General features: G+C 48.2%; 169 protein-coding genes and 3 pseudogenes (1 of these 172 cut by a window edge). 38 read left to right on the forward strand and 134 right to left on the reverse strand.

Annotated features, from left to right (window positions below; all coding sequences use genetic code 11):
* Positions 1-191 precede the first annotated feature (191 nt).
* Both ABC831_RS03695 and ABC831_RS03700 read right to left on the reverse strand, forming a co-directional pair.
* Positions 192-422: a PF20097 family protein gene (locus tag ABC831_RS03695; RefSeq protein ID WP_343246896.1), complete on the reverse strand. Its 231-nt coding sequence runs from the start codon at positions 420-422 to the stop codon at positions 192-194.
* 104 nt (positions 423-526) lie between these two features.
* Entirely contained in the window at positions 527-1,135 is a 609-nt protein-coding gene (locus ABC831_RS03700) for a glycerol-3-phosphate responsive antiterminator (RefSeq protein WP_425524563.1), read from the reverse strand.
* 465 nt (positions 1,136-1,600) lie between these two features.
* On the opposite strand from ABC831_RS03700, the gene ABC831_RS03705 reads away from it, so the two are divergent.
* From ABC831_RS03705 to ABC831_RS03720, 4 genes are all read left to right on the forward strand, one after another.
* Entirely contained in the window at positions 1,601-1,972 is a 372-nt protein-coding gene (locus tag ABC831_RS03705) for a GntR family transcriptional regulator (protein WP_343246898.1), read from the forward strand.
* Positions 1,973-1,991: 19 nt separating this feature from the next.
* Complete coding sequence (locus ABC831_RS03710) at positions 1,992-2,849, forward strand: ABC transporter ATP-binding protein (RefSeq protein WP_343246899.1); 858 nt, start codon at positions 1,992-1,994, stop codon at positions 2,847-2,849.
* A gap of 1 nt (position 2,850) precedes the next feature.
* Complete coding sequence (locus ABC831_RS03715) at positions 2,851-3,489, forward strand: ABC-2 transporter permease (RefSeq protein ID WP_343246900.1); 639 nt, start codon at positions 2,851-2,853, stop codon at positions 3,487-3,489.
* Positions 3,490-3,585: 96 nt separating this feature from the next.
* Positions 3,586-4,221 carry an ABC-2 transporter permease gene (locus ABC831_RS03720; RefSeq protein WP_343246901.1) on the forward strand — a complete coding sequence of 212 codons (636 nt, stop codon included), beginning with the start codon at positions 3,586-3,588 and terminating at the stop codon, positions 4,219-4,221.
* 135 nt (positions 4,222-4,356) lie between these two features.
* Here the strand turns inward: ABC831_RS03720 and ABC831_RS03725 are convergent, their stop codons facing one another.
* Both ABC831_RS03725 and ABC831_RS03730 read right to left on the reverse strand, forming a co-directional pair.
* Positions 4,357-5,946, reverse strand: a complete 1,590-nt coding sequence (locus ABC831_RS03725) for a peptide chain release factor 3 (RefSeq protein ID WP_343246902.1) — start codon at positions 5,944-5,946, stop codon at positions 4,357-4,359.
* 152 nt (positions 5,947-6,098) lie between these two features.
* On the reverse strand, positions 6,099-7,130 hold the full coding sequence (locus ABC831_RS03730) for a M15 family metallopeptidase (protein WP_343246903.1): 1,032 nt from the start codon (positions 7,128-7,130) through the stop codon (positions 6,099-6,101).
* 414 nt (positions 7,131-7,544) lie between these two features.
* Between ABC831_RS03730 and ABC831_RS03735 the strand changes: the two genes are divergently transcribed.
* Positions 7,545-7,892 (forward strand): DUF1292 domain-containing protein, encoded by a 348-nt coding sequence (locus ABC831_RS03735; protein ID WP_158348803.1) that lies wholly within the window; start codon positions 7,545-7,547, stop codon positions 7,890-7,892.
* Positions 7,893-8,090: 198 nt separating this feature from the next.
* Here the strand turns inward: ABC831_RS03735 and ABC831_RS03740 are convergent, their stop codons facing one another.
* The 3 genes from ABC831_RS03740 to ABC831_RS03750 form a co-directional block, all read right to left on the reverse strand.
* Positions 8,091-8,582 carry a GNAT family N-acetyltransferase gene (locus tag ABC831_RS03740; protein ID WP_343246904.1) on the reverse strand — a complete coding sequence of 164 codons (492 nt, stop codon included), beginning with the start codon at positions 8,580-8,582 and terminating at the stop codon, positions 8,091-8,093.
* Between the two features lie 16 nt (positions 8,583-8,598).
* Complete coding sequence (gene gltX / locus ABC831_RS03745) at positions 8,599-10,050, reverse strand: glutamate--tRNA ligase (protein ID WP_343246905.1); 1,452 nt, start codon at positions 10,048-10,050, stop codon at positions 8,599-8,601.
* Positions 10,051-10,125: 75 nt separating this feature from the next.
* The gene (locus ABC831_RS03750; RefSeq protein ID WP_343246906.1) at positions 10,126-10,365 is read right to left on the reverse strand and encodes a LysM peptidoglycan-binding domain-containing protein; all 240 of its coding nucleotides are present in this window, start codon (positions 10,363-10,365) and stop codon (positions 10,126-10,128) included.
* Between the two features lie 1,117 nt (positions 10,366-11,482).
* On the opposite strand from ABC831_RS03750, the gene ABC831_RS03755 reads away from it, so the two are divergent.
* Positions 11,483-15,727 carry an acyl-CoA dehydratase activase-related protein gene (locus ABC831_RS03755; RefSeq protein ID WP_343246907.1) on the forward strand — a complete coding sequence of 1,415 codons (4,245 nt, stop codon included), beginning with the start codon at positions 11,483-11,485 and terminating at the stop codon, positions 15,725-15,727.
* 172 nt (positions 15,728-15,899) lie between these two features.
* Here ABC831_RS03755 and ABC831_RS03760 read toward each other — a convergent pair whose 3' ends face one another.
* The 3 genes from ABC831_RS03760 to ABC831_RS03770 all read right to left on the reverse strand — a co-directional run bounded on the left by ABC831_RS03760 (position 15,900) and on the right by ABC831_RS03770 (position 21,180).
* Positions 15,900-16,493 carry a TetR/AcrR family transcriptional regulator gene (locus ABC831_RS03760; RefSeq protein ID WP_343246908.1) on the reverse strand — a complete coding sequence of 198 codons (594 nt, stop codon included), beginning with the start codon at positions 16,491-16,493 and terminating at the stop codon, positions 15,900-15,902.
* A 5-nt stretch (positions 16,494-16,498) separates the two neighbouring features.
* Positions 16,499-20,494, reverse strand: a complete 3,996-nt coding sequence (locus ABC831_RS03765; RefSeq protein ID WP_343246909.1) for an efflux RND transporter permease subunit — start codon at positions 20,492-20,494, stop codon at positions 16,499-16,501.
* A gap of 557 nt (positions 20,495-21,051) precedes the next feature.
* Positions 21,052-21,180, reverse strand: coding sequence for a hypothetical protein (locus ABC831_RS03770; protein ID WP_343246910.1), 129 nt, complete (start codon positions 21,178-21,180; stop codon positions 21,052-21,054).
* A gap of 377 nt (positions 21,181-21,557) precedes the next feature.
* Here ABC831_RS03770 and ABC831_RS03775 point away from each other — a divergent pair, with 377 nt between their 5' ends.
* Entirely contained in the window at positions 21,558-22,586 is a 1,029-nt protein-coding gene (locus ABC831_RS03775; protein WP_343246911.1) for a 3-deoxy-7-phosphoheptulonate synthase, read from the forward strand.
* On the opposite strand, the pseudogene ABC831_RS26465 reads toward ABC831_RS03775, so the two are convergent.
* From ABC831_RS26465 to ABC831_RS03820, 10 genes and pseudogenes are all read right to left on the reverse strand, one after another.
* Positions 22,587-22,703: pseudogene (locus tag ABC831_RS26465) on the reverse strand (transposase); the annotation flags it as partial. It lies immediately after the preceding gene.
* A 79-nt stretch (positions 22,704-22,782) separates the two neighbouring features.
* Positions 22,783-23,064, reverse strand: coding sequence for a type II toxin-antitoxin system YafQ family toxin (locus ABC831_RS03780; RefSeq protein ID WP_343246912.1), 282 nt, complete (start codon positions 23,062-23,064; stop codon positions 22,783-22,785).
* Between the two features lie 5 nt (positions 23,065-23,069).
* Positions 23,070-23,357 carry a type II toxin-antitoxin system RelB/DinJ family antitoxin gene (locus ABC831_RS03785; RefSeq protein ID WP_343246913.1) on the reverse strand — a complete coding sequence of 96 codons (288 nt, stop codon included), beginning with the start codon at positions 23,355-23,357 and terminating at the stop codon, positions 23,070-23,072.
* A 336-nt stretch (positions 23,358-23,693) separates the two neighbouring features.
* On the reverse strand, positions 23,694-24,578 hold the full coding sequence (xerD, locus tag ABC831_RS03790; protein WP_343246914.1) for a site-specific tyrosine recombinase XerD: 885 nt from the start codon (positions 24,576-24,578) through the stop codon (positions 23,694-23,696).
* Positions 24,579-24,814: 236 nt separating this feature from the next.
* Positions 24,815-25,429 carry a stage II sporulation protein M gene (locus ABC831_RS03795; RefSeq protein WP_343246915.1) on the reverse strand — a complete coding sequence of 205 codons (615 nt, stop codon included), beginning with the start codon at positions 25,427-25,429 and terminating at the stop codon, positions 24,815-24,817.
* A 73-nt stretch (positions 25,430-25,502) separates the two neighbouring features.
* Positions 25,503-26,042, reverse strand: a complete 540-nt coding sequence (locus ABC831_RS03800; protein ID WP_343246916.1) for an NUDIX hydrolase — start codon at positions 26,040-26,042, stop codon at positions 25,503-25,505.
* A 162-nt stretch (positions 26,043-26,204) separates the two neighbouring features.
* Positions 26,205-27,752 carry a ribonuclease Y gene (gene rny, locus ABC831_RS03805; protein ID WP_343246917.1) on the reverse strand — a complete coding sequence of 516 codons (1,548 nt, stop codon included), beginning with the start codon at positions 27,750-27,752 and terminating at the stop codon, positions 26,205-26,207.
* Positions 27,753-27,895: 143 nt separating this feature from the next.
* The gene (locus tag ABC831_RS03810) at positions 27,896-29,215 is read right to left on the reverse strand and encodes an aspartate kinase (RefSeq protein ID WP_343246918.1); all 1,320 of its coding nucleotides are present in this window, start codon (positions 29,213-29,215) and stop codon (positions 27,896-27,898) included.
* 470 nt (positions 29,216-29,685) lie between these two features.
* The gene (locus tag ABC831_RS03815) at positions 29,686-30,711 is read right to left on the reverse strand and encodes a zinc-dependent alcohol dehydrogenase (RefSeq protein WP_343246919.1); all 1,026 of its coding nucleotides are present in this window, start codon (positions 30,709-30,711) and stop codon (positions 29,686-29,688) included.
* Between the two features lie 430 nt (positions 30,712-31,141).
* Positions 31,142-32,266 carry an ROK family transcriptional regulator gene (locus tag ABC831_RS03820; protein WP_343246920.1) on the reverse strand — a complete coding sequence of 375 codons (1,125 nt, stop codon included), beginning with the start codon at positions 32,264-32,266 and terminating at the stop codon, positions 31,142-31,144.
* Positions 32,267-32,890: 624 nt separating this feature from the next.
* Here ABC831_RS03820 and ABC831_RS03825 point away from each other — a divergent pair.
* The 4 genes from ABC831_RS03825 to ABC831_RS03840 all read left to right on the forward strand — a co-directional run bounded on the left by ABC831_RS03825 (position 32,891) and on the right by ABC831_RS03840 (position 37,937).
* Positions 32,891-33,577, forward strand: coding sequence for a response regulator transcription factor (locus ABC831_RS03825; RefSeq protein ID WP_343246921.1), 687 nt, complete (start codon positions 32,891-32,893; stop codon positions 33,575-33,577).
* A complete protein-coding gene (locus ABC831_RS03830; RefSeq protein WP_343246922.1) occupies positions 33,564-34,553 on the forward strand; it encodes a sensor histidine kinase in 990 nt (329 codons plus the stop codon). The genes ABC831_RS03825 and ABC831_RS03830 overlap by 14 nt, the downstream gene beginning before the upstream one ends.
* 82 nt (positions 34,554-34,635) lie before the next feature.
* Positions 34,636-35,322 carry an ABC transporter ATP-binding protein gene (locus ABC831_RS03835; RefSeq protein ID WP_158352655.1) on the forward strand — a complete coding sequence of 229 codons (687 nt, stop codon included), beginning with the start codon at positions 34,636-34,638 and terminating at the stop codon, positions 35,320-35,322.
* Complete coding sequence (locus ABC831_RS03840; RefSeq protein WP_343246923.1) at positions 35,322-37,937, forward strand: ABC transporter permease; 2,616 nt, start codon at positions 35,322-35,324, stop codon at positions 37,935-37,937. Before ABC831_RS03835 ends, ABC831_RS03840 begins: the two co-directional genes overlap by 1 nt.
* 11 nt (positions 37,938-37,948) lie before the next feature.
* Here ABC831_RS03840 and ABC831_RS03845 read toward each other — a convergent pair whose 3' ends face one another.
* From ABC831_RS03845 to ABC831_RS03890, 10 genes are all read right to left on the reverse strand, one after another.
* Positions 37,949-40,546, reverse strand: coding sequence for an AAA family ATPase (locus ABC831_RS03845; protein WP_343246924.1), 2,598 nt, complete (start codon positions 40,544-40,546; stop codon positions 37,949-37,951).
* Positions 40,543-41,694: an exonuclease SbcCD subunit D gene (locus tag ABC831_RS03850; RefSeq protein WP_343246925.1), complete on the reverse strand. Its 1,152-nt coding sequence runs from the start codon at positions 41,692-41,694 to the stop codon at positions 40,543-40,545. Before ABC831_RS03850 ends, ABC831_RS03845 begins: the two co-directional genes overlap by 4 nt.
* Positions 41,695-41,728: 34 nt before the next feature.
* Entirely contained in the window at positions 41,729-41,992 is a 264-nt protein-coding gene (locus tag ABC831_RS03855) for a glyoxalase (protein ID WP_343246926.1), read from the reverse strand.
* 13 nt (positions 41,993-42,005) lie between these two features.
* On the reverse strand, positions 42,006-42,821 hold the full coding sequence (locus ABC831_RS03860) for a Cof-type HAD-IIB family hydrolase (protein ID WP_343246927.1): 816 nt from the start codon (positions 42,819-42,821) through the stop codon (positions 42,006-42,008).
* 124 nt (positions 42,822-42,945) lie between these two features.
* Entirely contained in the window at positions 42,946-43,737 is a 792-nt protein-coding gene (locus tag ABC831_RS03865; protein ID WP_343246928.1) for an HAD family hydrolase, read from the reverse strand.
* A gap of 554 nt (positions 43,738-44,291) precedes the next feature.
* Entirely contained in the window at positions 44,292-44,942 is a 651-nt protein-coding gene (locus tag ABC831_RS03870) for an HAD family hydrolase (protein ID WP_343246929.1), read from the reverse strand.
* Between the two features lie 55 nt (positions 44,943-44,997).
* Positions 44,998-45,579, reverse strand: coding sequence for a Maf family protein (locus ABC831_RS03875; protein WP_343246930.1), 582 nt, complete (start codon positions 45,577-45,579; stop codon positions 44,998-45,000).
* 101 nt (positions 45,580-45,680) lie between these two features.
* The gene (locus ABC831_RS03880; RefSeq protein WP_343246931.1) at positions 45,681-50,114 is read right to left on the reverse strand and encodes a PolC-type DNA polymerase III; all 4,434 of its coding nucleotides are present in this window, start codon (positions 50,112-50,114) and stop codon (positions 45,681-45,683) included.
* Positions 50,114-51,172, reverse strand: a complete 1,059-nt coding sequence (gene ispG / locus ABC831_RS03885) for a flavodoxin-dependent (E)-4-hydroxy-3-methylbut-2-enyl-diphosphate synthase (protein ID WP_343246932.1) — start codon at positions 51,170-51,172, stop codon at positions 50,114-50,116. The genes ABC831_RS03880 and ispG overlap by 1 nt, the downstream gene beginning before the upstream one ends.
* Before the next feature lie 543 nt (positions 51,173-51,715).
* The gene (locus ABC831_RS03890; protein WP_343246933.1) at positions 51,716-51,910 is read right to left on the reverse strand and encodes a hypothetical protein; all 195 of its coding nucleotides are present in this window, start codon (positions 51,908-51,910) and stop codon (positions 51,716-51,718) included.
* A gap of 116 nt (positions 51,911-52,026) precedes the next feature.
* Between ABC831_RS03890 and ABC831_RS03895 the strand changes: the two genes are divergently transcribed.
* The gene (locus tag ABC831_RS03895; protein ID WP_343246934.1) at positions 52,027-52,401 is read left to right on the forward strand and encodes a helix-turn-helix domain-containing protein; all 375 of its coding nucleotides are present in this window, start codon (positions 52,027-52,029) and stop codon (positions 52,399-52,401) included.
* A 219-nt stretch (positions 52,402-52,620) separates the two neighbouring features.
* Here the strand turns inward: ABC831_RS03895 and ABC831_RS03900 are convergent, their stop codons facing one another.
* The 9 genes from ABC831_RS03900 to ABC831_RS03940 form a co-directional block, all read right to left on the reverse strand.
* On the reverse strand, positions 52,621-53,139 hold the full coding sequence (locus ABC831_RS03900) for a DUF4364 family protein (protein ID WP_343246935.1): 519 nt from the start codon (positions 53,137-53,139) through the stop codon (positions 52,621-52,623).
* 42 nt (positions 53,140-53,181) lie between these two features.
* On the reverse strand, positions 53,182-54,117 hold the full coding sequence (mnmL, locus tag ABC831_RS03905; protein ID WP_343246936.1) for a tRNA modification radical SAM protein MnmL/YtqA: 936 nt from the start codon (positions 54,115-54,117) through the stop codon (positions 53,182-53,184).
* Entirely contained in the window at positions 54,114-55,265 is a 1,152-nt protein-coding gene (locus tag ABC831_RS03910; protein ID WP_343246937.1) for an NAD(P)-dependent malic enzyme, read from the reverse strand. The genes mnmL and ABC831_RS03910 overlap by 4 nt, the downstream gene beginning before the upstream one ends.
* Positions 55,252-56,586, reverse strand: coding sequence for a replication-associated recombination protein A (locus ABC831_RS03915; protein ID WP_343246938.1), 1,335 nt, complete (start codon positions 56,584-56,586; stop codon positions 55,252-55,254). The genes ABC831_RS03910 and ABC831_RS03915 overlap by 14 nt, the downstream gene beginning before the upstream one ends.
* Positions 56,587-56,697: 111 nt before the next feature.
* Positions 56,698-57,420 (reverse strand): tRNA threonylcarbamoyladenosine dehydratase, encoded by a 723-nt coding sequence (locus ABC831_RS03920; RefSeq protein WP_343246939.1) that lies wholly within the window; start codon positions 57,418-57,420, stop codon positions 56,698-56,700.
* A 62-nt stretch (positions 57,421-57,482) separates the two neighbouring features.
* Complete coding sequence (locus ABC831_RS03925) at positions 57,483-58,184, reverse strand: polysaccharide deacetylase family protein (protein WP_343246940.1); 702 nt, start codon at positions 58,182-58,184, stop codon at positions 57,483-57,485.
* Between the two features lie 32 nt (positions 58,185-58,216).
* Positions 58,217-60,412: an ASKHA domain-containing protein gene (locus tag ABC831_RS03930; RefSeq protein WP_343246941.1), complete on the reverse strand. Its 2,196-nt coding sequence runs from the start codon at positions 60,410-60,412 to the stop codon at positions 58,217-58,219.
* Positions 60,351-60,947, reverse strand: a complete 597-nt coding sequence (locus tag ABC831_RS03935; RefSeq protein ID WP_343246942.1) for a hypothetical protein — start codon at positions 60,945-60,947, stop codon at positions 60,351-60,353. The genes ABC831_RS03930 and ABC831_RS03935 overlap by 62 nt, the downstream gene beginning before the upstream one ends.
* Positions 60,948-61,060: 113 nt before the next feature.
* On the reverse strand, positions 61,061-61,624 hold the full coding sequence (locus ABC831_RS03940) for a TetR/AcrR family transcriptional regulator (protein ID WP_343246943.1): 564 nt from the start codon (positions 61,622-61,624) through the stop codon (positions 61,061-61,063).
* 167 nt (positions 61,625-61,791) lie between these two features.
* Between ABC831_RS03940 and ABC831_RS03945 the strand changes: the two genes are divergently transcribed.
* Together ABC831_RS03945 and ABC831_RS03950 are read left to right on the forward strand one after the other, a co-directional pair.
* Entirely contained in the window at positions 61,792-63,891 is a 2,100-nt protein-coding gene (locus ABC831_RS03945; protein WP_343246944.1) for an efflux RND transporter permease subunit, read from the forward strand.
* Between the two features lie 85 nt (positions 63,892-63,976).
* Complete coding sequence (locus ABC831_RS03950; RefSeq protein WP_343246945.1) at positions 63,977-65,860, forward strand: hypothetical protein; 1,884 nt, start codon at positions 63,977-63,979, stop codon at positions 65,858-65,860.
* A gap of 8 nt (positions 65,861-65,868) precedes the next feature.
* Here the strand turns inward: ABC831_RS03950 and ABC831_RS03955 are convergent, their stop codons facing one another.
* A complete protein-coding gene (locus ABC831_RS03955) occupies positions 65,869-67,833 on the reverse strand; it encodes a glycoside hydrolase family 31 protein (RefSeq protein ID WP_343246946.1) in 1,965 nt (654 codons plus the stop codon).
* A 167-nt stretch (positions 67,834-68,000) separates the two neighbouring features.
* Here ABC831_RS03955 and ABC831_RS03960 point away from each other — a divergent pair, with 167 nt between their 5' ends.
* Complete coding sequence (locus ABC831_RS03960; RefSeq protein ID WP_425524559.1) at positions 68,001-68,915, forward strand: helix-turn-helix domain-containing protein; 915 nt, start codon at positions 68,001-68,003, stop codon at positions 68,913-68,915.
* Positions 68,916-69,080: 165 nt separating this feature from the next.
* On the opposite strand, the pseudogene ABC831_RS26470 reads toward ABC831_RS03960, so the two are convergent.
* Positions 69,081-69,572 (reverse strand): annotated as a pseudogene (locus ABC831_RS26470) (nucleotidyl transferase AbiEii/AbiGii toxin family protein); the annotation flags it as partial.
* A gap of 206 nt (positions 69,573-69,778) precedes the next feature.
* Here ABC831_RS26470 and ABC831_RS03970 point away from each other — a divergent pair.
* The 5 genes from ABC831_RS03970 to ABC831_RS03990 all read left to right on the forward strand — a co-directional run bounded on the left by ABC831_RS03970 (position 69,779) and on the right by ABC831_RS03990 (position 72,231).
* Positions 69,779-70,093, forward strand: a complete 315-nt coding sequence (locus ABC831_RS03970; RefSeq protein WP_343246948.1) for an ArsR/SmtB family transcription factor — start codon at positions 69,779-69,781, stop codon at positions 70,091-70,093.
* Positions 70,094-70,187: 94 nt separating this feature from the next.
* A complete protein-coding gene (locus ABC831_RS03975) occupies positions 70,188-71,201 on the forward strand; it encodes a permease (protein WP_343246949.1) in 1,014 nt (337 codons plus the stop codon).
* A 16-nt stretch (positions 71,202-71,217) separates the two neighbouring features.
* Positions 71,218-71,436, forward strand: a complete 219-nt coding sequence (locus ABC831_RS03980) for a DUF2703 domain-containing protein (protein WP_343246950.1) — start codon at positions 71,218-71,220, stop codon at positions 71,434-71,436.
* A 13-nt stretch (positions 71,437-71,449) separates the two neighbouring features.
* The gene (locus ABC831_RS03985; protein ID WP_343246951.1) at positions 71,450-71,812 is read left to right on the forward strand and encodes a thioredoxin family protein; all 363 of its coding nucleotides are present in this window, start codon (positions 71,450-71,452) and stop codon (positions 71,810-71,812) included.
* An 11-nt stretch (positions 71,813-71,823) separates the two neighbouring features.
* A complete protein-coding gene (locus ABC831_RS03990; protein WP_343246952.1) occupies positions 71,824-72,231 on the forward strand; it encodes an arsenate reductase ArsC in 408 nt (135 codons plus the stop codon).
* Between the two features lie 43 nt (positions 72,232-72,274).
* On the opposite strand, the pseudogene ABC831_RS03995 reads toward ABC831_RS03990, so the two are convergent.
* From ABC831_RS03995 to ABC831_RS04210, 45 genes and pseudogenes are all read right to left on the reverse strand, one after another.
* Positions 72,275-72,370 (reverse strand): annotated as a pseudogene (locus ABC831_RS03995) (DUF3852 family protein); the annotation flags it as partial.
* A gap of 376 nt (positions 72,371-72,746) precedes the next feature.
* Positions 72,747-74,018 carry a tyrosine-type recombinase/integrase gene (locus ABC831_RS04000; protein ID WP_343246953.1) on the reverse strand — a complete coding sequence of 424 codons (1,272 nt, stop codon included), beginning with the start codon at positions 74,016-74,018 and terminating at the stop codon, positions 72,747-72,749.
* A gap of 13 nt (positions 74,019-74,031) precedes the next feature.
* Positions 74,032-74,238: a DNA-binding protein gene (locus ABC831_RS04005; RefSeq protein ID WP_343246954.1), complete on the reverse strand. Its 207-nt coding sequence runs from the start codon at positions 74,236-74,238 to the stop codon at positions 74,032-74,034.
* Between the two features lie 596 nt (positions 74,239-74,834).
* The gene (locus ABC831_RS04010; RefSeq protein ID WP_343246955.1) at positions 74,835-75,200 is read right to left on the reverse strand and encodes a helix-turn-helix domain-containing protein; all 366 of its coding nucleotides are present in this window, start codon (positions 75,198-75,200) and stop codon (positions 74,835-74,837) included.
* Positions 75,201-75,447: 247 nt separating this feature from the next.
* Positions 75,448-75,648, reverse strand: a complete 201-nt coding sequence (locus ABC831_RS26475; RefSeq protein ID WP_425524560.1) for a helix-turn-helix domain-containing protein — start codon at positions 75,646-75,648, stop codon at positions 75,448-75,450.
* Positions 75,649-75,995: 347 nt separating this feature from the next.
* The gene (locus ABC831_RS04015; RefSeq protein ID WP_343246956.1) at positions 75,996-77,033 is read right to left on the reverse strand and encodes a galactose ABC transporter substrate-binding protein; all 1,038 of its coding nucleotides are present in this window, start codon (positions 77,031-77,033) and stop codon (positions 75,996-75,998) included.
* Positions 77,034-77,085: 52 nt separating this feature from the next.
* Entirely contained in the window at positions 77,086-78,045 is a 960-nt protein-coding gene (locus ABC831_RS04020; protein WP_343246957.1) for a substrate-binding domain-containing protein, read from the reverse strand.
* Positions 78,046-79,833 (reverse strand): histidine kinase, encoded by a 1,788-nt coding sequence (locus ABC831_RS04025; protein ID WP_343246958.1) that lies wholly within the window; start codon positions 79,831-79,833, stop codon positions 78,046-78,048. It lies immediately after the preceding gene.
* A complete protein-coding gene (locus tag ABC831_RS04030) occupies positions 79,830-81,455 on the reverse strand; it encodes a response regulator transcription factor (RefSeq protein WP_343246959.1) in 1,626 nt (541 codons plus the stop codon). Before ABC831_RS04030 ends, ABC831_RS04025 begins: the two co-directional genes overlap by 4 nt.
* Positions 81,456-81,533: 78 nt before the next feature.
* The gene (locus tag ABC831_RS04035) at positions 81,534-82,727 is read right to left on the reverse strand and encodes a helix-turn-helix domain-containing protein (protein WP_343246960.1); all 1,194 of its coding nucleotides are present in this window, start codon (positions 82,725-82,727) and stop codon (positions 81,534-81,536) included.
* A 272-nt stretch (positions 82,728-82,999) separates the two neighbouring features.
* Positions 83,000-90,910, reverse strand: a complete 7,911-nt coding sequence (locus tag ABC831_RS04040) for an alpha-L-fucosidase (RefSeq protein WP_343246961.1) — start codon at positions 90,908-90,910, stop codon at positions 83,000-83,002.
* A gap of 106 nt (positions 90,911-91,016) precedes the next feature.
* The gene (locus ABC831_RS04045) at positions 91,017-92,630 is read right to left on the reverse strand and encodes a response regulator transcription factor (protein WP_343246962.1); all 1,614 of its coding nucleotides are present in this window, start codon (positions 92,628-92,630) and stop codon (positions 91,017-91,019) included.
* A 21-nt stretch (positions 92,631-92,651) separates the two neighbouring features.
* Complete coding sequence (locus tag ABC831_RS04050) at positions 92,652-92,852, reverse strand: hypothetical protein (protein ID WP_343246963.1); 201 nt, start codon at positions 92,850-92,852, stop codon at positions 92,652-92,654.
* A gap of 1 nt (position 92,853) precedes the next feature.
* Positions 92,854-98,424: a hypothetical protein gene (locus tag ABC831_RS04055; protein ID WP_343246964.1), complete on the reverse strand. Its 5,571-nt coding sequence runs from the start codon at positions 98,422-98,424 to the stop codon at positions 92,854-92,856.
* Positions 98,425-98,600: 176 nt separating this feature from the next.
* On the reverse strand, positions 98,601-102,173 hold the full coding sequence (locus ABC831_RS04060; RefSeq protein ID WP_343246965.1) for a lectin like domain-containing protein: 3,573 nt from the start codon (positions 102,171-102,173) through the stop codon (positions 98,601-98,603).
* A gap of 267 nt (positions 102,174-102,440) precedes the next feature.
* Positions 102,441-108,101 (reverse strand): glycosyl hydrolase family 95 catalytic domain-containing protein, encoded by a 5,661-nt coding sequence (locus ABC831_RS04065; protein ID WP_343246966.1) that lies wholly within the window; start codon positions 108,099-108,101, stop codon positions 102,441-102,443.
* A 194-nt stretch (positions 108,102-108,295) separates the two neighbouring features.
* Positions 108,296-114,697: an Ig-like domain-containing protein gene (locus ABC831_RS04070; protein ID WP_343246967.1), complete on the reverse strand. Its 6,402-nt coding sequence runs from the start codon at positions 114,695-114,697 to the stop codon at positions 108,296-108,298.
* A gap of 220 nt (positions 114,698-114,917) precedes the next feature.
* A complete protein-coding gene (locus ABC831_RS04075; RefSeq protein WP_343246968.1) occupies positions 114,918-120,614 on the reverse strand; it encodes an alpha-L-fucosidase in 5,697 nt (1,898 codons plus the stop codon).
* A gap of 154 nt (positions 120,615-120,768) precedes the next feature.
* Entirely contained in the window at positions 120,769-122,094 is a 1,326-nt protein-coding gene (locus ABC831_RS04080; protein WP_343246969.1) for an ABC transporter substrate-binding protein, read from the reverse strand.
* Positions 122,095-122,265: 171 nt separating this feature from the next.
* A complete protein-coding gene (locus ABC831_RS04085; RefSeq protein WP_343246970.1) occupies positions 122,266-126,201 on the reverse strand; it encodes a family 16 glycoside hydrolase in 3,936 nt (1,311 codons plus the stop codon).
* A 306-nt stretch (positions 126,202-126,507) separates the two neighbouring features.
* Entirely contained in the window at positions 126,508-126,702 is a 195-nt protein-coding gene (locus ABC831_RS04090) for a hypothetical protein (RefSeq protein ID WP_343246971.1), read from the reverse strand.
* 8 nt (positions 126,703-126,710) lie between these two features.
* A complete protein-coding gene (locus ABC831_RS04095) occupies positions 126,711-127,925 on the reverse strand; it encodes a hypothetical protein (RefSeq protein WP_343246972.1) in 1,215 nt (404 codons plus the stop codon).
* Between the two features lie 100 nt (positions 127,926-128,025).
* Entirely contained in the window at positions 128,026-130,554 is a 2,529-nt protein-coding gene (locus tag ABC831_RS04100) for a glycoside hydrolase 5 family protein (protein ID WP_343246973.1), read from the reverse strand.
* A gap of 522 nt (positions 130,555-131,076) precedes the next feature.
* Positions 131,077-133,455, reverse strand: a complete 2,379-nt coding sequence (locus tag ABC831_RS04105) for an alpha-L-rhamnosidase N-terminal domain-containing protein (protein WP_343246974.1) — start codon at positions 133,453-133,455, stop codon at positions 131,077-131,079.
* Between the two features lie 287 nt (positions 133,456-133,742).
* Positions 133,743-139,766, reverse strand: coding sequence for a chitobiase/beta-hexosaminidase C-terminal domain-containing protein (locus ABC831_RS04110; protein WP_343246975.1), 6,024 nt, complete (start codon positions 139,764-139,766; stop codon positions 133,743-133,745).
* Positions 139,767-139,945: 179 nt separating this feature from the next.
* Positions 139,946-141,271: an ABC transporter substrate-binding protein gene (locus tag ABC831_RS04115; RefSeq protein ID WP_343246976.1), complete on the reverse strand. Its 1,326-nt coding sequence runs from the start codon at positions 141,269-141,271 to the stop codon at positions 139,946-139,948.
* A 205-nt stretch (positions 141,272-141,476) separates the two neighbouring features.
* Complete coding sequence (locus tag ABC831_RS04120; protein ID WP_343246977.1) at positions 141,477-142,367, reverse strand: carbohydrate ABC transporter permease; 891 nt, start codon at positions 142,365-142,367, stop codon at positions 141,477-141,479.
* Complete coding sequence (locus tag ABC831_RS04125; protein ID WP_343246978.1) at positions 142,357-143,256, reverse strand: carbohydrate ABC transporter permease; 900 nt, start codon at positions 143,254-143,256, stop codon at positions 142,357-142,359. The genes ABC831_RS04120 and ABC831_RS04125 overlap by 11 nt, the downstream gene beginning before the upstream one ends.
* Before the next feature lie 129 nt (positions 143,257-143,385).
* Positions 143,386-144,189, reverse strand: coding sequence for a response regulator transcription factor (locus ABC831_RS04130; RefSeq protein WP_343246979.1), 804 nt, complete (start codon positions 144,187-144,189; stop codon positions 143,386-143,388).
* Positions 144,167-145,948 carry a sensor histidine kinase gene (locus tag ABC831_RS04135; RefSeq protein WP_343246980.1) on the reverse strand — a complete coding sequence of 594 codons (1,782 nt, stop codon included), beginning with the start codon at positions 145,946-145,948 and terminating at the stop codon, positions 144,167-144,169. The genes ABC831_RS04130 and ABC831_RS04135 overlap by 23 nt, the downstream gene beginning before the upstream one ends.
* 313 nt (positions 145,949-146,261) lie before the next feature.
* Positions 146,262-148,640, reverse strand: a complete 2,379-nt coding sequence (locus ABC831_RS04140; protein WP_343246981.1) for a right-handed parallel beta-helix repeat-containing protein — start codon at positions 148,638-148,640, stop codon at positions 146,262-146,264.
* A 135-nt stretch (positions 148,641-148,775) separates the two neighbouring features.
* The gene (locus ABC831_RS04145) at positions 148,776-149,666 is read right to left on the reverse strand and encodes a carbohydrate ABC transporter permease (RefSeq protein ID WP_343246982.1); all 891 of its coding nucleotides are present in this window, start codon (positions 149,664-149,666) and stop codon (positions 148,776-148,778) included.
* Complete coding sequence (locus tag ABC831_RS04150) at positions 149,656-150,549, reverse strand: carbohydrate ABC transporter permease (protein ID WP_343246983.1); 894 nt, start codon at positions 150,547-150,549, stop codon at positions 149,656-149,658. Before ABC831_RS04150 ends, ABC831_RS04145 begins: the two co-directional genes overlap by 11 nt.
* A 128-nt stretch (positions 150,550-150,677) precedes the next feature.
* Positions 150,678-151,997 carry an ABC transporter substrate-binding protein gene (locus ABC831_RS04155; protein ID WP_343246984.1) on the reverse strand — a complete coding sequence of 440 codons (1,320 nt, stop codon included), beginning with the start codon at positions 151,995-151,997 and terminating at the stop codon, positions 150,678-150,680.
* A 120-nt stretch (positions 151,998-152,117) separates the two neighbouring features.
* A complete protein-coding gene (locus ABC831_RS04160; RefSeq protein ID WP_343246985.1) occupies positions 152,118-153,734 on the reverse strand; it encodes a response regulator transcription factor in 1,617 nt (538 codons plus the stop codon).
* 154 nt (positions 153,735-153,888) lie between these two features.
* Positions 153,889-155,694, reverse strand: a complete 1,806-nt coding sequence (locus tag ABC831_RS04165; RefSeq protein WP_343246986.1) for a cache domain-containing sensor histidine kinase — start codon at positions 155,692-155,694, stop codon at positions 153,889-153,891.
* Positions 155,695-155,798: 104 nt separating this feature from the next.
* A complete protein-coding gene (locus ABC831_RS04170) occupies positions 155,799-157,058 on the reverse strand; it encodes an ABC transporter substrate-binding protein (protein WP_343246987.1) in 1,260 nt (419 codons plus the stop codon).
* 109 nt (positions 157,059-157,167) lie between these two features.
* Positions 157,168-158,769, reverse strand: a complete 1,602-nt coding sequence (locus ABC831_RS04175) for a sensor histidine kinase (protein WP_343246988.1) — start codon at positions 158,767-158,769, stop codon at positions 157,168-157,170.
* A gap of 142 nt (positions 158,770-158,911) precedes the next feature.
* Entirely contained in the window at positions 158,912-160,465 is a 1,554-nt protein-coding gene (locus ABC831_RS04180; protein WP_343246989.1) for a response regulator transcription factor, read from the reverse strand.
* Positions 160,466-160,836: 371 nt separating this feature from the next.
* A complete protein-coding gene (locus ABC831_RS04185; RefSeq protein WP_343246990.1) occupies positions 160,837-161,091 on the reverse strand; it encodes a helix-turn-helix domain-containing protein in 255 nt (84 codons plus the stop codon).
* Positions 161,092-161,108: 17 nt separating this feature from the next.
* Entirely contained in the window at positions 161,109-162,809 is a 1,701-nt protein-coding gene (locus tag ABC831_RS04190; protein ID WP_425524564.1) for a VirD4-like conjugal transfer protein, CD1115 family, read from the reverse strand.
* Positions 162,810-162,886: 77 nt separating this feature from the next.
* On the reverse strand, positions 162,887-164,311 hold the full coding sequence (locus tag ABC831_RS04195; protein WP_343246991.1) for a DUF3991 and toprim domain-containing protein: 1,425 nt from the start codon (positions 164,309-164,311) through the stop codon (positions 162,887-162,889).
* 30 nt (positions 164,312-164,341) lie between these two features.
* A complete protein-coding gene (gene mobP3 / locus ABC831_RS04200) occupies positions 164,342-165,688 on the reverse strand; it encodes a MobP3 family relaxase (protein ID WP_343246992.1) in 1,347 nt (448 codons plus the stop codon).
* A gap of 6 nt (positions 165,689-165,694) precedes the next feature.
* Positions 165,695-166,054 (reverse strand): hypothetical protein, encoded by a 360-nt coding sequence (locus tag ABC831_RS04205; RefSeq protein WP_343246993.1) that lies wholly within the window; start codon positions 166,052-166,054, stop codon positions 165,695-165,697.
* Positions 166,055-166,100: 46 nt separating this feature from the next.
* The gene (locus tag ABC831_RS04210; protein WP_343246994.1) at positions 166,101-166,376 is read right to left on the reverse strand and encodes a hypothetical protein; all 276 of its coding nucleotides are present in this window, start codon (positions 166,374-166,376) and stop codon (positions 166,101-166,103) included.
* A gap of 101 nt (positions 166,377-166,477) precedes the next feature.
* Between ABC831_RS04210 and ABC831_RS04215 the strand changes: the two genes are divergently transcribed.
* The 3 genes from ABC831_RS04215 (at position 166,478) to ABC831_RS04225 (ending at position 167,705) form a co-directional block, all read left to right on the forward strand.
* Entirely contained in the window at positions 166,478-166,726 is a 249-nt protein-coding gene (locus ABC831_RS04215; protein WP_343246995.1) for a helix-turn-helix domain-containing protein, read from the forward strand.
* A gap of 296 nt (positions 166,727-167,022) precedes the next feature.
* Entirely contained in the window at positions 167,023-167,298 is a 276-nt protein-coding gene (locus tag ABC831_RS04220; RefSeq protein WP_343246996.1) for an AbrB/MazE/SpoVT family DNA-binding domain-containing protein, read from the forward strand.
* Positions 167,295-167,705: a putative toxin-antitoxin system toxin component, PIN family gene (locus ABC831_RS04225; RefSeq protein WP_343246997.1), complete on the forward strand. Its 411-nt coding sequence runs from the start codon at positions 167,295-167,297 to the stop codon at positions 167,703-167,705. The genes ABC831_RS04220 and ABC831_RS04225 overlap by 4 nt, the downstream gene beginning before the upstream one ends.
* A 277-nt stretch (positions 167,706-167,982) precedes the next feature.
* Here ABC831_RS04225 and ABC831_RS04230 read toward each other — a convergent pair whose 3' ends face one another.
* The 10 genes from ABC831_RS04230 to ABC831_RS04275 form a co-directional block, all read right to left on the reverse strand.
* Positions 167,983-168,903 carry a pentapeptide repeat-containing protein gene (locus ABC831_RS04230; RefSeq protein ID WP_343246998.1) on the reverse strand — a complete coding sequence of 307 codons (921 nt, stop codon included), beginning with the start codon at positions 168,901-168,903 and terminating at the stop codon, positions 167,983-167,985.
* A gap of 45 nt (positions 168,904-168,948) precedes the next feature.
* Complete coding sequence (locus ABC831_RS04235; RefSeq protein WP_343246999.1) at positions 168,949-169,314, reverse strand: DUF6103 family protein; 366 nt, start codon at positions 169,312-169,314, stop codon at positions 168,949-168,951.
* Between the two features lie 52 nt (positions 169,315-169,366).
* Positions 169,367-169,870 (reverse strand): septation protein SpoVG family protein, encoded by a 504-nt coding sequence (locus tag ABC831_RS04240; RefSeq protein WP_343247000.1) that lies wholly within the window; start codon positions 169,868-169,870, stop codon positions 169,367-169,369.
* A 72-nt stretch (positions 169,871-169,942) separates the two neighbouring features.
* Positions 169,943-171,091, reverse strand: coding sequence for an NlpC/P60 family protein (locus ABC831_RS04245; RefSeq protein WP_343247001.1), 1,149 nt, complete (start codon positions 171,089-171,091; stop codon positions 169,943-169,945).
* 3 nt (positions 171,092-171,094) lie between these two features.
* On the reverse strand, positions 171,095-172,945 hold the full coding sequence (locus ABC831_RS04250; protein WP_425524561.1) for a VirB4 family type IV secretion system protein: 1,851 nt from the start codon (positions 172,943-172,945) through the stop codon (positions 171,095-171,097).
* Positions 172,946-172,998: 53 nt separating this feature from the next.
* A complete protein-coding gene (locus ABC831_RS04255) occupies positions 172,999-173,970 on the reverse strand; it encodes a DUF5688 family protein (protein ID WP_343247003.1) in 972 nt (323 codons plus the stop codon).
* Positions 173,971-173,988: 18 nt separating this feature from the next.
* Entirely contained in the window at positions 173,989-174,762 is a 774-nt protein-coding gene (locus ABC831_RS04260; RefSeq protein WP_343247004.1) for a hypothetical protein, read from the reverse strand.
* A gap of 18 nt (positions 174,763-174,780) precedes the next feature.
* Complete coding sequence (locus tag ABC831_RS04265; protein WP_343247005.1) at positions 174,781-175,065, reverse strand: hypothetical protein; 285 nt, start codon at positions 175,063-175,065, stop codon at positions 174,781-174,783.
* Between the two features lie 9 nt (positions 175,066-175,074).
* Positions 175,075-175,926, reverse strand: a complete 852-nt coding sequence (locus ABC831_RS04270) for a conjugal transfer protein TrbL family protein (protein WP_343247006.1) — start codon at positions 175,924-175,926, stop codon at positions 175,075-175,077.
* A 95-nt stretch (positions 175,927-176,021) separates the two neighbouring features.
* The gene (locus ABC831_RS04275) at positions 176,022-176,306 is read right to left on the reverse strand and encodes a hypothetical protein (RefSeq protein WP_343247007.1); all 285 of its coding nucleotides are present in this window, start codon (positions 176,304-176,306) and stop codon (positions 176,022-176,024) included.
* 102 nt (positions 176,307-176,408) lie between these two features.
* On the opposite strand from ABC831_RS04275, the gene ABC831_RS04280 reads away from it, so the two are divergent.
* Positions 176,409-176,645 (forward strand): helix-turn-helix domain-containing protein, encoded by a 237-nt coding sequence (locus ABC831_RS04280; protein WP_343247008.1) that lies wholly within the window; start codon positions 176,409-176,411, stop codon positions 176,643-176,645.
* Between the two features lie 10 nt (positions 176,646-176,655).
* On the opposite strand, the gene ABC831_RS04285 is transcribed toward ABC831_RS04280, so the two are convergent.
* From ABC831_RS04285 to ABC831_RS04365, 17 genes are all read right to left on the reverse strand, one after another.
* Positions 176,656-177,012, reverse strand: a complete 357-nt coding sequence (locus ABC831_RS04285; protein ID WP_425524562.1) for a DUF3852 domain-containing protein — start codon at positions 177,010-177,012, stop codon at positions 176,656-176,658.
* Between the two features lie 28 nt (positions 177,013-177,040).
* Positions 177,041-177,694: a hypothetical protein gene (locus ABC831_RS04290; RefSeq protein ID WP_343247009.1), complete on the reverse strand. Its 654-nt coding sequence runs from the start codon at positions 177,692-177,694 to the stop codon at positions 177,041-177,043.
* Between the two features lie 134 nt (positions 177,695-177,828).
* Positions 177,829-178,515, reverse strand: a complete 687-nt coding sequence (locus ABC831_RS04295) for an SAF domain-containing protein (protein WP_343247010.1) — start codon at positions 178,513-178,515, stop codon at positions 177,829-177,831.
* Positions 178,516-178,651: 136 nt separating this feature from the next.
* Positions 178,652-179,206, reverse strand: coding sequence for a hypothetical protein (locus tag ABC831_RS04300; RefSeq protein ID WP_343247011.1), 555 nt, complete (start codon positions 179,204-179,206; stop codon positions 178,652-178,654).
* A 29-nt stretch (positions 179,207-179,235) separates the two neighbouring features.
* Positions 179,236-179,616, reverse strand: coding sequence for a hypothetical protein (locus tag ABC831_RS04305; RefSeq protein WP_343247012.1), 381 nt, complete (start codon positions 179,614-179,616; stop codon positions 179,236-179,238).
* Positions 179,617-179,769: 153 nt separating this feature from the next.
* A complete protein-coding gene (locus ABC831_RS04310; RefSeq protein WP_343247013.1) occupies positions 179,770-179,988 on the reverse strand; it encodes a hypothetical protein in 219 nt (72 codons plus the stop codon).
* 43 nt (positions 179,989-180,031) lie between these two features.
* The gene (locus ABC831_RS04315; protein WP_343247014.1) at positions 180,032-180,868 is read right to left on the reverse strand and encodes a hypothetical protein; all 837 of its coding nucleotides are present in this window, start codon (positions 180,866-180,868) and stop codon (positions 180,032-180,034) included.
* 32 nt (positions 180,869-180,900) lie between these two features.
* Positions 180,901-181,860 (reverse strand): type II secretion system F family protein, encoded by a 960-nt coding sequence (locus ABC831_RS04320; protein ID WP_343247015.1) that lies wholly within the window; start codon positions 181,858-181,860, stop codon positions 180,901-180,903.
* 26 nt (positions 181,861-181,886) lie between these two features.
* Positions 181,887-183,065 (reverse strand): ATPase, T2SS/T4P/T4SS family, encoded by a 1,179-nt coding sequence (locus ABC831_RS04325; protein WP_343247016.1) that lies wholly within the window; start codon positions 183,063-183,065, stop codon positions 181,887-181,889.
* A gap of 200 nt (positions 183,066-183,265) precedes the next feature.
* The gene (locus ABC831_RS04330) at positions 183,266-183,952 is read right to left on the reverse strand and encodes a YodL domain-containing protein (protein ID WP_343247017.1); all 687 of its coding nucleotides are present in this window, start codon (positions 183,950-183,952) and stop codon (positions 183,266-183,268) included.
* Positions 183,949-184,164 carry a hypothetical protein gene (locus ABC831_RS04335; protein ID WP_343247018.1) on the reverse strand — a complete coding sequence of 72 codons (216 nt, stop codon included), beginning with the start codon at positions 184,162-184,164 and terminating at the stop codon, positions 183,949-183,951. The genes ABC831_RS04330 and ABC831_RS04335 overlap by 4 nt, the downstream gene beginning before the upstream one ends.
* 78 nt (positions 184,165-184,242) lie before the next feature.
* Positions 184,243-185,823, reverse strand: coding sequence for an InlB B-repeat-containing protein (locus ABC831_RS04340; RefSeq protein ID WP_343247019.1), 1,581 nt, complete (start codon positions 185,821-185,823; stop codon positions 184,243-184,245).
* A gap of 440 nt (positions 185,824-186,263) precedes the next feature.
* Positions 186,264-186,440 carry a hypothetical protein gene (locus tag ABC831_RS04345; RefSeq protein ID WP_343247020.1) on the reverse strand — a complete coding sequence of 59 codons (177 nt, stop codon included), beginning with the start codon at positions 186,438-186,440 and terminating at the stop codon, positions 186,264-186,266.
* Positions 186,427-186,636, reverse strand: coding sequence for a hypothetical protein (locus ABC831_RS04350; protein WP_343247021.1), 210 nt, complete (start codon positions 186,634-186,636; stop codon positions 186,427-186,429). Before ABC831_RS04350 ends, ABC831_RS04345 begins: the two co-directional genes overlap by 14 nt.
* Before the next feature lie 561 nt (positions 186,637-187,197).
* Positions 187,198-188,118, reverse strand: coding sequence for a translation elongation factor Ts (gene tsf / locus ABC831_RS04355; RefSeq protein ID WP_343247022.1), 921 nt, complete (start codon positions 188,116-188,118; stop codon positions 187,198-187,200).
* Entirely contained in the window at positions 188,118-188,894 is a 777-nt protein-coding gene (gene rpsB / locus ABC831_RS04360; protein ID WP_343247023.1) for a 30S ribosomal protein S2, read from the reverse strand. Before rpsB ends, tsf begins: the two co-directional genes overlap by 1 nt.
* A 176-nt stretch (positions 188,895-189,070) precedes the next feature.
* The gene (locus tag ABC831_RS04365) at positions 189,071-190,003 is read right to left on the reverse strand and encodes an Rpn family recombination-promoting nuclease/putative transposase (protein WP_343247024.1); all 933 of its coding nucleotides are present in this window, start codon (positions 190,001-190,003) and stop codon (positions 189,071-189,073) included.
* A gap of 357 nt (positions 190,004-190,360) precedes the next feature.
* On the opposite strand from ABC831_RS04365, the gene ABC831_RS04370 reads away from it, so the two are divergent.
* The gene (locus ABC831_RS04370; protein WP_343247025.1) at positions 190,361-191,155 is read left to right on the forward strand and encodes an inositol monophosphatase family protein; all 795 of its coding nucleotides are present in this window, start codon (positions 190,361-190,363) and stop codon (positions 191,153-191,155) included.
* 65 nt (positions 191,156-191,220) lie between these two features.
* Here the strand turns inward: ABC831_RS04370 and ABC831_RS04375 are convergent, their stop codons facing one another.
* The 5 genes from ABC831_RS04375 to ABC831_RS04395 form a co-directional block, all read right to left on the reverse strand.
* Positions 191,221-192,027, reverse strand: a complete 807-nt coding sequence (locus ABC831_RS04375; RefSeq protein ID WP_343247026.1) for a response regulator transcription factor — start codon at positions 192,025-192,027, stop codon at positions 191,221-191,223.
* Between the two features lie 64 nt (positions 192,028-192,091).
* Positions 192,092-193,840 (reverse strand): sensor histidine kinase, encoded by a 1,749-nt coding sequence (locus ABC831_RS04380; RefSeq protein WP_343247027.1) that lies wholly within the window; start codon positions 193,838-193,840, stop codon positions 192,092-192,094.
* A gap of 186 nt (positions 193,841-194,026) precedes the next feature.
* Positions 194,027-195,712, reverse strand: coding sequence for an ABC transporter permease (locus tag ABC831_RS04385; protein ID WP_343247028.1), 1,686 nt, complete (start codon positions 195,710-195,712; stop codon positions 194,027-194,029).
* A 23-nt stretch (positions 195,713-195,735) separates the two neighbouring features.
* Positions 195,736-196,812, reverse strand: a complete 1,077-nt coding sequence (locus tag ABC831_RS04390) for an ABC transporter ATP-binding protein (RefSeq protein WP_343247029.1) — start codon at positions 196,810-196,812, stop codon at positions 195,736-195,738.
* 95 nt (positions 196,813-196,907) lie between these two features.
* The gene (locus ABC831_RS04395) at positions 196,908-197,972 is read right to left on the reverse strand and encodes an ABC transporter substrate-binding protein (RefSeq protein WP_343247030.1); all 1,065 of its coding nucleotides are present in this window, start codon (positions 197,970-197,972) and stop codon (positions 196,908-196,910) included.
* Positions 197,973-198,357: 385 nt separating this feature from the next.
* Between ABC831_RS04395 and ABC831_RS04400 the strand changes: the two genes are divergently transcribed.
* Entirely contained in the window at positions 198,358-199,431 is a 1,074-nt protein-coding gene (locus ABC831_RS04400; RefSeq protein ID WP_343247031.1) for a hypothetical protein, read from the forward strand.
* A gap of 201 nt (positions 199,432-199,632) precedes the next feature.
* Here the strand turns inward: ABC831_RS04400 and ABC831_RS04405 are convergent, their stop codons facing one another.
* The 6 genes from ABC831_RS04405 to ABC831_RS04430 form a co-directional block, all read right to left on the reverse strand.
* Entirely contained in the window at positions 199,633-201,210 is a 1,578-nt protein-coding gene (locus ABC831_RS04405; protein ID WP_343247032.1) for a glutamate synthase subunit beta, read from the reverse strand.
* Positions 201,211-201,221: 11 nt separating this feature from the next.
* A complete protein-coding gene (gltB, locus tag ABC831_RS04410; RefSeq protein WP_343247033.1) occupies positions 201,222-205,778 on the reverse strand; it encodes a glutamate synthase large subunit in 4,557 nt (1,518 codons plus the stop codon).
* 177 nt (positions 205,779-205,955) lie between these two features.
* Positions 205,956-206,168 carry a DUF6199 family natural product biosynthesis protein gene (locus tag ABC831_RS04415; protein WP_343247034.1) on the reverse strand — a complete coding sequence of 71 codons (213 nt, stop codon included), beginning with the start codon at positions 206,166-206,168 and terminating at the stop codon, positions 205,956-205,958.
* 169 nt (positions 206,169-206,337) lie between these two features.
* Entirely contained in the window at positions 206,338-206,652 is a 315-nt protein-coding gene (locus ABC831_RS04420; RefSeq protein WP_343247035.1) for a hypothetical protein, read from the reverse strand.
* Positions 206,597-207,292: a hypothetical protein gene (locus ABC831_RS04425; RefSeq protein WP_343247036.1), complete on the reverse strand. Its 696-nt coding sequence runs from the start codon at positions 207,290-207,292 to the stop codon at positions 206,597-206,599. The genes ABC831_RS04420 and ABC831_RS04425 overlap by 56 nt, the downstream gene beginning before the upstream one ends.
* Positions 207,225-207,608 carry a hypothetical protein gene (locus tag ABC831_RS04430; RefSeq protein WP_343247037.1) on the reverse strand — a complete coding sequence of 128 codons (384 nt, stop codon included), beginning with the start codon at positions 207,606-207,608 and terminating at the stop codon, positions 207,225-207,227. The genes ABC831_RS04425 and ABC831_RS04430 overlap by 68 nt, the downstream gene beginning before the upstream one ends.
* A gap of 255 nt (positions 207,609-207,863) precedes the next feature.
* Here ABC831_RS04430 and ABC831_RS04435 point away from each other — a divergent pair, with 255 nt between their 5' ends.
* Together ABC831_RS04435 and ABC831_RS04440 are read left to right on the forward strand one after the other, a co-directional pair.
* Entirely contained in the window at positions 207,864-208,784 is a 921-nt protein-coding gene (locus ABC831_RS04435) for a diacylglycerol/lipid kinase family protein (RefSeq protein ID WP_343247038.1), read from the forward strand.
* Positions 208,785-208,800: 16 nt separating this feature from the next.
* The gene (locus ABC831_RS04440; protein ID WP_343247039.1) at positions 208,801-209,466 is read left to right on the forward strand and encodes a phosphatase PAP2 family protein; all 666 of its coding nucleotides are present in this window, start codon (positions 208,801-208,803) and stop codon (positions 209,464-209,466) included.
* A 134-nt stretch (positions 209,467-209,600) separates the two neighbouring features.
* On the opposite strand, the gene ABC831_RS04445 is transcribed toward ABC831_RS04440, so the two are convergent.
* Both ABC831_RS04445 and ABC831_RS04450 read right to left on the reverse strand, forming a co-directional pair.
* A complete protein-coding gene (locus tag ABC831_RS04445; protein ID WP_343247040.1) occupies positions 209,601-210,896 on the reverse strand; it encodes a M18 family aminopeptidase in 1,296 nt (431 codons plus the stop codon).
* A 33-nt stretch (positions 210,897-210,929) separates the two neighbouring features.
* Positions 210,930-211,226 carry a hypothetical protein gene (locus ABC831_RS04450; protein ID WP_158342508.1) on the reverse strand — a complete coding sequence of 99 codons (297 nt, stop codon included), beginning with the start codon at positions 211,224-211,226 and terminating at the stop codon, positions 210,930-210,932.
* Positions 211,227-211,663: 437 nt separating this feature from the next.
* On the opposite strand from ABC831_RS04450, the gene ABC831_RS04455 reads away from it, so the two are divergent.
* The 7 genes from ABC831_RS04455 (at position 211,664) to ABC831_RS04480 (ending at position 217,592) form a co-directional block, all read left to right on the forward strand.
* Positions 211,664-211,966, forward strand: a complete 303-nt coding sequence (locus ABC831_RS04455) for a nucleotidyltransferase family protein (protein WP_343247041.1) — start codon at positions 211,664-211,666, stop codon at positions 211,964-211,966.
* Between the two features lie 274 nt (positions 211,967-212,240).
* Positions 212,241-212,774, forward strand: a complete 534-nt coding sequence (locus ABC831_RS04460; RefSeq protein WP_343247042.1) for a M50 family metallopeptidase — start codon at positions 212,241-212,243, stop codon at positions 212,772-212,774.
* A gap of 537 nt (positions 212,775-213,311) precedes the next feature.
* Entirely contained in the window at positions 213,312-213,674 is a 363-nt protein-coding gene (locus ABC831_RS04465; RefSeq protein WP_343247043.1) for a BlaI/MecI/CopY family transcriptional regulator, read from the forward strand.
* A 2-nt stretch (positions 213,675-213,676) separates the two neighbouring features.
* Positions 213,677-215,899, forward strand: coding sequence for a M56 family metallopeptidase (locus ABC831_RS04470; protein ID WP_343247044.1), 2,223 nt, complete (start codon positions 213,677-213,679; stop codon positions 215,897-215,899).
* A gap of 88 nt (positions 215,900-215,987) precedes the next feature.
* Complete coding sequence (locus tag ABC831_RS26480; protein ID WP_425524565.1) at positions 215,988-216,149, forward strand: DUF6119 family protein; 162 nt, start codon at positions 215,988-215,990, stop codon at positions 216,147-216,149.
* A gap of 357 nt (positions 216,150-216,506) precedes the next feature.
* Positions 216,507-216,842, forward strand: a complete 336-nt coding sequence (locus ABC831_RS04475) for a nucleotidyltransferase family protein (RefSeq protein ID WP_343247045.1) — start codon at positions 216,507-216,509, stop codon at positions 216,840-216,842.
* Between the two features lie 243 nt (positions 216,843-217,085).
* Positions 217,086-217,592 (forward strand): DUF5721 family protein, encoded by a 507-nt coding sequence (locus tag ABC831_RS04480; protein WP_343247046.1) that lies wholly within the window; start codon positions 217,086-217,088, stop codon positions 217,590-217,592.
* Positions 217,593-217,676: 84 nt separating this feature from the next.
* On the opposite strand, the gene ABC831_RS04485 is transcribed toward ABC831_RS04480, so the two are convergent.
* From ABC831_RS04485 to ABC831_RS04505, 5 genes are all read right to left on the reverse strand, one after another.
* The gene (locus tag ABC831_RS04485) at positions 217,677-218,888 is read right to left on the reverse strand and encodes a hypothetical protein (protein WP_343247047.1); all 1,212 of its coding nucleotides are present in this window, start codon (positions 218,886-218,888) and stop codon (positions 217,677-217,679) included.
* Positions 218,889-218,904: 16 nt separating this feature from the next.
* Complete coding sequence (locus tag ABC831_RS04490; protein ID WP_343247048.1) at positions 218,905-220,065, reverse strand: hypothetical protein; 1,161 nt, start codon at positions 220,063-220,065, stop codon at positions 218,905-218,907.
* A 73-nt stretch (positions 220,066-220,138) separates the two neighbouring features.
* Complete coding sequence (locus tag ABC831_RS04495; RefSeq protein ID WP_343247049.1) at positions 220,139-220,990, reverse strand: ABC transporter ATP-binding protein; 852 nt, start codon at positions 220,988-220,990, stop codon at positions 220,139-220,141.
* On the reverse strand, positions 220,977-221,738 hold the full coding sequence (locus ABC831_RS04500) for a hypothetical protein (RefSeq protein ID WP_343247050.1): 762 nt from the start codon (positions 221,736-221,738) through the stop codon (positions 220,977-220,979). Before ABC831_RS04500 ends, ABC831_RS04495 begins: the two co-directional genes overlap by 14 nt.
* The gene (locus tag ABC831_RS04505; protein ID WP_343247051.1) at positions 221,731-222,267 is read right to left on the reverse strand and encodes an RNA polymerase sigma factor; all 537 of its coding nucleotides are present in this window, start codon (positions 222,265-222,267) and stop codon (positions 221,731-221,733) included. Before ABC831_RS04505 ends, ABC831_RS04500 begins: the two co-directional genes overlap by 8 nt.
* A 237-nt stretch (positions 222,268-222,504) precedes the next feature.
* Between ABC831_RS04505 and htpG the strand changes: the two genes are divergently transcribed.
* Complete coding sequence (htpG, locus tag ABC831_RS04510) at positions 222,505-224,655, forward strand: molecular chaperone HtpG (protein ID WP_343247052.1); 2,151 nt, start codon at positions 222,505-222,507, stop codon at positions 224,653-224,655.
* 741 nt (positions 224,656-225,396) lie between these two features.
* Here htpG and ABC831_RS04515 read toward each other — a convergent pair.
* From ABC831_RS04515 to ABC831_RS04525, 3 genes are all read right to left on the reverse strand, one after another.
* Positions 225,397-226,329: a peptidyl-prolyl cis-trans isomerase gene (locus ABC831_RS04515; protein WP_343247053.1), complete on the reverse strand. Its 933-nt coding sequence runs from the start codon at positions 226,327-226,329 to the stop codon at positions 225,397-225,399.
* Entirely contained in the window at positions 226,313-227,740 is a 1,428-nt protein-coding gene (locus tag ABC831_RS04520; RefSeq protein WP_343247054.1) for an NAD(P)/FAD-dependent oxidoreductase, read from the reverse strand. Before ABC831_RS04520 ends, ABC831_RS04515 begins: the two co-directional genes overlap by 17 nt.
* A gap of 451 nt (positions 227,741-228,191) precedes the next feature.
* A complete protein-coding gene (locus ABC831_RS04525; RefSeq protein WP_343247055.1) occupies positions 228,192-228,650 on the reverse strand; it encodes an Lrp/AsnC family transcriptional regulator in 459 nt (152 codons plus the stop codon).
* A 458-nt stretch (positions 228,651-229,108) separates the two neighbouring features.
* Between ABC831_RS04525 and ABC831_RS04530 the strand changes: the two genes are divergently transcribed.
* Together ABC831_RS04530 and ABC831_RS04535 are read left to right on the forward strand one after the other, a co-directional pair.
* A complete protein-coding gene (locus tag ABC831_RS04530) occupies positions 229,109-229,528 on the forward strand; it encodes a VOC family protein (protein ID WP_343247056.1) in 420 nt (139 codons plus the stop codon).
* 174 nt (positions 229,529-229,702) lie between these two features.
* A protein-coding gene (locus ABC831_RS04535) for an MATE family efflux transporter (protein WP_343247057.1) crosses the window boundary here: on the forward strand, positions 229,703-230,686 show its 5' portion. 345 nt of this gene lie beyond the right edge of the window; 984 of the gene's 1,329 nt are visible here — the first part of the coding sequence; the start codon lies at positions 229,703-229,705; the stop codon falls past the right edge of the window.

Genomic DNA, 230,686 nt, shown 5'->3' on the forward strand with positions numbered 1-230,686 from the left:
TTATCCGGTTAAATTCCACTTTAAAGGGTTTGACGCATTTCGTCAAACCCTTTAATACCGAATTTAGTCTTCCGTGTGGAATTTAAGTTTACATGCGGAATTTACTTTTTCACTCAAGCTAATTATTTTATTTTAAATTTTATAGATCATTCCGCAGTCCCGAATCGGCTCCTACGCTATTTCGCCATAAATCACTCATTTTCCTCTTTATCGGAATAATCTATCACAATTTTCTTACATTCCTGACAGCAAAACGCATTCGCTATGGCAACTGCTCCACCAAAAGGATTCCGGGCCAACTGGATCCCGTCGCCTTTTCTTATTATTGCTGGTTCATATTTCTCTTTTCTCCATGCGATAGCACGGGCATCTGATGTGAGATATCCATTCTCCATTTCCCGATTACAAAAGGGACATTTCATAATTTAACCCCCTTAGTCATATATACGCCATTATACACCATGCATCCGCGTCCTATAACATTTCCACACTCTATCCATCTCTCCCACAGTTCCCATCCCGCCTATTATAAAAACCAAACATCCGGATTCGTAGACGAAATCGCTGCCGCACCCGCGCTTAACGCTCCCATCACATCCTCCTTATCGGTGATCAGTCCGCCGGCAATGACCGGGACTCTGGACAAGGTACATATTTTCCGTATAATCTTCGGCATGACTCCCGGCAGTATCTCAATCACATCCGGATGTACGCTGTCATTCTGCCGCTCGATATTGGAAAGCGCCAGGGAATCTATAATAAAATGACGCAGAACCGTATACAAGCCAAGTTCCGAGGCTTTTTTCACCAAAGCCGGTTTCGTGGTAATAATGCCATCCGCGCTGGTGTGCCTTTGGATAAATTCAACCGCGATCTCTCTGGAGGTGAGCCCGGCGATCAGATCCACATGGACCATGGCGGTCTTTCCGCTCCCTTTAATGCGTTCCACAATCTCCTGTATATTCATTAAATCTCCATACAGAACAAATATAATATTCCCCTCCGCCTGCAGACTCTGTTCCAATCCTTCCGGATCTTTCACCGCTGCTATTACCGGGCAATCTTCAATCAGTTCCGCAAATGTCTGTTTCACTGCACCACACCTTTCCTGCCCCAAAACAGAGCTAAGTAACATATAGCACTTGCGTGCAATCAAAATAACCTCATAGGATACACACTCCGCGCTAAAAAAAGCGCTCCGGCAAATATAATGTCTGCCGATATTATAACACGATTCCGTTAACTAGGAAACCCTTCTGCAATATCTATAAGCGGGTCCCTATAAGCGGGTTTAAAAGCGGTTATAGAACTGCACCAGCATCTGCAGATCCCGGCTGCGGACAGATGGCCGGATCCTCCCTGAGACTATCCGAAAACCAGGATACAGTCCCCCGGGTATCCGCCCGGTACGGACTTATCCTGGTTTTCGGACAGTCTCCCCCGCAATTATGAATCGTTAATATATGAATCGTAAATACATATGAATCGTAAATACATTGGTAACTAAAATCGGCAACTAAATGATATAAATCTGTTGACAACTGTATATTAATATGATATACAGTTATATACAGACTATTACAGTAGGTGGTGAAACTTTTTGGATATCCTTATAAATAACACCTCAGAAATACCAATCTACCGGCAAATTAAAGATCAGATCAAGGACGCGATCTACACCGGCCAGATAAAAGAGGGGGAAATACTCCCCTCCATCCGGAAACTGGCCAATGAGACCATGGTCAGTGTCCTGACCACCAAGCGGGCATACGACGAGCTGGAAGCCGAAGGCTATGTAAACAGCGTGCCCGGCAAAGGCTTTTTCGTCTCCTCCACGAACATGGAGCTGTTCCGGGAGGAAAAGCTGCGCCTCGTCGAATCCAAGCTTCTGGAAGCCTACGAGACCGGCCAGTCCGCAGGCCTTACCAAAGACGAAATGCTGGAAATGATGTCGATCCTCTATGATTCCTGACAGAAAGGAAGTTACCCCTATGAGCAATGTATTAGAAATCAGCCATCTTACAAAAAAATATAATCGAAAAACAGTATTAAATGATATCAGCTTCGCCGCGGAACAAAACCAGATTACCGGCTTCATCGGAGTCAATGGGGCGGGCAAAACAACCACGATCAAATCCATCCTGGGCCTGGCCAAAAAGGATGCGGGTGAAATCCGCCTCTTCGGGCAGACACTGGAGGAGAACGAGCGGGAAATTAAAAATCGCATCGGTGTTGTATTTGACAAAGGTTACTTTTATGAAAACCTGTCTCTGAACGATATGAAAAATATACTGGCACCGGCCTATACAAACTGGGACGAGAACGCCTTCAAACGGTACGCGCGCCAGTTCAAGCTCCCGCTCAGCTACCACATCAGCGACCTTTCCAAAGGTATGACCATGAAATACGCCATCGCCATAGCCCTATCCCACCACGCGGATTTCCTCATCATGGATGAACCCACCTCGGGCCTGGATCCTCTGATTCGCAATCAACTGCTGGGAATCCTGCGCGAATACATGGAAGAGGGGAACAAGTCCGTCTTCTTTTCCACACACATCACCACTGACCTGGACAAAATCGCAGACCGCATCGTCATGATTGACAGCGGAAAAATCGTATTGGACGAATACAAAGACGAGCTTCTGGAAAAATATACGCTGGTCAAGGGCAGTAAGGAAGAACTGACTCCCAAACTGCGGACCTCCTTCCTGTATCTGGAAGAACACGGTTTTCACTTCGAAGGCCTGACCTGCGATTCCGCCGCTGCAAAACGCGGGCTGACAAAAGCCGTCTTTGCCAAACCCACCATAGAGGATATCATGATGGCGTTCGCCGGGAGGTCCTGACATGATTCTTACCGCATTAAAAAAAGATCTGATCCTGATCAGGCGCAGTCTGCCAATGGTGCTCCTGCAATACTGTCTGACGCTAGTAATCACAGCCCTGCTGCCCTCAGTGACCGTTTTCTTCCCCTCCCTGGGATACCTTCTCTGCTGCAGTATCACCACCGGCCTGATCTTCAATCTGCTGTTTGAAGCCGATAGCAAATACCACATCCATACCCTGCTGTTCTCCACGCCGATGACACCCTCCAGCGTTCTATACAGCCGTTATCTCACAGGGTACGGTACCTGGATATCAGCCACCATCCTGTATATCCTGCCGGGTTTTTTCCCATCTGTCCGCCGGTTTCTTCCCCCTCTGGGTCTTCACATGCTCGCCGGGGGGCTGCTGTTGACCACGATCCTGTGTGCCCTGCTCATCCCGCTTCACACCCTGCTGGAGGAAAGCAAAGCCTCACTCCTGGGCCTGGCCATCCTATTACCGGCCTACCTCCTTGTATTCCTGCTCTGTGAGGCCGCAGGCCATTTTATTCCGCACCTTTACTATCCAGTATTCATCCTGCTCCTCATACCTGCAGCAGCCCTGGCAATCCGGCTCTCCGGCCGTTTTACCCTGCAGCGTCTAAAAGAGAAAGAGTATTAAGATTATACGGATTCGGAACCCGTAAGTGCCTAAAGTTTAGGTACTGAGTGCTCATAGCGATTAAAAAATAAATCAATATAGAAAGGAGTCTGCTCTATGTACCGTACCCTGATCAAAAAAGACTATCTTCTCTGCGGTGACACCCTCACCGGAATCCTTCTGATCGGTGCCCTTCTGAACTGCGGAATCTATCTGATGGAGCCCGCCGAAGCCCTGGGACTGGTTGTGGCCACCAGCATAGCCACCTTCCTCGGCTTCTCCACCCTCGCTAAAGTCCTGGAAAAGAGCCATGCCCTCCCCACCCTCATCACATCCCCTTATGGCCGGCTGCGTTTGCTTCTGGCCCGCTATCTGGGATGGTGCGGCTATAGCTATGCTATCCTTTTCTTCTCCCTGCTGCTCACCGGGCTGCTCTATGCCCTTCCCTTCTCATTTCTCCCCACGGTCTATTACCCTTTGTCCGGCATCCTCAGTGCTGCAGCTTTCCTGACCATGCTCCAGGCACTTCTGATCCCCTGCTACACCCTGCTCCCCAGCCAGTGGACTACTACTGTCTTTGTGTTTCTGGTTCTGCTGGTCAACCTGCTTCCCCGTTTTCTGAAGTCCCTGCCCATCCACTTGACCTTCCTCCAGGATTTTACCTCTTCCCCGCTGCTGCTTTTCCCTGCTTTTCTGCTCCTGCTCCTTTCCTTCTTTCTCACTGTCCTGCTCTATCAACGCAAGGAATTCTAATAGCCATAATAAATTTTGCAATTACAGAAAAAACCATAGGTTCAGACAGCGGCAGTATCCGCTGTTTAAAACCTATGGCTCCTTTTCCAATATATAAAAGCTTCTAAACTGTACTGCCCCCAAAGACGCCCAGCCTTAAGACCTTCCAAACTCCGAAAGGATCAGCCCCTTATTCCGGTCCAGTGTCATCCCGATGCTCCAGCTGTTCACAAAGAGCAGCAAAGGCCGGCCCTTCAGATCCTGGATCTTCTTCATATCGGAAGTTCCGGTCAGGGAATCCATGTCAATATCCGTATTTTCGATCCAGCGGATATATTCATAAGGAAGATTTTCCAGGATAATCTCCACGTTGTACTCATTGTTCAGGCGGTATTTTAAAACATCAAACTGCAGAACACCGACCACTCCGACGATGATCTCTTCCAATCCGCTGTGCAGTTCCTGGAAAATCTGGATCGCGCCTTCCTGGGCGATCTGGGTTACTCCCTTGACGAACTGTTTCCGCTTCATGGTATCCACCTGACGGACGCGGGCGAAATGCTCCGGCGCAAACGTAGGTATCCCCTCATATGCGAATTTCCTGCCGGGGCTGCAGAACGTATCCCCTATGGAAAAAAGGCCGGGATCAAACACGCCGATAATATCACCGGCATAGGCTTCCTCCACAACTTTCCGTTCCTGGGCCATCAGCTGCTGGGGCTGTGAAAGGCGCATTTTTTTCTCCCCCTGCACATGGTACACTTCCTGGGAGGCATCGAACTTGCCGGAACAGATCCGCATGAACGCAATACGGTCCCGGTGCGCTTTATTCATGTTGGCCTGTATCTTAAATACAAAGGCGGAAAAATCTTCGCTGACCGGGTCGATAATCCCGCTGTCGGCAAATCTGGGAAGCGGCGCTGTGGTCATCTTCAGGAAATGCTCCAAAAAGGTCTGGACCCCGAAGTTGGTCAGCGCAGATCCGAAGAACACCGGGGAAAGTTCTCCCGCCTGGACTTCATCCAGCCGGAATGGCGTGCTGGCGCCATCCAGCAGTTCAATCTCATCCGTCAGCTTACCAAACGCATCTTTTCCGATGATTTCCTGGATTTTCGGATCATTGATGGATATCTTTGTAATTTCGCCTTCTTTGGTCCCTCTCTGGGTATCACTGAACAGGGACACTTCCCTGTCATTTCTGTCATAGACTCCCTGAAACGCTTTCCCCGAACCGATGGGCCAGTTCATGGGACAGGTAGCGATCCCCAGTTCCTTTTCGATCTCATCCAGCAGATCGAAGGTGTCGTTGGCTTCCCGGTCCATTTTATTGATAAAAGTGAAGATCGGGATTTTCCGCATAACACAGACCTTGAACAGCTTTCGGGTCTGAGCCTCCACACCCTTGGACGCGTCGATCACCATAACTGCGGAATCCGCCGCCATCAGCGTCCGGTATGTGTCCTCGGAGAAATCCTGATGCCCCGGAGTATCCAGGATATTGATACAGTATCCGTCGTACTCAAACTGCAGGACTGAGGACGTTACGGAGATTCCTCTTTCTTTTTCAATCTCCATCCAGTCAGACACCGCATGTCTCGCTGTCGCCTTTCCTTTTACGCTTCCAGCCAGATTTATAGCGCCTCCATATAAAAGCAGTTTTTCCGTCAGCGTCGTTTTACCCGCATCGGGGTGGGAAATAATCGCAAATGTTCTTCTTCGTTGTATTTCTTTTTTATTATCCGCCAATTAAGCCTTCCTCCTACCAATCTCTTTCACTGTTGCCGTAGAAAAGGAGCTGCGTACTCACAGCCCCCGGCATTACACTCTTATTCTAAATAATATCATACAAAATCCGCCATAAGTCAAGACCCTGGCTGTAATTTGATGAATTTCACTGTTTACTCCGATCTTTGCTCTGGTGTATGTTCTATGTATTTCACAAAATATTCCTCCAGAGTCCCGATCCCCCTAGCCTTCATATCTGCAGCGGTTTCAACACCCACATAGGTAATATGCCACGGCTCGTATTCATATCCTGTGATCTCTTCCTCCCCTTCGGGATAGCGGACAATGAAGCCGAAGTCCCCGCAGTTCTGTTCCACCCATTCGGCGGCCTGCGTTCCCGCGAAGGCACGAAGCGTACTCTGGCCGGTATTAATGTCCACCGTCAGCCCGGTCTGATGCTCGGAGTATCCTTCTCTGGAACTGAAGGTGTCCACTTCCGCCTCTGATTGGCGCTTCATATAGTTATTATGCAGATTTTCCTGATATTGATAGGTCCGGAAGGCGGATACCGGCTGCAGATTAAAACCTGCTGCCTTCGCGGCCTTCTTCAGCTCTTTGAAGGCTTCCGCCGCCGTCTTTTGCATCCGTTTCCCTTTTCCGACGCTGACCAGCTGCTCCGGAGTGTAATCCCTTGGCAGATAGCGGTATTTGTTGACCAGCATGGGGCCTTCCTCAACCACCCCGGCTGCTTCCGACATGGTATAGAATTTCTGATCCAGCCCTACATTTACCCTCCATACCACATCCCCCGCAGGAAGATCCGGATTCTCCTGCTGATAATCCTCATAGCGGTACTGCTTGTCCTTCTCGTAATAATAAAACTCCTCAAAGGGATTCTTCACTTCCGGCTCCGCCGGCTTCCCTATGTTGGAAACGACTCCCTCCGTCTCATCCAAAGCACCGCCTGTTACGGACTCTGCGGCATATACTTCGTTTAATTCGTACTTTTGTCCGAGAAGCTCATTCGCAGGTCCTTCCTGTCCGAACGCTCCCCATGCGAATTCCAGCGCGGCAAATCCGCCTATCAGGACACAAAAAAAGAACAGCATGCGCCCGATCAGCTGCATTCTCTTCTGTCTTTTCTGCTTCCTAATTTTTTTCCTGGAATACTCCCATTCCCACTCCTGATCCATTTTCATTCTCATTTAATCTATTCTCATCCTATAATCAGTATTTACACCCTTTTCCATCCTCCGATGTGTTCCCCCCACGACCGGTAACGAAAACCAGCTCTTCCATAATTTTACATGAATTTATTATAATTCATCTTCGGAATTTATACAAGCCAAAACCCTATTTCCTTCTGGTATTTTTATCCAGATGTTTCAACATCTTTTGAACAGCTCCGACAGTATTTGCAGGTATCCGTCATAAAATTCCCAGACTTGCTTTTCGGTATGAGTCCCCGGACATATCCGCCGTTCCCTGTGAACCGCTTATGTTAAGCAGGGCTTTTCTGTCGATAAATTTTTTGTTTGATTCTATATTTAAATCCTTGCAATTGCAGGACAAGTCTGCTACAGTGGAAATACCTACAAAGAAAGGAAAGAGGTATTAATATGAGTGAACATAATCACGACTGTGAATGCGGATGTGGATGCGGATGCGGCCACGAGGAAGAAGAAGTTACCGTAACTTTGACACTGGATGACGGCTCCGAAATGGAATGCGCCGTACTGACCATCTTCCCCGCCGGTGAGAACGAATATATCGCACTGCTTCCTTTAGAGCCGGAAGAAGATGACGAAGAAGGCGAAGTATATCTGTATCGTTATAAAGAAACCGCAGACGGTGAACCGGAACTGGAAAATATCGAAGACGATGACGAATATGAAAAAGTAGCGGATGCCTTCGATGAACTTCTGGACAGCGCTGAATTTGATGAATTACTGGAAGAAGACGAATAAATAAAATTGCAGGCATGCAGGATTTAACGAAAAAGGCACCGGAATACCAAATGGGTAATCACGATAGGTTTCCCATCTGATATTGCCGGTGCCATTGTCTGCGCTTATTTATGACGATCAGCGCAGAGAGCCTCCCAGCCACTGTTTCAGCGTCTGATTCTCCTCATCTGCCCCTCTGTAATTGGAACGTCCGAACTGTTATAAAATATGATAGTGGGGGATTATATCCTCGTATGTACCGTCTTTCATCAAAAAGCCTCCGGGTATCGTACCTAATTTGACAAATCCCAGTTTTTCATATAAATGCAGCGCGGATTTATTTGATTTTACAACCGCATTGAATTGTAAAATGCAAAAACCCAGTTCTTTGGCTTTTGACATACAATGGAGCACTAGCTTTTCACCGATCTGCTGCCCCCGGATTTCTTTTTTTACCGCGTAACTGGCATTGCAAATATGGCCGCATCGGCCCACGTTATTGGGATGAAGGATATAAAGCCCGACGATTTTTCCGTTATCCGCATCATAAGCCACTCCGGTAAACGACTGATCCTGGAAAAAGGCATTTCCTGAGATTTCGTCAAGCACCTCCAACTGGGGAAAAGCAATCCCGTCTTCCACAACCTGGTTCCATATTTCCGCCACGTCTTTTACATCATTTTTATCATAAGCTCTTATCTGAATTCTCATAATTCCCCCTAAAAACTCAGCCTTCCAGCAATTCAATTCCTAACCGGATACGCTTCAGAGACTCTTCTTTTCCCAGGACTTCCATAAGCTCTGTAGCTCCGCCCGGAGTCGTTTGTTTTCCCGACACGGCAGTGCGGACCGGCCACATAACATAGCCGTTCTTATAGCCTTTTTCCTTAATAAAACCGACCAGCGCCTCATAGAGCGCGTCGTTGCTGTAATCCTCCTGAGCCTCCAGCACAGGAAGTACCTCTTTTAACACAACCAGGGCGGTTTCCGGTGTAGTTTTCATTTTCTTATGGGCATACATGGCGGTGTCATACCCGGGCAGCTCCGCGATAAAATCCACCATCTCCGGAATGTCCGGGAAAACCTCGATTCTGGTCTTCACCATAGCCGCCACCTTGCGGTAATCCACATCTCTTCCGATCGCTTCTTTAAGAATCGGCTCCACCTTCTCATAGAATACATCAAAATCCATGGCTTTCATGTATTCTCCGTTCATCCAGCGAAGCTTCACCACATCAAACACAGCCGGAGCCTTACCCATGTGATGATAGTCAAACGCTTCCACCAGCTCCTCCAGGGAAAAGATCTCCCGGTTCTCCTCCGGGCTCCATCCCAGCAGCGCGACGAAATTCACCACCGCCTCATTCAGGAAACCGGCCTCGATCAAATCCTCGTAAGAAGAATGACCGCTTCTCTTACTCAGCTTCTTATGTTCCTCATCCGTAATCAGAGGGCAGTGCACATACGTAGGCACTTCCCATCCAAACGCCTCATACAGACGATTATACTTCGGGGACGATGACAAATACTCATTTCCCCGCACCACATGCGTGATACCCATCAGATGATCATCCACCACATTGGCAAAATTATAAGTGGGATACCCATCGGACTTAATCAGTACCATATCATCCAGCTCCGCGTTATCCACGGTAATATCCCCATAAATATCATCCTGGAACGTGGTCGTTCCGGTCTGGGGATTATTCTGGCGGATCACATAAGGCACCCCTGCCGCCAGCTTCTCCTCCACCTCGTCCTTGGACAGATGCAGGCAGTGTTTATCATAAACCATAACTTCCTTGCCATTAATCTCCTGCTTCAGCGACTCCAGCCGTTCCTTATCACAGAAACAATAATAGGCCTCGCCCTTCTCGATCAGCTGCTTCGCATACTCGAGGTAGATCCCCTGCTCCTGCCGTTCGCTCTGTACATAAGGCCCCACCGGACCGCCGATATCCGGGCCCTCATCATGCTTAAGCCCCGTTTTCTCCAGTGTCCGGTAAATAATATCCAGCGCCTCCGGCACAAACCGTTCCTGGTCCGTATCCTCGATCCTCAGGATAAAATCCCCGCCCTCGTGTTTCGCGATCAGATAGGCATACAGCGCCGTCCTCAAATTCCCCACATGCATCCTCCCGGTGGGGCTGGGTGCAAATCTCGTTCTTACTTTATTCATCCTAATACACTCCTACACATCGGTATTTTAATAATTTTCATATGTGCCCTATTTTATCATACAATCCCATTCCTGTTAATAGAAATTTGAAAAAATCGGGATACAAATCTCATCCCCCTCCTGCAGATTATACACATTCACATAGGGATTCGCGGCCATCAGGCTGGCCAGATTCACGCCAAACTGCCTGCTGATCCGGTACAGCGTATCCCCCTCCTTCACCACATACATCTCTCCTTCGCAAGTAATCCCGTTCGACCACTTCCCCGCATCAAAAGAAACATCCGTCCTGCACATACCAACACGCCTTTCCACAAAACTTTCTTCATTATTATATGCCTTCCGGCATAGAATGTGATAAATCACCATGGGGGGCTTGGTTTAGATTGGGGGAGTTGACTTAGGGACGGAGGGAGCTGGGGCGGGGCGGGATTCCGGGGGGGGGCGGGACAAACGTATCGGGGGCCAAATCGCTTCGGGCATGCCTAAGAACGGGTAACTCCGAAGAGGGCGAAACCTCTGATTAGCAGGACCCGGGGCAAACTCGCCAAAATGCGGCTCAAACAGTGCCCCGGGTCCTGCGAGGTTTCGTCCTCTTCTGCGTAACCCGTTCTAAGGCATGCCCTCAAGCGATTTGGCCCCCGATACGTTTGTCCCGCCCCACCCGGAATCCCGCCCCGCCCCAGCTCCCTCCTGCTATGGTGAATGCCATTATTGAATGCATCAAAGCTGTGGATGATTTAGCCTCTTATAAATGATTATCTGCGCAAAGGCAATATTTTAATTCTGGCGAATCCAGGTTAGGTTTTACAGATAATCGTGTTTATGAATATTAGTAACCAATCGGCCGGGAACAGTGAAATAGGCTTTCAATTAGTTCAAATTTGGGGCATTTGCATAGATTCATGGCTGAAGAACATGGAAATCGGCTTTCTGTAAACAAGGGAAGAGAGGCAAGGGGCCGGGGACGAGGACGAGGCGGAATAGACGCCGGGGGAAAGCCGGGGGTATACTGGCCGTGTCGGAGAAACGCTTGAGGGCGGGCATTAGCGGATCTTGTGGAGAAGGAGACAGAACCCTGCGGGTCCGGGGCACTGTCTGAGCCGCTTTTTGGCGAGTTTGCCCCGGACCCGCGAATAGGGGGTTCTGGCTCCTTCGGAACTAGATCCGCTTATGCCCGCCCGAAGCGTTTCTCCGACACGGCCAGTATGCCCCCGGCTTTCCCCCGGCGTCTATTCCGCCTCGTCCTCGTCCCCGGCCCCTTGCCTCTCTTCCCGCCCCCGAAAAAAAGCCACCCCCCAGAAGTTCCCAGCCAGTCCCAGCCATTCCCAGCCGGCACCAGAAGATGTTTCCGGTTGTTTTTTCGGGGACTTTGTCGTATAATGTAGGCTGATATTAGAGTAAGGAGGTACAGCAGGCAACTGCGTTATTTATGGATAAACGAATATTACATACATTGGGCATCGATATTGGTTCTACTACGGTAAAGATTGCCATTCTGGACCAGGATAAAAATATATTGTTTTCGGATTATGAGCGGCATTTTGCTAATATTCAGGAGACGCTGGCGTCTCTTTTGGAGAAAGCCCACGCACAGCTGGAGGATTTGGAAGTCTGGCCTATGATTACAGGGTCCGGCGGGCTTACTCTGGCCAAGCATATGGAGGTACCTTTCGTTCAGGAAGTGATCGCCGTGTCTACGGCGCTGCAGACGGAAGCTCCCCAGACGGATGTTGCGATCGAGCTGGGCGGGGAAGACGCGAAAATTATATATTTTGAAGGCGGGAATATTGAGCAGCGTATGAACGGGATCTGTGCGGGCGGTACCGGTTCTTTTATCGACCAGATGGCTTCTCTTCTTCAGACGGATGCCTCCGGTCTTAATGAGTACGCTAAGAATTATCAGGCCATTTATCCCATCGCGGCGCGGTGCGGGGTGTTCGCCAAGTCCGATATTCAGCCTCTGATCAATGAAGGAGCGACCAAAGAAGATTTGTCCGCTTCTATTTTTCAGGCAGTCGTAAACCAGACGATCAGCGGATTGGCCTGTGGGAAGCCGATCCGGGGGCATGTGGCGTTTTTGGGCGGGCCGCTGCACTTTTTATCTGAGTTAAAGCAGGCGTTTGTCAGGACTTTGAAACTGGATGCACAGCATACGATCGCTCCGGATCACTCTCATCTGTTCGCTGCCATTGGTTCTGCGCTTAATGCAAAGCCTGAGGTCAGCACTACCCTGACTGCCCTGATTCATAAGTTATCCGGGAATATAAAACTGGAATTCGAAGTGGAACGGATGGAGCCTCTGTTCGCTTCCGCTGAGGATTATGAGGCTTTTGAAAATCGTCACAACAGCCATTGTGTGGCTACGGCCGATCTGGCTTCTTATGAGGGGAACTGCTATCTGGGAATCGATGCGGGTTCCACCACTACAAAAGTAGCACTGGTCGGGGAGGACGGTTCTTTACTGTATTCTTTCTACAGCAATAATAATGGCAGCCCGCTGGCTACCACCATTAAGTCTATAAAGGAAATCTACACGCTGCTGCCGCCAAGCGCCTCGATCGTCCGGTCCTGTTCTACCGGGTATGGGGAAGCTTTGATCAAGGCAGCTCTGTTATTAGATGAGGGCGAGGTGGAAACCGTAGCCCATTACTATGCGGCGGCATTTTTTGAGCCCGCTGTGGACTGTATTCTGGATATCGGCGGACAGGATATGAAATGTATCCGGATTAAGAATCAGACCGTGGACAGCGTACAGTTAAATGAGGCCTGCTCTTCAGGCTGCGGTTCATTTATTGAAACTTTTGCCAAATCTTTGAATTACAGTGTGGAGGATTTTGCCAAAGCGGCTCTGTTCGCCAAGCATCCCATCGATCTGGGCACCCGCTGTACGGTATTTATGAATTCTAAAGTAAAGCAGGCACAGAAGGAGGGGGCCGAGGTATCCGATATTTCTGCGGGCCTGGCTTACTCTGTGATTAAGAATGCGCTGTTCAAGGTGATTAAGGTTTCCGATGCGTCATCCCTGGGCCGGAACATCGTGGTGCAGGGGGGGACTTTTTACAATGACGCGGTGCTGCGAAGCTTTGAAAAGATCGCGGACTGTGAGGCGGTCCGGCCTGATATCGCCGGTATTATGGGGGCCTTCGGCGCGGCGCTAATCGCCAGAGAACGCTATGAGGAAGGTATGGATACCACCATGCTTCCCTTTGAGAAGATCAACACCCTTCAATTTTCCACCAGTATGGCCAGATGTAAAGGCTGCACCAACAGCTGTCTGCTGACCATCAACCGTTTTACCGGCGGACGGCAGTTTGTGACGGGTAACCGCTGCGAACGGGGACTTGGAAAGGAAAAGAACAAGGATAATATCCCGAATCTGTTTGAATATAAGAATAAACGGCTGTTCGCCTATGAGGCTCTGCCGGAGGATGAGGCCGCAAGAGGGACCGTGGGGATTCCCAGGGTATTGAATATGTATGACAATTATCCGTTCTGGCATACGTTTTTCACCAAATTGGGGTTCCGGGTGGTGCTCTCCCCTTCTTCCAACCGGAAAATATATGAACTGGGCATTGAATCCATTCCCAGTGAGTCGGAATGCTATCCGGCCAAATTGGCTCACGGACATGTGATGTGGCTGATCAAGCAGAATGTGGATATGATCTTTTATCCGTGTATTCCCTATGAGCGGAATGAATTCCCTGATTCCAACAACCACTACAACTGCCCCATTGTCACGTCCTATGCGGAAAATATTAAGAATAATATAGAAGAAATCCGTTCAGGACAGGTGAATTTCAAGAACCCTTTCCTGTCATTTACAAACGAAGAAGTCCTCTCCAACCGGTTAAAAGAAGAGTTTGCGCAGTACATGCAGATTCCGGCTGAAGAAGTGGGGGCGGCCGTTCACGAGGGCTGGATGGAACTTGAGAACTTCCGGGAGGAAATGATGCGCAAGGGGGAGGAGACCCTGGCCTGGATGAACGAAAACGGCAAGCGCGGGATCGTTCTGGCCGGGCGCCCTTATCATGTAGATCCGGAGATTCATCACGGTATTCCCGAGCTGATCACCTCCTATGGGATGGCTGTGCTGACGGAAGATTCTATTTCCCATATGTATCCGGTGGAGCGTCCGTTGATCGTTATGGATCAGTGGATGTATCATTCCCGCCTTTACGCGGCGGCAAACTATGTAAAAACCAGGGATAATCTGGATCTGATTCAGTTAAATTCCTTTGGCTGCGGTCTGGACGCGGTTACCACCGATGAAGTAAGCGATATCCTGTCCAAGTCCGGAAAGATTTACACTTGTCTGAAAATTGATGAGGTAAATAACCTGGGCGCCGCCAGAATCCGTATCCGTTCGCTGCTGTCCGCCATTCGGGTGCGGGAGCAGAAATCGATCTGCCGGACGGTGGTATCTTCCGCCTATGACCGGGTGGTATTTACCAAAGAAATGAAAAAAGACTACACGATCCTCTGCCCCCAGATGTCGCCGATTCATTTCGCTCTGATCGAGCCGGCGTTAAAATCCTGCGGGTTTAACATCCGGGTTCTGCCCAATGACAACAAAGCAGCGGTGGATGTGGGGCTAAAATATGTAAACAATGACGCCTGCTATCCTTCTCTGATGGTGGTCGGGCAGATTATGGAAGCCATCTTATCCGGTGAATACGATGTGAACAAAACTGCGGTAGTAATATCCCAGACCGGCGGCGGCTGCCGCGCTTCCAACTATATCGGATTCATCCGCAGGGCTCTTGAAAAAGCCGGTTATCCACAGATTCCGGTTATATCCATCAACCTGAGCGGGCTAGAGAGCAACCCGGGCTTTTCCTTTACACTGCCCTTACTGAAAAAAGCCATATTCGGTCTGGTATTCGGTGATATCTTCATGCGCTGCCTGTACCGGATGCGCCCCTATGAGGCCACGCCGGGCTCTGCAAACGCACTGCACAAAAAATGGGAGGCCAGATGCATCACTTTTCTCCAAAAGAAGCACCCGTCCTTCCGCGAATATAAAAAATTATGCCGTGAGATCATCCAGGATTTCGACCAGCTACCGATCACCGATGTTCAAAAGCCCAAGGTCGGTGTGGTCGGTGAGATACTCGTAAAATTCCTGCCGGCGGCAAACAACTACCTGGTAGAATTACTGGAATCCGAGGGTGCGGAGGCGGTTGTCCCCGACCTTCTGGACTTCTTCCAGTACTGCTTTTACAATTCGAATTTCAAGGCCAGTAAACTGGGCATGAGCAAAAAGACCGCTGCCCTCTGCAATCTGGGAATCAAAGGTCTGAATTGGATCCGTTCGGCTCCCTGTAAGGCATTAGAGGCCAGCCAGCACTTTACCCCTCCGGCCCACATCGAAGACCTGGCAAAAATGGCGGAGCCGATCGTCTCGCTGGGTAATCAGACCGGAGAAGGATGGTTTCTGACCGGCGAGATGATGGAGCTGATTCACAGCGGTACCAACAATATCGTGTGTACACAGCCCTTCGCCTGCCTGCCGAACCATATCGTGGGAAAGGGTGTCATCAAAGAAATCCGCAGGCGGCATCCGAAGTCGAATATCGTGGCCATCGACTACGATCCCGGTGCCAGCGAGGTAAACCAGCTGAACCGTATCAAACTTATGTTATCCACCGCCCAGAAAAATTTGGCAGAAAAATAACCAAAATAACCAAAAGGGACATGTCCATTTCAGTTTGGGACATGTCCATTCCGGTTTGGGACATGTCCATTTCAATTTGGGACATGTCCATTTCAATTTGTCATTTCTATTTATCATTTCTATTTCAGAAGACCAGGCCCTACTCGGTATCATCACAGCTTTTCCGAATAAGTTATCCTAACATTCTCATGATATTCTCGTATAAGAAGTCTTTCATCTCTTCCACAGTCACTGCCTCGGAGATATCTTCCTGATGGAAATAAATCATAAAGCTCATAATCTGGGACAGAAGGGCCGTGCGCTGCAGCACCGGCGATATCTCACGCCGGAATACGCCTTCCTCAACTCCTGCTTCCACGAACGCCGTCAGGATTTCGTTGATTTCTTTGCAGTATCCTTCCTGGCGTGCCATCTCTTCTTTCAGTGAATTGGAAAATTCAAACGATCCGTTTGCCATCCGGAACAGCTGCGTAAAGGAACTCTTATGCCTCGCATCAGACTCAATCCACTGGAAAACTGCGTAAATCCTGTCTTTTGTACTCGTATATTGCCTCAGTAATCTTCGGATCTTCTCAATGCGCTGCCCTACGTCATAGAACAGCGCTTGTATTATAATCTCTTCCTTGCTTCGGAAATACTCATAAGCGGTACCTTTACCAATTCCGGCCCTGTTGGTAATGTCGGATACTTTTAACGTATTGATATCCACGCCGTCTTCGATCAGTGCGATCACCGCGTCAAACAGCGCGATTTTCTTGGCAGACATTTCCATTATTCAATCTCCTCCTCGGTTATGTCTTTTTTCCGGTTGAACAAGTCATAGATACACGGCACTACAAACAGGGTCAGCAGGGTGCCATAGGTCAGCCCGCCGATCGTGACGATGGCCATAGGCTGCACCATATCCGCGCCCATACCAAAACCGGCAGCCATAGTGGAGAGTCCCAATACAGTCGTCATAGCCGTCATCAGAATCGGACGAAGCCGGGTCTTTCCTGCTTCCACGATCGCCTCTTTTTTCTCCATTCCTTCTCTTCTCAGCTGATTGATATAATCTACCAGCACGATACCATTGTTAACAATAATTCCGGAAAGCATGACGAAACCGATCATAGCGATCACGCTGACTTCACTGCCGGACAGGAACAGTCCCATAAATCCGCCGGTAAAGGCCAGAGGAATGGTAAACATGATGATAAACGGAGACAGCAGTGACTGGAACTGGGCCACCATGATCAGATACATGAAAACCAGCGCCAGTAGCAGCATTTTGATCACCTGGACCATGGCTTCATTGATCGTCTCATCCTCACCGGCCATCTCGATGCTGTAACCATCCGGAACCTGATACTGATTCAGCTGCTTCTGTATTTCGCTGCTGACCAGGCCGATATTGTGATCTTTATCAATGGAAGCGGATACGGTAATACAGCGTTCATTTCCAATCCGGTTGATGGACGCAAGCCCTTCTCCTTCTGTAAATGTGCAGAGTTTTGACAGCGGCACGTCTTCTTTCTCTTTGTCCTTATTCGTAACACTTACGGTAAGCTTCTCCAGGTCCTGCCGGGTCAGCTCCTCATCTTCCCCGTCTTTCACGACCACATCATAATCCTTGGCCTCTGTCTGAAGAATGGTGGCCGCTTTGGCATCCGCCAGCCTGGCCTGTACCTTCTGATATACTTGCGCCACAGTCAGGTTATATTCCGAAGCCTTCTCTTTATTTACAATAATCCGGAACTCCGGCGTGGTCTCCTCCATGCCATCATTGACATCCGTAGTCCCTTTGGTATCGGTTATGATCTGTGCCACATCGCCGGCCATCTCCTGAAGCTTATCCAGCTCACGGCCTTTTACCCGGACGGAAATACCGCTGCCGCCCAGAGCGCTCATATCCATAGTGTTCGTACTTACAGTAACTTCGCAGTCCAGGTCCTGTGTCAGTTCTTCTATGCTGTCTGCCACTTCCGCATTGGTCATGGTCTGGTCTTCCTTCAGAATCAGATACAGGGAGGCCGCGTCAGTGGAGCTCTTTCCCATTCCCATCATGGAACCGGAACTGACCATAGCGCCCACGGTATCCACATCCGGGATCGTGGTCAACCGCTCAATCACCTGATCTGTCATGGCTGCCGTCTCCGAAAGCGGAGCATTGTCCGGCATCTTCACGTCCACAGACACCTGAGTGCTCTCCATCTCCGGCATAAACGCCGTACCTCTGGAAATGGCTCCAAACGCACTGACTGCCAGCAGGACCACCACTGTGATCAGGACCACAGCCTTATGCCGCAGCGACCATGCGATTCCTTTTCCGCACACTCCCTGCAGCCGGTCCAGAATCTTATGCTCTTTCTCTTTTGTATTCTTAAGCAGGCCGGCCGACATCATCGGGACCAGAGTAAGCGCGATAAACAAGCTGGCCAGAAGTGAATAAGCGATCGTCAGCCCCATGTCCACAAAAAGCTGCCGCGTGATTCCCTGTGTAAATATAATCGGGGCAAATACGGAAATGGTCGTCAGCGTGGACGCCATAATAGCTCCGGACACCTGTCTCGCTCCGTCAATGGCCGCTTTCTTGACCGGTACGCCCTCATTCCTAAGCCGGTAGATATTTTCAATGACAACAATGGAGTTATCTACCAGCATACCGACTCCCAGTGCCAGACCGGACAGCGAGATAATATTGATCGTCACGCCGGAAAAATACATCAGCACGATAGCCGTCAGGATACTGATCGGAATCGAGCAGGCGATTACCAGCGTGGGCCTGATATCCTTCAGGAACAGCAACAGGATCAGTATCGCCAGAAGTCCGCCGAACAGCATATTTTCCAGGACAGAGTTGATCACCATGTCAATATAAATTCCCTGGTCCATCAGGGCCGTAAACGTCAGATTTTCATTTTCCGCAGCCAGTTTATCGAAACGGTCCTGCAGCCGGTCCGATACATCCCCCGTGGAATACCCGGTCTGCTTTTGTATGCTGAACATAATGCCCGGATTTCCATTTATCTTAGCGTAAACCTGGTCGCTGTTGTCCGTATAAATAACATCTGCCACATCAGAAAGCCGGATCGGTTCCAGCCCATCCATGCCCATATCCAGCAATACCAGATTTTCCAGATCTTCCGTGCCGGTCACTTTATCACCGACCCGCACCAGATAATCCACCCGGTCTTCCGTGACGTAACCGGCAGGCATGGAGAAGTTCTGTGCCAACAGGATCTGCTTGATCAGATCCGTATTAATTATTTGATTCAGGTCAGAATTATCATACGCCGAATCCTTCGTATCATCGAACTGCTCCCTGGCCGTGTCCATCTGCTTTTCGCCCATTTCCAGCATGGCCTTGGCGCTGCCCATCTCCACCGCAGCCTTGGACTGTCCTTCCACCAGCTGCTTCATTGCATCGTCCGTTTTCTCTTTTATTTCCGGGAAGGCATCCTGTGCCTCCTGAAGCTTGACCTTATTATCCGCCAGCTCTTTCTTGGCCTCAGCCAGTTTCTCCTCTAATTTACCGGCTTCCGCCATGGCAGTGTCATAAGCCGCCTGTATCTGTGCCAGTTCCTCTTTTGTCACCGGCAGCTGGGAAGCCTGCTGGTCGATCTGATCCAGAGCCCCCAAAAGGCCGCTCTTTAGCGCATCCAGTATCCCCTTTTGGACCTCCACGGGCATATTCTGGATTCCCATCTGAATCGCCTGGTTTATGGCCGTTTTCTGCTCTTGTGTGAGCGCACTGGTATCGATCGCAGCTAACATCTCCTGCAAAGCTGCCGCCTGTTCCGGCGTAATCGCCCCTGGTGTCAGGGAATTCAAGAAATCCAGCTGCTGCTGTATCCGCGCTTTCGCCTGTTCCAGAGCGTCCAGGCCCTCTTTCGCGGCTTTCAGCTGCTGTTCCAGCTCCGAAGCTTTTCCTTTCGTCTCGTTCAGTGTATCCTCCAGCGTACTGACCAGCTTCTCCCCCATCTGTACCAGACTCTGTGCTGTCGCGATCTGCACCTCACCCTTGGCGATATCCAGCTTGCCGTTGAGAATCTGGGTCTCCCCTTCCGCCATCTTCCCGGAAGCCTCATTCAGCCCATCTTCCAGTTTCTTCTTCCCATCCTTAATCTCAGACTGGGCATCCTCCATCTCCGACTCGGCGTCTGAGAAACTGTCATCCAGCGCCGCTCTCACTTTCGCATTGGCCTCGTCCACCTTATCCTGCCGGATAATCACCTGGACACTCTCCTCGATCTCACCGGTAGCTGTAACACTGGCCACACCCTCCAGGCTCTCAATATCCGGTACCACCTTATCATTTACCAGATCGGTAAGTTCCGAAGCGCTCAATCCCTCGCCGTCCACAGCCGCCACCATCACCGGCAGCATATCCGGATTCAGCTTCATGATAAGCGGATCACCGATATTATCATCCCAGTACGTCTTGATCTGATCCAGGCTTTCCCGCATCTCAATCGTAACGGAATCCATATTGGTCGTCTCCGAAAACTCCAGAATGACCATGGAGACATTATCAGAAGAAACCGAATTAATATTCTCTATATTACTAATGGTGGCCATGGCCGACTCCACCGGTTTGGTCACTTTCTCTTCCACTTCTTCCGGGCTGGCTCCCGGGTCTGTCGTCATTACGATCGCATAGGGCAGGTTCATACTGGGAAACAGATCCGTAGTCATCTCCGAAAAGGAAACGAACCCCAGGATCAATATCAACACCACAGCCACCACTACCGTATACGGTTTCTTCACGCTAATCTTCGATAACATGCCGCTCCTCCTTGCGCTTGCCTCTTACTGTCAAAACAATCCGACCGACCAACCGGTCGGTCACTTTCCTCATTATAATGGGCCCTCTGATTCGAGTCAATCCTTTCAAATATTAAACTTTTATAAACTATATTAGGGGCCGGAGAGGAAAGGGGGAGCCGGGGATTCGGGGCGGCGGGGATGGGAGGGCTGAGCCGGGGCTTTTGTCCGGCCGAAACAGCGCACGCTTCACTGGCCGGGCCTAAGGGGGAAAGGATGGACCGGAAGAAACACCGTGCCTATTCGCTGAGAATTTTTGATAAAATTCTCGCTCAGAGGCACTCAAATTTTTGCAGGGAAGCAAAAATTTGGTTTCTCCCGGTCCACCCTTTCCCCCTAAGGCCCGGCACAGTTCGCGTGAGCCGTTTCGGCCGGACAAAAGCCCCGGCTCAGCCCTCCCATCCCCGTCGCCCCGAATCCCCGGCTCCCCCTTTCCTCTCCTACACTGGTTCAAGCTTGACATTATCAATAATCTATCCTATTCAATATTCTCCCTGTTAGATCCAGTCGGCCGCCCTTCACCTGTCAGCCCTTACCAGTGTAGTTGGGAAAGCGGTCTGGGTGATCAGAGGCAGACAGTACGGGCAGACTTCCGGCGGGCAGGGAATCCCCTTGCTCCCGTCTCCGGCCAGGTTTTTGTTCACCATGAAAAGACATAAGAAACGGTTACTAGTTACACTTGCGGAGGAGTCCGGAAATCCCCATTTTTCAGGGCACTGTTTGAGCCCGCAGGGCGAGTTTGCCCTGGAAAATGTAATAGGGGATTTCCGGACTCCGGAGCTAGTGTAACTTGTAACCGTTTCTTTGTCTTTTCATGGTGAACAAAAACCTGGCCGGAGACGGGAGCACGGGGATTCCCTGCCCGCCATAAGCCTGCCCACACTGTCTGCCTCTGATCACCCAGACCGCTTTCCCAACGGCCCCAACTGGCCCTTCCAACTCCCGCCTCCTTGAAAAGGCCCTAAAAAATAGTCGACAAGCCTGGATAATTAGTTTATAATCATTGCGAAAGGACGTGCTGACTATGGGATTTACTTTTATTAAAAAATTACCTACCCCTTCGGAGATTCGGGAACAGTATCCGATCAGCGAAGAGATTAAGAAAATAAAGGAACAGAGGGATGCTCAGATCCGTGATGTGATCACTGGTGTCTCGGATAAGTTCCTGGTAATCGTGGGACCTTGTTCCGCAGATAATGAGGATGCGGTGTGCGATTATGTAAGCCGGCTGGCTGAACTTCAGGAAGAAGTGAAGGAACGGCTTATTCTGATTCCCAGAATTTATACGAACAAACCCAGGACAACCGGCGAGGGGTATAAGGGGATGGTACATCAGCCGGACCCGGAGAAAAACCCGGATCTTCTGGCAGGGCTCATCGCGATTCGGAAGATGCATATCCGGGCCATTGAGGAAACCGGACTGACTGCGGCGGATGAGATGCTCTATCCTGAAAACTGGCGTTATCTCTCAGATATTCTATCTTATGTGGCCATCGGCGCACGGTCTGTGGAGGATCAGCAGCACCGGCTGACGGTCAGCGGTTTTGACGTGCCGGCGGGTATGAAGAATCCAACCAGCGGGGATTATTCCGTCATGCTGAACTCGGTGGTGGCTGCCCAGCACGGACACAGCTTTATTTACCGGGGCTGGGAAGTTAAGACGGATGGAAATGAACTGGCTCATGTTATTTTACGCGGAGCTGTCAATAAACATGGTTCCTGTATTCCCAATTATCACTATGAGGATCTGAACCGGCTCCTTATGATGTATGATGAGCGGGAGTTAAAAAACCCGGCGGCAATTATCGATGCCAATCACGCCAATTCCAATAAGCAGTACGTGGAACAGATCCGAATCGTGAAAGAAGTTCTGCACAGCAGGCGGCATTCCCATAATATACACCGTCTGGTCAAGGGTGTCATGATCGAAAGCTACATAGAACCCGGCGCACAGCGGGTAGGAGAACATGTCTATGGAAAATCGATCACAGATCCTTGCCTGGGCTGGCCGGAATCGAAACGCTTAATACTGGACATCGCAGAATTATGCTGACATTACCTCATAAAAAGTGTATACCGGATCAGAAATATCAATTAATTTTTCGATTTCCAATGGTAATTTCAGCTGTCGTACTGTATTATTGTCATTGGTGTTATTTGTTAGTCGCATAACTAATTATACCAAAAAATCGCTGAAGTCTCACGACCTCAGCGATTTTTCTTTTAAGGGAGTTTTTTTACAGCCTCTTCTATCCTTTTCCCAGCAGATCCGAATGTGACCCTGTCCGGGAAGCGGTCAAAATCAGCTTCTTCCGATTGACCACATAAATTAACAGCCAATCCCTCGAAACATGGCACTCCCGGAATCCGGCATAAGTCCCCGACAGAGCATGATCATGGTATTGCTCTGCCAGCTCCTTCTCCGCTAACAGCATATCGATCACCTGTTCCAGCCGGCACATGTCATAGCCACGCTTTTTCAGCCGTTTATAATCCTTTCGGAATTGGCCGGTGGTTTCCAGTTGCAGCATTATTCTTAGTCCATTTCTTTATTTAATTCTTCAAATAATTCCCCTGCCGAAGCATAGGTTTTCGTACTTACCTTTCCACCCAGGATATCCCGTGCTTCCTGCATGGAAACTTCTGTTTCTGTATTATAAAGAGGCTGTTTCATATCAGAAGGCAAACCTCCCTCCATAATACATTGGCGTAAAAACAGATCAATGGCATCCGATAGGGTTATCCCCATGTCTGCAAACAATTTTTCCGCTCTTTCCTTAGTCTCCGGATGAATCCGTACCTGGATACTGATGGTTTCAGCCATAATATGAGCCTCCTTTTCTCCTATCAACTATTATATGTAAAATAACCGATTCGTATAGTAATCAGATAATAAAACTCTCACCAACGCAGGAGCCCAGTGACGCAAGGGATTGTTGCCGCGGATCGGGACAATCGTTCCATAAATTTGAACCCGGCCCTCAAAACAGATGGAACAAAAGACGGGAGACCCTGGCAGGGTTTCTCCCGTTTTCTATTCCATCTGTTCTTAGGTCTGGCCGATGCCAGCTGGAACCTGTCCCTTTTTGTCGCCTTCTGGGGCAACGTCCCAGCGTCACTGGGCTTCGTTCCCCTAATCTCTTCCTCCCGCAGCTTATGTCTATTTTCTGGGATGCGCCTTCGCATATACCTCCCGTATATGACTGCTGTTGATATGTGTATAAATCTGGGTCGTGGAAATATCGGAATGCCCCAGCATCTCCTGTACCGCTTTTAAGTCTGCCCCATTCTCCACCAGATGGGCCGCAAATGAATGCCGTAATGTATGAGGGGTAATATCCGCCTCGATCCCGGCCCTCTTTGCATAATATTTGATCAGCTTCCAGAAACCCTGACGGCTCATAGGCTTACCGGAACAATTGGTAAACAAGGCTTCACAGCCCTCTGAACCGATGAAATGGCTTCTCGCGTTTTCCATATAATTCTCAAGCGCCCGCTGGGCGGCATGTCCAAACGGAATGATCCGCTCCTTCTCACCTTCCCGGCAGATAATATAATTCATCTGAATATTCACATCTGATGCTTTCAATGTAATCAGCTCGGTTACGCGGATACCGGTGGCATATAAAAGCTCCAGCATGGCTTTGTCCCGGATCTCCTTCGGAGTGGTACCGTGCGGCTGCTCTAACAGCAGAATGACATCGTCCGTGGAAAGCACATCCGGTATTTTTTTCTCTACTTTGGGTGCCTTTAACACTTCCGCCGGATCCTCTTTTACAATTCCCTGGCGGAATAAGTAGATAAAGAAAGCCTTTGCCGACGCGATGCTCCTGGAAATAGTTGCCGCCGCAAAGCCTTTTTTCTCCAGATACAGAATGTATGAGTTCATATTTGTGGATGTAATATTCCTTACATCCATAACCCCCTGACCATACATGAATCTGGCCATTTTCAATAAATCTCTTTGATAGGAAATTTCCGTATTGTTTGAGGTCTTCTTTACCTCATGCAAATACGAAATAAATTCCTGTATTTCTTTTTCCATACACTCATCCTTTGCTTTCCGGCTGACACACCCTCTGTATTCCTTACTGTCTCTTCTCCTGATACGCCCCTGTATAATTTACATAATATTGCGTTATATCTAGTATTATAAGCATAAATTCCGAGAAAATCAAATGTAAATTTACTTAAAACCCCAGGGTTCATGCGGGTTTGACATAAAAATACAACATATCGGCGACCCATTTCAAGGCAGCACAATATGTTGTTTCTATTTCATTAAAAATTTTTTAATATCAGCTTTAAAAATCCGGTATTTACATAAGTTTCCAGGAAAGTCCCTGCCAGGATTCCTCCCACAGTCATAACCAAAACCAGTATATACGGAACAATCAGCTGCTTCTTCGGCTGGTAACTGCTGCCGGAAAGATATTTGCCATAATACAGTTGGGCAGACATCCCATGAACCTTAACCAGAAAGAATATCAACAGCGGCACATAGATTACATACTGCGGCAGGATACCGCCCACACACAGCATCAGCCCCTTTACCCCGAATTTCATCACCGACATGGACAGAATCATTCCCGCAGAAAATCCGTACCAGACGAGATACAGCCAGACCGCCGGGCATCCTAAAACCGTGACTCCCATGATCCATAGGAAAAGAATACCCACAGACCGTTTTCCCAATATGTAGAAAAAAAGATTTCCATAATCAATTTCCATATATTTATATTTGCTGAGAAAATAATCACTCAGAATTCCGGTCTGGTTCAGATAATTTTTACCGAATAAATTCGCAAACAGCACTCCGCCGATCAGTCCTGCCATAAACAGCAGAATAAACAGTTTTTTATTTACCGCTGTCTTTCCTGTCCGAAAAATCTGCACATGGATGCCCCTTTCCAACTACTCTTTTCATTCTATGCATCCGGTGCGGGAATTAGACTGGAACCCTGAAGTCTTAACTGCAATAATTCAGCTTGTACGCCAGTATGGCGGACACGGTCTTCGAGTCCTGAAGCACGCCTTTATAACAGAGCTGAACCAGCTCATCCAGCTCATGTTCCTCCACATCCACATACTCGTCCTCGTCCAGATGCTGCCTGGAGGGAATCAGATCTCTGGCCACATAGACATCGATAAACTCATTGCAAAAAGCAACCGTAGTCCGAAGCGACAGCAGCAGTTCCAGATTCTCAGAGCGGTACCCGGTCTCTTCTTCCAGCTCTCTGGCCGCACATACTATGGTTTCTTCCTCCTCGCTGTCCCTGCCTCCCGCCGGGATTTCCAGCGTAAATCGGTCCAGGGCATTCCGATACTGCCGTACCATCAGGATCTTCCCTTCCTTCGTGACCGGCACCACCGCCGCTGCCCCTTTATGTTTAATAAAATCCCACTCCGCCACATTCCCGTTGGGAATCTGCACATAGTCCTTATAATAGTCGATCACCGCTCCCTTATGGATCAGTTCTCTCTTAAGCCTCTTATACACTTCTGCCATTTGACACGCTCCTTCTATTCAATCCTTCCTAAACTTCAACAGTAATCAAGCGTCATTATACCACTGGCCAGAATCTCTTACAAGTATATTTGCCGGCAGAATCAAGCTCACAAAAAAAACACCCCAAAACCGCATCCCGCGGTCTGGGGCATTTCAACATTCCTATTTTGCGTAATCTGTAACCCTGGATTCCCGGATTACATTTACTTTGATCTGGCCCGGATATTCCAGTTCGGACTCGATCTGCTTGGAAATATCTCTGGCCATTAATACCATGTCGGCATCGCTGACCATTTCCGGAACTACCATTACACGAATCTCTCTACCTGCCTGAATAGCAAAAGACTTCTCCACTCCCTTAAAGGCATTGCTGATATCTTCTAACTGTTTCAATCTGTTTGTATATGTTTCTAACGTTTCTCTTCTCGCTCCCGGTCTCGCCGCCGAAATCGTATCGGCCGCCTGTACCAGGCATGCGATCAGACTTTCCGGTTCCACATCCCCATGGTGGGATTCAACCGCGTTGATTACCGTGGCCGATTCCTTATATTTTCTGCATAAGTCAACACCGATTTGAATATGTGAGCCTTCTGTTTCATGATCGATGGATTTTCCGATGTCATGTAATAAACCGGCACGTTTTGCCATTCTAACGTCCACGCCAATCTCGCTGGCCAACAGACCTGACAGCAGTGCCACTTCAACCGAATGCTTCAAAGCATTCTGGCCATAACTCGTCCTGAATTTCATCTTTCCTAACAATCTGATAAGTTCCGGATGAACGCCGTGAACGCCTGCTTCCAGCGCCGCAGCCTCTCCCTCTTCGCGCATCATGGTTTCTACTTCCTTCTGCGCTTTTTCGACCATCTCTTCGATTCTGGCCGGATGAATCCGACCGTCCACAATCAATTTCTCCAGTGCGATTCTCGCCACTTCACGTCTGATCGGGTCAAAGCTTGAGAGGATTACCGCTTCGGGCGTATCGTCAATAATCAGATCCACCCCGGTCATCGTCTCCAATGTCCGGATATTCCGGCCTTCCCGGCCGATAATCCTGCCCTTCATTTCATCGTTCGGCAGCTGAACCACGGAAATCGTCGTCTCAGCCACATGGTCTGCCGCACATTTCTGTATGGCGTTTACCACATACTCTTTCGCTTTCTTTGATGCTTCTTCTTTTGCTCTGCTCTCCATCTCTTTGATGAGAACAGCCGTGTCATGTTTTACTTCGTCTTCAACAGTTTTCAACAGATATTCTTTTGCTTGTTCGGAGGTAAGTCCAGAGATTCTTTCCAGTTCCTGTACACGTTTGGCATGAAGTTCCTGCACTTCCGCCTTTTTCTTTTTTAAATCTTCTTCCTTTGCTGAAATAGAAGACTCGCGCTTTTCCAGGTTGTCCGCTCTTTTATCCACAGATTCTTCCTTGGAAAGTACTCTTCTTTCATAACGTTGCAGCTCAGCCCGCCGTTCCTTGGTCTCTTTTTCCAGTTCATTTTTGGTCTTTAAAGATTCCTCTTTGGCTTCCAGCAGGGCTTCCCTTTTCTTGGTTTCCGCGGTTTTCAATGCTTCATCTATTATTTCTCTTGCTTTGTCTTCCGCACTACCGATCTTGGACTCTACTACATTCTTCCGATAAGCAGTGGCGACAATCCAAGTAATAACAGCCACAACCAACGCGACTACAACAGCAACAATGATCGTAGTTGGCACAGGAGCACCTCCTTATTTAGTTTTCATTGTACGTAAAAATACAACACTTAAATTTTATACTTTTTTATGCATTATGTCAAGTTACCCAAAGAATTTTCCACAATAAATTGTGAAAGTCCTAAATTTTACATAAAACAGGATTTTCACAGTTGGGCTGTTACAAAAATATCATAAATTGCACGAATCGCAGTCTCAAAATCACTGTTTTTCACACCAATTATGACATTTAATTCGCTGGACCCCTGGTCGATCATCTTAACATTTACCCGGGCATGGGCCAGTGCCGAGAAGATGCGTCCGGCGGTGCCGCGCGTAGCCTTCATTCCGCGTCCCACCACAGCGATCAGCGCCAGGTCGGATTCCAGTTCCACGATATCCGGATGCACCGCGCGGTGGATTCCCGCGATCACCTGCTGCTCTTTATCGACAAATTCCGACTGCTGCACAAAGATCGTCATCGTATCGATACCGGACGGCATATGTTCAAAAGAAATACCATTGTCTTCAAATACTCCCAGAACTTTCCTGCCGAAACCGATCTCAGAATTCATCAGATCCTTATCCACGCTGATGGAGGCGAAGCCTTTCTTACCGGCGATTCCGGTAATCGTATACTTGGAACTGCGGCAGGTGCTCTCCACGATCAGTGTACCTTTCTCATCCGGTGCGTTGGTGTTCCGGATATTGATCGGAATCCCTTCCTTTCGCACAGGGAAAATGGCATCCTCGTGCAGCACGGTGGCGCCCATATAAGCCAGTTCCCGCAATTCCCGGTAGGTGATGGTCTCAATGACCTCCGGATTGTTGACGATCCTCGGGTCAGCAACCAGGAAGCCGGATACATCGGTCCAGTTCTCGTACAGGTCCGCGTGAATCGCCTTTGCCACCAGGGAACCTGTGATATCGGACCCCCCTCTGGAAAATGTCCGGATCGTGCCGTCATCCAGCGCCCCGTAAAATCCGGGTATGACCGCATGCTCCGCGGACTTCAGCCGGTCATTCAGCATTTTATCTGTTTTTTCAGCGTTCAGACTGCCGTCTTTTTGGAAAAAGATCACGGTGGCCGCGTCGATAAATTCATATTCCAGATAGGCCGCCAGCACGATCCCGTTCAGATACTCCCCGCGGGAGGCCGCATATTCACTGCCGGCTTTGCCTGCGAACATCTCCGCAATTTTATTAAACTCAGCGGCCAGAGATAGTTTTATGCCCAGGCCCTGGATAATTTCTTCATATCTGGCTTCTATCTTTTTCAGCAGCTCTTTAAAATCTTTTCCATTTTCTGCCGCCTCATAGCATTGATAGAGCATATCCGTAACTTTTGTGTCATGAGAATATCTCTTTCCGGGAGCGGATGGCACCACATACCTTCTGGAATCCTCCTGACAGATAATATTCTTTACTTTTTTAAACTGTTCGGCACTGGCTAACGAACTTCCGCCAAATTTTACTACTTTCTTCATTTCTTTTTTCTCCCTCTTGCTCGTTCATTCTATCTTTCTGTATGTCTTTATAATATGTACATTTGTTTTTGCAAGAAACACACGCTAATAAAATACCTCTTTTCACTAAAAAATGCAAGTATTTTCTATTCTTTTTTCCTCTTTTTGTAATCTTTCGCTTCTTACCGGTTTTTCATGAATCTCTCTGTCTCGCCAGTCCTTTACCGATAACAACCGTTTTCCCTCCACCTTTCCCTCTTACATCATTCATTTTTTATGGGAATATACAAACACCGGAGTTGCCTGTTCAGACAATTCCGGTGTCACTTTTTAGAAAGAATAAAACGCCAGCTATTCCGGTGCACCCCCGGTTTCTCCTATCTACATCGGTACATGTGCAAATGCAAACACGAATCATTATTCTACAGTAAATATACCGATTTTTTCCCGGTTACACATTTTCGGCTGCTGTTTCTACGGCAATATATCGATTAATCTTGAACATCAATTAAGACCTTCATAGTTTTTTCCTGATTCTCATCGATGTACTTGTACGCTTGCAAATACTCCTGGAACGGAAAATGTTTTGTCATTAACGGGCGTAACCGGATTTTCTTTTCTTCTGCCAGTTTTATTGCTTCTATGTAGTCTTCGTTTCTATACATCATCGTCGTATTCAGATCCAATTCATGATCATTCAGAACTGCCAAATCCACATTTGCCATGCCGGCGTACACCGCCACCAGAATAATCGTGCTGCCTTTTCTGGCATATTGAATGGCCTGGCCCATTGTAGTATCATTTCCGGCGCAATCATATATGACATCCGCTTTATCAGGGCCAAAGTGTTCCAGTACAACGTCCCCAAAATTTCTTTTCATGGTGTTTTCCGCAAAGTCAATTCCGCATTCCCTTGCGATACCGAGTCTGATATCACTCACATCTGTCACCATCACTTTGCCTGCGCCTTTTGCTCTTGCCACCTGGGCCACAAGATTGCCGATTGGCCCGGCTCCAATGACAGTAATATTACCGCCGGTAATATCTCCTGCCCGGTTCACAGCATGAACAGCTACTGCCAGCGGTTCTATCATCGCTCCTTCGTCATAGCTCATCCCATCCGGCAGCTTTGTTACTTTGGAAGCGTCAACCGCAAATAGTTCGCTAGCCACCCCAGTCGTCTGAAATCCCATAACTTTTAAATTTTCACAGAGATTATATTTTCCGTGATTACATGGGTAACACTTACCGCAGAAAACCTGTGGCTGGATCGTAACTTTTTGCCCGGGCTGCAGATCCCTGACATTACAGCCTGTTTCAACAATCTCGCCGCTGACTTCGTGCCCCTGTGTAACCGGATATTTTGTAAATGGATGTTTGCCGTGATATACATGAATATCACTTCCGCAGATGCCAATACGCTTAATTTTTACAACCACTTCATTATCTTTGGCAACCGGATCCGGAATATTTTGAAAACGGATCTCCCCAGGCGCCGTCATTACTTGTTGAATCATTTTTACCTCCTTGGATGCTTTTTTTGCACATAAAGGAATGGGTGAACATCTTTTTGTCCAACCTTACACCTCTATCTTATTAATATAGTTTTATAAATAGTTTTATCAAAGTATTATTATATTAGCATACTATACAAATATTGTCAATAAACAATGCTCTGGCTTACTCATTCTCTGGCTTACTCAATATTCTGCTTTTATTCCCCTAACGTGTTTCCGTACACTCTCCTCCTTCTGCCAGAAAACGGATTCAGTCAGGGAATTTCTCAAAAGGTCAACTCTTCCGGATGATAAATAAAACAGCGCGTTAGTAACATAGAAAGGTGCCTGTCCCCGGAAGTCAGTCCTATTCGACCGTACTTCCATGGATCAGGCACCTTCCTGTGCGTACTCCTATGATCTAATTCTAAAACCGGATTACACGCAGCTTTTACAATTGGTTAATATATTCTTCAATGGGGATAATCGCAGCGCCCAAAGCGCTTGACTCCTGCTTACACCTGCCGGCAGACAGGAACACGTCCCCGGGCTGTTCAAACGGATCCAGTTGGGCAACCTTTGACTGAAGCTCCTGAAGCCATGGCTCCATATAGCATCCGACATATCCACCTAAAATAATATCGCAGTCAAAAGACATGCGGATATTAATTATCAATTGAGCCAGATGCTCGATATACTCATTCCATACAGCCTGCTTTTCCATGTTACCTTCTCTTAAACTATCAAAAAAAGCTTCCAGTTTTTCTTCCTTAGGGGTCAGCACCAGCGCGGAGCAATAAGCATCCGCACATCCCTGCTGTCCGCAATAGCACTGTCTGCCATTGTTCACGATTCGCAAATGCCCGAATTCACCGCTTCTCTGGTTGCTCCCTCCATACCTATTTCCATTAATAAAAATTGCACCGCCAACGCTATTACTAAGTGATAAATATACCATAGTACTGTTCTGCGGTAAATTCCTTAATTCCGCTGAAGCCGCGGCATTTGCGTCATTTACAAAGTAAGCTTTCCATGGCAGCAGGGAACTGATTGCTTTACAGGAAACATTCCGGATATTTAACACATGGGAATCTGCGATGATAGTACCATCCTCATTTAATATTCCGGGTATGGAAACACCCAGCCCGACTATTTTTCTGGTATCGATTGGATGTTCGCCTACAAAGGCCTGTATCATAACGGCTAATTTTGAATAGTATTCATTGGTATTCATGTAAGGCAAAACCAGTCTCTTATGAAACAGAATATTTTCGGACAGATCAATTAGAATGATACGAACGTGATTCTTTGTAATTTCAACCCCGATGGACAACGCCGCATTAGAGATACTTGTAATAACACCCGCTTTCCTTCCGCCTGTGGACGCAAACCGGCCGCTCTCTTCTACAACTCCCAATTCCTGTAATTCCTTAACGTTCTGTAGAATCGTCGGCATACTAAGCCCCAGCGCCAAAGATATGTCCTGCCGTGAGGTTGTTTTACTCCGAAGAATATATTTCAATATGTTATTTCGGTTTTGTTTTTTTACTTCTATACTAACTCCAGAACTTTTCATATTTACCCCCAGAGACGCATTTACTGCAGCCTGCCACCATTTTATTTTGTCTTTTACAAAACACTTTTTATAAGTATACAATAGATTTCTCTTATTTTCAACAATTTAGCCCGCCAGGTAATTTAACCCCTGCTGGCATATTTCCGTCAAATGAAATATAATAGACCTAAGAAAGCAGTTCCCCTATTAAATTTCGGTCGGAAATCTTTGTTTTCAGCAAGTTTTCATTCGTATAATATCCATGTCAATCACCCATTTACAAAGGATTCCATCCGATTCACTCACCTATAATAAAACAGTACTCACCAAAGCAGGGAAGAGAGGAACGCGGCGGGGCCTTGGAACCGGGCGGAGCTTCTCGTGGGGCCAAATCACTTGAGACCGGACCTTAGAACGGCTTACGCAGAAGGCTGGAGAACCTCGCAGGGCCTGGAACACTGTCCGAGCCGCCCTTTGGCGAGTTTGTTCCGGGCCCTGCCAATGAGAGGTTCTCCTGCCTTCGGAGTTAGCCGTTCTTAGGTCCGGTCGAAGTGATTTGACCCCACGAGAAGCTCCGCCCGGTTCCAAGGCCCCGCCGCGTTCCTCTCTTCCCGGCCCTCAGTAAAATTAACATGGAGGAAATACATGAAACAGATATTTTTAGTCGAGGACGATAAAGCGATAGCCAGGAACCTTATACGATTGCTCCACTCGGAGGGCTTCGAAGTCACCCACGCTCCCACGCGGGCGCAGGCCCTTACTGCTCTTGCCGGCAATCATTTCGATCTGGCGCTGGTCGATATTTCCCTGCCAGACGGAAATGGCTTTACCGTATGCACGGAAATCAAAGATTCTCAGGACATTCCCGTTATCTTTCTGACGGCATCCGATGATGAGGCGAGCGTGGTTACCGGGCTGAACCTTGGCGCCGACGATTATATCATCAAACCTTTCCGTCCCCGTGAATTGATCGCGCGGATCGGAACCGCTCTGCGAAGAAGTGTGCGCCCCGGGTCGGTGTCTGAGATTCACGGGGTTCAAGTGGACGTGGCCAGTGGCGTCGTGAAAAAAAACGGAAAAGAGATTTATCTCTCCGCTCTGGAATACCGTCTGCTGCTGGTGTTCATCAACAATCCTAAAAACATTATCACCCGTGACCGGCTGTTGGACGAATTATGGGATGCCGCAGGTGAATTTGTCAATAATAATACCTTAACCGTCTACATCAAACGGCTGCGGGAAAAGATCGAGGATGATCCGGCTGATCCGCAGATTATACTCACTGTGCGTGGTACAGGGTATAGACTGGGAGGCGGCTATGTTTCGGAATAGAGAGAACCGGCAGTTTGCAGTGGTGTTTGTCCTGATCACCGCTGTCTTCTCGGCCGTGGGATTCGCTGTTACTCCGGCAGCGGGAATACTGGCTCTCGCCTGCGCCGTTGCCTTTGGGACAGCATTTTTTGTCTATACAAAAGCCCGTTATAAAAGCATTGCACGGATTACAGACCAAATCGATCTTGTACTTCACAATGCCGACCATATGTTTATCAGCGAGTCTGACGAGGGAGAACTCTCCATCTTGCAAAGTGAAATAACGAAAATGACGCTGCGGATCAGGGAACAAAATGACGCCTTGAAAAAAGAGAAAACCCACCTGGCGGACTCTCTGGCCGACATCGCCCATCAGCTGCGCACCCCCCTCACCTCCGCCAACCTCATTCTGTCCCTGCTGAAGAATAACCCCGAAAAAGCCGAACGGATGGCTCTCTTGCGGGAGACGGAAGAATTATTTATACAGATGGACTGGCTGATTACCTCTCTGTTAAAATTATCCCGTCTGGACGCCGGAATTGTGGTTTTCCAAAACGGGCAGACAGACGCAGACCGCTTGATACAATCCGCACTCCGGCCATTTCTGATCTCAATGGAGCTGCACTGCATTAAGGTACAAACGGAAATACCGAAGGGGATCGTGATCTTTGGCGATTCCGGCTGGCTCTCAGAGGCAATCCAAAATATCCTTAAGAATTGTATGGAAAGTGCGGGAGAGAATGGAAAGATCCAAATTACCTGTGAGGATACCCTGCTGTTCACGCAGATTACTCTACATGACAGCGGCCCAGGCTTTGCCGACGAAGATTTGCCCCACATATTTGACCGGTTATACCGCGGGAAAAATTCCAGCGCGGCGGGTTACGGAATCGGATTGGCCCTCTGCAAGACAATTATCATCCGCCAAGGCGGAACAATAACCGCCAAAAATCATCCCCAGGGCGGCGCTGTATTTACCATCCGTTTCCCAAAGTGACGAATCTCTCACCGAAAAGTCACCGTCATGTAAGGGTAAAGATCTATTATATGGGTAAACCACAAGTAAGGAGGCTCACATAATGGAGTTTTTGAAAATTGAGAATCTGTGCAAGGTCTACGGAAGGGATGAGAACCAGGTTATCGCGTTAGACCACGTTTCTCTTACTATCGAAAAGGGGGAATTCACAGCAATCATCGGTTCCTCCGGTTCCGGCAAATCCACATTGCTCCACACCATCGCCGGTGTGGATGTACCGACAAGCGGAAAGGTGTATTTGAATGGACAGGACGTATATGCGCAAAGTAATGAAAAACTTGCCATTTTCCGCAGACGGCAGGTTGGTCTGATTTATCAGTTCCACAATCTCATTCCCACCTTGAATGTGGTGGAAAACATTACCCTGCCGATTCTGATGGACAAACGAAAGGTAAACAAAGAAAGGCTGAACGATCTGCTGGATCTGTTAGGGCTGCAGGACCGCAAAACTCATCTGCCAAACCAGCTCTCCGGGGGCCAGCAGCAGCGTGTCGCGATCGGGCGCGCTTTGATGAATGCGCCGGCCGTCATGCTGGCCGATGAACCCACCGGCAGCCTGGACAGCCGCAACGGACAGGAGATCATCCATCTGCTGAAGGAAAGCCATGAAAAGTATCACCAGACTTTGATCATCGTCACCCACGATGAAAACATCGCTTTGCAGGCAGACCGGATCATTACCATCGCAGACGGTAAAGTCATGCGGGATGAAAGGCAGGTGGAAGGGTAATGAATATTTTCAATAAAGTTGCCCTGCAGAGCCTGAAAAAGAATCGTACCCGAACGATCGTCACGATTATCGGCGTGATTCTGTCTGCCGCCATGATTACGGCAGTCGCCACTTTTGGCGTTTCTCTGCTGGACTATATGACAAAGGGTGCGACAAAAAAATACGGTGATTGGCAGGCAGCGTTTTTGAACGTAGATTCTTCCTTTGTACAGGAACAACAGCTGAATCAAGATGTGAAAAACACGGTAACCTTTGAAAATATCGGTTATGCAGCACTTGACGGCGGTGAGAATCCGAATAAGCCGTATCTTTTTATAGCCGGTTTCGATCAGGAAAACTTTGACGCTCTGCCTGCTCCCCTGCTCTCAGGCAGGCTTCCTGAAAACAGCGGCGAGATCCTGGTCTCGGGGAAAGTCGCATCCAACGGCGGTGTATCCTATGCGGTAGGCGATACCATTTCCCTTGCCGTGGGAAGCCGCATGAAAGGAAATGAGAAGCTCGGTCAGAGTGATCCCTACACAGCCGGGGAGGAATCACTTCTGCCGGAAACCAGGAAAACCTACCGGGTTGTCGGTATCTGTCAGACGCCTGTTTTCGAGAAAGATTCCGCACCGGGTTACACGTTGATAACCAGGGCGGATACAGCAGACACGGCGGATCAGCTCAGTTTATTTGTCACCCTGAAAAATCCGCGGCAGGTTCATTCGTATGCAGATACCGCGGCGGACCGGCATTCCTATATCCTGAATAATGATGTTCTGCGGTTTATGGGATTATCAGACGATCCATCCGATAAGATTTTCAATGGACTTCTGTATACAGTCGGAGGAATTGTGATAGCCATTATCATGATAGGTTCCATCTTTCTGATTTATAACTCCTTCAGCATCTCACTGAACGAACGTACGCGGCAGATTGGGATTCTATCCTCTGTAGGCGCCACCGCAAGGCAACTGCGTAATGCGGTACTCTTTGAGGGACTTTGCATCGGAGCGGTGGGCATTCCGATCGGTGTTCTCGCCGGCATTGGCAGTATCGGGCTTGTGATTACTGTTGTGGCCAAGAATTTTGGGACCCTTCTTTACGCTGATGTTCCCTTAACCTTGCATATATCCATTCCCGCGATTGCCGGCGCTGCAGCCGTCAGCATCGTCACGATATTGATATCCGCCTATATTCCGGCTAAAAAGGCCGCCGGCACGCCGGTGATGGAATGTATCCGACAGACGAACGAAGTGAAAGTGGAATCCAAAGCAGTGAAAACCTCCAAACTGTCACAGCGCATTTACGGGCTGGAGGGAATCCTTGCCCTGAAGAATTTCAAAAGGAACCGGAAACGTTACCGCAGTATTGTGCTGTCGCTGGTATTAAGCATCGTTTTATTTATAGCAACCAGCGCTTTTGTGACGGATCTGAAAAAAGCGTCGGAACAGACCAAAACGGTTACCACCTATGACATTGGTTTTGGCACGCAGGATATGGACGACGGCTTAATGCTGCAGCTATACGACCAGCTGAAAAATGCCGATGGTATTTATGACAGCTCCTATCAGGCATATGTGGAGTATTCCTGCATGGTTCCCGCAGGCAGTCTCGCAGAGGACTACTGGGAATCTGCCGGAGGACACTCGCCGGACGGGAATGGGATTTCAGCGGATGGGACGGTGAATCTGTCAATGGGAATCCAGTTTCTGGATGACAACACTTACCTGCATATGCTGGAGAGCCTGGGTCTGCCTGAAGAAGAATATACCGGTCAGAATGCAAAAATGATCGCCGTTGCCAAAATGCAGAACAACAGCAGTCAGGCGGAGAATGTGGAACAGCTCCCCGACCTGTTCACAGATTCCTCCATGGATTTTACCATCACCCCTCTAACAAACAAAGGGGCCGGTACAGGCCAGGGTCAACACTTAACCATTTCATTTTTCGATTTCGTCCCGCCGGATACACCTCCGATCACAGGTACAATCGGTCAGCCATCCTACGTTTTCCAAACGCTGGCTCCCTGGTCGCTTAAAGATAAGCTGGCTCCTCCCGACAACGCCGCAGATGTCAGGGTCAAAGGCCTTACTTTTCGGTCAGAGAATCCCCCGAAGTCGGCGGCGGAAATGAAAACCGTGATTCAGGGCGCCGGTATCACATCCGCATATATCCTTTTGAATACCTCTGAGATGCTTGAGGAAAGCCGAAATTATATTTTCATTGCCAATGTATTCGCTTATACGTTTATCATAATGATTTCCCTGATCGCGGCAGCCAATGTGTTCAACACGATCTCAACGAATATCAAGCTGCGACGGCAGGAGCTGGCCATGCTTCGCTCTGTGGGAATGTCCGACCGGGATTTCAACAAAATGATGCGCTTTGAATGTGTATTCTACGGCATGAGAGCTTTGCTTTTCGGGCTTCCTTTAGCAGTTATTTCTTCCTGGCTTATTCACAGAGGGATGTTCATAGCCGGAGCAGACAGCATTGCTTTCACGCTGCCATGGGCCAGTATCGGGATCAGCGTATGCAGCGTGCTTCTCGTAATATTTGTCACCATGATGTATGCCGTCGGCAAGATCAAAAAAGAAAATATTATAGAAGCACTGCGGGACGACATGACTTAAACCTGATTCCGTCAGGTCCTGATATGGCTCCCGGCCGGTGTCCGGACCACCTCGATCTGGTTATTCAGCCGCTCCTTCAATTCCCCCACATGGGAAATAATCCCGATCAGCCGGTCGCCTTCCACCAGGGACATCAGGGTGCGCACCGCCTGGTCAAGCGCCTCGGAATCCAGCGATCCAAACCCCTCATCCACGAACAGCGTCTCGATCTCGATTCCGCCCATGTGATTCTGAATCACATCCGTGGTTCCCAATGCCAGGGATAAGGCCGCCTGGAAAGCCTCTCCGCCGGACAAAGTCCGCACCGGCCGGTATTTTCCCGTATGGGCGTCGAATACCATCAGTTCCAGACTGTCATGTCCGTGGGCGGCCCGGTCGATCCTAGACAGCTCATAGCGCCCTGTGGTCATATCCCGCAGACGGAAGTTCGCCGCATAGAGCACCTGATCAAAATAACTGCCGCTGACGTAATCCTCGAACAGGAGCTTTAAATGGTTCTTCCCATCCCCCCTGGTCACCTGGGCCAGATCGCTGACTTTTCCGAACAGGTCGTTTTTTTGATCCCACTCGCCCAGTTTTTCTCCCAGAGACAGGCTGGCCCGCCGGTTGCCCTCCAGCCTGGCAGCCAGCGTCTCCTTTTCTTTGGACTGTTTTTGTTTTTCCCTTCGCTTTTCCTCCAGGGCCAGGGTCAGCTCTGTCAGATCTTTGATCTCTTTTCCCTTCGTTTCCCGCTCCAGACGTTTTTGATTCTCCAGGGACAGATGCAGCTGCTGTTCATAGCTTCGGATCTCCCGTTCCAGGGCACCGGCCGTCTTCTCGTCCAGGAAACTGCGGCGGTAGCTGTCCGGGCTTACATAGCCCTGCCGGTTCAGGATTTTTTGAAATTCCTTCTCCGCCTGTTCCAGGTTTTTAAGCGCTTCCGGCAGCTCTTCTTCCATATGTTCCAGAATCGTCCGCTGGCCTTCCGTTTTCAGCTGGCTGGCGCGCAGCGCTTTTTGCAGCTTCTCCAGGTCCCGGATCTGATGTGAGATTTCTTTTCGAAGGGCGGAGACATCCTGATCTATGGTCACTTTCGCCAGATTCCGGTGCTGCTCCACCGTAAGCTTCGTCTGGTCCCGTTCCCCTTTCAGGCCGGCCGCTTCCTGCTGCACTGCCGTCAGCTGTTCCCCGGCCTCCTGATATTCCTGTTTCAGACGCTTCAGGGTTTCTTCGTCGGGGACCTCCTTCGTCACCCTCGCTTTCTTTGGATGCTCCGTGGAACCACACAGCGGACAGGGCTCCCCTGCCTTTAGCTCCTGGGCCGCCAGGCCGATGGCGGCCCTTCGGTAAGCCCGGTCCTTATCTTCGAAACGTCTGCGTTTTCTCTCTTCCTGTGCTTCCAGCCGGAGATATTCCTTCTGCTTCTGGGCCAGTTTCTGCTCCGCCTGCTTCAGCAGTCTCTGCTGCTCTTCCAACAGGCTTATATGGGTGAGACGTTCCTTGCACTCAGTGAGATAAGGGGCCAGATGCTCCTCCCCGTCCGGCAGCAGCTTCTGTTTCTCCAGTTCAAGTGCCTGGGCTTCCCGGCTGATCCGTATCCAGTTCTCTCTGGCTTTCTCTAACTTTTCTCCCGCCTCCTTATACTGCTGGTCCGCCTTTTCATACGCCACTTCGTATGGTCTGACCAGACGGGCCCGGCCGGCTGCAGAGAGTTTTTCCTTCTTTTGCGCTATCTCCTCCTGCCGCTTTTGAAGGCGGATAAGTTCCTCCTTTACCTGGGCAAGCTGTGTGAAAAGCTGGTTCGTCTGCCGGGCTTTGGTGCATTCCGCCACCATGGAGTTTTCTTCCTTTTCCAGCCGTTCCCACTGTTCCCTCTGTACCCGTCTTTTCTCCCGGTCCTCCCGGATCAGATCCAGGAGTATCCGGCTTAATTCCTGATAATTCCGGTTCTCAGACCGGTAAGCCGCATGCCAGTCTTCCCTGTCCGTCACCACGGCTGAGAGGGCTTCGTCGATTTTATTGATCAGCTCGGTCATCTGTTCCTTCAACCGCCGCTCCCTGTCCCTCAGACTGAATTTTAGCTGCTGGTACATATTCAGATCGAATATTTTACTTAAGATCTTCCGGCGTTCTTTCGGCTCCGCGACCAGAAGCTGTGTATATTCCCCCTGGGCCAGCATGGAGATCTGTTTGAACTGCCCATAGTCCAGGCCCAGCAGTTCTTCCACCTTGGCCTTCACGTCCAGCAGCCGGTCATACTCTTTTCCGTCCGGCATCGTCAGCAGGACCGTGGGTTTTGCCAGGAGCATCCCGCTTCCCTTCCGCTTCGGCCGTTCATACTCCGGTGTCCGCCGGATGCGGTACTCCTCCCCTTTATGCAGAAAGCACAGTTCCACGTAGGTATCTGTATCGGGCTGGGCAAAATCACTGCGCAGCTGCCTCGTCTCCCGAATGCTTCCGCTCACATTCCCATACAGTGCAAATGTGATCGCGTCAAAAATCGTGGTCTTGCCGGCACCGGTGGGACCAAAGATCAGAAACAGCCCTTTTTGGGCCACACGCTCAAACTCTATCACTTCCCGGTCCTTATAAGGTCCCCAGGCGCTGATGGTTAGAATAACTGGTTTCATAGGCAGTCCCTCCCCAGCGAATCACGGATGACTTCCGTCAGGATCTGCCGCCGTTCCTCATCCAGTTCCTCGTCCGTCACATATTGATAAAAGTCGGAATACAGCTCTAAAATGGACTTGTCCGGTTTCTCGATCTCCTGCAGTTTCAGCTTGTCTGTATCCCGGTAATGCCGTTCCACCACGACCTGCAGGACATTGGGGTACACAGTCCGAAGCCTGCCGATGGGATCGTCCAGCTCATCCTTGTCCGTCAGCACCGCGCGGATAAAATCATCCCTTCCCTCGCCCTGATCAGCCGCATCGGCCAGCAGCAGCTTTAGATCTCCTCTCAGAATCCTCATCTCACGCAGCGGTTTTAACGGGACCTTAGTTACCAGGACCTCTCCCTTTTTCCCAAGCTCCACCAGATTCACGCTTTTCTCCTGCAGCGCTTCCGAAAAAGAGTATTTTAACGGAGTGCCTGCGTAATAGGCCGGCCTCTCTTTGATCTGCTGGGGTTTATGGATATGTCCCAATGCCGTGTAGTCAAAGCATGCAAAGGCCGAAGCCTCCACCTGGTCCAGTCCTCCCACGACCACCCGCGTCTCCGAGTCGGACAGTTCCGGCTCACTGCCTGCGTCGGTCACGAAATAGTGAGTGACCAGTACATTTCTCATGCCAGGGTCAAGCGGAAGCTGACGGATGATCTTCTCAACGCCTTCCCTGCAGCTTTTGATCTCTTCTTTCAGATACAGCTTCATATCGCCTGGTTTCATAAACGGCAGCAAAAAGAAAGCCACTTCTCCGAAATCATCAGAAAAAGTGACTTTCCGAATCTCTTTCTCACAGACCCCCGCCAGATGCAGCCCCTGCCGCTTCAGGATATTCCCGGCGAAGCTTAAACGCTCCGGTGAGTCATGATTGCCGCTGACCGCCAGCACACAGATCCCCTGTTCTATCAGATCCGTCAGAAATTCATCCAGAACCGTCACCGCTTCCGCCGTGGGAATGGAACGGTCATAGATATCCCCGGCCAGCACCACGGCGTCCACCTTCTCCCTGACCGCCAGCCCGGTGATCTGACCGAGTATGTACCGCTGGTCCGGCAACAAGTCACATTCATGCAATACCTTCCCGATATGCAGATCCCCCGTATGAATAAATTTCATTCGTTCCTCCAGTGCCGCATTTACTGCGGCTGAACTATCCTTCTACTACCAGATACTTTCCGTTCGGCAGGGAGAAAACTTCCGATGCGTCTTCCAGGTCATCATCGCTCATACCATCGATATCCATACCATTTTCATCAAAATATTCCCGGACATCACTGAGTGAATCCAGTACCACTGCCATACAGTCTTCCAGGAAAGCCTCCGCCTCCTCCAGTGTCTCTGCAACCGGTTCATCAAACAGCTGCGACTGCTTTCTCAGAAATGTAGCCAAACACTCATCATCATACTCGTACATATGACACACCCTCCTACTTGTTTTCGTTTTTCATTGTATTGATTAGTTCTTTGAGAACTTTGATCACACCTCCGTCGGGACCCGCCTGGGCCACGTGCCTGGCAACTTCTTTCACACTGCTTCTGGCATTGGCCACCGCATAGCTCTCACCTGCCTGTTTCAGCATCCCGATATCGTTACCGTTATCTCCAAAAGCCATGGTCTCCTCACGGGAGATCCCCAGCACCTTCTGGATATCTGCCACCGCATGGCCTTTATCCACGGATTTGTCCATGAAGTCGATCCAGTATTTACCCGAAACCACCACCTGCAGATCCTTCTGCCAGTGGGGAATCAACAGGTCATCCCGGATCTGCTGGGTTATACCCTCCTTCTGGAACACAGACACCTTCACAAAATCCGCATCCGCCTTAAGTACATCATCCACCATATAGACGTTATTCTTATACCCCTTCGTCAGCACATCATAAAAATAATCATTCTGATAATCCAGATATATGCCTTCCGGTGCAGAAGTAGAATACTGACAATCATCTCTGGCTTTCAGAGTCCGCAAAAGATCTTCAAAGACAGAACGCCGGATCGGCTTTCTGGAAATTTCCACACCCCTGCACACTACATAAGCGCCATTCTGCGCGATAAATATCATCTCGTCCTTAACCGGTTCGAACACCCGGTAAATGCTGTCATATTCCCGTCCGCTGGCCGCCGCAAACACGATCCCCAGCTTCTTCATCTCCAGCACCAGTTCATAAATCTCTTCGCTGACCTGGTCAGTCCCTTCCGTGGTCAGGGTTCCATCGATGTCCGTAACAACCAATTTAATCATAATTTCCTCCAGTGCCGCATTTACTGCGACTTAATTCAGGTATGGTGTAACCATTTCCTCCAGTGCCGCATTTACTGCGGCTTTAATTCAGGTATGCGTTTTACGCGTTCCTCCAGTGCCGCATTCACTGCGGCTCTATTTTCCCGTCCAGCAGTTTCCGCAGTGTCTGTTCCACCAGACCTGTCCGGAAGCGGCAGACCTTTTTTACGCTTTCCTTTGCATTCTCCATAGCATAACTATAAAATACATTCTCCAACATTTCAATATCATTTTCATTATCTCCGAAAGCCATAGCCTCATCGGGACTAACTTTAAAATATTCCAGCAGCGTTTCCATGGCCGTACCTTTTCCCGCATCCAGAGCCATCATATCCAGCCAGGCATGTCCTGCAGTAACCACCTTGACTCTGCCCTCAAATCGGTCCCGAAAATAGGTTTCACACCGGTCCACGCCTCCCTTTTCATAGACGGAAATTTTTAAATATTCTTCCTCCACTTCCATAATATCATTCACAACCGTGACATTATTTCCCACCACATATTTCATATGGTCCACATAATCATAGATCTTCGGCTGAAGATAAGAAGTTTTTACGCCCGACAGCAGGATCTCGCACTGATCCCGCTCCTGGATCGCGGTCAGGATCTCACGCCCCAGGCTCCGGTCGATGGTTTTTCTGGAAAGCACCTGGTCCTGATAGAGCACCAACGCCCCATTTTCTGCGATATAGGCGATCTCATCCGCCACCGGTGCAAACAATCTTTTTAAATTCGGGTATTGCCGTCCGCTGGCCGCAACAAACACGATACCCGCCTTTTTAAGTGCCCGGATCAGGTCAAACACCTCCGGATTCAGCTTCTGACTGCCGTTTAAGAGCAGGGTGCCGTCAAGATCGCTGGCAACTAATCGTATCATATCATTTTACTCCTAACCATTTACACTTTATAATACATTTCCAATATAAGCAACTCTATAAAAATTAAATACCATCTATATTCCGCAGCAGTTAAAATATTTGGGATTCGTAATTTACACCTTGATTAGTCACAGTGTAGAAGGGACTGTATACAGACCGTGAAACAGAAGGCCGGTAAAACTTGAATAGGGTACTTGAAAAATTCAAGTACCCCTTGTACAATTTACTTAGAAGTAATCAAAAGACATTGGTGTGTCTGATGATTGCCCTTCGGATATTGGTGTAATTTTTAGTTACAGGCTATCCTCTATTCGCCGTAGAGGATAGCTATTTTTTTCTATGATGATGTTCTATGCAGGCGGGCGCTGTAGATCTCACAAGCGCTTATGTCAATACTTCAAGAGTATTCATGCCACATTTCCTCCTCCGTTTATTTCCGAAGGAAACCATCAGACTATCCTCTGACTTCTTTTCAATTATACATGGTCATTCTATCATGGAAAAGCAAAGAGCAAATACAATTCCGTTTCTCATCAGGATTCATTTTAAATCCTTATAAAAGCCTGCACAGATCCATCGGATAATCGATGATATCCTGCGCATGGTTTGCTTCCAGCTCTTCCCTGTCCCGGAACCCCCATGTAACGCCTACCGTATGCATACCAGCCGCATTCCCCGTCTGCATATCCGTATTCGTATCTCCCAGATAAAGGAATTCGGCCGGTTCGATACCGAATCCCGCAGCGATCGCCAGGGCCCCATCCGGATAAGGTTTCCTGCGAATACCCTCCTGCTGCCCCTGGACATGATCGAAACAGTCTTTGCCAAACAGCGTCTCCACCACGTGAATGGTCTGGGCATGGGGTTTGTTGGATAAGACCGCGATCTTAATCCCCCGCTCCTTCAGAGTGTTCAGCAGCTCCGGAATTCCGTCATAGGGTTTCACTTCATACATACAATCCTTCGCAAATACCTCTTTATATTTTGCGGTTATTTTCTCCATATTCTCTAGTTGGGTATCCCCTGCTGCGATCAACGCCCGCTCCAATAGCTTGGCTGCACCGTCTCCGACCATGGTTTTATAAGCTTCCATGGGATGCCCGGCGAGGCCGCAGTATTCCAGCGAGCGGTTGGTACAGTAGTGCAGCGATTTAAGCGTATCCGCAAGTGTTCCGTCCAGGTCAAATAGTACTGCTTTCCACATAGTATCGTTCTCCTCTTTTTGGTTATCTGATCATAATTTCGATTTTATTTACCCTCTACAATACACCCAGTTTTTTCATTTCCCCATATAGGCGGGCTACCGGCAGGCCCACCACATTGCTGTAGTCTCCCCGGATGGATATAATATAGCGGGCCGCAAAGCCCTGTATTCCGTAAGCCCCCGCCTTATCCATCGGTTCCCCGGTGGCAATATACTCCCGTATCTCAGATTCATCCATCGGTCCGAACTCCACCTCTGTCATCTCGGTAAAATGGACCTCTCTTTTTTCATCCCCGGATTTTTGAATAAGCGTTACCCCCGTATATACCTGGTGGGTATCTCCCTGCAATAATGCGAGCATCCCGGCGGCCTCCTCCTCACTATGCGGCTTACCCAGTATCCGTCCGTTATGGCATACGACCGTATCCGCCCCGATAATCAGGGCCGGAGCCTCTATAGACGACGCGATATCGGCCGCCTTCTGAGCGGACAGTTCCGCTACCATCTCCGCCGGTTCGTGGGCTTTGGACACCTCTTCTTTCCGGCTGGGCAGCACCTCATACGTCACACCGATCTGCGTTAACAGTTCCCGTCGCCGAGGTGAGGCCGAAGCCAATATAATTCTCATATGACTCATATTTCCTCCAGTGCCGCATTTGCTGCGGCTTTTATTCAGGTATGGTGTAACCATTTCCTCCAGTGCCGCATTTACTGCGGCTATATTCAGGTATGGTGTATCTACAAATCAAATAAGGACAACTGATTCGATTCCGGCAGATCACCCATCAGGTGCAGATCATCCATCAGGTCTGTGACCGTCTTACTGACCTTTGTTCTGGCCCGGAAATCGTCCTTTGAGAGGAACTTCCCATCCTTGGCAGCATCCACAATCGCATCCGCCGCTTTATCCCCCAGTCCGTCGATGGACGAGAAGGACGGCATCAGCTTCCCATCGATAATCTGGAACTTGGAAGCCTGGGCCCTGTATATGTCAATGGGCATAAACTCAAATCCTCTGGCATACATTTCCTGCACGATCTTCATATCCTTCAGGGTATCCTGCTCCTTCTTGGACAGAGTATCGCTGCGCCGCTTGTAATCGTCCAGAAAATATTCCAGCTTATCCCGCCCCAGACACATGATCTCGTAGTTAAACGAGGACGCCCGGATACTGAAAAACGCCGCATAATAAGCCAGCGGATAGAACACCTTAAAATACGCGATCCGGAAAGCCATCATAACATAGGCAGCCGCATGGGCCTTAGGGAACATGTACTTAATTTTCTTACAGGACCAGATATACCAGTCCGGTACATTCGCCTTCAGCATCGCTTCTTCCCATTCGGGCTTTAAGCCTTTCCCCTTACGGACGCTCTCCATAATGGTAAAGGAAAGCTCACTGTCCATGCCCATCTGAATCAGATAGATCATGATATCGTCACGGGTACAGATGGCGGTGGAAATCGTCGCTTTCCCTTCCTCGATCAGCGTCTGCGCATTTCCCAGCCACACGTCGGTACCATGGGACAGACCGGAGATACGGACCAGATCGGAAAAAGTCTTGGGCTTCGTATCCTGAAGCATCTGGATCACGAACTCCGTACCGAACTCAGGGATTCCCAGAGACCCTAACTTACAGCCCCCGATATCCTCGGGTTTGATCCCCAGAGCCTCCGTATTCAGGAACAATGACATAACCTCTTTATTATCCAACGGTATCGTCTTGGCATCCAGGCCGGTCAGGTCTTCCAGCATACGGATCATGGTCGGATCATCATGGCCCAGAATATCCAGCTTTAACAGGTTGTGGTCGATGGAATGATAATCAAAGTGGGTGGTGATAATGTCCGTCGTCATATCATTGGCGGGCCGCTGGACCGGTGTAAAGGAATAGATCTCCTCCCCGTGGGGCAATACGATAATACCGCCCGGGTGCTGGCCGGTAGTACGGCGCACGCCGACACAGCCGTCCACGATCCGGGTGATCTCACAGTTCCGTTTGCGCACCCCGCGCTCTTCATAATAATTCTTCACATAACCAAACGCCGTCTTATCCGCCAATGTACCGATGGTTCCCGCCCGGAAGGTCTGTCCTTCTCCAAAGATAACCTCTGTATACCGATGCGCGTTTCCCTGGTAGTCACCGGAGAAGTTCAAGTCGATATCCGGCTCTTTATTCCCCTTGAATCCCAGGAACGTTTCAAAGGGGATATCAAATCCCGCCTTTACCAGCGGTTCCCCGCATTCCGGGCAATTCCGGTCCGGCATGTCGCAGCCGGAACCGCCGCCGAAGGACTTCACCAGATCCGAATCAAAATCGCTGTAATGGCATTTTTTACAATAATAATGCGGGGCCAGCGGATTCACCTCCGTGATTCCAGCCATGGTAGCCACAAAGGAGGAACCTACGGAACCACGGGACCCTACCAGATAGCCGTCCTCGTTAGATTTCCACACCAGTTTCTGCGCGATGATATACATCACGGCAAATCCATTGGAAATGATGGAATTCAATTCTCTCTCCAGCCGTTCCACAACAACCGGAGGCAGTTCGTCCCCATACATCTCATGGGCGGTGTTATAACAGATGTTCCGCAGTGTCTTATCCGAATCCTCAATAACCGGCGGGCACTTATCCGGCCGTACCGGTGAGATCCGCTCGATCATGTCCGTAATCTTATTTGTGTTGGTAATCACTACCTCTTCCGCTTTTTCACTGCCCAGATAGCTGAACTCCTCCAGCATCTCCTCCGTCGTCCTGTAAAACAGCGGTGCCTGCATATCCGCGTCCTTGAATCCTTTTCCCGCCATAATTATCCTTCGGTATACCTCATCCTCCGGATTCAGGAAATGAACGTCGCAGGTTGCGACCACAGGCTTGCGGAACTGATCACCCAGTTCCACGATCCGTTTATTCAGATTGATCAGATCCTGCCTGGAATTCACCGTGGACTTTTCATCCCGGAGCATGAATTCGTTATTTCCCAGGGGCTGTATCTCCAGATAGTCATAGAATTGGACCAGCCTTACGATCTCCTCCTGGGGTGATTCCCGCAGCAGCGCCTGATAAAGCTCACCGGCCTCGCAGGCTGATCCGATCAGAAGCCCTTCCCGGTATTTCATAAATAAGCTCTTCGGCACTCTGGGCCGCTTCGCATAATAATCGATATGGGACATGGATACCAGGCGGTACAGATTCACCCGGCCCACATCATTTCTCGCCAGTATAATGGCATGATAGGTCGGCAGCTTCTTAATCGCAGTGTGATCCAGCGTACTGATGCTGTTCACACCGTCCAACGACGTTACATCCCTGTTCTTTAACATCTCCACGAACTTCAGAAATATCTCGGCCGTACAGGCGGCGTCATCCACCGCCCGGTGGTGATTGTCCAGAGAAATATTCAGCGCCTTCGCCACCGTGTCCAGCTTGAACCGGTTTAACTGCGGCAGCAGCACTCTGGCCAGGGAGACTGTATCGACCACCGTTTTATGCAGAGAAATTCCCAGGCGTTTGGCGTTTCGCTGCACGAAACTCATATCAAAACCTGCGTTGTGCGCCACCATAACAGCGTCCTCACAAAACGCCAGGAACTCCGGCAGCACCTGATCGATCATTGGCGCGTCCAGCACCATATGATCATTGATCCCGGTCAGCTTCTCGATATCGAAGGGAATCGGCACGTCCGGATTCACAAAGGTGCTGAATCGGTCGGTGATCCGTCCTTCCGCCACTTTCACCGCACCGATCTCTATGATCCGGTTATTCACGGGACTGAAACCGGTGGTCTCCAGGTCAAACACCACATAGGTATCATTAAGGCTCTGATTCCGGGAATCCGTAACGATCTCTTTCAGATCATCCACCAGATAAGCTTCCATCCCGTAGATAATCTTAAAATCCGAGTCCTTAGGGATGGCGTGGTTGGCTTCGGGGAAGGACTGAACGACACCGTGGTCCGTAATCGCCACCGCTTTATGTCCCCATTTGATCGCCTGCTTGATAATATCCCCCACATCGGAGACTCCATCCATATCGCTCATCTTCGTATGGCAGTGCAATTCCACCCTTTTCACAGGGCTAACATCCATCCGTCCGGTTCGAAAATCCGCGATAGACTTGATCCCGACCACAGAGGCTATGGAAAGCTCGCCGTCAAACCGGTCGATATTGCTGACGCCTTTAATCTTGATAAATGCGCCTTTTTTGATTCCTTCCAGGATATCCGACAGCTCATCATTTTTGACAAACATCTTCACATTGATACTGTCGGTAAAATCCGTGATACTGAAAATAATAATCGTCTTTTCGTTCCGGATCTCCCTGGTATCCAGGGTCATGATCCGGCCACGCAGAACCACTTCACCGATCTCACCCACCAACTGTTCGATGGGCATCGCATCCTCCTCAAAATCCCGGCCGTAGAGGACATCCGGATTGTCCGACCGCTTGAAACCGCGCGGCGCTCTCCGAAATGAGGTATCCTGTTTGTCATCCCGCCCTTTTCTTCCCGGCTGTCCCTGATGCCCTTGCTGTCCCTGATATCCTTGCTGTTCTTGGGCGCCGGGCTCCTTCTCCGGTCCCTTGGCGCCCTGGATCACCGATGCGATATTGGCGACTTCCTGCCTGATCTTCTGATCACTTTGTTCCCGGTACTTGCTGGGCTTCACCTCTTCGAATTCTACCCTCACCTGGACTGCAAAGCCGCAGCGCTCATGAAAAATCTTCTCCAGGATACGCACCAGCTCATCTGTCTTGCTGGCGGCCACCACCGTCTGCTCCAGGTGCAGCACCATAATCTGTTCTTCTACGAACTCCCATTTTGCCTTCCGAAACAGATTATATTCCACCATGCTGTATTCCCTCAGCTCATCCAGAATACTGTTATGGTATATTTCCATCAGTTTTTTGGGGGTATACTGGTCCGACAGCTCATATTTTTCATAAATCTTGATCAGCATCGGCACATTGGGAAATAGCTGATCCTTGATGGAGCGTTCCAGCCGGAAAATATGATCCTTCTGTATGAGGATTTTACTATTTAAATGGATTCGAATCGCATCCCGTTTCGGGTTTGTAGACACCTTGCTGATCTGCGTGCATTCCATCATGTCCCGCAGATCTTCTTTTAACTCAAGGGTCGGAAATACTTCAAAAAACGGTTTTGCCATTACTCTTCACTCCAATGCTCCAGCTCATCCTTCAGCGCCTGCAAAAGCTGGTCCTCCGGAACCTTCTTTACCACTTCACCTTTTTTGATCAGCAGGCCTTCTCCCCTGCCTCCGGCGATCCCGATATCCGCTTCCTTCGCCTCACCGGGGCCATTTACCACACAGCCCATGACCGCCACTTTAAGATCCAGCGGCATACCGGACACCAGTGTCTCCACTTGGTTCGCCAGCCCGATCAGATCGATCTGAGTCCTGCCGCAGGTCGGGCACGAAACCACCTCGATCCCACCCTTGCGAAGTCCCAGAGTCTTAAGGATCAGCCTGGCCGACTTAACCTCCTCCACCGGATCACCGGTAAGCGACACCCGGATCGTATCCCCGATTCCCTGATACAGAATTATCCCCAGTCCCACCGCCGACTTAATATTTCCGGACAGCACCGTCCCGGACTCCGTAATCCCCACATGCAGCGGATAGTCCGTCTCCCGGGCGATCCGCTCATGGGCCTGCGCGCACATCAGTACATCCGAAGACTTAATACTGATCACCAGATTCCCATACCCCATGTCCTCGATCCGGCGCACCTTATCCAGAGCGCTCTCCACGATTCCCTCCGCGGTCACTCCATGATATTTCTCCACCAGTTCTTTTTCCAGGGAACCGCTGTTCACGCCCACCCGGATCGGAATATCCCGGCTCTTCGCCTCCATAACCACAGCCTTCAGTCGCTCCTGGCCGCCGATATTCCCCGGATTAATCCGGATCTTATCCGCCCCGTTTTCCATGGCCGCGATCGCCAGTCTGTAGTCAAAATGAATATCCGCCACCAGAGGAATCCCGATCTGCTTTTTAATCTCCCGTAAAGCCCGCGCCGCCTCCATCGTAGGCACCGCGCACCGTATGATCTCACAGCCGGCCTCCGCAAGCCTCTGAATCTGCTCCACCGTGGCCGCCACATCTTCTGTCCTCGTATTCGTCATGGACTGGATCAGCACCGGATTCCCGCCGCCGATCACCCGGTCCCCGATCCGTATCACTTTCGTATGTTCTCTATGCATAAGGGTCACTCCTTTATCTTCATCAACCTACCCATCCATTATATCCACTTTCCAGGTTCTGTGCAATGTATTTTCCTTGTGTGGGGACCTGCTGTGTGGACCCGGGGGATTGGGGGCCTAAGAGGCCGAAGCGGACAGTGAACAGGGCGAAGCAAGAAGCCTTGCTAGTTTTTCTGCCTACTTTTCTACTACTTTCCTACCCACCTGACCTATCAACCCCTGTAACCCGGCCCGCTGTAAACAAGGGATGAGAGCGAAGCGGCAAAGACCGGGCGAGAGGGAGGCTATCCGAATACCAGGATGCAGCCGTCAGGGGTCCTCTGTGTACGGACGTATCCGAGCGGGGGACCGGCAGGGGGAGCGGTGTCTATGGGCCTCTTCCTCACATAAGTCGCCCGTGTGAAATCTTAATGAAATCGGGCCGTCCGGTTGTGGGCGAAAGACTGCGTTCCGTGCAGTCTTTCGGTGGCTGCTGAACCGCGAATGCATCCGGCATTCGGGGTGAATCAGCCACGTACCCGCAACCGGACGGCCCGATTTCATTTAGATTTCACCGGGTAACAGCCTTAAGTGAGGAAGAGGCCCATAGACACCGCTCCCCCTGCCGGTTCCCCGCTCGGATACGTCCGTACACAGAGGACCCCTGACGGCTGCATCCTGGTATTCGGACAGCCTCCTCTCCCGCCCGGTCTTTGCCGCTTCGCTCTCATCCCGTCCCTCCCGCCCCTCCAGCCCCACCGTTCGTGCCCTTTGGGCACATATCCAGGAATTTGTCTTTTTTGTTGTTGATTATCGACACAACTATATCCATTTCATTTCTAAATGGTACAATAGATAGCAAAGGAGGGAGAAATATGTCGTTTGGAAGTATTTTAAAAGAGTTACGAAAAGCGAACCGCATCACCCAGGGAGAACTGGCTGACTTTTTGAAGGTTTCCCGACCTACGATTGCCGGCTATGAGACGAAGGATAAACAGCCTGATTTCGAAAAACTAATCAAGCTTTCGGAATTCTTCAACGTATCGATTGATTACCTGATCACAGGTGATTCTTTCGGTAAGTCCAATCCCAACTTGACTGAGACAAATCAGAAAGTTTACTCTGATTATGAGCTGGAGCATTCTTTAATGCGCCAATTTATTAAGCTCTCCTATGAATCGCGGGTGGATCTGATTGAACTCGCCAAGGTGCTGCAGCTTCGTGATAAGATGCACGAGCCCAATCTTTAGACAGCATATACGAAAGAAAAAATAATAACAATTTGCCCTCTTCCGAGAATCGTAAGAGGGCTTTTATTTATGACTTCAGTTGTGGTTCTGAGAAAAAAAGCGCCTGCTTCCCCGGATGTTGAACTATATCGGCCGACATCCGGGGACAGGCCCCTTTCTCCCCGCTGTTACTATTCGGTTAGGCTTTACTGCCGAAAGATGCCAGTCCCCTCCCATATCTCATCCGCCAATCAGTTCAGAGATCAGATATGCGTAGATATCCTGGCTCTTTGACTTCCACTGGTTACACACCGCTTCCGCCTGTTCTTCCGTAGGAACCGCCAGGCTCAGTTCAATCAGGTGATGCGTCCGGTCCCGGATCATGCAGTGTGCCTCAAAATCATGATGGGTCGTCTTATAATAATCCGCAATCACTGAAACCTCATTCCGAAGCTCATATTTCTTTTCCTTCAGGAATTCGTCGATCTCGCTGCGTATGGTTTCCGATATCCGGTTCCCGAAATATTCCAGGGTGTCCCGCCCCTCCTGGGTGATCTGATAAAAGGAACTGTTCCGGACGGATTCAGCCCCGATCAGCTCCGACTCCAGCAGCTCATTAATCGCCTGCTGAAGTGTAAAATAAGTCGTGTAACCCTGATCCAGGATAAAATCGGACAGCTGCGCATTGGTCAGCGGAAAATCTACCTTATCTAACATATAAAGAATAATCAGCTTATAAAGTGTAAATGATTCTGACATTTTCTTATTCTCCCCTTTACCTGTTTGTCATGAAATCTTTCCTCAGATTCCGGCAAAATATTTCCCCTGAAAACTTTCGTTTTCCCTCATCCTCTTATGTATGGTGTTCAGCACACTGGTTTTGGCAGCACTCCATTGGGGAGCGATCAGAAGATCTCTGGGACCGTCACCAGTCAGCCGGTGTACCACAATATCCGGCTTCAGATGTTCGATACACCGGATCACGATCTGTACATATTCCTCCATCCCGAGCGTCCGGAATGCTCCCTTCCGGTAATAGCAAGCCAGATCTGTCTGCTCCAGCACATGCAAAGACTGCAGCTTGATTCCCTGAATCCCCTTCTGATTCAGATATTCCACCGTCTTAAGCATTCTTTCCCCGTCTTCCCCCGGCAGTCCCAGGATCACATGCGTGATCACTTCGATACCGGCTTTCCGGAGCTTCTCCACCGCCTCATCGAAACAGGACAGCGGATATCCTCTGCGGATAAACTTTGCCGTGTCCTCATGGATGGTCTGAAGCCCCAGTTCTACCCAGACGGGTTTGATCCGGTTTAACTCACCCAGCAGCCCTACCACATCATCCCCCAGACAGTCCGGCCTGGTTGCGATCGATAAGACCTCCACATCGGGATAACGGATGGCTTCGGTGAATATCTCCCTTAGATATTCCACCGGTCCGTAGGTGTTGGTAAATGGCTGAAAATAGGCGATATAGGTCATGCCCTCCGGCTTCTTTTGCAGGAGGCTGCGGGCATACTCCATCTGCTGCGGAATCGTCTGCTCCGGACGGCCGGCGAATTCTCCCGATCCGCCGCCGCTGCAAAAGATACAGCCCCCGCTCCCCACAGTCCCGTCCCGGTTCGGACAGGTCAAGCCTGCGTTCAGGCACAGTTTATATACTTTATGGCCGAATTTTTGTTTTAAATAATAGTCCAGCGAATAATAGGGTTTCGACCCCCACATTCTTCCATTCATCGGATATGATCCTTCACCGCACGGCTTACCACATCCGCCACCCTGGGATCAAAAGCCTCCGGCATGATATTTTCGTCCGACAGCTCTTCCTCCGGCACCAGCCCGGCTATGGCCGCAGCCGCAGCCAGCTTCATCTCTTCCGTGATCTGGGCTGCCCTGCCCTCCAGCGCCCCTTTGAAAATGCCGGGAAACGCCACCACATTATTCACCTGATTCGGGAAATCGGAGCGGCCAGTCCCCACCACACGGGCTCCCGCCGCTCTGGCTTCGTCCGGCATGATCTCCGGAACCGGATTCGCCATGGCAAACAAAATGGAGTCCTGGTTCATGGATGCCACCATCTCCTTCGTTACGATACCCGGAGCGGAAACACCCACGAAGATATCCGCGCCCTTCATAGCGTCTGAAAGTGTCCCCGTCCGGTCCTCCAGATTCGTGACCTTTGCCATCTGCTGCTGCATCCAGTTCAGGCCCTCCGTAGATTTTCCAATGATCCCGCAGCGGTCGCACATGGTGATCCGTGTAAATCCATAGGTCAACAGCAGTTTGGCAATGGCGATTCCCGCGGAACCCGCACCATTTACCACCACCCGGCATTCCTCTTTTTTCTTCCCAGTCACCTTAAGCGCATTGATCACTCCAGCCAGCACCACGATGGCGGTACCGTGCTGGTCGTCGTGAAACACCGGGATGTCCAGCAGCTCTTTGAGACGCTCCTCGATCTCAAAACAGCGGGGAGCACTGATGTCCTCCAGATTGATACCGCCGAAAGCAGGTGCGATATTTACCACCGTACGGATAATCTCCTCCGTATCCTGGGTGTCCAGGCAGATCGGGACGGCGTTCACGCCGCCGAACTCTTTGAACAATACCGCTTTTCCCTCCATGACCGGCATCGCGGCCCTGGCCCCGATGTTGCCCAGTCCCAGTACTGCGCTTCCGTCGGAAACGACGGCAATTGTGTTGGCTTTTATGGTATACCGGTAAGCGGCCTCCGGGTCCTCGGCGATTACCTTACACGGCTCGGCCACACCCGGGGTATAGGCGATGGCCAGATCCTCCCGGCTGGTAACAGGCGCCTTGGATACGATGGCCAGCTTCCCGTTCCACTCTTCATGCATCTGTAAAGCCTTCTCATTGGTTGTCATCTTCTGCTCCTCCTTTGATCCATTTCATATGCGCTTTTATTTGACGCTCATATCCGTTGTCGGAAGGTTCGTAAAATGTCTCATTTATGATTTCTGACGGCAGATACTGCTGTTCTACGTAGTGCTTCGGATACTCATGGGCATAGAGGTAAGTGAGGCCTCTGCCCAGCTTCTTGGAGCCTTTATAATGGGCATCCTGCAGATGGGGCGGCACCGTGGTATGCACCTGCCGTACATTTCCCATAGCTTTTTCGATGGACATGACGGCGGTATTACTCTTCGGCGCGGTGGCTACGTATTCACAGGCCTGCGCCAGAATGATCTGGGCCTCCGGCATCCCGATCCGCTCCACAGCCAGAGAAGCCGTCACGGCTACCTGTAACGCCTGGGGATCTGCGTTGCCCACGTCCTCAGACGCGCAGATCATAATACGTCTTGCGATAAACTTGATATCTTCGCCGGCATACAGCATTTTCGCCAGATAATAGACCGCCGCGTCAGGATCTGATCCCCGCATGCTTTTGATAAACGCTGAGATCGTATCATAGTGGTTATCCCCTGTTTTATCATACCGGACCACCCGTTTCTGGATACATTCACCGGCCACATCCAGCGTAATATGTATCTTCCCGTCACTGCCGGGCTCCGTGGTCAGCACACCCAGCTCGATGGCGTTGAGCGCGGCTCTCGCATCCCCTCCGGCGATATCCGCCAGAAACTCTTTCGCGTCGTCCTCGATCGCCGCGTGGTACGCGCCCATCCCCTTTTCCCGGTCATAGACCGCCCGGTCGATCAGCGTCTTGATGTCCTCTTTGGACAGCGGCTTTAATTCAAATATAATGGACCTGGAGATCAGCGCGCTGTTCACCTCAAAATAGGGATTTTCCGTGGTGGCGCCGATTAAGATCAGCGTTCCGTCCTCCACGAACGGCAGCAGATAGTCCTGCTGCCCCTTATTGAAACGGTGAATTTCGTCCACAAACAGGATCGTTTTCTTCCCGTACATGCCCAGTATCTCCTTGGCCTGGCGGACCACTTCTTCCATGTCCTTTTTTCCCGCCACCGTGGCGTTGATCTGGGTAAATTCCGCGCTGGTCGTATTGGCGATCACCTTGGCCAGCGTGGTTTTGCCGGTTCCGGGCGGCCCGTAGAAGATAACGGAACCCAGCTTGTCCGCCTTGATCGCTCGGTACAGCAGCTTGTCCTTGCCAATGATGTGCTGCTGCCCGACCACTTCCTCCAGAGTCGTGGGTCTTAAGCGGGAGGCCAGAGGCGACTCCGCCTTCATCTGATTTTCCCTCATATAATCAAACAAATCCATGTCTTTCAACCTCTTCTAATCTTATCAGACTTCACAATGATCTAAAAACTTAACTCGTGGCTCCAAAGAACTGTCACCACTTACCGGATGATACGCAATGATCCGGAACCACTATCCCGGCAAACCGCAAAGATCCAGTATCACTTCCCTGGCGATCAGTATCCCAGCCACCGGCGGCACAAACGCCACACTGCCGGGAATGCTTCTCCTCTCACCCGCCTCCTCATCCGTCTGCACAGCCCTCGTATCGATTGGCTGCTCATCCGAATACAGAACCTTTAGTTTTGGGATTCCCCGCTTTTTCAATTCCCGCCGCATCACCCGGCACAGGGGACAGACCGACGTCTCGCAGATATCCGCGATCCGGAACCGGGACGGGTCCAGCTTATTTCCCGTGCCCATGCTGCTGATCAGCGGAATACCTGTTCTGTTACAGCACTCAGCGATGGAAAGTTTGGCGGTTACCGTGTCCACCGCGTCCACCACATAGTCCAGATCCTCTGTTATCAAATCCGCGGCATTCTCTTCCAGCACAAAAGTCTGAAACGTCTCTACATGCGCTCCCGGGTGGATATCCAGGATTCTTTCCCTCATCACTTCTGTCTTCTGCCTGCCGATGGTGCTGTGAAGCGCCACCACCTGCCGGTTGATATTTGTCAGAGACACGGTATCGTGATCTACCAGGATCAGGTTCCCCACGCCGCTCCTGGCCAGCGCCTCGATACAGTGTGATCCCACACCGCCGACGCCGAACACCAGGACCCTGCTGTTCTTAAGTTTCTCTACGCCGGCCCCGCCAAGAAGCATCCTCGTTCTGCTGAATTCATCTGCCATATTCAGGCTCCTTATTCCTTAACTCCGCGAGACCGACTGCTCATCCGCGTCTGCTGCGGGTATCATTCCAGTATCAATTCATCGACCGTCACGAACTCGTACCCCTCTTTCTGCAGGATATCCACGATCCTCAAAGCTGCCTGTACGGAACTTTCGTAATAGTCATGTAATAGAATAATATCATTTTCTTTGACTTTCGTCACTACTTTATTTACCACGTTGGTGGCATTTCCCGTGGTCCAGTCCAGCGGATCTACCGTCCACATGACCGGGATCATCTGTATCCCGCACTCCAAATCATCCTTCCATAACCCGAAGGGCGGCCGGACATATTCCGTGGGTGAGCCGGTGATCTCTTCCACCAGATCACTGGTTCTTACGATTTCATCGCTGGCCTCCTCCTGGGAAAGCTTCGTAATCTCCACATGGTCAAACGTATGGTTCCCGATCAGATGGCCGTCATCCGCCATTCTTTTGATGATTTCTTCATTTCCCGTAACGTTTTTTCCAATTACAAAAAAAGTAGCCTGAACATTCCTCTCTTTCAACCCATCCAGCAGCTCAGGCGTAAACACCGGATGGGGCCCATCATCAAACGTCAGTGCGATCTTTGGCTTCATATCAGATGCCACGATGGTCTGGCTGGTCTCTATCACCGTCCGCTCCTGCTCTGTCTTCTCCAGCACATGCATGCGGATTCCCACCGCCGTGACCAGAACCAGTAAATCTAAAAATACAAATATCTGCAGCCGCTGCTTCCACATCGAACAAATTCCTTTACGGATCTTACTCTTTATCAATATATGACCCTGGGAAAAAACATATGCTCTATATAGAGCTGCCGGAATGTTTCGCTGTCGGCTAATTGGACTTCCCTGGCCTGTTTTGCAATATGGCTGGGAATACTTCCTGCTTCCAGCATATATTTTACGACTCCGCTCAGGGAACTGTTTCCCACCGCATTCGCTCTGGATGCCAGTTGAGGAGGAATTAATCCTATGGCGGCTGCCTTGTTAAGGTCCAGACGGTAGCCGAATCCTCCCGCCACGTACATGGTATCAATCTCTTCGACGGTTGTTTTGTACTCGGTAATCAAAGTTTCCAGCCCGGCCCGGATCGCTGCTTTTGCCATCTGGATTTCCCGGATGTCTTTTTGGGTGATGACGATGGAGGGAACCTCTTCTTCCGGTTCTTTGTGTTCTCCCTGCGTCAGAGGATAGCCGGTTTCAAAGTATTCCGGAACTAACAGACCAGTTTCATCGATCAGGCCGGTCCGGTATAGTTCCGCGATTCCCTCGATCAGACCGGTTCCGCAGATTCCTGCGGGCGGACGGTCTCCGATCGTTTTTACGGCGGCTTTCCCATCCGGGCCGATCGTTACCTGGCAGATGGCACCTGGGACACTGCCTGTACCGAACGTGATATTTCCCCCTTCAAATGCCGGTCCGGCCGCTGTGGATGTGACGAAAAGATGCTCACCGGTTCCTACGGCCATCTCACCGTTCGTCCCCAAATCCAGGAACAGCACCGGTTTTTGGGCTTCATGAATTCCGCAGGCATATAGGCCGGCGGTAATATCCGCACCCACAAAGGCGGATATGCCGGGCAGCAGTATGACCGGACAGTCGATCCGGTCCGGCTTTTCATTCTGTCCTGGTGTTTGCGGCGCTGCCTGGAACAGGTCCTGGCTTTTTATTACCTGCAGGCCGTTGTTATAGGGTCGGAAGGGTGCTGTTCCCAGTGTACGGCAGGGGTATTCCATCAGAAGGTGCAGCATGGTCGTATTTCCGGCTATCCCTATTTTACTGATCCGATCGGCAGACAGACCTTGTTCTGTCATAAGCTGTTGGATTCCACGATTCAAATCATCCCGGATGGATTTTGCCAGGGCTTTCCCCTGTCCGGATACGGAGGCCTGGATGCGGGATACCACATCCGCGCCAAAACGTCTCTGATGATTGATACTGCTATAGCAGCCCAGAACCTCATGGCTGACCGCGCCCACCAGCAAAAGGACCAGGGTGGTCGTCCCGATATCTGCCGCTATCACACAAGGTTCTCCGTTTACACCGGATTTCTCAAGATCAGTCTCCTTATTTTTACTGTCATTTGCATTTCCATCATCCTTCTTATCTTTACAGGCTTTTGCACGTGACTTCCGTCCGCTGTTTTCCCTTAGCCCATATTCCTGAACGATATCGAATTCCTCTTCCTGCTGCCACTGCCCCCGCATCCGGCAGTCCGTTCTTTGGCAGGCCGCACAGTTCATGATACATCTGTCCTTCATTCTGCAATTCACCGCCTCACAAGTATTACAATCATGTCCCAGTCTCATCCGGCACCGGTCGTTACTGACTCTCAGCAGGTATCCCATAGTTTTAACCGGCTCGAACATATAACCTTTCGTAAGCCTGATTTTTTCCGTCTCCCTGCATTGGACCGCTTCCAACAGCTCCTCCTGGAATTCAGCCGGCAGCCGGCCGGGCGCCTCCAGCCGCTCCCGGATTCCGATTCCTTCTTCCCGGCAATATTCCCGTATCCTGTCCTGAATCCACTCATCCAGACAAAACAGGTATTCATCCGCCATAGAGTGAAGCAAAAGCCCCTTCACACATTCTCCTGTATGAAAAAGCCGGTCGGCCTCCCGGCTGATCCGCTCTCCCGTACCGACCAGCACATAGATCACATCCGCGTCCTGTCCCAATACGGGAATCGCTGCGGAACCCCGGGGAATCTTCCCTCTGTGGTACACCGCCGCCGGCTCCGCCAGACCGTAAAGTTCCGGAAGAAGTTCATCGAACTCCTCCTCCATTTTCTGATAGAGATCACTGCCTTTTCTGCACTCCATCCTGCGAAGAACCTGTTCTTTTCCTATCTCAGGATGCGAAACAGCGGGCGTATACAGACCCGCCCGCTGATGATAATTCATTTTATTCACGTTCTTCCCGATCCTCTTGAGCAGAAGCCTGTCCTTCTGCTTCCTTTGCTTCATCCTTCCGGGCTTCTTCCGCCGGCTCTGCCTCATCTGCTTCATTGTCCGTCAGCCGGGCACTTCTGGCAGCCGCATCGGCAGCCGTGGGCAATGGAGAGTGATCCTCCTCCTCTTCCTGCACCACCTCATCCACGATACCTAAAAACTCCTTCCGGAACTTCTGTCTGGGTCTCATGCTAAAAGCATAGACAATAGCTCCCACCAGGCCCACCGTACTGTTCCCGTCCGGATTCCCCAGCATAAATACAAACAAAACCAGACCGCCGATTCCAATAATATCTGTCCCCAGATATTTGATATATCCGGTTTTCCGTTCCGGAGTCAAATCTTCAAACTCCTTAAGCAGATACGGTTCCAAAACGTCCAGCAGCAGAACATAGCACACCAGCCAAACGCCCATAATCACCTGAAACGCCGTCATATTTGTATTCTTGGAAAATATGGAATAACCAAAATATGCCAGCACAACCGCCGTAAGACCAATCAAAATTCCGGTTATCAGCCTGCGGACTTTCTTTATCTCCTGTTCACTCATACCTACACATTATCTCCTTTTTCAGTCATTGGTTTATTATATCGCATTTTCTGTACATCTTCAAGGGCCAATCAATCCTGCAGGGTTTGCCCTCGTTACAGGAGGGACTGCTTTTAAAGGCCGGCCCCATTAGACAGCCGGACCACCATCTCCGCCATCTGAGGCAGGGGAATCCTGCGTTCCTCCTCCAGCCACTTCAGAATCAGGCTGAAACTCCCGGATGCGATGTAGGTATATACATATTCCGCAACGGCCGGGTCCATGGCCTTTTTCATCTGATAGTCCTTCACGAAACCTTCCCGGATTATCATAGTGATTCTTCGCTGGAAGTCCGGGTTTCCGTTTCCTCCCAGCAGGATCAGGCACAGTTTCTCATTCTGCTCGATGTATTCCAGGATCTTGGTCAGCATCACCAGCATATCCGAGGGGTTTTCCTGGTAGTCAAAGCTCTGCAGATACATATTGATATTATCGATTACTTCCTGCTCCACCGTGGCCAGCAGGTCCATCGGGTCTGTGTAATAGCTGTAAAATGTAGCCCGGTTTATTTCGGCGGCCTGGCAGATCTCCGTGACTTTGATCTGGGTTACCGGTTTGTCCTGCATCAGGTTGATCAGCGCTTCTTTTAAGAATAATTTCGTATAGCGGACCCGTTTATCTTGTTTTTTTATTTCCATCCTTACCTCCATGGGAGCGTTCGCCCGGCAATTTCCCAGATATTGTTTAATAAGATACATTTATCAGCGTATTTGTTTGGCATGTTACAGTTCGGGATTTTCTGATTGTTGAATTAATATCACTATGTATATTATTATAGATATATGAAAGAAAGTCAACACGACGTATGAAAACAGAGGTGATTTTTCTGGATATTTTATCAAAATACTTTTTAAAACATAAAAAAAGTGTGACTGTTCTGTTCCTTACCGCGGCCCTTATCTTCGGCCTTATGATCCCCCTGGTCAGGATCAATTATAACATGGCCGACTATCTCCCCGAGGACGCCCAGTCCACGAAAGCCCTTCAGATCATGGCGGACGAATTCGGCGGTTCCGTGCCCAACATCCGCATTATGGTTCCCGTTACCTCGATACCGGAGGCTCTGGCTTTTAAGAAACAGCTGGAGGCGATAGATGGAATCTCGGATGTCCTCTGGCTGGACAGCGCAGCGGATCTGAAGCAGCCGCTTCAAATGCTGGATCCGGACACGGTGGGGACTTACTATAAGGATGGCATGGCGCTCTTTGACGCCACGGTGAGCCCCGGCGCGGAAGCCGGGACCGTGGAAGCCCTGTACCGTCTGGCAGGAAGCGACGGTGCCCTATCCGGAGAGGCGGTTACCATCGCCTCCGCCCAGGAGATGGCGCAGAGCGAAACTCTGCGGGCCATGCTGATCCTGGTTCCCCTTATCCTTCTTATCCTGCTGCTTTTTACCTCCTCGTGGATAGAACCCTTATTCTTTTTGCTGGCCATCGGAGTGGCGGTGCTGATCAATCTGGGTACCAACCTGTTTTTGGGAGAGATCTCATTTATCACCCAGGCGGTCAGTCCGATTCTGCAGCTGGCGGTATCTCTGGATTATGCCATCTTCCTGCTGCATCGGTTTTCCGAATGCCGCCAGGAGACAGAAGATCCGCAGCTGGCCATGCAGATGGCTATGAAAAAGGCCTTTTCCGCGATCGCCGCCTCCGCCGCGACTACTTTATTCGGCTTCGTGGCTCTAAGCTTTATGAATTTCCGGATCGGTCCGGACTTAAGCCTGAACCTGGTGAAGGGAATCCTGCTGAGTTTCCTGTCCGTTATGATCTTTCTGCCGGCGGTCACGCTATGCTTTTATAAATGGATCGATAAGACCAGGCACCGGCAGCTGCTGCCGGTCTGGAAGGGGATCGGGAAATTCGTGCTTCGTCTTAGAATCCCGGTGCTGATTCTGATAGCTCTGCTGATCGTTCCGGGTTATCTGGCCCAGACTCGCGCGTCTTTTACCTACGGCATGGGGGATAATTCTCCCGGAAGCCGGCTGATGAGAGACGATGAGGCCATCAACACAGTCTTCGGCGAGTCCACAGCCATCGTTCTTCTTGTCCCCAAGGGAGACGTGGCGGCTGAAAAGGAGCTGGGCCAGACTCTGAAAGGATTGGACCACGTGACCGGCGTCATCTCCTACACAGCCATGGCCGACGCCGCGATCCCCTCCGATTACCTGGACGCGTCAGTCACCAGCCAGTTTTATTCCGATCACTATACCAGAATGATTGTAAATACAGATACGCAGGAGGAAGGGGCAGTGGCCTTCGAAACAGTAGAGCAGGTGATGGGCGCGGCGCGTTCCCTGTATCCGGAAGGAGTCTACTCCTGCGGGGAAAGCGTCAACCTCTATGACATGAAGACTACCGTAACGGCAGATAACAGCAGGGTAAACCTGATCGCGCTGATCTCCATCGCCCTGGTGCTTCTGTTGACCTTCCGGTCCCTGACGTTCCCGCTGCTGCTGCTTTTAACCATTGAAACGGCGATCTGGATGAATCTGGCGGTTCCGTATTTCCAGGATTCCACCCTGAACTATCTGGGGTTCCTGGTGATCAATACCGTTCAGCTGGGCGCCACGGTGGACTACGCCATCCTTCTGTCCGACAGGTACAAAGAGAACCGTAAGAGCCTGCCCGCCAGGGAAGCCCTCTGTAAGACTCTGGCAAATAATTATCTCTCCATATTGGTTTCCGGGTCCATCCTGTCCTTTGCCGGCTTCTGTCTGTACCTGACATCATCGAACCAGATTATCTCCCAGCTGGGACTATTGCTCGGACGGGGCACTCTGTTATCCATGCTGATGGTCCTGTTCTTCCTGCCTGCGCTGCTTTTGTTGTTCGACCCGCTGCTGCGGATCACTACGATCCATTCCAATTTTTGCAGTGCTCATAGCGGCAATAAAAAGCGCTCTTGAACGTGAACCGGAGGTTTAAGGCTGAACAAAAGATGTTCACCCATACTGAATAAATGACGCAGTATATGCGTAACAGGAGGTAAATATGAAAAAACGAATTCTTTGTCTGATTTTGGCTGCCGCCCTGCCTCTCTCCTGCTTCCTCGCTATGGCCCTGCCGGTACAGGCCGGGGAGAATAACGAGTCTGCGTCCGGGCAGGACAGCCCCGCCAGCACTCCTCTGGATGATTTTACCAAGGATGAGGTCGTCTACAGCAAGCTCTCCTCCGACGGGTCGGTCCAGTCCATCTATGTGGTCAATACGGTCTACACCCGGGAAGCAGGGGTTGTCATTGATTACGGCGCTTACGACTCGGTCTCGAACCTGACCGATGAGTCCGCCATCCGCTCGGATAATGGGGAAAATATACTGACCGTGCCTGACGGCACATTCTACTATCAGGGAAATCTGGAAGCGCGCCCGCTGCCCTGGACCTATACCATAAACTATCAGCTTGACGGCGCTTCGGTCAGCGCGGACCAGCTGGCCGGCGCAGCCGGACATCTGTCTCTGCAGATCCATACCGCACAGACTCCGGATATGGAGCCGTCCTTCTACGACAATTATATGATGCAGATCACGGTGACCATGGATAACCGGCTCAGCCGGAATATCACCGCCCCGGATGCATCTATCGCCAATGCGGGCTCCGACAAACAGATCGTATTCACCGCACTTCCGGGAAAGGAAGGCAAATTTTCACTGGAGGCCGATGTGCATGATTTTGCCATGGACGGTATTATGATCGCCGCCATCCCCTTCTCTATGGCCATCGAGATGCCGGACACTTCAGAAATGACCGGTGATATCACAGAGCTGTCCGATGCCATCGATCAGCTGAATCAGGGCGTGTCGGATCTGTCCGGAGGCATCCGCACGCTTCTGGACGGCAGTAAGGATCTGGCGTCCGGTTCTTCGAAATACCAGGAAGGCATGCATAAGCTGGACGCAAATACGGATAAGCTCCAGGCCGCCTCCGCCACGATCCGGGACGCTCTGGACACCATATCCTCCTCGCTTCAGGAACAGGCCAAAGAGATAGACCTTAACAGCCTGAACCAGCTGCCCGGTGCCCTGCGGGAGATGTCCGCAGGCCTTGATCAGGCTGTGGGAGGTCTTACCCAGCTCCGTGATAATTATAAACTGGCTTATGACGCACTCGTGCCGGCCTTAGACGCTCTGGATGACAGTCCGCTGACTCCCGAAGAGCTGGCGTTCCTGCAGTCCATGATGACCCCCGGTCCCGGCACCGGCAGTCAGCTGCCGCCGGAGCTTGCCCCCCTCGTTCCGATTCTTCAAAAGCTGACCGACACGTACACATCGGCCCTGACCGCCAAGGGGACTTTCGATGCCGTCAAAGAAGCGTTCGGCGCGGTAGACTCGACTCTCTCTTCGCTGATCACACCGCTTGGAACCATCAGCGCTTCCCTTGGCACCATGGCCGACGGAATCGGGCAATCACTGAAAGACAACGATATCACCTTAGCGCTGTCACAGTTGACCACGGGGCTTTCCGATCTGTCCGCCAATTATTCCACGTTCCATTCCGGGCTTGTGGCCTATACAAACGGCGTGTCCGATCTGGCCGACGCTTTCGACACCCTGAATCAGGGCATCGGGCAGCTGGCCGACGGTACAGCCGAGCTGAACAAAGGCGGCGGCCAGTTGAAGTCCGGAACCAAAGAACTCTTTGTAAATACCAGGGATCTGCCCGACCGCCTGCGCGAAGAGATCGATAAGCTCATGGAGGATTATGACAAGACGGACTTTCATCCTGTGTCCTTCGTGGACGGCCGCAACAAGCATATCGAACAGGTCCAGTTTGTCGTGTCCACGCCGCCTGTCGATATTCCCGTAAAAGAGGCTCCGCAGACAACGGATTCCAAGCCCCAGACATTATGGGAGAAGTTCCTGGATCTGTTCCGGTAGGAATGCCGTTATTCAGACCAGGCTATGGGTGTCACCCCGTCATCGTCATATAGTTCATAGAATGCGTCCGCGTAGCCGATGTAATCCAGCGGCTCGTTGGAGACTTCCGCTATGGTTTCGGCGGCAGCTCCCACCGGAATTGATTTTCCCTTACGAATAAACAAGGGCACCTCGTTAAGGGCGATCTCCACATAATGGTGACCCTTTTCCAGAACTTCCTCCCGGATCGTCCCATCGGGCAGGAACTTGATAAATTTCATCTCTTCCGGCAGGTAAACATAACGGCCGGACGCGTTCTGTGTATAGACCGGAGCGATCATAATCTCACTGCCGACCAGCAGCTGGTCCTCCACCTGACAGGCCATAGAATCCTGCGGATATTCAAAAGCCAAAGGTTTAAACATCATCTCGTCATGCAGCGCGGCCTTCATATATTCGCTGTACAGATACGGGATCAGCCGGTAGCGCACGCCGATCACATGCCGGAAGTCCTCCAGCTCTTCGAAGCGGTAGCACTCCTGAAGCCTGGTCCCCAGGGCGGCATGGTTGCGCATGAGAGGCGTGAATACTCCCAGGGCCAGCCAGCGCAGCAGCAGATCTCTGGTGGTATCCGCCCCGAATCCGCCAAGATCCGCGCCGACATACAGGAAACCGCACATATTCAGGGAAGGCAGCATCCTTAAGTTCAGCAGAATATGGGACCACCAGGACTTATTGTCCCCGGTCCAGATGCCGCCGTAGCGATGCATGCCGATGTAGGAGGAACGGGAGAACATCAGGATCCGCTTATCCGGCGAAAGCTTTTCAAAAGCCTCCCCGGCTGCCCGGGTCATGTTATAACCGAATAGATTATGCACCTTATCATGTCTGATTCTTTTCCCGTTCACTTCATGGTAAAAGCGCTGATAGTCCTTGGGACTGTTGGCAAGGCCATTGGCCATTTCGGTGATGGCAAAGGGGGAAAACTGATCGCTGTCCTCCAGGAACTCCCTCATGAATTCCTTTGCCTCCTGAAGGCCTTCTTCGGAATAGAAAATGGCCGGCTCGTTCATATCGTTCCAGAAACCGTCAATTCCCTGGGATATCAGGATATCATATTTATTTCCGAACCATTCTCTTACCTCGGGGTTCAGTACATCCGGAAAATGCGTCCAGCCCGGCCACACGGCGGCGGTAAAAGCAGTGCCGTCCTCTTTTTTACAGAAATAGCCTCTCTCCAGACCTTCTTCATAGACATCATACCCTTTTTCAACCTTCACCCCCGCATCGATGATCGGAACCAGGTGGATACCGGCGGCTTTCATGTCGGATACGAACCGGCCGAAATCCGGGAAATTCTCTCTATTCACCGTAAAATCCTTAAAGCGCTCCATATAATCAATATCCATATATAACAGGTCCATGGGAATATGGTTTTCCCGGTATTCCCGCACTACGCTGCGAAAGTCTTCTTCCGTGGTATATCCCCAGCGGCTCTGGCCGAAACCAAAGGCAAACTTCGGCGGAATATAGCTGCGCCCGATCATCCCGCGGAATTGTTTTACAATATCATAAAGGGACTCTCCCTGGATCAGATACAGAGAAAGATCCGCCTCTTCACAGGTGATGTCCAGCCGGTTCCTTTCCGTACAGCCAATGTCGAAGGTTAACCCGGACGGATAATCGATAAACAGGCCAAACGTATCCTTACCGCTCACAATCAGGAAATTATGGGCGCCATACAGGGATACCGCATCCTCCGTGTGTTCCGGGTTGTCCGCACAGTTGCTGATATATTGATATCCTCTTTTATTGATACCTCTGTTGGCTTCTCCCAGGCCATATATTTTATCCTCAAGATCCATATGATACGTATAGCGGAAACCATTTTCCATGGATATCTCCCCATATACAGGTACTCCGTCGTCAGCCGGAATGTCTTTTGCGACTGCCTCTGTATCAAAAGGAGTGCCAAAAATATATTTCTTAATCATACGAATACCTCCATATATCATTTTTTACATTATAAAAAAATCCCATTGAATAATCTTGCATTATTTAATAAAATAATAACACAATCATGACATCCCCGGGTTTATATCAATAGGTCTGCTATGGTAGTAACAATAGGATAACGGCAATAGAAAGGGCGTGGGCCGGTATGAACAAAGAATACTCTCTTGAGGAAAACGTGCAGCACGGCACAAAAGAAAGGCCTCTGACAATCATGAATTTTAAGTCCGGAAAGGGCACCTTTTATCCAGACCGTTTCTTCGTGGAACGTCATTGGCATTACAACACGGAAATACTAAAAATACAGAAAGGCCGCTATAAAGCTGAAATCAATCTGGAGACCCTGTACCTGGAAGAGGGTGATATCTGCATGATCAACAGCGGGGAGCTTCATTTATTGGAAAGTATGGGATCTGATACTCTTCATGACGCACTTCTATTTAACCAGCAGATTTTAGCGTTTTCTTATGAAGATGAGATGCAGGAAAAACTGATCCATCCCCTTCTATGTAATAAAAAAATGTTACCCAGATTGATCCGTCCTTCGGATCTGGGGTACGTACCGATCAATAAACAAATGGAACATCTGATCGATTTGGGTAAAAAGACAGCGGACCACTGGTATTATCAGCTTAAACTGGAAATACTCCGGTATCTGATCGAGCTGGACCGGTATGGTTTATTGAATTCCAGTGCGGATGCAGTGAGTGTCTTTGAAAAAGAACGCATTGACCGCTATAAACGGGTCGTTTCTTTGATAGAGGAAAAGTATACATCGGCGCTGACACTGGAAATGCTGGCCCGGTCGGCCGGCTGTAATCCGCAATATCTCTGCCGTTTTTTCAAAGAGATTGCAGGGACTTCCCCCATTCAATACCTGATCCGCTACCGGGTCCAACAGGCAAAACGGTTATTAAAAAGCACAACCAAAACCGTCCTGGAGATCAGTTTGGATTGCGGCTTTGATAATGTGAGCTATTTCATCCGGCAGTTTCGGAAGCAAACCGGGCTGACGCCCAATGACTTCCGCAAAAGGAAACAAAACGTACTTTTCCAGGAATAAGAGCAGCGCCGGAACACGAATTATTTCCGGCGCTGATACATTCCACATTATTTCCTGGATAAACCTATTTTTGGGCCAAAAGCTTTCTAACTTGATCGTGCGTACAGAAAACGGTAAAATTTCATAACGGGTCTCCAATATTTCGCGCTGTTTTAAAGTAGCTTCCGTATACAGCAGAGGCGCAACTTCGAGCAGCTCGATTGGCTCACTGACAGTAAAAGAGGTCGCTTCTACTTTCACATAACCAAAACGCTGAAGTGCATCATTTTCATCGACAGCCGTAACAGGATCATATTCATACACGCTGGTAATGCTCCCCCTCTGGTTGCTCTCCCTTTCCTTGTCCGAGGTCCGTCGAAGCCCGCTATACCCATTGGCTGCCGTTTCTAATCTTTTTTTGCCTTGGGTTTTGCTGCAATCGCGTACCTCCACTGTAAGGTCGATATCTTCGGAAAAGCGTTTCATCCAGCCAATCGCTTTATATAAAGCAGTACCACCCTTGAAATAAGCAGGCAGCGTATCCTGCCGTCCCGCCAGTTCATATAGAATCAAAGTAATATAATAATCCTTCTCTATAATATCGTTACGGATACCGGTCCGTCGTCCTATATCCGAGAGCAACGCCTCAAACGCCTCCCTGTCCTGATGTAGTCTCATTTCACACCTCCATTAACAAATCGACCAGCTGCATCACTGTCCTGGCAGAATAAGTACCTACGGGCGGTAAATATCAGTCAATGCTTGCCTAAAGACGGTGAGCGGATTTTAATTTTCATAAGAAAACCCATCCTTTCATATTGACATTTTTTGATTTGACGCATATACTATATCGTATCAAGATATTTTGATTTGAGGTGATACTGTTGGAACTTACTCCCGTGAAGAATGCCAAGGTATTTAAGGCGTTTTGTGATGAAAAGCGGCTGATGATTTTGGAGTTGCTCCGTAGCGGCGAAAAGTGTGCTTGTGTGCTTCTTGATGATCTTGAAATAGGACAATCCGGGTTATCCTACCACATGAAGATATTGTGTGAGTCGGGTATTGTGGAGAGCCGACAGGAAGGCAAATGGACGCACTACAAAATCAGTGAGCAAGGCAGCAACGAGGCCATGGAACTGCTGAAGGCAATTACCACTCCCTATGGTACAGCGGAGGACACAAGCTGCTGCAACAGATAAAAGCCATCTGATAAGAGGTGGCTTTTATCTGACACAATGCATCAAATTATTTTGATGTAACTATGCAATTTAGGAAAGAGAGGTCAGTTCCATTATGGAAATTCTGCAAACCATATGGCTGTTCTTCCAAGACCAAGTGCTTGGAATGAAATGGCTCAATGCCATTATCGGCAATCTGCTTTCGCTGTTGGGTCTTGATGTGTCAGGACGAATTGGCGGCAGCGTTCAGTTTTTTATCTACGATGTGCTGAAAATCACTGTTTTGCTCTGCGTGCTAATTTTTATCATCTCCTACATTCAGAGCTACTTCCCGCCAGAGCGCAGCAAGAAAATCATGGGACGCTTTCACGGCGTTGGAGCTAATATTGTGGCGGCGCTGCTGGGAACGGTAACGCCCTTTTGCTCCTGTTCCTCCATTCCTCTGTTCATCGGCTTCACCAGCGCAGGGCTGCCGCTGGGCGTGACGTTTTCCTTTTTGATTTCCTCGCCTATGGTTGACCTCGGCTCTCTTGTCCTGCTGATGAGTATCTTTGGTACAAAAGTTGCCATTGTGTATGTGCTGGTCGGGCTGGTAATCGCCGTAGTCGGAGGTACACTGATTGATAAGCTCCACATGGAGAATCAGGTGGAGGAGTTCATCCGCTCGGCCAGCAGTGTGGACATTGAATCGCCGGATTTGACCCGCAAAGAGCGTGTCCTCTACGCCAAGGATCAGGTGGTGTCCACCTTTAAGAAAGTGCTGCCCTACATTCTTGTCGGCGTTGGCATCGGTGCGCTCATTCACAACTGGATTCCCGAGCACTGGATTGAGATGGTACTCGGCAGCAATAATCCCTTTGGCGTGGTGCTGGCAACGTTGTTGGGTGTTCCCATGTATGCTGATATATTTGGCACAATCCCTGTAGCGGAGGCACTGCTCTACAAGGGCGCACAGCTTGGCACGGTGCTCTCCTTTATGATGGCGGTGACCACCCTTTCGCTGCCCTCCGTCATCATGCTCCGCAAGGCTGTAAAGCCAAAGCTACTGGGGCTGTTTATAGCGATCTGCACCATCGGCATCATCACTGTTGGCTACCTGTTTAACATTTTTCAGTATCTGCTGGTGTAAAGGGAGGAAAGTGAAAATGGGAAACTATTGCTGTGGTGAAACCTATTGTAATGGCGGCGATGCTAAAAAGGTACTGGTTCAATATCTGTACCTTGATCTCAAAACCTGCGACCGCTGCATCGGTGCGGATACAGTGCCGGAGGAGGTTCTTCTCACGGTTTCTCCTGCTCTGGAAACTGCTGGGTACCGTGTCAAACTGCAAAAGATTGAAATCTCCAGCGAAGAATTATTTTAGGAGGATATGGATTATGGCATTGTTTGGTTTTGGTAAGAAAAAGGACATCAAGGAAGAAGGCGCCGCTTGCTGCTGCGCTGGCAACTGCAACGCCGAAACGATGGCGCAGGCCGAGCAGGTGAAAACCAGCGGCGCGGCGGTGAAGGTGCTGGGTTCCGGCTGTGCCAAGTGCAACGCTTTGGAAGCAGCAACCGCGGAGGCTCTCCAAGAGCTGGGGATGGATTCCACCATCGACCATGTGACGGACTTTACTCAAATTGCCGCCTATGGCGTGATGACCACTCCGGCGCTGGTGGTGGACGGCAAGGTGGTTTCTTTTGGCAAGGTCCTGAAAAAGGTTGAGGTCATTCAAATTCTGCAAAAGGTACGAGGGTAATGGGAACAAACATGAGTAAACCCAAGGTAGCTTTTATCTGCGTTCACAACTCCTGCCGCAGCCAAATTGCCGAGGCGCTGGGTCGGTACCTTGCTGCAGATGCGTTTGAGAGCTATTCTGCCGGGACAGAAACGAAGCCGCAGATCAATCAGGACGCGGTGCGGCTGATGAAACAGCTTTACGGCATCGACATGGGGCTGACCCAGCGTTCCAAACCTCTGGAGGATATCCCATCTGTGGATATTGTGGTGACGATGGGCTGCAATGTGACGTGTCCAATTTTGCCCTGTAAACACCGTGAGGATTGGGGGTTGGACGATCCTACCCGGAAAAGTGATGCAGAGTTTGAACGTACAATTAAAACAATTCACTCCAAAATAGAGAATTTGCGAGAGCGAATCACAAATAATACGCTCTAAAGAAAGAGGCTGGCATTTGTCAGCCTCGTTCTCCTGTTCTCAGTTACATCCCCAAAATGGTCCAAACATAAAGCGGCGCAGTCAGGCTGAACACCAGACATGCGAACAGAATAGCCGGGGCAGTAAACTCAAACTGTCCAAAATTTTACCAATTTTCGTACCAAATTCTTACCAAATTTTCCGCGAAAATTTACGATATTTTACGATCAATTACATCACCCGCGAAAACATGAAAAAACGCCGGAAACTCTAGGTTTTCCGGCGTTTTCGCACGCTTATCTGTATAAAGTTATCATTGCATCTGCTTTGAGAACTTTAACTAACAAACACAGTATTTATGCCGAACACCGGAATTATTTAATATTTTTTACCAATATAAGATTTTGGTATAAAATATCGTTAATAATCATTTGTAAGTTAATAATCACCTTTCTACAATTTGGTAAAGAGTATTAACGTTTTGGTAAAATGGTATTCTCAACGTAACGCCTAAGTATTTGCAGAATTGTATATAGTTAAATCATACTCAACTTTTGCCCCTCCTCTTCTGATATGATAATTTCTTCACCTACATTATTATAAATCATTTTGTTACCGGCAGCATTTCCTAATTTAACTACTTCCCGGTCATACTTTTCTTGGGTAACATGTGTATAGATATCAATCGTCGTACTATAGTTCTGATGACCCATTAATTTTTGTACAACTTTAGGAGACATATCTGCTTCAAAACATCGGCTGCAAAACGTATGTCTGATAGCATGAGGATACATCCTATCAAAATTTTCAGGTTCTCTATTTTCTCTGACAGAATCAAAAGCCTCTTTTTCATTTATAGAATCAACTAAATTATTAATTTCTTTTTCTGCATGATATCTTAAAACTGGACTTCCCATACTTGTAACAAATACCAATCCGTCAAATTCATCACTTCCCCTCCATCTGGCTCCAAGCTCTTTACGTAACAAATCAACTTTAAGCTTTTGTTTTTGATACATTTCCTCTGCTTCTCCCATAAATGGGATTTTTCTATAAGAGTTTTGAGTTTTCGGGGTGGAAAATTTTAAAGTTTTAACTCCTCTTTCATATTGACAGGATAGTTGACGGTTTATATTAATGCATTGATTTTTAAAGTCAACATCACACCATTTTAATCCTCCTACTTCACCAATTCTCATTCCTGTCAGAAACATGACATAGAACATTTCTTTATACCAGCTATTTTCAGCTGCCATTAAAAACTTATTTTGTTCCTCTTGAGACAGGAAGCGCCGTAGCACTACTTTATTTTCCCAGGGAACCTTTATTTCAAAACAAGGATTGATACTTATGATACGGTTGTTTTTAGCCGACTCCATACAGTCTCGCATTCTACCCAATGCATCTCGTATTGATGATGAGGCCCTTCCTTTATCCTTCATATTATTTATAACTTGCTGAATATCTTTATTAGTTATTTCTGTTACTCGATAATTTCCGAGTTCAGAACCAAAAGTCTTACGAAACAAATTCTTCATAGATAAAATGCTTGTTTCTTTTATATAGGGCTCTTTATAAGTGGTAAACCATTCATCAAACCATTCATTCAATGTGATCGTTTTTCTTCTTACATCTATGTTTTGCTGTGCACTGTTCTTAGCTTTATTAAAATCCTGCTTTAGCTTGTTTAGGTTAAAATCGTACAGATTTATAGAAATTCCATTAATTTGGGCCCTTGCTTCATATCTTCCATCTTTTCTTTGGTATAATCCTACTCCCAGATTCCTTCCTTTCAGATCTTTACCCATAATGATCTATACCTCATTGGCTATCATTTTTATTACCGCTGATACTACATAGCCATTTATCAAGTAAAACTTTGTTAGCATAAAGTCTGTTTCCTATTCTGACGGTAAAATTATTGTTCGTCTTCGTTAAGATTTCTCTTGCTTTCGTTTTACCAATACCTAAATATGTACATACTTCGTTAATATCTAATAGAGCCTTATCTACTGGTGTTTTTTCCATATTTCACTCCCCTCGTTGAAAATTGATTTATGCTTCTTGATTACCATACGTATTATAAACATGTACGTAACAGCATTTAATACCACAACCTTTTAAATGACTACATACACTTAATATCGGGGCACTTGCATGATGCCGTAAAGATTGTGTATGCTACATAACTTAATTACGAGTGCCCACACTTAATCTTAACTACGATAAAATGCTCTATTATACCCATTCCGGAGCATTCGGACAATAGTGATCTGCAAATTTGGCAGTGCATCACAGGCCAGAAGCCTCTCCCATCCCAGAGAGCTGCCCTTCGGCAGGAGTATCATTATCCCCGTTTTTGTCATCGCAATACATTTCCGCCACGAAATGTTTTAAGGCAAATATTTATCGCTCGTACTTATTAAAAAACATTAGTATATCACAGCGTATTTCCTATGTTGCTTTCTGGTTTTCCAGTAAAACGGTTAGTGTAATCACTATTGGCTATGACGTTAATAACGTGTTTATCAAGGATCAATACAAAAGATAAAGTTAGACTATTATCTTTTTACCTAGAAATACCTAGCCGGTATTTCTAGGTAAAAAGACAAATAAAAATCTGATCATTTACTGAAATATTCTTGCATCTCGCTTATTAAGTGTTTTAAATGGGATAATATAAAACTTATTTGTTGTTCGTCACAATATTTAATCAACGATATAAATTCGTATTCCCATTTTTTATCTATTGTCCTTAGCGGGCTGGGTATTATTTTTTCCGGAGGAATATCAAATTTCCAAATCAATATCAAGAGTGTTTTTAAACTTATATTCCTTTGTCCGGCTTCGATTCTATAAACATATGATGGAGATATTTCAAGTATATCTGCAAGCTGCTCTTGTGTTAAACCACGTTCAATTCTTAGAATTCGAATATTATCAGATATGATTTTCATTAAACTTTTTATCATCTGTATAATCAACTCCATACTGATATTTTAATAGGTTTTCATTTCGATAACCACTGACAATCAGGCGAATTAATTTTGACATCCAGACATGCTATTAGTAATATCAATCATGCAAAAAAGAAAGTATTCGGCTACACTGAATAAAACTTAGTGATGCGAATACTTTACTAATCTAAATTGTATTTCAATATTGATGTTATAAATTTTTATACCTTACCCTTACTATTTAAAATAGATTAAATTCAACTCGCAAATTTTCCTCCTATTATATATTATCCTTCACAAATTGATCCAATGTTATATTGTATAACCTGCATAGTCGCCATAAATCCTCAATTCTAGGCTCTCGATGATTCGTTTCCCAATTACTTAGGCATTGGCGGGACACATTAATCAAATTTGCCGCATCCTTTTGAGACAATCCGGCTCTACGTCTATAATACGATAAACGTTCTCCAATTTCCATTAAGTACACCTCCTAATATATTTATGATGCACAAATGGTATTAACGCAAGTATCCCATATATACTGGGAAAAACATCTCTTTCAAAAGATATAATAACCATTTGAAAGCCATTGAATATCGAAGACTAAGTCCTTCCTTTATGACGTTACCTAAAGGTAACAACATGTAATATCTCGCGTTAGAAAAATAATCTCACATATTTCTAATTAAATTTAAATATACTTTACAGCATCCCTTAATACATGCCCTGCAGGCGAGGTCGCAGAAAATCCGCCCCATAAGGTATAATTAATAAGGATGTTTTCTTCAACTAACTGTCCCGTGTCCTATATATCAAATATTTTTTCTATTTCGACACTTTATCCAGCTGAATCCTAATATACCGTTTATTTTCCATCCCTATATTCTCCGGTGCCTGTCCTGTCACCGTTAGGCTGCAGGCCAGATCCAGGACTGCCGCTGCATGCTCCGGACCATTCGCCTGAACTGTTCCCAACAGCCTATGCTCTTCCACCGCTTTTAATCCCTGTGGAGTCCCGTCGATCCCTGTGATACAGATATCCGTCATTCCGGCTTCCTCCAGAGTATCAGCTGCCCCGATAGCCATATCGTCATTGTTGCAGATTACCAGTTCGATCTGATCACCGTACTGGTGATACCACTGTTTCATCAGTTCTGCCGCCTGATTTTTTTCCCAGTTAGCGACCCCACCGGCCAGTTTCTCGATGCGGATGCCATAATCCAACAGCGTCTGTACACTCCATTGTGTCCGGATCAGGGCATCCTGGTGCCCCGCCTCCCCTTCCAGCATCACATATTGCAGGACTCCGTCCCCATTGCGGTCCAGCTTTCCGGGATCTCTTTCGTAGGCTTCCACGATCAGTTCCCCCTCCAACACTGCGGATTGCCTCGCGTCGGAACCTACGTAATAGATCTGTTCTCCCCGGAATATGTCTTCCTCTACCGGTTCCCTGTTAAAAAAGATCATTGGGATTTCCGCGTCAATCGCTTTGTCGATCATTACAGCCGCGTTTGTCCTGTCAACAATATTGACACAGATCACGTCATAATTTAATGAGATATAATGTTCGATCTGCTGGTTCTGCAGATTCTGATTTCCTTTGGCATCCGTTATATCCAGATTGATTTTTATATTACCTTCCTGTTCATATTGTTTGGCCAAATCCGACATGGCTTCCAGAATGGTAGAAATAAAGGTATCGCTCTGTTTGTATGCGGATACTCCTATTCTGATGCTGCTTTTGTGTTCCTGCTCCTGCATAGCCTCCCGATTCGTCTGATACAGCACGTTTCCAGCTGCGCAGAATACCAGCAGGAGGAAAGACCCTATCCATATCGTTTTTTTCTTCTTCGTATTTTCCATCTATAACTCCTCGTATAATAAGCCTCGTTTAGGCTATATGCTTCATGCTTTCCTATTCGATGGGATAGAGCACATATTGGTACTCAGTGCTGTTAAGTTCCTCCGGACCGATCAGATAAAACGGCTGCATCTGTCGCCCCTTTCTGTTTTCCTTGCGCAGCAGATACACCATATTTTCCAGGCACAGATAGCCCAGATTATAATCGTTGCAGATCGTCAATGCCTGGATACGGTCCTCCTCCATATAGCGCAATGTACGGTTCGTATAGCCATTACCATAGAGCTGTAACTTCTCCATCTGCCGCTTCACCGCTTCCCCGCAGATCCGGTTCAGAACCGTGGCGTCGGTTCCTACCATAACCTGCATCTTTTCAGGGTTTGAAGCATCGAATAAGTCCTGTACTTCCTGCTCTGATTTCACTTCTTTCAGTGTTACCGGAATATCCGCTTCTTGCAGCCGGCCCATAAGCCCCTGGTAATAGGTTTCGGCTGACTCTTTATTTTTATTAGAGGTGACGGCGATTACTTTTTGTACTTGGCTGCTATCATCAAGGATTCTGCCGCCCATCTCATATCCCATCTGATAACTGTCGATTATAAGATTCAGCCCGGTTTTTTCCGATGGAATATCGGATATGATTGCCTCCACCGGGATACTGAGCGCCGTCTCATCCAGATACCGTGCGATGTTCTCTGCGTCAAACGGTGCAATCACCATTGCATCGGTTCCGTCTTCGATTTCTCTTTGAATCTGTTCCTGCTGGCTGCTGTATCCATTTGTATCATAAAGTGTGGCAAAGGATATTTCCACCTGATATCTCGCGGCAGCCTGATCCATTCCTTTTTTAAAATTTGTCCACGCGGAATCATCCGTATCATCAATGACAATGGAGATCCGGCTCACTTCACTTCTATTTTCCTTCCAGATCAGGTCCGTGCTGGATAACAGAAACAAAAGAAGCAATATGATCCCCATAATCAACATTCCGTACTTTTCTATCTTTTCCAGCAATTATAAATCCTTCTTTCTCATCTCTTCGTAAGAAATCGCGGGCAGATGCACCACCACGCTTGTGCCCACATCCGGTTCGGAATGGATCACCAGTCCATAAGCGGGACCGAAATACAAACGGATCCGCTCCTGCACATTCTTTATCCCGATTCCGGACCCGCTTGTGCCGGTCAGCAGCCCTTTCATCAGATGTTCCACCGTATCTTCCCTCATTCCCAGCCCATTGTCGGCCACCTCCATATACAGGTCTCTTTCCCGTCTGGTTACGCTAACCTGTATATGACCGTCTCCGTCCATGAATTCCATTCCGTGATAAATCGCATTCTCCACCAGCGGCTGAAGGACCAATTTTAACGTTCCCAGCTCCAGCGTATCCTCTTCCGCCTCAATAAAATAGGTAAACTTGTTCTTATAACGCATACTCTGAATCATCAGATAATTCCTCACATGCTCCAGCTCATCTTCTACACGAATCCCTGTCTTTCCTTTGCTTAAACTGATCCGGAAAAAACGTGCCAGAGCGGTGACAGCCCGGACCGCATCCTGACGTTTTTCATTTTCGATCATCCAGACGATTACATCCAGGGTGTTATACAGAAAATGGGGATTGATCTGGGACTGCAGGGTATATAGCTCATTTTTCCGTTTTGACTCATGTTCTTTTACGATGTCCTGCATTAACCGCTGCAGTTGAACTGCCATCTTCCGGATCGCATTACCCAAATGCCGGACTTCATAAGAGCCTTCCGGTTCTATCATAGTATCCAGAGCGCCTTCCTCCAGGATACGGACAGAATGTTCCAGCTTGCGGATCGGATTCGTTACTTTGGAGGAAATAAAAGAATTCAGACCCATCATACAGGTCAGCGCGAACAGAATAATAAATAAAAGAAAGCAGGTCCCTTTTTTATCCCGCAGCAGTCTATCCTGCCCATAAGTAACCCCTACAATCTTCCAGCCGGTATATCCCACCGACTTTACCGTCACATTCCTCTTCCTGCCTCCGAACATTTCCGTATGAGGACCATCCCGGTACCGGGCAGCCTGCATGTTATTCTCCGCCACCATCTGTGAGCACACCAGTTCATAGAACGGATGGTAGATCAGCGTACCGTTCGCATCGGCCAGATAGGTGTAACCATCCCGTCCCAGTGATACATCCCCGAAGATCTGTTCCAGTTCCGAGTACCGCATCTGAATCAGCAGCACTCCCTGTGTACTCTCCTTTCCGTAGTTCATCTGTACGGCCCGGCTTAAATCCAGTACCCAGGTATACTCATCGTCATTGTTTATAAAAAGCTTCTGCACCTGTGGCATAGAAAAATGCATATTCTCTGTACGTGCCAATGCCTCCCGGAACCATTCCTCACCCATGATATCCGCCATTCTCAAAGGCAGGGCAGGGGCTGATGCCAGAAGTTCCCCGTCCTGTGAGAACAGCGCGATATTTTCAATCAGGTTTTTATTGGTATCGTAGAGCAGCTGCATTTCTTCGGTTATGGATTCTTCCTTTATATCTTTGTTTTTAATTACACTGTAAGCCAGGGTATCCGATACCTGCATCAGATTGCGCAGATAGGTCTGCAATGTGTTGTTTACCTGGATCATCAGCGCCTGGTTTTTGGAATCTGCCGTTTCTTTGAACTCTTTGGAGAAACGCTGGTACAGGAATGAAGCGGTAAAAGCCGTCATAATGGCAGCCGAAACAGTCAGTGCGCACCAGATAATATACCTCATACTGATTTTTTGGCCGAAAGTCTTCAGCCTAGCCATCATTCCCCAGATCATAGTGACCCACGCCCTCTGTACTTGGTTGGTGAGATCCCGAATTTCTTTTTAAAAACATAACTGAAATAATTTGGTTCCGTATAGCCTACCTTTTCCGCAATCAGATAGGTTTTATCTTCCGTCTGATTCAAAAGTTCCAGAGCTTTTTGCAGACGGACCTCCGTCAAATAGGTCACAAAACTTTGACCCGTCTCTTTTTTAAACAGTGAAAAAAAATACGATTGGCTGATGTGCAAATAATTGCACACCGTCTCCACAGTCAAATCCGGGGTTGGATAGTGTTCCTGGATATATTCCTTGGCCATGTCAATCAAATTCTGTGTCGTGTGCCGGCGTTCATCATGAATTATTTCACTGATCCGGATACTGGTATCGGCAAGCCATCCAAACAGCTCTTTCCGGCCTGTCAGCTCAAGAAGCAGCTCCGCACAGTCCTTGCCTTTTCCTAAAACCTCTGCCGTATCCAAACCGAACCTTTTCAGCATCTTCGACACTGAATTCAAAATCTGAAGGGTATAAAACTGATAATCACTGCTGTGGGCTTTTACATCATTCATGTTCTCTACGATCTCTCCCACGGACTCTCTGATTTGGTCCGCACAGCCGAACTTGACGGCGCTGATCAGTTTACCTTCCATTTTACTGTCGAATTCCAGATATTCTTTCTGAACAGGTTCTACATCTTTGCTGTAGATCACTTGTCCAGTGCCCATAATCACCCGGTAACCCAACGCTTCCTTACATTCTGCATAAGCTTCTCGGAGGCCGCCCGGTTCACGGCATATCTGGCTGACGCCGATGGTCACGTCGGCTTTTAAAATCCTTCTGCATTCTTTACAGATATATTGGAGGTTTTTGATCAAATCCGGCAGCTGGCCCGGTCCTTTGAGAGCTGCAATCAGATACCAGCCCTGGGAGCCCCGGAACATGGCATAGCGAAGATCGGCAAGGATACACTCCTCTGTAATTTGGCGTACGGATAAGAGTACCAGCTCCTTTTCCTTCCATACCGGTATATATTCCAGAACCTCTTGAGATGTTCCTCCTTCTATAACCAGTCCTGCTGTTACCCAGCAGTCCGCGTCTGCAATATCAATTCCATAATAGCGCAGTTCCCCGCCAATGGCATTTTCTTCGATCCTCCCGTGTACCAGCTCATTCAGAAAATGATCCTGGAGATACGGCAGATTTCGCCGGAAGTTCGTCCGGAGGATCTCCACATTTCGTTTCTGTTCCAGCTCTTCCTGAAGCGTCTTATGAATCCCCCGTAGAATTTCAGTCAGTTCTTCCACATTGACCGGCTTTAAGATATATTCAATTACATTCAGCCGGATGGCCTGCTTCGCATATTCAAATTCATCAAAACCGGAAAAAAGGACAATCCGGATGGATGGATTATAGTCCCGGATTCGGGCGGCAAGCGTAAGCCCATCCATATAAGGCATCTTAATATCGGTTAACACCACATCCGGATCGAGATTTTCCAACATCTCTAACGCGTCCTGGCCATTTTCCGCATCACCCGCCAATTGAAATCCCAATGCTTCCCAGTCTATTTTATTTTTGATACTGTCCCGCACCTCCGCTTCATCGTCCACAAGAATGATACGAAAGAATTCCATATGGATTCGCCCCCTCCTCCTTTATGATAACTTATTTAGCAGCTTTACTGCGCCCCGGCTCAACGGGCATGCGCTTATTTAATTACCTGCCTTATACTTTTGCTCCCGGTACCTGCTGGGTGTACAGCCTGTATATTTTTTAAATGCAATGCCAAAGGAATGCGGGTCCCGATATCCCACTTTTTCTGCCACTTCCCGTATCTTCCAGAGGTTCTGTTCCAGCAGGGTTTTTGCTTTCTCCATCCGCAGCCTGGAGAGAGCAGCAGAAAAGCTTTCCTGCTTATACCTGCGGAATACTTCACAGAGCCGTGTGGGACTCATGGATACACACCGGCTGATATCAGCAAGCCGAAGGTCCGGTTCCATATAGTGTTCCTCCATGTATGCCGTCACATGAGCGATCTGTCGGATCAGATCCCCTTCCTGGCTCCGGTGCAGTTCGGTACCTGCGCTGCGGCAGTAACCGATAACCCGTTCCAATGTGTGATCGATCGTTTCGTCCTGTAAAATATCTTCGGAAAGCCGGTTTCCCTCTCGATATATGCAGTGTTCTCCAAAACCGGCCTGCTTCATGTACCGCGCGATATTCCGTATCATATTCTCAAACTGAGACCGGCATTGTTTCTCCGAAGCACACAGATACCTCAGATACCGGACAAATCCATGTAGCTGTTCTTCCATCTGCGGAATATCATTTTTCTGCAAAGCATGCAGGACAGCCTCCTGCCAAGGGCCACTCTCGACAGGAACCCGACCGAACTCCCTCTCCGCCTTATAGACCTGCCCGTAGCCGTATAAATATTTTCCTTCCATGGCCTTGTCTGCCGAAACCAGCACTGCCCCCGCTTCTTCCGCGCGGGAGCTGACAGTCCCCATCCCGATCGTCACTCTCCCACAGCCCCAGGTCTGCGTAGCGTTTTCTATCAGCCTGCAAAGATCCATGCACCGCTTTTCCAGCTCCTTTTTTGTCCTGGAGGTAACTAAAATTGCCCGTCGGTAACCTTTATAACTGAAAAAACTGCAGCCCTCTAAGCTTCTCATTGTTTCCTCTACAGCCTTCATAAAGCATTCCGTGCGGCTGACATATCCGACCGGTAGATGCCGCCCCTCTATCCTGTTTTCTTCTATAATCAAAATCGTATAATATGCCCCTTCCAGATACAGTTCCTGACGAATAAATCCAGCTATGTCGCCGATATTAATCCTCCACTGACTGAACTGTCGGCTGCCACTGTATTGTAAGTGATTAGGATACCCCACTGTGGTTACCATGACCGCACCGCCTCTCTTAAAATCATACCTTTCTTTTATTGTAGAGAAATAAAAGAGCTTATTGAACTAAAAAAAATACGAAATATGTTTAAAATTATACGTTTTTTGCTTGTTTTTACCGAAAACAGTGCCTCTGGCATGGGATTTATCTGTTGTGAATATACAAAGAGATACGCCGGTCATAAACCGGCGTACCTCTTTTCTCTTACCTGACTATCTCTGAATTCTGACATAAATCATGTAAAGTCCGCATGGTTTTGTCCTGAGACAGCCTATTCTGATTTTCCGCTTCTCATCCTTCTTCTGTATAGGATCAGGACAGTTACCAGGCTCGCCCCCGCTGCCGTCAGCAGTATGAATGGCAGTACCGGAGCGTCGTCACCTGTCTTGGCTGCCGATGCTCTCTGGTTTCCGGATGACTGATCCTGGTCAGAAGATCCGCTGTTCGAATGATTCGAGTCTTTTTTCGGTTTTTCCTTATCCTGGTAGACCACTGCGAACAGAGAAAATTTATCGATCTCTGCAGTAATCGTATCCGGATTCTCATCCAGATCCTTCCATTCCAGTACCAGCTGATCATGCAAACTTAACAGGGTATACGTTCTGTTAACCCCGTTTCCGGGCTTTAATTCCTGCGGAATCTCGAGTACGATCCGGAACGGACGTCCGGTTTCTGTGATTTTCTGCGGCTCACCGCTACCGATCTGCTTGAATAGTTGGATGTTCAGCAGAGTTCCAAGCGCGCGGTCTTTTAGCGCCCCTTTCAGAGCTCCAATTTCTGCCGCGTTCGCGCCCTCGTCAACTTTCGAAATAACCATCCGGATAACGATCTTCACTCCGTCGGCAGCCATTGCTTTTTCTTCTTCCGTGAGAAGAATATCCTTCAGAATGTCCGCATTCTCCGGTCTGACCGCTGGAACCCCTTCACCGCGGTTTACCTCAATCCGTACCTGATCCATAGGATTATGTGGGTTGTCCGTCGGAGGCGGTGTTACAGGCGGTGTCGTCGGAGGCGGTGTTACCGGCGGTGTTGTTGGCGGCGGCGTTATGGGCGGTGTCGTTGGAGGCGGTGTTACCGGCGGGGCTTCCACAGTATTGTAGAGCTCGAAGCTCTCGATGCCGGGAGCATACTTTTTAGCTTTATCCCCCTCACCGACTGTCCTGCCTTCCAGGATTGTCAGCCGGATCTGCTTTGCCTCTACGGCCTGCTCCAGATCGATCGCCAGTTCCTCTCCGATCTTGGTTCCTTCGTGCAACTTCTTCCAACTGCTGCCATCATAATATTCCAGTTTGAATTTCTGGCACCGGTAATCTTTCGGGTTATTCCACCGGTCATACATTTCCCGGATAATAACACGGTTGAATTCTGTATTCTCTTCCAGATCTACCGTAATTGTCGGCTGCGGATCATCGTCCTTGGGCGCCCACCTGGTTCCGGTCATTCCATCCAGTGCCTTGTCTCCCTCGAAATTGGACCACGCTGTGCTGGTGGTTGCTTTCTTTCCTTTTGTCAGATCCTTTCCGTCTCTTAAGATCGCCTCCTGAACATCCGATATGGCGATATATTGTCCGTCCTTATCCTTGGCATACGCCGTAAAGAAGACGGCGCCCGGCTTGAAGTTGCCGTCGACCTTGGCCTCAAAGCTTCCATCGGCACTGACTGTGGCAGCAAAGGTCTTTTCTGCTTTTGTGGAATCCATGATCTTAACTTCTGCCGACTTGGCTGCGCCGCTGACGGTTCCGGTGACGCTTACCGGCATTCCTTCCAGTATGCTCCTGCCCTCATTCATATTACTTGTCTGAGGCTTGACGGCCGGTGATGTGATACTGATCCGGTCGCGGGCCTGCTTAAACAATTTGAATTCATACAGGCTCGGATTGAGACTGTCTGTGATGTTCAGACGGATTTTATCTGAGGTTACCGAATCGAACGTGACATCAGGTTTATCGTGCACGGACTTCTCACTGCGGTACGCGCTCACCCACTGTCCATCCTTCCAGTAATCAATCGTATAAGTATTAATATAGTTCTTTCCCGCGGAATAATATTCCACAAATGAAGCGGCATTTACCGTAACCGGAGTGTCAAACTCCAGTTCCAATATTGCCTCGGTCGCCTTATCGTGAGACGCCCACCGGGTAGTAGCGTCGTCGTCCACAGCCTTACTGCCTTTGTAGGTCTCACTGTTATACCAGTAAGTATTGGCCTCGGCACTGGACGCGGTCGGCGCGATGTTAGTGGCCGATTCGGTTACCAGCTGTTTGGGTTTCCCTTCCAATTCGATCTCGATCACCGTATCGTAGTCGACCTGATCCACCTTGGACAGTTCGATATATGTTTTTTCTTTCATATTCAGGTAATTCACAGGTTCATTGGTGCCCATCACCTTCATGCTCTTAATCTCGTTGTCCAGTCTGGGGATCTGGATGTCTCCGTTTAATTTTTGGGTTATATGCAGGTATGCCATGCCGTCCTTCGTCGTCATGCGCACACCCGATGGAAGACCCACAAGGCAGTTCCGTTCTGTGCCGTATATACTGTCCCCATATTTTTCCATCCACTTCCCGGCCTCTCTTAGAATCGCAGCGCTCTCCGGTGGAACTGTTCCATCTGGTTCCGGCCCGATATTGAGCAGGAGATTGCCTCCTCCCGAAGCGCACTGTACGACCATATCGATGACCGTATCCGCATTCTTCCAGTTATGGTCATACTTATCCCAGCCCCAGGTATTATTCAGCGTCATGCAGGTTTCCCATGCACCCTCCAGTCCCGTCTCCGGAATGGTTCCTTCCGGCGTTCCGTAGTCTCCAACATTGCCGGATCTCTTAAGACGGTTGTTCGTAACCAGTTCAGGCTTAATGGTTCGAAGATAACGCTGAACCTCCCTGCCGTCTTCTGCCGTCCACCAGCTCTGCCATTCGCCGTCAAACCACAGCATATCCGGCTGATAGATCTCCAGTAATTCCCGAAGCTGCGCTTTATAGCGGCTCATAAAGTCGTCCTTTTCTCCCTCTTTCATAACCGTACTATATGCATCCTGGGATTTGTCATGCCAGTCCTGCACGGTAATATATAAGCAGAAATGGATTCCCGCCTTCTTACATTCCTTAGACAGCTCTTTTAAGAAATCTCCTCCCTTGTAGGCCCCATATCCCTGTAGCTTATAATCCTCGAATTCTTTGATATGGGTGTCGAACATGCTGAATCCCTCATGATGTCTGGATGTAAATACGATGTACTTCTGGCCGGCCGCTTTAGCCAGTTCCACGATCTCTTTGGCGTTGAACTGATCAGGATTAAAGGGTTTCGCCGCCGCAAGAGCATACTCCTCCTTGCCGATCTCTTCCTTCTCCATGATCCACTCAGACAGGCCTTTCGACGGTCCGCCGTTCCATTCTCCTTCCAGGTAGGTATAGGCCCCGAAATGGATAAACTGACCGAACACACTGTCCCTGAACCAGCTCATGCGCTTCTCCATCTCTTCCTTCGTCTCCGTTCCGTCGTAGGTGGAGAAGTTAAAGAAGTCCAGATCCAGCGCAGCATCCTGCGGGAATACCAGATAAATATCGTGTTTTCCGGACACGCCGGCCTTGATATCCGCATATTGCTCCCGGAAGATCGTGCGGTCTTTGCTGGGTTCCACGGTAATGGTACCGATCTTATCCCCATCCACTCCGTCCAGACGGACTTCGATCTGCTTTCCGCTCTGATCATCAAGGGCAGATACCATCAGCATAAAAGTGTTGTATGATTTCTGCTTAAAATCCAGGTTCCGGTATACCAGATAATCCCCGGCTTTGAAATCTCCGCCGTAGGAAGTGTGATCCGGAGCATTGTCATTCTCGGATACATTCCCGCCGGTAATGCCGGCCTTCTGATAATCCTTCGCCTCGATCAGCGTGTCCGCCGTACGCACATCCACAGGCTTCTCAGGCTCCGACTGTCCCTTTAAGCGATATAACTCAAAGGTTTCCAGACTGGGCATAAAAGTCTTATCGTTCAGCACCCTGCCCTGCAGGAAAGTCATTCTTACCTGGCTTGCCGTGATCGGCTCCGTAAGATCCAGGATATATTCCTCACCGATCTTCGTTCCCTCTTTTAACAATTGCCACGTAGTCCCATCATAATATTCCAGCTTGAATTTATTGCACCGGTAATCGGCCGGGGTATTCCAGCGGTCTATCATCTCCCGCATGATCACACGGTCGAATTCTGTATCAGCCCCCAAATCTACAGTCAAAGCAGGTAATACGTCGCTGTCATTGGGCGCCCATCTGGTGCCTGTCATTCCATCCACCGCTTTACTTCCCTCGAATCCACCGTATTGTGTGGATGCGGTTGCCTTTTTTCCTCTTGCCAGGTCCTTTGCATTGCGCAGGATAGCCTGTCTGGCATCGGCCACCGCCACGATTCCTCCCTGTGTATCTTTTAAATAAGCACTGACTGTCAGATCTCCTGAAACGATCGAATCCGCTTCCACACTCCAGGTACCGTCTTTTGTCACTTCTGTCGTAAAGCTTTTCCTGGCGCCCTCTTTATCCAGAACCGCCACTTCCACCTTATCTGCCGTCCCCTCACTGATACCCTCGATCCGGAATGGAGATTCGTCGTAGACAGTAACACCCTCATTATTGGAGCCTGTTTTCGCCACTATCTTAGGATTCGTTATCGCAACCGAACTGAGCTCGTTGCGGAAGAGCTGAAATTCATATATACTCGGGTTATTTGTCTGGGTCAGGTGAAGCCTGATCTTATCAGATGTGACGGCTTCAAAAGTAATATCCGCCTCTGCTTCCAGCTTACCGCCTCTAAAAGCGGTTATCCATTTCCCATCTTTCCAGTAATCAATGGTATAAGCATTGGTATAATTGGAAGCGGATACATACTGACTTACATATGCGCTGTTTACCGTAACCGGATTTTCAAAATTGAGCACCAGCTCCGCTTCCCCGTTACTGATATTTTTTGTAGCCCAACGGCTCGTCCGGTCACCATCCACAGCCTTGCCTGCGGCATACAGATCACTATACTCGTTGGTCCCGGTAACCGTTTTCGCAGTCACGGCCAGATTCGTCATAGAAGAAGTCACCAGTTGCTTCGGGATTCCTTCCATATCGATCTCGATGACCGTATCGTATACGTCCTGGGTAATATCCGACAGCCGTATGTAGGTCTTTTCAGCCGATAAGCTGTAAGTTACTTTCTCACCGGTACCGAGAATTTTCATATCTGTGATCTTATTTTCGAACCGGGGAATCATGATGTCGTTATAAAATTGAGTAGTCAGATGCAGATAAGCTTTTCCCTCCTTCGTCGTCATGCGTACACCGGTGGGGAGCTTCTGCATACAACTGCCCTTTGTACCATAAATACTGTCGGCGTGTATTTTCACCCACTCACCTGATTCTTTCAGGATATCCTCTGTCTCCTTAGGAACAGAGCCATCCCCTTTCGGCCCAATATTCAAAATCAGGTTACCGCCGTTGGAAGCGCACTGCACCAGCATATCCACTACCTGGTCTGCACTTTTCCAATTGTGATCATATTTGCTGAAGCCCCATGTATTATTCAGAGTCATACAACTCTCAACATATGAATCTGTCGCTGAGCTAACAACAGAGTTCTCCCTTACGTCAATATCTCCGATTCCGGTATCCCGTTTCAGTCGTTCATTCGTAATGACTCCGACATCCAACGTCCTAAGATATTTGTACAGTTCCTCCCCGTCTGCTTTCGTCCACCAACTCTCCCAGTCTCCGTCGAACCATAGCACCTTTGCTCCGTATATTTCCACCAGCTCTCTGAGCTGCGCCTTATAACGGCTTACAAAATCAGCCTTTTTGGCAGGATCGACGTTTTTTCCATAATTACTCTGGGAATCATCATGCCAGTCCATAACTGTTATATACGCGCACAGATCCACTCCCTGTTTTTGACATTCCTCTGACAGAGCCTTCAGGGGATCCTCCCCCTTGTATTCTCCAAAACCGGTAATCTTATAATCTTCGAATCCTTTGACCCCGGTATCGTACATATTAAATCCTTCATGATGTTTAGTTGTAAAAACGATATATTTATGACCGGCGGCTTTCGCCAGGCTTACGATCTTTTCCACATCGAATTGAACAGGGTTAAAGGGGCGGGCTGCGATTTCTTCATATTCCTCCCTTGATATGTTTTCATTGGACATGATCCATTCCGCCAGCTTATTTCCGCCAACCGATTTTTCTCCTTTATATTCTCCCTCCAGCTGTGAGAAGGCTCCGAAGTGAATAAACATACCGTATACATCGTTGCGCCACCAGCTCATACGGTCGGCTTTTTCTTCCTCCGACTCCGTGCCCGTGTAAGGGGAAAATACAAAGAAATCTATATTCATATCGGACTCATCCGAAAATACGAAGAAGACATCGTGTACCCCTTCCGGTGACTTTATTTGCGCATACTGTTCCCGGAATATGGTTTTGCTGCCTGAGGGCGTAAGCTCAATAGTTCCCAGCAGGTCACCGTCTGCGCTGTCTGCGTGGACCTCAATCTTTTTTCCTGCCTGGTCGGACCCGGCCGCCGCCATCATCATGATGGTTTTATAATAGCTGCCGTCTCCGAAATGTATATTCCGGTAGACCAGATAGTCGCCGACTCCCCATTCACCGCCTAACGACGAGTGGTCCGGGGCGTCCTCATTGGGGGCGGCCGTTTTCGTTATCTGAGCTTTCTGGTAATCCTTCGCCTCTATCACCGTGTCGGCGGGACGTTCCTCCACCGGCTGTTCCTGCTCTTCCCTGGCGATGTGATACACTTCGAAGGTCTCCAGACTGGCCGGCTTCGCATTGGAGCTGAGGGTTACTCTAATCTGGCTTCCTGTCACCGCAGAGTCCAGATCCAGTACCGCTTCCTCGCCTATGCCGGTTCCTTCTTTTAACGTCTTCCATTCACCGGCCGTATCGTTTTCCAGATATTCCAGTTTATAACCGCTGCAACGATATGCGTTCTCTCCGTTCCAAGGTGCGAACATTTCACGCATAATCACGCGGTTAAACTCTGTGGGCGCTCCCAATTTGACGGTCAGGCTCGGACTCTTGTCGCTGTCATTGGGCGCCCATCTGGTTCCCGTTTTCCCGTCAACGGCCTTGTCGCCGCCCAGACCGTTATAGCCTGTGCTTACCACAATCTCCTTACCTCTGGCCAGATCTTTCTCATTTCTTAAGATGGCCTCGATATTCTCTGCGCAAGCAACTGTGTCGCCGGATGCATTTTTCAGATTCGCGGTAATGCTTATTTTACCAGAGGCTACGTTGTCCGCTTCGATACTCCAGTTTCCTCCGTTGATCTGTGTTGTTTGAAAATTCTTCGTCCCGCCGCTTTCTTCCTGGATCTGTACCTCCACAGAAGCGGCTTCTCCCTCACAGGTTCCCGTGATTGTAAAGGGCGCCGTGTCATATACCGTGCAGCCTTTATTCGTGGATCCTGTGGCAGCGATTACTTCAGGGGCAGCGATGGTAATCGAGCTCACCGCCTTTGGTTCCTCCTGATAGAACAGCTGGAATTCATAGATACTGGATTTATTCCCATCAATGTGGAGACGCACTTGCGTTGTCCGGAAGGTGTCGAAGCTCGGATTTGTTTCTTTCGTTTCATTCGTTATCGCCTCCCCGGTGAAGGCTGTCTTCCATTCATCATTCTCCCAGTAGTCTATGGTGTAAGCATTAACACTGCTTCCATACTGCAGACACGGGTAAATATATGCGGAATTTACGGATACCTCTTGTTCAAAGGTCAGTATCAGGTTAGACGCAGTAGCGTTGTCTCTTGCCGCCCATCTGGTTATCTGGTCTCCATCCAATGCCTTCCCGACAGCACGCTCCGCATCGTATTCGCTATCCGCCGTGGCGGACGTCGGAATCACCTGTTTTTTCTCTGCTGCATCTGCGTCCGCCTGTAAAGGAACCGATTGTTCTGTTGCCGGCTGTTCCTCCGGCTCAGCGGCTCCCGCCTGCATTGGAACCGTTTGTTCCGTTGTCGGCTGTTCCTCCGGCTCAGCGGCTCCCGCCTGCATTGGAACCGTTTGTTCCGTTGTCGGCTGTTCCTCCGGCTCAGCGGCTCCCGCCTGCACCGGAATACTGTTTAAGGTCAGTATAAGCGCAAAGGCCATTGCTATCACACGATAGTATCTCTTTTTCAATCCCATCCCTCCTGTTACTTTTTTTGCTTTTTACAATCTATCCTCCCGTACTTTATCCGGTATTCCATATTATCCGGTATCACTGGTTAGTTTTCTCATCTGTCCGTCAGCGTCTCCTTTCCCTGATATATTCCCTTGGGGAACTTCCGGTCATTCTCTTAAATGTACTGCTGAAATACTGGGCATTGTCATATCCGACCGCCTGCGATATCTCATATATCTTTAAGGAGGTGTTCTCCATAAGGGTTCTGGCTTTTTCCATTCTTTTCTTGGTAAGCGCTTCTATAAAAGTCTCACCGGTATACCGTTTGAACAGATAACTGAAATGGCTGATACTGACCGCCAGGTGGCTGCAGATCTCGTGCAGTGTGATTTCCGGGTCGTCATAGTGCGTATCAATATAATTGAGCGCCATCACCACCTGATGCTGATAGCACCCTTCCCGTTCCTGCTGAAGCACCTTTGCCGCATCCCGGCAGGCTTCCGACAGATGACGCTCCATAGCCGGCAGTGTCCGGTCTTCATAGATGGCGATCTGAATCATCTGCAGCTTGTGAAATAACTCCGGCTGGTCCAGTTTCAATTCCTGCAGAAAACCGGAAAGGGACAGCATCATATTCTGGACGTGCAGGATACATTCCTTTTTCGTCGGCTTCTGCTTTCGCAATTCGTCGGCGAATTCTTTGATCATTGTATCCAGATCGCCTGCCTGTCCTTCTTTGATCTTTGAAACCAAAGCGTCGCGCCATTGATTAATATTAAAAAATCGATCCGGGCAATTCCCTTTAAAGTCATCTGCCCTGTAAATCGTCTTATCACTATACAAGTAACTATATTCCAACATTTCCCGTATACTCTGTGTGGACGAGGGAAGTTCATTCAAAGAGGAGACGCTCACCCCGTTGCAGAAAATAACACTGATATTCAGATAACTTCTGATCGCGCGCTCCAGTTCACAGCAGATCCTCTTGGTCTTTAACTCCAGTTCCTGCTGGACCGCGGCGCCCAGCAGCAGACAGATATTACCATCTTTTTCCTGGAAAGCCAGCGCGTTTTCCTCTCTCTCCAGCACTTCTTCTGCAATATTCAGAATCGCAAAAAATCCCAGGTCTTTCTTATCGTGGAATGGGCTGCTTCGAAATGATGTTTCATCTCTTTCATCGATGATGGTCACTGAAAAACATTTGCCGTCCAAAGTGATTCCATATTTTCCCATCTGTTTTTGGATTTCCTGTTCCGCGAGCCATTCCGTCGTCATCCGGTTCAGAAATTTCGTGCGCATGATCCTTCTGCTGTTCATATATTCGCTGCGGATTTGCTTCATCTGACCGATCCTTTTATTTTCATAATCCAGCAATTTCTTGATCTTCAAAAGTGTCTCGGACAATTCATAGGCCGTCACCGGCTTCAGGATATACTCCATCACGTGGCTGCTGATCGCCTGCTTGGCGTATTCAAATTCATCATAACCGCTGATAATAACGCTTTTCATATGAGGATAATTCTCATATACAAACCTGGTCAGTTCGATTCCGTCTACTCTTGGCATGCAGATATCTGTGATCAGCAGATCCGGGGGCTGTCTTCGGATCTGCTCCTGCGCTTCCAGTCCGTCCTTGCAGATACCGACCAATTCAAAGCCCAGCTCTGCCCATTTGACATTCTCCCTCACGCAATCCCGGAAGATAATCTCATCGTCCGCCAATAATACCTGATACATTCTTCCTACCTCCCTTACATTCTACTGATTCAGTACCGGAAATTCTTTTATTATCTTCTTAGAAATATCCAAATTTTTATGATTATTGCCCGCCATACCATCGTAACAGTCCAGGTTTTCTATAAACACCAAAAATACTACGATTACTTTTAAATTTGTTTGCAATTCAGAACAGGAGCGGGCAGGTACTCCCTGCACCTGCCCACTCCTGCCCTTAACCATATCATTTCATTTCCATCATCCATCTTTTTCTCTTAAAGATCACCGTCGCAGCGGCCAGAAGTATTACCGCACAGGGTACTACCGGGGATTCGTCTCCTGTCTTGGCACCGGAAGCCTGTTGATCTCTTCCTGAATCCTGTGATCCGGACGAATTTCCCTGATTAGAGGAATTGTCTGCGTCCACTATGTCGGTGAAGGTCACTGCATACAGGGAATAGGCATCGGATTCAACCGTAATCATATCCGGATTGAAGTCCAGATCCCGAAGTTCTATCACCTGTTGATCGTGCAGCAAAAGCACAGTAAAGGTCCGTTCTACGCTGCTGCCGGGTTTCCAGTTATCCGGCACATGGAGTACCAGACGGATCGGCTCCGGCAGGGTTCGTATTTCTACCGGTTCTCTGCCTTCGATCTCTTTGTACAGATGGATATTCATAAATCCTGCTAACTGCTTTTGATTCAGGGCGTTTAAAAGCAGGCTGATATCCGCTGCCTGTGATTGGGAATCTGCCGGCGATATCCGTAAGGTCAGCGTAGCTTTTTTACCGGAAGCCACCAGCTTCATTTCCTCCTCTGTCAGTAGGGAATCCATCAGTTTTTGACTGAAATATGCCTTGATTTCCGGGACGTTTCCGGTTTGTTCCACCTTTATCTCTATATTCTTGTCTGCGGGATCCTCCGGCTTCTCATCGTCCGCCGGGGGCTGCGGCTTCTCATCGTCTGCCGGTTTTGTCAGCCCCGCGATCGCTTCCCGAAGTGCCTTCTCGGCCTGGTCTGCTTCCTCCTGGGTAACATTGCGGTACAGAATCTTTCTTGCCTGTTCCAGCGCATTCTGCAATGCCGTTACACTTTCGGAGGTATAGCCGGACAGATCCAGACTGTCTGCTTCCGATACTGCGGCTTCCAAAGCGGTCTTATCCACTTTTTTCACCAGATCCTTCACTGCCTGGCGAAGAGCCCGGACCATACCGTCCACTTTCACCTGAGTGATATACGTCTCTTTCATCATACCGTTTGCCTCTTTCAGAGTGAATTCCAGCACAGAGGTGTCCACATAACCTCCCAGGCTCAGCGCTTCTTCTGCTTCTTTTATCGCCTGCTCCAGTTCTGATTTGTCTCCCTTTTCTTTTTCCGCCAGACCGTCGATGGCAGCCTGAAGCTCCTGTAATACATCCTGAACTTCGGCGTTGCTGATGCCTTCTTTTCCAAGAGCGTTAAAAGCATTCTCTTTCGCCGCTGCGAATTCTTCCCATCCGGACAGATAATGTTCTTCCACATAGTCATCGAGAGTGTCGTACAGTTCCTGCAGGGCGGCTGTATCCGCAGGTTCCTCCTGGATCGGTTTAGTCAGGCGGAAGGAATATACTTCGATATAACTGCTGCTTGCGCCATTGTTTTTTCCATTCTGTGTCACGGAAATCGTATAGGTTTTTGAAGGGTCCAGACCCCCGAACCGATACAGTGGCACATCGGTCATACGCTGCGTATCATAGCAGTCAACCTGCTGTTCGCTGCCTTCTGCCGGATTTCCTTCCTCATCGCTTACGACAACCGCCGCGATCCCATGATCCGCGGCCTTTACACCGTACCATTCAACCGCCGTAGCTTTGCTGAAGGTATGGGATGCCTGTGCCCCGGCCCGTATCGTATCGCAGGATTCCGATCCGGAACGAACCGTCCAGCCTTCCCCGGTACGGGTAATCTCATCGGAGTTCCCTTTTATGATAACCACCTCTTCCAGAACAACGAGAGCCTCCCGTGCCGAATTCAGGTCTTCCGCCAGTTGATCCGCCTCTGCCTGGGTAATTGTCACGGAATTCAAGCCTTCTTTTGCTTTAGCTAACGCTTTTTGGAACAGATACCAGTTATCTTTTCCATATGGCTTCTTCTCTACTGCTTCCGCTTGTGTAACGGCATCCGTCAGCAAGTCTTTATTAATGATATCGTTCTGCGGATTGATCTGCACGGTGGACGTCACCCTCGTGTTCTGTTCGCCGGCCGCAGTGAATTCTACCTCTGCCTCCTGAGTAAAGGTCGCCGGAAGCCGGAATTCACAGGCCGCCTTTGTCCCCGGTGCTTTTACCTGCATCTGCATAAGGAACTGTTCTCCCGCTTTTGCGGTAAGAACTGTCTGTCCGTCCGCGGCCACTCCTGAGGCAGTCGCGTGTATTTTGCCGCTTTCCTTGTCATAGCGGACAGAGAAGGCCTGATCCTGCGCTGCCGGATTCGCTGTCACGGCCGGCAGCGACAGCCCTTCCGCGAGAATCCAGGTATCATACATCGCCGCTTCCTGGGCATCTGTGATAAACAGGATCTGCAGCGCTTTATTGGTAATATCTTCGGGAAGCGTATAACCTTCCCTGGATTCAAAATACAGTTTCCCGGAAGACAGCGTGAATGCCTCTTCTTTCCTGTCAATCAGTTGAAAACCATCGGAAATGTCATACAGCGCATAGACTGCTTTCAAGTCTTTGGACCCGCCTTTGTTTTCCAGCGGTACTTTTATGTTTACCGTCTCTCCCCCCTGGAGATTCAGTGCTTCGTTTCCGTTTCCATAGGTGATCTCTGCGGGCGACGCATATACACCCAGTCCGCTTCCCTTATACTCTGTTACCCGGAACGCATCGACAATGAAATACCTGCCGGATACCTTCTGCCCTTTTAACGTATAATTTCCGTCCGGCAGAAGAGGAGACGTATATACGGTCTGCTGGTACATCCGGGAAGCTGCCGTACAGCTGATCGTCTTTTCCTCTACAGTTTCCCCGGTGTCCTTATTGATCAGGGTCATCTTCACATCTCCCTGATCCGTATATTTTCTGCTGATCATCTCAATCTGATTTCCCGTAAAATCCACTTGGAACCAGGCGCTATTCGCGTTTTGTGTATCCGGGAAGGCACAGATCGTATTATTCTGGTCGTTTCCTTTCCGATTGTCAAAGTACCATGCATTCTGCGTGTAGAGATCGGTGGATACCGCGGTACTGTAGGTCACAGCGGAATCATCGCAGTCCAGAACGGTACTCTCCACCAGAGGTTTATAATAACTCATCTGCCGGATCCGGTTGGTCCGGTGGATATCCAGGATTACCATCGATCCGTCTTCGATCTTATTGAGTTCCACAAAGAAGGATGGCTTTTCCCCCAGGTTCACTCCATTGACCGCTTTTACGATATCCCGCTCCCGGAATCCCAGCGCATAGGCTTCGCTGTCCGCAGGCACTTTTTCAAAATACACACCGTTATAACCATCGGACGCCGTGGAGGATATGATATTATCATCCACTCCCGTTACCGTGGCGCCCTTCCACGCTTCCCGCTGAAGCACGTCGGAAGAGCCTGAGCCAGAACTGGTCTTGGCATAGATCGGAGCCTTACATGCACAGCCGGGTTTGCCGAACTGATCCATCGGGAAATTTTGAAATCCTATCTTCTCCATGCCTTCCTGGTTGGTTACCGTGTAGTCATTTCCGCGCGGATTATAAAACTGAGGATTCACTCCCACTAACGCGTTGGCGTCATAATTATTTTCCGCCTTGTTTGCATGAAACCAGTTGGGCAGGTTGATCTTCGATTCGAAATCGAAATACCAGTTTTTATCTACCTGATAGTTGGCTTTTTTAAACCGGCTCTCATCCACACTGGCAAAACCAAACGGTGTGGTATTCGCTACGATATTTCCGTAAATCTCGTCATTGGCCTCGGTGTAAGATACGTGAATCTGGAACTGTCCGTCCAGAATAATATTATTATATACCTTCCGGTTGAATCCTTCCCTTAATTTAACACCGAGTCCCAGACACAGGTTATTATAGATCTCATAGTTGCTGGAGCCGTCATCCAGGTCGATTCCCCAAGTGTGAGCCGCATCCGCGTTGTGCTGAAAACGGTTATCATGGATTTTCGTCGTCTGATAGCAGTCCAGCAGAGCCAGATCGTAGGACTGTCCGTCCTTCTCGTAATGGCGGATCAGTTCTCCGCTCTGACCTCCTGCATTGTAATTAGGTACCGACCAGAACCGGTCCCTTCCCCAGGAGTTGAACGGGCCATGGTCCGTAGTTTCTAACTGCGCGTTAAATATATCGTTATACGCGATGTCATGTCCGCCGAAAGTACCGTCGTTCACATTAATGCAGGACCGGGCGCTTTTATGTATGGTATTGTGAAGGATCTGAATTCTGCTGCTGACGGATAAGTTCACGCCGCAGGACTGTTTTTCGAAGATCCCCATGTTCTCCATATGGTTATTGGTAATCTTAATGTCCCGCGGATAGTCCTCGCCCGCCGGCCCTGTCTGATCCGGATGATCCACCGTCGTCTTATGAACGGACAGGTCCGGATACAGCGCATGCTGCCAGAAGGATGGTTCATAGACGGAGGAGGCATCGCCCACTACCTGAACAGCGGTCGCGCCGATGTCGATGAATTCATTGTTGTTAACCACATTGGAATCGTTATAGCCGTAGAAGAAGATTCCGTTTCCCCCCATATCGAGAAAGGAGGAGTTCTCCACCCGGATCTGTTTGCCATTCTCCACATAGACGGCTCCTGCTCTCACCACACACCAGTCTCCGCGCAGCAGCGGAATGTACTCTTTAGCCGGTTCATCCACGGTGAACATAGAACGTTTGGTACCGAAATAGGTAAAGCCGCTCAGTGTGATATTTTCCACAGGAGCGGAAGCGTTTTCTCCGGTAATCCGGACCAGTTCTGTGTGAACCGATGCCTCCAGTTTTACCTGATTCAGATCCATACCTTCTTCCGGATAGAAATACAGCTTGCCAGCAGCATTGTCATAGAACCATTCGTTGGGAGCATCCAGTTCTTCGAACACATTTTCCACAACCACGGCATCCTTCATACCGTTTCCCCGGTTATTGTCACCGACCCACCGGTAATCCAGACCCAGTGCGTTAGCAGAGTTTTTACCGGTGATGATGTAATCATTTCCTCCCCAGCCGTTGCTGTGGATCGCCCGCAGGTAACCCCCGGCCGGATTCATGTAGCCGGCGGAACGGTTTTTGATCTCGGCCTTCGTGGCAGCGCCTTCCAGAGGCAGCACACCGGGCCTGCGGTTGGGATAACGGCAGAGTACCTGCTCTTCTTTGTCCGCGAATAGCTGGTCGATCCCCAGATTTTTTTCTGTCTGGGCTACTTTAATTTTTGTGTTTCCCTCATAATCCGACCAGGTCAGGCCGGTCAGGGGCTTTGCCCCGCTCAGGGTAACCTGCTCGTTTTCATAGTTTTGGATCGTCAGTCCGGAATCCTGCTTGTCCAGTTCCAGAGTGTCTTCCAGGAAATAGTCCCCGCCCCGCACATAGATGGTCGGTTTGTCCGCACTGGATGTTCTGGATACCGCCACCGCTTTGGCCAGGGTCTGATAGGGTTTTCCGATGGTTCCGTCTCCCCCTGCGTCATTCCCGTCCGCCGCCACATACAGCGCGTTACCTGCATTTTTGTTTCCTGCTGCAAATGCGGTCTGCCCGGCCGTGACGCCCGGCAGGCCGGTGAGCAGCATCGCGGCCGCCAGGACAGCGGTCACAGCTTTTGTACTTAGACTTTTTCTCTTCATATAATCTCCCTTTCCTTTTCATGGTACTTACATGGTATTCTATATTGTTTCGTTTTTGTTTTCTTTTGCTATCTTCCTGAAAATGTTTCAAATTTTCTGATATTCTATACATCTTAGCAGTTGGAAAAGAAATCATACATTAAATATTCTACGATTTTATGTAATATAATACGATTTTAACTTTTTTTCGACCGTGAAGATGTACTGACCATAAGTACCAGTGAACCTGCCATTAGAATCAGGAATACAGACACTGGAGCATTGTCGCCCGTACGAACTGCAGCCAGAACCGTGTCCTTTGCTTCCCCGGCTGAGGTGCCTTCTCCTGCCGATTCTCCTTTTCCCGCCGGTTTCCCATCCGGTTCCGGCCGGGAGGATTCTTCTCCTGACAGGTCCTTGTCCCCCGGTGTCTGGGCAGCAGCTATCGTCAGTGTCCCGTTTTGAACCGCGCACGTATAGTTTTCGGAGACTGCCCGCGCCGTAATCGGATAGCTGCCGGCGGGAGACTTCGCATCGGCGTCCACCACAAAAGTAACGGTAACAGCTTCGGCTGTATCCCCGTTTACCAGACCTTCGATGTGATACGGGAAGTGGCCCGGAACATCCTCCCCGCAGCCGATGGTATCATTTCCAATCACGATGAGCGCAGGCCTTCTGCTCACCCGCAGTACCCCCGGCTCGATCTCCGCCTGATAATTCGCAGATTCGGCGGTTCCGGTAATCTTATATTCTCCCACCGCTGACGACAGGTCCGCGCCGCATGCAAGCGAAACTCCCAACGCCTCATCGGAATCGCCTCCCACCAATGAATTTTCCGGAACTGTAAAAACGAATTCCGGATTCTCATCACCATAGATCCGTTCCGCGTCGGACACCCTTACCGTAATATTTTTCTTTTGGACCGTGATGTCCGCGGTTCCCCGAACCGTCTCATAATTATTCTGATCCTCAGGGACATACAGGACCTCATATCCATCGTTTCCCGCGGAGGGAAGCCGGCTTTCTTCCGTCCAGTAAAAGCCGCCGCCTTCCAGTTCTATTCCGTCACAAAATCCCTTTCCTTCGATGTGGGATTCCTTCAGCCTCTGGCCATAGGTAAGAACACTGCCGGTTGCGTTCAGAATCTCTGGCTGAGCCGGATTCACGTCGAGAGGGATGACCGCATTATAACCTGCGTATGCGCTGTTCTCTTCGGGAGTATAGACCGCCGTATAACCGGTATTGGCCACACAGGGCTTTTCCTCCGGATTTACCCAGGACCAGGTTCCCCCGTCCGCCTCCGGAAACGGTATCTGCGCCAAGGTTTTGGCCGGACTATATACGAACGGTTCCAGCGCGGGAATTTCCGGTATTACTTTTATAACCGCTATGGCATAATAACCGTTAATTTCACGAACCCCGGTACTTTGCACATTCATCTGATCTCCTGCCGACGCGGAATCCGTTACATCTGTCAGACTTACTCCGTCATCAGTCGGGGCCATATGGAACAGCCGGATTTTTGAGTAATCATAGCTGTTTGGCGCCGCAAAGGAAAGGATCACCGTCTGCGAAGGGTCGGTAAGATCACAGGGAACGTCTCCGGACAGGGCCGAGATCCTAAACAGGGTAAACTGCTCTCCGCCTCCGATCTCATACATGGCTTCCGACAGCGCGTCATATTCTGTCCCACTCTCTACCTTCTCCGTCGTAAATACCACATGTTCCGGAAGATAAGCGTTCGCATCGATCAGCCGGTTTCCGTTCTCTTCCTCCAGTGTCCTCGGGGAAAAGATAAATTCAGCAGTATACGTGCTTTTCAGATATCCTTCCGGCAGTGACGAGGACTCAATGGATAAGGTTTTACCGTTCAGAACCTCTCTGGAGATCCGATCCCCGGCCTTATATTTGTGGTCATCCAGAATGAGAACCGCCTCCGTACAGGGAGTGCCGTCGGTATATTCCGCCCCTTCTATCTGAACAAACGCACAAGAGGCCGGTATATCTGAAATATCTATTTGTGTTGTCCCTTGTGCAGGATGGTAAGTCTGCACATCCCCGATCCCGATTCCTGTTCTGTCGAGATAGAGGAGCTTTAACGCGCTCAAAACCGGTTCCTTTTCCACGCAATCAGACGTAAATGCTTTAATCATGGCATTACCCATCTCAAAACTCGAGTAATAACCGTTTTCATTTAACTTCTGTGTATCCGTCAGATCGATCCAGTTACTGTTCAGTCTCAGAAAGCTTTCCCCGGGATTCGCTACAGCGACATCCTCTACCCCGTTCGTCTCGTCTATATATCCTAATTCAACCGGGAAATAATAGCCGTCAACGCCGTGGATCGTCTCCACTACGGCAAAACGATCCCCTTTTTCTAACAGGATCTCTTCACCCAGTTCTATCGTATGGTATCCCCCATATGGAATCGTAACGTTTTTTTCACACAGCAGGTTATCCGGCCCGCAGTTTTGAAGCGTGTCCTCGTCCCCCAGCCGGTAGATCTGTACCTGTACCTGGGAACCTGGGTTGATCGTGAAAGCGGATACCGCTTTTAACAGCTCGTTTCCCTCCGCACGAAAAACATTTGCGATAGAAGCCGGGTTTTCTCCCCAAGGCAGGTATTTCACAGCACTCTTAAGGCCCAGTAAGTCGTATTGGTAATTATGATCATACCGGTATCTTCTGTCCGCCGGAAGATCCAGCTGATAACTGGTAAAACCGCAGACGGAGCGGTCGTAATAAGACAGATAAAAATAACCGTGATCCCCCCAGCCTGAGCCCCAGCTGTTTTTGACCAGCCAGGCGCCGTTATCCTCCGGCAGCCGGTCCGGATTTGCCGCGAATTTTTCTTTTGGATAATCATCATCCCAGCCCACGATGGAGACGTCGTGATTGGACGGCTCATAGTTATAGGTAAATTGGGACTGATTGTCGGCGGTGATGTAGGTTCTGTCACCTGTTTCACCCGGCTGGCTCTGATCCGCATAGTAGGATATCCCGATCACGCCGTGTTCCATCAGCGCCTGTTTTACCGCCAACGCCGCATTTGCGTTGAACCGATAGTTCTGCCCGCCTTCTCCATCGTCGGTGAATTCTGCCGTTCCCGGCAGAAAATCCGCGTTCTGCAGATGAGCGAAGGAATCATACCTCATCTCCTCCGCCACGCTCCAGTCAGCGTTGGAATCCCCCAGATAGGGAACGTTATCTTCATTCTCTATCCCGGACCAGGCGGACAGAACTCCCGTGGCCAGTTCCCGGTTTCCGCCGAATGCCAGTGGATTCTGTCCGTTGATTACTTTTTTTCCTTCCTTTTTCCCATCCGGCGTAACCGCCTCCGGCTGGTAAGCGAACCATGCCAGATGCCGTTCGGAGTAGTCAGGCTGTGCTGCCGTTGCCGTCCCCTGGCCGTTCTGCTGTTTTAAGGTGTTTCCCTCCATAGAGGAAAGCGCTCCAAAAGCCCAGCATGTACCCCATGGATCCTGGTTTTTTACCGTGGTGGTGCTTCCCCTGTTGTCGTCGTCGATTCCATATTTCACCGGCAGAGACACCCGGCTTCTGAACAGCCTGGCCCCTTTCCCGTTTAAGCTAAAATAGGAGTCCTCTATCGCTGTCGGAATGTGTCCTGTCCGGTAACGCACCGGCTCCATGCTCTGCTGCATTCCGTCTGTGGAACCAGGCTGTGCGCTGACTTTACCCACGCCTCCCGACATGATCATGACAGCCACGAGAAGAAAAACTGTGAGGCGTCTTAATAACGTTTTTTTCATAACATTTCCCCCTGATTTTCGTAGATATATTTGACCCATTTTAAGATCGTCATTCCTATTTTAACCTTCCGGGAGATAACTTTCTTTTAATATTTTCCGGTAAAATTGTAAATTCTTCTGCAATACGCCTTCATTTATATAATTAACGGATTTTTTCGGACTTTTTGCTTCGCCGGAATCCTCTCTTACCGAACAGAAAAAGGCGCTTTACACAGCCGCCTTTTTCCGTCTTATTACGATAAGCTTACCTTTAATCCAGCCGTTTTGTTACTCTTGGTTGCCTTTGGCCCTTTTGTTTTTCCACAGCACCGCGCCGCCCAGAACGATGGTCATCACTGCAGCGGCTGCTACCAGGAGAAATCCCGTGTTTTCTACCGATGTTTGGGCTGCTGATATTTGTCCTGATGACGCCTGATCTGCTGTTGTCTGATCTGCCGCCTGATCTGCCGACGCATCTGTGGAAGCCTGACCAGTCGTACCGGTATCCTTCATGGCTACCGATGTCTTCTCTGAAGAATTCTTGGCCGTCGTCAAGGATTCTTCCGTATTTCCTGTTACTTTTCCTTTCCCTGGATCCGGCTCTGTCCGTTCATTTTGTCCCGTTTCCTGTGTGTCCTGCCGCTTCGCGGTATTCTGCCCGGACGTTTCGCCGGTGGAGGAATCCGGCTCTGTAGAATCCTTCCGTTCTGCCAAAGCTTCGTTGTCCGGTTGTGTTGGCTGTTGTGTTGGCGGCTCTTGGGATTCACTTTTCACCGAGATCAGTCCGCCGAGCGCCTTCTCGATATCCGCAGCCGCCCCGGCGATCTGCTCTTTCCCGGCATCCCCGTTCTCAGCGATTAACTCTCCCTGCGCGCAGGCTGCCTCCAGTACTGCGAAGCTCTCCGGCGTGTAATGGGCCGAACGGTACAGCATTGCCTTCTGCAGCGCCCGGAGCAGGACTTCTTTATCTTCTCTGACCCGTACCCTTGCGTTTGCTCCGGTTAGTGTGCGTACGGCCTCGTCGATCTGATCCTGGGTTGCTCCCTGCTGTTCACTTATGGCTTGGGCCGCCTCCAGCGCTTCCTTCAGTCCTTTGATCGTGGACGGCATAAATTGGTCCTCATGGGCCAGGACAAATTCCGTTTTCTTCATAGCGTTGGTGAGTGAACTTACATCCGCAGGAGCCGGTACTCTAACCAGCTGTCCGTAAGCTTCCTGCAGCGCCCGGTACGCCTCCTGGATCTGCGCCGCTTCCGAATCGTCATTTAACGTTTCCGCCTGCGCCAATGCGTCACTCAATGTTCCGTAGGACTCCGGTGTGTACGCCTCCGCTTTCAAACCGGCCAATATCCCGGCCAGCTCCCCGACATCCGTCCGGTCAACGATCTCTTTCAGATTGACGATCGCCTGGAGCAGGTCATCCGCCGCTTTTGCCACTTCTGCAGCCGTCGCATCGGATTTATCATAGATCCGGCCCGCCTCGGCAAGAGCCAGATCCAGGTCTTCGAGTTTTCCTGGCCGCAGATTTGTCCGGTCTACCGCTTCCGCTCTGGCGATCAGTTCCTCCAGTTCCTTCTTATCCGCAGACGCCGGTATCTCGTCGAGAGCCAGCCTGGCTTCCAGCAGCCGGTTATATTGCTGGTTTATGGCGCTTTGATCCGCATTCCCGTCATCCAGTATCTTCCTTACGTCCTCCAAGACCGGAGCAAACTGCGCCCAGCTTTCCGCCGTAAACGCGGCCTCCTCCAACCCGTCACACTCCGCAATCAGTCCGATTAACTCAGCCGGGTCGCCTTTCTTTTTAAGCCCTTCATATGCCTGCTCTAACACGTCCAGCGCCTCATTAACCTGCGCCTGGGTAATATCCGTATCTTCAAGCCGGGCCTTTGCGGTCTCTCTTGCTGCCCGGAACGCCTCCCAGCTTAAGGGCGTATAAGTTCCGTCATCCTCAAGCGGCTCATAGCGCTCACACGCTTCCCTGAGAGCGGCTTTGTCTATCCTGTTAAATACACGGAACGCGTCAACATCGATTCTTCTTTTGCCCGCGGTGCCTTTCGATGTGATGAGGATCGTATGCTCGCCCTGCTTCAAATTGTGGTTTGAATAGGCGGTAAATTTATACTGTCCTGCACCGTTCACACGGATCTCCGGTTCCACTTCCTCCCCGTCGATCGTTACACTGAAGCCGCCCAGATGTCCTCCTGCGGAAGTAACGAATTCGATACCGGTTCCATTGAATGTGAGGCTGGCGTTATCACCGCTGTTTGCACAGTAGGTAATGGTTCCATTCTCATGTTTTGAGTCATTCCATGTCGTCCAGGTTCCCTTATAGCTAATTCTGCCATCCCGGTCATCGACGGTCTCTGTCTGCTCCTTGTCCGACAGCTGCGCGTACGCCTTTTTGAGCGTTTCTTTCATACTATTGATCTCATCCTGCGAGCAGGTGAAGCTTTGCAGAAGCGTATCTGCGCTCTCCATGGCGTTTTGGAAATTTTCCCACCTTTCCCGGGAATACTTACCATCGCTGTTTTCGATACCCTGATAGGATTCATAGAGTTTCCGAAGTTCTTTTCTGTCCGTATCGGGCATTTTTACATTTATAACATTGAAGGCATCCACATCAAATCTGGTCCTTCCGTTGATATTCAGGGAAGTCAGCGTGATCGTGTGTTCCCCGGGAATCAGATCATATTTGGAAAACGCCAGATATTGGTTTTGGGAGCCCGTATTCATATTTACGGAAGGGACTGCCACCTCCCCGTCAATGTCTACCCCGAAACCGCCCAGGTGTCCGCCCTGTGTACTTATGAACTCGATTCCGGTTCCGGTAAATGTAAGACTTACCGCATTACCCGCGGCACTGCTGTGCGTGATGGTTCCATTCATATGCTTGGCCTCATTCCATTCGGCCCAGTTACCCTTCACATATTGGATCCTGCCGTCCCGGTCGTCGATATTGACAACTTCCGAAACAGGCAGTTCCATCATAAGATCTATACTCCCTGTGGAGCCGGACCCATCCAAACAGAATGCGGTCGCTCTCACCTTACCGCCTCCTATGGCAGTCACCATGCCGTTGGCGTCAATGGAAGCGGTATATTTTATATCCTGTCCTTCTTGCAGCGTTTCCAGTGACCAACGGTATTTCGCATTTTCGGATGCGGATACGGCCGTCAGCTGAACTGTCTCCCCGGCTGCCGTAAGGACGTTTTTATTGTTTTCTGCGGTTACCTTAACCTGCGATTTTTCCGGCCGGTTCACCGGTTCCATTGCCAGCAAAGCCTCGGATATCTCCGCCGCCTCCCCGCTGTTCAGGGCGGCTCTCAATGCCTCTTTACTGGTATTCGTATATTTCCCTTCCAGTTTCTCCTGCGCTTCCTTCTGCAGCTTCTCGAGTGTTAAAGCTGCCCTGTTAACCTGAAAACGGCTGTCTGTTGACAGTTTCACTCCCTCGCCCTTATAGAGGACACGGGGAGTTTCTCCGGTAGGAGAATCTATAATGCAGTCCGTCAGCTCACCATCCTGCCACCGGAAACTCAACTGATAGCCGCCTCTGGCCCGCATTCCTTTTATGGCGCCGTTTTTCCACTGGGATGGTATATATTCCATCAGGTTGATTTCCCCGAACCGGCTGTCCAGTATGGTCTCGCCCACATAATTGGCCAAAGGTCCGTATAGAAGCGCGCTGCTGATGGAAGGATCAGATCTGGCATAGGACAGATCCGTCAGCCCGGCCCGTACTCCCATTACCATTTTATCCGGATGTCTGCCCGCTCCTACGGAAAACAGCCGATCAGCTTCCTTCTGAAGCGCGTAGTATACTTCAGGGGTGTCCGCCTCATTGAATGTACTGTGGTTCAGGAACAGCGCCAGAAGGTGGGAAGCATGCCGGTGATTCGGATCACCTATGGAATATTCATTATAAAATTCTTTCAGCCTTCCGGTATCCTGGTCGATATACATTTCCAATGGAACCATCTTCTCGCTGGCCTGTTTCACCCGCTCCAGCAGCGCAGTATCGTAAGATACCCCTTCTTCCTGCAGCACCTTGGCGCCATTTTGCATCATGCGGAACAGGTTCTGATAGACCCCCACGTCACAGGCCGTACTGATATCAAAGGAAGCCCTTCCTCCGCTGAAACTAAACCAGTGCTCCGGTGATCCGGACGGAGCGATCACCAGGTAATCCTTCAGTTCCCCGTAGACGCCCTCCACGCTCGTAAGCGTACTCAGCGCGAATCTGGCGGCGCCTTCCATAATCGGATAATATTTCTTCAAAAGTTCCGTATCCTGCGTATAGTCATATTTGTCATACAAGGTATCCATCAGCCAGATACCGTCGGCTATCCAGGAGCTGTATTGGGGATCATCTCCCCACATCCCGGTCTGCGCCCAGATATCGGTAGAATGAGCCGCCATCCAGGAGCCCGGTTCCGCGCCGTAGGTTTGTTCCGCGGTTTTCCCGCCGTTTGAAGCGTTGGACACACTGGTGAGAAGTTTGTATAGACCGTCTGCCGTATCCGACAGATTCCCCGCCCCCTTTATGGCCTGCATTTTTTCTACATTTTCATTTAAAAAGAACGCGCCGTTGTTGGGCGGACTCCACGTGGAGCTCCAGATTCCCAGGAGATTGGCCGGAACCCTGGAATTCTCCCGTTCACTGCACAGGCTGAAATAACGTCCGTATTGGTAATAGCGCGCGTAGTCAAAGGGCGTGGACTGCCCTCCGGACGTCTTAACAATCGGATCCCCCTCCAGGTCAATCCACATTCTGCGGTACAGAGGCCGGAAATCCTGCTGGTGCCGTTCTAAGAGTTCATCATAGCTTTTCTGCGACGCCGCGTCCAGCGTCTGACGCACAACCCCGGCATAGTCCACGCCGCTGTTGGACGGATCCGTATTCGCGTCTTTGAAGCTGGTCTCACAGGTGTAGATCAGTACAATCTCTCCGGCTCCCGTCACCTTGAGAGAGTTTCCGTCCGCCCGGACCGTTCCGTCGTTTTTCGGCAGCAGCACCTTTACCCTGGCTTCGAAAAGAGTTCCCCGGCCGGCATCCCAGGTACCGTATACGCCATTGGTCACTCTCATGTCGTAGGGGGCGCGGCCGTTCATCACCACTTCATTTCTGTCCGCATCCACCGTTACTTTGTTCTCCGACGCCTTTCCCAGCATCGCAGAGGGGAGTTCGAATGTAACCGACATGTTCATGGCCTCCGATGCGCTGCTTGCGATCCGGGTGACCATTACATTGTCCGGATTACTGATAAAGGATTGACGGGTATAAGTGGCAGTACCCTTCTGAAAGGTAATGTCCGAAGTAGCCCCGTCCATATTCAGTATCCTCTGATAGCCGGAAGTCCCTGAGGTCAGATCCGGGAAGGAGAGCTTCATCCTGCCCATAGACAAAAAGCTGGCCTGCGATGTGGAGGATGCGTTCCATATCTTTTTGGAAAGACCGTCCACCTGTTTCATAAGATTTAACCGTTCCTGATCGCTGATTCCTTCTCGGTATGCCGAAACCAGAACTTCTTTTAACTGCCGGTATGCTTCTTTCCGGGTTTCCTGGGTGTTTCCGTATCCTCCATAGCAGGAGGCATCCCCCTTCCAAAGATCTTCTTTATATTTCGGATCTCCCGACCAAAAGGTGGAATGGTTCAGCGGAAAGATGTCTTCCGCGATCCCGCCGTTTTCCTTTGCGGCAAATATCCCATTCCCCATGGGAGTTCCGCCGGAACCTTCCGGATTTCCTTCCGGGTTCCCCATATTAATTTTTAGTTTGTTCCATTCCTCGGTCCCGTCCGTGGCGGAGGCGGACATATCAAATGAGCTTTTTTGCCCCTGTGCCGCTGCTTTTAATGGCATAGCCGGGAATAGTCCTGCCAGCAGACAGAGCGTTAAGCCCGCTGCCGCCAGTTTTTTACCGTTCTTCCATCTCCATTTTCTTATCATTCTTCCCTCTCCTATGGCATAATTTCTCTTCCCTTTTCTCAATACTCCAATCTAAATCAGGCACTTATTCTTGTGTTTTATAGGTGTCTGATATTAATTCATTTTTGAAATAAGGTATAAGGAAAAAGGGCGGCCCAAATTACTGCTATTTTTCACATTTTGGGCCACCCTCTGTTAGGAGACTTTATGTATCGCTATTTACCGGTTTGGCTTCTTTTAACCCGATCGCGGACAAATACGCCTGCCCCCGCCAGGCCGGCCAGCATAAGAATCAGAATAAACGCGCCGGTCGGACTGTCATCCCCGGTTTGAGGGGTTTGACTTACCGAATTACCGCCGGAACTGTTCTGTCCGGAATCGTCCGAACCGTTCTTGTCCCCGGAACTCTGGTTATTATTCGAATTCTGATTATTCGAATTCTGGTCGTCCTTATTCTGGTCATCTTTGTTCTGGTCATCTTCTCCCGGCTTGGCCGGGTCTTTTTCCTTCAGTCCGCCCAGGGCGTCGGTCAGTCTTTTGACGGCCTCTTCCACCCTGGCGAATCCTGATGTCTTGTCATGAAAGACCACCTGGCCGAATTCCACAGCGCCTTTCAGAACATCCGCAGTATCCTGTGTGTATTTGGACAAATCCTTATCTCCCGCTTCCCGCAGCAGCTCCTGAAGCTTTGACTTATCCGGTTTGACTCCGATCTTCTCGATCGCTTCGCTTAAACGGACACACCGCTCATTGACCGTCTGCTGTGTGGCATTGTCGTCGCCCATACAGGCCAGCGCTTCCTCTAAAGCCGCTTCCAGTTCAGCCTTCGCCTCTTTCACGGCTTCTGTATATTCAGGTCTCTTTTGCAGCGCTTGCGCCTGCCCTATGAGTTCTTCCAACTTTTGCTTATCTGCGGTTACCCGGTCATCCACGACCTTCACATTCACGGATCCGCTTACTCCGTTACCTGCCGTGGCGGTTACCTTACCTTCACCGGGTTCCTTCGGTATCAACATACCGTTCTTCACATCCGCAATGTTTGCCGGTTCTACCTTCCACGTGAGGGAAGGATCCGCCGCATCAGCCGGAAGAACCGTTACCTGAAGCTTCATCCCCTGCGTCCTACTCATAGGCACTTCATACAGCTCCCGGTCAAACCGGATGTCGGTCACCGGTTTCTGCAGGTTCAGATTCAATTCGTAGGTTCGGCTGTTAACGCCGTTCTCCGCGGTTACGATCAGTTTCGCAGGCGTCCCCGGCAGGCCGGATTGAATCAGGGTCACGGAAGCGTTGTTATCCACCTCCGCACGGATCTCAGGCGTTTCCCGCTCTGTCTGCACCGCGTATTGCAGCGTTTCATTGGCAAAATTCGGAACAGGATTTCCGTCAACCAGTATGTTCTGCACGTTAAAGTCATCGTAAGACTCCACCAGCTTTTCATATGCGCTCATTTCCGTGATACCCAGATATTTTCCGGACTGCGCCTCCATCTTAATCCGGATCGCATAGGTTTCCACCGTGTCAAAAGTAAAGTGGGCCGTATCATTTTCTGGAATTGCATCCGGTCCGGTCAGATTTTCCACGTTTGCCCAGTTGGCGTCGTCGTTCAGCATATGATCGGAAGGAACCACTTTTGCCGTGGCCTCGTCCATGGGCGTCTCCACCGTATCTGTCACCAGGTACTGGATCTCATAGGATTCCGGGAATTCGGTTCCGCCGCTGTCCCGGTAAAAATCGATATCCAGATTATCCACAAATTTTTTCTGAGGCGTGTCCTTGCCCATGATCACGGCTACCCAGTCCCCGCCGCGGGCGGGTGATACGTAATTCGTCCACCGGTTTACCGGATCATTACCATAACTGACCAAATTATCGTTGATGGCGTCGATCCGGTCGTTCCCCATGGGATGGGAGTTTGTATAAGACGCCACAGCTCTCGGCCAATAGTATCCCTGCAGGTAGCCAAGCAGATTATCTCCGGCGGCCGTGTCAGCTGAGACTCGGACCTGAATGCAGGTCCGCAGCGTACCACCGTCTCTGGTCTGCGCATCACCGACTGTTCCGAACACCGTAAAAGTCTGTTCTTCTTTTAACAGTTCTCTGTCATAAGCATCCCAGGTTACATCCACGTCATCCGTAGTCCCGTCACTATAATATAATCTTGCCTTCGCCGGCAGAGCCGGCGCCGTTCCAAGCGGGGTAGCGGCGGAAAAGTTCTGAACCCCCAGCAAGCCGTTGACGATTACTTTCGCTTCAGGCCTTTTTCCCTGCCGGTCCACCGTACCGGATACGATAAATTCTCCATACTGCGCATACTGCTCTTCCTTGATCTCGTCCCAGACTACATCCACATATTTTGTGAATCCGTTATCGAATGTGGCGCGGATACGATCCGGCAGAACCGGTTTCTCCCCTTTCTTTGTCTCTACCTGGACTGCTTCATAGGAAGTGATGATCTGCGGTTCCGGGTTCACGGCGATGTCGATGGTAATCGGCGAGGATTCCACCGTAGTCCCCTGGTAGGTCACGGATACTTTAATCTCCACGGCTCCCGCCTGGTAGGCATAGAATCTGCCGTTGATCACTTCTCCCTCTCCGGTAACGTTGGTCACCGTATAACGGATCTCATCCAGAGTTCCGGCTGCGACTGGTTCGCCGTCCTCCAGCAGGGCTTTTATAGTAAGAACTCCGGTTTCATTTTCTTTGATCTGTTCCGTTTCCAGGGACAGTTCCGCCGATTTAAGAAGCGGCGGCAGCTCGGTATAGGTAATATAATATGCTTTTTTCGTGACATTATCTTCTGCGGTAACTTCCACAACAGCCGTCCCGTTCTTATCGTCCGCCTGGACGATCAGCAGGCTCGCGTTGCTTCCCTCCGGCAGGCTGGCGCTTACCTGCGGGATCGGCTGCGCATAAGTCAGCTCCATCGTATAAGCCGACCGCTCCGGATCAAACCCGTCTAACGCCTCGCCGTCAACCGTGATACTCTCAAGCGTGACATCGGTATCCGGTATCACACTTGGCGTCTTGGCCGGAGCGAATACTTCGATCTCCGATACGCCGCTGTTTGCCTTTGTCGTGTTATAGATATGCAGCCGGATCTCCTTCGCCTGGACCGGATCGAAGGCTATGGTGTTCTTTGTAAATCCCTCGGTTCCGAAATCAGCACGGTTTACTTTATCCTGGTTTGCCACCTGCGTCCAGGCACCCTGTTCATTCTTATACTCTACCACAGCCCGTTCCGGAATCACTGTGTCATAGGAGGTAAAGAAATAAACGTCCATGGAGCTGATCTCATAGGTATCGTCAAACTCGATCGCGATCCAGTCGTCGCCGACAGACCCGCCGCCGCTTCTCCAGTTCGTCCATCTGGAACTGGATCCGATCACACCGTCGATCGCCTTCTCCGCCGGATCGGTGCCGGAAGCATAGCTGCAGGTCGCTTTGGGCAGACCGGTGTTCTTCTCATTCCGGGAGATCAGAAGCGTAGGATACACCTGTTGCCCCACACGGATATAGGCCTGCGCTTTCATCGCGGTGATCCCGGTCACCGTACCGGTCAGCTGCAGTACCTTTTCCTGGGCCACATCTTCCGCTGAGATCTGTCCATCCCAGACAACGCCCGCTTCTCTTTGCGTTCCATCCGTATATACCACCATGGCTGTTTTAGGGAGCTCAGGAATCACGCCAATCGGGGTTACCCCCCTGTATTCTCTGATCGTAGCGACGCCCACCATCTTCACGGTAATACGGACGGTATCCCCCGTGTCGGCAACTTGTCCGTTTACCGTAAAGCTGCCCGCTTTGTCCGCGCTGCCGTCCGGAATCGGTTCCCACCGGACCGCAAGCTGGCGGCTGCCGGACAGGTTATACACGGCTTTTACCGTTTCGGGAAGCGCCACTTCTTCGCCTATGTTTGCCGTAACCGTAGGGATCTCATATCCCAGCAGCACGTCCAAATCCCTGGATTCTTCCGCGATGGTAAAACAGGTAGTCTGACTGCCCTTCAATCCCACAGAGGATGCGCTCAGGGTGAAGGAGCCAGCATCCTTTGTCGACTGGACGATCACCAGCGCTTTTCCGCTGAATGCCTTTCTCTTGTTATCCTTGTACAGTTCGTCTACCGCGATGGCATTTCCGTTGTCCACACCGACGATCTTCCCGTTCCCGGATATCCGGAAGTTAACCATGTTATCCGCAGTGGGAACGAAATTACCATCCTTATCCAGGATGTCTACGGTAATGTAGGACAAATCCCGGCCGTCTGCAGTGATCACTGTGCGGTCCGGCGTCAGTTTAATACCGGCCGCCTCCCCGGCCGTCTGTTGTATATCTTCAGCTATGATGTTATCATCCGCGTCTTTTGCCACAGCCTTTAGCGTACCGGCTTCAAACGGCACCTTCCAGGTCAGATAGATGTTCCCGTCCGCTGCCTCCTGGTAATCCATTCCGTAATCTGTCGTTTTCTGCAAAAACTCTTTTTCACCCAATGTCTCCCCGTTCAGGAACAGTTCCACCTTAGGCGCGTTGGAGTAAATGTTCAGTACCACCTCTTCCCCTTCTTCCCAGTTCCAATGGGGAATGATATGAACCATCGGATTCTCTTTTACGGAGGTCCAGATGCTCTGATAGATATAGAACGCGTCCTTCGGGAAACCGCAGGTGTCCACCGCTCCAAAGTAAGAGCTCTTAGCCGGCCACCGGTTAAAATAGGGCGTCGGTTCTCCCAGGTAGTCAAAGCCTGTCCACATGAATTCGCCGGCGATAAATTCCCGGTCTCTGTATTCCTTCCAGGCCGTCTGGATCGTACTTCCCCAGCTTACGCGGTCCACATCGTAGGAAGACTGCTGCATATCATCATGATTATCCGCCACCCGTTCCACGCCCGGATGCGCGTATACGCCGCGGCTCCTCGTAGCGGATGCCGTCTCCGTGCCCAGTATGATCCAGTCCGGATAAGCCGCATGGGCGGTGTCATAATTGTGTTCCGCATAGTTAAACCCGGCGATATCGGATTCGTCCGCCACCTTCGCCGCTGTCCCGTTGGGGTCAAAGCCGCCCAGCCAGTTGTTGAATCCCTGGACGGTATAGCGGGTCGGATCGATTTCCTTCACCCACCGATTCAGATTTTTGGCTGTCTGTACCGAGATTCCGCTGATCTCATTGCCGATGGACCAGGCGATGATACAGGGATTGTTCTTTCCCCGGTCTACCATCGTCTTGATATCGAATTCCGCCCATGTCATGCCGGGTTCGGCCGACGGATCCGTCGCCGCCTTGTCGAAGAAACGCCCATAATCGTTGGTTCTCTTACTGCTCTCCCAGCAGTCAAAGGCTTCGTCGATCACCAGCAGACCCATTTTATTACAGATATCCAACAGTTCGTCCGCCGCGGGATTATGGGTGACGCGGATAGCGTTCACGCCCATCTCCTTCATGGTCTCCATCTGCCGTTCGATCGCCCGGTAATTGGCCGCAGCCCCGAGAGAACCCTGATCATGATGCATACACACGCCGAACAGTTTCATAGACTTCCCATTCAGGCTGAAACCGTGGTCCGGATCAAACTGGTACCACCGGAATCCAAAATCCGTCTTGTAGGTGTCTACGGTTACCCCCTCTTCCACGACTTCCGTCAGAACATAATACAGATTCGGATGGTCATTATCCCAAAGCTTTGGTTTCGCCACGGGGACCGTCTGTTGATAATCGGAGCTTTCTCCGGCAGGTATCGCGGTGCTTTCTGATTCCACCGTTTCGCTGGCCGACTTGCCCGCGGCATCATAAACCGTCGTTTTCACCACCGCGTTGGTTTCTGCCGGCTTATCATTACTGACCGTGGTCCTGACCTGCACGTTTACCGTGCCGTTTCCATATTCCTGTTCAATATCAGGCATCGTCACATATGTACCATAGCGTTTCACATGAACCGGCTGAGTCACAGTCAGGTTCACGCTACGGTAGATACCGCTGCCCGCGTACCAGCGGCAGGTAGGCTGATCATTCACCGCCTTAACGGCGATCACATTTTCCGTGACTCCGTCCGCAGCCAGCAGATCCGTGATATCATAGGAAAATGGAGAATATCCGTAAGGATGGTTTCCCACATAAGTCCCATTCACGTAGACGCTGCTGTCCATATATACGCCGCCGAAATCTATGGTTACGGTCTTTCCCTGCATGGACGGCGGAAGCACAAAATGCTTACGGTACCACCCGGTGCCTCCGTTCAGGAACCCCTCATTGCTTCCGCCCGGCGAGTGTTCATCAAAAGCGAACTCCACACTCCAGTCGTGAGGCAGGCTGAGTTCTTTCCAATCCGCGTCGTCATACTCTTTGTTCTTGGCATTGGCTTCATCCCCGTAATGAAACAGCCAATCTTCGTTAAACGCAATACTCCGGCTGCCATCCAGGACAATATCCTGTACGGAAGCCATCGCGCGAAGGTCTTCCTCCCTGATTTCCGGCTGTTCCTCCTTGCGCTCTTCCTCCGGCGTCGGCGTAGTTTCGTCTTTCTCCGGCGCGGCCAGGGCGCTCATGCCTCCTCCCAGCAGCATAACCGCCGACAATAATCCGGCCAGACTAATCCGCAGGTAACGTGCTAACTTAAGTCTCATAATCTCCCTCCTATTCTCAACATTTTATCTCCATTATAGATTTCCTCTCTCCCTCAAAACATAGGATATTCTCTTGAATACTAACGTTTTACTATGTTCTTCCATATAGGCCCGGGAAGGGACATCGCCGCGCGGAAGTTTCATGTCTAACGGGTAAGGACCGTGAATCACCCAGTCCTCTTCCCTGAGTTCTTCCCGGTCCTGAAGTCACCTTCTTATACTATCGTGTTTCTCTCATCCACTTTCTTCTGAACAGAAGTAGGAATACAGCGATCCCCATGGCCGCTGCCGCCGGTAGAACCGGCGCCGTGTCGCCGGTCTGCGCCGGCGCTGCCTGACGGTTCTCCGAACTGCTGTCGGAATCGTCGGAGCCGGACTGGGACTGATGCTTCTCACCCGAGTCCTCTCTCGGCACTTTTTGAAGGCCTGCAATGGCCTGTTCCACCTTGGCGGCGGCATCTTCGATCTGTTCTTTGGTGGCGTTGTCATCTTCCGCTACGATATGTGCCGCAGTCAGAGCCGTCGTAAGCAGCGCGTAGCTTTCCGGTGTGAAATCCGCCCTCCGGTACAGCGCAGCCTTTTGAATGGCTTTGAACAGGATTTCCTTGTCCTCTTTCACTCTTGCTTTGGCATTCTCTTCCGCCAGCAGCCTGCAGATGTCATCGACTTCCTGTTGCGTGGCATCCGTCTTATTGAGAACCTCTTTCGCCTGTTTTAATACGGCGGCGATACCGGCAATGGAATTCGGCATAAAATCACCGGAATTGGCCAGAATAAATTCTGCCTTCCGTATCGCGCTTATCAGAGCTTTCTTGCCGCTTTCCCCTGACAAGCGTACCAGTTGGGCAAACGCTTCCTGCAATGCTTTGAAGGCCTCTTTGACCTCTTTTTCACCGGCATCATCATCCAGTTTATTCGCATTTGCTATAGCGGTTGAAAGGACGGCATAGCTGTCTTTTGTATAATTTTCCGCTTTCAGTTCCGTCAGGGTATTCACTAATACCTTAAGGTCGCTGCGGTCTACGATATCTTTTAGATTCACGATCGCTTCCAGCAGCCGGTCCGCAGCATCATTGACCACATCCTGGCCTGCTTCAGGATTTCCCTGTACGGTGAGCGCATTTGCCAGTGCTTTTTCCAGCTTCTCGGCCTTGCCCGGACGGATGTTGGTGGTGTCGATGTCCTGCGCCCGGTTGATCAATGCGTCCAGTTCCTTTTTATTTGCCGCGTCTTTCAGAGCCAGACGGCTGGCCAGCAGCTTGTTATATGCTTTGTTCATGTCCGAAGCGCCGACATTTTCATCTGTCAGAAGAGGTCTGACCTCCTCCACTACCTTCTGTAATTCCTTCCAGCTGGCAGGGGTATAATCCGCTTCTTTCAGGCTGTCGCACTCATCGACGAGGCCCTGCAGTTGTTTGGGATCTCCCTTGGGGATGAGATCGAGATAAGCCTGCTCCAGCTCACTTAATGCTCCGTCTACCGCATCCTGGTCCGCCGCGGGATTGGCATATGTATCATTCGCATTGGTCAGCGCGTTACGGAAAGCTTCCCAGCTCTTCGGAGTGTAGAGACCGTTATTCTCTTCTTTCCCATACCGCTCACAGGCATCTTTCAGCTTATCCTTCTCCGCTGTGATAACGGGCGTTTTACGGATTGTCAGACTGTATACCGCCATCTGTTTGGGATCCAGGTTTTTAATGGTGATGGTGTGGCTGCCTTCCCCCAGGTCTTCGCTCTTATAGAGCAGTACGTCCCGCTGGGTCTTGGTATCCGCACAGTCGACGGTAGCCACGGCGTTACCGTCGATTTGGATCTCAGCTCTGCCGTAGTTGGATGCCCGGTTTCCGTTCAATTCCACGATATTTCCTTCAAAGGTATAGGACATCTGGGCATTGGCCTCGTTTGTCTCCCGGCTGTCATTCCGGCTGGTCATGACCATGCCAATCTTGTCCTGCTTTTCCCATGTTCCGGTTACCGTCCAGCCGTCGCTGACACCCGGCACGAAGGTGATCTGGTCCGGATTGGCCGGCTTGATGCGTTCTACTTTAATGACCGTATCCAGTTCATGCCAGTCTTCGCCTTCCGGAAGGGTAATGTCATAGCCTGCTGCCGTCTTTTGAAACGTCACGTCCATTGCCGTACCGTCATATTTCAGCAGCTGGGCTTTGCCGCCCAGTACGCTTCGGTCCTCCGTAGCCGGTATGGAGATGGTAGAGGAACCTTTTGGCGGAGCTGTAATATGAAGATAGACATGTTTCCCGTCCTTCGACTCGGTGGATACTCCCCAGTCTTCCTGTGCCAGCCAGGAATTGTGTTTTGTGGTATAAGCCTGTCCGGGTTTGGTGTTTTTAATCGACTCTGCCACCGGATCAATATATTGCTGATTCATAGCGGTGAATTCAGATAAAATGTTACCTTCCCAGATATTACCGTTGGTCTGCTCCTCTGCCGTTCCCGGGAAACATCCCATCGACAGGGCGACACCGCCCGTTCTGGATACGGATGCTGCCGCAACTACATAAAGGAACAGATCTTCTTTTGCCACCTTCATATCATTGGCTTTGTTTGTCGCCCACCAGCTTTTGGCCACAACCTGCGCCGCCTGATTTTCATTCACTGTCCAGGTTCTGCCGTCATCGTTCTTAGCATCGGGATTATAATAGGTATCCGCAAAATTATATAGTTCCTGGCACCGGTAGGAGAGTGAAGTCCATTCCGGATAAGGATTTTTCTGGCGGTTACTTCCCACGTTTCCGATCAATGCGAGTCCCGGATCATAGGCCAGAAAAGCCTCTTTGTACTGATCCTGGTCGATCACGCCGTGGGTGGGACCATAAGTCCCGGCAGGTCCGTGGATAAAATATCCGTCAAACCAGAAGCCTTTTACCTTACCCGCGTACCGGCTGGCAAGTTCATCGGCCTGCTCCAACTGGAACTGGTTATAGCGTTCGTGATCCCCGTTCGCATCACCCTGGCAGTCGTCCCAGCCGGTCAGTTCCCGATCCTCCGCGCTCCAGTACAGGCCGTCTAATTCACACAGATACAGGTGCAGATCGATGTCATAAGGCGCCAATGCCTGATATAATTCTTCCACCACATCCACATCGTCCGTATATGTTTTGACCCCGGGAGTGGTTCTCCTGTCATCTCTCCAGCGCTTCATGGTTTCGCTGGGGTACAGGTTCCTCTGCTGGGAATGAGCCACGGTGAAAATAACATACTCAAAGCCCATGTCATGCACATCTTTGGCAAACTGCTGCGCGTCGAAGTCTTCCGCCAGCACATCAATATCATTTACGGTGTTACCGTTCGTGTCCTTGGTCAGCCCTGCCACATAATGTACGAACAAACCGTATTTATGCTCCTCAAATCGTTCCCGCTCGGCCTTCGCCTCTTCTTCGGATACCAGAGGCCCGTCGTATTCCGGCGACAGAGGTACGGACAGAGTACGCTGCAGCGTGTTCTCCTGCTGTTCCTGATCGGTCAGTGTAAAGGTCACATCGACCATCAAATCCCCGGATCCTTTTACCGGACGTTTTAAGATCGTGCCGTTTGTATCTATATATCCCTCCGGACTGGTGCTGTCGATAGTAATCTTATATTTGTCCGGGATGGTCGGAAACTGAAGCTTGCTCTGGTCGCGCAGGGGTTTGTAGATCAGTGATGTCCTCTTTACGATCTTTTCAAACTCCAGCGCGCTGATATCCTTAAGCGTTCCCCGCACGGCGATATTGTCGAAGGAAGCCTGGGTGCCCATACTGATAAAACCAAAGTACCCGCCTGTATAGCTGGAATCTGTCCATGTCAGCACGAGCTGGTCATTGAGGTACAGCAGGATCTGATGGGTGGCTGCCACATAGGAGACTTTGACATGAACATTCTGGCTGGTATCCACTCCGGCCGGAATGTTTACATACTGGTAAGCTCCATCTTTACAATACTGGACCTGACTTCTTCTCAGATTTATATAATAACAGCCCGCGTCAAAGGAACCGGATACGGCAGGGCTAGACATGTTAAACTGGATACCTGCCGCTCCGTTGGCAAAAGAACTTACGTCAAACTCGTAATCCGCGTCGCCTTCCAGATAATACGTGTTATCCGCCGGCGCGAACTGCATAGTGCTGGTATTATTCAATGTAAGCCGTCCGTCAGCAATGGCAGGGGTATTCTGGACCAGCTTCCATTTGGATAGATCTCCGGAGAAATCATCCTCGAATACCACGGGAAGCTCAGCTACCCTCTTGGCTGTTCCTTTCACGACAAAGTTGGAGAACCGGGCCTGATTGCTCATGCTTACCAACCCGCAGTAGCCTTCCAGATATGTCTGGTCTTTATAAGTAATCATCGAGGTATCCATCTTCAGGGCTTCCGCTTCGTTCAAATATACATGAACCGCCTGATCGGCCTTTGATACTGTAATTTTCATATGTATGTCCTGGGCCAGATCAAGGCCCTGCGGAAGGCTGGCGTTCTTCCAGTTACTGTTGGAGCCTACACAGTATTGCAATGAACCAGGACGCAGATTCACATAGAGCCCATTATCGGCGTATTTACCGGAGGCCACCGGATTCTGCATGTTGAATTGAAGTCCCGCGGCTCCGCTGCTTCCTATATTTACGTCGAATTCATAAACCGCGTCACCGGTCAGATAGAGATCCTTGGGCGAAACCTGGAGGTTGCCTCCCGCGGATTTCATCTTTCCGTCAGATACCGAAGGATTCCCCTGAACCGTCTCCCATTTAGACAGATCTGTCGTGAAATCATCCTGGAATACCGTGTTCAGTTGATCTTCCGGTGATATTTTCGTTCCTTCCACCGTAAAATTCTTAATTTCGGCCTGGGGATTCGTGTTCATCGCAACTAATCCGAAATATCCGGAAGTCTGTTTTGTATCCGCAACCGCAATCAGGGCCTGGGCCAGCGCCTTGTCGTTGAAGGATACTTCGATCACACCACTTTCCTGATAGGTGATGGCCGCCCGGTTAAAATCGTTTGTTTTGAAATCCTCAATCTGTCCGGATCCTAACTTGGTTTTGGCGGATCCGTTGGAACCGAAGAGATCTACCTGCCCGGTCTGGCTCACATTCATGATATAGCCTGCCGTATCCCAGTTATTGATTCCGGTCTGCTTCATATTAAACTGCAGGCCCAGGGAACCGGAAACTATTTTGAAATCATATTGGTAAACGGCGGACCCGGTCATCTGAAAATCCGGGGAGATCTGGACATTCTTGCCGGATTCGGAGTTAATCTTTATGATATCTCCATCAATGCTTACTTTATCCTTGTTCTGGACATTCGTCCAATTATCCAGATTCAGAGCATCCGCTGCAGTAAATATCGCGTTATTTCTGGTTTGCTGTGGTGCTGCCAGCACACCCGCCGCAGAGGTTAAGCCTGACTGTACTGGTGTAAATGCCTGTTCGGCAGGAACAGTATTGCTCCCAGACGGCTCTGTACCCACGCTTGGGTCCTGTCCCGCTATCCCTTCCTGAATCTGTTCTTGGGTTGGGTCTGTGGCCTTATCTGCGTTTGTACCAGTTGCCGAGGTTTCCTCTGCGTCTGACACTGTATTTCCCTTGTCTCCTATTTCCTCTGTATCTGAACTGTTTTCTAAATCACTATTCTGTACAGTTTTATTTTTGTTCTCTTCTGAATTCGCTGTATTATTTGTATTGGATTGAATTGTCCCATCCTTTCCATCTGTATCTTTTATATTCTCTGTATTTCCATTCGTTTGAGTTCCATTCGTTTGAGTTCCGGGTGTCTGCTGCTCCATCTGCTCTGCAATTCCAACCCCCGGCGCCGCCTGGGCATTCATGTCCACTGCCTGGGCGGCCATCATAGTGCATACCATCATAACACTGCACCATTTTTTCCAATGTAATGGTGTTCTTTTCTTGATTACTCCCATATTCCCGCCTCTTCTCCTCTCTTATTGCCAATCGTTGAAAAATAGGACAGACAGTCTCCGCTGCCTGTCCCTGTTCATGATGATTGTATTATCTTCAAAGGTATTCCAATGATTTATCACTTATTTGTTTCATACGACTGCCTGTTCACATTGTCTACTCTCCAGCCTGGGCGCTCAGTCTGAGTTCTTCCAGTCTCTCGACCACCGTATCCACGCCGCCGTTTAAGATCAGATCGGGAATCAGGCTGTTCAGACGATAGTCGTTCATCTCCGCCGGCCATACCACATCGGGCACACAGGTTTCCGACTGGGCCACTACCGTCTTAACGAACGGATCGCTCACTTCCACATCCTTGTTGACCGGAATATAGCCTTCCTGCGCATGGATTCCCTGGATATCGGCCTGGGTAAAAGCTTTGATTACATCCACAGCCGCATCGATATTCTTGCTGGTTTTCGGGATAAAGAAGCAGTTGCCGGCTCCGTTCAGCGCCGGAACGTCGGAAATGCTGGGCCAGGGAACAATAACCGCGTCAATGCCGGACGCCTTCAGTTCGTCGGCGGTCACTTTAGCGCCTGCTCCTATATCGGTCATCATCGCCAGCTTGCCCTGTGCAAAAGCTGCTTTTAACTCATCGCTCTTCACCGTGACAGCACCTTCACCAGGATACATGAAGCCCTCGTCGTACAGTAATTTGATCTCTTCGAGCACTTTTCTGGTCTCATCGCCTTTAAAGGAAAGTTCATGATTTATGTATTGGTCATAGGTGTCTGTTCCAAGAGTTTCGGAAAGCATCGCCTGACGGAACAGCCACTCTCCGTGCTGCAGATCGGAGGAATTGGCAAACGGGGACACTCCGCTGTCTTTGATTTTCTTGCAGGCTTCCTTGAATTCCGCATAGGTCCATTTTTCAGGTATCGTAACTCCCGCGTCGTCCAGGAGTTTCTTATTCGCAATGATTACCGTAAAATTTGACTCCCAGGGTACCGCCACAATCTTGCCGTCCACGGTTGCGGCTTTTAATTTGTCTTCGCCGATCTGGGCTTTCCACTCCGGATCCGCATCCAGATATGGGGTAAGATCCACGGCCGCGTCGGCGAACGTAGCCATATCGTAGGGATTATAATTATAAATATCACAGGGATCTCCGGAGGCCAGGCCGGTCCGGATTACCTTTTCCAGGTTGGCCCAGTCGACCTGAATCGCGTCAATATTGTATTGGTCCTTTACTTTTTCCTGGAGCGCTTCCACCATCAGCGGTCCTGAGGTATACTCGATGACCTTGCCGTAGAACTTAATGGTTGGTTTCTCTCCTGCCGGCGCCTGACTCTCGGCGGGCTTTGCGCTCTGCTCCACCGCCGGTTGTGCGGTCTCCTGAGGCGCTGCGCTTCCCTCTTCCGCCTTGCTGCCGCATCCGGTCATGACCATAGACGCTGCCATAACGGCTGTCAATAATGCTGCTACCATTCTTTTTTTCATAGGATATCTCTCCTTCTCCTTTTTTGTTATATTTATCATAACGACTTGAACCCCATTTTCACAGATAACAGAACTACGATAACTTTCAAATTTCTACGATTCTGAGATTTTTTAACCTCTTTTTCCATGATTACTCTTTCTGTTGTATCTTTGAGAGGTTTTTGATTCATCTCAGTCTGAGGTTTCTCCACCCTTTCTCCGGCTGCGGTATTTTTTAGCATAGAAGACTGCCCCACCACCGGCTGCCGCCAGAAGCAGCAGTAGGATCAACGGGATAACCGGGGCAGCGTCACCGGTCTGAGCTGTCTGCGCAATCGTATCCGTACTATTGCTCTGATCCTGATTTCCGGAATCATTGCTCTGCTGTCTCTGGTCTGTCTTGTCCTCCCGCCCTTCATTCTCATTCTGATTCGGATCCGGCTGTTTGCCGGTGTCTTCCGGCTTCTTTTCCAGCGATTTTACCGCAGCTTGAAGCTTGTCGGCCAGATCCTGTATCTGTTTCTGAGTCAGATCCTCATCAGATGTTTTCAGCAAAGTTTCCGCTTCTGCCGTCAGTGCTTTCAGATTCTGAATACTCTTATCCGTATATTTGCTGTCATCGACTGCCCGCGCGGCTTCCAACGCTTTTTCAAGCGGACTGCGGTCCGGCTTTTCCTTCAGCTCCTGAACCGCTTTCTTAAGATCTTCCCTGGCCTGCTGAACTTCCGTATTCGTGAAGGCCCCTGCATCTTCGGCTATCTTCCTGGCATTCCCAAGAGCCCGGCTGAAATTCTCCCAGCTTTTTTGTGTATAGGAGTCCCAACCCTTCTTTTCCGCTTTCTCAGCTTCTTGTATCTGCTGTAACAGGGCAGATATCTCCTTCGTCCCAGCTTTCTCTTTCAGTCCGGACGCACTGTCAATGAGTTTTTGCGTGGCTGCACCTATCGTTCCTTCGTCCGCCGACAGATCCAGCAATACGGCCAGCGCATCGGCACGCGCGCGGTCGAACGCCGTCCAGGAACCATTGGTATATTTGCCTGCGGTTATCTCCCGTTTTTCATTATATAAGGCCTGGAGCCCGTCTTTTCCGGTTTCCTCCGACAGGTCGTCCGGTTCCGTAAGCGCATGCAGTGCATAGATTTCCAGGTAGGACGCTTCCTTGTTTCTGATCTGAATGGTGTGTTCCCCATTTTCCAATTTTTTTGATCGGAACAGCAGGCAGTTGTCCTCCCGTTTTTCCGTTCTTGCATCGATCTCGGCGGCTTTTTTCCCGTCTATATAGATCTCTGCCTTCCCGTGATCCTTCGCTTTCACTCCGTACCACTCTATGCGGTTTCCTGAAAATGTACGCGTGAAAGTGGCGTCTGATTTATTGGTATAAATATAATCTTTTCTGCTGCCATAGTATGTTGAATAATTTAAACCCTTGAACGGGTTCATCACCGTCCATGCCCCGGTTAGATCTGCTTTGCCGTCCGCGCCGGGCAGAACCACACGCCTGTCAGGCTTCGGCTTTTGAATTCTCTGTACCTTTATCACCGTATCCAGCTCATGAAAGCTTTCCCCCTCCGGCAGAGTGATCCGGTAGCCCTGTGCGGTGCGGTCGAAGCCCACACCAACCTGGGTGCCGTCATATTTCAAAAGAACCGCGTCGCCGCCTAATACACTACGGTCATCTGTGGGCGGTATGGTCATGGTATTGGAGTCCTCCGGATAATTGATGATATGCAGGTATACATCCTTTCCATCCGCAGATTCCATACTGACGCCCCAGCCTTCCCGGTCCAGCCAGGAATTATGGTCGGAACGGTATGCTTTTCCCGGTACCTTATCCTTAATGGACTCCGCTACCGGATCCAGATACTGCCTGTTCATCTGTGTGAAGGTTTCGTATATATTTCCCTCCCAGAGGTTTCCGTTCCTCTGATCCTTTGCCTTTCCGGGAAAATTTCCAAAAGAGACCGCAAGCCCTCCTTCCTCTGACACGGAAGCCTGCATAATAAGGTATAAAAACCAGTTTTCTTTTGAATATTTGCTATTATTCTCGTCTTTCATACTGGCCCACCAGTTGTTGGTGGCGTTTCCGACAGTACAGCAGATGTGATGCCGGTTCGCTCCCCATGTACGGGCGTCATTTATGTTCGCATTGGAATTCAATGTGGTCTGGCCCAGGAGGTAAAGCTCCAGGGATTGTGCATTGCAGGCCGGGGAATCCGGAAACGCCTGATACTGAAAATCCGCGCCTACATTGCCATATAGAATAACGCTTGGATCGTATGCCGTCAGCGTTTCGTGAAACCTTTCTTCGTCCAGGCCAATATGTTCCTGCCCATAATGGATAAAGAACCCGTCAAACCACATTCCCCGGATCTTGCCCTGATAACGTTTCATGATTTCATCCATCAATTCATTCTCGAACTGATCATAGATCTCGTGGCTTCCCTCCGCACTTTGGCCGCATTGGTCCACTCCAGTGTGCAGCTTATCCTCCGCACTCCAGAAAGCGCCGTCTTCCGGACAAATATAAAGGATCAGATCAATTCCGTACGATTCTAACGCCTGATACAGCTCTTCGATCACGTCCCTGTCCGAATAGGTCTTCTCTCCAGAACCTGTGCGAAGATCATCCCGCCACCGCTTACTGACTTCGCTGGGATACAGCAGGCGCTGTCCCGCGTGGGCCACAGTAAAAATCATATATTCCACACCGAAATCATGGGCATCCCTGGCGATTTGCTCCACATCCAGCTGGTCCGCCAGCTCGTCGATATCATTTATCACGTTTCCATCCTGGTCACAGGTCCGGCCTGCGACATAATGATCAAACAGACCGAAGGAATTCCGTTTAAAGTCGTTCATCCGGGCCTCGATCTCTTCCTGGCTCATGGTTGGCGGCGTGTAGACGGCCGAGATCGGTACATTAAGAGTTTTTTCCACAGAGTTGTTACTGGAGTCATCTGTAATCTTAAGTGTAACGCTCACATTTTGGTCCTGACTTCCCTCTACCGGGCGGGAAAGTATACGGCCGTCCGTATCGATCATACCTTCCGGCTCTGTTCTTACTATAGAAACCGAATATCCGTCCGGTACAGCGGGAAGCTTTAAATACTGCTCGTCCCGCAATGGTTTGTACAGGATGTAGATACTGTCCGAAACCTCTTTTAGTCCCATATCCTTGACCGTTCCCCTTACCACGACATTGTCGAACTGCGCCTCACCGTACATACCGAGGAATCCCAGCCAGCCTTCTGTGTGGGGATCCGCATCCTCTATGGAAATCAGCGGCTGATTCATGTCATTATAGTATACCCGGATCTGAGACTCCTCTTTTAGAAATTCAATCTTTGCATGAACCCAGGTATTTATCTCAAAATCAGGGATCGTTTTCTGGTCCAGCTGCTTTCTGCCGGTGGACTGCCCTTTGATCAGATCTACCTTTCCGGCTGAACTGACATTCGCAATATATCCGGTATTCTCATAATTATTTGACGTTTTGTTCGCCATGTTAAACTGGATGCCGGCAGAATTTTTGATAATCTGAAAATCAAACTCACAGACCAGATCGCCGTCATACCATTGTTTTGTGCAAAACTGGGCGTTGCCGTTACCGTTTGTCTTCAGTACGCCATCCTCCACTTTAATAAACTGGGCGTTCTGGAAGGCTTCCCATTTGGAGAAATCTCCTGTGAAGTCATCCTCGAATACAATCGGCAGCTCCTCCGTATTATTCAGATAAAATACCTGCGTGGCAGCGTCTGTCAGGCTCCTATCTATTTCCGGAGTTTGTGTGTCCGCATCGGGAGTCTCATTTAAAGGCGGATCAGTTACCGGGATATTATCTTTTGGTACATTTCCTGATTCATTGAGTTCTGCCGGATTGTTTTCGTATTCCATAGTTGTTTCCTGTGTGACAGCATTTGCCGTCCCTGCTTCTTCTGTAATCGATCCGGGCAGCATCCTTTCAGGTTTTGTTTCTCCTGGATCTTCGGTTCCATCTTCTTGCAGATCCGCACTCAGATTTACATTTTCCTGGATATCCGCATACACCGGATATGTTGGAAATACACTGATGATCAGCATTGCAACCTGCATCGCCGCAATCCATTTTAACACTCGCTTTTTAGACATCGTTTGTTCCCTCCTCTTTCTCTTTACCGACGATTCCTGCAACTACTCTGTTAAGATCAGTTATCGTAGTTTTTTAATTAGACATATATATTTTTCCTCCTTCCTTTTAAGCATGTTAATTAGATCTAATTTTACTTAATACTTTAAGTATAGGAAGTTAATTTCCCGTATTACAGATCATAAAACTACGATATATTTTAAATTTCTACGTTTCAGCAGGTTAAAACGTCTTTGGAAATACATATACAATGGAGGGATTTTATATCATTTCTAGATTTCACAGAATATACAAAAAGAAAGCACCTCCTAAGAGATGCTTCCTGTCATATAATATTCGCTGACATCATCAAATTGTTCCGACAGTTTTTCGGATAGCGGTGTGGCATATGGAACATTCAGGATAGGGCCTACTTCAATCATCGTCTCCGGAAGGATCGGTTTTTCCAGTATATGGCTGCCGACTATGGCAAAACCGGTTAAAATCGGCGGATGAAATATCAATCCTTCATTTATTCCAATACAAGATCCGGGTTTTCTGAAAAATGTTTTAAGATTACGATCGGATCCGTCAACGATTCATTTACAATGGTTACACCCTCACGTGCCGCTTTTTCTGTCACAAAGAATTCATCATTTGTCAATGCCCCATAACGGATCAGCGCCGGTGTATCCATATCCCATACGCCAAATTTCCCATGTCCTTGAAGACAGATGATACCGTATGGCGCCGCATCCCGGATCCGGGCCGTTCTCCCCGGCAATATGGTCAGGCGTTTTGCGCACACGGAACTGCATTTATAACAGATCCATTCCTCGATGTATCCATCCGCCGTCATATCTTCCAACGGTCGTACCGGTACGGGCCGCATGTAGTGTTTTTTATGGAAATCCGGATCTACATTTTCTTCCCAGTCAATTACATCCAGAAGATATTCATAATTCCCCTTTTCTTCCGGCGGCGTATTTTTCCAGAGAAGTTCTTCCTCTATTACCTGTCCGTTCAGAAGTACCGACTGGTACATAGCGTATACATCTGCTGCGAACTGGGGTTCATAAGTACAAAGGCTGCCCGGTGCATGCAGGATTCCCGGCGGCACATCAAACCCTGTATCCAGTTCCAATTTATAAGCTCTTGATAACCCCAGTAAATTATTATCCCCCTTTGTAAACCTTCTCAGGGAATCCAGCACTTCCTCCTTCGTTGTTTCCGGATGAAATCCAAAAAAGGTGAAGGGGAATTCGCCCCCGTGATTATTCAGTTGGGAAGGGAAAAAATACATTTCCGGTTTGCCGCAGGCGCCAACTCTGGCCGCATGCTTTTCCCTGTGATGAACATGATGGGGAAGGGGACCTGCGTTATCAAAAAACTTTGAAAACATTGGCCATCGTCCGTATTTTTCCCATAAATGTTCGCCTATTACCTCTGCCCCCAACAGGGTTACCGCATCTTTTAACAGAACTTTCTCTTTCCCTTCACGGTCAACCGTAATATAACTAAGTCCCTCATCCTCCGGGGTACCCGGGCCGTTTTCAGCCCATGTAGTCGACGCGAACCACCGTTCGTCGATTCCACCGCGCTTTGGCCCAAGAATATAGTAATCATCCGGATGCAGTTTAATTCTTTTTCCAGGTCTACAGAAGGATCTGGGGACCCATGTCGGTGTAAGCCTGAGAATTCCTTTTCCATTCTCTAATGCCTGTAATGCCAACTCTTTTTTATCCATTACTGATTGCCTCCCTTAACTTTATTTAAATAAAAATAACATTCGTATTGTTCTAATGCATGCTTTTAGATGCAAATTCTGTATATTCCAAGTGAAGCATTCAATATAACAGCTTTACCCAATAGTATGTTTGCCATGGCTCCAATTTAAAAGTCAACGTGTTCCCATTTCGTTGATATCTAAGGCTGGTCCTTATGTTTTTCGTATCATCAATCAAAATTGCATCCGTTGGAAGCATCTTTAAGTCTAATGTTATACCTGTTTCTTCGCTTGCCTTAACCAATTCCAATCTCTCATTGCTGGCAAAAATCCAAAGATCGCAATCTTTTTCAGCCTCAACCCGAAAATTGTTTGTCTTGTATCTTTGCCTGGCCAACGCGCGCAAAGCCACATCTTGATTGCGCAATTCCAGATAGCACTCCCCAGGGTTCACCTGCTTAGTAGATTTTATGGAAAGGTTTCCCTTAGAAGTTTCCATATTATTCTCCACGATCTTTTTTATATACAGATCTTTCATAAACATTGAAAAATCTTTCAAGTATTGTCCTGCAGGTTTGATCGACCCATCGAATCGTACGCAACTTCCATTGATATCATCCGCTGTTTCGCTGTACGATACATCTTTATCTAACCACATAGCCAATTGTTCCGTCCATTGCCAAGGTACATATCCTGCCATACCCGTCTTCAACGTTTCGAGAATAGAGTACCGCATCGCATCTTTCCGCTTGTATTCTTCCTCTGGCAAAAGATGAAACATCATCCAAACTTCCTGCAATAACTGCGGAATTCCGCTTTCTATTGCAACATCTGCCACATCGCTAAAATACGCATGTGGAGCCATGTAGTCTACAACCTCCTCAAAATCGTCTCCAGCTTTCAACCCACCGACAGTAATAGTGTGATCATCTCCCAGATCTCTGATATATCTTACTATCGATTTTGCCCAATCCCAAGCTTTTTGTATAAATATATTTCCATGTGGTTCCAGTTCTACAGGTTCATTAAAAATATCCCAGGAAATCCCCCTTACCTTTTTGTATCTCGGAATTACTAATTTCAAAAATTCCTTCTGACATTCCACCGCTTCTTTTATTTGCAGAAAATCAACAAGGTCAATCCAACCACGCGGATCCCCCAACTCTTTTGGACGAAGGGTAAGCAGGTCCCCCCCATATATCATCCCATATTTTTGACATAAGTAAATATGCGCATCCAGCGTCCTAAGATGTTTTTCCACAGGCAAGTACGATTCTCCCAAATGTTTGTAATGTTCCGGAACCTCACCGTATTTATCCATATAAAAATCATAAAACCATTTCGGATGATGATAATGTATCCTGACATATCGCATACCGCATTCCGACATCTGCTTTAAGTCGGCATTCAGCTTTCCAATATTTGGTAACGCCCACATTCCGGCGTTTTGATGGGAATCATAATAGTTGCATCCTACTAGAAACATCTTTTCGCCATCTATTTTGAAATACCTGCCATCAGTTTCCATCACTGGCCCGGCTTGTACAACATCATCATTCCATACAACAAATCCGTTCTCAGCTTTTGATACAAGCGTGCTGCCGTTATATACCTTCATCACAACAGAATAAACATCATCATGAAAGGAATCCGGCATCCAGAAAACTTCGCCTTTCACCGTTTCTCCAGGCAATAGGATATGCCTTTTGTGCTTTACAAAAGAATCTTTTTCACCTGATATCGATAGTTCAACAGTAATCAGCGATTTCTCAGTAGAAAAACTATGGATAGAATAGTGTATCCCCACAGCTTCTCCCTGACGATAGCACGCAAAATTTGGCTGTACATGACGTATTATGATTTTATTTTTACAAAATAGTACCGCTGCCTTCACCAGCGCAGAGAAGTGTTGATTTTGCGGATGAAAAAAGGCTCCGTCTTTATTCGATGCAAATAAACATTGACGCGATCCGGTTTCCCAGTTTTGTGCAAAGCAAATTGGAGTATTAATATGCCGATCCATAATATCATAGCCCGCCACAGCTTCGTAATTTCTCGTCACTTCGTATCTTTCTACAAACGCTGATCCCCAAACAGGTGTAGGCGCAAGCTTATTGCTTGTTGTATTAAATTTCGCACCATATGCCAACCAGTCACTTTCTTCAAGAGTTTCTTCCTCTCTAAAAATAAAATCGTTATCAAATTTTACTATGCAAGGGATCACATCTGCTTTTACCGGACGTATCCCTATTTTGGAAATGGTTTTACATAGATAGGAATATGAATCCGTATCATCATTTGGTGGCGTAGTCAATATTCTGCTTATTTTTTTCTCTTCCATTAACAAATCGGATGAGCTCATAATTAGCGCCCCTCCCTTATTCTGATAATATTGAATGAAGGGATAGTCATATTCGCTTATATGATATAGATCCGGAATAATCAGCAAGTCTATTAGACTATGGTTCATACACTCGTATGACCTCAAAAAATATTCGTCCACAATCTCGATATAATTATCGGAATCCTCTCCCAATATCTGTTCTAACGCACTTACTATCAGATTGTCTTTTTGTCCTGATTTATAAATTGCAATATTGAATTTTTTCGATCCTTGCAACGTTTCTATCACTTTATTGATATCGCGCATATTGCTCCTCCTGGCCTCATGTTAATATTAAACTAAATTAGGGTTGTAAATGGTTCATATGGTATTGCGAACCTTTACACAATGTGTTGCCGCATCAACAGAAACAAACATTCATCTTCAAATAGATTTTTCGCCTGATAAATTTTTAAAAGTTTTAAATATGATTTTTCATATCGTTCGCCTCATTCGCAATTTCATTATCTATTTGGGAATTATATATATCACCTACCCCTATGGCGAGACAGCCATTGTTTTGTAACGTTGAACTGGGTTACTAAAAAATACGGAGTAAAATTTCACAGAATCTTTCATCCCACTAAAACAAATATTTATTGTTTTCATCAGTGTTACATTTCTGAGCTATAAAGACTATTATATATGTCGCATCTATTATTTCACAGAGCAGAAAGCTACGAAAACTTTTAAAATACTACGATTAGATGGGTTTTATAGAATACACCAAAGAAAGCATCTCCTAAGAGGTGCTTCCTGTTATATAATATTCGTTGATAGATGTAATTCTCACGCTTTCCTAACCTTCACCCCGGCCGGAAGATCCAGCTTCGTCTTTAACTCATTCCCCTCCCGATACAGATTCACCCGGATATCTCCCCGTGGAGTCGGTATGCATCCAAAGGCGAAGGACAGTTCCTTCGGAAGACAGGGGCTGAACCATATTTCGTCAAATCCCGGTGCAGCTGGAGTCACTCCCAGTATCTTCGACGGCAGCTGATAGGTAGGTATTCCGCTGAAGGCATGAGAGTAATCACAGTCAAAGCCGTACCATACCTCCTTAAGGGAATCCGGATTCTCATCCAGCAGATCCTTCCATCTGCGGATCTGTCCCAAACCGTACTCTTCGAACATACCCGCTTCTCCCAGGGCTTCCAGCACAAAATGCATAAAATAGGGCTGTGCCTGGCTAAGTGACGGGTCTTCCAGTACCCGCAGCATAAGCTCCCGTTGTTTTTCTTCCGGAACGATATGGTAGAGAACGGTCAGCGCATTCATATGCTGGCTGTAAAATTTCCGGTCCACGTCAGCCGGCATCCATTCCGTATCCTGCATGGACAACGGATCGTATCTCCCATCTAAAAATAACCCTCGTTCTTCGTCCCATAGATTTCTGCGTATCCCCTCCGAAACGCGCTCGCTTAAAATCCGGTAAGAGCGAATCCGTTCATACCGTTTTAACGGAACAGCTGGAATTTCTTGACGCGCAGTGTTCTCTTGTTCCATCAGTTCAAGCATTGCGGCCGCGTCGGTTAGCGCTCCTGTAAACAAGGCGCTCATGTATCCTTGTCCCATACATTTGGGCGGATGATGCCTGGTCCATCTGTCCTCTTCCACCCAATCCATGAACATGTAATTCGGCGCATTCTCAATCAGTCCATTCTCCCCCAGATAAGATGCAAACAGGTCCAATATTCCGGCCACTGCATCTTCCGTAATGTACAGCATCTCAAAATCCCCTGTATGCATGACATATTCACGGATCATACTGACGAATATCAGGCAGAAACTGGGATGGAACATACGGTACTCTCTGCTTTTAAGGTAGCCGGCTATCTTTTGGATATCGAACCGAAGCAGATACGGGTCAGCGAAGGTATAATAGTTGATCAGTCCATGTATCCGGTAGTCGGCCATACAGCCCATGGGTTCCTGATGAACGGGCGAATCCATGTGATAGGTGTTTCTGCAGATGTGCAGCGTCCGCATACCGCTTTTATAGATCTGTTCAAATAAAGGATCACTGCATACAAAATCACCCCGGACCCGGGTAGGATATACACACGCATTAATTCCTGCCTCGCAGATCTCTAGGTCCTGCCACAGATTCGATATGGATATCTGAATATAGCGGACGCTGTACAGCGCCAGTGATTCGATACATGCTTCCCCGTCTCCCAGGGTCAGAATCTCCGTATCCTTTCCTCCAACCTTGCCTGGATACAGCTGCCCGGCTTTGCCCGGGAATTCCTGCATGTGCAATACGATCTTAACCCCCCTGGCACCCTTAAGCCGTAAAACATAGTAGGCCGGATAGATACAGCCGAAATCCAGCCAAAGACAGATCGGGGCCCCCTTCTTTACCGTGATGCTGGAAAAATCATCGGAATACCTCACCCTGTCCTGAAAATCAAAAGGGTTCAAAATTCCTGTCGGTGAAATCCGATGATAGGACAGGTGCGGAATAGGGGCCGCGTACAGCTCAGGGAAAAAACCGCTCTCCAAAATCACTGCGTTTTCCCATGTTTCGTCCCGATATCCTTCCTCTGTCTCTTCCGGCGGATTCGCTCCATTCCACTCTCCCTGGTCCGGATAAGACAGATCCCGGGAACATTTCCATGAATCGTCCGTGGCGACCGCGGGAATCCGGCCGCTCCCGCAAACCAGTTCTGCGAGCAGGCCCCCGTATCCGCAGGATATATCTGCCGCAGCCAATACCCCCAGATGAACCCGGACCGTAATCGTGTTCTCTCCTTCTTGGATGAACGACTCCACCCGATACGCCTCATAGCATTTGTATGGGGCGCTCTCACAGTTTCCATAATCTCCCCCCAGCTGTGCGCTGCCTCTTCCCACTGCCATGCCATTGATGTAGACCTTATAGGCGGTATCCGCCGTAATGTATAAAACGGCTTCATCAGGAATCCTCTCACATTTCCATCGTTTCTGAAATAGAAAAACGCCAAAGGTATCTGTCCCTTTGCAAAACGCTGTGGGTTGACAATTCTGGTATTTCGGCCAAGTCTTTTCCGATACCCAGATCCACTTAGCAGTCCACATTCTCTGCCTTTCCGGCAGACTGAAATCTTGCGCCGCCCTGCTCAGGATCATACCGTTCTCTAAAACTGTGTCCTCTTTGCATTCATGTGGAATCTGTAACTTATTCATGTATTCGATCTCCTCTCCCTGTCTGAAATTTCCTTTTTATATCAGATTTGCTGTCTGCAGGTTTGGTCTAAGAATAGCAAGTATTCTCTGAGAAATACACAGAATAAATACCGAATGTATTTAATATTCTACGATTACATTCGTTAAATGTCAGATAAAAAGAGGGCTCGGTTTTTAATTACGTGTGATTTTATTGATTTTACTTAAAAAATTGCACATGATAGAATTGATCCAAAGCTTGGAAAGAGCCGAAATTTTTACAATAAATTCCGGCTCTTTCCTATATTTTACCTTATTTTAGATCTATTTTTCCGAAACTTCCAGATCGCTGCTCCAGATCCTGCTGCTGCCGCACACACAAGGATCAGAATCCATAACATCAGCGGATTGTCATCACTGGTCTTGGCTCCCACCGCATTACTTTGTTCGCCGCTTTGCCCACTGCTGTGATTTGAATCCGAATTCTCATTCTGAGTATTCTTATTGTCCTGAGTCCTTCCCTTCAGCCCGGCTGCCGCCTTCTCCAGATTCTGCCTGGCTTGATCCACCTCAGCCTGTGATGCATCCTCCTTTGCCAGAACCGCTTTCGCATCCGCCAGTGCCGCATCCCATGCCTTCCAGCTGTCCTCTGTATAATCTCCCTGTTTTTTGTCTTTATTTGCATAGATGAGATTCTCAAGTGCGGATTTATCTGCCTTTATAACCGGCGGCTGTGGCTGATCCTTTACGATTGTATAGGAAAAAGCGGCAACATCGCTGTCCTCCATATCTTCCTTTAACGCGATCGCGCGGATGGTCATGGATTCGTGTACTTCAATTCCACTCACATATTTTTTACTGTTCCCATCAGGCATCTTTCCGTCGGTAGTATAATAAATCTGTGCTCCCGCCGTCTTGGTTGCAAGTGTTACCTTTTGTGATTCAGCATAAGTTCCCGGTGCCGGCGACGCGCTCACACCAGCCACTTTCTCTCTGGGAGGTTCCGTCTGTGATTTCCATCGGGCGTACACACGGATATCCCCAACCGCATCAGCCGCGATCTCTGTTACCTGGTTTCCACCCGTGGATGAGTCATACCATCCCTCGAAATTCTTTCCCTCCTGGCGGATCGGTACAAGCTGATAAGCAGAGCCCGGCACATAATAGTCTGAATTCTTGTTGACTGCACCATCTGTGCCTTCATAAGTAATCGTATAAGTTGTCTTTTTCGTACCGTACACAAATTTTGTAATCTCAAGATACTTGCGGGAAGCGTCTAATTTACTTACGATTTTAATCGTATGGCTACCGCTCTGCCTGCTGCTCTGTCCGTTTTCTGCGTCCCATCGGAACAGTTTCACATCCTCCTGGCGCTCTCTTGTCATGTCCACTGTCTCCTGGAGTTCACCGTCGATATACACCTCTCCAGCGCCGTGATCAAGGCCTGTTACACCGTACCACTCTATAAAGGACCCTTCAAAATTAAAAGTCAGGCTTGCCGCGTTTTCCGTCGTATAGTAGCCGGGGTAGTTAGGTGTTCTCTGCCACTTTCCGGTTGTCTCGGAATTCATTGCCGTGGGCACCGTTTCTGTTCTGATCTCTTTCGCCGGCGCACCATCGGTAAGACGCTCTACCCGGATGATGGTATCCAGCTCATCCCACTCTTCCTGATCCGCAAGTGTGACCTCATACCCATCCTGAATGGGTACAAACTTCACCTTCGACGTGCTTCCGTCAAAATGAAGGCGGACCGCATCTCCTCCCAGTACACTGCCATCGTCGGTATCCGGCAGTATGAAAGTCTGATCGGATGGTTTATAGAGAAGATGCAGATATACATACTTGCTGTCGGCGGATTCTGTGGAAACTCCCCAGCCTTTCGAATCCAGCGGGCCTCTTCTGGGCATTTTATAAGCTTTGCCCGCGTTGGTATCCTTGATCGTTTCCTCCACATTTTTTATATACTTCTGATAGACCGCCTTCATATTCTCATAAAAGTCACCCGCAAACAGATTCCCGTTGGTCTGTTCACTCTCGGCCCCCGGATAGACTCCCGTGGCCACGGCGAATCCGCCTGATCGGGATGCCGCTGCCTGCCCAACCAGATAGCGGAACATCTGCTCCTGGGTATACCTGAGGTTCTGGTCTTTCGGACCGGTCCACCAGCTTCCCACTACCAGAGCAGCAGCCTGATCTTCCAGAATCGTCGGGTTGAACGGGTTGTTATCACCATTCGGGATATGATTCAGTTCCCAGGACCAGAAGTCCGTGTTCGCCCAAGTATGGTTCGGGTCATATTCATTACCCAGACTCGAATTCGATACGACTACAAGTCCCGGATCATAGGCGCGCAGCGTCTCATTAAATCTATCCAGATCTATAAAGGGTTCCCCGTGTACCCTGGTATGTTCATACATTCCATCGAACCAAAAACCTTTGATTTTTCCCTGGTATCTCTTGCACATCTCATCATATAATTCATTTTGGAACTGATTCCAGGTCTCATGGTCACCATCTGCATCACCGCCGCAGTCATTCCAACCGGTCAGCTCCTTATCTTCCTCCGTGAAGTCGTGTCCATCCACCGGGTGTGCATACAGATGCAGATCGATCCCGTATTCCGCCAGCGCCTCATATAACTCTTCAATCACATCCCGATCGGAATAGGATTTCCATCCTTTTTCACTTCTTCTGTCATCCCTCCAGCGTTTGTTGACTTCACTGGGATATAAGGTGACCGCATTATAATGCATGGATGTGAATATCACGTATTCATATCCCATCTCATGAACTTCTCTTGCAAATTCCCGGGCATTAAAGCTGTCAGCCAGGACATCCACATCATTCACTGCTATGCCATTGGTATCTTTCGTCAGCCGGGGCACATAATGTACAAACAGTCCGTATTTCTGTCTGGAATATTTTGATTTTGCCGCGTCAATCTCCGACTGGGTCATATCAGGGACGGTATATTCTGCGGATATGGGAACCTGTAACGTCACATCTTTCGATAAATCCTTCTCCTTCCAGGTGACCTGATAAGTGATCGACAGTGTATCACCGGGTTCACCTGCCGCCGGACGCTTAAGCAGCTTCGTTCCAGCCTCGTCCAGATAACCTTGCGGACTGGAAGACCGGTATGTGACTTTATATCCCTCAGGTACCTTCGGAAGGGATACTGTATTTTCGCTGCGAAGGGGTTCATATACGATTAGAGATTTCAATACTTTATCAAAAGCAGCCTCATCCAGGGACGGGTCCTGCTTTCCCCAGACTTTTACATAATCCACCACTCCGGTTGCGGCTCCCATACATGCCAGACCAAAGTATCCTCCCTGCCATTTTGTATCTGTAACATCAATCGCCGGATTCTCCTGACCGTTAAAATATATTTTTATATTTCCACTGTCGGCTGAATACTTAATGCGAACTTTAACCATAGTGCCGGGCTGATAGTTTTCTACCGGGACATTGGTAGCCAGCGCCGTTTTCCCGTTTCCATCCGCCCGCAGCAGGTCTGCCTTTCCGTTCGCCCGGATATAAAACAGGTACCCAGTCTTGTCCCAATTACTTACGCCTTTGTCAGCCATCTGGAATTGGAAACCGATCCATTGGTTCTTACAGCATGCCGAGTATTCATATACCGTATCCCCTTTTAGGAACAGGTTATCAATGGCGGGCGATGCCTGGAACGCGGCAGTTCCTATCGATAGTTTTCCATCCGTGATACTCCCGGTTCCCTGTATCAATTGCCATGATGACAGATCCCCGCTAAAGTCCTCCTCAAATATCGGCTTCTTCTCAACTGGCTCCTCAACTGCTTTCTTTGTGGTTAGCAGGCGGTAAATCTCCACATATTGGTTTCTGGAAAGTTGGTTTTTTGTATCCTGTACTACTATTTTGATGGTATGGGATCCAGGTGACAGCTGATTCGATTTATAAAGTAATATATCTGTTCCCCGGTCAGCCGCATAACAGTCTACCTGGGTCTGATAATTCCCGTCGATATAGACATTGGCAATCCCATGGTCGTCACCCGTTATTCCGTACCATTCTATATAATCAGCCTCAAAAGAATATTCCATAGAGGCTCCAGCCTGGGTAGTGTCACAACTCTTCGTACCTGCTCTTAAGTTCCAGGATCCTTCTCGTGTTATTTCGTCACTGTTTCCATAAATTGTGGTTATAGTAGGCATGGGCTTGATCTCGAACACGGCGCTGTCCATAATCGTAGAATCGCTTTCGGAGACTGCCGTCACCTTGATTTTGCCGCTGGTATTACCCGTAACTAAGATCCCCGGTTCCTCTATCCGTGCAAGTTCTGTCGGATTTCCATCGGAATCCGTTACGCTCCATTTCACTTCTTTATTCGAGGCATACTGTGGTTTTATTCCTGCATTCAGAGTAAGTCTTTTATCCTTTGGTATATCAAAACTGCCGTCAATTCCATTTACGGTGATTGATTTAACAGGATACACTTTTTCTGCGGTATCCCCCGACAACTTTGCTTTTACCTCAAACAAAAGTTCCTGAGCTGTGGTACCCGTGGTACCGTCATCCCATATCTCGATATTCAGGGCCGCAGGTATTTTTCTTTCTTTCATCTCATTAATCTTAGCGACAACAGCATCCGATGTTAGCCAGCTATGCACTTGGATCGGTTTATTTGCCTGATGAACTCCCCATTGTCCATCCGTAATCTGAGGCATAGCCACCTGAAGCAGCCCTTTTTCCTTTCCAGACTGCAGTATTCCGTCTTTCGTATCAGTATTTTCCGCCCAGCCGCCTTCGCCAAAGACCATGTCCTGGAAAGAAGTAGCGGAGGGACCGATCCAGCTGTTATATGAGACTATTCGTTTGTTATTGCCTGTTTTTGCGATCGGAGCCATTTCTTCAAACGGGCATGGCCAGTAGATACAAGCATCGTCGAAGAACCAACCGTCCAGATTCTCGCCTAACTTCGTTCCAACTTCTCCGATCACCTTTTTCCAGTTTTCCACGAAAGTCGATTTGTCTCCTCTTCCTGTATAATGGTGATTCTCGGGAAAATTCTGGTGTGGTCTCCACCCTGGATCCTGGTGTACACCATGATGATAGTACAGGTAAAAATCAATTCCCCGTTTTTTACATTCTGCGGCAATCTCTCCTACCAGATTCCGTTCTGTTGTATAGTCTTGATTTCCCATGATCTCATCCACCGCATCTACCGGCATCTGCATCCGGGATTCCCACCAGGTCAGTGACCAGATGATAAAACCGGCACCGCTTTCCTGTACAAAATTGACGAAGTTTTCCACATCAAATTCGTTGGTAGAAGTTTCCATGTCTTTTTTATCCCCAAACTCCGGATACCCCCAGACTCCTGCCTGGAAAAAGAGTCCGTATCCGCTTTCGCCAAACTTCTTCAGCTGCTCGGCCCCCTGCGCCCGGTAAGCAGCGATCCGCTCTTCATACGCTGCCTTGTCCGCTGAGGGAATCATTTCTATTGCCCGGACCTGAGCCGATTGAGACTGTGCAGATGTTTGTTTCAGTGTGATCTCACTGGTTCCGGCCGGGATCGTAATCGTCCCGAATTCCAGGATTTCCCACCCATTGAATGGCTTTGTATATTCTGTTTCAGAAATCGTCCTACCGGCCTGGGTTACTGTTAATTTATATTTGCTATTCTGACCCGCATTTATTGACAGCCATACAAAATATTCAACTGCTTCTTCTTTCCCTGATTCTACCGTCCATTTTATAGAATCCTCGGATGGATTCTTACCGAAATTATTGTACCAGAAATATTTCGGCCATCCATAATCGGCCGCTGTAATTCCACTGCTCCGTTCGGCAGAACCTACGGACAGCATCTCCAGATTATCGATCTCCTTGTCCGGATTGAGCTGATACACATACTCCGGTTTCGACGCTTCAATTAAATCATTTGCGTGGTTCGTCTTCTGAATGCTGACCGATTCGCTTTTATTCAGCTCTGTATCCATGCCTTGGGTATCCTTAGGTGTTGTTTCCGGCGTGTCTTTATCTCCGGTGACCTCCGGCGTTGTTTCCGGTGTGTCTTTATCTCCGGTGACCTCCGGCGTTGTTTCCGGTATGTCTTTATCTCCGGTGACCTCCGGCGTTGTTTCCGGTATGTCTTTATCTCCGGTGACCTCCGGCGTTGTTTCCGGTATGTCTTTATCTCCGGTGACCTCCGGCGTTGTTTCCGGCGTGTCTGTCGCCGTGACCTTTTCCGTGTCGGCAGCCGGCATCGCCGTACCAGACAATGGCAGTATTGTAATTGTCATAATGACGATTAAGAAAGCGGCCATCCATTTTCTCCAGCGCTTCATCTTTTAATCCCCCTCCTCATGATCTGTTGTTGCCTGTTTCATCCCATTTTCCCCAACTTCCGGTATAGTATAGAGCTGCCGCAAAAGTCCAAAACAGTTTGACCGAATCGGTACTTTCCTGCGGCAGCCCCAATCGTGCAGTTGCTGTTGTTGATATTCAAATGTGACTGCCCATAGGTTTATTTCTCGGCATTGATCTGAGCACGTATCTCCTCCAGGTTATCCATTACACTCGAGACTCCGCCGCCAAGCACAAGTTCCGCCAGAGACTGATTCACATAATATTCTTCCATCGCCGGCCCCAGGCCCTTGATCTCTTTGGTACATACCGCAAAGGTAAACTCGGACAGTTTATCCACTACCGGATCATCCGACGCGGTTCCTTTAACGGAAACTACAAAACCATGATCTGCATTAATCTGCTGCACTTCAGGACTGGTATATGTTTTTAATACTTCGACCGCTGCATCCGGATCTTTTACATTTGCCGGTATAAATAACCCGTCGGATCCTCCGGTTACTACATTTTCACTGCCCATAGAAGGCCAGGGAACGATCACTGCCTCGAAAGGAAGCGATTCGATTACAGAGCCGATTCCTGCGGCAACCTCAGCACACATGGCAGCCTTACCCTGGCTGAATCCTGCGCGGGACTCATCGGTCGTCAGTGTCACAGCGCCTTCTCCGGGATACATATATTCTTTATCATATAATTCTTTCGTGTTCGTCAGAGCTTTTTCAAAGACCGGATCCGAGCATTCTACTTCACCGTTGGCCACAGCCTCCAGTTTGCCTGCATCTTTCGCCAAACTCATCAGGCCATTTCCCCACATCCATGGTCCTTTCTGGTTATCCGTAGGATTCGATACCGGGAAAATTCCTTTTGCTTTCAGGCCTTCACAAGCTTTCTGGAAATCCTCCCAGGACCAGTAAGTGCCCTCCGGAAGTGCCACTCCCGCCTCTTCGAAAAGTTCCTTGTTCGCGATCAGGCAGGCGAAATTAGGCGTTGTGGGAACCGCATAGGTCTTGCCGTCTACAGTTCCGATACTCAGCATGTTCTCATCAAATGTATTTCTCCATGCGCCGCCGTCTGCATCCAGATAAGGTGTCAGATCCAGGCACATGTCTGAATCGGAAAAAGTACGGATATACATCGGCCAGTAGTTATAAATATCGCAGGGTTCATTGGATGCCACACCGGTACGGATTACCTGAGCCAGATTCCCCCAGTCTACCTGCAGGGATTCAATATTATATTGATCTGCCATTAATTCTTCCAGTTTTTCACAACTTTCTTCTCCGGAAGAATACTCTACGATTTTTCCGTAGAACTTGATATCTTTTTTGGTTCCGCCCGCAGCGTTGTTTTCCTTGTCGGCGGGTGCCTGCGTCTGTGGTGCATTCGCATCCGGCGTCTGCTCGGGTGAAGCTTCCTTGGCGCCGCATCCTCCCAGGCACATCGCCAGGGCCAGGACGAGGGCTAAGCCTTTCCATGTTTTCCTCATATCTTATCCTCCTAACATATTTTGGCTAAAACACCGGGCCTGTTTTAGATATCTCCGGATTCTGATATTCCGGTCCTTTCGTTCCGGCTCCGTATATTTTAACCTGGTTGTTGTTTACCTGATCATTTTAACAATCAATTTTCATTTCTCACATGGTAAATACTACGATATTATCCAATATCCAACGTTTCGAGCTGTGACCTGATCACCCTTTCACTCCGCCGCTTGTCAAACCCTGCACAAAATATTTCTGTACAAAACAGAAGAACACGATCAGAGGAACCATGATAATACAGATCGCTGCGCACATTGGACCCCAGTTCGTTCCAAACTGCGCTGAGAAGGATACCATTCCGATCGGGATCGTCTTCATCGTGGAGGAGGCCAGCACCACGGTCGCCCACAGAAGCTCTCCCCACCAGGAGACAAATACAAATACCGCGTTTGTCGCGATCGCCGGCAGCATCAGAGGGATTACGATTCTTCCGAAAGTCTGGATCTCGGTACATCCGTCGATTCTCGCTGCCTCCAGAAGCTCCGTCGGTATCGTATCAAAAAAGTTGCGAAATATGTACACGGTCATTGGCAATCCCCAGGCAATATACGGTATAATCAGTGAGATCCGGGTTCCGGTCATACCTAGATCCGAAGTGATTAAGTAAAGCGGCATGATGACAGACTCTGACGGCATCATCGTACAGGCCAGGATTGCCAGCATCAGCAGTTCCGCATATTTCAAGTGGAAGCGGGACAGCGCGTAGCCGGCCAATGCACCTGCCAACAGCGTCACAACCAGCACGATCCCCACAACGATCACACTGTTGACCATATATTTTCCGATATTCGCCGTGTTCCAGGCAGTCAGATAGTTCTCCCAGGCAAAGGTCTTCGGAAGCCCCCATATGTTGGTATAGAACTCGGAGGTGGATTTCAGCGACGTCACAATAACAAAGAGGATGGGGAATGCGACCACAAGAGAGTACAGAATTAACAGAATTCTGCTGATCATGCGCGCTCTGCCGTCACCTTTCCCATACCTGCTTTTGTTTCTTGCCGCAGAAACCGATAATTTCATCGTCTTAATATTAGTACTCATATGCTTCCCCCCTGAGAACTCTGCGAAGAATCACGACCAGCGCGATCACCAGCAGTGTAATAATCACTCCCTGGGCCGCTGCATAACCAAAATTCCCCAGGTTAAACGCGGTCTTCACCATATTTATCGGTACTACATAGGACACGGTTCCCGGACCTCCGCCGGTCATGATGGATACCACATCATAAGATTTGAAATTCACCGTAAGGGTATAAACAGCTGCCACCAGTACCGTGGGTTTGATCAGCGGAAGGATCAGGCTGAAGAACTGCCGGGGATAGCCGGCCCCGTCCAGCTTGCTTGACTCAAACACGGAAGCCGGAAGCATCTGCATCGCCGCGAAGCTTAACATCATAGTAAGTCCGCTCATCTTCCAGATGTTCACAAAGGCTATGCACCACAAAACCGTGTTTTTATTTTCCAGCCAGGCCTGAGTCATGCCTCCAAGTCCCACGGCTCTCAGGAAGTTATTGAGCAGTCCCATCTCAGGGTTGAAAAAGAAGGTAAACAGCAAGCCCACCACCGCCGTCGGCAGCATGACGGGCATAAATGCAATTAACCGGTAGAAGGCTCCCTCCTTCTGGTATACTTTATATACCAGGGCCGCCAGCAGGATCCCCAGCACCACCGCTCCCAAAGTGGAGACGGTACCTAAAAACAGTGAGTTTTTCATGCTCATCAAAGCGGTATGGTCTGTGAGAGCCTTGCTATAGTTTTGTATCCCCACCCACAGAGGATCATGGAATCCGTCCCATTTCTGAAACGAAAGTATTCCATTCCAGATAAACGGGACGTAAAGGGCATATGCGATAAATGCAAATGCCGGAAGTAAAAACAAGGCCGTCAGAATCCTGCGGTTTGTTTTTCCTTTTCTCATGGATTTTCCCATTTGTATCCATCCTTTCCTATTAGTTCGAAACGCATCCGCAAATGTGTGTTTCCTTACAAATCTATTATAGAAAAGGTGGTAACCAGCGTACATGGCTCCTGCAACGAAACTATCTGTTTTTCTACGATCCTATTTTTTTAAGTTCTCATAATTCTTACGGTATTCGGAAGGAGTTAATCCGGTCTCACTTTTAAATACGGTAGAGAAATGCTTGTAGTCTGAAAATCCTGTGGCCTCCGCTACCTCATAGGTCATTAGATTTGTGGTCCTTAGTATCCTCCCTGCATGCCTTACCCGAATTCTGGTAAGATATTCCACGAAGCTGATCCCCGCCTTTTTCTTGAAATTTGAGCTGAAATAGTTATTTGATTTTCCTAGATACCCTGCCACATCCTCTATGGTCAGGTGTTCCATATAATGATCGTTGATATAGATAAAAGCTTGTATAATGGAACTGTCAAATGTATTTTCAGAAAGGCTTAACTTCGGATCCCCACCGAAGATTAACTGATGAGCTTCCAGCCCTTTGGAAACCGGTGATCCCAGAATCGAACTTGCGCAATGGCTGGATTCGATCCGTGAAATACATTTTTTTACCACTTCCTTTAACTCTTCTATATTGATCGGTTTCAGCAGATACTCCGCCACCCCCAGCTTGAGCGCTTCCCGTGCGTACTCAAATTCCGCATATCCGCTCATAATAATTACCTGATAGGGTGTATAGTGAAGTCTTTTGACGATCTCAAGTCCGTCCATTTCCGGCATCCGTATATCGGTAAGTATTAGTTCGATACGGTGTTCCTCGCAGATTCTGCATGCCTCTTCCCCATCTCTTGCGGTGTACACGCTGTCGATCCCCAGCGACCCCCAATTCACGCTTTTGCTCAAGCCCATGCGAATATTAATTTCATCATCCGCGATCAAAAGTTTCATATTCCTCATCCTCCCCGCAAACATAGATCATCGGCAGATAAACCCAGATCGTTGTCCCCTCATTCCTCCTGCCGCTTATATGAATACCATAATCGTCCCCGTATTCCAGTCGGAGTCTGTCCTGTATATTTTTCAGAGCAAATGCCTTGTGCGTCTCGTCGGAACCGTCCAGGAACGCCCTGACTGCTTCTACGTCAATGCCGACTCCATTATCTTCTACCCGGCAGCAGATTTTTCCATGCGATTTTTCAATCGTTACTATAATCCTGCCGCCGCCCCGCTTGGGCTCTATTCCGTGTACCACCGCATTTTCCACCAGTGGCTGGATCAGCAGCTTAATCACCTTACAGTCTAGGATATCCGGATCCGCGGCAATCTCGAATTCCAGCGTATCCGGAAAACGCATTTTCTGCAATATGAGATAGCGCTCCAGATTCTTGATTTCCTCCCGGAAGGTAGTATGCTTTTCTCCCCGGTTCAGACTGTGCCGGAACAGGCCGGACATGGCTTCCAGACATTCGGCGATCTTCGGCTGATCTTCCATAACTGCCATCCAGCGGATGGAATCCAGTGTATTATACAAGAAGTGAGGATTGATCTGCATATGAAGATATTCCAGCTCCATTTCCCGCTCCGTAAGCTTACTCTTATATTCCCGCTCAATCAGATTACTGATATAATCACTCATCTTCTGCAGAGCTGTATTTAACTGACCGATCTCATCCCTGCATGTCGTGTGGGTGGAAATCTTGAAATTACCCTCGCGGTAATCCTGTACCTCCCTGGACAAGCTGGAAACCGGCCATATGATGCTTTTATACTGGACAATCATAAATACAGTGCCAAACAGCAATATAATGAGAATATTCACAGTTGTCAGACCAAACACTTCCCTCTGGCCGGTTAAAAAAACACTGCGGGGTTCTGCCCAAACCAGGGTCCACTGCGTCCCCGGTATTGTCTGATAAAAATATACTTTTCCGGCTTTTGCAAATCTACCCTGGCCGGTGAGTCCGGAAAAGCTCTCGTCACCTGATAGATTAGTTCCCAGCATAGACTTGTCTGTGGATGAGACGATATTTCCCTCTCCATCGAAGAGATACATCACCCCCTCCGGGGATTTTAGCCCGGCGTAGATGGATTCCAGATAGGTTTCATCCACCGTGATCCGCTCCATGCCCAACGAGCGCCCCAGTTGGGTCAGATCATTGACCATTCTCATCAGTGATACAACATATTCTCCGTCCAGATACTTCCTATAATAATCCGTCGGATATTTCTGCCTGTATGCGGCCGTCCAGAAAGGGGAACCCGACCGCTCTTCCACTCTGGTTATGTATGAATCATCCTCCTGATAAACCCGCAGTCCGTATTGGTAAATGATTCCAAATTGATCCGAGAGACTAACTGCTTTTATAAAATTCCTAGAATCCAATAGATCCTGTGCAGAAAAACCGGCCGCCAGGTTTTGACGGCTGACTGAGTTTAAGGAAGGATTACGGTATTCCTTTAACAAGTTCTGCACACTCTTATTACTTAAAATATTTTTGGATAAATACTCCATATCTCTGGTAAAATTCTCAACCCCGGTACCTATCTGGCTTAACAGTTCCTGCCTAGCCGCGCAGGCCTGTTTGAAATCATACGCACTGACAACTCCTCCTACCACGATAGCCACGATACTGATAGGAAGGATCAGAAGAAGAAGCATTGTCACACCGAATTTTGAAGATAGTTTCAGATTGCTCAGTTTTAGCATGCAGACACCCCCTTTTCCATAATGATAAATGGAAATTTTTAAATAATATATCGAAAATTCTACGATTTTTTATGTTTATCTACGATTTTATAAAAATATATAATTTTTTCCGGTGAGCCGGGAACGAACATGTCTGTCTTTCACACAAAAAAGACGCTGCCGCCCGGCTTAAACTCAGCCGGGTACAACGCCTTTTTTGAGAAGCAGTAGATAGTTTTAAAGTATAGTGGACATAAGTATCTTAGCATTATACATCCAAAAGAACTATATAATATTCTACGCAAATCATACACGATCTTACGATATCAGATTTTTATTTTACTACGTTCTCCTGCCACTCCTCTTTTGCTTCCTCCGTAATCGATGTGAAATCCTCGGTCTGTTTGATAAACGTAAGCTCCAGCGGCTTCTGGCTTCGGTAGATTCCGATCGTCACCGGGGTGTTCAGCGGAATCTCCTGGAAAGCCTCCAGGAAATCCTCCACATTTCCAATCACCCGATCCCCGATCCGCCGGATCACATCGCCGGTCCCAATGGGCAGCCCCAGCTTGCAGAACAGTCCCAAAACGTCCCGCTCCAGAATGAATACCCCCGACAAATCCGGCAGTCCGGCGGCCGAGCGCATGCCCTCCCCTGTGATATTCGACAGCAGTACATCATAGAACCGGACGGTCTGGTCTGTATCCACCTCGTCCACATAGACAAATTGGGGGGGATTCGGGGCATCCGGCCTTCCAAAGTCCTCATCCGACATGGGAAAGTTAATAAATCCCAGTTTCCGTGCAGGGGAATCTTCTCCGACCAGATAGTCTCCATGTTTAAAATCCAGGAATTCGGGGTCCGCCGTCACAGACTTGTAGTCCGGCTCCGGCAGGTCCAGAACCTCATTTCCCATATTCCAGTACAGGTTATGGGAGAAGAACGTGGTGGCTCCCTCATTGATGCACAGACTATTGCAGATCTTTCGGGAACAGATCACATTGGAATAAATGAGATCGTGATTGTAGGCAAAGCTCATATGATTCTCCAGGTTCGAGCCGATCAGCACATTATTATGCACCCGCCGGTCGAACCCGTCCCGCAATTTTATTCCCACGCCAATACACAGGTTATTATAGATATCATAGTTAGACGCTCCGTCGTCGATGTCGATCCCAAAGGCGTAAGTGGCATATACCCGGTTTCCCCGGATCACGGAGGTACTTCTCGCATCCAGCAGCGCAAACGCCCGCTTATCCCGTCCATAGTAGCCCATCGCGTCATGCTGCGGAACCGACCAGTACCGGTCCCGGCCCCAGCAGTTGATGGGACCGTGATCTGCCGTCTCCGTGACGCAGTCGAAGAGGTCGTTGCCTTCGATGACATGCCCGCCGAAAGTTCCGTCGTGCACATTGATACCGGCTCTGGAGGTGTGGTGGATCGTGTTCCTGCGCACTGTCACATATTCGCTGACCGACATGCAGACAGCGGCCGTCTGCTTCTCGTAGGTACCGATATCGAAAAAATAACTGTCTGCGATCGTGATGCGGCGCGGATATTCATCGGAAGCAGGACCCGGTGTAAAATCATGAATTTCAGTTTTATGGTTCTCCCCGTCATAGGTGGAAGCATCCCGCACCGCGCTCCTCTTTCCTATCACCAGGACTCCAGTGGCTCCTATGTGCAGGAAGCGGCAGTCTTCCACTTGATTTTCCTCATTATATCCCGACATGGTTACGGCATTTCCGCCGATATCCTCAAAAGAGCAGCCGAAAATCCGGATATCCTCCGCATTTTCCATAAACACCGCGCCGGAGCGCACCATTCCCCAGTCTCCACGGAGCGGCCGTTCATATTTTCCGGTAAATAAAGTCCGGTGTGTGCGGATCATGCCGATCCCTCGGATCGTAATATGTTTCTGCGGCGACCGGAAGGATTTTCCGGTAATCCTGATGAATTCTTCGGTAGTCACGACCCCATATTCCGCTCCTTTAAGCTCCAGTCCCTCCGGCGGGTAGTAGTACAGTTTTCCCGTTTCTTTGTCATAGTACCATTCGCCGGGCGCATCCAGCTCCTCGAAAATATTCTCCACCATGCGCTTAACCGCATGCATTTCATTTCCGCGGTTATTATCTCCCACCCATTCATACAGCAGCTCATCGTCCGCCGTTTTCCCGGTGATCCGATAGGAATTACCGCCCCATTCGGCGTGATGCAGTGCCCGGATATAACCGCCGGCCGGATTCTTCCAGCGGGCAACTCGTTCCTTGCTGATGGCGTCGGCCGCATAGCCGCCCAGAGTTTTTCCCGGTTCGTAGTTCGGGTACCTGGCCATGATCTGGCGTTCTCCATTTACATAAAAGGCATCCACCTTCCGGCCAGGGCCGATGTCCGCCGCCAGGACAGGGCCTTCATAGACCGTCCACTGAGGCGTAATCGGCGCCGCTCCGGTCATCACGGGGGTTTCATCCCGGTAGTTCGTAATTGTAAGGCGAATGCCGGTGCTCCCCAGTGTTTCTTCGTTCAGCTCGACCGGCGTATCTATGTAATAACTGCCCTGCCTGAGAAAGATATTGGCATTTTTATAGTTTCTGCTTTCCTCTTGAAGCCTTTGAACCGCTCTTTTAAGCGTGAGATAGGGATGTGTCAGACTTCCACAGGCGTCGTCAAAACCCGATGGCGATACATAGAGATTCAATTTCATGTCTGTCATTTATACCTGATTCCTTTCTCTAATCGTATTACGTTTGGAACTTATAGTATACTGTATGTATTAAGAGTGCATTTCCGTGTGATTCCGGAATTGGACAAGTATTATTACACTGTCTGCCACATTTACCGGATGTGCTCAGCCCTTGACCGCGCCGCCCGTCAGCCCGGCGATAAAGTATTTCTGGGTGAACAGGAAAAACAGGACAACCGGCACCAGAATGATACAGCTTGCCGCGCACAGCGGACCCCAGTCTGTCCCGGCGCTCTGTACAAACGCGGTGATTCCGAGCGGCAGTGTTTTAATGCTGGAGGTGGATAAGTCTACGGAAGCCCACAGCATCTCTCCCCACCAGCTTAAGAAACAGAAGATGGCATTGGTCGCAGTGGCGGGAAGCATCATGGGCATTACCACCTTGACGAAAGTCGCTGTCTCAGTGCAGCCGTCGATCCGGGCCGCTTCCATGATCTCCGTGGGTACCGTCTTGAAGAAATTCCGGTAAATATAGGTAGCAAAAGCCAGTCCCCAGCCAATGTATGGCAGAATCAAAGACAGATGGGTCCCCAGAATCTTCATCTTACTGGTCATCAGATACATGGGCATCAGTACAGATTCCGAAGGCAGCATGGTCAGCATAAAAATAACGATCATAACCGTATCCGCTTTTGGGATATCCAGTTTTGCCAGGGCATAACCTGCCAGTGCCGACAGAACTAAAGTCACAACCACCACTACGAATACTACGATAATACTGGACAGGAAATATTTTCCGATACTGGCGGTCATCCAGGCGTAGGTGTAGTTCGCCCATTCGTACACCTTCGGCAGCCCCCAGATATTATTATAAAAATCGTTGGTGGTCTTTAGGGAAGTCAGCAGCACGAAGATCATCGGGTAGATCGTGATCAGCACGAACACGATCAGAATGATGCGCACAAACCATTTGGCTATTCTTTCCCCCGGCTTAAAGGATTTGCTTTTCTTGACCGCGCCGCCCGGCGCTTTTGCCGATCTCGCATTAGAACTCATATTCTTCCCCCCTTAAGAAACGTTTTGCCAACAGTATACTGGCCATAACGACGATAGTGAAGATCACACCGGTCGCAGCGGATTCCCCGAATTTCCCATAGGAAAATGCCATCTTGGTCATATTGATCGGGACGGTCGTGGTCAGCGATCCCGGACCTCCCTGGGTCATTGTAAAAATCAGATCGTAGGATTTATACTGAGTTCCCAGCGTATTGATCGTCGCCAGCAGTATCATCGGTTTGATCAGCGGCAGCGTGATATACCGGATCTGTTTCCAGTAGGACGCTCCGTCCAGCATGGCCGACTCGTACAAAGATCCCGGTATTGTCTGCATGGAAGCGAAGCAAAGCAGCATCACCTGGCCGGCGCATTTCCAGACGGCGACAAAGATAATGCAAATCATAGCGGTGCTTTTATTCTGCAGCCATACATGATTGAGGCTCTCCAGACCGATCAGTTTCAGGAAATTGTTCAAAAGGCCCATCTCCGGATTATAAAAAAACGTGAACATCAGGCCGACTACCGCGGTGGGCAGCATGGCCGGACTGAACAGGACCAGCCGAAAAAAGGAACCTTCCTTTCCCGCAAGTTTGAACACTAACGTGGCCAGCATAAGGCCCACCAGAATCCCGCCGGTCGTGGATGCCAGCGCGTAATAGATGGAATTTCCAATACTCTTTAAGATCGCCGGATCCTTGAATACGGTCAGGTAGTTCTGGATTCCCCGGAATGTAATACTGCTGAAACCGTCCCATTTCTGAAAGGACAGAACCAGGTTCCAGACAAAGGGAACCACCGTCGCATAAAGAATGAATATCAGGGCCGGAGCCAGAAAGACGAATCCGGTAACCCGCCTGGTACGTATACTTTTACTTTTCCTCATTCTTATCACCTTCTTAATTTAATTATATATCAGCATTCTTATTGCAGGCCCTTCAGGCGGGGCCGCAGCCCAGGGCATAAAGATAGCAGGCAGCTACGGTCTACTACCTGCTATTTATGCACGCCTCTTTATTCACCTGCCTGTGCGCTCAAGCGCAGTTCTTCCAGTTTCTCTATCGCCGCATCCACTCCGCCGTTTAAGATCAGGTCGGGTATCAGGCTGTTCAGCCGGTAATCGTTCATCTCCGCCGGCCATACTACATCGGGTACGCAGGTTTCCGACTGGGCCACTACCGTTTTCACGAATTCGTCGCTGATCTGGACCTCTTTGTTTACCGGGATATAACCTTCCTGGGCATGGATCGACTGGATATCGGTCTGTGTATACGCTTTGATCACATCCACCGCGGCATCGATGTTCTTGCTGGTCTTCGGAACGAAGAAGCAGTTTCCCGCGCCGTTTAACGCCGGTATATCGGAAACACTGGGCCAGGGTATGATCACCGCGTCGATGCCGGATGCCTTTAATTCATCGGCCGTTACTTTCGCGCCTGCGCCGATGTCCGTCATCATGGCCAGCTTTCCCTGGGCGAAGGCCGCCTTTAGCTCATCGCTCTTGACGGTAACCGCGCCCTCTCCGGGATACATGTATCCTTCATCATAGAGGGATTTGATGTCCGTAAGGACCTTCTTGGTCTCTTCGCCCTTGAAAGACAATTCATGGTTTATGTAGGAATCATAAGTGTCCGCATTCAAGGTCTCTGAGAGCATAGCGGGCCGGAACAGCCACTCTCCATGCTGCAGATCGGATGAATTGGCAAAGGGAAACACGCCCGTATCCTTGATTTTCTTACATGCTTCTTTGAATTCTGGGTAAGTCCATTTTTCCGGAACCGTAACCCCCGCATCGTCCAGTAGTTTTTTGTTGCCTATGATAACGGTAAAATTGGATTCCCAGGGGATCGCCACAATCTTGCCGTCCACGGTGGCCGCCTTTAATTTGTCCTCCCCGATCTGGGCTTTCCATTCCGGATCCGCGTCCAGATAAGGGGTGAGATCCACGGCTGCGTCGGCGAAGGTGGCCATATCGTAGGGATTATAATTGTAGATATCGCAGGGATCTCCCGAGGCCAGACCGGTGCGGATGACCTTCTCTAAGTTCGCCCAGTCTACCTGGATTGCATCGATGTTGTATTTGTCCTTTACCTTTTCCTGCAGTGCTTCCACCATAAGGGGGCCGGAAGTATATTCGATGACTTTTCCGTAAAATTTTACGGTGGTTTTCTCCTTACTTTCTCCGGCGGGCGTCTGATTCACCTCATTGGCGGCCGGCTGTGAAGTCTCCTTGGGAGCGGCTTCCCCGCTCTGCGCTTTCTGTCCGCATCCGGCCAGAACCATGGACGCGCTCATGATTGCAGTCAGTATCGCCGCGATCGCTCTTCTTTTCATGCTCTCATCCTCCTTCTCATGTCCTTCTTGTTTCGTGCTTATTGTTTCTTGGGATGATTTTATGATACTATGGTTTCTTTTCTTCAGACAGGTGACAGATCTACGATTTCTTTTAAAATTCTACGATTTTTTCATCCCCGACGGAACCCCTTTTTCCTCCACCTCGATGCCTTTTGTCTTTCGGTATACGGAAGGAGGACAGCCCACGATCTTCTTGAATACCGTGGAAAAATACTTTTCGTCCCGGAAGCCGACCTTTTGGGCGATCTCGATCGTCAGTTCCGTAGAGGAATCCAGCATCCTGCAGGCCTGTTCCACCCGGTAGCGGTTCAGATATTCGGTAAAGGATACCTTCATTTCTTTTTTAAACAAGTAGCTGAAGTAATTCCTGGATTTATTTACATAAGCGGAGATGAAATCAACCGTAATATCCTCATGATAATGCGTGGAGAGATAGGCCACCGCCGCCATTACAGTCCCGCTCACCGCCTGATCCGCATGCTCCGACACCCCGCGCAGCACCAGATAGTAGAGATTACTGATCCACAGCTGGTATTGATCTAACGTGAATAGGTCCGGGACCTCCAGAAGCGTGGTTTTATTTTTCTCCAGGACGCTCTCCACATCCAGTCCGGTCTCCCGGATATGCCGGAACAGAAACTGCTTCAGCGTCAGGCACACTCCCTTGACCATATCGTAGGAGGACACCTTCCGCTCTTTCATCTTCTGGAACTGTTCCGCGATGTAATCCTGGGCTTTGTCATAATGAAATCCGATGATGTACTGCCGGAGCCGTTCTTCGTTCTCCATAATGTAGGGCGCTTCCTCCCGTCGAAGGCTGCCGTCGTATATGCTCATCGCACCGGTGCCCAGATACAGCCGGTGGTTTAGTTGTTTTAAACACTCCCGGCAGGCCGTGACCAGCTGACTTAGTGGATAGTTTTGGGATACTCCCACCGTTACGGAACCTATCTTTAATCCCCTCAGTTCTTCATTAATATCATTATGCAGTCTCCTGATTTGTGCGGTGACTTCCGCTCTGGAACGGCTGATATCCATCTTCGTAAAATACAGATATCTTTGGTTCAGCGTTAATAAAAAGCCGTTATGATCATTCTGCGCATAGGTTCTGAGTTTCTCCAGAAGCAGAGGCTCTCCCCGGGAAATCTCCCGCGCCTCCCTCGTGTCGAATTCAAACAGGCTGCTCAAAACCAAAGTCTGCCGGCCGAAACCCGTAAAAATCTCCAGCCGCTCCTGAAAGGTATCCTCTTCCAGGTTCTCCGTCAGGATATGTTGTACGATCTCATCTATCAACAAGCTTTTCTGCCTCTCGATCTGCTCCTTCTCCTGCTCATGGAATTCATCCATAAGCCGGGTGATCAGCTCCGTCAGCTCCGTCAGGCGGATGGGCTTTAGCAGATAGTCGACCACACCGATGTTGATCGCCCTTTTCGCATACTCAAATTCAGAATAGCCGCTCAGAATGACGATCCGAATAGTATCATCCCATTCCTTGGCCTTTTGGGCCAGCTCCAGCCCATTCATGCCAGGCATTCGGATATCGGTGATCAGGATACGTACCGGATCCTCCTTAAGGACCTTAAGCGCTTCGATCCCATTTGGCGCTGTGACCACTTTCGTAATTCCGAAATTTTTCCACGGAATCCCCTTTTCAATCCCCATTCGGATCTGTACTTCATCATCCACGATTAGTAATTCCACATCCACTTTTGCCACCTCTTTTCTGCTGCAGTGACCAGAGACACTGGAAGAGCAGCATGCCAGTAATATTATCTCTGTATCTATTCTATCGATAAAACCGCAGGGAGAGAAGTCTGTAAAACTACGATTTTATATAAATTTGTACGATATTCAAATTTAATCTCCGGGTTTATACCTCCGGCAGACTATCGCTTGGAATGGTATGGCTCTCTTGACTGCCACCTTCAGCCATCGTTAATATCTTCGGCAGCCGGACCTCCACTCTGGTACCTATCTCCGGTTCAGACGTAAAGTGAATTCCGTAGCATACACCGTATTTAATCTTAATTCTCTCATCGATATTCTTAAGTGCAAAGGCGTTGTGTTCTTCCTCCGGCTCCTGCAGATAGTGGTTGATCCTGTCCTCATCGGTGCCGACTCCGTCATCCTCCACCACATACAGAAGCGTATCCTCTTCGCTGCTGATATCCACCGCGATTCTGCCGCCTTCGACCTTATCCTCCAATCCGTGCACGATCGCATTTTCCACTAAAGGCTGCAGGATCAGCTTTAAGACCTTACATTCTTCCAGGCCCTCTTCCATCCGGATGTCTACCCGGATCCGGTCACCGAACCTGTTTTTCTGAATTAGAATGTAACTCTTCAGATGTTCCACCTCCTGCGCTACGGTGACGATCTCTCTTCCGGAACTGAGAGCGTGACGGAAAATATCCGATAACGCTTCCACCTGCTCGGCGATCTTCTCCTGTCCGTCAACCACGGCCATCCACCGGATACTGTCCAGGGCATTGTACAGAAAATGAGGATTGATCTGACTCTGCATATATTTTAATTCAATCTCGCGCCTCTTAATCTCATTGATGTACTGGTTCTGGATCAAATCCTGGATATAGTCCACCATACGGGACATATTCCGGTTCAGCTCGCCGATCTCATCGTGGCTGTCACTGTAGATCGGCACTTTGAAATGTTCTACCTGGAATTGCTTCGCGTCCTGAGAAAGTTTTACCACCGGCGCAATCATTGTTCTGCGCTGCATCAGCATGAAACTGAGACCGAAGATCAGGGTCAGGACAATGCACAGCAGAATAATCGTGTTCACTGCATTATTGCTCTGGAACAGAGTATCCGTCGGCTCGATCTTGACGACGCGCCAGCCCACCTGGGCAATAGGATAATAAGTGATGACTTCACCGCCCCGTACCAGATAACCGGAAGCATCATCCGGGATTTCTTCCTCCCGAATCCGTACGAAATTTTTACCCAAGCTGGCCCGGTCTGAAGATGATAAGATGTTTCCTTCCCGGTCCAGTATATAAATGCTGCTCTCTTCACCCATAATTCCCCGATACTGCTCCAGCAGTGCGGCTTCATCTACGGTCAGTCTTTCATAGGCAATAATCTGTAGTGTATCATAATCGTTTACCGCCCGCAGCATATACAGTTTATTATAAGGAGCCCCATAGCTTGTCGTCGCTCCTTCATGAATCCCATTCCATATGGGAATTCCCCCCAGCTCATCTAAGACCGGCACGAACTGACGGTCCTCCTGCATCACGTAATCCCCAAATTGGTAAATGATATCCTTCTCATTAAAAATAGAAATACTGCGGATATTGTTCCGTGATTCCAGTTCCGAACGAATCTGAAAGGCTGCATCTACCCGCTGTTTTTCGATGTCCGTGCTGGATGCTCCCTGGTTGTACATCCTTATTAATCTTTGCACCTGCTGATCGGTTCCGATGTTCAGGGATACGAACTCGATATCATTGATTAAATTTTCGATACCGGCCTGGGTCTGTTTCAGGATTTCCAGATTAATCTCACAGGTCCTGGTGTTGAGCCTGGTTCGCACACTATAGTTCACCACAAACAGCAGGATGACCAGCGGTATGATCAGAAATACGCAGAGACTTGCCATGAACTTCTGGCTGATCCCCAAATCTTTGATCCATTTCTTTACTCTTCTAATCACAATTTCCTCCAGTGCCGCTTTACTGCGGCTATATTCAGGTACGGTGTATCCATTTCCTCCAGTGCCGCTTTACTGCGGCTTATTTCAGGTATCTCAAAATAGGTTTATTCCGCCTGTAATCGGATCTGCTCCATCTGTTCCATAACTGCCTCCGTTCCATTTCCTAGAATCAGTTCTGGAATCAGTTTTCTTCCCCGGTAGGTTTCCATATCCCGGTTCGGCGGATCTTCCGCATAGATCATCCTGGTCTGATCCATCATAACCCGGATCATTTCATCCCCGGTCTCCACGAAAGTATTGGCAGGGATATAGCCATATTCCGCATGTATGGACTGTATATCCTGATCTGTAAATTCCTTGATCACTTCCATCGCTGCATCCGGGTTTTTACAGTTTTTTGGTATGAAAAGACCGTTATCACCGCTATGAACAGCATCTGCTTCTCCCGCTGCAGGCCATGGAACCAGACAGACCCGGACGCCGTTTTCTTCCGCCTCTTTTGCCATGGCGACCGCGCCGGCAGCGGCATCCGTCATCATTGCCAGTTCTCCGTTTAAGAAGGCCGCCTTGATCTCGTCGTAACCAGCTGTAGCCGCACCTTCCCCCGGGAACATATAGCCCTTGTCATACAGAGTCTTTATGGACTCCAAAGCTTCTCTGTTCTCTTCCCCTTCAAAGGACAGATTTCCGTTCTTATATTCTTCATAGGTTCCCGCGCTCAGGGTGGTGGACAGTATGGCATTCCGGTACAGCCAGCTCCCATGTCCACGGTCAATAGAGTTAGCAAAAGGATAGATTCCCAAAGCCTTTATTTTTTCACACTCCGCGCAAAAATCTTCATACCTCCAGGAATCAGGGATCTCTACCCCTGCTTTTGACAGAATTTCTCTGTTCGCCAGAACCACAGGGAAATTGTATTCCCACGGTACAATCAGAATTTTACCGTCTATCATGCATTTCTGCCACTCATTCTCCCTGAATCTGGAAGCAAATTCAGGATCGTCCTGTACATATGGAGTTAGATCCAGCGCCATATTGCAAAACAGTTTCATTTTATGGATCGGATACTGATAGATGTCGGACGGTTGTCCTGAAGTGATCCCTTGGATGATCTCCTCTTCCAAAGCTCCCCAATCCACCACTTCAGGGACTACATCAATCTGATTCTTACATTTTTCTACCAATGCTTCCGTCATAAGCGGACCGGAAGGATAATCAATTACCTCACCATAAAAACGTATTTGAACTCTCTCCTGGACTTCCCGTTCCACTCGCTCCTCTGCATTTCTGCCACATCCAAACGTCTGCAACAGGCCCGCCGCTGCTAGCAGCACTATAAAATACCACATTTTTCTGTTCCGCATACTTTTCCCCCCTAAAATCAGTCTTTCATGCTTCCTCCCCAAAGGTCCCATTTCAGTATCATACGCATATTCTTCATATGCCTTACCCGGCTGCTCCGTCCGCTGCAGCTTAGTTCTCTTCATATGGAAATCTTACTTCCACCCTGGTGCCCACGTCAACCTGCGAACAAAAAGTCAAGCCGTATCGATCACCAAACCTTAATTTAACACGTTCATCAATGTTACACAGAGCAAAAGCTTCTTCTCTGTCCCCTTCCCGTGTCAGATACCTTCTAATCCGCTCCTCATCGGCTCCCGCTCCGTTGTCCTCCACTACGTAAACTATGACCTGCTGATCTCTGTATATAGCTATCCGTATAATACCTCCCCTGCGCTTCTTCTCCAGACCATGTATACAGGCGTTTTCCACCAACGGCTGCAGGATCAATCTCAAAACCGGATACTGTTTAAGTTCCTCCTCCACTTGAATCTCAATGTTTATCCTGTCCCCAAACCGGTTCTTCTGTATGAGAAGATAACTCTTCAAATGCTCCACCTCGCTGCTTACCGTAGTCAGCTCCGCACCGGAATTCAATGCTTGGCGGAAGATATCGTCCAATGCGTCCACCTGCTCCACAATGTCCTGATTTTCACTTTTTTCTGCCATCTGCCGGACGCAGTCCAGCGCGCCATAAAGGAAATGCGGATTTATCTGATTTTGTATCAGGCGCAGCTGTGCTTCTTTACTTGCAATATTCATCTTATACTGATCCCGTATCAGCCGCTTAATGTAATCAACCATTTCTATAAGCGCTGCATTCAGCTGGCCGATCTCACCCCGGCTGTCGTCGACGGCCGGAATTTCAAATTCGTCATTCCATTCTATAGATACCGCGTAGGACAATTTTCCAAGAGGAATCAGAATTGTTCTTCGTTCGAACACAAGAAAAGCAGCCGCAAAGATCAGTATAAACAGGAAGCACATCATAAAAGCCTGATTTACCGAAGCGCTACTGCGCAGCACCTGATTTGCCGGATCTATTTTCACCACAAGAAGGCCTGCCTGTTCTATGGTGTAGTAGGCAGCGACCTGTTTTCTGCGGATCAGATAGCCTTCTCTGCCCGATAAATCAGGCTCCGGCAGAAGTGGGAAATCCAGTCCGATCATATCCCCACGGCTGGATGACATGACTTTGCCGTTATGATCCAGTACATATATTGTACCTGCCGTTTCCGCTATTCCCGAATACAGCTTTCTAAACGCCGCCTCATCGACGGTGAACCGTTCATAAGCAAGGGGGGACGTATCGGTATGGCAGTCAGGATCCCGGATCGCCCGGTACATATACATTTTCTGATAGGGAGCTCCGTAGACATTGGTTTCCCCCTGGAATTCCGACTGCCAAATTGTCCTCCCTTCCATGCTCGTCATCTCCGGGACCATGCCCACGTCTTCTCTTACCACATGATCTCCCGCCTGGCATATGATTCTGTCTTTTGTAAATATGGACACATTGCGGATATAGCTTCTCGTCTTTACACCGAATTCGATCTGAAACTGTGCATCCGCCTGCCGGATCAAGTCTGTGGGATCTGCGGTGATCGCCTTTTTCACCTCCGGATTCATCGCCATGTCCAGAGATATATTTTCAATGTCCATGATAAAATTCACTATTCCGGATTTTGTCTGTTTCAGGCTTTCCAGCGCCCCCCGGCAATCTTGTTCGTTCAAACTGCCTCTGAACTGTACATTTACGAATATAAGCAGAATACCCAGCGGCAGTAGCAAGAGCAAGAACAGTCTAAACAGGAATTTTTTATGGATACCCTGGTTTTGGAACCGATCTCTTATACCTCTCATTCGGTAATCCTTTCTATTCTTTCCCGCCCCTTTTCCGGTACACCGAAGGCGAAAAACCGGTGACTTTCTTGAAGACCGACGAAAAGTAACTCTCCTCCAAAAAGCCCACCTCCCGTGCCACTTCTCCTGTCAACATCGAAGTGGTATCCAAAAGCACTTTGGCCTTCTTCACCCGATATCTGTTCAAATATTCGCTGAACGACTGATTCATCTCTTTTTTAAATACATAGCTAAAATAATTACCGGACAAATGAACATGTTCCGCCACCAGATCCCGGTTGATTTCGTTTCGGTAATTGGCACTGATATAGGATAAAGCAGCGATAACCGCGGGGGTGTTCCTGTTTTCTCCACTGTCCGCTACCTGTGAGAGGATTTCTGCATAACGATTCTGCATCCATTCAGAATACTGCTGCAGTGTAATCAAATCCGGTATCCTTAGGAGGCCGCCTTGTTCTGTCTGTAAAGATTTCACATCCACGCCTATGCTTTGCAGATTTCTGACTAGTAGCGTTAACAGGTTATGGCATATTCCTCTCACGATATCGTAAGATGTGAGCTTAGCTTTTTTCATCTCTTCAAATCGTAATTGAATCAATCTGCAGGCCTTTTCTTTTTGCAGGCCGGTCACATACCGGCCCAGCAAGTCTTCATCCTTTACGATGAACACTTCCTTATCGTACTCCGGCTGATACTGCGCTCCATCGATCAGAACCTCTGCCCCCATATATAAACGCCTGTTCAAATACCGTTCGGTTTCTGTCTGCACTTCAAACAATTTATAAAGAGAAGCCGGGTTGGATATGGCTGCTGACAGTGTTGCTATTTCTTTCTCCTTTGCCTTTCGGTTCCACTGGCTTAACATCTGCTGAATTTTAATGCACACCTTATCACGGGATTTCTTCATGTCCAGACAGCAGACTGCGACATATCTGCTTTCCGTGTGAAACAGATACTCCTTCTCCTGTTCCCGGATCACCTGTTTTAATGCTTCAGCAGCAGAAATTATGGCTGGCTGTCCGACATCGAGCCGGTCAAAAGCAACTATGGCGCAAACGATTTTCCCCTCCAGCGGATGCCTCGTATAATCCGACAGAATTTGGCTGACGCAGGTGCTTTTTCGGATCATCCCGGACTCGATCTGCGCTCTCCAGTATGCCCTTTGTTCGGATTCCTTCTGTTTTTCTCTCTCATCTGCCTCCCGGGTCAGATGAGTAACCAGCTTTTTTAATTCCTCCAGTTTAATGGGTTTCAGCAGATAGTCCTCGACACCTATTGTGATTGCCTTCCTGGCATACTCAAAATCTGAATACCCGCTGAGGATCGCAATTTTTATATCACTTTGTAATTCTTTCGCTTTGTGAGCCAGCTCCAGGCCGCTCATTTCCGGCATCCGGATATCAGTTATCATGACCTGAATCTTATGCTCGTTTAGAATCTCCAGCGCTTCGAAACCATCTGCCGCTGTCCACAAATGCGTGACTCCATATTCCTTCCAGGGGATCGCTTTCACGATTCCCTCCCGGATCATTCTCTCGTCATCCACGATCAGAAGCTGTATATCCATGCTTTTTATCCCCCCGGATTATGGTAATTCTTTCTTTATCCTGCATAAATGATATTAATTATAACATATATGGTGGAATTTAAATATTCTGATAATTTTACAGTTTTTGGTAAATACCTAATATATTTAGATTTACAAATTGAATATTTAAACGGTGTAATCTATTCTTTGTTTACGTATACTCCAAATGATAGTTTTAAATCTTTATATCCTAATACAATTTTGTAGTTGAGATATTAGAATAGCAGGTATTAATAATCATTTTCCGTATAATATTATATATTTCGATTGTCTGCTTAACAATCTGATGTCGTGATGGCATATACCACGTGTCTATATCCAAACGGCATATACCCTTGTTGAAGAAAATATCATAATAAATAGTACATGTTACTACTTTTACCGCCATTGAATCGAAATCTATTTTCTTTTTTTATGACTCCTGATTTTTCGAGATCTCCTATTCCTCTTATAACAGTTCTCGTGGAAAGCTTCAAATCATTGGCAATTGTATGAACGGATGGAAAACATCTCCCCTGTTTATCCGCCCTGTCTCTTAAATACATATAAATCGTTATCGCCCGATGAGGCAAGTCCATCTCATAGATTTCTCTTTTCATAATCATAGCCAATCTCCTTTACATTATTTCGTCCTTATAACTTTTGTTTCCCTCGTTTCATTTCTATCTAAGTATTCCTCCTCCTTACTAATCCTGGGGGGATAAGACAGTAAAATCGCATACTCCATCTCTTTCTTGTTCGAATACTCTACCTTCCTGGCCGCCCGCTCTTCAATTTCATATGGTTCCTCGAAATGTATTCCCCAGTCCAGAAACAGTTTCAACCGGCTTCTCATCGGGTAACAACCCGTTTTCATCACAATGAAACTTCCTTTTGGCATAGCCTTCAACTCATCCGAGGTCATTAATGGCCGTTCAATCATCTGCAGAGATTGACTTTTCTCCCCTTTCCCCGATGAAACCGACCCGCTAAGTACCGTCTGTTTTCCGAGATTATTACTCATTACCTCCGCCGTCTTAGAATTAGGAGCAAATCCACCAAACATCGTAAGCTGACAATTATCTCCGATGATCTCAGCCCCTTCTCTTCCATATGTCTTTTCCAGCTGGCTCAAACTCTGGATAATTGCAACGATTGAAATTTTTCTGGAACGAGCGGCTGAAAATATCATCTCCAGATTCTCTATTCTGGGAATCGTGCCCAGTTCATCCGCATAGATAATTACCCTATCATTCAAAGCACCGCCTTGCCCGTCAGCAATTGTGAGAAGTTCTCTGTAGATTTGTTGAATAATCAAAGAGATCAGGAAATGTTTCGTTGCATCTTCCTCTGGTAGTGTAAGATAGATTGCCGACTTTTCTTCACAAAACAATTCCATATCTATTCCCGTATCAAAACAGAGCACTTGTTCAAGTTCTGAATCAATGAAGGAATTTAATCTGGATAATGCGGTAGACAATACCGATGCCATTGCCTGGTCACCTGAATTCAGGGCAGCCCCTGCCAACCATTTCGCCTTATGGTTTTCCGGCAGCATATCCATTAAAAGCTGGAACTTACTTTTCCCTTTCACCTTTGAGGGCCCCAGTAATTCCTGTATTATCTTAAACACAGACACAATATGCCGTTTCTGTTCTCCACAGAATTCCACAATCAATAAGATCGCAGACGCGATCAGTCCCTCCGCCGCTTCATAAAAATAGGCATTTTGCCCAAGACCGCCTACGTCTACTCCTGAAGTCACAATCGTCTTTGCTGTAATTTTCGCAAACTTCTCGGTCTTTGCCTTATACTGAATATTCCCAGTAGCCCGGTACAATTCCATATACTTATTCACCAAATAAAGCATGTTATAGCCATCGCTTCGGGTCGGGTTACGAAGATCTATCACATAAATATGATAGCCGTAATATTTTTTAGCAATGGCAGCGGTGTTTCGGTACAAGTCCCCTTTGGTGTCTGTCGTTATAAAACTCATGCCGGCCGCACAGGCATACTCCAGATTTGGGTACAAAAAAAAGGCCGTCTTACCTATTCCACTGGCCCCAATAAGTAAAGTATGAACATCCCCGTTATCAACGAGAGCATATGTTTTTCGTTTGATGTCCTGGCAGCCTACAATTAATCCTTGTATCTTTGGAAGTTCTATGCCTTGCCTCCAGTTATCCGGTTCATATAATATTCGTTTGTAGTAACTATTAATTTCCTTTTTATCTGCAAACCGCGCTGTTCCGTATTGACCATTACCAACTTTTCTGGATTTAATCCGGTCCAAAGAATAATTACTCCCTAAGTAAACTATAAGGCCAACAATTGAAAAGATTACGAAACATGCAAAAAGTAATATCCATTGATTGTTTGGCGTATTATCACCTCCTACTATTAATCATCTAATCTTATTTACTGTATAATTTCTATTCGAGGTTCCATACTTTTGATCTGATCCATTTCATCTGAGTAACTGTTCTCCTGTACAATAGATCTTGTTAGTAATGCATCTATTTCTATCTTGATAGACAAATCTGCTATGCTTCTTAAATTACAATGGAGATTATCCATTACCTCCTCCGTACCAGAAACTTCTTTCCAGATTAGCCCTAAAGTATTTTGCACCAGCCTTTTAAGTTCTGTTTCTTTCGTCTTAAGGAAACTTTTATCTTTGTAAGCCCGGTAGCCACATATCAATTCTTTCTGTATGTCTTGAAATATAGTAAAGCCAGTAATTTTATGTGATATTTCGAAGGCTCTGGCCGCCATCCTCATTGCGCATGATGCTAATTGCCCATAATTCTGTTCTTTATAATTTTTCCAGAGTTCCGTTGCTCCCTTCTTGATATCTCTACATGGTACATATACGATTTTATTTACTGCTTGATTATATAGCGTAGGTTTTGGGTGATCTACACCTACGATTGGCTTTTCGCCATGATGTGCTTTTAAGTCCTCATTCCAGTCTTTATATACTGGAATTATTTCGTTAATACGCACGTTAGCTTCTGACAGTATGTCTGTTATCCTCTCATTTGCCTCATATCCTCCCAGATCATGATCAAGACATAAATACACCGTTTTAATATTCGGATTCATTTTCAGTACATAAATAATTGAGTGTTCCGATGTTCCACATAAAGAAACATAATTTTGCTTATTCCACTCACTCATATGCAGAGTAATATAAGACAGCAGATCTACCGGCGCCTCAAATACATATAAGCTGTCTCCTCCACCACAATATCGAAAAGAGAATCTGGGATCAGATCCTACAGCATTAATTTTAAAACTATTTTTGCCATAACTGTTTGTCCCCTTCAGATGTATGTGACGGGCCTCCCCTTTTTCATTCATACCCACAAAAACAACATTATGATGTTCGGATTCCTCATAGAGTGTCCCTTGATTCCAGAAAAAACGTACAACCTCCGGGGAAATATGTCTGCATTTTGTAAGATACGCATATGCTCTGTTCATATCACAATTTTTCATTGGTAATTCTAATTTTTTTAGTTTTTCATCTTTCACTTTATATACAGTAGCTGCGCTTATTTCAGGAGCTTCACCACTAAGCAATTCTTCGACCGCTTCCTGAAAAGTCATTCCCATATTTATTCGTAAAAAATCAATTGCTTTAGAACCAACTGCCTTTTTAAAATCATACCATTCAAATCCTCTGACTGTTATACTATCATGTTCTCCTTCCGCATCGTGGTATATCCAGCGATATTCCACACCACACTTTTTAAAACGTTCTCCTCTGCGCATGAGAAAACTGACCAGATCTATATGATTTGCCCGGTAAAGTTGTTCGTCCGAATATTTCTTATACATGTACGCATACGCCTCTTTTCATGATTTACATTATCTTACTCTAATACCATGCGCTTTTTGCTTTTCCAAAGCCTGCTGTTTTAATTTGCGATCAACTGTCTTCTCAAGCTCTCTATTTTTTCTCATATAATCCTTAGCCACCATTTTACCCAGATGTCGGATAAGTGAAGCTGCCTGGTCTATTAACAAACCCGATAAATTAGTATCGTTCGCTAATTTTTCAGATGCTTGTATATCTGAAACATCTTTTAAAGAAACTTGAAGGTTTAACGCCTGTCGGATAATATCATTTTTAATTTTGCGAAACTCTTTTTGTTGTTCCAATGGTATCGTATAAGTATTGAAATCGGTATAACTGCCAAGAATGTTTTCTTTGCAGGTACACCATTTTTTGTAGAGAAGTTGTACAGGTTCTATCTTAGAAAGTTCATATGCAATACCATCAACTGTCTTTTTTACCTTTTTAGGAAGGTACCCATACACTTTTTTCCCATTCACTTCTTTTAACTGCATGTTTAAGAGGACAAGGAGTTCCCCAATCTTTCGCACCTTGTCCCCAGTATTATTATCTGTCTCAAGCTTTTTAATGATCTCCTGTACAATTAGTCTTTCTTCTTCGTATAATTGTTCTCTTAAGTTCGTCTGCTGCTCATAAATATAATTTAATTCATCTTTGAAAATCGTGTTTGCATAAACACTTCTTAATTTTTCAATCCCCTGTTTCGATAGATACCCTTCCATAGGATCGTTTGAAAAAACCATCAAATGCACATGTGGATGATAGGATTCATTATGAAATGCTGCATACCACCGTAAATTTTCAAGTTTGATCTTAGAACATTGTGCGAGTAACCCGACATTCGCACGCAGCATATTTCTCCAGGCTTCTGCATGCTGATAACCTAAACGTTCCGCATCCTCCCGCCGTATACTGATTACATGTGTGTAAATGTTTCCCTGATATTCGCCTACCTCTTTCTGTATACTAGAAATACTAATCGGATCGTCGGTCTGCGAAAAGAGTCCATGTGTTCCCGATTTTTCGACGCCGGGCCTGGTAGAAATATAATCTACAAAATTTTGCTTTTCCTGGATCATCTCTATGTTGTGGTCTATCACTGCAGATATGAACTCGCCGGCAAAATACTTTGACGGCTGTGCATAATAGTCATGATATTCCGGATAGGTCCCAGCGTCTGGAAAGACCTTCAGTAACTCCTGAATAAATTCTCTTTGTTTGTCTGTAGGTTTTGAATCCCGGTTTTGAGTGATTCCTTGTTCTACCCCTGGTCTGGTAGCGATATACTGCACATAATTCGATATTCTCCCTGGCTTCCCAGGTTTCAGATACCGGCTTGTCAAAATTAGTCTTGGCATAAAAGATTACTCCAGGTAATGTTGATAGCGGTATACTCGTTCATAGGTAAGCATTCCATTGATCTTACGCACTTCCTGTACACATTTTTGCTGAAGGCGCTTCAGGGTCTCATCATCGATTTCCTGTGTTGCCGCCAGGATGTTTGACAGTTTTGCCAGCTCAACAGAAACCTTAAATAATAACTTAGACAACCGCTCCTCAGTCTGACCGATTAACCCTTCTATCAATGTTTTAATGATAGGTGCCAGATAATCTACATTATTCTCTTGTTTCAGATAGCCTATATAAAATAGGACTGCCTTTTCAATAAATTCGCTTTTGCTTTTGCAATTGTCTCCCTTGTAGGTTATATCAATCGCTTCCATTGTCAGCGGAGTTACCCAAAAAGGGAATCTTTGTTTCTTAATAGAATTACCCCCAATCTTCTATATTATGAAGCTCTACCCAAAACGCAATGTCTTCGGTTGATTGGCATTGATCTTTAACCGCGTCCAGCAATTCGTAAACCCTCCGCTTTCTCGATTTCAAATATTCTTCCGGAAACTTTTGCAATTTTCCTTCTCCATACATTGAACTCCACAATTCATACTCAATACGGAATCTTTTCCCAAACATTTTCTCGATCTTTTGTTCCTTTTCGATTACCTCTCTGATATAAGGGGCCAAATCTTTTAACCATTCTTCCATAAGAATAAATTCCTTTCCTTTGGTAACCCTATGCGGATACCACTCATTTTTTAGAAAGTATATCATATTTTTTAAAAGATGCAAAGAAAAGGGATTCATACATGAATGAGCGCAGGATAAAATCCGACCAACACATATCGATTGGTGCAAATATAAAACGTATCCGCAAGGAACGTAATATCCAGCCGATGTATCTTGTAAAGCAGATGAATTTACGCGGTTTTACTTCTATGACGAAACAGCACTTTTATAAATTGGAAAATGATATTGCGAATATCTCCGCATCTGAGTTAGTTGTTCTTGCTGAATTGTTAAAGGTTGAGATTAAAGATTTTTTTCAGTCGTTATAAATTATAAATGTTAATTAGTGAAACAATTTTGAAATCACATCTGAAAAATAGATGTGATTTTTTTGTACCTTTTGGAGCGGTGAATGCCGCGCCCCTGCCCGAAGGGCATGCATTAAGGAGTGCTGTAAAGTATGTTTTTGAATTCATTCTTATCTATGTATTTATAATTATCTCGTGCAGCGTGCATTTACAATTATCCTATTGAGATTGATGTTTTTTCTATTTTCGCATATAATAATAGGGTAAGTAGGGTATTTCCTACTTCTCGAAAAGACATTTTGAAAGGAGCGTACAAAATGGACAATAATTTAATCGTAGATAATGCAAAAGTTATGTCGAAAGGACAGATTACTCTTCCCAAAGACATACGGAACAAGTTAGGTATTACGACAGGAGACAGAGTGACGCTAATTTGTGAGGGCGATCAGGTCGTACTTATGAACTCAGCAGTCTATGCGATGAAAATGCTGCAGAAAGGTATGCAGGGGGAAGCAGATAAAGCCGGCCTCCAAAGTGATGAGGACATAATGGATCTGGTAGCTGATGTCCGTTCGGAGCTTGAAGGCCTATGAGAATACTGATCGATACGAATATTCTTATATCTGCGGCTCTGAACGGAAATGGTACTCCATATCGAGCTTATCTCAAAGCAGTCACCTTTCCGAATCACGCGATCGTTTGTGATCAAAATATTGATGAACTGCGACGGATATTTAATCGAAAGTTTCCGAATAAGATCCCTCTATTGGAGCGATTCCTCTCATTAGCCCTGACGGTTCTGGAAGTAGTACCTACTCCGGTTTTCGCAGAGGATGCGGAAGTGCTTATCCGTGATTCTAAGGACAGGCCAATTCTGCGGGCTGCGATTGATGCCAATGTAGATATCTTACTTACCGGGGATAAGGATTTTCTTGAATCCGGGGTCAAGCATCCCCGTATGCTCACCGCAGCACAATTTTTAGAACTGAATGAGGTCTAAGCACCCTATCTATTCTTTCTATTGTTGTAATACACTGGATCATGGTGCCGGATATAACTTATTTTTTATTTCCCGGCCCCTATAGTATTTTTGCCCAATATGTCCCGCCAAGCCTTATCCCAACCGGCTCTGCCGGGTGGTGTTATCCGGAGCGGGCCGTTTACGGCCCCGCTCCTTTAACCTGCACCAAAATAATAGCGCCCGCGCTTCTCCTCTTTCCCATGCTTTTGTGCAAGTTTCCTATTACAGATTCTTGTATTCTGTCTGAAGAGTCAACTTACAAAGCCTGCTCAATTTCCGAGTTCAGCTGAATCTCCTCTCTTCCATTGGTTATGACTCCTTTCAATATAGCACCGGTAAAATCAACATCCGTTAAATCTGCACCCTCAAAATTCGCATCCGTCAAATCTGCGTATCTGAAACTGGTGCCAGCAAGATTCGCTTCTTTAAAACATGCTCCTCTGGCATTTACAGAATCGAAAACAGCCTTTTTAAAATAACCATGAGACAGATCTGCATTTATAAAACTTGTATAGATAAAATTACTTCTTACAAATTCACCGTTACTCAGATCAGAGCAATCCATGATCGCATGAACGAATTGGCAGCTTGAAAAAATTGATTTGGACATATTTACCCTTGTAAGATCGGTATCGTTGAACTGCACACCGGTCAAATTATAATTACTAAGGTTTTCGCCAGTCAGGCATTTGCCGGTAAAATCTGCATACTCTCCTCCCGGTTCATCGTATTGCCAGAGAATATGCTCAATCATCATTTTTTTAATTTCTGACCAGCTCAGTACCTGACGTTCCCAGTAAATAGTGTTCTGATACTCCTTATCTTTTTTATTTCCCTGATCTTCGATCATTTCCGGTCCATACCAATTCACTACTTTTACCTCGTCATCTATATATGTTTGGGAGTCCGTGACTCGAGATATATATTTCGCACCTCCTTCTCCCTCGTCATAGATAACAACTCCGCTATTTTTATTCCGTGGACAAACCAACAGGCACTGCACCGACTGATCCAGAAGTCTCATACGACTTTTATTTTGCTTCAAGAATGTCCAGGGTTTTTCCGGATTTTGAATCACTTTATCAAAAAGTTCATTAGTAACCCTGATAACTTTTGTAACTTCACATATAACAGGCAGAGGTTTCCCCTCCCTATACAAAAGTGTGTTAACCTTCATAGAACCTCCTGTGACTTAGAATTAGGATTTGTCATAACTTTTTCCTTACATGCTTAATCCAGGGGTACTCTCCGCCGTCTGCATCGGATCGATCATTCCGGGGGTTTCTTCCTGTTGTTTCCCTATTCGTTTTTTCGGAGATCCTTCACCTGTCATCTCATCCAGCTTATTTTTTCTTTCCCGTCTGGGTGCCTTCTCTTTACTCTGTAACGGTTCCCCCGATTTTAATGCGAGGAATTCCCGCACCTGCAGAGGTACGTTTTTCATGTAAATCTTATCCAGCAGGTCCTCTAACCCCTCCGTTAGGGATTCTTCCAGATTGATGTTTTCCTTTGCCAGGTAAACATTCAATGTTTCTAACTTCTCTGAATCCATTTCTATCGATACTTGAATATTATCTTTTTTCTCCATACTAAAATTCCTCCTGTTTTTGAATTGGTTCACAATATGATTTTATTATTTTCTACATAGCCATAACAGGTCCGTCCCCCTGAGCCTGTTCCTCTTTACGCGTTTTACATTTGGGTTTGTCCGCTTTTACTTTAGTCTGCTGCTCTTCCATGCCCTTATTTCCACACCCAACATTTAAATTATTCTGCTTAGCGTTGTGAGAAACAGTATTACTTTTCGGGTTATCTAAATCATGCGAAAGATCTGCTGCTTCATTGACTGTTGTTACGTGATCCAGCATGTCCAATATCGCTGACTCCTGTATGATTATCGCATCATATGCTTCTATGATAGCCCTGTCAAATTGTTTCTTAAACTCACTGGTAATCGGATGACATACGGGATAATACTCCCCGTCTGTACCTCGCATACTCGGCATTGAAACAAACAACCCCTTTCTTCCTTCCATAACTTTTATGTTTTTTATAACAAATACATCATCCAAGGTACAATCTGCGAAAGCTTTTAAATTAGTGTCCTGACGTTTGAACAATCGAACGTTGGTAGTTAGTTCCATACTTCTTCTCCTCTCTTTTCGTTGCTCCTTAATCTGACAGCTTAAGATACAATAACTTGCACATTACATTATTTAGTTCTCGGTAATCGGATCAAGATACGCAATATATGGAATCTTTAACCATCTGCTCCACCTTGAAGATGTTACATCCGTCATAACCACCCCTTTCCTCGTATTCATTGCCTCGATTACCTTTCCATCACCAACATAAACCCCGATATGACCCGGATGCCATACAGCGATTCCCGGGATATCCGGCATAGCAGACATCTCGCCTGTTTCTGTTGCAGCCGCATACATACCATCCGCAGTGATTGACGGCATACCATTACTTCCGAATTCTATTTCTCCTGTATCTGCATCTAACCATCCATATGCCTTTATTAACCCACAGCAGTCCACACATCGCTTACCAAAATTATTATTTCGAATAAATTCCAGATTACGTCCTACCTCTATTGGGTATTGAGCGGACAGCCCGGATAATAAAGATAGATCTAAAACTTGTCCATAAGTACCATAGACATACCCCCAACGCTTCTCATAAGCAAAGCGGCAAAAAGCAACAAGATCAAAATTATTTTTTATCCCCGGATCCTGCATCCTTATTTCTTCCGGATGCTGACCAGACAATCGTAATACCAGTTCATATACATAATCCAGACACAACAATTCTTTATCGGAAAGCTCAATCCCCAATTGATCCTTTAAATTCTGAAGTACTTTCACCCGATCTGTTTCATATCGAACAACCACTTTTGTCTTGCATAAGACTTCCCCGCTTTCCGGATCAAGATACTCTTCCTCTATGGTATCCTCATATAAAAAGCAGCCGATAAATGGATCTTTGAAATCAACAATCGGCTGCCCTTCTCTTAAGCAGATTAAATAACAAACACATTTTATAAAATATCTGTCTAATGTTTCCGGCAAAATCGTCTCTTCTGTTATCTGCAATCGATCATCCAGGTCATGAAGCGTTTGACAAATGACAGCTGCCCTGTCTACCTGCTCTTCTGGAAATCCCTGATCCAGATCGGTATGAAAAAAGAGATATGATATTAAACTTTCCTCCATACTCCTTCCCGACCGATAAACTGTCATAAAACAGGTAATCAAAAGAATCATAAAAATTACTATTCCGATTAACACCGACAGTATGGCTATTCTTACTTTTTTACTCTGCGCTATCATAAGAAAAGCTTTCAGCGCTTTTGTCACCGTTCATCTCCCTCCCGCGCTTCCAAACAGAGCTTCCTTATAAGTTGGGGCGATTACCTGAAGGTTATAACGTTCATTACCACACTTATACAGACAGTTTCCACGTTCCGGATAACGGATCAAATCAAACTCACTTTGCTCCAATTGCAGCATATCCATGTAAAATCTGCTGTCTATCGTACCTGCATTGAACAGGAATTGATGCGCCGGTATCGCAAAGAGCGGTTTTGTAAATTCTTTTATATCCGGCAGCATATAATCCTCTAAGTTCTGGGAAGCTACCATAATATGGCTGTCTCGCTTCCGAACCCGTTTCATAAGATTCCGGATATAAACCACGGCCGTCAGGTTCGTTAAGAATAAATAGAGCTCATCAATCGAAGCGACCGCGTTTCCCCCATCCAGAAGTTTGTTGCTCATATAAGAAAGAATATTAAACAATACCGCGTTCTTCAGACTTTCATTCGCTTCCATCAATCCCTTTATTCCAAAAACCAGAAACCGGTCATTGGGTATATTCGTAATTCCGTTAAAGTAATTCCGGTCCCCTCCGCGGCAAAGCGAATAAAGGGAAAGACATAATTCCTGTAAAAGCTGCTTCGTATACAAATATTTCCCGGTCTCATCATAGTGAGCATATTCGTATTCAATGTCCGCATAGAGGTTTTCCAGTATTGGATAATCTTCACTTTTTAAACTCCTTAGATCCGTCGCCTCATTGATATCGAATTTCCGGTAAAGTCGAAGCAAAAAAATTTCCAGCGTGTCGATGTGACGATCCTGGAAATTTTTATAGCTTCTGAAGAAATCTTTCAGAAATGAAATATGTTGTGCCAACGCTCCTGTACCCCGAAACGCTGCGGGGGCCTGCGTGTCCTCTTCCTCTTCCTCCCCATTGTTCCACTGTTTAGGCTCCAGAACATTGATTAAGTATTCCCCGGCCAACATATCAAGATAGGTGCCTCCTAAGTTTTCACACAGTTCCTTCCGCTCCCCTTCCGGATCCAGAATATACAGGCTCTTTCCGCTCTCCAGAAAGTTTGTCTCAATCAGTTTCATCAGATAACTTTTTCCTTGACCGCTGTTTCCCAGAATCAGGATATTTCCGTTGGTTTTATCCTTTTCCATTTTATGAAAATCTACAATCAGATTCGAACCGAATTTGTCCTTTCCCAGATAGAATCCTTCCTCATCCGTCTTACCGGAATAATTCAGAGGATATAGATCCGCTACGGCTGACGCCGGATGAACCCTTTCGAACCGTTCCTGAAACACATTGCAGCCCGTTGGCATAACACTGATAAAACCTTCCTGTTGCCGCAGCAATAATTTGTCCACCGAAATCTTATTTCTGGTAAGTTCCATGAGAATCTCGCTTTGTAATTCTTTTAAATGGACTGGTGTGTCGGAAATCAGTTCCAGGAATATGGCGCAATGCAGAAGTGGTTCTTTATTTTTCCGCATCTGCAGGATGAGTTGGATCACATCCTGAAGGTTACTCTCCGCCTGAACAGTTTCCTGAACATCGTGGGTGTTTCCGGTTACCAATTTATTTTTTCTGGCTGCGTTTGCAATCATCTTTCTCTGCTCGGCATACGTCACATGCCTGGTATAAATATGAAGCGTCACTCCTTCCCGTTCCCCCAGGCCTCTCAGGATCGCCTGTTCTTCTGTCGTACCCGGATATTCATGAAAAGCCCATACGCTCCGATACGTATTTCCACAGACGTAGTGGTCGGTAAAGAAACGGATTGTAGTGGGAGCCAAGTTATCTAAAAAGGATAGTACATGATCTTGTTCCGGCCACAAATAATCCGTTTCCTCATAACTTTTTTTAAGTCCTATGTTCTTCACCTCTCAAACTGGATATAAGATTGACTATTTACTGATACCGGGTACAGCCCTCATCACATTTGGATTATAGTGAAATTCGCTGATTCCTGTATACTTTGCTCTTGTCTTTCTTGATTATGTATTTCAAATTTTTCGTACGCTATATCAAAGTTGTCTTCCACACTAAAAATCGGGACAAGCTCTTTTCCTTCCCTAACCTCATATACATGGTCACCTAAAATATCGGTTGGATCTAAAGTCTCATTTACAGAACGAATTATATTATTCAGTTCCTCTCCCTCAAATTCTTCCGATTTTTTAAGAATTAATGTCTCATGTATGCTGCTTGGTACAACATAATAATCTCCTCCCAATTGTTTATAAATGGCTTCCTTTACACCCGGATATAGAATCGCAGAGGCTCCTTCAATCAGCTGATCGTTGCTTAGAACATAAAACGCTGGCCCTTCTTCCTCGCTTAGCAGCGGAATCACATCACTCAGTGGCCGAAATGACATTGGTAACAATTGCGGCGTGTTTTTCTCGGCTATATTATGAAGTTCTTCCTGATCTATCCCCCAGGAGTCCATCAAATTTTTTGTAATGGTGGTTGTGTAAAATTCATTATTATCAGACATCCGGATTTTATAGATAACAGCTAAGTCCTCCATCTCTTTATAAGGTTTGTCTTTTAAATAATTCTGATTTTCTTTTTCATTGATCAAAGAATAATAAATTCGATCCTTTGCATCCTGAAGGTTGAAATGATTATAGATATGATCGTAACTTTGTCCTTGTAAATCGTTTAAAATATTTTTTACAATAGTGTCAACGGATTCCCCATCCAAATAATCCCGATAATTGTTCTCCAGGTAGTAAACGGATGACACCGTTTCCTGTTTTCCCTCCACATTTAGTCCCTTTCGCATAATTCCATTGTTTTTAGGAACATTGACAATCTTAATCTTATATTCTTCCCTTCCATTATTTAGCTGCTCCACCAGCCGTTCTCTTATTTCTTCCATAAACTGTTCATATTGATACACCTGTACCGCCTCCTTTACTTAGGTTTGTTGATTTAACAACGTCTTGATTTCCGGATCATACAAGGATTCCCCCTCTATATCCTCAAAGTAATCTTTAAGATTATCCGAATCAAAGTAGATCGCCAGAGTTCTCTTTATGGCCTCCTGTTCCATACGCATGATTTCAAAATTTTGTTCCCTAATTATTTTTTCCACACGGTTTACCGTAGCGAATATCTGTTCCGGAGTCTCACTGTGGAAGCGCAACAAAAAGATAAACTCCCGGGCAGTCGCCATTTCCATCTGTATCTGATCTAAAAATTCATAATCCGCACACAGCATGGATCTAATTTTTGTGTTACTCTCCTTTTGTATTCGTTTTTTCAAATAAGCTTTATTGCGTTCAAACCGTTCTCTCGAATCGAGACATAGCACTTCCAAATCCGGGATTCCACTAAATACAAGAGTCATCTGGTGAATTTTATAATTCACGTTTTCGTATGAGAGAACTGCAAGATTGGATGGTTGTACCCTAAAGTAAACCAACGTTCCCCGTTGATAAGTTTTAATACCGTAGCGGTCAAACCTCTGGATACCTATCAGCCATTTGGTATTTTTCTTATTCCTGTTGAGTGATGGGAGGCGTGAAGAGAATAACCTTTTTATTGAAGATTTCTTTCTATTCTCCTTTTTATCTGCTTTTTTCTGTTTAGAATTTAATTGATTGGTTCTTTCCTGTTCGGTACTATCAGACAGGTCTGTTTTGTATTCTCTACTTCCCATTGACTCATCTTCTTCTTTTTTATTTTCCAACTTTTTACATCACTCCTCTCAACGATCACTTAGCTTTTCTGAACTCCAAATAAAATACTGCTGCTTAACTAAAAAGTACCGAAAACAATACACCATAAAATCTAACGTAGATGTCTCTCCTGCCCGCATCGTTAAAAATGCGTAACCGGCAGCAATGCTAAAAACAAGAACTGAGCCGGCAACAGCCAGAACCAATACGGCTAACAAACAGAGCGTTCCAATTACAAGCACATCCCTTAGTTCCCATACCCACATGGTTGGTTTTGCTTTCAGATTCTCCGGATAAATATATGTAGTCTTCATATGTGTCACCTACCCTCTGGCCAGAATCGTTCGGGTAATATTCACAACACTCTGCGTAGCGTAAACCGCTCCCATTACGTTTCCTTTCACGGAGGTGTCCAATCCGAACATGCCGGCAATCCGATCGATTTCTCCTGCGGACAGCATAATCCCGATTCCGATCAAGGCATTCTCCTGCCAGGTGATTAACCCCGCAATCAATAAGGTCATTTGTAAAAAAGCAGTAAGACACAGAGCGACTACTTGTTTCACCCATTGTATAAAACCATCGACATACCCACGCGGCACGGAAAACATATGTAAACTTCCGACACTAACCATAATCAACAGAATCCCGCCTCTTTTTATATTGGCGAAAAATACTTTCAACACACAATATCCCAGAGCGATGATCACAAACCCACTGAACAATCCGGGAACTGCGAAGATCTGAACGGACAACGATTTATCTAACAGATCGGTAAAGTCTACCGTAGTTGTTTGAAGCAAACCTGCGAGATCTCGGGAAAATATGGTCTGCGCACTTACACAAAACTCAAACATTCGCACCGGAACAGTGGTAAACAAGGAGACTGCCATGAATCCCTTGAGTATATTCAGGGCATTCCCTTTGATATCTCCTCTTCCGCTCTGTACCTCTATCGCCGTATCAAACACCGTCACTACCAGACCTGTGATAAATAAGGCCCAGCCCAAGTAGGAAAATAGTTTTACAATGGCCTGAATCCATGCCAGCTGGAACAAGCTGCTTCCTAAACTTTCACTGATAAACCCGAAGAATTCGCCAACACACTTGATCAGCTCTCCGTAAAGCCATTCCATGGTTTCCTGCCACACCGATCCGGTAATCCACTCAAACATCCTTGTCACCTCCTACTAGTTCTGAATTTCACCAAAAGAAAGACAGGAATTATCTCCTGCCTTAATAACTATCCTCGTCTTCAGAGGGAATATCTCTAAAATAGCTGCCGCCGAGTATTTCTTATATCCCATAACCAATCATATAATTTCCAGAACGCTCGTTTATACCACTTCTCTGATTTGTATTGAAACTGAAGTATTTTCCAGAAAAGCAATTCCTGTAATTCTTCAAAATCATTTGTCTCCAATTCTTCAATCAGCCGGTCATAATCTGCCCTTGTTCCTTTTTTTGCCCCAATCAGAATCTCCCACTCTCTGTTATGATTCAGAATCCACCGGCGAAGCTTTTTCATTTCTTCGATTTTTTTCTCCGAATTCATAATACAACCTCCTTTGTTGCAATATATGCATTGCAATTATGCTCCATATTTCAAGTAGAATCAAGATAATTGTTATGAATACATTGCAAAGGGGGTAATCCTATGACACAGAAGATTAAGCAGGATATCAATCTCGGGAACAATATACGCCAGCTCAGATTACGTTCCAATATGACTCAGGAAGCCGTAACCACCGCTTTACAATTAGCCGGATGTTCTCTGTCCCGCAGTGCTTATTCGCAAATTGAATGCGGGACCTATAATATCAGGGTAAGCGAGTTATCCGCACTCTGTAAAATTTTTCAGGTCGATTATAATACTTTGTTCCAAGGAATCTAATCACTCCTATTTACATGCCTAATATTGTCCAAACATAAAGCGGCGCAGTCAGGCTGAACACCAGACATGCGAACAGAATAGCCGGGGCAGTAAACTCAAACTGTCCGGTTTTTCTATAATCAAAATAGCTGGTGGCCACTTTCACAAAGAAGAATACCGCCAGTACCACATCAATAACAGGGAATACCACATTATTCACTACTGTCTTAATCTGCTCTTTTGCGGTATCCCAAGTGTTTTGTACCGCTCCCGCCACATTTCCAGCCGCATCTGAAGCGTAGACCGTACTATATGGTACCAGGATAAATAACAGCACAACACACATCACAGCGATTATCATCACTGTTGTACTAAGTCTTTTTTTCATCCATTCATCTCCTTTGCATAATTGTTCCTTAAAAACACTGTGGAATTATAAACAATACAAGAAAGGCCGCACTGGCTATACTTGGCGCGAAAGGTATTTCCCGTTTCATTTTCATATTCCTAAAATCGTATTCTTTTAAATGAAATAGTAAAAAGATCACCGCCGATAGCAGCATATGGAACAATAGGGTAGACAGAGGAAATCTCCAATTAACCAAAGCCAAAAACGGTGCAAGTGACAAGTACAACCAGCTATCCCCCCGCCCAAACAATCGCAGTCCTGTCTGTACAAGAACAAGTCCAATATATAAAAGACACTCAAAAAGAAACAGTTCCCACACATCTGCATATCCTCTGCTGTTTGTACCGTATAAATAAATACATATACAAATACCGAGGGCGAAGATACCCTTACTAAAGGTAGTATAAATGTATCCAACCTGCAGGTCTGCATATGTTTCTATCCCCAGGTAAATCATTAACAGGGCATAACTAAGAAACAGAATTGTGTCGGCTCCCTGATAATAAAGCAATACAACAGCAAATAGGATTAGGGAACTGATCAATCCTAATTTCCATTTGTCCACCCCAATATCACAATCCGGATCTATTTTCCTCAACGCCCTGATTCCTGCCAGAAATAATCCGATACTCCCGAGACCATAGATTATGGGTATTATCAAACACATCCTTTCCTCCAACCGTACGTTTGCAAGCCAATATAAGTATAAGAGCGTATCCTTTTTTCCAATCCTCTCCTCTTATCTTTGAGAAACAGTTGCCGCTTTACCCTTTAGGAATGATTTCCCTTTCATCTTTAGATCTGGTCAGGGTTAACTTTACTAACTCTGACCGTTCCGCCGGTAATAGCTTCATTAAACTTTCCCTCATTTTCCTTATCTATTATGATATTAATAATGACAGCCGGAGTATCCTGTCCATATCGTTCGATTGGAGAGCCGTTGGCATCAAATACTCTGCTGATATAGGCATGCTGCAAAATCTGTATATTTTTTTCACTTTCCGCCTCCAAGTCCCTTTGAACAACTGAAATGTCTATTAAATCACCTGCTCTTAGTATTCCACCCACAACTTGATCCGGATGTGATACCTGGAATCCGATTTCAATCGGATCCCTGATATCCTGCAGTAAGGTTTCCTTTGCCACCACATGATGCGATAGTACGATTTCATTTCGCACCAAAGGCTGCATCACCACCATATTTTCCAGCTCCCTCATTTCCCTGGTGGACTGCACTGGCTTTTTGTTGACATCCATTTCAATCCTGGTGAAAAAATCCTGAACATTATCCGCTGTAATCTCTGTTCCGGTTTCCACATCCCTGGCAGCCACCACAACCCAAGTCCTCTCATAATCAGCCAGGATACCTCTTTCTATGACTAACAGCGCAACAAACAGCAGAACTGCCAGAATCATACTGATTACCAGCAGTTTCAAATTCCGATCTTTCTTTTTTTCTTTCTGTTGATGAAGTTTTATCATTTTCTCCTCCATACTTGTTTTACATCGTTGTTTTTACAGCACATCGATATGGGTGAACATTTCCGTCCACCCATACCTTTCTGCATGTATTGATCCGCACATATAAATATAGGTAATGCTTATACGTTCACAGTTCCTATTCGTTTACTATATCCACACTGTTTTCTTTCTGCACATAGAACTGCTCACTCCGGTAACCCCGAATATCAAATCCGATTCTGCTGTAAACAGTTGTGCTCTCAATCTGTTTTCCATCCGGGGTCTTAAGCACTCCTTTGCTTCCCGGATAGGTATGGCTGATTGTCTGAGCCGGTGTCCTGCATATCTTTACTACATCGTTTCCGGACACCTGATAGATCGTAAATTCTTCAACCGTAACAGGACCGGCAATTAATCTTTGATCCTTAGGATCGCCGGTAGCGGTCAGATCAAGGTTCGCCTGCAGGGCAGCCCAGTAAGTCTCATAGGCTTGATCAAAATCCGGGATATGGATCTCATGTGACTTTCCGTATTCTTGTAGATCTGCAATGGAACAGGCCAAATTCGCAGACACTAACCCATCCTCCACGTATACTTGTGTCAGTTTTATTACTCGCAGCCTATAGCTTAAAAGAGCAATCAGGCATACCATGGCAATAAGCATAATTGGGAGAATGTATTCCGCCATACCCTTTTCCTTTTTTCGAAACATAGCTCATGCTCCTAACTTCGTTACAGCTGTTAATATTTTGCAGTTGACACTTTACGGATGGAAACCGGGATCAAAGAATTTCCGATATGTACTTTAAATATGTTTTCCACATCATATTGATGGATCCGAAGACTGCCTTTGATGTCCAGCGTTATCTGATTTCCATAACCGACCGGAGTTCTGTTCGTGCCTTCCAACCGAATTTCCTGCATACCAGCGTTCTGCAGATCCTGGTAAAGTTCTGCTTCATCGCAGGTATCCAGATAGCCTTTGGTCTCCATCCGCAAAATATATTCCCGGGCAATCATGTCGATCTGGTCTTTCTTATCCAAATTACTCATCCAACTGGCAAATACTACACCAATCACGGCCACAACTACCACAGCCAGAATAATTGGAAATAACTTCATAACACTTCCTGATTCTTTTTTTGACAGCCCGTGTTTTACTATAATCCAACGTCGGATAAGCGTAAGTCTACCTTTGTAATTCAATGATTCACCTCTTCTAACCACACGCTTTTGACTGTGGGAATTTCACTTTTCATCAAAGATCATTCACAGTTAAAAAGTAAATAGATTAGTGATTCGGGTTCCGGCAGTTTCCATAATCGTGGTTAACAGTGCATTGATTTTGTCACGGAAGACTATGATCAATGCAACAGCGATGACCATCAATCCCAGTTCGATAATAATCTCTTTTCCTCCGTTTTTCTTTTCCGTTAATAGATTGTTGAATACGGTTTTGATTTCTCTCTTTTTCTTTTCTACTTCTCTTCTCATTTTTTTCCTCCTGGATTTTTCACCTTAGTGATATTTAATATATTTAGAACTGAATCAAAGACACTGTCATCTCCGACCATATACAAAAGATGCTGATCGCCAGCATCCCTAAAAAGAGTAAAAGTTCCATTACCTGTACCTTGCGCTCCAGTTTATCCTTTTCAAGCAGATTTGCCTTATGCTGAATGTCCTCTAACTGTCTGGATATATCTTCCAAAACTTGAATCGTTTTTCCGCTGGTCAAAGACTGTTTCAATACAATGCAAAAGGAATCTATCTGAACGTTTTGAAACTTCCGGTTAAATTCGTCGATCGCAGTTTCCAAATCCTGTTTGACCGCGATCTGTCCGCTAAGTTCTAACAGCGCTGCCTTTAGCCTTCCGGATTTAACTGCCCTATAACACTCGGATAAAGCAGTGGTAAAAAACACACCCGTACGTGTTTGAATCCGAAGCGTATCATACATATTCTTGATATCGTACAGCATTGCATGATTATCTGCATCATTTGAAATTTGTAATAAGAAACGTGGCAGCATAAAACCTATGACAAAGAAAATGCAGCCGGTAATTCCTAACAACCTGATGCCCGCGGTCAGTAATAATAATCCAGAAGCTGCCTGGGCCAAAAGGAAGGTGATCGGTTCTAATTTTCCATGGAATAAATATTCCGCACCGGTTCGGATTAAAAACTCCATAATTTTTTCCTGATTTAACCATTTTAATCTGGTCTGTTTGATTTTGTTATTTGCTTTACTCTTCACAATGATACCGGTACTTCGCATTTTCTCAACAAATACCCTATTTCTTCCTACCGCAATCATCGATACAGGCAGAAACACCATAACAAACAGCCGCAGAATTCGTATGGTTTCTATCAATTCCATCCCTCCTAGTACTATTTTAAGTTAAATTAACTTTTATCAACTTTCCACAGGCTGATTCCACCAATCACAATGATAATTACAAGGTATAGTAAAAGCATCTGACCCCCGAAACTACCAGTAAGCTGAGTTATCATCGGCACGCTTAGAAAACCGTTCAGCATGTATAACACCAGACCACACCCCAGAATCAAAATTGCTATTTCTGCCCTTGCATTATTCCGGATGGCCTTTCGCTCCTCCCTCATGGCCAGATGCTCTCTCAATAATTGTCTGCTATCCTTAACGATTTCACCATAATTTGCTTCATATCTGGAGCATACGGACAGGTTGCGGATAATCTCTTTGAATTTCTCATGTTCGATTTTTGCTTCCAGGTTCTGCAGCGCCAGTTCGGTATCACCGGTATAGATCGCCTCCTGATAACACTCTCTGACTGTACTTTTCAACGGTTCCTGGAGATAAGGGCCCACCTTTCCAAAGATATTGATCAGGTCATCGTCTGTCGTGTTAAAGTTTTCCACCAGATTTAAAAATGTCATGATCCCTTCTTCCGTCTTTCGATAGTTGTTCCCCAGAAGCAGATACAGGATGAAATAGATGCATCCTAAAATCCCCACTGCGGTCGCGCATCCCCAAAACCACGATCCGGTAATCCCCCATACTATAATTGCTCCCAGGAGCATACAACCGGTCATGACGGTTACGAAAAGTTCCGGATTCAGAAAAGGAAAGTTTCTTCTGATACCGCTTTGCAATAAAATCGCATCCAGCCGGTAGAATAAACTTTCCTTTTCTTGTTTTCCTTCTTCTCTGTGTAATTGAATCTCTCTTTCGCTGCGTTTTCTGGATTGCTCTTGTGTCTTATCCCTTATATATCTTACCGATGTCTTAAGAACCCTATGATGTCCTGCCAGCTTTAATAGTTGGTAACATCCTACCATTAAAGCGATTAAGAGAATTACTTTTATAATTACTATTTGGAGCATTTTCTCACCACCCTTTGATCTTTCATTTAGACCTCACCAAATATTTGCTTATATCTGAGATTTCCAGCAACATCATCCCAGCCTTCTATCTCAACAATTTCCTCGATGCGGTATCCTTTCATAAATATAATCGTTTCCAATCCTGTCAACATCTGCAGCGCTTCTCTCTTTGAGTAATCACTTTCATACTTGATATAGTCTGCTAATTTATCTGCCGCCTGCTCCGCGCTATTGGCATGAATGGAAGTCCAGCATTTATGACCGGTATAGGATGCGGTCAGAAGGTACAAGGCTTCTTCCCCTTTTATCTCACCGATAATATAGTAATCGAGATCCATCAGTAAACCATTTCTGGCCAGATCTCTCAGACTGTATTGTACTTTTCCTTCTCCACGAATATCCACTATATGCTGAAACATCAATTCCGGATGGTCAGAAAAGAGTTCTTCATTTTCCTGAATCACCAAACCACTCTGATCATTGGGGATTTGTTCCAGCAGCGCATTCAATAACGTGGTCTTCCCGCTTCCTCCTTTGCCGGCCACGAGCAGCCCCTGTCCTATTGCCGCTCGTTCAGCAAGATAACCGGCCTCTGTGTCTGTCAGCATTCCCTCTTCCACAAGTTTAGACAGCCTCTTTTTCTGCTTCGGTATTTTACGGATGGAAAGATAGGGGAGATCAACAGAATTAACAAGCTCTGTGGATATGTCAAACCGTAGAATGAACTGATCATTTCCTGTTTTATCGGTAAATGTCTGTACAGCGTTCAGGACACTTAAGCTTACTTTGTTCTTGGTGGCCGCCAATTCTACAAATCTGCGGTAATCCTCTCTGTCCCGAAACTTCACATCGCTGTTCATCCGTTTTCCCAGGCGCTTCACCCGCACATTGTCAGGTCCGAGTACCCGGATATCCGATATTTGTTCATCTGCCAGCAAATCCTCCAGCACATAGTAACCAAACACATATTTCCGTACTTGCTCTAATCCTTCCTGCAGTTCCTCCCCTTGTAAACGTTTCGTTTTCAGATAATCCGCTGTCCGTTTCAGAAATTCCTTCTGCGAGAGTTGTCCACCTTGCACCATTTGTAAAGATTTCTTTTCCACATGGAGAAAATAGTCCAGTACCTCAGCTACAATGGAATTGTCCTGACTATCCGGCTTTAGACTGTTCCTTTCCCGACTGGGAAATTCCCTTTTTCCCACGCGTTTCCCTCCTTAAGCATCCGGCTGCCTCCTCCTTTTTAACCGAGATAATCTCGTTGATATACATGACTTTGATACATTTTGTTTTCTTTATAGCTTTCTTTAATTCGCTGGTAAATTCCCAGATATAATAGCAGAAAGATTATCATTAGTATTATGGCTATACTGGCCCACCAGAACATAAATACCTCCTTACCTTTTTAAAGCTCAGCCCTTAATTGCTCCTCTTCATCCAAGATCTCTTCTGATTCCAAATTGAAATAAGGATCACGAAACCGTTCGATCAAAAGATCTACTTGTTCCTGCGTAAGTGATACCAATTTATCCTGATCATCCCCTGCTATAAAAAAGGGGCCATGTATAGGCTCTCCGTCTACCATACGGTTTAAGGCCGCTTCATTCCTCTTTGCCCCTTCACCATAGACAATCAGTAAGTCCTCTTCGTAAGAAAGGAGATCAAAATTTCCGCCCACTTGTTTCATATAATCCAAAGGGGTATTTCTGAGCCAAACTTCATAGGGAACATGCTTTGGTTCCACAACTAATATTCTAATCTTGTCAATTGGAAGAGTCAGACTGGGAAGAAAATCAATCTTTTTAAAGTCCCACATGTCACAATAGTAAAAATTATCTTCAAGTCGAATAACATCTGAGATATCCATGGGATGACCATAAAAACCGCTTAGTCTGCCAAATTTATGAATATCACTAAAATATTTCACTACATCTTCAGGAGACTTAAGCGCAAGCTTTCCGGAATAAACACATTGATAGATACCTTCGTCTATCCTCCCAGCCTTTTCTATCATTTCACGAAAGCTTAAGAACTTTACGTGTTTCCTGCGGTCTGTTTCTGTATCTATCTGATATACTTCAACTTTATTCACCACCATTTCCCCTTTCTGATCGGTGAGCCTCCTGGCTCCGGATTTTCGATAGCAATTCCGATTACTTGCTTTATCAGGATACATCCTTTTTTCGCCTCGAACTCGACGATGCAGTCTGTATTGATTTTGGTTTGCTTTAATATCTCAGCAGGAATCGTAATCCTTCTGTCTAGCCCCAGATAGCGGCAATACGAAGTGACTTCTTTATCCAATCCTTTGCCTCCTCATCCTTACTCTTATCAGAACTCTTCCTGGATTTTTGATCCTTCCCCCGTAATGCATAACCTCATTTATCTGATTCTGGTCCGTAATTCATCGAGTATCGTTCCCATAACTTTAAAGTCCGGATAAACCGTCTTTTCTTCCGGCCGTGTGATTCCTTCCTTATAAGCAGTTACCTGTACCGAATAATTACCGTTTTCTAAAAACAGAGGAATATAAAATTCCTGTTCCAGATCTTCACGCATCTGTGGATTCAGATAATATTCCTGATTCAATAGAGCTACATTTAAATCATCCTCTTCCACGAAGAACAGATCAGGGAAGGTTACCTTCACCCGCTCACACATACCATACACATGAATTTTAAGGATTCCTTTTTCTCCTTTTTGGAACATCGGGTCATGGGGTTCCAGATATCTTATAATCTCCGCCTCTATATTCAGAATCGGATACCAGATAGCATATAGTGTTTGGTCCGTTTGCAATGTGATACGCTCACCGGGTTGATAGGCTCCGGTAGTCGTATCCCGGTCCAGGCTCCATCCCAGGAATTCATATCCGTCTCTGTCCGGCCGTATTGTACTTATGATAAATGTTACATCCTCTGTATTATATGCTGTGACTGTCTGAGCGGCAGGTGCTCCGTTTCCACCATTCGCATCATACGTCAAAACCAGATCTTTAGCCCAAATTGCGTATAGCCGTATTGTAGTACCCTGGACAGAGGTAAGATTTTTTATTGTCTGCCCATCGGTATATAGCGCAGTCGTAGCATTTTTATTTGTATTCCATCCCAAAAACCGACAACCGTCACGGACATACTGATTAGCCGATAATTTTTCCGCCATATCATAAGTAAATGTACTGCTCGGCATAGTTCCGCCGGTATTTCCATTTCCATCATAGATAACCGTATAGGTTATTGGCTTCCAATGTGCGTATAGAGTACACGACTGTCCCGGCTGCCATGCGGATCCGGCATCTCCGGCTTTACTTCCACCGCTGCTGGCTGTATACCATCCCTGAAGTAAGTAGCCCGTCTTTGAAGCCGATGGCAGCCGAATCGTGTCGGGGCGATAGGTGGCGGTTAGCACCGTATTTCCAGTTCCATAAGTAAAACTGCTTCCATTTAAACTGCCCGCGCCGCTAATACTCCACCCCTGGAACCGTCTGGCCGCAGCATAAGTTCCTCCTCCGGTTCCACCGTTCGCATTACATACAATCGACAATGAAGAAGGAGGAACCGGGTTGCCGATGGTTCTGGTTGTTCCCCATTGCTGGATCCTTGTGCTGACTCCGGTACTGCCTTCCCAACTGCCTCCATTTGGATTAACCTGCAGGGGATAAGATTTCTTTTGCAGATTTATAGTAATGGTACGTGACGGATAAGTCGTTATACCATTGGGAGACCGTGTTCGAACACCCAGATCATAAAACGTAGAAGCACTCAGCAGAAAGGAATTTGCGTTCAGTGTACTCCCACCATTGGGGATTTGATTCATGAAATAGAAACCTTTCCAAACAAAGTCTCTGTGGTTCACAAACCGATCCAGAGTAACGGTTCCGGCATTATCTGTTGTATATGGCTGGGCAGCAAATTCATAATATGCCGGCATTGTCCAGGAAAATGGCGCGGTAAACTCCTGCATATAAGGAGATCCACAGTCTGCGCAAAAGGTGTAAGGAAAAATACCTGCAGTATTTGTATTCAGCCGCAAACCGCAGGGATTCCCATACAAAGTTAGATACACAGGTGATGGATAATTGTTGTAATAAAATTGTTTGCCTTGAAGGCCTGATACCTGCAGGGTTGCAGTTCCGAAATCTCGGTCCGGACTTTTTATATGGATATACAGTCTTCCGGCATCATCCAGATACTGCCAGTCCCAATGACCACAGTCACTGTTCCCCAGATCTGTAGCCGCTTCCGCGTACGTTTTATTAATAAGAAGACAGCCACATATGGCGAACATAAAAATTAGTAGTTTAAAAGTTTTCATACAAGCCTGCATCTCTTATCACCTCCTTCCTATCTGTGTTTTATATTTGTTTACTCATCCCTATTAACACATCATTCTCTTTCTGCATTCTACTGATTCTGATTTTCTATTTTTAAAGAATATTGGTTTAAAATTTTAAAGGCCTCTTCATAACTGCCGCATCTCAAGATACGGCTTGTCATTTCTGCCGCTAAATCTGCTTTTCTGTGTCTCTTCAACTCATTTGCTTTCTCCCGTATCCTCATAAAAATATCATCCGGTTCCATCTGGTTCTGTTTGATCACGTCCAGTTCCTCCTTTCAGAATCTTTTCCATACAAAACAGACACGGATTACCATCCCTTGGATGATACGGACATCCTTTGCAGGTCATATACTGTATAATCGGTTTGCGGTAATACGCCGGCTCCTGCATGATCTCCTCGTAAACTTCACTTTCACCTTCTGTAAACCTTGCTGTCATTCGATGTTACCTCCGTATTTAGTAAAAACTTAGTTTGCCAGGGATTCGCAGCACACGTATGCCTGACATTCTTCATTGAATTTGTAAACATAAGCCACGATTGGACGCTGCTTGGTTCGGGTAGTATTGGATTCTTTTCGTAAATACTCCCTTGCCTTTTATTGAAGGCAATAAGATAGCTGATCGTCTCGAAGATGATCAGCTGTTAGTTTTCTTGATTATTTTAATAATTTAAAAAGAGCTGATTTAGTTATCAGCCCCCAGAATATATATTACTTATGAATCAGAGAAGAATTTTATCGTTCGAATACTTAGGTTCTTACTTAGGTCCTTATTACATAAAACAAGATACATTTTTCAGTCCCTATTTCAAGTAAGAAGAAAACTTTGCATTAAGAGGTTTGGTAAAAAATTTTACCAATTTTCGTACCAAATTCTTACCAAATTTTCCGCGAAAATTTACGATATTTTACGATCAATTACATCACCCGCGAAAACATGAAAAAACGCCGGAAACTCTAGGTTTTCCGGCGTTTTCGCACGCTTATCTGTATAAAGTTATCATTGCATCTGTTTTGCTACTTCCTCAGCAAAATTCTCTTCCTTCTTTTCCAGTCCTTCACCGGTCTCGAAACGAATGAATTTCTTGATGCTCATGGAAGCGCCGGCCGCTTTTGCAGCCTGCTCTACATATTTACCAACAGTCAGGTCGCCGTCTTTTACATAAATCTGGTCTAACAGGCAGACTTCTTTTAATTCTTTGTTCAGACGTCCGATGATCATTTTCTCAATGATATTCTCCGGCTTATCCGGGTTCTCATTTTTCGCCTGAGCCAGCAGGATCTCTTTCTCATGATCCAGGTATTCCTGAGATACCTCATCTCTGGACACATATTTCGGAGACATTGCCGCTACCTGCATAGCAACATTCATCATAATCTCTTTCACCGCGTCATTTACCGTGTCGGTATCAGCCTGAACCAAAACACCGATTCTGCCACCGCCATGGATATAGGATACCACGCAGCCGTTGGACGCGTCGATTTTTTCAAATCTGCGGATGCTTAATTTCTCTCCGATCGTGGCGATCTTCTCTACCAGCTGATCGTTCACCGTCTTGGAAGCATCTTTTATGCTTGCTTCTTTTAACAGCTCTTCTACATTGATCGCACTGCCGTTTAAGATCTGATCTGCAACGTCTGTTACAAACTCCTGGAACTGCTCGTTCTTTGCAACGAAGTCTGTCTCAGAGTTTACTTCTACGATTGCTGCGAATTTATCATCTTTGATAACTGTCTTAACAATACCTTCCGCTGCGATTCTGCCGGCTTTCTTCTCTGCTTTTGCCTGGCCGTTCTTTCTTAAGAACTCAACCGCTGCGTCCATATCACCGTTGGTCTCAGCAAGGGCTTTTTTACAATCCATCATGCCGACTCCGGTGATCTCTCTTAACTCTTTTACCATTGCTGCTGTGATAGCCATTATGCTTGTACCTCCTCGGCCATTTCTACTGCGGGTGCTTCCTCAAAATATTCCTCGGAATAGTCCCCTTCCAGTTCTTCCGCATAATCCTGTACGCCCTGGTTTCCTTCGATAACAGCGTCTGCCATCTTAGAAACGATCAGTTTTACAGCGCGGATTGCATCATCGTTACCAGGGATTACATAATCCAGTTCTTCCGGATCACAGTTGGTATCAGCGATACCGATCAGCGGAATACCCAGAGTGTGAGCTTCCTGTACGCAGATTCTCTCTTTTTTCGGATCTACGACGAAGATTGCATCGGGAAGACGGTTCATATTTTTAATTCCGCCTAAGTTTCTCTCTAATTTTTCCTGCTCTTTCTTAAGAGCGATTACTTCTTTCTTCGGAAGGACGTCGAATGTTCCGTCTTCTTCCATGGTTTCGATCGATTTCAGTCTGTCGATACGGCTTCTGATGGTCTTGAAGTTCGTCAGCATACCGCCTAACCATCTTTCGTTTACATAAAACATACCGCAGCGGTCTGCTTCTGTCTTGATCGCATCCTGGGCCTGTTTCTTGGTTCCCACGAACAGGATCGTTCCGCCGTTCGCTACGATGTCGGCTACTGCCTGATATGCAGTGTCTACCATTCCCACTGATTTCTGCAGGTCGATGATGTAGATGCCGTTTCTCTCGGTGTAAATGTACTCCGCCATTTTGGGGTTCCATCTTCTGGTCTGGTGTCCGAAGTGAACACCTGCTTCTAACAGCTGTTTCATAGAAATTACACTCATGTTTTTACCTCCATTTGGTTTGATCATCCATATGCTTCCAATTTCCGGAACCGGTAAGTGTAAGCCGGCACCATCCGGAAAATCCGCATACGTGTCTAATTTGCCTTTAGAATTATAGCACAACGGTACCAGGTGTGCAAGGACTTTTTTCACTCAAGCTGCCGCTCCGCTTCGTTCTACCAGTACTTTTCCAGAATCTCATCTGTTTTCATATCTGTCCAGGAAAATTTATTTCTAATCTTAGCTTTCACATCTTCTCTGGATAAGCCGATCTCTTTTAAAGTGGAGATCATAACCTGTAGGCCTTTTTCTATGCCTTTTTCTATGCCTTCCTCATAAGCCCCATCCAGTCCGGATTTATGGTCCATAATCGCCATTTCTCTCCGGAATGCCCGGTAGCGCTCCGCGTCATCTAATTCAAAATCTTCAAACGTATCCACTGTCTCTTTCATATATTCATCCCCTTGTGCTACCGCCCGCATCTCCTGTAGACTTCGGGCTGATATCAGCTTTGCCCAGCGGTACACTTCCTCATTCTTTTCCGCATCCGTCGCCCGCTCCAATTTCTTTAATTCTATCACATGAAAGGCCAGCTTGTCACTATATAACCTGCCTGTGCACACATTGATTATCTTATGTACCGAGTAAAACTCTCTTTGTTCCGGGAACAAATCAAAATCCAGAATTCCAACATGGACACAGTGTTTCATCGTCCCGTAAAGTTCCCCCTTTTTCACTGAATTCACCAGCATTTTACAGTTATAGAACATCGACCGGTCCACCCAGTATCCCACATGGTATAACTGCATCTCGATATTAATCTGTTTTTTATGGGCACACATAAGTCTCAGGTCCAGTATCCCTTCCTTATCCTCATCATAGTCCTGTTCCAAATGACCGTCGATCACTTCCAGGTCAACAATCTGTTCCGGAGAAATCTCCAGCAATGCACCCAGCAATCCTTTCAACCCTTTTCTGCATTTGCGGAAAACATTTCGGAATACCACATCATTCTTAAGCGTTAAAACCAATCCCTCCGGGATCGCCAAACGCTCACTCTTTACAGTAGATACCTGCACCTTTTCTTCTTGTACTGCCACTTCTGCCATAAGCATCTTCTCCTTTTTGCGATTTCTTGTTTCAGCATTTGGAATTAATTGGCGAAACGCCTGATATAATACGACCGGAAGAACCCGGTTCGATGACAATAACTATACCATAAAAGTGTACCCCTCACAAGATACTTCTTAACTTTTGATGCATCCTTATCGCACCCTTATACATCCTTTAAATGCATCTTAATATCTTAACATATATGCAATGCGGAACAGCCATCAATACATGTCAGCCATTCTACCCACGTATAATGCGGCTTTGTCTCCTTGCTCCCCCTTGCTCTCCTTGTTATACTTTATGTATATAGGAAATATAGATCAGAACCGCAATAGGAAAAAGGGGGATTACAAATGTCAGATCAATTACTGGACCAGATCTGTGATATCGTACGTCAGGCTGGGAATATCGTCCTGTCTGCCGCCGCTGATAAAGAAATCAAGGCCAAAGAAGGAGCCGCCAACTACGTAACAAAATACGACTCCAAAGTTCAAAAATATCTGGTAGCTGAACTCACACGGATGCTGCCCGAAGCCACCTTCTTAGGGGAAGAGGATGGTTTTTCCTCTCATAAAATCAGTAGCGGTTACACCTTTATCATCGATCCCATAGACGGAACCACGAATTTCATCTGTGAATTCATGTGCAGCGGAATCTGTGTAGGTCTCTCCCTGCACGGCACCATGGAAATCGGAGTCGTCTATAATCCCTTCCGCGATGAACTTTTCTGTGCCCGCCGCGGCTGCGGCAGCTATCTGAACGGTTTTCCCCTCCGCGTCCGCAACCGTCCTCTGAATGAAGGCGTAGTGAATATCGATATTGCCCCCTACAATCCCGAGCTTCGCAAACCCGCATTCGCAGTAAGCGAAGCGCTCTCCTATCACTCCATGGACATCCGTGATATCGGTTCCGCCGCCCTTGGTATCTGCTACGTGGCCTGTAACCGCTGTGTCGCTTACATATCCCACCTTCTCTCCACCTGGGACTATGCCGCTGCTGCTCTGATTCTGACAGAAGCCGGGGGCGTATTCACCGATCTTCAGGGCCGTCCTCTGGCTCTAAAAGCCAAAACCTCCCTCCTGGCTTCCACAGAAACCGGACTGCAGCAAACATTAGATCTCATCCACCCTATACTTTTTCCAAATTAATCCGGTTTCCTGAATGCATGTCCATTCGGGCGGGATCGCGGCATAGCCGCTCCATAAGGTTCCGCCTATAGCCTATTCAGAATATGATTCTGGGTTAATTGATATCCGTTCTTAAACTCCATAGGTTTTATCCCCACGATTTTTCGGAAAACCTTGCTGAAATATTTGGCGTCGCCATAACCGATCGCATAGGCGATCTCATACACCTTCAGATCGGAGTTCTTAAGGAGATCCACCGCTCCCTTGATCCGGTACAGGGTTAACACTTCCAGGAACGTATAACTGGTTTTCGTTTTGAACAATTTCCCCAAATAGCTGTCGCTGATATTCAGTTCATCGGCCACGTTCTTTAGCGTAAGATCCTCCTGATAGCGTTTGTGTATGATCTCGCATGCACGGGCCAGATATTTATCCTGGAGGTTTCCGAAATCAACGGCCCTTTGTTCTTCCGTGAATTCCTTGCCCAGCTTTTCCGACAGGCTTTTATACACGGCCTGTTTCTCCCTGATGCTTTTGATGGTACCGGACAGGACCTCCTCCAGTTCCTTATCGTCGATCGGTTTCAGCAGATAGCCCCGCACACCCATTCGCATGGCCCTTTTGGCAAAGGCAAACTCGTCATAGCCGGATAGAATAATATATTCACAGGATATCTCATCCTGCAGGCTCTCGATCATTTCCAGCCCATTTAGTTTTGGCATTTTTATATCAGTTATAACAAGATCCGGCTTCAATCTGAGAATCATCTCCCGGCCCTCCTGGCCGTCAGCCGCCTCCCCGATAATCTCACACCCAAAATCCGACCAGGTGGTGGTCAGTTTAAGCCCCTGGCGGATCAGATCCTCGTCCTCTACTAGCAAAACTTTTATCATTTTTCCCTCCATGCGTGCGTAATCCTGCACATATCGGCATACTTTACAGCAAATCGGCAAATCCTCATTCATTCTTTTCATCCGCAGCAGATGGTTTTTCCTTATCCATATGTTTAATCCGCAGAGTAATATAGGTTCCCTCCCCGGGGATACTGTCCGCGGATATACCGCAGCTGTCATCTCCGTATAACCTGGCTCTTCTTTGTATATTGTTCAGACCGATATGATGGGTTCCTTCCTGCCGGAAAGCCAGCAGGGTATCCAGTGTCTCCTGCTCCATCCCGTTCCCGTTATCTTCCACATTGAAAATGAGATACTCTCCTTCCATCCGGCCGGTCAGACGAATGCGGCACTCCCCCGACTTCCCGGAGAATCCGTGCACGATCGCATTCTCTACCATGGGCTGTAAGATCAGCTTGGGAATGAGCTCCTCATCCATGCCGTTTTGCAGCTCTGCTTCCATATGAAGGCGTTCCCCATAATGTTTTTTTTGAATCTCCAGAAAAGACTTTACGATCTCCATTTCATAAGAAACGGTTACCAGATCGGCTTTCGTATTCATCACCCGCCGCAGAAGGCGTCCCAGCTGCACGGTAATATCTGAGATTTCACTGGTCCGGTTTAATTTTGCGTTCCATTTGATCAGATCCAGCGTGTTGTACAGGAAATGCGGATTCATCTGCAGACTTAGGGAACGGGTCTCAGCGATCCAAAGGCTGTGCTTTTCTTCATCAATGTTGGCCATCAGTTCCCCGATCTGTTCCGTCATGGAATTAAACGAGTCCCCCAGCTGCCCGATCTCATCCTTCCGGTCTACGATCACCCTGGCGCTCAGATCCCCATGCTTGACCCGGGCCATGGATTCCCGGATTCTTTGTATCGGCGCAGATATGGACCGGGCCAGCATGCCGGAGACACCTAAGCCCAGTACCGCTATAATCATCAGGCCCGGTATCATTGCCTTTAAGATGGCATTCATTATCTTGTTCATCACATCGGACGGCATTTCCTTAATATAGAAAAGGCCGTAGGCGTCACTTCTGCTGTAGGCAAAGGTATCGTCGATGATTCCGGTCGTCCTGTCGTTCCAGTTATTACCGAATCCGTATTCATCTGATTTGCCCAGCCCCTCATAATCCAGCCCGGAGGTATGATAAATAATAGCGCCGCTGCGATTCAGTATCATAAACATCGTTTTATACTGTTCCGCATACTCGTTTACAATCGCATCGATGGTGCTTCTGGGGATCTCCACTAGTACATATCCCAGCACCTGATCCTTTTCATCCCGATAGGCTTTGGCCATACAGATCCGATCCTCTTCATTGAGCATGGCATCCCGGGCGATGGCATAGACCGACACATCCTCTCTCTCATTTGCCTTTCGGAATACGCCCCAGTTTTCAAATGAGGCGTGCGTGGATTTCATCACCTGTTCGGAGGTGGACAGCCACTGGGTCGGATTCAATTTTACGATGCTGATAGCAGCTTTCTGATTATTGCCGTTTTTTAATATGTAGAGAGAGCGCAGTACGGTATTTGCATTTTCTGAATCCGGATCTGTAAAAAAGGCCCTGACTTCTTCGTCCTCGGTCAGATTATGGATCACCTCTTTATAATTCTCGATTTCATTGTCGATTGCATTACGGACTTTTTCGGCGGTGCCTATGCTCTGCTGCCTTAAGTTGGATAGATAGATACGATAGAAAGCGAAGCTGATGATACCGCTCAGGATCACCGCAAATACCAGACACGATACGAAAAAGGCAGAAAATATACGGCAGAAATAACTCTCTGAAATCTTTTTCAGCATTTGTTCCCTCCACGTGTGCGTTTTTTTGCACCTATAGGACTTTGTTCCCTTTCTCCACGTTATGTCCTATTTTACCTGAAAATATATGGAAAAGAAAGTCATGAGGACAGAGCAATCCCCCCATAACTTTCTATTTCCTCAATTTCCTATCTATCTTTTTTGCTATGAGCACTGAGCGGCTATTTTTCAGACCACGCTCTTTCCGCCGGACACTTTATTAAAGATCAGCAGACACACCACCGTAGCCAAAGTCAGGATGGTCGACAGCGCCGCCGCCTGTCCGTACGCGTCATTATTGACACAGTTAAAGATTGCCACAGAAATCGTAATCGTCTTTCCTGTATACAAAATCAGCGTGGCGCTCAATGTATTCATTACGCTGATCAGGCTTAAGACCGCCCCCGACATCAGGCCGGGCAGCATCAGATGCACCGTCGTCTTAAAGAATGTTTTCATGGCCGGTACGCCCAGGCTTATGGATGCTTCCTCCACCGAATTATCTATCTGGTAGAGGATACCCACACTGGACCTCATGGTATAAGGCAGCTTTCGTATGACAAAGGAGATAATAATCGCCCACATAGTTCCGGTCAGTACGATCGCCCCCTGGTTAAAGGCCACCGTCAGACAGATACCGAGAACTGCTCCGGGGATGACATAGGGGAACATCAGCAGCATGTCGATCAGATTGGATACGAAACTCTTCCGCCTGACGATCAGGTAGGAACCGATCAGCCCCAGCAGTACAATGATGGCCAGCGCAATAAAGGAATACAAAAAGGTATTGGTAATACTGCGTCCCAGCTTATTGGCCACCTGCCGGTAACTGTCCAGGCTGAAACCGGCTACGAACAGCGGGCCGTTGGTCTTTAAGAAGGATTGGATCGTAACCGTGATCTGCGGCAATACCGAGAGGAAGGATACGAAGAATACCACAGCCGTCGCCAGAAGCTTTTTCCCCCGGGTCAGCTCGATGACCGCCGGCGGACGAAGGCTGGTCATATTATAACTCTTTCTGTCCACGAACCGCTTCTGGACGAAGAGTACCACCAGGGCAATGATGATGATAATAACGCTCAAGGCGCTGGCAAAGCCCGTGTCCGTCCCCACCTCATTCAGGAATTCCTTGTAAATGATAACCGGCAGCGTGCTGTAGCCTTCCCCGATCAGCCTAGGTGTACCGAAGTCAGCCAGGGCCGTCATGAACACCATCAGTGCCGATGACAAGATGGTCGGCAGGATGACCGGAAATGTAATCTTCAGAATCCTGCGGATTCCGGAGATCCCCAGATTCTCACTGGCCTCCTCCAGGGAGGAATCGATACTCCCCAGCGCACCCGACACATAGAGGTACACCATGGGATAGAGTTTCAGTGTAAATACCAGGACGATCCCTTTAAATCCATAGATCTCTCCCATTTCGATTCCGATCATCGACAGCAGTTTTGTGATAAATCCCGCGCGGCCCAGCAGGGTGATCCAGGCGTAAGCGCCGATAAACGGCGGTGACAGCATGGAGAGAACCACCATTACATTGATCAGCCTTTTCCAGTACAGATTAAAGCGGGACCCGATATATGCCAGCGGCACCCCCAGCAGGGTAGCCAGAACCGTCACCACCGTACTGATCAAAAGGCTGTGCCCCAGCGCTTCCTGATAGTATTTCTTCTGGAAAAACTTCAGGTAATTGCTCATGGTAAACGCGTTGGTATCCGGATTCTGAAAGCTCTGGACAATCAGCTTCAGGAACGGATAGACTATAAAGATCAGGCACAGGATCAGAATCAGCAGACTCATAATCGTCCAGAAATTAAATCGGTCCATGTGAAGCTTCTCATAAATCTTCTTTTTGGGTTTTGTATTTTCTTTCATAACGCCCCTCCTTTCAACCGCCGTCAATCGCGCATGATTGTATTTTCCGTCTCCGCGTCAAACACACAGATCCTTCCGGACATCAGTTCCAGGCTTACCCGGTCATTCATTTTCCGGGAAATATCCATCTCATCCGTGTACTCGTTGACTTCAATCAATGGGCCGTTATCAATCTGGATCTCATAGTTCATAAAATCCCCAAGGAAGGTGCTCATGGTAATGGTTCCCTGAATCTCCCCCTCCTTCGCGGCGCCCAGATGGACGTATTCGGGGCGGACGGACACCTTTACCTTTCCTTCATATTCCCTGTCGATATTCAGTTCCAGCTGTTTCACTCCCAGGATCTTCACGACACCGCCGCTTGCTTCCCCGTCCAGGAAACAGGAGGTTCCGATAAAGTTCGCCACAAACATATTCGCCGGTTTGGTATAGATCTCCATCGGTTCACCCAGCTGTTCCACCTGTCCGTCATGGATAATGGCGATCCGGTCCGATATGGATAACGCCTCCTCCTGGTCATGGGTGACATATATGGTGGTAATGTTCAGCTGCTTTTGGATTTTCTTGATACTGGTACGCATGGTCACACGAAGTTTGGCGTCCAGATTGCACAGCGGTTCGTCCATCAGCAGCACATCCGGGTGGATGACCACTGCTCTGGCCAGAGCCACACGCTGCTGCTGGCCGCCGGAGAGCTGGCTGGGCATCCGGTCCTTCAGATTATCGATCTGCATCATCTTCATGGCTTCCATGGCACGGTCCGTCAGCTCTTTCCCTTTGATCTTCCGGGCCTTCAGGCCGTATTCTACATTTCCCTGAACGGTCATGTGGGGAAATATGGCATAGTTCTGAAATACCATGCCGATATTTCTTTTATCCGCCGGAATATGATTGATTTCTTTGTCATTGAAATATATTTTTCCTTCATCAATCGGATTAAATCCCGCGATCATGCGCAAAAGCGTCGTCTTTCCGCAGCCAGATGGTCCCAGCAGCGTAAAAAATTCCCCTTCCTTAATGTCTAGACTGATATGGTCACAAGCTTTGAAGTCTCCATATACCTTCGTCGCTCCGTCGATCTTCACCCTTTGACTGCTCATAATCCTCTTCCTCCATCTCTTCATTTTAAAGGAGGAAGGATGGCTTTTGCTGCATTCTCATCCTTCCTCCTGGTTTATCCGAATCGCTTCCGCAGTTAACGGGAGATCAAATCATTCCATTTATCGTTGAACTCCTGGGTATGGCTGGAGGTCCAGTCGATATCCATATTCACGAAAGTGATTTTATCCCACGCTTCCATGGTGTCCGGATCTGAGACGTCGGTACGTACCGAGCGGCGGTTTAAGTCGCCCAATTGCTCCTGAACCTCTTTGCTGCTCAGATAGTCGATAAATTTCTGCGCGTTTTTCAGATTCTGGCAATCCTTTACAACCGCCATGCCGGAAGGGCTGGAAGAAGTCCCCTCGCTGGGATATACGATGGCGATATTAGCACCTGACTGGATATAGCGCAGCGCCGCTTCCTCATAGGTCAATCCGACCATGTATTCCCCATCAGCCACTCCCTTATATACGCCGGAAGAGGAATCCAGGATTTTTCCATCCAGATTATCCACTAATTTTTCGATAAATTCATAACCTTTGCCGTCATCCGTTCCGTAAGCCAGAATAATGGACATCATACAGGCAAAAGAAGAGGATGCGGAGGTCGGGTCCGCGCAGGCGATCTGGCCTTTATATTTCTCATCCAGCAGGTCTGCCCAGGAAGTCGGCGCGCCGGCTGCGTCCACCAGCTCCGTGTTATAGATCATAACCATAGGGCCCATATCGAATCCGGTATAGTAGCCGTTGGCATCTTTTGCCGCGTCTTTTAAGGAATCCACATTGGATGAGGTATACTGCTGAAGCATATCCTGATTCGCGCGATAGGTATCGATGACGCCGCCCCATACCACATCCGCCTGGGGGTTGCCCGCTTCCGCTTTTATACGCGCGAACAGGGAAGAAGTTCCATCCTGAACCAGATCCACCTTAATGCCCGTCTGGTCCTCGAATTCCTGTATGATCGGATCTGCCCAGTCTGTGGAGTTAGAATAGTAAAGTGTCATGCTCTTCGTCTCTTCCGGCTCCGCCGCAGGCGCTTCCTTGGAATCCCCCGTCCCGGACGAACCGGCGGGTGCTTCTTCTTTCTTGGAACCGCAGCCGGCCAGAAGGCCTATACACAAGGTAACCGTTAATAAAACTGCTAATTTTCTTTTCATGAATAATCCCCCTTTAATCTCTGTTCACTTTTACTTTTTTTAATAGTGTCTAAGCAGCTCTTTCTATAAAATTTTAATCCCGCTTCTCCTTTCATCATTTTTTGTCTGTCACTTTATTTACTATTTACGTTAATATTATAGTTTCATTGTGCATTTCGCAATAAGACAAATCGGCAAAATAGGGTTGCAGAATCGCACACTTTAAAAAATAGCAGCGCTCGAAAAAACATTTTACCCCCTCGACAAAATCCCCCCCGCTTTTCTTGTTTTCCATTTTTCCGTATGCTATAGTAATCCGCAATACATGGAGCAATTCCACCTAGAAGCGGAATCGTACCATTGGAAATGTAACCGATCAAATGGAAGAGGAGGTTCTCAACTACATATGAAATGCCGTTACCGACTGCCGCTGCTGCTCGCCGCATTCTGCCTGACCCTCTGCCTGTCCGGATGTGCCCTGCACAATCCCGGGGCTCAGATCAAAGAACAACTGGAAGCCCTCAAACATCCTGAAACAGGCGGGGAACTCCTGAATACCATACACCAGCTGGACCCGGACAAAACCCTTCAGTTCCTGGACTATGACAACGGAATCCTGGCTTCCCGTCTCCTGGAAAATTACGATTATCAGATCCAGGCTTCGCAGATCACCGGGGAAAAAGCAGAGGTTACTATAAAACTGACCACCCGCAACATGGAGCAGCTAATGGAAACCTACCGTTCAGAGGTCCTGAACCGCTATATCAGCGCAGGGCCAATGGGACAGGCAGCTGCCCTGGACTGTACCGGCATCCTGTCCGACATCCTGGACTCCTGTTCCGGGTCCCAGACCCGCCGGATCACCCTGTCCCTGGTCCGAAGCGAGGACGGCTGGACCTATGAGTCCCCTTCCACCGCCCTGGATCAGCTCACCGGAGGTCTGATCACCAGTATCGAAAACTCAGGCCTCGCCTCTCCATCCGCCATGGCCCAGGCCTACCTGGACCGCTTAAAGCAAATGGACCCGGAAACGCTCCGCCAATACCTGTCCATCCGCCATTTCTTCACAGACCAGGAGCCGCAGGCTTCCTCCCAGGACCTGGCCTACGCAGCCCAGATCCACAAGAACCTGGACTATCAGATCCTCTCCTGTGAACAGACCGACACCTCCGCCCTGGTCAACCTCTCTTTGAATCTGACCACCGCAGACCTGCCCCAGCTCTTCACTGCTTACAAAGACCAGCTAAACACCCTGAAAAATGATCCCGCTCTCCTGAAGCTGACAGATGAGGAATTCCTGATAAAGTCCTCCGACCTGCTTTTGAATCTCCTGGAGGAAAGTATGACTTCCGTAACGATCGAGACTTCCCTGCCTATGTCCCAGACCAATGGGATCTGGCTGCCGAGGATTGAGACGAATGCTTTTTCGGATGCTCTGCTGGGGAACTACCCGGAGGCGATTTCTGTGCTGCAGAATTAGGTTGTTTCGATAGGGCCGGAGCGTATGCGGCAGAAGAGGCAGGAACCTTGCGGGTTCGGGACACGTGTGGGCCGGATGGCGCGTTGTGTCCCGAAGCTTAAAGGTTCTTGCCTCTTCGGATCTGGGGATTCTTATGTCTGTATGATGGGTTTTGCATCACCTGTCTTTTGTGCGGGACAGCCTGGCCCGCGGGTCGGTTGTCTACTGAACATAGAGGTTGGTATAGCCCATGAGGCTTTCGTCAACTTCCCGGGCTGCCTCACGGCCTTCCCGGATCGCCCAGACTACCAGGGACTGGCCCCGGTGCATGTCGCCGGCGGTGAATACGTTTTCTATGTTGGTTTGGTATTTTCCGGGAGCGGTGTCCACGTTGGCGCGGTCGTTTCGTTTTACCTGGAAGGCGTCGGCGATGGTTTTCTGGGCACCCAGGAAGCCCGCTGCGATGAGGACCAGGTCTACGTCCTTAAGGGTCTCGCTTCCAGGGACTTCTGACATGGTTGTGCGGCCTGTTTTCTCGTCTTTTTGGGGTTCCAGGCTGATTAGTCTGGCTTTGCAGACGTTTCCGCTCTTGTCTTTCAGGAATTCTTTTACCGTGGTCTGGTAGATTCTGGGGTCGCGGCCATATTGGGCGATGGCCTCTTCCTGGCCGTAATCGGTTTTACAGGTTTTCGGCCACTCGGGCCAGGTATTGTCCCCGGACCGCTCATCCGGTAGTTTGGGCATCATTTCTAACTGGATTACGGAGCGGGCGCCGTGGCGGATGGCTGTGCCTACACAGTCGTTGCCGGTGTCTCCGCCGCCGATGACCATGACGTTTTTTCCTTTGGCCGAGATGTATTGGCCGTCGGTCAGGCCGGAATCCAACAGGCTTTTTGTGGTGGATTTCAGGTAGTCTACGGCAAAATAGATGCCTTTGGCGTCCCGGCCGGGTACATTCAGGTCCCGGGGGTTTGAGGCGCCGCAGGCCAGGATGACCCGGTCGTATTCTTTTAATATGTCGGATGCCGCTAGATTTTTGGTTTTCTCGTTGGCAGATTTGATTTTGACGTTTTTGGTATCTGAACTTTGTGAAGTATTCTTATCTGTCGGCTCGCGGCCGGCTCCGACATTGGCGTTGGTTATGAATTCCACGCCTTCTTCCTGCATGATCTTTATTTTGCGCTCGATGATCTTTTTATCCAGCTTCATGTTGGGGATGCCGTACATCAGCAGGCCTCCCACACGGTCGCTGCGTTCGAATACGGTTACCAGATGGCCTCTTTTGTTTAGCTGGTCCGCGGCGGCTAGTCCGGCGGGACCGCTGCCGATCACGGCTACTTTTTTGCCGGTGCGCACCTTGGGGGGATTTGCGGCGGCATAGCCGGCTGAGTAAGCGTGTTCTATGATCCCGTATTCGTTTTCTTTGATGGCCACCGGAGTGTCATTCAGGCCGCAGGTGCAGGCGGCCTCACAGGGAGCCGGGCAGACCCGGGCTGTGAATTCCGGGAAATTGTTGGTTTTCTTCAGACGCCTGTAGGCCTGCTCCCAGTTTCCGGTGTAGACCAGATCGTTCCACTCGGGGATCAGGTTGTGCAGGGGACATCCTGTTACCATTCCGTTTAAGACCACGCCTGACTGACAGAAGGGTACGCCGCAGGCCATACATCTGGCCCCCTGCTGCCGCTGTTTCTCCTCGGAGAGCGGTGTGTGGAATTCATCGAAATTCCCGATACGGCTTTTGGGGTCCTGCACGCCGCTCACTTCTCTTTTATATTCCATAAAACCGGTAGGTTTTCCCATGATCCGTCCTCCTATTTATTCTGGTTTGCGTAAAAAGCTTCGATGGCTGCCTGTTCACTGCTTAAGCCCTTTTCTTCCATCTGTACGATAGTGAGCAGCATCCGGTTATAGTCGTAAGGGATGATCTTTTTGAATTTGGGCAGATAGGTTCCAAAGTCGGCCAGTATTTTTTTGCCCTTTTCTGAATTGGTGTATGCCACATGTTCCCGGATCATATCCTTTAATTCCAGTACGTCGTATTTGGATGTGATTTCACTCACAGATACCATTTCTTTGTTCAGGTTTTTATAGAGATCACTGTCCTCATCCAGTACATAGGCGATGCCGCCGCTCATGCCGGCCGCGAAGTTTTTCCCGGTCTTGCCAAGGACTACGGCCCGGCCCCCGGTCATGTATTCACAGCCGTGGTCACCCACGCCTTCCACTACCGCGCTGGCCCCGGAATTGCGGACGCAGAACCGCTCGCCGGCTACGCCGTTAATGTAGGCTTTTCCGCTGGTGGCTCCGTAGAGGGCCACGTTTCCGATGATGATATTTTCATCCTGGGCAAATTTGACTCCCCGGGGAGGGTAGACGATCAGCTTTCCGCCGGACAGCCCTTTTCCAAAATAGTCGTTGCTGTCGCCGATGAGTTCCAGGGTCAGGCCCCTGGGAATAAACGCACCGAAGCTCTGTCCGCCGGAACCTTTGCACTTAACCGTAAAGGTATCCTCCTCAAGGGTATCCTGGTACATTCTGGTGATCTCAGCGCCGAACATCGTTCCAAAGGTCCGGTTGACGTTGGTGACATCCACCTCGATGCTTCGTTTTTGCCTGTCTGCCAGCGCCGGTTTTAATTTCTTAAGCAATATTTTTGCATCTGCCGTTTCTTCCAGATGGAAGTCATAGACCTGCCTGGGATCAAAAGCATGTTTTTGGCCGTCTCTCGCAAAAGGATTATCCAGAATCCCGGACAGGTCTACTTTGGAGGCCTTTTCGGATAGCGGCCCTTCTTTTTTACAGAGAAGATCGCTCCGGCCTACCAGCTCATCCACCGTCCGCACACCCAGCTTCGCCATGTATTCCCTGAGCTCCTGGGCAATAAAGCGCATAAAATTGATCACGTATTCCGGTTTCCCCCGGAAACGCTTGCGCAGTTTAGGATTCTGGGTGGCGATACCCACCGGGCAGGTGTCCAGATGACAGACGCGCATCATCACGCAGCCCATGGTTACCAGCGGCGCGGTGGCAAAGCCGAACTCCTCGGCTCCCAGCATGGCAGCTATGGCCACATCCCGGCCGCTCATCAGCTTTCCGTCGGTCTCGATCACGACTTTGTTCCGAAGGCCGTTTCGGATCAGGGTCTGGTGTGTCTCCGCCACGCCCAGCTCCCAGGGCAGCCCCGCATTGTGGATGGAACTTCTGGGGGCGGCTCCCGTACCGCCGTCATAACCGGATACCAGGATTACCTGGGCACCCGCTTTGGCCACACCGGCCGCCACGGTTCCGACTCCCGCCTCGGATACCAGCTTCACGGAGATTCTGGCGTCCTTGTTGGCATTCTTTAAATCATAGATCAGCTGGGCCAGATCCTCGATGGAATAGATATCGTGGTGAGGCGGCGGTGAGATCAGGCCGACGCCGGGCGTGGAATGCCTGGTCTTCGCCACCCACGGATATACCTTGGCCCCGGGCAGATGTCCGCCCTCACCGGGCTTCGCTCCCTGGGCCATCTTGATCTGGATCTCCCGGGCGCTGACCAGATAGCGGCTGGTGACTCCGAATCGTCCGGACGCCACCTGTTTAATGGCTGAACAGCGGTTTTCACCGTCCGGGCCTATGGTCAGACGCTCCAGGCTCTCTCCGCCTTCGCCGCTGTTTGACTTTCCATGCAGGCGGTTCATGGCGACAGCCAGTGTCTCATGGGCTTCCTGGGAAATAGAGCCGTAGCTCATGGCCCCTGTCTTGAACCGGCGCACGATGGATTCCACCGGCTCCACCTCTTCGATGGGCACGCCCTTTTTCGGATAATGAAAATCCATCAGTCCCCGCAGCGTACCGGTATTGGACTGGGCGTTAATCAGTGAAGTGTATTCTTTAAACATCCCGTAATCTTCCCGTTTCGCGGCTTCCTGCAGAAGATGGATGGTCCTGGGATTATACAGGTGCTCCTCCCCGCCGCTTCTGGCTTTATGGCGCCCGATGCTGTCCAGAGTCAGATCCACAGCCAGCCCCAGCGGATCAAAGGCGGAGTCGTGAAGCTCTGTCACTTCTCTTTGGATATCCTCCAGGGTGATTCCGCCGATCCGGCTGGTCGTACCGGTAAAATATTTATCAATCACGCTTCCGTCGATGCCGACGGCCTCAAAGATCTGGGAGCCCTGATAGGACTGGATCGTGGAAATCCCCATTTTCGAGGCGATCTTCACAATCCCGTGCAGGACCGCATTATTATAATCCGTAACGGCCGCGTAATAGTCTTTATCCAGCATTTTCTCATCGATCAGCTGCCGGACGCTTTCCTGGGCCAGATACGGATTGATGGCACATGCGCCATAGCCCAGAAGTGTTGCGAAATGATGAACTTCCCTGGGTTCGCCGCTCTCCAGGATCATAGCCACCGATGTACGCTTTTTCGTCTTGACCAGATGCTGCTGGAGCGCGGACACCGCCAGCAGGGACGGGATCGCCACATGATTTTCGTCCAGGCCCCGGTCGGAGAGGATCAGGATGTTCGCTCCGTCCCGGTACGCCCGGTCCACTTCCACAAACAGGCGCTCAATCGCCCGCTCCAGCCTGGTATTGGTATAGTAGGTGATCGGGATCACTTCGACCCGGAAGCCTTCCACCTGCATATTTTTGATTTTCAGCAGATCCGTGTTGGTCAGAATCGGATTGTTCACTTTCAGCACATGACAGTTGGCTGCCTTTTCTTCCAGCAGATTTCCGTCCTCTCCGATGTAGACCGTAGTGCTGGTAACGATCTCCTCCCGGATCGCGTCGATGGGAGGATTCGTCACCTGGGCGAACAGCTGTTTGAAGTAGTTATACAGGGGCTGGGGCTGGTTCGACAGGACCGGCAGCGGTGTGTCCGCACCCATAGCGGCGATTCCTTCCGCCCCATTGCGGGCCATCTGCAGAATCGAGGTCTTCAGCTCCTCGTAGCTATAGCCAAAAGCTTTCTGTAACCTGGAACGTTCCTCCTGTGTATATTCCGGCACTCTTTGGTTCGGGATTCTCAGATTCTTAAGCTCCACCAGATTCCGGTCCAGCCATTCTCCGTAAGGCTGCCGGTTCGCATACCGCTCCTTCAGCTCATCGTCCGATATCACTTTTTGGGCCACCGTGTCCACCAGAAGCATTTTCCCCGGATGCAGGCGCTCCTTGACCAGAATATGCGACGGGTCCAGATCCAGCACCCCCACCTCGGAGGACAGGATCAGCGTGTCATCATCGCAGATATAGTATCTGGAAGGACGCAGGCCGTTCCGGTCCAGCACCGCTCCCATAATATCCCCATCCGAGAACAGGATCGAAGCCGGCCCGTCCCAGGGTTCCATCATAGTCGCGTAATACTGGTAAAAATCTCTCTTGTTCTGGCTCATGGCCCTATGATTCGCCCAGGGTTCGGGGATCGTAATCATAACAGCCAGCGGCAGTTCCATACCGCTCATAACCAGAAATTCCAGTGTATTATCCAACATGGCCGAGTCAGATCCCGCCGTATTCACCACCGGCAGTACCTTGTGCAGCTCGCTTTTCAGATAACCGGATTCCATGGTTTCTTCCCTGGCCAGCATTTTATCCGCATTTCCCTTTATGGTATTGATCTCCCCGTTGTGCACAATATAACGGTTCGGATGCGCTCTCTCCCAGCTGGGATTCGTGTTCGTACTGAACCTGGAATGAACGATGGCGATGGCAGATTCATAATCCCTGCACTGCAGATCCCCAAAGAACAGCCGCAGCTGCCCCACCAGGAACATCCCCTTATATACGATGGTCCGGCTGGAGAGAGATACCACATACGTATCCTCATTGCTCTGTTCAAAAACCCTGCGTACCACGTAAAGGCGTCTGTCAAAGTCCAGACCCTTTTCCACATTCTCCGGTTTCTTCACAAAGCCCTGCAGGATACAGGGCATGCACTCCACCGCCTTATGTCCCAGAACTCCGGGGCTTGTGGGAACCTCCCGCCAGCCAAGGAATTCCATGCCTTCCTTTTCCACTATGATCTCAAACATCTTCTTTGCCTGATTGCGTTTGCGCTCCTCCTGAGGGAAGAAAAACATACCGATCCCGTACTCTTTTTCCCCATTTAAAAAGATGCCGAGAGGTTTGACCGCTTTAACGAAGAATTTGTGGGAAATCTGTAAAAGAATTCCAACTCCGTCGCCTGTCTTACCTTCGGCATCTTTGCCCGCTCTATGTTCTAAATTTTCTACAATCTTCAGCGCCTGTTCCACTGTCCCGTGGCTTTTGGCCCCCTTAATGTTCACCACCGCTCCGATTCCGCAGTTGTCATGTTCGTATTTGGGATCGTACAGGCCGTTCGCTGTGTATCCCACCGCTTGTTCGTACCGCATCATATACCCCTTTCCGGCTATCCCTTTTTAATTTGTCTCCCACTATACAACAATTTTTTTTGATTGTAAATAGAAAATTTTTGAAGAATTTTCAGATTATCTGACTATTTTCTATCAACTCTAAAATTTTCAGATTATTTTATCTCTAACTTTCTCTGTTACAAGCACATGATCACAGCTTTATTCCAGAATCAGCGGGAGCAATGCCATTGCAATTCCAAGAATTCCAAACATGACTCCGCCAAATTTTGTACTGATACGGTAAAGATCCGACGGTTCGTCTGCCCGATAGGACTTCCACTGTTCTGTTAATTTCCATAACACTTCCGGTTTGATAAAAATAAAAACCCCAAAAGCTGCTAATAATATACCGCCAAATACTGACCAGAACATATATGGCTCCCCCCTACAGAAGAAAAATGAATGAATCCCCGTTGATTACAGGTTACATAACATAAACAAGAATTTTGCATAAAGTCCCATAACGTCCACCCGAAGATCCATTCTATTCTACCACACAAGGACGAATATTCCTATAACCAGCCTTACATTTATTATTTTATTATTTTATCTCATTTACAAGCGTCACCTCCAAGCAGTCCTTTCCCGAATGCTCCACACACTTCGATGCAAAACAAGCCGAATAATTCCTTTCGATCCGCCACTCCCCACTCAGTTCCCGCTCATTGCACAACACGTTCGGAAGCGGTCCGATCCGAAACACAACCGTCTTGAAACCGGCTGCGCCGGATACCTGGAGCCGGTAACGATTTTTCCATCTGTCCAGGCAAAATACATACGAAATTCTGTGTACGCTCCCATCATCCTTTACAACAGGGTAATCCGTAATGATCCCGCCCCGTCTCATAATTTTCATAAGTAAAGCATTCGTGCATCACCCAGGGATTCAGGTCCATAGTCAAAGGCTCTACGATATCACCATCATAGGCCAGCCTGGCGATCCCGTCCAGGCATTTGGTGTACACATTCACATCTCCCTGCAGCAGAGCCGCCTGTGTAAAATAATTCTGCCCATAACCCGCCATGGTATCATCATGTCTGCCCCCCATCCCTCCAAAGCAGGTATTACTGACAAAACCATATTTCCTGAAAAAGTATCCTTTGCACATTTCCCGTTTGATATACTCATAGGAACTCCGGTTCACCTCCGCAAGCCGTACCTCATCAAAAGGCCCGTCCATCCAGTCATAATCCAAGATAAACGGCAGCTGCCTCGTCCATTTCGAAATATCAAATTCCGGGCCAAAATCGCCGGTCTCAGCCGCCAGCCCGGTCCGCTCATCGATCCCGTTCAGCCACACCCCTGCAGGCGTCTTCGTTTTCTGATCCCCCCCGCTCCCCCGGGATAAAAGCCGCCCAAGCAACGCTTCCCTAAATCGGTCAGCCAAGCCGCCAAGCCAAAGATTTCGTTCCTGGTCCTTGCAGACATCAGCCATTTCCCGAAACGAAAGCGCTGCGATCATGGCCCCGTAAGTCCCGGCCAAAATGATTTCCAAAACTATTATCGTAACCAAACACACACTCAACCACGCTCCTGGCGTCCTCGATCAGACCGCATTCCACCAGCTCCTGAATCCCCCTCCCCACGTCTCTGGACCACATCTGATCATAATAATTCGGCACAGACAAAGGCGTCGTAGATGTATGCAAAAACCCCCGTGGATAATTACCATTCCCGTCATCCACTTTCATCAGCAGATCATTGACAATCTGCGAATAAATCACGCCAAGCCTCTTCAATAAATCAGTACCTTCCAACCGGATTCTAGTATACTTTCTCGTCTCTACAAACATATCCCCCATTTTCCGCAAATACTAACCGCCCAGTACACAAACAGTCAAAATATCATTAACTGGACTGTAACACAACCACTTTCGATACACCACCTTTTTCCTTTAGGGATTATGCTTTAAATATATTATAATTACTAAGGGCCGGGAAGCGCCCCGGAACCGGAGGCCCTTATTCCACCCGGATATCCCAAATCATCCCCTGTCCAAAATCTGCTATTGCATTATTGTGCCTTCCATCTTAAAATAGAAAGAAAAAGGCAGGACGTACCAATGATGTACTATTTCATTGTGAATCCCAAAGCAAGATCGAATCGCGGAATGCGCATCTGGGACGTAGTTGAAAAAGAACTGAAAAAAGAACAGATCTCTTACGAGGTCTATTTTACCGAATATCCCCATCACGCCACCGATCTGGCCCGTGTGGTGACCGAGGGCGGAGACTACCTGACACTGGTCGCCATCGGCGGTGACGGTACCGTGAACGAGGTATTAAACGGTGTCGTCCGTCTGGAGCAGATCACGTTCGGGTATATTCCTGCCGGCTCCAGCAACGATTTTATCCGGGATCTGCATTTACCTGTGAATCCCGTGGAAGCCCTGCATAACATCCTGCATCCGAAATATTATAAGAATATCCATCTGGGGCAGATCACTTGCGCGGACACCCGCAGGCGGTTCGCGGTCAGCTCCGGTATTGGATTTGACGCTGCGATCTGCCACGAAGCGCTGAAATCCAGGTTGAAAAATTTTCTCAATCGGATAAAACTGGGGAAGCTGACCTACATGGGTATCGCTTTTCACCAAATTGTACTGTGCAAACCGGAACTGATGACGCTGCATATCGACGGTTGTAAAACCTTCCAGTTTCCCCGCACCCTGTTCCTGGCTGCCATGAACTGCAGCTACGAGGGCGGCGGTTTCCGTTTCTGCCCGAAGGCCAGCCCCGAGCGGGAGGCTCTGGACTTCTGTATCGTACACGGACTCCATAAATGGAAGGTGCCGATTCCGCTTCTGGCTGCCAAGAAGGGCCACCACACCCGTTTCAAAGGAGTGGATACCCTGCGCTGCCGAAAAGCTCAGATTCATGTGGATACCCCGCTGGCCGTTCATATTGACGGCGAATCCTGCGGCTTCCAGACGGACCTGGACATCGAGTGCTCAAAAGAAACACTGCGCATCATTGCCGGATGCTGAGAAAGGTCTGAATAAAATGAAGAGAAACCTGTTGCAAAAATATAAACATGCCTGGGTGCTGCTGTATGCTTTTCTCTATTTTCCATGCTTTATTTATCTGGAAAAGCATATAACAAAAGATTTTCATGTCATCCACATGCCGCTTGATGACTACATACCTTTTCTTGAGATTTTTATCATTCCCTATACCCTCTGGTTCGCTTATATCGCCGGAACGATTCTGTATTTTTTCTTTACTGACGTCCGGGAATATTATAAGCTGACCGCCTTTTTATTTATCGGAATGACCATATTCCTGATTGTTTCCGCTGTCTATCCCAATGGCCAGCTGCTGCGGCCGCAGGTATTCCCAAGGGAGAATATTTTCACCGATATGGTCCGGGTCTTATATAACAGTGATACCCCGACAAACATTCTTCCCAGCATCCATGTCTATAACTCCATCGGGGCCTGCATTGCCATTTTGCGGTGTGACGCACTGAAAAAGCACCGTTTGATTCGGATCGGCGCTCCGGTTCTCTCCATACTGATTATTCTCAGCACGATGTTTTTAAAACAGCACTCCGTCTGGGATGTGATCTTCGGAATCGGGATGGCCTGGGTTCTCTATTATTTTATCTATCAGGCGGATTACGCTGCTGCCCGGGCGAAAAGGAAAAGCAAAGTAAAACGATATTCGTAATTTGGTCGGAAATAAATGAAAGAATACAAAGAAAGCCCCTCTTTGGTTTGCCGTTTTAGTCATGGCGGCCACCGCAGAGGGGCTATTTTTCTGTGTTACATACTGACATCCGAATCTATTCGGATCATCCCAACTCAAAGGCTAAAATATGCGCGTACCAGTCGTACCAGGCTCTCCTGATCCCCGGTCCCCATCAGCTCTCTGCTGGAATGCATAGCCAAAAGCGGTACCCCCACATCCACGGTACGCACCGGCAGCACGCTGGAGGCTATGGAGCCCAGGGTTCCTCCTGACGTCCCATCCGACCGATTGGCAAACTTCTGATAGGGAATCCCCTCCTGCTCACAGATCTGCTGCACGATCGCGACAGCTTCACAGTCTGTGGCATAAGACTGGGCGCTGGCTTCCTTGATGCACACGCCCCCATTCAGCTTATTCTTATTGGTCGGATCGCTCTTGGCAGGGCTGCCCGGATGGATGGCATGCCCCACATCCACAGACAGCAGAAGGCTTTCTTCCAGTGTGCCCAGATATTTATTCCGGTCCCTTCCGAAACCGGCCATGATCTTCTCCAGCACCGTGTTCAACCACAGGGAACCCGCACCCTGCTTCGTCCTGCTGCCGATTTCCTCGTGGTCAAACAGCGCGATCACATTGATCCCCTGCCTGCGCTCCCCTTCGATCAAACCGGTCAGCAGCGCCTGTACACTAGTCAGGTTATCCAGCCTGGGCGCCGAGATAAACTCCCCGTCCATCCCGATCACATCGCCGGCGTCCGCGTTATAGATACCGATCTCATAGTCCAGTATATTCTCCGGCCCGGTATGCAGCTCCTTTGCCAGGAACCGGATCAGGAAATCCTCTTTATTCAGCTTTTCCCCGATCATACCGGCCACCGGAAGCATATCCGTCTGCTTATTCAGCTCGATCCCCTTGTTGATCTCCTTATTCAAATGAATGGCCAGGTTCGGGATCGTAAAGACCGGCCGTTTCACATCCATGAGCCTGACCACCGGATGAAAAACATCCTCCCCTCTTAAGGCCACGCGTCCGGCCATGGAAAGGGGCCGGTCCAGCCACGTATTTAAAATCGCGCCTCCATAGACTTCTACATTCACCCGGCCGTAACCCTCGTCATCCATCTCCGGATGGGGCTTTAACCGAAGTCCCGGGAAATCCGTATGGGCCGCCGCGATCCGGAATCCTTCCCGGAATGAAAAATCAGATCCCACCGTAAAGGCGGCCAGACTCGAACCATGATGAACGACATAATACTTTCCCTGGCTCGTCAGCCCCCAGTCGTCCCGGCTGTCCAGTTCCGTAAATCCTGCGTCCCTCAGCTGGCGCACCGCAGCCTCCACCGTGTGAAAGGAAGAGGTAGCCGTCTCCGTCAGCTGTAATAATTTTTCCGCATGTTCCATTGTGCTCATTGGTATTTCCTCCTGCATTTTTCCAAACATAATTTAACAACATTTCCTACAGTTGATATAGGACATTTTCTCACGTTTGTTCTGAATTAATTCCAGAATTTTTTCTCTATAGGATTCATCTTCTGTAATTCGGGAAAGGCTGATTAACCGATAACGGTCGAGATGATAGGGAATACTTCGATGCAGTGCCAGATCGATCAGATATTTGGCAGACTTGAAACTGTTCAGATGGGTATGACCCGACTGAAAATCTTTTAAAGTGTTGTGAACAATGTAACCATCCGATGCCTGATAAATGTTGTACGCCTGTTTGCTGTAAACCTGGTTCATACGACCACATCCTTCTCACAAGATATTGTAGTACAAGTTCTGGATTAGCCTATATTCTGTTATATGTTCATCATATAATGCACTATAGTTTATGTCAACGGTTATTTTGTTAAGGAATTATTTGGGAATTATTAAGCACTTAAAAATGATTTTCTGCGCAAAATGGCAAAATTTTGGTTCCGGTTAATCCGGTTAGGTATGGTTAAATTTATGGTAAAGAAAGTAACCCTGCTTATTTCGAACGATGTTTTCCTGCTTTTTATATTGTGGAACACCCAAAAATCGTCTATACTTTGCTATAAGCCGAAAAAGTTACGGCCAAAAAAGTTTTCAATAAAAATTGCTCTGATACAAAGACAGGAACTCGCAAATAACAGATTAAATTTAGCAGCATTCCCCAGTAACAGGCAGCTTTACAGCAGAAAGCCGGGTGTCTCATGAACAATCGTAAATATGATAAACGGGTAGAACAGTTAATAAGCAAAGTGGTAGAGCTTTGCAGTCTGTATAATGCACAGGAAGTGGTATTGTTCGGGTCCCGGGCGAAGGATACCGCAAGGGAGAGAAGTGATATCGATATTGCCGTGAGCGGGGTATCGGCATTCGATGAGCTGCAGGAAGAAATAGAAAATATAGAAACCCTATATACCATAGACCTGGTGAATCTGGATGATTGCCGGAATTTTTTGCTGAAGGAGGATATAGAACTGTATGGATGCAAAATTTATGAAAAGGTTTGAGAGTTATCAGAATTCCATAAATTCTCTGGCAGAGGCCAGGGAACGTGACCTGTCGGATTCTTTGAATTCCTTGCATTAAAAGAACAGGTTGAAAAACTTGTATCTTCATCAATATAGCAAATAAGAATCCTTACCGTCCCGTAAACAATTTATCACTCCAGCGAACTCCCATTTACCGTTGCAGTTAAGCCCTAATTAACATTACAGTCAACTCCAGTTCATCATTACAGCTACTCAGAGAACAAAAAAAACCCTACCTAATCAGGAGACAGCAATGAACACCAAAGTCAGAACCGTCAGTTTATTATTATTAAGTGCGTTAATTATGGTACCGCTGTATATTATTCTCCACGAAGGAGGTCACGCACTGGTCGCCCTTATATGCGGAGCAAAAATCACAAGTTTCAGCATTCTCACAGCCCACGTGAGTTCAGCAGGCGGTGTTTTTACTCCGTTCACCTCATCACTCCACTATTCAGCGGGACTGCTCCTGCCGGTTCTGATATCAGTCCTGTACATGTTACTCTATAAAAAGGAAAGAGCAGGAATCTTCTATCATCTTTTCTCCTTTCTGTTTATGGCCCTTCCTACATTTTCGATCCTGGCATGGGTATTAGTACCTGTGCTTTATATGAACGGCAGAGCGCCTGCAGGCGATGACGCCACACAGTTTCTGGATGCCTCCGGCCTTTCTCCCCTCCTTGTCATCCTGACAGCCATCCTGCTATTTCTCCTAAACATCGTGCTGGCATGGCATAAAAAAATAATACAAAACTATTGGTTTACCATCACCCCAAATAAAAAATAGCGTCTGTTTCATAACAACAGAAGGCCCCCACCTCTCTCCTCCTACATTCCCAAGCCCAACAAACCATGGAAGCTGCCCCTTCTTTAGTGCAGGGGGATGAGCGGGGTTCAGAGGGGATTGGGCGGAATCCGGGGATGTTCCTGGCGCCGGGCCCCTTTTGTGTCTGCGCGGCCGAGCATAGGGCGGCTGTGACGCAGCTTAGTGAAATCCGGCAGCCGCATTCAGGATGCCCGGCGGACTTCACGTCCGACGGGCAAGAGCCTCTGAACCGGGAACGCATCATGCGTTCCTGGTGAATAGGCTCGGTTCCTGAATGCGGCTGCCGGATTTCACTTAGCTGCGTCCAGCGAAAGCCCTCCGCTCGGCCGCGCAGACACAAAAGGGGCCCGGCGCCAGGAACATCCCCGGATTCCGCCCAATCCCCTCTGAACCCCGCTCATCCCCCGGCCCTAAACAAATCCCCCCATTGACAAACCAGGTCGAATACGTTAGACTAAAGATAAGGTTTAACACATTCGACCAAGAAGGAGCATCCCCATGAATACACCAAAAGTATTTGAAAGCGAATATCGTTTCTGCCTGATCCTATGGGAGCATGAGCCCGTGAACAGCACAGAGCTGGTCCGCCTGTGCCGGGAAAAGCTCGGCTGGAGCAAGGCCACGACGTATACAGTCATCAAACGTCTGTCGACACGCGGCGTGGTCAAAAACGAAAATGCCGTCGTCACCTCTCTTGTGACCCAGGAAGAGGTACAGGCTGCCGAAATCGATGAACTGGTGGAAAAAACGTTCGGAGGTTCACTGCCGGCCTTTGTCGCTTCTTTTGCGAAGCGCAAAGACCTGTCACCGGAGGAGATCGCGGCCATCCGGCAAATGATCGATTCCTATGGGGAGGGCTGAGGATGGAACACGTATTTATCAAACTGCTGAACATGAGTATCACAGCCGGCTGGATGATTCTGGCCGTAATCCTGCTGCGCTTCCTGTTGAAGAAAGCGCCGAAAGCTATCCGCTGCTTCCTGTGGATGCTTGTTGGCATACGCCTGGTTTTCCCATTTTCCTGGGAAAGTGTCTGGAGTCTGATACCCAGTTCCCATGTGATCAGCACCGATATTCTTACTTCCGAAACCCCGGCGATACACAGCGGGATCGATCTTCTAAACCGGGCGGTCAATCCGGTTCTGTCCGAATCCCTGGCTCCCGATCCCTATGCCAGTGCCAACCCCATGCAGGTCGTCACCTATATGGCTTCCGTGGTCTGGATATCCGGGATCGTCCTCCTGCTGCTGTACAGCGCACTCAGCTATCTTCGGCTGCGCCGCCGTTTATTTGATGCGGTCCGGCTCCGGGACAATATCTGGCAGAGCGAAAAGGCAGCCTCCCCTTTCGTCCTCGGCCTGTTCCGTCCCCGCATCTATCTTCCTTACCACCTCCACGAGCCTGGTATTTCCCATGTCGTCGCCCATGAACAGGCTCATATCCAAAGACGTGATCACTGGGTCAAGCCAATCGCTTTTCTGATCCTGACGGTATATTGGTTCAATCCCCTTATCTGGCTTTCGTATATCCTGTTATGCCGGGATATAGAACTGGCCTGTGATGAGCGGGTGGTAAAAGAAATGGATATGGAGAACAAAAAAGAATATTCAGAGGCCCTGCTGTCCTTAAGTGTCCCCCGCCATACCATAGCCGCCTGCCCGCTGGCGTTTGGTGAAGCCGGTGTAAGACAAAGAATAAAGAATGTATTGAATTACAAAAAACCCGCTTTTTGGCTGATTCTTACGGTACTTTTATCCTGCATGGTTTTGGCTGTATGTTTTTTAACGGACCCGCCCGGATTGCGGTTTGATTTTGAGGAAAACGGGCTGGTATCTGCTTCGGCCTGTGATCTGCGGAAATCCTCCGGCCCTTCCACCGGCGAACTGAATCCCGGGGAGTTAGAAGAATTATCCCGGCGCCTTCCGGAGATATCCGGCGCCCGGCAAAGCGATGAATACCGTGGTCTTACGCCGTTTTACTACATTGAGGCAAAGCTTGCGGATGGGTCCGTACTCAGCATAAACGGGTACGCCCTTGACGGCGGCAGGTCGGACGTTAGCTTCCAGGATAAACGTTATATTATAACCGATTCCGATTTTTCGGCATATATAAGCAGCATTTGTGCCGGTAAGGACACGATACCGGCAGACTCCGGGAAAGGGAAAGATGAACCGGCTGCACCGGAAGAAAAAGAAGAACCGGCCGCACCGGAAGAGAATGCTCTGCCCACTCTGGACGAGAGCGTGTCCGCGGCCATACTGGAGCACAACAAAGGAAGTTCCAGCGACGGGGAATATGCCTGTGAAAGTCATGTGACACTGGCGACACTGCCGGGTGAACGTTATTCGGAAGATGCCGGTACCACCGTTTCGACGATCGACGTTTATGCCATGGCCCTTTATATGGAGTTCCGGTACGATGGAACCTCCATCACCGATACCGGCGGCAGCCATCTTCCCTGCGTCCTTTCCTTTGATCTGGATGAAAATGGAAAATATAATCTGACAAATTACTGGGAACCCCGTGACGGCAGTTATTATGGGCCCGATATTGAAAAACGTTTCGGCCAGCTTCCGGCTAAGACCGCTGCCGCTGCCATCGCCGGAGCTATGGATACGCAAAAGTACATCCTTGCCCAAACCCAGTCTTGTTATGCCCAGGCGGCAGAGTACTGGCAGATGGATACACACACCTTTCTCGGACAGCTTTTTGATACGATCCTCTCCTCCCCTTCCGCCTCCTCAAACCCTGCCGACTATATCAGCGAACATCCGCTTAAGGTCCGCGAGCTGACCTACTATGGGGATTATACGTTACGCTACATATTTTCAGAATTTTTAGCCGGCGGACAAACAGGTTTGAAAGGCCAGCTCATGCGTATCGTGATGGATGACCTCATTGGCGGTGAAGCCCTGGATCTGGAAGCCGCTACCGGCCAGGATTACTTTGACGCCTGGAAAGCTTCCGTTCAGCGCCGGTTCAAGGAGGAAGGTCCAAAGCGTTTAAAAGAAGAAGCCCCAAAATCCTTCCTGCTGCTTCAGATTATCAGAGTCATCGAATCCGATGACTCTGATTTTTTCTCCTGATTTCTTTGATTTTCTCACTTATGCTCACTCGCCTGACGAGCCAATCCTCTAACACCACCCACGTATTTGAGATGTAAGTAGCAGAACAATACGCAGAGATAAATTGTATGCTATGAATTCAAATGGAGTTCCGTTCCCTATTTGTAGTATCTACACTGCACTTGTGTTTCAAGTGGAGTATGAAAAGCAAAATTATATTTTATGCGCTGAGACATGGTATCAGTTGAAACATCATTTTTTAATCAAGTAAATAATTTCATCAAAAACCGTGTTGTCATTTCGAACAATAATTTACCTGATTGCTCTATAGGTCAAGATGAAGGTAATTATAATGAAATGAGAGAGAAGCATTACCGTTGTTACGATTCACGGCCATCTTTGGTAATTTTGTCGACTAAGGTCCGGGAAGGGAGGGAGGCGGTCCGGCCCGAACCTCAGTATCAAAATCCCCATTTACAAAAGTTGGCCGTGAATCGTAACTTACCGTTTTAATAAAGTGAACTTGATGTTGACAATACAGGAATTGGATGAAATGCATTTTAAATGTTCCGTTTATCTCGTAAATAAAATGTAGCATAGCATAATTAAATTGTTTTTCTCCTTCCAGGTGTGTATAATAAAAAGTAAGGAAGGAGGCGCTCTTATGTCTAAGGTACAGACAATCAATGAAATCAAGGATAAGTTGACGCCGGTTTTTGACGCCTATGGAGTGCGGAGCGCCGTCTTGTTCGGCTCGGTAGCCAAGGGGACATCCACCGGCAAAAGCGACATTGATCTGTTGGTGGACAGCCGCTTGAAGGGTCTGCGCTTTGTCGGGCTGATGGAGGATGTACGACGCGCCACCCAGATGCCAGTGGATCTGTTGGACGTGTCACATATCGAGAGTGGGTCGCCCATAGACCGTGAAATCAAATCCACGGGGGTCACGATTTATGAGAAATGAGATCATTCTTCAAAAACTGCTCGGCCATGCGGAGAAAATTATCGCCTACTGCAAAGGGTATTCCTATGACAGCTTCATCAAGGACACAAAGCTCATTTTGTAAATACCGCTTGCCTGATGCCCGCAAACCCTTGATTATACTGGCTTTTTCGTGTAAATCCTATACCACCAGTACAAAAAGAAATTGCCTGAGGCTGAGTTCCATTGTATAATGATGGGAGTTATGGTGCTGGAGGTGGGATTTTGATAGCTTTACAGATAAAAGATACGAAAATGTTTATGAATAAATTACTGCTGAAGGACACCTTTGATCATTTTCTGGTGTCAGAGGCTGTTGTTACTACATTTAATACTTTTACTGTGGACGGCAGGCTGCAGCGGGATTTTTTTACGAAGGAAGAGCTGGAGGCGCCGGAATATACAGATCGCTGCTATTCGTATTGGCGGGAGATCCGGCCATTCTGTCTGGAGTTGATTAAAGGGAAAAAGACTCCGCTTAATTTTAAATTTGTATTCCTGCTGGCGCCGTCGAATATCCGGAAACTGCTGGAGCAGGCACAGCTTCCCTACCCGGCGGACGATGTGAATGGTCTGTTTCTTAACTTTAAATATAATGGGACGGGAGTCAGCTGCACCACCGGGACATCTTTAAAAGTGTTCACCCTGGATAAATCTTTGGATCACAGCTGGGACCAGATGGTTCAGAAGTTTTTCCGGAAACAGGAAATTGATTTCGATGAAATAGGATAAACACTGCGGCGGATGCCGGCGCTGCCGGGCAATCCGCCGCAGTTGGAATGAATCGCACAGATAAGAACTTTGGGCCCGTCAGAATTATAAGAGCAGCTCCTGTCTCTTCTGGCGGTGGCGGGTGATCAGGAACAGGATCAGGCCTGCGGCCAATATCAGCAGGGCCGTGTATCCTTCTATCCCAGGGATGTTTGTCAGCTGGTACAGGCTGTTACCGTAATAAAACAGCCGGGTTAACAGACGCGGACAGAGCAGCGCCGTTAGAATTACCAGGGGAATCATCTTCAGCAGCATGGCCACATAGTTCGTGCTGTGCATGGACAGGAAAAAGGCTATGGCGGATATTCCCATGCCGGTCAGATAGATCAGAAGGACCATCAGCAGGCACCAGGTCCCGAAAGTAGGATTGATCCAGGAGAAACCTGTGTGCATAAATGAATATATTCTGCACCCAAAGAATGTATGGATTCCATGTGTCATAAACAGGCCGCCAAAGATCAGCAGGTTGATCGCGGTCAGGGCTGCGCCGGACAGCATGGAGGCTGCGAACTGTGTCCTCAGTATCTTCCGTCCATGTCTGGAACTCCACTGAAGGGGCCTCATGGAACGCATCCGGTCCCGCACCGGCACCGGCGACAGGAGCAGGCAGCTGGAGATACAGACCCAGATCAGCAGATAGCCCAGATAGTTCGAGAATGCCTCCGGCAATTCAGCCGGTAAGATATTCCTCCAGGCGTGATCCGCTCCAAAGAAGCTGTCCTCAGCGTGGGTATATTCTCTCTGGGTATATCCTTCCACGAAATTCTTATCTCTTCGGTTTACTCCCTCCTGCTCCCATAGTTCATACATCTGGGTAAAGAGTCTTGTGGCGTAGATCCGGCCTTCTATATTATCCGTCTCTTCACTGGTCAGATAATTTGACAGAATCTTAGCGTCGGCGTACCGTTCTTGTTCCTGCGCGGTCAATTCTCCCTGCACCTGCCGTACCGACCGGTTATAAAAATTCTCATATTCTTCATAGGAGGAAAGTCCGTACTGCCGGGCGACCGGGTTCGTGGACAGGCAGGCGGAAGCCTCGGATACCAGCACCGGTATCTCCCGGGCCGCTTGCGCCTCTTCCTCCGGTTCCAGCGTAGTTCCGAATCGTTTTACCCAATCGGTAGCCACCTGATAGATTCCCTTATATTCCGGGCCGTTCGGAAAATACTGGATATAGAATTCCAAATACATCGTATAGTAGACGAAACCCAACAATATCAGTATTGCCAGGATTCCCGGACGCCAGATTTTCTTCATCTCTTCTTTTAACATTTCAGATCACATCCCTTTTCAAATAATGGCCATAGGACGCCCATAGAAGGCCGGTCCCGGCTGCCAGGCAGAATACGGCTTCCGCGCATTCCTGCCAGGGCAGGACCGCACCGGCTCCAAGCTCCGTGAACCACAACGGCTGGAACCACCACAGTGCCACCGGAGACCACTGTATGAGCTGGTACAGGAGCCAGAGGCTGTTGTCTCCGGCCAGCATCATAACTTCAAAGTTAAGAGCTGCCGGTACCAGGAATAGCAGAAAGCCTCTGTAAGCACTGTTGGCTGTCAGCCCTGCCGCAAAGCCCAGGCCGTGAAAGATTAAGACTACCGCCAGCCCCAGCGTAAGCGTCGCCGACAGGTAACCGGCGATGGAGAAGGAGGTCCAGGTGAGAAATGGCAGCTTCATACCAAATGCCGTTATATAGTTGAACTGGCTGGACATATTGGCATCCCAGATAGGGCCCGGATTCCACACACAAGTAAATATAAGAACCGCTCCGGCAGCCAGAATGATATAAGCTGCCGCTGCTGACAGGCCGCTGGCGGCCGCTTTGGACAGCTGGATACGCCGGCCCGCTCTGCTGGAGCATAGGATCGGAACCGTGCGGCTTAACCCATCGCATCCGCTGGAATATAAGGCCATCAGAACCGCCAGCAGGATTCCTTCTGTAATTACGGCCCGGCACAGTTTCTGGAAGAGCGCATTCATCAGTTCCTTGGTCTTTCCTGCGGCGGCCAGGCTCATTGAGGCATCTTCGTCTGCCAGATTTTTTACTTTCGAGTCCAATATCCGGTACTTTTGCTCCAGAAAACCGGCGGCCAGGCCCTGGATACGGAATTTACCGATATACAGGTCACTTAACCGGCTGGTGTCGAACTGATCCAGGGTATCTTCCCTCCCCAATGTCTCGGATATCAGTTGGTCTTTGAATTTATTCTCATCAGGAAGCCGCGCCAGCGCCCTGCTGAACTCTTCTCCCATCTGTCCGCCGATTTTTTGTGCAACACCGGATACATAGCTAACGTAGGAATCCGCGTCACTGCCAGACCGGTTTCCCACGATAATCAGGGTGTTAAATCCCAGGCAGAGCAGCAGAAATATGGGTATCATAGGCATTTCCCACAGCTTGCGCACTTCCCAGCAGATCCATGATCTATTCATAACATCACTCCTGTTGTTCAAAATTCTTAATCACAGCCCGTCACACAAATTATCCTTCTGTCCCAAGTTTTCTTCATAACGTATCTTCCCTGTATATATACAAAAACGCGTCTTCCAGATTCGGCCTCACCGGTACGGCGCCCGCCACTGGAAAATCAGCCGCGATCCGCAGCACAGTCTTCTCTCCCCCCTGCCGTTCACTGAGCAGCAGCTCCTGATCAGTCAATTCCGTATCCGACGGCACCTCATACAGTTTCCCATTCAGATTTTCGCAGATCCGGGCAGGGCTTTCACAGCAATAAAGGGCATGATCCCGAAGCATGATAATCTTTCCGGCTATGGTTTCGATATCGGACACAATATGTGTGGACAGTATAACGATACGCTGCTTCGACAGACCGTGAATCAGATTCCGGAACCGGACCCGCTCCTTAGGGTCCAGCCCTGCCGTGGGTTCGTCCAGAATCAGCACTTTCGGATCATTTAGCATCGCCTGGGCTATTCCTACCCGCTGGATCATACCACCGGAAAACTGCTTCATTTTCTTATCTTTGACGTCGGAAAGCGCTACCAGCTCCAGCAGGCTGTCGATCCGCTCCTCTGCCGCCTTGCGCTCCATACCCTGCAAGGCGGCCATATATCTTAAAAACTGCCTGGGAGAATAATTCTTATAATAGCCGAATTCCTGCGGCAGATAGCCCACTAGCCCCCGGTATTCGCCGCCCATGGACAAAATATCCTGTCCATCCCACAAGATCCTGCCCTTCGTCGGAAACAGCAGAGTGGTCAGCATCTTAATCAGTGTCGTCTTGCCGGCGCCGTTTGGCGCCAGCAGTCCATAGACACCGCTTTCAAAGACCAGATTGATATCCTCAAGGGCCGTAAAACTTCCATATTTCTTCGTCACGTGTTCAACGGACAGCATGCGCAATCGCTCCTTCCTGCGGATCAAAATAGTAATGTTTCAGGGTCCTTCCATATAAAACGGCACAGCAGGCTGCGATGATCCAGAATACCGCCGTCGGGATATTCCGCAGAAATGCCTCCGCACGTTCCCCCAGAACCAGAAGGGCCAGGCTTAATAAAACCCAAAACGCCGGTACCACCAGATAAGATCCCGGTGTTCTCCATCTCCATTCCGCCGCCGCGGACGCCGCCGCGAACAAAAACAGGGCGGAAAATGCAATTCCCATCAGATTCAGGATAGAAGGGCCGTCATCCAGCACCCAGCCAATCCCGGCACTCGCCCCGATCGACAGGATGACCGCGGCACCCCCGAATACCAGCATCCGCAGGACCATCAGCTGACGAAGGGAACACCGGCAGACCATCATCGTCTCATAGGTTCCCGTCATGATTTCTTTCCATATGCCAAGAAGGTGAAGCAGCGCATACAGAAACGGGGATACCAGGAACAGCAGTACACTTAACTGACCCCGGGCGCCAGCCGCAGCGGTGAAGCATCCCGCCCAGAGTAATCCACCCAGCAGGAAGGACAGGAACATGCAGTCCCCCACGCCGAAGAAAAGGCCCCTGATTCCAAGCCTGCCCGCCAGTTCCCACAGCTCCGGCAGCATCCGCTTCGGCCTGGGGATTCCCTTGTCCAGTATCATCCGGATACTTCTGTCTTTTTCTTCCCCGGAAGGGAACCGGATATTTTCAAAATCATTCATGATCTTCAAACTCCTTTCTCAGCCGTTTGATCAGCCGGTAATACTGCGCTTTGATCTTTGCCTCCGGCTGCATAGTCACCGAAGCGATCTGCACAAAAGTAAGATCCGCGTATAGCCGCAATCGGAATATCTCCTGCAGCTGCGGGCTTAACCCGCACACGTACTCCTCCATCTGCCGGATCAGTTCCCTGTCTGCCAGATCGTCGGTAAAGTCCTCCTGTATCCGGATATCCTCCTCTTCCAGGGGAACCGTCACGGGCCTGTGCCTTCTCCTGGCATCGATCACCTTATGCGCGGCGATACGGCACAGCCAGGTGCTAAAACCCGCTTTGGACGGGTCATAGGAGGCAAGGGAGTGTAAGGCCGCGATAAAACTGTCCTGGGTCAGATCCAGCGCATCCTCTTTGCACCCGACCTGCCGGTAAATAAACGCATATAGCTTATCGTAATGAACCCGCACCAGCTGATCCGCAGCTTTTCTGCTTCCCCTGTGTAAAATAGCGCGGATCCACTTTTCTTCCTGTTCCATTCCCGGCCTCCTTCTCTTAATCCCTGTCACTTATATATTCGTATCATCCGTGAGAATCGTTGCATATTATTTTAACATATTCAAAAAGGACTGGTAAAACCCCCTGCCCCTTCCAATTATTAGCACTCTTTTTCATTGAGTGCTAATTTTTTCTTGACTTTTGATATGCGGGGTATTAATATAACTGATATAGAAGAAAAATAATTGATTTAAAAACATAAAAGGAGTGAATAACGCATGAGCAACAAGACAGGAAGTCTGTCCATCAACAGTGAAAACATATTCCCCATTATCAAGAAATGGCTCTATTCCGACCACGATATCTTTGTCCGTGAGATGGTATCCAACGGATGCGACGCCATCACAAAGCTGAAAAAGCTGTCCCTGATGGGAGAATACACCTACCCGGATGACTTCAAAAACAGCATTCAGATCATCGTCAATCCCGAGGAAAAGACCCTGAAATTCATCGATACCGGTATCGGTATGACAGCGGACGAGGTGGAGGAATACATCACGCAGATCGCTTTCTCCGGCGCTACCGAATTCCTTGAGAAATACAAGGACAAGACCACCGACGATCAGATCATCGGACATTTCGGCCTGGGCTTTTATTCCGCTTTTATGGTTTCCGACAATGTCCATATCGATACCCTTTCCTACAAAGAGGGAGCAAAACCTGTACATTGGGAATGCGACGGCGGTACCGAGTACACCATGACCGACGGCAGCAAGACCACTGTAGGAACGGAGATTACACTGTTCCTTAACGAGGAAAGTGTAGAATTTTCCAACGAGTACCGGATGCGGGAAGTACTGGAGAAGTACTGCTCCTTTATGCCCGTCGAGATCTTCCTTTCCAAAGAAAACGCCGAGCCTCAGTATGAGACCATCGACGAAGCCGACTTAAGGGAAGACGATGTGATCGTGGAACATATCCACGAGGAAGCCAAGACTGAGGAGCAGGAAAATGAAAACGGTGAAAAAGAAATCGTGGAAATCTCCCCGGCCAGAGAACGCGTAAAAATTCAGAAACGCCCGGTTTCCATCAGTGACACCACTCCGCTTTGGACCAAACATCCCAACGAATGCACCAGGGAAGAATACCTGGAATTCTACCGCAAAGTATTTATGGATTACAAGGAGCCCCTGTTCTGGATTCACCTGAATATGGACTATCCGTTTAACTTAAAAGGAATCCTTTATTTCCCTAAGATCAACACAGAGTACGATTCGATCGAGGGAACGATCAAGCTCTACAACAACCAGGTATTTATCGCCGACAATATAAAAGAAGTCATCCCCGAGTTCCTGATGCTGTTAAAAGGCGTCATCGACTGTCCGGATCTTCCGCTGAACGTATCCCGAAGCGCGCTGCAAAACGACGGCTTCGTGAAGAAGATCTCCGACTACATCACCAAGAAAGTAGCCGACAAACTCTCCGGCATGTGCAAAACAGACCGTGAGAACTACGAAAAATACTGGGATGACATCAATCCGTTCATAAAATTCGGCTGCATCAAGGATGAAAAATTCTGTGAGAAGATGGGCGATTATATCCTGTTCAAAAACCTGGATCACAAGTACCTGACCCTGAAAGAATACCTGGATGCCCAAAAAGAGAAAGAAGAAGCAACCTCTGACGGAGCAGATGCATCCACGACAGACGATACGGCTGACACTTCCGGCAACAACGGTGAGACAAAAGAGACAGAAGCAGCTGGAGACGCTGCTCCGGAAGCCTCTGAATCTGCTGACTCCGATTCCTCCCAGGAAGAGGAAAAACCCAAGACGATCATCCACTATGTGACCGATGAGGTACAGCAGAGCCAGTATATCAACATGTTTAAAAAGGAAGGCATGGATGCTTTCATCCTGTCCCACAACATTGATTCCCCGTTCATCAGCCAGCTGGAGCGCCAGCACGAGGAACTGAAATTCCAGCGGATCGACTCTGAGGTAACCGATAACTTCAAGGAAGAGGTATCCGAGGAAGAGTTAAAAGAGACCACTGACGCCCTCACCGAAATTTTCCGGAAGGCTCTGAATAATGACAAGCTGAATGTGAAAGTAGAGAAATTAAAGGACGAAAATATCGCCTCCCTGATTACCCTTTCCGAAGAAACCCGCAGAATGCAGGATATGATGAAAATGTACAACATGTACGGCATGGATCCCAGCATGTTCGGCAATGACTCCACCCTGGTGCTCAACGCCAACCATCCGTTAGTCCAATTCGTACTGGACCAGAAGGAATCCGAAAACGCTCCTGTGATCTGCCAGCAGCTCTACGATCTGGCCATGCTTGCCCATAAGCCTCTGAGCCCTGAGGAAATGACTAAGTTTGTGAAGAGAAGCAATGATATTATGATGCTGTTGACGAAATAGTTCTAAGGTCCGGGCCAAAAGGAGCCATGCTATGTGTGCACCTGGGCCCGGTCTTTTTCTGCCCTGGGGCGGGGCGGTTCTCACGGGTGAAAAAGCAACCTCATAAACAGCTACAGGAGCCTCTGAAAACAGCGAGGATGTCGGCGTGTGAGCCTCCATCCTCACTTGAGTCTCCTTCCGCTATTCGGCCATGCTTTTTCTCCCGTGAGAACCGCCCCGCCCCAGGGCAGAAAAAGACCGGGCCCAGGTGCACACATAGCATGGCTCCTTTTGGCCCTACTGTAATACAAATTTACGGAGAACTTATCTAATCACTTTGGCTCTTCCCTATTGTTTCAATCCACGCTCGGTAATTTCACAGAATACGACTTTTATTGCTGCGTGCCTTGACCTCATGTCAGTGGGGGATACCGATTTCTCTGCGCCCACCACTGCCGTTAAAGCAGGGCCTGATGGGTCCAGGAGGTGTGAGTGCCCCTGTCCCTGTCCGCGGGCGCCCCGGTTACCGCAGCAATTCTCATCTTATAAAAAGCATGGCCGAATAGCGGAAGGAGACTCAAGTGAGAATGGAGGCTCACACGCCGACATTCTCACTGCTTTCAGAGGCTCCTGGAGCTGTTTATGAGGTTGCTTTTTCTAAGATGAGAATTGCTGCGGTAACCGGGGCGCCCGCGGACAGGGACAGGGGCACTCACACCTCCTGGACCCATCAGGCCCTGCCCCCAGCAAAAGGTTCCCCCCCTACTGCGCAGCCCCCACAGAATCCCAGAGTTCCTGGTTGAACTCGGAATCAAGGGCCGCTACAAAGGGATCGTAGACTTTCCGGAAGGCATCTTCCTTGCGCTGGTTCGCGATGACCGCTTTATTGGCATCGGTGGCGTCTACGTCATAGTTGTTCATACATTTTAAAATGTAATAGCCGTCGTCTGTGGATACCACGTCGCTGATCTCATCGTTGCCCAGGGCAAAGATGGCTTCTTCCAGCTTGCTGTCCACTTCTCCTCTGCCGTATGCCTTCTGCATCTCATCACTTTCGTTGTACTTTTCCGCAAGGGCGGCAAAATCCTCTCCGGCCTGGGCCTTCTGGACCACTTCATTTGCCACGGATTCGGATTTGGTGAAGATCTGCTGCACTAACACAGCTCTGGCCTCATCGTCGCTGACTTCGGTGTTCACATCTTTGGTCAATTCCTGATAGACCTTGTCCGCCAGAGCGAACTCCTGATAAAAACTTCTCAGGGACTCCTGGTCCACGCCCAGACTCTGAATGGTCTCCTCATTCAGGGCTGCGTACTGCTGATCCGCGGTATCCGAAGCCGTCTTCTTCTCTTCTTCGGTCAGTTCGATCTGACGGTCTTTTGCCAGAAGATTCATGCATTTGACTTCAACCATTCTGTCGATAACCCGGTCTTTTGCATACTCTTCGATGGTATTTCCATTGACCGTCTGCTTCCACAGTTCTTTTCCGTATACCTGGTCATACCCCTGCTGCATCTGCATCAGCAGATATTTGGCTTCCGGCAGCGTACAGACGGCTTCGCCTATTTTAAATACATCGTTTTTTCCGAGGCCGGTGGTAAGGACAATCTCTTTCCCCTTACCGCAGCCGGCTATCGTAAATAATATACACAGGCAGGCCAGGATGGCCGCCGTTCTTTTATGCCTCAACTTCATCGCTGACTCCATATAACTTCGCTAAAATACTTCTGGCTACACTGATTCCGTTGGCGGAAGCCTGCTGGAGGCCTCTGGTCACGGACGCGCCGTCGCCGATGGCACGCAGACCGTCCACACTGGTCTCAAAGTCCCGATTTACCACGACTTTGTTGGAATAGAACTTCACTTCCACGCCGTACAGCAGTGTCTCATCACTGGCAATACCTGGGGTCACCTTGTCAAGGGCCAGCAGCATCTCCTGGATATCCACCATAATCCGGTGCGGGAATACCAGGGACAGGTCCCCGGGTACCGCATCCTTTAAGGTCGGGATCAGATTATTCCGGCACAGGCGTTCTTCTGTGGTGCGTCTACCCCGCTGGAAATCCCCGAAGGTCTGCACCAGGATTTTGCCGTCGCAGAGCATATTGCTCAGCTGGGCGATCTGTTTGCCATACTCAATCGGAGTCTTAAAAGGTTTTGTAAAGTTCTTGGACACCAGGATTGCAAAATTGGTATTATTGGTTTTGTATTCCTGAGACTTATAGGCATGCCCGTTGACTACTGCCAGACCGTTTTCGTAATATTCGGTGGCCACCTCTCCCGATGGATTCGTGCAGAAGGTCCGCACCTTATCGTCAAAGGTAGGCGTATAGTATACCAGCTTCGCCTCATACAGGTTCTTATTCAGGAACTCCATCACTTCATCACGGACTTCCACGCGGACTCCCACATCCACCGTGCCGACTTTCGTCTCAATCCCGTGATTCTGGCAGATATGGCTGAACCAGTCCGCACCTTCCCGGCCGACCGCGGAGACGATCTCCGGCGCTGTAAAGGTATCCCCGGCATCCGTTACTACGCCGGACACCTTATTGTTCTCCACCAGGATGTCATCCACCATGGTGTGGAACAGCATATCGATCCCTTCATCCAGCAGATGGGTCTGAAGCTTTGTATAGATCTTATATCCCTCTTCCGTACCCAGATGGCGGATCGGACATTCGATCAGCTTTAAGTTGGCTGTTATGGCTTTTCGGCGGATCTCCTGGATTTCTTTTGCCTTATCGATACCGTATACATTCGTATCCGCTCCGAATTTCAGATAAATATCATCGGATTCTTTCAACAGCTCTACCGTTTTATCGTATCCAAGGATTTCGGGAAGATTCCCTCCCACATCCGGGGACAGGGACAGCTTTCCGTCGGAAAAAGCTCCCGCTCCCGCAAAACCAGTCGTGATGGAACACGGCTGGCATCCTACACACTTTTTTGTTATCCGTTTCGGGCACTGCCGTTTCTCGATCGGCCTGCCTTTCTCAATCATCAGCACCTTCATATCTTTCTTCTGCCGGATCAGCTCATAGGCGCAGAAAATCCCGGAAGGCCCTGCCCCCACAATAATTACATCGTATTCTTTTTTCATCATCTTCACTCCCTAATGGGTAATCCTATTGTATCAGCCCTCTGGGCCGGCCGCAGCGCACGGTGATTTTGGCGAGTTTTTTTCGAGCGCTGCTATTTTTTATCGCTATGAGCACTTAGCGGCTGCATTTTGCCGCTTATGTGCGATGCATGAAAAATAGTCAGCGAGGTTTTTTCGAGCGCTACTATTTTTTATTATAGCATGTCCCTCTCAGGTATGTATAGTGAAAAATTCGTGAAGTCTTTCGAGTCTTTATACCGTAAAATCCCGGGAGTCCGGCACCCGCTATTTCACCGCCGATGAGAGGGGACTGGCACCTTTCGGTAGTAAAGTCATGTTTTCAAGCAACTGCGTAGAGAAAGGGGCCTGTCCCCGGATGTTGACAGGAATAAACCCGCATAATAAAGAAGCAGGCGTTTTCTCCCTCGAATAGACCGGCATCCCGGACATACCCTTACAACCGAAGCCCCTTAATGTCCTTAATTCGGGAAAGGATAATATTGCAGCTTAAATCCAACAAGCCCGGAAGGCGATGCATTACATTTTTCAAAAAGTCTTCCAGCTCTTCCTGTCCAGCGGCTACCGCATGCACGTGCAGCCGGCACTTCCCGGACACCTGATAGATCTGGGTAACCGTATCGTTTTCTCTTAGGATTTTTATGACCTTTTCGTAATCTGCGGGTTTCGTCTCCAGCTCAAAATAGCAGGATACCGCGCCGTTTATCTTCTGCGGGTTAATAACTGTGGTGTATTCCTCGATGATCCCCCGCTCTTCAAGAGCTGTGATTCTGCTTTTCACAGCCACCCTGGATAGGCCTACCTCTGTGCCGATGTCGGAGTAGGACATCCGGGCATTATGGATCAGCAACTCTAATATTTTCTGGTCGATTTCATCCAGGCCATCTAAAAACATGTGGATTTTCCCCGCTTTCTAAATTTTGCCGGTATAATAAGTTTAAATAGTTCATTTTGGCATTTATTTGTAATGAATTTAATTGTAATGAATTTATTTGTAATGAACTTATTTGTATTGAAATTATTTGTATTGAATTCATTTACATTAATTTACATCGAAATAATCCTGTATTGCTGTGATATTTACTTAAATTCTGTTTTCATAATAGACCGGTCTGTTTTAAAAGGCAAGTTCTTATTGAGTCAATTTCTTTCCGTCAAATTTTTTTACTGTCAGCTTCTTTATTTACTTACAATATATGGTGAATCTTTCAACAACGGTCTAAGGGTTTTGCCTTTCTCCACAAGGACAAAACATAAAATCTATCATGAAAACAGATCAGACCCTATCTAACAGCTGCGGATATATGTATAATTATTTTTATAAAAGACTATATGAGAAAGAAGGAATGAACTATGGTTATACCATATCTGACATTTTCCGGAGATTGCCGGGAAGCATTGCAGTTTTATTCAAAAGCGTTTGGTACTTCCGTACAGTCTGTTCAGACCTACGGTGATTATATCCCGGAGGGCGCAGCCGATTTGCCGGTGAATCTGAAAGACTGGATTCTGCATGCGGAAATGCAGATCTGTCAGACGAATTTCTGGTTTGCGGATGAAGCAGTGGAACCGGTGACTAAGGGTACAATGGTAAAGTTGTCAGTTCCTGTTTCCACGGCCGCAGATGCCAGGTGTATTTTCGAAGTACTAAGTCAGGATGCCGTCATTACGCTTCCTCCCACGGAAACTTTTTACAGTACATTTCATGCCGGATTGATTGACCGTTTTGGCATCAGCTGGAATATTGTGGCCGATGAGTCTCCGGGGCGCTGATCCGGCATGGAATTACTATTCACAGTTCACTATGGGATTGTTCCGAATAAGGCGTTGAACAGGTGTTTGACGCATTGAACAGGTGTTTACGCATTGTAGTTGACTTTATACGCTTCTTATTATAAGATGTAATTACTAAACGTAATTATAAACTTACATATCGGAAGTGCAATTATGGAAAGAGATTTGACCAAAGGACCCGTTACACGGTCGATTTTATTGTTCGCCGCGCCGATCATCGCCGGTAATCTGCTCCAGCTGTTTTATAACATTGCCGACACGCTGATCGTCGGCCGTTTTCTGGGAGCCGACGCGTTGGCGGCTGTGGGATCTTCTTACAGTGTCATGGTTTTTTTGACTTCTATTATATTAGGCTTATGCATGGGAAGCGGGATTCTGTTCTCCATGCTTTACGGCGCCCATCGGGAACACGATATGAAGAAGAGCTTTTTTGTGTCCTTCCTATTCATTGGGGGAATTACAGTGGTCCTGGAAGCTGCCGCTTTGGTCCTGATTGATCCGCTGCTTCGGGCGCTGCAGATTCCGGCAGATATTTTTTCATTGACCAGAGATTATCTTTTCATCATTTTCCTGGGTATTGTTTTTACGTTCTTTTTCAATTATTTCGCGGCCCTGCTCCGGTCTGTGGGGAATTCATCCATCCCGCTTGTATTTCTGGCGGCATCAGCCCTGATCAATATTGTACTGGATCTTTTATTTATCCTTGTATTCCATATGGGAGTGGCCGGAGCCGCTGTAGCTACAGTTACCGCCCAGGGCATCTCAGCCGCGGGGCTGTTTCTTTATTGCCGGCTCCGTGCGGCGCATTTGTTCTGGACCAGAGAAGATATGCATTTTGACCGTGGAATCGCCGGGCAGATCGCCCAGTATTCCCTGTTGACCTGTGTGCAGCAGTCGGTTATGAATTTTGGAATTCTTATGATTCAGGGACTGGTGAACAGCTTCGGCGTGTCGGTAATGGCCGCCTTTGCCGCAGCGGTGAAGATCGATTCCTTTGCCTACATGCCGGTCCAGGACTTTGGGAACGCGTTCGCCACCTATATCGCCCAGAACAGCGGCGCGAAAAATACGGACCGCATCCGGAAGGGGCTGAAGTCTTCGATCCTTATCGTTGTTGTATTTTGCGTGCTGATCTCA

This window comes from Diplocloster hominis (genome assembly GCF_032380655.1).
Classification (GTDB): Bacteria; Bacillota; Clostridia; order Lachnospirales; family Lachnospiraceae; genus Diplocloster; species Diplocloster hominis.

Excerpts from the sequence above, each read along its gene's own strand:
- ABC831_RS03695 (WP_343246896.1), bottom strand. The coding sequence starts at position 422 with ATGAAATGTCCCTTTTGTAATCGGGAAATGGAGAATGGATATCTCACA.
- ABC831_RS03700 (WP_425524563.1), bottom strand. The coding sequence starts at position 1,135 with ATGTTACTTAGCTCTGTTTTGGGGCAGGAAAGGTGTGGTGCAGTGAAA.
- ABC831_RS03710 (WP_343246899.1), top strand. The coding sequence starts at position 1,992 with ATGAGCAATGTATTAGAAATCAGCCATCTTACAAAAAAATATAATCGA.
- ABC831_RS03715 (WP_343246900.1), top strand. The coding sequence starts at position 2,851 with ATGATTCTTACCGCATTAAAAAAAGATCTGATCCTGATCAGGCGCAGT.
- ABC831_RS03720 (WP_343246901.1), top strand. The coding sequence starts at position 3,586 with ATGTACCGTACCCTGATCAAAAAAGACTATCTTCTCTGCGGTGACACC.
- ABC831_RS03730 (WP_343246903.1), bottom strand. The coding sequence starts at position 7,130 with ATGAGAATGAAAATGGATCAGGAGTGGGAATGGGAGTATTCCAGGAAA.
- ABC831_RS03735 (WP_158348803.1), top strand. The coding sequence starts at position 7,545 with ATGAGTGAACATAATCACGACTGTGAATGCGGATGTGGATGCGGATGC.
- ABC831_RS03740 (WP_343246904.1), bottom strand. The coding sequence starts at position 8,582 with ATGAGAATTCAGATAAGAGCTTATGATAAAAATGATGTAAAAGACGTG.
- gltX (WP_343246905.1), bottom strand. The coding sequence starts at position 10,050 with ATGAATAAAGTAAGAACGAGATTTGCACCCAGCCCCACCGGGAGGATG.
- ABC831_RS03755 (WP_343246907.1), top strand. The coding sequence starts at position 11,483 with ATGGATAAACGAATATTACATACATTGGGCATCGATATTGGTTCTACT.
- ABC831_RS03760 (WP_343246908.1), bottom strand. The coding sequence starts at position 16,493 with ATGTCTGCCAAGAAAATCGCGCTGTTTGACGCGGTGATCGCACTGATC.
- ABC831_RS03765 (WP_343246909.1), bottom strand. The coding sequence starts at position 20,494 with ATGTTATCGAAGATTAGCGTGAAGAAACCGTATACGGTAGTGGTGGCT.
- ABC831_RS03770 (WP_343246910.1), bottom strand. The coding sequence starts at position 21,180 with ATGGTGAACAAAAACCTGGCCGGAGACGGGAGCAAGGGGATTCCCTGC.
- ABC831_RS03775 (WP_343246911.1), top strand. The coding sequence starts at position 21,558 with ATGGGATTTACTTTTATTAAAAAATTACCTACCCCTTCGGAGATTCGG.
- ABC831_RS03780 (WP_343246912.1), bottom strand. The coding sequence starts at position 23,064 with ATGCTGCAACTGGAAACCACCGGCCAATTCCGAAAGGATTATAAACGG.
- ABC831_RS03785 (WP_343246913.1), bottom strand. The coding sequence starts at position 23,357 with ATGGCTGAAACCATCAGTATCCAGGTACGGATTCATCCGGAGACTAAG.
- xerD (WP_343246914.1), bottom strand. The coding sequence starts at position 24,578 with ATGGAAAAAGAAATACAGGAATTTATTTCGTATTTGCATGAGGTAAAG.
- ABC831_RS03800 (WP_343246916.1), bottom strand. The coding sequence starts at position 26,042 with ATGGCAGAAGTGTATAAGAGGCTTAAGAGAGAACTGATCCATAAGGGA.
- ABC831_RS03810 (WP_343246918.1), bottom strand. The coding sequence starts at position 29,215 with ATGAAGAAAGTAGTAAAATTTGGCGGAAGTTCGTTAGCCAGTGCCGAA.
- ABC831_RS03815 (WP_343246919.1), bottom strand. The coding sequence starts at position 30,711 with ATGATTCAACAAGTAATGACGGCGCCTGGGGAGATCCGTTTTCAAAAT.
- ABC831_RS03820 (WP_343246920.1), bottom strand. The coding sequence starts at position 32,266 with ATGAAAAGTTCTGGAGTTAGTATAGAAGTAAAAAAACAAAACCGAAAT.
- ABC831_RS03825 (WP_343246921.1), top strand. The coding sequence starts at position 32,891 with ATGAAACAGATATTTTTAGTCGAGGACGATAAAGCGATAGCCAGGAAC.
- ABC831_RS03830 (WP_343246922.1), top strand. The coding sequence starts at position 33,564 with ATGTTTCGGAATAGAGAGAACCGGCAGTTTGCAGTGGTGTTTGTCCTG.
- ABC831_RS03835 (WP_158352655.1), top strand. The coding sequence starts at position 34,636 with ATGGAGTTTTTGAAAATTGAGAATCTGTGCAAGGTCTACGGAAGGGAT.
- ABC831_RS03840 (WP_343246923.1), top strand. The coding sequence starts at position 35,322 with ATGAATATTTTCAATAAAGTTGCCCTGCAGAGCCTGAAAAAGAATCGT.
- ABC831_RS03845 (WP_343246924.1), bottom strand. The coding sequence starts at position 40,546 with ATGAAACCAGTTATTCTAACCATCAGCGCCTGGGGACCTTATAAGGAC.
- ABC831_RS03850 (WP_343246925.1), bottom strand. The coding sequence starts at position 41,694 with ATGAAATTTATTCATACGGGGGATCTGCATATCGGGAAGGTATTGCAT.
- ABC831_RS03855 (WP_343246926.1), bottom strand. The coding sequence starts at position 41,992 with ATGTACGAGTATGATGATGAGTGTTTGGCTACATTTCTGAGAAAGCAG.
- ABC831_RS03860 (WP_343246927.1), bottom strand. The coding sequence starts at position 42,821 with ATGATTAAATTGGTTGTTACGGACATCGATGGAACCCTGACCACGGAA.
- ABC831_RS03865 (WP_343246928.1), bottom strand. The coding sequence starts at position 43,737 with ATGATACGATTAGTTGCCAGCGATCTTGACGGCACCCTGCTCTTAAAC.
- ABC831_RS03870 (WP_343246929.1), bottom strand. The coding sequence starts at position 44,942 with ATGTGGAAAGCAGTACTATTTGACCTGGACGGAACACTTGCGGATACG.
- ABC831_RS03875 (WP_343246930.1), bottom strand. The coding sequence starts at position 45,579 with ATGAGTCATATGAGAATTATATTGGCTTCGGCCTCACCTCGGCGACGG.
- ABC831_RS03880 (WP_343246931.1), bottom strand. The coding sequence starts at position 50,114 with ATGGCAAAACCGTTTTTTGAAGTATTTCCGACCCTTGAGTTAAAAGAA.
- ispG (WP_343246932.1), bottom strand. The coding sequence starts at position 51,172 with ATGCATAGAGAACATACGAAAGTGATACGGATCGGGGACCGGGTGATC.
- ABC831_RS03895 (WP_343246934.1), top strand. The coding sequence starts at position 52,027 with ATGTCGTTTGGAAGTATTTTAAAAGAGTTACGAAAAGCGAACCGCATC.
- ABC831_RS03900 (WP_343246935.1), bottom strand. The coding sequence starts at position 53,139 with ATGTCAGAATCATTTACACTTTATAAGCTGATTATTCTTTATATGTTA.
- mnmL (WP_343246936.1), bottom strand. The coding sequence starts at position 54,117 with ATGAATGGAAGAATGTGGGGGTCGAAACCCTATTATTCGCTGGACTAT.
- ABC831_RS03910 (WP_343246937.1), bottom strand. The coding sequence starts at position 55,265 with ATGACAACCAATGAGAAGGCTTTACAGATGCATGAAGAGTGGAACGGG.
- ABC831_RS03915 (WP_343246938.1), bottom strand. The coding sequence starts at position 56,586 with ATGGATTTGTTTGATTATATGAGGGAAAATCAGATGAAGGCGGAGTCG.
- ABC831_RS03920 (WP_343246939.1), bottom strand. The coding sequence starts at position 57,420 with ATGGCAGATGAATTCAGCAGAACGAGGATGCTTCTTGGCGGGGCCGGC.
- ABC831_RS03925 (WP_343246940.1), bottom strand. The coding sequence starts at position 58,184 with ATGTGGAAGCAGCGGCTGCAGATATTTGTATTTTTAGATTTACTGGTT.
- ABC831_RS03930 (WP_343246941.1), bottom strand. The coding sequence starts at position 60,412 with ATGAAGCAAAGGAAGCAGAAGGACAGGCTTCTGCTCAAGAGGATCGGG.
- ABC831_RS03935 (WP_343246942.1), bottom strand. The coding sequence starts at position 60,947 with ATGAGTGAACAGGAGATAAAGAAAGTCCGCAGGCTGATAACCGGAATT.
- ABC831_RS03940 (WP_343246943.1), bottom strand. The coding sequence starts at position 61,624 with ATGGAAATAAAAAAACAAGATAAACGGGTCCGCTATACGAAATTATTC.
- ABC831_RS03945 (WP_343246944.1), top strand. The coding sequence starts at position 61,792 with ATGAAAACAGAGGTGATTTTTCTGGATATTTTATCAAAATACTTTTTA.
- ABC831_RS03950 (WP_343246945.1), top strand. The coding sequence starts at position 63,977 with ATGAAAAAACGAATTCTTTGTCTGATTTTGGCTGCCGCCCTGCCTCTC.
- ABC831_RS03955 (WP_343246946.1), bottom strand. The coding sequence starts at position 67,833 with ATGATTAAGAAATATATTTTTGGCACTCCTTTTGATACAGAGGCAGTC.
- ABC831_RS03960 (WP_425524559.1), top strand. The coding sequence starts at position 68,001 with ATGAACAAAGAATACTCTCTTGAGGAAAACGTGCAGCACGGCACAAAA.
- ABC831_RS03975 (WP_343246949.1), top strand. The coding sequence starts at position 70,188 with ATGGAAATTCTGCAAACCATATGGCTGTTCTTCCAAGACCAAGTGCTT.
- ABC831_RS03980 (WP_343246950.1), top strand. The coding sequence starts at position 71,218 with ATGGGAAACTATTGCTGTGGTGAAACCTATTGTAATGGCGGCGATGCT.
- ABC831_RS03985 (WP_343246951.1), top strand. The coding sequence starts at position 71,450 with ATGGCATTGTTTGGTTTTGGTAAGAAAAAGGACATCAAGGAAGAAGGC.
- ABC831_RS03990 (WP_343246952.1), top strand. The coding sequence starts at position 71,824 with ATGAGTAAACCCAAGGTAGCTTTTATCTGCGTTCACAACTCCTGCCGC.
- ABC831_RS04000 (WP_343246953.1), bottom strand. The coding sequence starts at position 74,018 with ATGGGTAAAGATCTGAAAGGAAGGAATCTGGGAGTAGGATTATACCAA.
- ABC831_RS04005 (WP_343246954.1), bottom strand. The coding sequence starts at position 74,238 with ATGGAAAAAACACCAGTAGATAAGGCTCTATTAGATATTAACGAAGTA.
- ABC831_RS04010 (WP_343246955.1), bottom strand. The coding sequence starts at position 75,200 with ATGGAGTTGATTATACAGATGATAAAAAGTTTAATGAAAATCATATCT.
- ABC831_RS26475 (WP_425524560.1), bottom strand. The coding sequence starts at position 75,648 with ATGGAAATTGGAGAACGTTTATCGTATTATAGACGTAGAGCCGGATTG.
- ABC831_RS04015 (WP_343246956.1), bottom strand. The coding sequence starts at position 77,033 with ATGGAAAATACGAAGAAGAAAAAAACGATATGGATAGGGTCTTTCCTC.
- ABC831_RS04025 (WP_343246958.1), bottom strand. The coding sequence starts at position 79,833 with ATGATCTGGGGAATGATGGCTAGGCTGAAGACTTTCGGCCAAAAAATC.
- ABC831_RS04030 (WP_343246959.1), bottom strand. The coding sequence starts at position 81,455 with ATGGAATTCTTTCGTATCATTCTTGTGGACGATGAAGCGGAGGTGCGG.
- ABC831_RS04035 (WP_343246960.1), bottom strand. The coding sequence starts at position 82,727 with ATGGTAACCACAGTGGGGTATCCTAATCACTTACAATACAGTGGCAGC.
- ABC831_RS04045 (WP_343246962.1), bottom strand. The coding sequence starts at position 92,630 with ATGTATCAGGTATTATTGGCGGACGATGAGATTATCTTCCGGGATTGC.
- ABC831_RS04050 (WP_343246963.1), bottom strand. The coding sequence starts at position 92,852 with ATGGTTAAGGGCAGGAGTGGGCAGGTGCAGGGAGTACCTGCCCGCTCC.
- ABC831_RS04055 (WP_343246964.1), bottom strand. The coding sequence starts at position 98,424 with ATGAAGAGAAAAAGTCTAAGTACAAAAGCTGTGACCGCTGTCCTGGCG.
- ABC831_RS04060 (WP_343246965.1), bottom strand. The coding sequence starts at position 102,173 with ATGAAAAAAACGTTATTAAGACGCCTCACAGTTTTTCTTCTCGTGGCT.
- ABC831_RS04065 (WP_343246966.1), bottom strand. The coding sequence starts at position 108,101 with ATGATAAGAAAATGGAGATGGAAGAACGGTAAAAAACTGGCGGCAGCG.
- ABC831_RS04070 (WP_343246967.1), bottom strand. The coding sequence starts at position 114,697 with ATGAGACTTAAGTTAGCACGTTACCTGCGGATTAGTCTGGCCGGATTA.
- ABC831_RS04075 (WP_343246968.1), bottom strand. The coding sequence starts at position 120,614 with ATGGGAGTAATCAAGAAAAGAACACCATTACATTGGAAAAAATGGTGC.
- ABC831_RS04080 (WP_343246969.1), bottom strand. The coding sequence starts at position 122,094 with ATGAAAAAAAGAATGGTAGCAGCATTATTGACAGCCGTTATGGCAGCG.
- ABC831_RS04085 (WP_343246970.1), bottom strand. The coding sequence starts at position 126,201 with ATGTCTAAAAAGCGAGTGTTAAAATGGATTGCGGCGATGCAGGTTGCA.
- ABC831_RS04095 (WP_343246972.1), bottom strand. The coding sequence starts at position 127,925 with ATGGATAAAAAAGAGTTGGCATTACAGGCATTAGAGAATGGAAAAGGA.
- ABC831_RS04100 (WP_343246973.1), bottom strand. The coding sequence starts at position 130,554 with ATGCGCGATATCAATAAAGTGATAGAAACGTTGCAAGGATCGAAAAAA.
- ABC831_RS04105 (WP_343246974.1), bottom strand. The coding sequence starts at position 133,455 with ATGAATAAGTTACAGATTCCACATGAATGCAAAGAGGACACAGTTTTA.
- ABC831_RS04110 (WP_343246975.1), bottom strand. The coding sequence starts at position 139,766 with ATGAAGCGCTGGAGAAAATGGATGGCCGCTTTCTTAATCGTCATTATG.
- ABC831_RS04115 (WP_343246976.1), bottom strand. The coding sequence starts at position 141,271 with ATGAGGAAAACATGGAAAGGCTTAGCCCTCGTCCTGGCCCTGGCGATG.
- ABC831_RS04120 (WP_343246977.1), bottom strand. The coding sequence starts at position 142,367 with ATGAGTACTAATATTAAGACGATGAAATTATCGGTTTCTGCGGCAAGA.
- ABC831_RS04125 (WP_343246978.1), bottom strand. The coding sequence starts at position 143,256 with ATGGGAAAATCCATGAGAAAAGGAAAAACAAACCGCAGGATTCTGACG.
- ABC831_RS04130 (WP_343246979.1), bottom strand. The coding sequence starts at position 144,189 with ATGAAACTTTTGATCGCGGATGATGAAATTAATATTCGCATGGGCTTG.
- ABC831_RS04135 (WP_343246980.1), bottom strand. The coding sequence starts at position 145,948 with ATGCTAAAACTGAGCAATCTGAAACTATCTTCAAAATTCGGTGTGACA.
- ABC831_RS04140 (WP_343246981.1), bottom strand. The coding sequence starts at position 148,640 with ATGACAGACATGAAATTGAATCTCTATGTATCGCCATCGGGTTTTGAC.
- ABC831_RS04145 (WP_343246982.1), bottom strand. The coding sequence starts at position 149,666 with ATGAGTTCTAATGCGAGATCGGCAAAAGCGCCGGGCGGCGCGGTCAAG.
- ABC831_RS04150 (WP_343246983.1), bottom strand. The coding sequence starts at position 150,549 with ATGAGGAAAAGTAAAAGTATACGTACCAGGCGGGTTACCGGATTCGTC.
- ABC831_RS04155 (WP_343246984.1), bottom strand. The coding sequence starts at position 151,997 with ATGAAAAGAAGAGCGATCGCGGCGATACTGACTGCAATCATGAGCGCG.
- ABC831_RS04170 (WP_343246987.1), bottom strand. The coding sequence starts at position 157,058 with ATGCGGAACAGAAAAATGTGGTATTTTATAGTGCTGCTAGCAGCGGCG.
- ABC831_RS04180 (WP_343246989.1), bottom strand. The coding sequence starts at position 160,465 with ATGGATATACAGCTTCTGATCGTGGATGACGAGAGAATGATCCGGGAG.
- ABC831_RS04185 (WP_343246990.1), bottom strand. The coding sequence starts at position 161,091 with ATGATTATGAAAAGAGAAATCTATGAGATGGACTTGCCTCATCGGGCG.
- ABC831_RS04195 (WP_343246991.1), bottom strand. The coding sequence starts at position 164,311 with ATGTATAAGAAATATTCGGACGAACAACTTTACCGGGCAAATCATATA.
- mobP3 (WP_343246992.1), bottom strand. The coding sequence starts at position 165,688 with ATGCCAAGACTAATTTTGACAAGCCGGTATCTGAAACCTGGGAAGCCA.
- ABC831_RS04205 (WP_343246993.1), bottom strand. The coding sequence starts at position 166,054 with ATGGAAGCGATTGATATAACCTACAAGGGAGACAATTGCAAAAGCAAA.
- ABC831_RS04210 (WP_343246994.1), bottom strand. The coding sequence starts at position 166,376 with ATGGAAGAATGGTTAAAAGATTTGGCCCCTTATATCAGAGAGGTAATC.
- ABC831_RS04215 (WP_343246995.1), top strand. The coding sequence starts at position 166,478 with ATGAATGAGCGCAGGATAAAATCCGACCAACACATATCGATTGGTGCA.
- ABC831_RS04220 (WP_343246996.1), top strand. The coding sequence starts at position 167,023 with ATGGACAATAATTTAATCGTAGATAATGCAAAAGTTATGTCGAAAGGA.
- ABC831_RS04225 (WP_343246997.1), top strand. The coding sequence starts at position 167,295 with ATGAGAATACTGATCGATACGAATATTCTTATATCTGCGGCTCTGAAC.
- ABC831_RS04230 (WP_343246998.1), bottom strand. The coding sequence starts at position 168,903 with ATGAAGGTTAACACACTTTTGTATAGGGAGGGGAAACCTCTGCCTGTT.
- ABC831_RS04235 (WP_343246999.1), bottom strand. The coding sequence starts at position 169,314 with ATGGAGAAAAAAGATAATATTCAAGTATCGATAGAAATGGATTCAGAG.
- ABC831_RS04240 (WP_343247000.1), bottom strand. The coding sequence starts at position 169,870 with ATGGAACTAACTACCAACGTTCGATTGTTCAAACGTCAGGACACTAAT.
- ABC831_RS04265 (WP_343247005.1), bottom strand. The coding sequence starts at position 175,065 with ATGAAGACTACATATATTTATCCGGAGAATCTGAAAGCAAAACCAACC.
- ABC831_RS04270 (WP_343247006.1), bottom strand. The coding sequence starts at position 175,926 with ATGTTTGAGTGGATTACCGGATCGGTGTGGCAGGAAACCATGGAATGG.
- ABC831_RS04275 (WP_343247007.1), bottom strand. The coding sequence starts at position 176,306 with ATGAATTCGGAGAAAAAAATCGAAGAAATGAAAAAGCTTCGCCGGTGG.
- ABC831_RS04280 (WP_343247008.1), top strand. The coding sequence starts at position 176,409 with ATGACACAGAAGATTAAGCAGGATATCAATCTCGGGAACAATATACGC.
- ABC831_RS04285 (WP_425524562.1), bottom strand. The coding sequence starts at position 177,012 with ATGAAAAAAAGACTTAGTACAACAGTGATGATAATCGCTGTGATGTGT.
- ABC831_RS04295 (WP_343247010.1), bottom strand. The coding sequence starts at position 178,515 with ATGATAAAACTTCATCAACAGAAAGAAAAAAAGAAAGATCGGAATTTG.
- ABC831_RS04300 (WP_343247011.1), bottom strand. The coding sequence starts at position 179,206 with ATGTTTCGAAAAAAGGAAAAGGGTATGGCGGAATACATTCTCCCAATT.
- ABC831_RS04305 (WP_343247012.1), bottom strand. The coding sequence starts at position 179,616 with ATGAAGTTATTTCCAATTATTCTGGCTGTGGTAGTTGTGGCCGTGATT.
- ABC831_RS04310 (WP_343247013.1), bottom strand. The coding sequence starts at position 179,988 with ATGAGAAGAGAAGTAGAAAAGAAAAAGAGAGAAATCAAAACCGTATTC.
- ABC831_RS04320 (WP_343247015.1), bottom strand. The coding sequence starts at position 181,860 with ATGCTCCAAATAGTAATTATAAAAGTAATTCTCTTAATCGCTTTAATG.
- ABC831_RS04340 (WP_343247019.1), bottom strand. The coding sequence starts at position 185,823 with ATGCAGGAGTTTACCGCGCCATTTTCCTGGACAATGCCGGCATATTAT.
- ABC831_RS04345 (WP_343247020.1), bottom strand. The coding sequence starts at position 186,440 with ATGGAACCGGATGATATTTTTATGAGGATACGGGAGAAAGCAAATGAG.
- ABC831_RS04350 (WP_343247021.1), bottom strand. The coding sequence starts at position 186,636 with ATGACAGCAAGGTTTACAGAAGGTGAAAGTGAAGTTTACGAGGAGATC.
- tsf (WP_343247022.1), bottom strand. The coding sequence starts at position 188,118 with ATGGCTATCACAGCAGCAATGGTAAAAGAGTTAAGAGAGATCACCGGA.
- rpsB (WP_343247023.1), bottom strand. The coding sequence starts at position 188,894 with ATGAGTGTAATTTCTATGAAACAGCTGTTAGAAGCAGGTGTTCACTTC.
- ABC831_RS04365 (WP_343247024.1), bottom strand. The coding sequence starts at position 190,003 with ATGGCAGAAGTGGCAGTACAAGAAGAAAAGGTGCAGGTATCTACTGTA.
- ABC831_RS04370 (WP_343247025.1), top strand. The coding sequence starts at position 190,361 with ATGTCAGATCAATTACTGGACCAGATCTGTGATATCGTACGTCAGGCT.
- ABC831_RS04375 (WP_343247026.1), bottom strand. The coding sequence starts at position 192,027 with ATGATAAAAGTTTTGCTAGTAGAGGACGAGGATCTGATCCGCCAGGGG.
- ABC831_RS04380 (WP_343247027.1), bottom strand. The coding sequence starts at position 193,840 with ATGCTGAAAAAGATTTCAGAGAGTTATTTCTGCCGTATATTTTCTGCC.
- ABC831_RS04385 (WP_343247028.1), bottom strand. The coding sequence starts at position 195,712 with ATGAAAGAAAATACAAAACCCAAAAAGAAGATTTATGAGAAGCTTCAC.
- ABC831_RS04390 (WP_343247029.1), bottom strand. The coding sequence starts at position 196,812 with ATGAGCAGTCAAAGGGTGAAGATCGACGGAGCGACGAAGGTATATGGA.
- ABC831_RS04395 (WP_343247030.1), bottom strand. The coding sequence starts at position 197,972 with ATGAAAAGAAAATTAGCAGTTTTATTAACGGTTACCTTGTGTATAGGC.
- ABC831_RS04400 (WP_343247031.1), top strand. The coding sequence starts at position 198,358 with ATGAAATGCCGTTACCGACTGCCGCTGCTGCTCGCCGCATTCTGCCTG.
- ABC831_RS04405 (WP_343247032.1), bottom strand. The coding sequence starts at position 201,210 with ATGGGAAAACCTACCGGTTTTATGGAATATAAAAGAGAAGTGAGCGGC.
- gltB (WP_343247033.1), bottom strand. The coding sequence starts at position 205,778 with ATGATGCGGTACGAACAAGCGGTGGGATACACAGCGAACGGCCTGTAC.
- ABC831_RS04415 (WP_343247034.1), bottom strand. The coding sequence starts at position 206,168 with ATGTTCTGGTCAGTATTTGGCGGTATATTATTAGCAGCTTTTGGGGTT.
- ABC831_RS04420 (WP_343247035.1), bottom strand. The coding sequence starts at position 206,652 with ATGAAAATTATGAGACGGGGCGGGATCATTACGGATTACCCTGTTGTA.
- ABC831_RS04435 (WP_343247038.1), top strand. The coding sequence starts at position 207,864 with ATGTACTATTTCATTGTGAATCCCAAAGCAAGATCGAATCGCGGAATG.
- ABC831_RS04440 (WP_343247039.1), top strand. The coding sequence starts at position 208,801 with ATGAAGAGAAACCTGTTGCAAAAATATAAACATGCCTGGGTGCTGCTG.
- ABC831_RS04445 (WP_343247040.1), bottom strand. The coding sequence starts at position 210,896 with ATGAGCACAATGGAACATGCGGAAAAATTATTACAGCTGACGGAGACG.
- ABC831_RS04450 (WP_158342508.1), bottom strand. The coding sequence starts at position 211,226 with ATGAACCAGGTTTACAGCAAACAGGCGTACAACATTTATCAGGCATCG.
- ABC831_RS04455 (WP_343247041.1), top strand. The coding sequence starts at position 211,664 with ATGAACAATCGTAAATATGATAAACGGGTAGAACAGTTAATAAGCAAA.
- ABC831_RS04460 (WP_343247042.1), top strand. The coding sequence starts at position 212,241 with ATGAACACCAAAGTCAGAACCGTCAGTTTATTATTATTAAGTGCGTTA.
- ABC831_RS04465 (WP_343247043.1), top strand. The coding sequence starts at position 213,312 with ATGAATACACCAAAAGTATTTGAAAGCGAATATCGTTTCTGCCTGATC.
- ABC831_RS04470 (WP_343247044.1), top strand. The coding sequence starts at position 213,677 with ATGGAACACGTATTTATCAAACTGCTGAACATGAGTATCACAGCCGGC.
- ABC831_RS04485 (WP_343247047.1), bottom strand. The coding sequence starts at position 218,888 with ATGAAGAAAATCTGGCGTCCGGGAATCCTGGCAATACTGATATTGTTG.
- ABC831_RS04490 (WP_343247048.1), bottom strand. The coding sequence starts at position 220,065 with ATGAATAGATCATGGATCTGCTGGGAAGTGCGCAAGCTGTGGGAAATG.
- ABC831_RS04495 (WP_343247049.1), bottom strand. The coding sequence starts at position 220,990 with ATGCTGTCCGTTGAACACGTGACGAAGAAATATGGAAGTTTTACGGCC.
- ABC831_RS04500 (WP_343247050.1), bottom strand. The coding sequence starts at position 221,738 with ATGAATGATTTTGAAAATATCCGGTTCCCTTCCGGGGAAGAAAAAGAC.
- ABC831_RS04505 (WP_343247051.1), bottom strand. The coding sequence starts at position 222,267 with ATGGAACAGGAAGAAAAGTGGATCCGCGCTATTTTACACAGGGGAAGC.
- htpG (WP_343247052.1), top strand. The coding sequence starts at position 222,505 with ATGAGCAACAAGACAGGAAGTCTGTCCATCAACAGTGAAAACATATTC.
- ABC831_RS04515 (WP_343247053.1), bottom strand. The coding sequence starts at position 226,329 with ATGAAGTTGAGGCATAAAAGAACGGCGGCCATCCTGGCCTGCCTGTGT.
- ABC831_RS04520 (WP_343247054.1), bottom strand. The coding sequence starts at position 227,740 with ATGATGAAAAAAGAATACGATGTAATTATTGTGGGGGCAGGGCCTTCC.
- ABC831_RS04525 (WP_343247055.1), bottom strand. The coding sequence starts at position 228,650 with ATGTTTTTAGATGGCCTGGATGAAATCGACCAGAAAATATTAGAGTTG.
- ABC831_RS04530 (WP_343247056.1), top strand. The coding sequence starts at position 229,109 with ATGGTTATACCATATCTGACATTTTCCGGAGATTGCCGGGAAGCATTG.